Annotated in this window: 194 protein-coding genes and 1 tRNA gene (2 of these 195 only partly in view); 114 read left to right on the top strand and 81 right to left on the bottom strand. The window is 44.6% G+C overall.

Features of this window, described 5'->3' with window-relative positions:
• Both AAHN97_RS16355 and AAHN97_RS16350 read left to right on the top strand, forming a co-directional pair.
• Positions 1-1251 carry the 3' portion of a TonB-dependent receptor gene (locus AAHN97_RS16355; RefSeq protein WP_343303127.1) on the top strand. Its footprint begins 1422 nt before the window's first position, so 1251 of the gene's 2673 nt are visible here — the last part of the coding sequence; its start codon lies beyond the left edge, outside the window; the stop codon is at positions 1249-1251.
• A gap of 2 nt (positions 1252-1253) precedes the next feature.
• Positions 1254-2138, top strand: a complete 885-nt coding sequence (locus tag AAHN97_RS16350) for a DUF4249 domain-containing protein (protein ID WP_343303126.1) — start codon at positions 1254-1256, stop codon at positions 2136-2138.
• 2 nt (positions 2139-2140) lie between these two features.
• On the opposite strand, the gene AAHN97_RS16345 is transcribed toward AAHN97_RS16350, so the two are convergent.
• The 7 genes from AAHN97_RS16345 to AAHN97_RS16315 are packed head-to-tail and all read right to left on the bottom strand — an operon-like array spanning position 2141 to position 6825.
• Positions 2141-2959, bottom strand: a complete 819-nt coding sequence (locus AAHN97_RS16345) for a mechanosensitive ion channel family protein (protein WP_343303125.1) — start codon at positions 2957-2959, stop codon at positions 2141-2143.
• Complete coding sequence (locus AAHN97_RS16340) at positions 2943-3341, bottom strand: hypothetical protein (RefSeq protein ID WP_343303124.1); 399 nt, start codon at positions 3339-3341, stop codon at positions 2943-2945. Before AAHN97_RS16340 ends, AAHN97_RS16345 begins: the two co-directional genes overlap by 17 nt.
• Positions 3335-4048 carry a class I SAM-dependent methyltransferase gene (locus AAHN97_RS16335; RefSeq protein WP_343303123.1) on the bottom strand — a complete coding sequence of 238 codons (714 nt, stop codon included), beginning with the start codon at positions 4046-4048 and terminating at the stop codon, positions 3335-3337. The genes AAHN97_RS16340 and AAHN97_RS16335 overlap by 7 nt, the downstream gene beginning before the upstream one ends.
• A complete protein-coding gene (locus tag AAHN97_RS16330; RefSeq protein ID WP_343303122.1) occupies positions 4036-4755 on the bottom strand; it encodes a DUF2071 domain-containing protein in 720 nt (239 codons plus the stop codon). The genes AAHN97_RS16335 and AAHN97_RS16330 overlap by 13 nt, the downstream gene beginning before the upstream one ends.
• Positions 4709-5089: a DoxX-like family protein gene (locus tag AAHN97_RS16325; RefSeq protein ID WP_343303121.1), complete on the bottom strand. Its 381-nt coding sequence runs from the start codon at positions 5087-5089 to the stop codon at positions 4709-4711. The genes AAHN97_RS16330 and AAHN97_RS16325 overlap by 47 nt, the downstream gene beginning before the upstream one ends.
• Positions 5086-6369 carry a hypothetical protein gene (locus tag AAHN97_RS16320; protein ID WP_343303120.1) on the bottom strand — a complete coding sequence of 428 codons (1284 nt, stop codon included), beginning with the start codon at positions 6367-6369 and terminating at the stop codon, positions 5086-5088. The genes AAHN97_RS16325 and AAHN97_RS16320 overlap by 4 nt, the downstream gene beginning before the upstream one ends.
• Positions 6370-6408: 39 nt before the next feature.
• Positions 6409-6825 carry a winged helix-turn-helix transcriptional regulator gene (locus tag AAHN97_RS16315; protein WP_343303119.1) on the bottom strand — a complete coding sequence of 139 codons (417 nt, stop codon included), beginning with the start codon at positions 6823-6825 and terminating at the stop codon, positions 6409-6411.
• 66 nt (positions 6826-6891) lie between these two features.
• Between AAHN97_RS16315 and AAHN97_RS16310 the strand changes: the two genes are divergently transcribed.
• Entirely contained in the window at positions 6892-8076 is a 1185-nt protein-coding gene (locus AAHN97_RS16310) for an MFS transporter (protein WP_343303118.1), read from the top strand.
• On the opposite strand, the gene trhA is transcribed toward AAHN97_RS16310, so the two are convergent.
• The 3 genes from trhA to AAHN97_RS16295 form a co-directional block, all read right to left on the bottom strand.
• On the bottom strand, positions 8065-8709 hold the full coding sequence (trhA, locus tag AAHN97_RS16305) for a PAQR family membrane homeostasis protein TrhA (RefSeq protein ID WP_343303117.1): 645 nt from the start codon (positions 8707-8709) through the stop codon (positions 8065-8067). The two genes, AAHN97_RS16310 and trhA, sit on opposite strands and share 12 nt — an antisense overlap.
• Positions 8710-8824: 115 nt before the next feature.
• Positions 8825-9061, bottom strand: a complete 237-nt coding sequence (locus AAHN97_RS16300) for a hypothetical protein (RefSeq protein ID WP_074237313.1) — start codon at positions 9059-9061, stop codon at positions 8825-8827.
• A gap of 75 nt (positions 9062-9136) precedes the next feature.
• A complete protein-coding gene (locus tag AAHN97_RS16295) occupies positions 9137-10033 on the bottom strand; it encodes a LysR substrate-binding domain-containing protein (protein ID WP_343303116.1) in 897 nt (298 codons plus the stop codon).
• Positions 10034-10108: 75 nt separating this feature from the next.
• Here AAHN97_RS16295 and AAHN97_RS16290 point away from each other — a divergent pair, with 75 nt between their 5' ends.
• Positions 10109-11200, top strand: a complete 1092-nt coding sequence (locus tag AAHN97_RS16290) for a Gfo/Idh/MocA family protein (RefSeq protein ID WP_343303115.1) — start codon at positions 10109-10111, stop codon at positions 11198-11200.
• On the opposite strand, the gene AAHN97_RS16285 is transcribed toward AAHN97_RS16290, so the two are convergent.
• From AAHN97_RS16285 to AAHN97_RS16260, 6 genes are all read right to left on the bottom strand, one after another.
• Positions 11180-12064, bottom strand: a complete 885-nt coding sequence (locus AAHN97_RS16285) for an alpha/beta fold hydrolase (RefSeq protein ID WP_343303114.1) — start codon at positions 12062-12064, stop codon at positions 11180-11182. The two genes, AAHN97_RS16290 and AAHN97_RS16285, sit on opposite strands and share 21 nt — an antisense overlap.
• Before the next feature lie 51 nt (positions 12065-12115).
• Complete coding sequence (locus AAHN97_RS16280) at positions 12116-12667, bottom strand: carboxymuconolactone decarboxylase family protein (protein ID WP_343303113.1); 552 nt, start codon at positions 12665-12667, stop codon at positions 12116-12118.
• A gap of 63 nt (positions 12668-12730) precedes the next feature.
• On the bottom strand, positions 12731-13951 hold the full coding sequence (locus tag AAHN97_RS16275; protein ID WP_343303112.1) for an RNA polymerase sigma factor: 1221 nt from the start codon (positions 13949-13951) through the stop codon (positions 12731-12733).
• 41 nt (positions 13952-13992) lie between these two features.
• Positions 13993-14328, bottom strand: coding sequence for a YciI family protein (locus tag AAHN97_RS16270; protein ID WP_343303111.1), 336 nt, complete (start codon positions 14326-14328; stop codon positions 13993-13995).
• A gap of 41 nt (positions 14329-14369) precedes the next feature.
• Positions 14370-14831 (bottom strand): carboxymuconolactone decarboxylase family protein, encoded by a 462-nt coding sequence (locus tag AAHN97_RS16265; protein ID WP_343303110.1) that lies wholly within the window; start codon positions 14829-14831, stop codon positions 14370-14372.
• 91 nt (positions 14832-14922) lie between these two features.
• Positions 14923-15801 carry a sugar phosphate isomerase/epimerase family protein gene (locus AAHN97_RS16260; protein ID WP_343303109.1) on the bottom strand — a complete coding sequence of 293 codons (879 nt, stop codon included), beginning with the start codon at positions 15799-15801 and terminating at the stop codon, positions 14923-14925.
• A 175-nt stretch (positions 15802-15976) separates the two neighbouring features.
• Here AAHN97_RS16260 and AAHN97_RS16255 point away from each other — a divergent pair, with 175 nt between their 5' ends.
• Complete coding sequence (locus AAHN97_RS16255; protein ID WP_343303108.1) at positions 15977-16264, top strand: hypothetical protein; 288 nt, start codon at positions 15977-15979, stop codon at positions 16262-16264.
• A 53-nt stretch (positions 16265-16317) separates the two neighbouring features.
• Here AAHN97_RS16255 and AAHN97_RS16250 read toward each other — a convergent pair whose 3' ends face one another.
• From AAHN97_RS16250 to AAHN97_RS16240, 3 genes are all read right to left on the bottom strand, one after another.
• Positions 16318-17544, bottom strand: coding sequence for a TlpA family protein disulfide reductase (locus tag AAHN97_RS16250; protein ID WP_343303107.1), 1227 nt, complete (start codon positions 17542-17544; stop codon positions 16318-16320).
• A 71-nt stretch (positions 17545-17615) separates the two neighbouring features.
• Positions 17616-17873, bottom strand: coding sequence for a hypothetical protein (locus tag AAHN97_RS16245; protein ID WP_343303106.1), 258 nt, complete (start codon positions 17871-17873; stop codon positions 17616-17618).
• Between the two features lie 25 nt (positions 17874-17898).
• Entirely contained in the window at positions 17899-20091 is a 2193-nt protein-coding gene (locus AAHN97_RS16240) for a hypothetical protein (RefSeq protein ID WP_343303105.1), read from the bottom strand.
• Positions 20092-20291: 200 nt separating this feature from the next.
• Between AAHN97_RS16240 and AAHN97_RS16235 the strand changes: the two genes are divergently transcribed.
• The 7 genes from AAHN97_RS16235 (at position 20292) to AAHN97_RS16205 (ending at position 29661) form a co-directional block, all read left to right on the top strand.
• On the top strand, positions 20292-20843 hold the full coding sequence (locus AAHN97_RS16235; RefSeq protein ID WP_343303104.1) for a ferritin-like domain-containing protein: 552 nt from the start codon (positions 20292-20294) through the stop codon (positions 20841-20843).
• An 80-nt stretch (positions 20844-20923) separates the two neighbouring features.
• Positions 20924-21670, top strand: a complete 747-nt coding sequence (locus AAHN97_RS16230; protein ID WP_343303103.1) for an SDR family oxidoreductase — start codon at positions 20924-20926, stop codon at positions 21668-21670.
• A gap of 130 nt (positions 21671-21800) precedes the next feature.
• A complete protein-coding gene (locus tag AAHN97_RS16225; protein ID WP_343303102.1) occupies positions 21801-24227 on the top strand; it encodes an ABC transporter permease in 2427 nt (808 codons plus the stop codon).
• A gap of 78 nt (positions 24228-24305) precedes the next feature.
• Complete coding sequence (locus tag AAHN97_RS16220; RefSeq protein ID WP_343303101.1) at positions 24306-26138, top strand: tetratricopeptide repeat-containing sensor histidine kinase; 1833 nt, start codon at positions 24306-24308, stop codon at positions 26136-26138.
• Complete coding sequence (locus tag AAHN97_RS16215) at positions 26131-26880, top strand: LytR/AlgR family response regulator transcription factor (protein ID WP_343303100.1); 750 nt, start codon at positions 26131-26133, stop codon at positions 26878-26880. The genes AAHN97_RS16220 and AAHN97_RS16215 overlap by 8 nt, the downstream gene beginning before the upstream one ends.
• Positions 26881-26946: 66 nt before the next feature.
• On the top strand, positions 26947-29079 hold the full coding sequence (locus tag AAHN97_RS16210) for an outer membrane beta-barrel family protein (protein WP_343303099.1): 2133 nt from the start codon (positions 26947-26949) through the stop codon (positions 29077-29079).
• Positions 29080-29106: 27 nt separating this feature from the next.
• A complete protein-coding gene (locus tag AAHN97_RS16205) occupies positions 29107-29661 on the top strand; it encodes a dihydrofolate reductase family protein (protein WP_343303098.1) in 555 nt (184 codons plus the stop codon).
• Between the two features lie 109 nt (positions 29662-29770).
• Here AAHN97_RS16205 and AAHN97_RS16200 read toward each other — a convergent pair whose 3' ends face one another.
• Positions 29771-30160, bottom strand: a complete 390-nt coding sequence (locus AAHN97_RS16200; RefSeq protein ID WP_343303097.1) for an MmcQ/YjbR family DNA-binding protein — start codon at positions 30158-30160, stop codon at positions 29771-29773.
• A gap of 82 nt (positions 30161-30242) precedes the next feature.
• Here AAHN97_RS16200 and AAHN97_RS16195 point away from each other — a divergent pair, with 82 nt between their 5' ends.
• A complete protein-coding gene (locus AAHN97_RS16195; protein ID WP_343303096.1) occupies positions 30243-32834 on the top strand; it encodes a DUF7133 domain-containing protein in 2592 nt (863 codons plus the stop codon).
• Between the two features lie 41 nt (positions 32835-32875).
• On the opposite strand, the gene AAHN97_RS16190 is transcribed toward AAHN97_RS16195, so the two are convergent.
• The 4 genes from AAHN97_RS16190 to AAHN97_RS16175 all read right to left on the bottom strand — a co-directional run bounded on the left by AAHN97_RS16190 (position 32876) and on the right by AAHN97_RS16175 (position 37241).
• The gene (locus tag AAHN97_RS16190; RefSeq protein WP_343303095.1) at positions 32876-33985 is read right to left on the bottom strand and encodes a glycoside hydrolase family 43 protein; all 1110 of its coding nucleotides are present in this window, start codon (positions 33983-33985) and stop codon (positions 32876-32878) included.
• A gap of 73 nt (positions 33986-34058) precedes the next feature.
• The gene (locus AAHN97_RS16185) at positions 34059-35288 is read right to left on the bottom strand and encodes an MFS transporter (RefSeq protein ID WP_343303094.1); all 1230 of its coding nucleotides are present in this window, start codon (positions 35286-35288) and stop codon (positions 34059-34061) included.
• Between the two features lie 54 nt (positions 35289-35342).
• Positions 35343-36482 carry an FAD-dependent oxidoreductase gene (locus AAHN97_RS16180; protein WP_343303093.1) on the bottom strand — a complete coding sequence of 380 codons (1140 nt, stop codon included), beginning with the start codon at positions 36480-36482 and terminating at the stop codon, positions 35343-35345.
• Positions 36483-36491: 9 nt separating this feature from the next.
• Positions 36492-37241 (bottom strand): AraC family transcriptional regulator, encoded by a 750-nt coding sequence (locus tag AAHN97_RS16175; RefSeq protein WP_343303092.1) that lies wholly within the window; start codon positions 37239-37241, stop codon positions 36492-36494.
• Positions 37242-37271: 30 nt separating this feature from the next.
• On the opposite strand from AAHN97_RS16175, the gene AAHN97_RS16170 reads away from it, so the two are divergent.
• From AAHN97_RS16170 to AAHN97_RS16140, 7 genes are all read left to right on the top strand, one after another.
• Positions 37272-37727, top strand: a complete 456-nt coding sequence (locus tag AAHN97_RS16170) for a GNAT family N-acetyltransferase (protein ID WP_343303091.1) — start codon at positions 37272-37274, stop codon at positions 37725-37727.
• A 193-nt stretch (positions 37728-37920) separates the two neighbouring features.
• Positions 37921-38550, top strand: coding sequence for a hypothetical protein (locus AAHN97_RS16165; protein ID WP_343303090.1), 630 nt, complete (start codon positions 37921-37923; stop codon positions 38548-38550).
• A 7-nt stretch (positions 38551-38557) separates the two neighbouring features.
• Positions 38558-39136 (top strand): Crp/Fnr family transcriptional regulator, encoded by a 579-nt coding sequence (locus AAHN97_RS16160; RefSeq protein WP_343303089.1) that lies wholly within the window; start codon positions 38558-38560, stop codon positions 39134-39136.
• Positions 39137-39210: 74 nt separating this feature from the next.
• Positions 39211-40575, top strand: a complete 1365-nt coding sequence (locus AAHN97_RS16155) for a hypothetical protein (protein WP_343303088.1) — start codon at positions 39211-39213, stop codon at positions 40573-40575.
• Positions 40576-40597: 22 nt separating this feature from the next.
• Positions 40598-41065 (top strand): hypothetical protein, encoded by a 468-nt coding sequence (locus tag AAHN97_RS16150; protein ID WP_343303087.1) that lies wholly within the window; start codon positions 40598-40600, stop codon positions 41063-41065.
• Positions 41066-41174: 109 nt separating this feature from the next.
• Positions 41175-41921 (top strand): hypothetical protein, encoded by a 747-nt coding sequence (locus AAHN97_RS16145; protein WP_343303086.1) that lies wholly within the window; start codon positions 41175-41177, stop codon positions 41919-41921.
• Positions 41839-42534, top strand: a complete 696-nt coding sequence (locus AAHN97_RS16140; RefSeq protein ID WP_343303085.1) for a hypothetical protein — start codon at positions 41839-41841, stop codon at positions 42532-42534. The genes AAHN97_RS16145 and AAHN97_RS16140 overlap by 83 nt, the downstream gene beginning before the upstream one ends.
• 34 nt (positions 42535-42568) lie before the next feature.
• Here AAHN97_RS16140 and AAHN97_RS16135 read toward each other — a convergent pair whose 3' ends face one another.
• Positions 42569-43321 carry a hypothetical protein gene (locus AAHN97_RS16135; RefSeq protein ID WP_343303084.1) on the bottom strand — a complete coding sequence of 251 codons (753 nt, stop codon included), beginning with the start codon at positions 43319-43321 and terminating at the stop codon, positions 42569-42571.
• A gap of 158 nt (positions 43322-43479) precedes the next feature.
• Between AAHN97_RS16135 and AAHN97_RS16130 the strand changes: the two genes are divergently transcribed.
• Positions 43480-43680 (top strand): hypothetical protein, encoded by a 201-nt coding sequence (locus tag AAHN97_RS16130; protein WP_343303083.1) that lies wholly within the window; start codon positions 43480-43482, stop codon positions 43678-43680.
• Between the two features lie 47 nt (positions 43681-43727).
• On the opposite strand, the gene AAHN97_RS16125 is transcribed toward AAHN97_RS16130, so the two are convergent.
• The gene (locus AAHN97_RS16125) at positions 43728-44291 is read right to left on the bottom strand and encodes a hypothetical protein (RefSeq protein ID WP_343303082.1); all 564 of its coding nucleotides are present in this window, start codon (positions 44289-44291) and stop codon (positions 43728-43730) included.
• A 291-nt stretch (positions 44292-44582) separates the two neighbouring features.
• Positions 44583-45092, bottom strand: coding sequence for a hypothetical protein (locus AAHN97_RS16120; protein ID WP_343303081.1), 510 nt, complete (start codon positions 45090-45092; stop codon positions 44583-44585).
• Positions 45093-45218: 126 nt separating this feature from the next.
• Between AAHN97_RS16120 and AAHN97_RS16115 the strand changes: the two genes are divergently transcribed.
• The 6 genes from AAHN97_RS16115 (at position 45219) to AAHN97_RS16090 (ending at position 54583) form a co-directional block, all read left to right on the top strand.
• Positions 45219-45545, top strand: a complete 327-nt coding sequence (locus tag AAHN97_RS16115; RefSeq protein WP_343303080.1) for a hypothetical protein — start codon at positions 45219-45221, stop codon at positions 45543-45545.
• 787 nt (positions 45546-46332) lie between these two features.
• Positions 46333-49629, top strand: coding sequence for a SusC/RagA family TonB-linked outer membrane protein (locus tag AAHN97_RS16110; RefSeq protein WP_343303079.1), 3297 nt, complete (start codon positions 46333-46335; stop codon positions 49627-49629).
• 105 nt (positions 49630-49734) lie between these two features.
• Positions 49735-51390 (top strand): RagB/SusD family nutrient uptake outer membrane protein, encoded by a 1656-nt coding sequence (locus AAHN97_RS16105; protein WP_343303078.1) that lies wholly within the window; start codon positions 49735-49737, stop codon positions 51388-51390.
• A gap of 967 nt (positions 51391-52357) precedes the next feature.
• Positions 52358-52807, top strand: coding sequence for a MauE/DoxX family redox-associated membrane protein (locus tag AAHN97_RS16100; RefSeq protein WP_343303077.1), 450 nt, complete (start codon positions 52358-52360; stop codon positions 52805-52807).
• 6 nt (positions 52808-52813) lie between these two features.
• Positions 52814-53866, top strand: a complete 1053-nt coding sequence (locus tag AAHN97_RS16095) for a hypothetical protein (protein ID WP_343303076.1) — start codon at positions 52814-52816, stop codon at positions 53864-53866.
• Positions 53867-54328: 462 nt separating this feature from the next.
• Entirely contained in the window at positions 54329-54583 is a 255-nt protein-coding gene (locus tag AAHN97_RS16090; RefSeq protein ID WP_343303075.1) for a hypothetical protein, read from the top strand.
• Positions 54584-54635: 52 nt separating this feature from the next.
• Here the strand turns inward: AAHN97_RS16090 and AAHN97_RS16085 are convergent, their stop codons facing one another.
• The 4 genes from AAHN97_RS16085 to AAHN97_RS16070 all read right to left on the bottom strand — a co-directional run bounded on the left by AAHN97_RS16085 (position 54636) and on the right by AAHN97_RS16070 (position 58466).
• On the bottom strand, positions 54636-56033 hold the full coding sequence (locus AAHN97_RS16085; RefSeq protein WP_343303074.1) for a TlpA family protein disulfide reductase: 1398 nt from the start codon (positions 56031-56033) through the stop codon (positions 54636-54638).
• Between the two features lie 581 nt (positions 56034-56614).
• The gene (locus tag AAHN97_RS16080; RefSeq protein ID WP_343303073.1) at positions 56615-57391 is read right to left on the bottom strand and encodes a hypothetical protein; all 777 of its coding nucleotides are present in this window, start codon (positions 57389-57391) and stop codon (positions 56615-56617) included.
• Positions 57388-57639, bottom strand: a complete 252-nt coding sequence (locus tag AAHN97_RS16075; protein ID WP_343303072.1) for a hypothetical protein — start codon at positions 57637-57639, stop codon at positions 57388-57390. Before AAHN97_RS16075 ends, AAHN97_RS16080 begins: the two co-directional genes overlap by 4 nt.
• Positions 57640-58211: 572 nt before the next feature.
• Positions 58212-58466 carry a hypothetical protein gene (locus AAHN97_RS16070; RefSeq protein WP_343303071.1) on the bottom strand — a complete coding sequence of 85 codons (255 nt, stop codon included), beginning with the start codon at positions 58464-58466 and terminating at the stop codon, positions 58212-58214.
• Between the two features lie 779 nt (positions 58467-59245).
• Here AAHN97_RS16070 and AAHN97_RS16065 point away from each other — a divergent pair.
• From AAHN97_RS16065 to AAHN97_RS16045, 5 genes are read left to right on the top strand one after another with little or no spacing between them, the layout of a single operon-like run.
• A complete protein-coding gene (locus AAHN97_RS16065) occupies positions 59246-60778 on the top strand; it encodes a DNA cytosine methyltransferase (RefSeq protein WP_343303070.1) in 1533 nt (510 codons plus the stop codon).
• On the top strand, positions 60748-62241 hold the full coding sequence (locus tag AAHN97_RS16060; protein ID WP_343303069.1) for an ATP-binding protein: 1494 nt from the start codon (positions 60748-60750) through the stop codon (positions 62239-62241). The genes AAHN97_RS16065 and AAHN97_RS16060 overlap by 31 nt, the downstream gene beginning before the upstream one ends.
• Before the next feature lie 9 nt (positions 62242-62250).
• Positions 62251-62778 (top strand): hypothetical protein, encoded by a 528-nt coding sequence (locus AAHN97_RS16055; RefSeq protein WP_343303068.1) that lies wholly within the window; start codon positions 62251-62253, stop codon positions 62776-62778.
• Positions 62775-65927, top strand: coding sequence for a Z1 domain-containing protein (locus AAHN97_RS16050; protein WP_343303067.1), 3153 nt, complete (start codon positions 62775-62777; stop codon positions 65925-65927). The genes AAHN97_RS16055 and AAHN97_RS16050 overlap by 4 nt, the downstream gene beginning before the upstream one ends.
• Complete coding sequence (locus tag AAHN97_RS16045; RefSeq protein WP_343303066.1) at positions 65890-67980, top strand: AIPR family protein; 2091 nt, start codon at positions 65890-65892, stop codon at positions 67978-67980. Before AAHN97_RS16050 ends, AAHN97_RS16045 begins: the two co-directional genes overlap by 38 nt.
• On the opposite strand, the gene AAHN97_RS16040 is transcribed toward AAHN97_RS16045, so the two are convergent.
• From AAHN97_RS16040 to AAHN97_RS15995, 10 genes are all read right to left on the bottom strand, one after another.
• Positions 67953-68969 (bottom strand): HNH endonuclease, encoded by a 1017-nt coding sequence (locus tag AAHN97_RS16040; RefSeq protein WP_343303065.1) that lies wholly within the window; start codon positions 68967-68969, stop codon positions 67953-67955. The genes AAHN97_RS16045 and AAHN97_RS16040 overlap by 28 nt on opposite strands.
• Positions 68953-69393 carry a very short patch repair endonuclease gene (locus AAHN97_RS16035; protein WP_343303064.1) on the bottom strand — a complete coding sequence of 147 codons (441 nt, stop codon included), beginning with the start codon at positions 69391-69393 and terminating at the stop codon, positions 68953-68955. The genes AAHN97_RS16040 and AAHN97_RS16035 overlap by 17 nt, the downstream gene beginning before the upstream one ends.
• A gap of 728 nt (positions 69394-70121) precedes the next feature.
• On the bottom strand, positions 70122-71456 hold the full coding sequence (locus AAHN97_RS16030) for a hypothetical protein (protein ID WP_343303063.1): 1335 nt from the start codon (positions 71454-71456) through the stop codon (positions 70122-70124).
• 565 nt (positions 71457-72021) lie between these two features.
• A complete protein-coding gene (locus AAHN97_RS16025) occupies positions 72022-72474 on the bottom strand; it encodes a DUF4231 domain-containing protein (RefSeq protein WP_343303062.1) in 453 nt (150 codons plus the stop codon).
• A gap of 3 nt (positions 72475-72477) precedes the next feature.
• Positions 72478-74928, bottom strand: a complete 2451-nt coding sequence (locus AAHN97_RS16020) for a hypothetical protein (protein WP_343303061.1) — start codon at positions 74926-74928, stop codon at positions 72478-72480.
• Positions 74929-74936: 8 nt separating this feature from the next.
• Complete coding sequence (locus tag AAHN97_RS16015) at positions 74937-75938, bottom strand: hypothetical protein (protein WP_343303060.1); 1002 nt, start codon at positions 75936-75938, stop codon at positions 74937-74939.
• Between the two features lie 11 nt (positions 75939-75949).
• Entirely contained in the window at positions 75950-76756 is an 807-nt protein-coding gene (locus AAHN97_RS16010; protein ID WP_343303059.1) for a hypothetical protein, read from the bottom strand.
• Between the two features lie 226 nt (positions 76757-76982).
• The gene (locus AAHN97_RS16005; protein WP_343303058.1) at positions 76983-78302 is read right to left on the bottom strand and encodes a hypothetical protein; all 1320 of its coding nucleotides are present in this window, start codon (positions 78300-78302) and stop codon (positions 76983-76985) included.
• 85 nt (positions 78303-78387) lie between these two features.
• Positions 78388-80649, bottom strand: a complete 2262-nt coding sequence (locus tag AAHN97_RS16000) for a tetratricopeptide repeat protein (protein WP_343303057.1) — start codon at positions 80647-80649, stop codon at positions 78388-78390.
• 102 nt (positions 80650-80751) lie between these two features.
• The gene (locus tag AAHN97_RS15995) at positions 80752-81192 is read right to left on the bottom strand and encodes a hypothetical protein (RefSeq protein ID WP_343303056.1); all 441 of its coding nucleotides are present in this window, start codon (positions 81190-81192) and stop codon (positions 80752-80754) included.
• A gap of 129 nt (positions 81193-81321) precedes the next feature.
• Between AAHN97_RS15995 and AAHN97_RS15990 the strand changes: the two genes are divergently transcribed.
• Both AAHN97_RS15990 and AAHN97_RS15985 read left to right on the top strand, forming a co-directional pair.
• A complete protein-coding gene (locus AAHN97_RS15990) occupies positions 81322-82143 on the top strand; it encodes an AraC family transcriptional regulator (RefSeq protein ID WP_343303055.1) in 822 nt (273 codons plus the stop codon).
• 70 nt (positions 82144-82213) lie between these two features.
• Positions 82214-82582, top strand: coding sequence for a VOC family protein (locus AAHN97_RS15985; protein ID WP_343303054.1), 369 nt, complete (start codon positions 82214-82216; stop codon positions 82580-82582).
• On the opposite strand, the gene AAHN97_RS15980 is transcribed toward AAHN97_RS15985, so the two are convergent.
• The 3 genes from AAHN97_RS15980 to AAHN97_RS15970 form a co-directional block, all read right to left on the bottom strand.
• Complete coding sequence (locus AAHN97_RS15980; protein ID WP_343303053.1) at positions 82579-83409, bottom strand: SGNH/GDSL hydrolase family protein; 831 nt, start codon at positions 83407-83409, stop codon at positions 82579-82581. The genes AAHN97_RS15985 and AAHN97_RS15980 overlap by 4 nt on opposite strands.
• A gap of 54 nt (positions 83410-83463) precedes the next feature.
• A tRNA-Leu gene (locus tag AAHN97_RS15975) sits at positions 83464-83547 on the bottom strand.
• Between the two features lie 118 nt (positions 83548-83665).
• A complete protein-coding gene (locus AAHN97_RS15970) occupies positions 83666-85345 on the bottom strand; it encodes a C25 family cysteine peptidase (RefSeq protein WP_343303052.1) in 1680 nt (559 codons plus the stop codon).
• Between the two features lie 155 nt (positions 85346-85500).
• Here AAHN97_RS15970 and AAHN97_RS15965 point away from each other — a divergent pair, with 155 nt between their 5' ends.
• A complete protein-coding gene (locus AAHN97_RS15965; RefSeq protein ID WP_343303051.1) occupies positions 85501-86952 on the top strand; it encodes a sulfatase in 1452 nt (483 codons plus the stop codon).
• Between the two features lie 16 nt (positions 86953-86968).
• Here the strand turns inward: AAHN97_RS15965 and AAHN97_RS15960 are convergent, their stop codons facing one another.
• Positions 86969-87943: an MBL fold metallo-hydrolase gene (locus tag AAHN97_RS15960; RefSeq protein ID WP_343303050.1), complete on the bottom strand. Its 975-nt coding sequence runs from the start codon at positions 87941-87943 to the stop codon at positions 86969-86971.
• An 86-nt stretch (positions 87944-88029) separates the two neighbouring features.
• Here AAHN97_RS15960 and AAHN97_RS15955 point away from each other — a divergent pair, with 86 nt between their 5' ends.
• Positions 88030-88380, top strand: a complete 351-nt coding sequence (locus AAHN97_RS15955) for an MmcQ/YjbR family DNA-binding protein (RefSeq protein WP_343303049.1) — start codon at positions 88030-88032, stop codon at positions 88378-88380.
• A gap of 48 nt (positions 88381-88428) precedes the next feature.
• Here the strand turns inward: AAHN97_RS15955 and AAHN97_RS15950 are convergent, their stop codons facing one another.
• Positions 88429-89217, bottom strand: coding sequence for a DeoR/GlpR family DNA-binding transcription regulator (locus AAHN97_RS15950; protein ID WP_343303048.1), 789 nt, complete (start codon positions 89215-89217; stop codon positions 88429-88431).
• A gap of 318 nt (positions 89218-89535) precedes the next feature.
• On the opposite strand from AAHN97_RS15950, the gene AAHN97_RS15945 reads away from it, so the two are divergent.
• The 7 genes from AAHN97_RS15945 (at position 89536) to AAHN97_RS15915 (ending at position 99721) form a co-directional block, all read left to right on the top strand.
• Positions 89536-92697: a SusC/RagA family TonB-linked outer membrane protein gene (locus AAHN97_RS15945; RefSeq protein ID WP_343303047.1), complete on the top strand. Its 3162-nt coding sequence runs from the start codon at positions 89536-89538 to the stop codon at positions 92695-92697.
• A gap of 11 nt (positions 92698-92708) precedes the next feature.
• A complete protein-coding gene (locus AAHN97_RS15940) occupies positions 92709-94256 on the top strand; it encodes a SusD/RagB family nutrient-binding outer membrane lipoprotein (RefSeq protein ID WP_343303046.1) in 1548 nt (515 codons plus the stop codon).
• A 2-nt stretch (positions 94257-94258) separates the two neighbouring features.
• Positions 94259-96403 (top strand): glycoside hydrolase family 20 protein, encoded by a 2145-nt coding sequence (locus tag AAHN97_RS15935; protein WP_343303045.1) that lies wholly within the window; start codon positions 94259-94261, stop codon positions 96401-96403.
• A 110-nt stretch (positions 96404-96513) separates the two neighbouring features.
• On the top strand, positions 96514-97797 hold the full coding sequence (locus AAHN97_RS15930; RefSeq protein ID WP_343303044.1) for a gluconate:H+ symporter: 1284 nt from the start codon (positions 96514-96516) through the stop codon (positions 97795-97797).
• Positions 97798-97810: 13 nt separating this feature from the next.
• Positions 97811-98278, top strand: a complete 468-nt coding sequence (locus tag AAHN97_RS15925) for a RidA family protein (RefSeq protein WP_343303043.1) — start codon at positions 97811-97813, stop codon at positions 98276-98278.
• A 47-nt stretch (positions 98279-98325) separates the two neighbouring features.
• Positions 98326-99333 carry a sugar kinase gene (locus AAHN97_RS15920; RefSeq protein ID WP_343303042.1) on the top strand — a complete coding sequence of 336 codons (1008 nt, stop codon included), beginning with the start codon at positions 98326-98328 and terminating at the stop codon, positions 99331-99333.
• A gap of 10 nt (positions 99334-99343) precedes the next feature.
• A complete protein-coding gene (locus tag AAHN97_RS15915; RefSeq protein ID WP_343303041.1) occupies positions 99344-99721 on the top strand; it encodes a hypothetical protein in 378 nt (125 codons plus the stop codon).
• A gap of 68 nt (positions 99722-99789) precedes the next feature.
• Here the strand turns inward: AAHN97_RS15915 and AAHN97_RS15910 are convergent, their stop codons facing one another.
• Positions 99790-102984 (bottom strand): ATP-binding protein, encoded by a 3195-nt coding sequence (locus AAHN97_RS15910; RefSeq protein WP_343303040.1) that lies wholly within the window; start codon positions 102982-102984, stop codon positions 99790-99792.
• On the bottom strand, positions 102984-104831 hold the full coding sequence (locus AAHN97_RS15905) for a CHAT domain-containing protein (RefSeq protein ID WP_343303039.1): 1848 nt from the start codon (positions 104829-104831) through the stop codon (positions 102984-102986). The genes AAHN97_RS15910 and AAHN97_RS15905 overlap by 1 nt, the downstream gene beginning before the upstream one ends.
• A 231-nt stretch (positions 104832-105062) precedes the next feature.
• Between AAHN97_RS15905 and AAHN97_RS15900 the strand changes: the two genes are divergently transcribed.
• The 7 genes from AAHN97_RS15900 (at position 105063) to AAHN97_RS15870 (ending at position 119315) form a co-directional block, all read left to right on the top strand.
• A complete protein-coding gene (locus AAHN97_RS15900) occupies positions 105063-108440 on the top strand; it encodes a caspase family protein (RefSeq protein WP_343303038.1) in 3378 nt (1125 codons plus the stop codon).
• A 20-nt stretch (positions 108441-108460) separates the two neighbouring features.
• Entirely contained in the window at positions 108461-111064 is a 2604-nt protein-coding gene (locus AAHN97_RS15895) for a S8 family serine peptidase (protein WP_343303037.1), read from the top strand.
• A gap of 76 nt (positions 111065-111140) precedes the next feature.
• Complete coding sequence (locus AAHN97_RS15890; RefSeq protein ID WP_343303036.1) at positions 111141-112784, top strand: TlpA family protein disulfide reductase; 1644 nt, start codon at positions 111141-111143, stop codon at positions 112782-112784.
• A gap of 49 nt (positions 112785-112833) precedes the next feature.
• Complete coding sequence (locus tag AAHN97_RS15885; RefSeq protein ID WP_343303035.1) at positions 112834-113286, top strand: GyrI-like domain-containing protein; 453 nt, start codon at positions 112834-112836, stop codon at positions 113284-113286.
• Complete coding sequence (locus AAHN97_RS15880; RefSeq protein WP_343303034.1) at positions 113283-113627, top strand: DUF1801 domain-containing protein; 345 nt, start codon at positions 113283-113285, stop codon at positions 113625-113627. Before AAHN97_RS15885 ends, AAHN97_RS15880 begins: the two co-directional genes overlap by 4 nt.
• Positions 113628-113766: 139 nt before the next feature.
• Positions 113767-117345 (top strand): PAS domain S-box protein, encoded by a 3579-nt coding sequence (locus AAHN97_RS15875; protein ID WP_343303033.1) that lies wholly within the window; start codon positions 113767-113769, stop codon positions 117343-117345.
• On the top strand, positions 117342-119315 hold the full coding sequence (locus AAHN97_RS15870; protein ID WP_343303032.1) for an LTA synthase family protein: 1974 nt from the start codon (positions 117342-117344) through the stop codon (positions 119313-119315). Before AAHN97_RS15875 ends, AAHN97_RS15870 begins: the two co-directional genes overlap by 4 nt.
• Here the strand turns inward: AAHN97_RS15870 and AAHN97_RS15865 are convergent, their stop codons facing one another.
• Positions 119316-120548 carry a YaiO family outer membrane beta-barrel protein gene (locus AAHN97_RS15865; protein ID WP_343303031.1) on the bottom strand — a complete coding sequence of 411 codons (1233 nt, stop codon included), beginning with the start codon at positions 120546-120548 and terminating at the stop codon, positions 119316-119318. It lies immediately after the preceding gene.
• Positions 120549-120664: 116 nt separating this feature from the next.
• Here AAHN97_RS15865 and AAHN97_RS15860 point away from each other — a divergent pair, with 116 nt between their 5' ends.
• Genes AAHN97_RS15860 through AAHN97_RS15850 form a run of 3 tightly spaced genes read left to right on the top strand, consistent with a single transcriptional unit; the run spans position 120665 to position 123530 of the window.
• Complete coding sequence (locus AAHN97_RS15860; RefSeq protein WP_343303030.1) at positions 120665-121027, top strand: response regulator transcription factor; 363 nt, start codon at positions 120665-120667, stop codon at positions 121025-121027.
• Between the two features lie 17 nt (positions 121028-121044).
• Complete coding sequence (locus tag AAHN97_RS15855; RefSeq protein ID WP_343303029.1) at positions 121045-122109, top strand: HEAT repeat domain-containing protein; 1065 nt, start codon at positions 121045-121047, stop codon at positions 122107-122109.
• On the top strand, positions 122106-123530 hold the full coding sequence (locus tag AAHN97_RS15850) for a glycosyltransferase family 2 protein (RefSeq protein WP_430516946.1): 1425 nt from the start codon (positions 122106-122108) through the stop codon (positions 123528-123530). The genes AAHN97_RS15855 and AAHN97_RS15850 overlap by 4 nt, the downstream gene beginning before the upstream one ends.
• Before the next feature lie 78 nt (positions 123531-123608).
• On the opposite strand, the gene AAHN97_RS15845 is transcribed toward AAHN97_RS15850, so the two are convergent.
• Positions 123609-124157 carry an RNA polymerase sigma factor gene (locus tag AAHN97_RS15845; RefSeq protein ID WP_343303027.1) on the bottom strand — a complete coding sequence of 183 codons (549 nt, stop codon included), beginning with the start codon at positions 124155-124157 and terminating at the stop codon, positions 123609-123611.
• Between the two features lie 277 nt (positions 124158-124434).
• On the opposite strand from AAHN97_RS15845, the gene AAHN97_RS15840 reads away from it, so the two are divergent.
• The gene (locus AAHN97_RS15840; RefSeq protein WP_343303026.1) at positions 124435-124680 is read left to right on the top strand and encodes a hypothetical protein; all 246 of its coding nucleotides are present in this window, start codon (positions 124435-124437) and stop codon (positions 124678-124680) included.
• Between the two features lie 2 nt (positions 124681-124682).
• On the opposite strand, the gene AAHN97_RS15835 is transcribed toward AAHN97_RS15840, so the two are convergent.
• Positions 124683-125648 carry a glycoside hydrolase family 43 protein gene (locus AAHN97_RS15835; RefSeq protein ID WP_343303025.1) on the bottom strand — a complete coding sequence of 322 codons (966 nt, stop codon included), beginning with the start codon at positions 125646-125648 and terminating at the stop codon, positions 124683-124685.
• Positions 125649-125727: 79 nt separating this feature from the next.
• Positions 125728-126144 (bottom strand): carbohydrate-binding protein, encoded by a 417-nt coding sequence (locus tag AAHN97_RS15830; protein WP_343303024.1) that lies wholly within the window; start codon positions 126142-126144, stop codon positions 125728-125730.
• 159 nt (positions 126145-126303) lie between these two features.
• Between AAHN97_RS15830 and AAHN97_RS15825 the strand changes: the two genes are divergently transcribed.
• The 4 genes from AAHN97_RS15825 to AAHN97_RS15810 all read left to right on the top strand — a co-directional run bounded on the left by AAHN97_RS15825 (position 126304) and on the right by AAHN97_RS15810 (position 134981).
• Entirely contained in the window at positions 126304-128784 is a 2481-nt protein-coding gene (locus tag AAHN97_RS15825) for a hypothetical protein (protein WP_343303023.1), read from the top strand.
• 117 nt (positions 128785-128901) lie between these two features.
• The gene (locus tag AAHN97_RS15820; RefSeq protein WP_343303022.1) at positions 128902-132147 is read left to right on the top strand and encodes a SusC/RagA family TonB-linked outer membrane protein; all 3246 of its coding nucleotides are present in this window, start codon (positions 128902-128904) and stop codon (positions 132145-132147) included.
• A gap of 10 nt (positions 132148-132157) precedes the next feature.
• Positions 132158-133885, top strand: a complete 1728-nt coding sequence (locus AAHN97_RS15815) for a SusD/RagB family nutrient-binding outer membrane lipoprotein (protein ID WP_343303021.1) — start codon at positions 132158-132160, stop codon at positions 133883-133885.
• Positions 133886-133892: 7 nt separating this feature from the next.
• The gene (locus tag AAHN97_RS15810; protein WP_343303020.1) at positions 133893-134981 is read left to right on the top strand and encodes a glycoside hydrolase family 99-like domain-containing protein; all 1089 of its coding nucleotides are present in this window, start codon (positions 133893-133895) and stop codon (positions 134979-134981) included.
• Positions 134982-135287: 306 nt separating this feature from the next.
• Here AAHN97_RS15810 and AAHN97_RS15805 read toward each other — a convergent pair whose 3' ends face one another.
• The 3 genes from AAHN97_RS15805 to AAHN97_RS15795 are packed head-to-tail and all read right to left on the bottom strand — an operon-like array spanning position 135288 to position 137134.
• Complete coding sequence (locus AAHN97_RS15805; RefSeq protein WP_343303018.1) at positions 135288-136175, bottom strand: helix-turn-helix domain-containing protein; 888 nt, start codon at positions 136173-136175, stop codon at positions 135288-135290.
• Positions 136176-136187: 12 nt separating this feature from the next.
• Positions 136188-136589 (bottom strand): nuclear transport factor 2 family protein, encoded by a 402-nt coding sequence (locus AAHN97_RS15800; protein ID WP_343303017.1) that lies wholly within the window; start codon positions 136587-136589, stop codon positions 136188-136190.
• Between the two features lie 11 nt (positions 136590-136600).
• Positions 136601-137134: a carboxymuconolactone decarboxylase family protein gene (locus AAHN97_RS15795; protein WP_343303016.1), complete on the bottom strand. Its 534-nt coding sequence runs from the start codon at positions 137132-137134 to the stop codon at positions 136601-136603.
• A 216-nt stretch (positions 137135-137350) separates the two neighbouring features.
• Between AAHN97_RS15795 and AAHN97_RS15790 the strand changes: the two genes are divergently transcribed.
• Positions 137351-138544, top strand: a complete 1194-nt coding sequence (locus AAHN97_RS15790; protein WP_343303015.1) for a copper amine oxidase — start codon at positions 137351-137353, stop codon at positions 138542-138544.
• Positions 138545-138853: 309 nt separating this feature from the next.
• Here the strand turns inward: AAHN97_RS15790 and AAHN97_RS15785 are convergent, their stop codons facing one another.
• The 3 genes from AAHN97_RS15785 to AAHN97_RS15775 all read right to left on the bottom strand — a co-directional run bounded on the left by AAHN97_RS15785 (position 138854) and on the right by AAHN97_RS15775 (position 141686).
• Positions 138854-139540 (bottom strand): hemerythrin domain-containing protein, encoded by a 687-nt coding sequence (locus AAHN97_RS15785; RefSeq protein WP_343303014.1) that lies wholly within the window; start codon positions 139538-139540, stop codon positions 138854-138856.
• 14 nt (positions 139541-139554) lie between these two features.
• On the bottom strand, positions 139555-140334 hold the full coding sequence (locus tag AAHN97_RS15780) for a DUF5602 domain-containing protein (RefSeq protein WP_343303013.1): 780 nt from the start codon (positions 140332-140334) through the stop codon (positions 139555-139557).
• A gap of 116 nt (positions 140335-140450) precedes the next feature.
• Positions 140451-141686, bottom strand: a complete 1236-nt coding sequence (locus AAHN97_RS15775; protein ID WP_343303012.1) for a sensor histidine kinase — start codon at positions 141684-141686, stop codon at positions 140451-140453.
• A gap of 183 nt (positions 141687-141869) precedes the next feature.
• On the opposite strand from AAHN97_RS15775, the gene AAHN97_RS15770 reads away from it, so the two are divergent.
• The 3 genes from AAHN97_RS15770 to AAHN97_RS15760 all read left to right on the top strand — a co-directional run bounded on the left by AAHN97_RS15770 (position 141870) and on the right by AAHN97_RS15760 (position 147457).
• Positions 141870-143411: a tetratricopeptide repeat protein gene (locus AAHN97_RS15770; protein ID WP_343303011.1), complete on the top strand. Its 1542-nt coding sequence runs from the start codon at positions 141870-141872 to the stop codon at positions 143409-143411.
• A gap of 184 nt (positions 143412-143595) precedes the next feature.
• Positions 143596-146388 (top strand): TonB-dependent receptor, encoded by a 2793-nt coding sequence (locus AAHN97_RS15765; RefSeq protein WP_343303010.1) that lies wholly within the window; start codon positions 143596-143598, stop codon positions 146386-146388.
• A 10-nt stretch (positions 146389-146398) separates the two neighbouring features.
• Complete coding sequence (locus tag AAHN97_RS15760) at positions 146399-147457, top strand: phytase (RefSeq protein ID WP_343303009.1); 1059 nt, start codon at positions 146399-146401, stop codon at positions 147455-147457.
• On the opposite strand, the gene AAHN97_RS15755 is transcribed toward AAHN97_RS15760, so the two are convergent.
• Together AAHN97_RS15755 and AAHN97_RS15750 are read right to left on the bottom strand one after the other, a co-directional pair.
• The gene (locus AAHN97_RS15755; protein WP_343303008.1) at positions 147413-148048 is read right to left on the bottom strand and encodes a LysE family translocator; all 636 of its coding nucleotides are present in this window, start codon (positions 148046-148048) and stop codon (positions 147413-147415) included. The genes AAHN97_RS15760 and AAHN97_RS15755 overlap by 45 nt on opposite strands.
• Positions 148035-148919, bottom strand: coding sequence for an ATP-grasp domain-containing protein (locus AAHN97_RS15750; protein WP_343303007.1), 885 nt, complete (start codon positions 148917-148919; stop codon positions 148035-148037). The genes AAHN97_RS15755 and AAHN97_RS15750 overlap by 14 nt, the downstream gene beginning before the upstream one ends.
• Before the next feature lie 68 nt (positions 148920-148987).
• Here AAHN97_RS15750 and AAHN97_RS15745 point away from each other — a divergent pair, with 68 nt between their 5' ends.
• The 3 genes from AAHN97_RS15745 to AAHN97_RS15735 are packed head-to-tail and all read left to right on the top strand — an operon-like array spanning position 148988 to position 152711.
• Positions 148988-150448 (top strand): PLP-dependent aminotransferase family protein, encoded by a 1461-nt coding sequence (locus AAHN97_RS15745; protein WP_343303006.1) that lies wholly within the window; start codon positions 148988-148990, stop codon positions 150446-150448.
• A gap of 27 nt (positions 150449-150475) precedes the next feature.
• Positions 150476-151315, top strand: coding sequence for a tetratricopeptide repeat protein (locus tag AAHN97_RS15740; RefSeq protein WP_343303005.1), 840 nt, complete (start codon positions 150476-150478; stop codon positions 151313-151315).
• A gap of 58 nt (positions 151316-151373) precedes the next feature.
• Positions 151374-152711 carry a DEAD/DEAH box helicase gene (locus AAHN97_RS15735; RefSeq protein WP_343303004.1) on the top strand — a complete coding sequence of 446 codons (1338 nt, stop codon included), beginning with the start codon at positions 151374-151376 and terminating at the stop codon, positions 152709-152711.
• Positions 152712-152766: 55 nt separating this feature from the next.
• Here the strand turns inward: AAHN97_RS15735 and AAHN97_RS15730 are convergent, their stop codons facing one another.
• Entirely contained in the window at positions 152767-153186 is a 420-nt protein-coding gene (locus AAHN97_RS15730) for a hypothetical protein (RefSeq protein WP_343303003.1), read from the bottom strand.
• Between the two features lie 87 nt (positions 153187-153273).
• Between AAHN97_RS15730 and AAHN97_RS15725 the strand changes: the two genes are divergently transcribed.
• Both AAHN97_RS15725 and AAHN97_RS15720 read left to right on the top strand, forming a co-directional pair.
• Positions 153274-153633 (top strand): nuclear transport factor 2 family protein, encoded by a 360-nt coding sequence (locus AAHN97_RS15725; RefSeq protein ID WP_343303002.1) that lies wholly within the window; start codon positions 153274-153276, stop codon positions 153631-153633.
• Between the two features lie 14 nt (positions 153634-153647).
• Positions 153648-154181, top strand: coding sequence for a DUF1415 domain-containing protein (locus tag AAHN97_RS15720; RefSeq protein ID WP_343303001.1), 534 nt, complete (start codon positions 153648-153650; stop codon positions 154179-154181).
• 36 nt (positions 154182-154217) lie between these two features.
• Here AAHN97_RS15720 and AAHN97_RS15715 read toward each other — a convergent pair whose 3' ends face one another.
• A complete protein-coding gene (locus AAHN97_RS15715) occupies positions 154218-154442 on the bottom strand; it encodes a CDGSH iron-sulfur domain-containing protein (RefSeq protein WP_074237413.1) in 225 nt (74 codons plus the stop codon).
• A 53-nt stretch (positions 154443-154495) separates the two neighbouring features.
• Between AAHN97_RS15715 and AAHN97_RS15710 the strand changes: the two genes are divergently transcribed.
• From AAHN97_RS15710 to AAHN97_RS15695, 4 genes are all read left to right on the top strand, one after another.
• Positions 154496-156289: a serine hydrolase gene (locus tag AAHN97_RS15710; RefSeq protein WP_343303000.1), complete on the top strand. Its 1794-nt coding sequence runs from the start codon at positions 154496-154498 to the stop codon at positions 156287-156289.
• Between the two features lie 125 nt (positions 156290-156414).
• Entirely contained in the window at positions 156415-157107 is a 693-nt protein-coding gene (locus AAHN97_RS15705; RefSeq protein ID WP_343302999.1) for a molybdopterin-dependent oxidoreductase, read from the top strand.
• Between the two features lie 2 nt (positions 157108-157109).
• Complete coding sequence (rpiA, locus tag AAHN97_RS15700) at positions 157110-157766, top strand: ribose-5-phosphate isomerase RpiA (protein ID WP_343302998.1); 657 nt, start codon at positions 157110-157112, stop codon at positions 157764-157766.
• Positions 157767-157778: 12 nt separating this feature from the next.
• Positions 157779-158066 carry a SelT/SelW/SelH family protein gene (locus tag AAHN97_RS15695; RefSeq protein ID WP_343302997.1) on the top strand — a complete coding sequence of 96 codons (288 nt, stop codon included), beginning with the start codon at positions 157779-157781 and terminating at the stop codon, positions 158064-158066.
• Positions 158067-158100: 34 nt separating this feature from the next.
• Here the strand turns inward: AAHN97_RS15695 and AAHN97_RS15690 are convergent, their stop codons facing one another.
• The gene (locus AAHN97_RS15690; RefSeq protein WP_343302996.1) at positions 158101-158916 is read right to left on the bottom strand and encodes a ThuA domain-containing protein; all 816 of its coding nucleotides are present in this window, start codon (positions 158914-158916) and stop codon (positions 158101-158103) included.
• Between the two features lie 55 nt (positions 158917-158971).
• Here AAHN97_RS15690 and AAHN97_RS15685 point away from each other — a divergent pair, with 55 nt between their 5' ends.
• Positions 158972-159412, top strand: coding sequence for a DUF2147 domain-containing protein (locus AAHN97_RS15685; RefSeq protein ID WP_343302994.1), 441 nt, complete (start codon positions 158972-158974; stop codon positions 159410-159412).
• 33 nt (positions 159413-159445) lie between these two features.
• Here AAHN97_RS15685 and AAHN97_RS15680 read toward each other — a convergent pair whose 3' ends face one another.
• The 5 genes from AAHN97_RS15680 to AAHN97_RS15660 form a co-directional block, all read right to left on the bottom strand.
• Entirely contained in the window at positions 159446-163891 is a 4446-nt protein-coding gene (locus AAHN97_RS15680) for a TonB-dependent receptor plug domain-containing protein (RefSeq protein ID WP_343302993.1), read from the bottom strand.
• 4 nt (positions 163892-163895) lie between these two features.
• Positions 163896-166313 carry a TonB-dependent receptor gene (locus AAHN97_RS15675; RefSeq protein WP_343302992.1) on the bottom strand — a complete coding sequence of 806 codons (2418 nt, stop codon included), beginning with the start codon at positions 166311-166313 and terminating at the stop codon, positions 163896-163898.
• 71 nt (positions 166314-166384) lie between these two features.
• Complete coding sequence (locus AAHN97_RS15670; protein ID WP_343302991.1) at positions 166385-167101, bottom strand: porin family protein; 717 nt, start codon at positions 167099-167101, stop codon at positions 166385-166387.
• A gap of 11 nt (positions 167102-167112) precedes the next feature.
• Entirely contained in the window at positions 167113-167841 is a 729-nt protein-coding gene (locus tag AAHN97_RS15665) for a porin family protein (RefSeq protein ID WP_343302990.1), read from the bottom strand.
• Positions 167842-167887: 46 nt separating this feature from the next.
• A complete protein-coding gene (locus AAHN97_RS15660; RefSeq protein WP_343302989.1) occupies positions 167888-169783 on the bottom strand; it encodes an AAA domain-containing protein in 1896 nt (631 codons plus the stop codon).
• 105 nt (positions 169784-169888) lie between these two features.
• On the opposite strand from AAHN97_RS15660, the gene AAHN97_RS15655 reads away from it, so the two are divergent.
• From AAHN97_RS15655 to AAHN97_RS15630, 6 genes are all read left to right on the top strand, one after another.
• Complete coding sequence (locus AAHN97_RS15655; RefSeq protein WP_343302988.1) at positions 169889-170707, top strand: helix-turn-helix transcriptional regulator; 819 nt, start codon at positions 169889-169891, stop codon at positions 170705-170707.
• Positions 170708-170774: 67 nt separating this feature from the next.
• Positions 170775-171599 carry an SDR family oxidoreductase gene (locus AAHN97_RS15650; RefSeq protein ID WP_343302987.1) on the top strand — a complete coding sequence of 275 codons (825 nt, stop codon included), beginning with the start codon at positions 170775-170777 and terminating at the stop codon, positions 171597-171599.
• A 10-nt stretch (positions 171600-171609) separates the two neighbouring features.
• On the top strand, positions 171610-172104 hold the full coding sequence (locus AAHN97_RS15645; protein WP_343302986.1) for a DUF1772 domain-containing protein: 495 nt from the start codon (positions 171610-171612) through the stop codon (positions 172102-172104).
• A gap of 69 nt (positions 172105-172173) precedes the next feature.
• The gene (locus AAHN97_RS15640) at positions 172174-173109 is read left to right on the top strand and encodes a helix-turn-helix transcriptional regulator (RefSeq protein ID WP_343302985.1); all 936 of its coding nucleotides are present in this window, start codon (positions 172174-172176) and stop codon (positions 173107-173109) included.
• A gap of 116 nt (positions 173110-173225) precedes the next feature.
• A complete protein-coding gene (locus tag AAHN97_RS15635) occupies positions 173226-174191 on the top strand; it encodes a winged helix DNA-binding domain-containing protein (RefSeq protein WP_343302984.1) in 966 nt (321 codons plus the stop codon).
• Positions 174192-174268: 77 nt separating this feature from the next.
• The gene (locus AAHN97_RS15630) at positions 174269-175081 is read left to right on the top strand and encodes a hypothetical protein (RefSeq protein ID WP_343302983.1); all 813 of its coding nucleotides are present in this window, start codon (positions 174269-174271) and stop codon (positions 175079-175081) included.
• Positions 175082-175347: 266 nt separating this feature from the next.
• Here the strand turns inward: AAHN97_RS15630 and AAHN97_RS15625 are convergent, their stop codons facing one another.
• The 3 genes from AAHN97_RS15625 to AAHN97_RS15615 form a co-directional block, all read right to left on the bottom strand.
• On the bottom strand, positions 175348-175725 hold the full coding sequence (locus AAHN97_RS15625) for a hypothetical protein (RefSeq protein WP_343302982.1): 378 nt from the start codon (positions 175723-175725) through the stop codon (positions 175348-175350).
• 61 nt (positions 175726-175786) lie between these two features.
• Positions 175787-177400 (bottom strand): Na+/H+ antiporter, encoded by a 1614-nt coding sequence (locus AAHN97_RS15620; RefSeq protein WP_343302981.1) that lies wholly within the window; start codon positions 177398-177400, stop codon positions 175787-175789.
• Positions 177390-177794 carry a DoxX family protein gene (locus AAHN97_RS15615; protein WP_343302980.1) on the bottom strand — a complete coding sequence of 135 codons (405 nt, stop codon included), beginning with the start codon at positions 177792-177794 and terminating at the stop codon, positions 177390-177392. The genes AAHN97_RS15620 and AAHN97_RS15615 overlap by 11 nt, the downstream gene beginning before the upstream one ends.
• 3 nt (positions 177795-177797) lie before the next feature.
• Between AAHN97_RS15615 and AAHN97_RS15610 the strand changes: the two genes are divergently transcribed.
• The 3 genes from AAHN97_RS15610 (at position 177798) to AAHN97_RS15600 (ending at position 179954) form a co-directional block, all read left to right on the top strand.
• Entirely contained in the window at positions 177798-178364 is a 567-nt protein-coding gene (locus AAHN97_RS15610) for a Crp/Fnr family transcriptional regulator (protein ID WP_343302979.1), read from the top strand.
• 52 nt (positions 178365-178416) lie between these two features.
• Positions 178417-179472, top strand: coding sequence for an NADH:flavin oxidoreductase (locus tag AAHN97_RS15605; protein WP_343302978.1), 1056 nt, complete (start codon positions 178417-178419; stop codon positions 179470-179472).
• Positions 179473-179570: 98 nt separating this feature from the next.
• Positions 179571-179954, top strand: coding sequence for a DoxX family protein (locus AAHN97_RS15600; protein ID WP_343302977.1), 384 nt, complete (start codon positions 179571-179573; stop codon positions 179952-179954).
• 57 nt (positions 179955-180011) lie between these two features.
• Here AAHN97_RS15600 and AAHN97_RS15595 read toward each other — a convergent pair whose 3' ends face one another.
• Complete coding sequence (locus tag AAHN97_RS15595; protein ID WP_343302976.1) at positions 180012-181334, bottom strand: DUF3472 domain-containing protein; 1323 nt, start codon at positions 181332-181334, stop codon at positions 180012-180014.
• Between the two features lie 216 nt (positions 181335-181550).
• Here AAHN97_RS15595 and AAHN97_RS15590 point away from each other — a divergent pair, with 216 nt between their 5' ends.
• The 5 genes from AAHN97_RS15590 to AAHN97_RS15570 all read left to right on the top strand — a co-directional run bounded on the left by AAHN97_RS15590 (position 181551) and on the right by AAHN97_RS15570 (position 189562).
• Positions 181551-182105, top strand: coding sequence for an RNA polymerase sigma-70 factor (locus tag AAHN97_RS15590; RefSeq protein ID WP_343302975.1), 555 nt, complete (start codon positions 181551-181553; stop codon positions 182103-182105).
• Between the two features lie 57 nt (positions 182106-182162).
• A complete protein-coding gene (locus AAHN97_RS15585) occupies positions 182163-183239 on the top strand; it encodes a FecR family protein (protein WP_343302973.1) in 1077 nt (358 codons plus the stop codon).
• Positions 183240-183425: 186 nt separating this feature from the next.
• A complete protein-coding gene (locus AAHN97_RS15580; RefSeq protein ID WP_343302972.1) occupies positions 183426-186860 on the top strand; it encodes a TonB-dependent receptor in 3435 nt (1144 codons plus the stop codon).
• Between the two features lie 25 nt (positions 186861-186885).
• Positions 186886-188574: a RagB/SusD family nutrient uptake outer membrane protein gene (locus AAHN97_RS15575; RefSeq protein WP_343302971.1), complete on the top strand. Its 1689-nt coding sequence runs from the start codon at positions 186886-186888 to the stop codon at positions 188572-188574.
• A gap of 16 nt (positions 188575-188590) precedes the next feature.
• On the top strand, positions 188591-189562 hold the full coding sequence (locus AAHN97_RS15570) for a discoidin domain-containing protein (RefSeq protein WP_343302970.1): 972 nt from the start codon (positions 188591-188593) through the stop codon (positions 189560-189562).
• Between the two features lie 47 nt (positions 189563-189609).
• On the opposite strand, the gene AAHN97_RS15565 is transcribed toward AAHN97_RS15570, so the two are convergent.
• Together AAHN97_RS15565 and AAHN97_RS15560 are read right to left on the bottom strand one after the other, a co-directional pair.
• Positions 189610-190845, bottom strand: a complete 1236-nt coding sequence (locus AAHN97_RS15565; RefSeq protein ID WP_343302969.1) for a sensor histidine kinase — start codon at positions 190843-190845, stop codon at positions 189610-189612.
• Positions 190842-191519, bottom strand: a complete 678-nt coding sequence (locus tag AAHN97_RS15560) for a response regulator transcription factor (protein WP_343302968.1) — start codon at positions 191517-191519, stop codon at positions 190842-190844. The genes AAHN97_RS15565 and AAHN97_RS15560 overlap by 4 nt, the downstream gene beginning before the upstream one ends.
• 403 nt (positions 191520-191922) lie before the next feature.
• Here AAHN97_RS15560 and AAHN97_RS15555 point away from each other — a divergent pair, with 403 nt between their 5' ends.
• The 4 genes from AAHN97_RS15555 (at position 191923) to AAHN97_RS15540 (ending at position 197991) form a co-directional block, all read left to right on the top strand.
• Positions 191923-193005, top strand: coding sequence for a DUF4856 domain-containing protein (locus AAHN97_RS15555; RefSeq protein ID WP_343302967.1), 1083 nt, complete (start codon positions 191923-191925; stop codon positions 193003-193005).
• A 106-nt stretch (positions 193006-193111) separates the two neighbouring features.
• A complete protein-coding gene (locus AAHN97_RS15550; protein WP_343302966.1) occupies positions 193112-194221 on the top strand; it encodes an imelysin family protein in 1110 nt (369 codons plus the stop codon).
• Entirely contained in the window at positions 194211-195608 is a 1398-nt protein-coding gene (locus tag AAHN97_RS15545) for an HTTM domain-containing protein (RefSeq protein ID WP_343302965.1), read from the top strand. The genes AAHN97_RS15550 and AAHN97_RS15545 overlap by 11 nt, the downstream gene beginning before the upstream one ends.
• Positions 195609-195612: 4 nt before the next feature.
• Positions 195613-197991 carry a TonB-dependent receptor gene (locus AAHN97_RS15540; RefSeq protein ID WP_343302963.1) on the top strand — a complete coding sequence of 793 codons (2379 nt, stop codon included), beginning with the start codon at positions 195613-195615 and terminating at the stop codon, positions 197989-197991.
• A gap of 29 nt (positions 197992-198020) precedes the next feature.
• On the opposite strand, the gene AAHN97_RS15535 is transcribed toward AAHN97_RS15540, so the two are convergent.
• A complete protein-coding gene (locus AAHN97_RS15535) occupies positions 198021-199481 on the bottom strand; it encodes an ArnT family glycosyltransferase (protein ID WP_343302962.1) in 1461 nt (486 codons plus the stop codon).
• Between the two features lie 109 nt (positions 199482-199590).
• Between AAHN97_RS15535 and ligD the strand changes: the two genes are divergently transcribed.
• The 3 genes from ligD to AAHN97_RS15520 are packed head-to-tail and all read left to right on the top strand — an operon-like array spanning position 199591 to position 202713.
• The gene (ligD, locus tag AAHN97_RS15530; RefSeq protein WP_343302961.1) at positions 199591-201561 is read left to right on the top strand and encodes a DNA ligase D; all 1971 of its coding nucleotides are present in this window, start codon (positions 199591-199593) and stop codon (positions 201559-201561) included.
• A gap of 4 nt (positions 201562-201565) precedes the next feature.
• Positions 201566-201763 (top strand): hypothetical protein, encoded by a 198-nt coding sequence (locus AAHN97_RS15525; protein WP_343302960.1) that lies wholly within the window; start codon positions 201566-201568, stop codon positions 201761-201763.
• A gap of 41 nt (positions 201764-201804) precedes the next feature.
• Positions 201805-202713, top strand: coding sequence for a DUF4886 domain-containing protein (locus AAHN97_RS15520; protein WP_343302959.1), 909 nt, complete (start codon positions 201805-201807; stop codon positions 202711-202713).
• Positions 202714-202889: 176 nt separating this feature from the next.
• Here the strand turns inward: AAHN97_RS15520 and AAHN97_RS15515 are convergent, their stop codons facing one another.
• The gene (locus AAHN97_RS15515) at positions 202890-203615 is read right to left on the bottom strand and encodes a DUF4197 domain-containing protein (RefSeq protein WP_343302958.1); all 726 of its coding nucleotides are present in this window, start codon (positions 203613-203615) and stop codon (positions 202890-202892) included.
• Between the two features lie 69 nt (positions 203616-203684).
• Between AAHN97_RS15515 and AAHN97_RS15510 the strand changes: the two genes are divergently transcribed.
• A complete protein-coding gene (locus AAHN97_RS15510; RefSeq protein ID WP_343302957.1) occupies positions 203685-204092 on the top strand; it encodes a response regulator in 408 nt (135 codons plus the stop codon).
• A 15-nt stretch (positions 204093-204107) separates the two neighbouring features.
• On the opposite strand, the gene AAHN97_RS15505 is transcribed toward AAHN97_RS15510, so the two are convergent.
• Complete coding sequence (locus tag AAHN97_RS15505) at positions 204108-205025, bottom strand: type VI secretion system baseplate subunit TssG (RefSeq protein ID WP_343302956.1); 918 nt, start codon at positions 205023-205025, stop codon at positions 204108-204110.
• 129 nt (positions 205026-205154) lie between these two features.
• Here AAHN97_RS15505 and AAHN97_RS15500 point away from each other — a divergent pair, with 129 nt between their 5' ends.
• Positions 205155-206045, top strand: coding sequence for a TssN family type VI secretion system protein (locus AAHN97_RS15500; protein ID WP_343302955.1), 891 nt, complete (start codon positions 205155-205157; stop codon positions 206043-206045).
• 37 nt (positions 206046-206082) lie between these two features.
• Complete coding sequence (locus tag AAHN97_RS15495) at positions 206083-207234, top strand: hypothetical protein (RefSeq protein ID WP_343302954.1); 1152 nt, start codon at positions 206083-206085, stop codon at positions 207232-207234.
• On the opposite strand, the gene AAHN97_RS15490 is transcribed toward AAHN97_RS15495, so the two are convergent.
• Together AAHN97_RS15490 and AAHN97_RS15485 are read right to left on the bottom strand one after the other, a co-directional pair.
• Positions 207231-209084 carry a hypothetical protein gene (locus AAHN97_RS15490; protein WP_343302953.1) on the bottom strand — a complete coding sequence of 618 codons (1854 nt, stop codon included), beginning with the start codon at positions 209082-209084 and terminating at the stop codon, positions 207231-207233. The two genes, AAHN97_RS15495 and AAHN97_RS15490, sit on opposite strands and share 4 nt — an antisense overlap.
• A 4-nt stretch (positions 209085-209088) precedes the next feature.
• Positions 209089-209526, bottom strand: a complete 438-nt coding sequence (locus AAHN97_RS15485; protein WP_343302952.1) for a GPW/gp25 family protein — start codon at positions 209524-209526, stop codon at positions 209089-209091.
• Positions 209527-209774: 248 nt separating this feature from the next.
• Between AAHN97_RS15485 and AAHN97_RS15480 the strand changes: the two genes are divergently transcribed.
• The 16 genes from AAHN97_RS15480 (at position 209775) to AAHN97_RS15405 (ending at position 226493) form a co-directional block, all read left to right on the top strand.
• Entirely contained in the window at positions 209775-210290 is a 516-nt protein-coding gene (locus tag AAHN97_RS15480) for a hypothetical protein (protein WP_343302951.1), read from the top strand.
• A gap of 18 nt (positions 210291-210308) precedes the next feature.
• Positions 210309-210812: a type VI secretion system TssO gene (gene tssO, locus AAHN97_RS15475; protein ID WP_343302950.1), complete on the top strand. Its 504-nt coding sequence runs from the start codon at positions 210309-210311 to the stop codon at positions 210810-210812.
• Between the two features lie 22 nt (positions 210813-210834).
• Complete coding sequence (locus AAHN97_RS15470; RefSeq protein WP_343302949.1) at positions 210835-211755, top strand: PKD domain-containing protein; 921 nt, start codon at positions 210835-210837, stop codon at positions 211753-211755.
• A gap of 30 nt (positions 211756-211785) precedes the next feature.
• Positions 211786-214200 (top strand): type VI secretion system protein TssR domain-containing protein, encoded by a 2415-nt coding sequence (tssR, locus tag AAHN97_RS15465; RefSeq protein ID WP_343302948.1) that lies wholly within the window; start codon positions 211786-211788, stop codon positions 214198-214200.
• Between the two features lie 2 nt (positions 214201-214202).
• On the top strand, positions 214203-216635 hold the full coding sequence (locus tag AAHN97_RS15460) for an ATP-dependent Clp protease ATP-binding subunit (RefSeq protein ID WP_343302947.1): 2433 nt from the start codon (positions 214203-214205) through the stop codon (positions 216633-216635).
• 86 nt (positions 216636-216721) lie between these two features.
• Complete coding sequence (locus AAHN97_RS15455; protein ID WP_343302946.1) at positions 216722-217168, top strand: hypothetical protein; 447 nt, start codon at positions 216722-216724, stop codon at positions 217166-217168.
• 84 nt (positions 217169-217252) lie between these two features.
• On the top strand, positions 217253-218647 hold the full coding sequence (locus AAHN97_RS15450) for a DUF5458 family protein (RefSeq protein WP_343302945.1): 1395 nt from the start codon (positions 217253-217255) through the stop codon (positions 218645-218647).
• A 50-nt stretch (positions 218648-218697) separates the two neighbouring features.
• A complete protein-coding gene (locus AAHN97_RS15445; RefSeq protein ID WP_343302944.1) occupies positions 218698-219270 on the top strand; it encodes an NAD(P)H-dependent oxidoreductase in 573 nt (190 codons plus the stop codon).
• A gap of 176 nt (positions 219271-219446) precedes the next feature.
• Positions 219447-219848: a type VI secretion system tube protein TssD gene (tssD, locus tag AAHN97_RS15440; protein WP_343302943.1), complete on the top strand. Its 402-nt coding sequence runs from the start codon at positions 219447-219449 to the stop codon at positions 219846-219848.
• Positions 219849-219965: 117 nt separating this feature from the next.
• On the top strand, positions 219966-220358 hold the full coding sequence (gene tssD / locus AAHN97_RS15435) for a type VI secretion system tube protein TssD (RefSeq protein ID WP_343302942.1): 393 nt from the start codon (positions 219966-219968) through the stop codon (positions 220356-220358).
• Between the two features lie 76 nt (positions 220359-220434).
• Positions 220435-221331, top strand: coding sequence for a hypothetical protein (locus AAHN97_RS15430; protein ID WP_343302941.1), 897 nt, complete (start codon positions 220435-220437; stop codon positions 221329-221331).
• Between the two features lies 1 nt (position 221332).
• The gene (locus AAHN97_RS15425; RefSeq protein ID WP_343302940.1) at positions 221333-221932 is read left to right on the top strand and encodes a hypothetical protein; all 600 of its coding nucleotides are present in this window, start codon (positions 221333-221335) and stop codon (positions 221930-221932) included.
• 29 nt (positions 221933-221961) lie between these two features.
• Positions 221962-223800, top strand: coding sequence for a type VI secretion system Vgr family protein (locus AAHN97_RS15420; protein ID WP_343302939.1), 1839 nt, complete (start codon positions 221962-221964; stop codon positions 223798-223800).
• A 13-nt stretch (positions 223801-223813) separates the two neighbouring features.
• Entirely contained in the window at positions 223814-225436 is a 1623-nt protein-coding gene (locus AAHN97_RS15415; RefSeq protein ID WP_343302938.1) for a polymorphic toxin-type HINT domain-containing protein, read from the top strand.
• A 16-nt stretch (positions 225437-225452) separates the two neighbouring features.
• Positions 225453-226070 (top strand): hypothetical protein, encoded by a 618-nt coding sequence (locus AAHN97_RS15410; RefSeq protein WP_343302937.1) that lies wholly within the window; start codon positions 225453-225455, stop codon positions 226068-226070.
• Positions 226071-226154: 84 nt separating this feature from the next.
• Positions 226155-226493, top strand: a complete 339-nt coding sequence (locus AAHN97_RS15405; protein ID WP_343302936.1) for a hypothetical protein — start codon at positions 226155-226157, stop codon at positions 226491-226493.
• Positions 226494-226495: 2 nt separating this feature from the next.
• Here the strand turns inward: AAHN97_RS15405 and AAHN97_RS15400 are convergent, their stop codons facing one another.
• Positions 226496-226795 carry a c-type cytochrome gene (locus AAHN97_RS15400; protein WP_343302935.1) on the bottom strand — a complete coding sequence of 100 codons (300 nt, stop codon included), beginning with the start codon at positions 226793-226795 and terminating at the stop codon, positions 226496-226498.
• Between the two features lie 175 nt (positions 226796-226970).
• Here AAHN97_RS15400 and AAHN97_RS15395 point away from each other — a divergent pair, with 175 nt between their 5' ends.
• Positions 226971-228509 carry a hypothetical protein gene (locus AAHN97_RS15395; protein WP_343302934.1) on the top strand — a complete coding sequence of 513 codons (1539 nt, stop codon included), beginning with the start codon at positions 226971-226973 and terminating at the stop codon, positions 228507-228509.
• 64 nt (positions 228510-228573) lie between these two features.
• Here AAHN97_RS15395 and AAHN97_RS15390 read toward each other — a convergent pair whose 3' ends face one another.
• On the bottom strand, positions 228574-229917 hold the full coding sequence (locus AAHN97_RS15390; protein ID WP_343302933.1) for a PQQ-dependent sugar dehydrogenase: 1344 nt from the start codon (positions 229915-229917) through the stop codon (positions 228574-228576).
• Between the two features lie 203 nt (positions 229918-230120).
• Here AAHN97_RS15390 and AAHN97_RS15385 point away from each other — a divergent pair, with 203 nt between their 5' ends.
• A protein-coding gene (locus tag AAHN97_RS15385; RefSeq protein WP_343302932.1) for a hypothetical protein crosses the window boundary here: on the top strand, positions 230121-230686 show its start. 1465 nt of this gene lie beyond the right edge of the window; only the first 566 of its 2031 coding nucleotides appear in the window; the start codon lies at positions 230121-230123; its stop codon lies beyond the right edge, outside the window.

Below are 230686 nucleotides of genomic sequence, written 5' to 3'. Positions count from 1 at the left end.
AAAACAAGCACATACAATGAGAACCTGTACCAGGGAGAAATGATTGCAGACAAGTTGCAGCTGAATTCCGGTATCCAGGATTATGGCGCCAAAATTGACTTCGACTACAGACCGCGGCCCGCACATTCTATACGGATGGGATCGTCTTATATGTTCCGCATATTTTCACCCGGCACCATCAGGCAAAGGAAAACGGAAAACGGAACGGTAACCATGGATTCGCTCAGCGATAACCGCAATATACATGGCTCTGAAATAGACCTGTATGCAGAGGATGACTGGACCATTCATAAGAAGTTTAAAGTGAATGCCGGTTTGCATTGGAGTGGATTCCTGGTGCAGGGGCGTTTCTATAATTCACTGCAACCCAGGATAAGCATGCGTTACCTGTTACCTGGCGATTGGGGATTAAAAGCTTCCTATACAAGAATGACCCAATATATTCACCTGCTGGCTAATAATTCTATTACATTACCAACAGATCTGTGGGTGCCCGCCACGAAAAAGATCTTACCGCAACAGGCAGATCAATATGCAATAGGTATCGCACGGAATGTTTTTCGCAACAAATTTGAGTTTTCCGTTGAAGGATATTACAAACGCATGCAGAACGTGATAGAATATAAGGAAGGAGCGGATTACGTGGCCAGCAGCAGGAACGAAACCTGGCAGGAGCAGGTGACCAACGGAACAGGAGAAGCCTATGGCCTGGAAGTATTGCTGCAAAAGAAAACGGGGCGTTTCACCGGTTGGATGGCATATACCTGGGCATGGTCCTACCGCAATTTGCCCGAAGTGAACTTCGGAAAAAGATTCCCTTATAAATACGATCGCCGTCATGATCTCCATCTTGTAGGGATGTACAAACTGCGGAAGAATATTGAGCTGACGGGTGTATGGACCTTCCAGAGCGCACAACCCTTTACCATACCGCTGGCAGAATATGAAACAGTACGGGATCCCATACGCCCGGTTAATGGGAATTACCTGGACAATATTGAATATGTCAATGGCAGAAATAACATGCGTATTGCACCTTTTCACCGGCTTGACCTGGGTGTTAATTTTATCCGCCACAAACGGAATGGTAATATCCGTACCTGGAATGTAAGCGTGTTAAATGCTTATAACCAAAAGAATGCTTTCTTTTATCTGCTGGACACTTACCACAAAGAACGTAAGGAAGCAGTGCTGACAGGTACAACACTTCTTCCCATTATGCCCAGTTTTTCCTATAATTTAAAATTCTAGACATGCGCTACCTACACTATATAATTTTACTATGTGTTACCACCAGTTTCCTGGCGTGTGAAACAGGGGTGATCATCGATATTCCCTCTGAAGCCAATAAACCGGTGATCAATGTGCTGATGAATAAAGACAGCGTTATTTATGCAAGGATCACCCTGTCCGGCAAGCTGGCAAATACGAATAGTTTTCCTGAGCCAAAAGATGCGATCGTTCAGTTATTCGATAATGATCAGTTAAAAGAAACGCTAACGCTTAGAACAATAAATTATTTCGATTATTACTGCAGCACTACCAAAGTGGAGGCCGGGCATACTTATAAAGTAACGGCCGCTGTTCCTGGTATGGAGCTGGCAGAAGGTACTGATGTAATACCGGACAGTGCGGTGATCGGGGAATTGAAACGCATTGAAGTACCTATTAATGGAATAGATGTAGACAATAAAGTGATATTGCAGCTACATGATAAAGCAGGCGAAAAGAATTATTACAGGATCCGCATTTTTGGTGCTTACGGAGGGCAGACAACACCAAATGGTCCTTTTGTTGTGACAAAGTATGGCCGCGCTGCTTATATAAAATCAGATGACCCTGCATATGATCTTTTTGATGAGGGAGGGAATGAGGAGATTTTTATGGACGATAAACTGTTTGATGGCAGAAGCCCCCGTTTTGTTTTTAACCTGGAAAGCCAGTCCCAGGTACAGTATCTCATTGTAGAAGTAAGTAGTTTAACGTATGATAGTTATCGTTACCTGAAAACATCCTACCTGGCTATACGAAAAGCAGAAAACCCCCTCACTGAAAAAGTACTGGTATTCAACAACATTAAGAACGGCTTAGGAGTTGTTGGCGGTATTGCCATGAGAGAGTATGTACTGCCGAACTAACGCTACATTCCGGGTAATTTGATACCACCCCGTTTTAACGCAGCGATCACTCTTTCATGTAATTCAAAACGGGTTTCATCATAGAGATCACTGTCCACCCAGGCATATACCACCAGCTTCCAGCCGTCAGGTTCCAGGCCTGATACGCTTACGACAGCTGGTGGTTCTCTTGTAAGGTTCTGCATGTCTACAGCTTCTTTCAGGATCAGGGGCTTTACCTGTTCCAGGCTGTAAGCATAACTCAGCTTCAATTCAATATCTATGCGCCTGTTGGAAGACCTGCTGTTGTTGATGATCACTTCGTTCGATAATTTCGAATTAGGAATGATCACATATTTATTATCAGCTGTGATGATAATGGTATTGAACAGCTGTACGGAGCTTACTTCTCCCGTTTGCCCCTGCGCTACAATGACATCACCGGCTTCATAAGGTTTCAGCAGTAATATCAATACCCCACTCGTGAAATTCTGTAAAGTGCCGGAGAGTGCCAATCCTGCCGCTACACCAATAGCACCTATCAGTGCAGCAAAGATGGTCATCTGGATATTGAGGAACTGTATAACACCTAATACCAGTCCTATTTGTAAAACAGCTGCTATCAGGCCGGTGAGGAATGGTTTTAAGGTATCGTCTGTACCTTTTTTATGCATTCTCCGGAGGAAATATCTTTTGACCAGCAGTATCATCCATTGCCCGCCTATTAGTATCACCAGGGCCAGTACGATCCGCAGGCCGTTCAGTTCTATCCAGTGATAGGCATTTTGTAACATCTGTTCAATCATGCCATATGGAATGGAAATATTATGCCAGACAGACAAACAGGAATACTGTGGATTGGTATACCCATAACAGAGAAAAAATAATATGGATAGTAGTTTCGAATAATTTGCCTTTCCATAGGGAAGGAGAGTATACAAAGAATTGAAACAGGAGACGAATGCTCCAAAAGATAAATAAACCGAGGGATAATTGTTTTCCCAGGTTAGTATGAATGATATCTTCCGTAAAGCAGAGGCATAACAGGCCGATCATTCCTACTGCTATTGCCAGGAAAAAGGTATGCACATACATCATTTGCCGGTTGATGAGGCTTAAAGGCTGCAACTCTTTTTTCCACTGGAAGTATTTCGGAAAACCAATATGGATCAGCGATAAAAGGAGCAGGATGATACCGGTTATTTTGAGATGTAATGCTAACATTCGGCAAGGATATAGGTGGTGATGAATGGCGTGATGGTGCTTTCTGCACGAATACTTAACCCGGTTTTGGCAAAAGTCTGTTCCCATGTATTACGGGAGAAGAAATGGAAGAAGCCGAAATTATAAGCCAGGAAATTAAGCGGGTTCCGCAGATGTTCTGCTATAATGATACAGCCGCCGGGTTTCAGGGCTTTTTTTAATTGTGAAAAGAAAACCTCCCGCTCTGTTTGGTTCCTGATCTCATGGGCAGCGAACAGCAGAAAGATCACATCAGCAGTATCATCCGCTAAAGGCACATTATCTGTACGGATGCTTTGGGTGCCGGGATAGGGAAGGTATGCCTTACGTGCTCTTTTTACAGATACTTCTGTATGTAATGCGGGATCATAAAAATCAAAAACAGTTAGTTGGGCCTTCGGGTATCTGGCTGCCAGTAAAGTGCTGGTTTCATCGAAACCGGCATGGATGTTTATCATTTGCTCTGGCTGAATATTGTTGATCCAGTTTAAAGAATACAAATGGGAATGGTCATAGATGTACCAGGAAACAAACAGGGAACTGAGCGTACCTGCCAGTATAAGATATACAGCAATCATATTTACCCATATGAACAGCAAAGAAAGCACAACAGCTATCACATAAAAATGCCAGTTGAAGCGAATGATATTTGTTATACCCTGAAAAGGCTTTCTTGTTACGGTTGCCATATTTCGGTTTTACCTTTCTTCCAGTAATAGGGAATATCCTCTATCATGAATGCATTGGCCAATATAAGCCCGTTGAGCTTTATTTCCTTCAGGAATGCAATGTCATGCGTTAATACTTCTACGGGCCGGGGTGTCCAGTTCTCCCGTACGCCTTCAATGATCACTACTTCTTTCTTTTTCTCATTGTAAGAGAATGTAAAAGGCAGCGGGCCTGCAAAACGGCGGGCTTCCTGCCATGTTGAAAAAGGAGACCCTGTTGGAAGGGCGGTGTTGTCGTTACCGGTGTTGATGCTGATGGTTAATCCCGGAGAAGAAATATGTTGTTTGCTGAATTGAATGGCTGTAGTGATATAACGATAGTGGGTGAAGATATTGCCCAGGAAAGCCATCTTCTTTTTATTGGTTTCAGACCGGAGGATATACAATCCCCTTAATCTTTTGCCTTTGTTATTGGTATAACGTACAAAGATCCTGTAGCCAATGAGAAAGAAATCGTTCCCCATAAATGCAGGAAAACCTTTTGGGCGAAGGTCTTTTGTTTTTACCAATGCTACTGCAATAAAGGCCCATTCATCCTGGAAAGTATCGGGTTCCAGGCAGGGTGGAAGGAGGTCTTTTATTTCATTCTTTGGTACTGCAAAGGTGAGTACCAGGGAATGTTCAAAGAATGCTTCTACGGCGAAGGGATGATTCCTGAGTGAATTCATGCAGGTATATAACAATAATGAAGAGTAGTGCGATCAATGCATTGAACCTTCCGAACAACAGCAGATGAGGTACCATTAAGAACTCAATGATATTCATCACAGCCACGGTTACTATCTGTACAATAGCGCACCAGCGTGATTTGATCCGGCTGATCACCCAAACGAACATACCTATCTCTAACATTCCGATGGTTCTGGTGAACAGTGATGCGTATTCTTTGCCCAGTATTTCTGCAACAATGGCCTGGTGGCGGGGAACCTGGTTGAGTACTTTACAGTACAGGCCATTCACTAGCCATACCAGCCCTATGGCTATGTTTACAATGGTCCTCATTTACTCAGGCTATCGGGGGTAATAGGGTTACTCAATAATGCCCCAAACTTTTCCCAGCGGGCCCTGTCTCCGATATATTTTTTAACGAGGTCTAATCCATAGTTGTAGTTGATCACATAACTGCGGTTGTTCCTGATAAAGCTGATGGATTTGATGGCAGATTCTTTATTCAGTAAAGTATAATCCATGAGCCAGCGCAATGCTTCATCTTCCGTCATACTTCCGCTGAGGAGTCCGCGGGCCACTTCATTGCGGGAGTAGTTCAGTTCTCCTTTGATGGCAAGGGCTTTGAAATACAGATCAAGTCCTGTACTGTCCAGGCCGGCTAAAGGTAATAGTACATTGCGGGTGTATATATTTTTTTCTGTGCCGGGGAAAGCTAATTCAATACCATAGTTGGCGCTTCCTTCCGCAATAAGGGATTGCGGGCTGAATAAGGGATAGAGAGAAATTTCCACCCATCCTCTGTCGCGGTAGAGGTTCTTTTCCAGCATCATGTTATACACATGGTGCCCGGGATAGCCTTCGTGGCAGGCGAGGTCTATGGCTTTTTCAATGAAGATCTGAAGGTCTTCACTGATCTGGATAAGGCTGTTGTAATTGCCTTTGTACCAGTTATAGCCAGACCATGATTTGCCTGTTACATATTCCAGGGAAAAGTTTTCTTGTGCAGGAAGCTGATAGTGTTCCAGTGTACGTTTACGGGCTTCTGCAATGGCGGTTCTGAAAACAGTGTCCAGTTTATCTTTCGGGATAATGAATTTATTAGCGAGCCTTTGGAACCTGTCTGGTACAGGGCCACCTTTGCCGGGCAGTAAACTATCCAGTGAGGAAATAAGTGTTTTGAAATGTGCTTCCGGATATACCGGTGCGGTTACACCAAAGAGTTCTATGGATTCTTCATCAAAGGGTTTGAGTTCTCCTGTGAAGATCCTGATCCTTCTGCCGAATGCGGTGAGTTGTTGTATGATCCAGTTTGCACGGATGCGGGTGGTATCGTTTGATACGTTCTCTGCCAGGGTGCCCAGTTCTGCTTTCAGGATGTCCACAGAGGCGAGCAGTGAATCTTTGGGAAATGTTGCACTCTTTGTTTTTGGTCTTAATGAATCCGGCCCATAATAAGCATCCACAAAATCAGTATCGTATTGCCCGATGGTTAAACCAAGGCGTACATATTTTTCTGCGAGGGCATTGAGCTTTTGCTGCTCGGTTTGTTTATCTGAGTTGTAATTACAGGATGCAAAAAGGATGATGGTTACGAAAAGGAATTTTGCTTGCATATATGCCGCCAGGTTTTTATGGTATAAATATATCGCTTTTTACAGCTGCTTTTTCAGCCGTGTGGTATATGTTTTAATAGTGCCAGCTTTGTCTTTCTTCAGCTGGGCAAGAAGGTTTTCCGGTTTAGTGCCCGTGCCTTCGAAGTGTTTGCTGCCCCACAACACCATTTCGGCAATGAGGGGGATCAGGTCTATTGCCTTTTCTGTAAGTGTATAAATGAATTTGGACCGGTGTACGGGGGAGACCTTCTTTGTTACAAGGCCCTGAGATTCCAGCAGTTCAAACCTGTCCGCCAGGATATTGGTCGCTATTTTTTCATCAGATGCCGTGCATTCTCCGTAAGAAGACTTCCCCTCGAAGATCATATCCCGGAGGATGAGCAGGGTCCATTTATCCCCGAAGAGATCAAGAACGTTGCTGATTGGGCATGCTGACCTTGTTTTAACCTGTTTCATAAACTACTTGCATTTTGCAAGTGATTTATGTTTACCTTAGCACTTGCAAATTACAAGTGCTAAGGTATGAAAAAAATGTCGTTTCCATTGATTATGCTGTTTGCTGTGGCTGCGGGCCTGGCAGTTGCCAATGTTTATTTCGCGCATCCGCTGCTGGATGTCATGGCAGATACTTTTGGGATATCGCAGGCTGCGGTGGGTATTATTATTACTGCTACCCAGGTGGGGTATGGGGTGGGATTGTTATTACTGGTTCCCCTGGGCGACCTGGTGGACAGCCGGAAACTGATTGTGCTGCAACTGGGATTGCTGGGGTTGTTCCTGTTGATAGTAGGGCTGGCGCCTTCTGTTTTTGTTTTACTGGCAGGTATGATCATGATGGGTTTAATGGCGGTGGTTACACAAACCCTGGTAGCCTTTGCCGCCAACATGGCTGGTGATGCTGAACGGGGGCGTGTAGTGGGAACAGTTACCAGTGGTATTGTGATAGGCATTCTTTTGGCAAGAACAATTGCGGGCGCCTTAGCTGATCTTGCAGGCTGGCGCACGGTGTATTTTGTTTCTGCGGCATTTACCTTACTGATTGCGGGTGTATTGTATCGTATTGCACCGGTAGCAGAAAAACGTTCTGCCGGCGGTACTTATCCTCAGTTACTTAAGTCCGTTTTTGTACTCTTTGCCAGTGAGCCGGTATTACTTACGAGGGGGATTATCGCCATGTTATTATTTGCAGCCGGCACTGTATTATGGACACCCATGGTATTACCACTCAGTGAACCGCCTTTCTCCCTTTCGCATACAGAAATAGGGTTGCTTGGATTAGCCGGGGTGGCGGGAGCTTTGGGAGCTGCCAGGGCTGGCCGCTGGGCAGATAGCGGGTATGCGCAATGGACTTCCGGCATAGGATTAACACTGGTATTGTTATCCTGGATACCGGTTGCCTGCATGGGATATTCCCTATGGGCACTGATCATTGGTGTGATCGTTTTTGATTTTGGCTTGCAGGCGGTGCATGTTACTAACCAGAGCATTATCCTCAAAGTAAGGCCGGAGGCGCGTAGCAGGATCACGGGCGGATACATGGTATTCTATTCTGTGGGCAGCGGAACCGGGTCTGTTGCATCTACGATTACGTATGCGCATTTCGGATGGACGGGCGTTTGCGTCCTTGGTGCTGCGATCAGTGCTGTGGGATTGTTGTGCTGGGGGATTTCTACGTATAAGTTGAACTTAAGTGTTCTACATCGTTAAAAGCACTGCTACATAATGGCATATTGCCGCGGCCAATACCAGGCTATGCCATATCGCATGTGTGTAGGTACGTTTATCGCGGATGTAAAAATACACACCGATAGAATAGAGGGCGCCTCCGATACAAAACAGTGTGATCACAGAAACAGGCAGTACTGTAAAAAATCTTCTTCCGCCTACTACCAGTATCCAGCCCATGAGCAGATAGATGATGGTAGAGATGATATCAAACCTGCCGGTGAACCATGTTTTGAAGAAGATGCCTACTGCCGTCAATCCCCATAGTACGCAGAGGAGTGTAATACCAAAGGCATTGTTCATATATACCAGCAGGAAAGGCGTATATGTACCTGCTATCAGGAAGTAAATGCTGATGTGATCAAAGACCAGGAACAACTTTTTTACCATGGGTTCCTGTGACAGATGATAAACGGTGGAGCAGGTGAAAAGCAGGATGAAGCAAAAACTGTAAATGCCTGCTCCTACAATGCCCGGTGTATTACCATGTGTGGCAGCAATTCCTGTCAGTACCGGCAGGGCACTTAGCCCGAATACGATGCCAAAAGCATGTACCAGTCCGTTTACGATCTCCTGTTTGCGGTTGTATTTAGTTTGCTGAAGTATCATTGCCATGTCGCTGATTTTGGCAAATGTAGCCAACTCACGTATCATGAGCATTGGCGGGGTTCACTTTAACAATTTTGCAACATTTGCCAAAGGGATTAACAGGTGGCTATGTGAGTTTATTTTATTCCTCCTGCATATCCAGTTCCAGCAGTTTACTGATACCGGCATATTCAGCTGCGGCATCAGGGCAAAGCACATTGCCGGAGGAAAACATACTTCTCTCCGTTACTGCATCTATATCTTCCTGGGTGATCAGGCGGTTTAGTCTGTGTGTAAGATTTTCCGACAGGTTAACTAACTTATTGATCCGCTCAATGGCCGCATTGTAGATCTCCTCGTAATAAAAAAGCATATTCATAAAGCACGATTGTGATGTAAATGTAGGATTTAGTGTATAACTATAACTATATGTAAATGTTATGACCTATAACTATTAGTTATACAGAGACCTTGCCATTTTTATGAAACGCTTGTTCAACTCACTGGTTTCGCCCTTTCGCTGAATGAAATAAAAGCTCCTTTCAATGCGCAGGCCTTCAAATTGAAGGATCACCAGTTCCCCATGCTGCAGCTCTTTCATGATGGACCTGGTAGAAAGGAATCCTACACAATCAGATTCCAGCAGAAAGTTTTTCAATGCCTCTGTGCCACCCAGTTTGATATTGATCTTCAGGTCGTTCAGGCGTATTTTGCTTTTGGCTAAACCTTTCTTTATCGCTTCCAGGGTGCCACTGCCTCTTTCCCTGATGGCTACGGACATATTTAACAGTTCTTTAAGATTGTAGCTCCTTTTTCGGGCCAATGGATTATCCTGGCTGCACACTGCAACAATCTGATCTTTCACGAAAGGCTGGTAGGTGATATTGGTAAGTTTTCCCTTCTCTTCTGTTACGCCGATATTGATCTCTTTGTCCAGCAGGGCCTGCAGTACAATTTCACTGTTCCTGTTCAGGAGTGAAATGTCTACCTGCGGATATTCCCTGTGAAAGGCAGACATTACTCTTGGCAGAATATACAGCGCTGCGGTAGTACTGGCACCGAGATTTAAGATGCCGGTAGCCTGTTGTTTGTCGTGCATCACGGAAATGTCAAATTCCGTTTCCTTTTGAATGAGCTTTACCGCTAAGAGCCGGTTATAGAGTAAATGTCCTGCTTCTGTGAGTTCTATCTGCAGTCCTTTTCTTTCAAACAGTTTGGTTTTGTATTGTTCTTCCAATCCTTTTATATGATTGCTCACCGCAGGCTGGGAAATGAACAAAACCTGGCTGGCCTTTGAGAAGCTCTTCTGGTGGGCAACCTCCATGAAAACCTCGTGACGGGTAGAAAGCATAACATCACATTTTGGACAAAGTATCAAAAAATTAAGAATTTCGGCTGTATTTTGTTGTTTTAAAGCAATAGCACCATGAAATCCTTTTTTTGTTTCTTACTGTTAACAGGCCTGTATATCACCAGCATTGCCCAGCAACCCATAAAAGTAGTGGTGGCAGGTATGAATCACGATCATATCCATACCATTTTGCGACAGTACACGCAGGGCAAAGTGAATATCATTGGTATCGCAGAACCCAATAAGCAGTTACAGCTAAAATATGGCAAACAATACCGCATTCCGGATTCCCTTTTCCATGATGATCTGAAGAAGGTATTGTTAACCCGGAAACCGGATGTAGTGGTAGGGTATAACGCAGTAGGAGAACACCTGAAAGTAGTGCAGATCTGTGCACCGCTTGGCATTCCGGTAATGGTGGAAAAGCCGCTGGCTGCTACTTTACAGCAGGCAAAAGAAATAGAGAAACTGGCTGCACAGCATAAAATTAAGGTGCTCACCAATTATGAAACCACCTGGTATGCATCATACCACGATGTATATAACACCATCAGCAAAGACAGTATTGGGCAGATCAGAAAGATGGTGGTGCACGATGGCCATCAGGGGCCTAAAGAAATAGGCTGCAGCGCAGAGTTTTTGAGCTGGCTCACTGATCCTGTATTAAATGGTGCCGGTGCGCTTAATGATTTTGGTTGTTATGGTGCAGACCTGATGACGTGGCTGATGAAAGGGCAGCGCCCTATTGCAGTAACGGCTGTCACCAAACGTTATAAACCGGAAGTATATCCCAAAGTAGATGATGATGCTACCATCCTGGTAGAATACCCGGGTGCAACAGGTTTGATCGAGGCTTCCTGGAACTGGCCTTTCTCTATCAAAGACCTGGAAGTGTTTGGCGTAACTGGTTACCTGCATGCATTGGATGGTGTGAATATTACCAGCCGTATGCGGGAGAACAGGAAAGGAGTGAAAGTAGCAGAAACATTGAAAGCACCCTTCAATGATCCGATCGTTTATTTAACGGCGGTGTTACGCAATGAGCTGCCTGGCACAGATGATCTTTCTTCTTTGAAATATAACATGATCGTAATGGAAATACTGGATGCAGCCAAACGATCTGCAGCCAGCGGTAAACGGATTGTGTTACAGAAAGAACTGCGTTAAAGCAATCGCTGTTTCTTCCGGGATCTCTTCCGGGAAAAAGTGCCCCCCACTAACCGGCCAGCCCTGCACATTATAGGCCCATTTCCGCCAGATGGCGAGTGGGCCTCCTTCTTTTTTATACCAGTTGTCCAATGCACTGTCTGCACTCCAGAGTGCCAGCACCGGGCATTTTATGCGATGGCCATTGTTCAGGTCATGCATATCATGATCATAGTCCAGCATAACCGAGGCTCTGTAATCTTCACAAATAGCGTGCACATGCGCACTATTCTTCAAAGGTTCTATATAAGCGTTTCTCACTCTCGCGGGGAAAACAGTACCCGGTGTTCCCCACTCATTGAGAGCATTATCAATTACAGCTTCGGGGGCATTGGCAATAAGCATTTCCGGAAATGGTGCAGGTTGTGTAAGGAGCGACCATGGCCAGAAAGCAGTGGCAAATCTTTTGTCTGCCGCATCCCATACTTCAGCAGTTGGTATAACATCCAGTACGGCTAAACGTTCCACCCGTTCCGGGTGATCCAGTGCCAGACGATAAGCTACCCGCCCTCCACGATCATGCCCGGCCACTGAAAATTTCGGGAAGCCCAGCTGTTCCATTATTAAAACCATATCGTTTGCCATGGCACGTTTGGAATAAGGTGTATGATCCGCATCAGAAGACGGGCAACTGCTACGTCCATATCCCCGGAGGTCTGCACAGATCACGGTGAAATGTTTTGCGAGCAAAGGCGCTACATCCCGCCACATCAGGTGTGTTTGAGGAAATCCATGCAACAGTAATAGTGGAGGGCCACTTCCAAGTCTTTGCAAAAATATCGTTGCTTCCGGTGTTGTTAGTTTGAATGATTCCGTATTATTCATACCTCCTATATTTCAAACTTGGTGCCACCTCCACTGATTACTGTTGTTTTATTATTTTCTTTTGCTGATGTCACAAAGCATATCGGAATGGATGTTCAACCCGATATTCGTCAGGTTATAAAGATGTTCGCTGGCCACAAGAAAAACGATCTCGCAGATCTCCTGTTCTGAATAATAATTGGCCATACGTTTAAAGGTGATGGGGTTCACTGTTTTGTCCCTGGTCAATTCTGATGCATAATCCAGTGCTACTCTTTCTTTATCGCTGAAAAGGGAACTGGTTGCATATTGGTCCAGTGCATCGAATTTGGCTACATTCATGGATGCGTTTGCTGCAGACCATCTTCCGGCATCTATACAGAAAAGGCAAATATTTATGCGTGCCACCTGTACACGGATGAGGGAAGCCATTTCGGGAGAGAGTTGCAGTTTTTTGTCCAGCTGAGAAACCTTTCCGTAGAACATGCCGAATGCAACCGGCAGCCTGGCAGAATGTACTTTTAAGGGCATCAATACTTTGCCGAACTGGCGGCGTGTAAAGAAATAGACCATTTTCATGATCAGGCCTTTCGGCTTCTCGATAGGTGCAAGTAATGTTTCCATTTTGTGTTGTTTCCTTAATAAGGATCAAACAAATGGAAATTGGACAGGCAGCCGGAAATATTTTTAAGAAAGCTGATTGATCTTTTCCCGGATGCCCTGTTTCTCCGGCTGGGTTTTGGCCAGATCATAGGCTTTTTGCAGGTTTAGTAAGGCTTTGCTGTTATCAATGCCTTTGTACAGTTCACCCAGTAGCAGGTGATAGAAATGATTGTTTTCCAGCTTCAGTTTTTCAGCTTCTGCCAGGGCTTCTCTTTGCCCGTTTGCTTTGTACAGAGCAAAGGTTCTGTTAAGGGCTACACTGGGGGAATAATTCACCATCAGCAGCTGATTGTACAATTGCAGAATATCTTCCCATTTCTCAGGAGTATCTTCTTTAATGCAATGCCAGGCAGCAATCTTTGCTTCCAGGTGATAAGAGCTGATCTCATTTCCCTGTGCGGAGAGCGCTAAAAAATAATTGCCCTGATGGATCAGGGCTGTATCCCATAAGGTTTCGTTCTGTTGCTCGTATAATACCAGGGTATCTTCATTTGTTTGCCTTGCATCAAACCGGGAAGCGTGGAAACACATCAGTGCTATCAATGCATTGGTTTTAGGCAGGTTGGTCTTTTCATATTCAGTGAGCATCAAACCAAGCCGCATAGCTTCTAAACAGAAGTCTTTCTGCAGCACCTGGTTCTGCGTTTGGGAATAATATCCTTCGCTGAACAGCAGGTAGATAATGTGCAGCACATTATCCAGCCGTTTGGCTATTTCGCTTTCCGGGGGCAATTCCATCTTTATCTTTTCCATCCGCAGTTTCTCCTTTGCCCTGAACAATCGTTTATTAATGGCTTCTTTGTTGGAGAGGAAGGCTTCCGCTATTTCATCAATACCAAAACCGCAGAGGATGCGTAATGCAAGTCCTATCTGCGCTTCACTGGCAATAGCGGGATTGCAGACAGCAAAGAGCATCTGCAGCTGGCTGTCTTTAATATTCTCCTGAGAGAAATTCAGTTCTGCCTCCGCCGTTTCCTGGCTGGTAGTTAGTGCGGGTTTTATCTTTTGATCGAAGATCTTATTCCTTCTGAAGTGATGTGCTGTTTTTTGTTTGGCTACCAGGTATAACCAGGCGGTAGGATTGGGGGGAATACCTTTTGCTTCCCATGTTTCCGTTGCCAGCAGGAAAGTTTCGCTCACAATATCTTCTGCTGTTTCTATATGCTGTAATCCGAATAGTTTACTGATAACAGCCACCATTTTGCTGAATTCCTGCTGGAAAAGATGTTTTAATTCGTTCCTCATATTAAATGGAAGAGGACCACCAGCGTGGTCCTCCGGATATGTTACATAATAGCCCTGATCTCTACACTGCCGCCGTTGTCCAGTACAGGACAGCCATGAGCTAATGTGGTAGCTTCCTCCAAAGAGTCTGCCTTCACAACAATAAAACTGCCGAGCCGTTCCCTGATCTCCACAAAGGGGCCGTCAGTAATAACGCCGCCTGCTTTCAGTACTTTGCCATCCAGTGCCAGGCGGGTGCCATTGCCGGATAATTTACCCTGCGCTGCTATGCCGCCCGTCCAATCCATCCACTTTTTCTGCAGTATTTTCATTTCGCTTTCAGGTGTATTGCTATAATCAAAACTGGGTTGCCTGAATAATAAAGCAAACTCTTTCATGTGATTCTTATTTAAATGGTTATCGAATGTAGGAAAAAATATTATTTGTACTGGCCGGGTTTGTAATCTCCGGGAATTGGCCTGAAGGCAATGTTAATGCGGTTGTATGTATTGATGGTGGTAACTGCCAGTGTGAGGTCTACCAGTTCTTCTTCAGAAAACTGCTTACGTACATAGTAATACACTTCGTCTGATACCTGGTTGTCTTTAAGGATTGTAACGGCTTCAGCCCAGGCAAGTGCAGCACATTCCCTTTCTGAGAAATAAGGGGTTTCCCTCCAGGCACTCAGGCCGTACAAACGTTGCTCTGTTTCTCCTGCAGCGCGGAGATCTTTTGAGTGCATATCAAGACAGTAAGCGCAGCCATTGATCTGAGACACCCTGAAGTAGATCAGGTGAAAAATGGATTGCTCTACGATTGACTTGTTTAAATAGCCGCCAATACCATATAAGGATTTCATGGCTGTCTGTCCTTTTTCGAATACGTTAATTCTCTGTTCCATGTTTGTTATTATTTGTGGTTTATATCACAATAATGATCGGGCAGACAGAAATTGGACAGGTTGGGGAATATTTTTTATAAAATATTGTAAATCAGCCTAATGCTTTTCTTACTTTTTCCACAAAAGCTGGTACTTTAACCCTGGGATCTCCCGCTCCCAGTGTTTCAATGGGCAGATAACCCTGGTAACCGGAGGCTTTAACGGCACTGATAATTCTATCGAGGTCTGCGGGTTGTTCCACGCCATTGATAAAGACGTTCTCTTTCAATTGCCAGTTGATGGCATACCTGGCGGTATCTGCAATCTGCTGGTAAGGGTCTCCTGTTTTGTAACTACCCGTGTCCAGGATGATCCCGAACCATTCGGAATCCACCATTTTGCTGATCTGGTGTACATGATCTGCTGTTTTGATAAAGTCGTTGTGGTTCTGAATACCTACCATCACTCCATGTTTCCGGCCATGCTCAATACAGGCTTTTACATCTTCCATCATATAGGCAGCCACCTCATTCCAATTGCCGGTGGCCTGTGTTCCGGAAAAGATCCTGATCACCGGGGCACCCAGTTTAGCTGCGCATTCTATCCAGTCTTTCACCAGCTGCACATCCGCCTGCCGCTTTTGTTTGTCAGGGTTGGTGAAATCCGTACGTACGCCGGTACCGCTGATATCCAACCCCAGCCGGAACGCCTTCCTTTTTATGTGATAGATGTATTCATCTTTCGGAACAGCCGGGTAACCGGGGAAATAATAACCGGTAATATCTACTGCCTGAATAGGGGTGCCTGCGCAAAATTCCAGCATATCGTCCAGGCTCATGCTGCCATCGCGTAAGGGGGTGTTGAAGGAATAAGCGTTCAGGCTGATCTTCAGCTTTGATCTGACAGGAGCAGGGGTACCATGTAAGATCTTTGGGGTAGCGGCCAATGCCGGAACAGCCATGAGTGTTCTCAGAAAGGAACTGCGTTTCATAACGGGGAATTTTGTGACCTAATTTACTAAATTCTACAATTTGGGGAAGTAAAGCCGCGGGCTTTTCGTATTATAATTAGGTGCATATGGAAGAAAAGCTTTGATGATCATTGATTTACCTGTTGTTTGGTTCCACAGGCATATTTCTTGCGCATATATTTGAAAATACCATTCTATGGAGCAAATGAGAATAAACCCGGTTGATCAGGTATTCATAGATTATGAATCCGAAACGATTTCTCCGTATGTGTATACTTTCAGGCCTGTGGTGTATGAAGATGGTAACGCATACTGTTGTATTTTAGGCCCGGACAGAGAAGCGGGTGTGTTTGGAAGTGGTACTACTCCCAAGGATGCCATGGAAGACTGGGAGAAACATGTGCAGGAATTGATAGCCAGCCCTAAAAAGAACAGCAGTACTGCTCAATTTATAATTGATAATTTAAAACGCTTTTTAAGATAGAGGATCCAACAATGACAGTAATGGGTTACAGCAGGACAGGCTGTAACCCTTTTTTATTTTTTCAAAGCTGCTTCCAGTTGCGGTTGTAATAACTCCGGGTAACCGGAAGGTGCTTCATCGAAAATAAGTCCGTCTTTCCCGATGATATAGGCAGTGGGGTATCCATCTACATTATAATCTTTGAGCACAGCATGATAACGTCCTTTGTTATTCGTATACAGATGTTCGGCCTGTACCTTGTCTTTTGCTTTCATCCAAACTCCTTTTTCATCAATGGACACGCAAAGGAACACCAGGTCCTTATTCCCTGCATATTGTGCCTTTAAAGGTTTCAACCGCTCGAACATCTGCTGGCAGGGTATGCAGGCTTCAAACCAGAAATCGATGAACACCACCTTCCCTTTATAATCCTGCAGCGTTACCTTTTCTCCTTTATCATTCTCCAATGAGAAGTCAGGTGCCGCCATCCCTTTTTTGAATTTTCTTTCAGCCGCTACTTTCTTTAGAATGTATTGCCTGTAGGTATCATCCTTCAAAACGGCATTCACCAGTGAATCCGAAGGCTGTTTGATTTCATAGCGGAGTGTGAGGGTAAGCACAGGTTGCCTGAGTTTGGGAGGCAGTATCCGGGAGAGGGTATCTAATCTTGCGATCGGGTCTATGCCGGCGTAATGTTGTGAAACGATATTATACACATCGTTCACGTAATTGAAAGACGTATAGAAGTTGTCGTTATAAGGAGAGAGTGCGCCGGTAGTAAAGTATTTGTTGGATTGCAGCATGCCCGTGAAATGCGCATACAGGAGATGATAGCTGTCATCGTTCATGGTGCTGCGCAGCTCACTCAGTTGCTGATAGGTAGCCTTTGCAATACTGTCCACCCGCGCATTATTTCTTGTTTCCTTTTTCAGGGTGGCAAAACGTTGGTAGAATATACTTTTTTCCGAACCTTTGCCGCTGATCTGCAGTGTGCCGTTCTTATCTTCAAAGTCGTACCGGATGGTGATATCATCTCCCGGTTGCAGTAAACCGTGGGTATAGTTCTTATCATCGGACACGGCGAAATACACGGTTTTGGGCACGTAGATATTCGTTTTGAATTGTCCGTTCACTACAGCAATCCTGAAGGGTTGCATATTGCCTGTTACCTGATCATGCAGTAATACAAGGGTGATGGTATCTTTGGTGAGGTTTTTTATCTCTCCACGCACCATGGCATACTGAGCGGAGGCCGGCAGTATACCGTATAGGGCAAACAGTATGGTGAGTATTATTTTCATGGGTATGAAAATAAACAATTTCGCTGCTGTAAAAAGCGATATGGGATGAATACACGGAATAATGGGATGAATTATTCTTCCAGCTGATCTTTGATCCCCTTCCAGATGGTACGGGCAATCTGTTCACCTTTTACGGTTTTGATCCTTTCATCCAGATGTACGTTCCCGTTCACATCAAATTCCATTTCATCCGGAATAAATTCCTCCAGTTTGCCCGCATCTTTTTCGTGAATAACGTGGTAGGTAGTGATATGACCCTTTTTGTTGATGGTGACGCCGAGCTTGTAGGGTTTATTGTCTATATAGACAGTGATGATCCTCTTTTCCATGTGCTTACTGTTACAATTGGTATGCCTATCTTTTCCAGCTGATCCTTACCTGCTGGTTTCCTTTAAGCAGGTATTGGATATGGCCATTCTTAATTGTTTCCCCTTTCAGGAGTTCTTTGGTACCGTTAATAGTCACGGAAAATTCCGGCAGTGCAGTATCACTACTTTTTACCAGTACCATTTTACATGTTAAGCGTTCATCCCCCGACAGGGTAAAAGATATAGCTTTGCCTTTTACTGCATTATAACCAGCAGCCGGATACTCTATATACACCATAAATTCTTCTCCGGGTACCAACAGATAGTGGCGGGGCGAGATCCCAAAGGCATTTCCTGCACCATAGACTTCCTGGCCAACGGCACCGCTTTTTTCCCAGCCATCATGCAGATCTTCCAGGGCAATCCATAATTCAGGGTCCAGCTCTCCTATTTTCGGTTTTTCTTCCAGCATCTCTTTGGGTAGGATGGTTGGATAATAATATACCGCTCTTTCCACCAGGTAACGGATATATTCAGTGATCAGCAGCCTTACGGATGGCAATATATCTTCGCCTTGCGCATGCTTCATATAGTCATGGAAAGCACAGAAAACTTCCTGCTCTTCATAAACAGCGGTATATGGAGCATCATTCAATGGAAAGAGTGCAAAGAAAGAGGGAAAATGTTTTCCATAGCCATAATTGCAATCCCAAAGCTGCACGTTTTTGAAAATACCTGCAAGGCAGAGATAACTGAGGTCCAGGTAAAGTTTGTTTTTCGTGATCTTATACAAGCGGAGTAAGGCGCCTGAGGCGAAGGCTGTGTTATTAGCCTGGTAGAACATCTCGAATCCAAGGCCCTGAAGCGTTTTTGCTGCCTTTTCCGCTTCGTTCAGATATCTTTTTTCTTTTGTTAGTTCCCAGGCCTGCAGCATTACATGTGCATAGAGCCCCGCAACATCTTTTTCACCTCCTTTGCCGGGGGCTGTTTCTTCTTTGACCACTTCCAGTGTATCCATCTTGTAAAACACCGGCCAGCGGTATTTAAAATGATGTGCTACTTTGATGGAGAAATCCAATGAATCCAGGAAAAGCTTTTCTGCTGTTTTATCTCCTTTTAATGCCAGCCGGCTCAGATTGAGGAGAGGATGATGCAGGTACCAGGAGTCCATCACCTTTGGCTTCTTTTGTTCTTCCTCTTCTTCAAGTTTGTCTTCTGCAGCAGGCAACCAGCGCATGATGGAGCCGATCTTTTTATCATAAAAGGAAGGCAGGTTTGCTTTAATTGTTTTTATGACCTCCGGTTTTGTTTTACTCCATTCTGCATAATCCTGCAAGGGCAGCAGTACTGCCAGTTGTACCATGATCTCCGGTGGGGTGGCATAATCACTTACATAGGCATTGAAATAGCTATGGCCTGCCACCTGCGACCAGCAGCCCGGATTATCGATCAGGTCTTTCAATCCCTTTTGCAGGATCTCCGGCCATTCCTTATAAGTTGTTGGTGGTAATGGCAGATGCAGGTAAACAGCTGCGAGCAGGTTGAGGTACTGGCGGATAATGGCGGCTTCATCTGCCGGTACTTCTTCATCAAACACCACAAAGGCATCGGAGATGATCACTTCCTTTCCGGCTTCGAGGAAATTATCTTTGGATGGCGGTAAAGCGAAACCCATTTCCGGCCAGTTGCCGCCAACAACATTGGCACAGGATGTTTTTGTTTGTTCGCAATATTTTGCCAATGCTGTCAGGTTCTGGAAATAAAGGAAGGAACCTGACTTTGGTTTATGCATACTGCTGTAGATAAGTCCTGACCTTGTACCTACCTGGCTTACATGGATCTTTCCTGCTGTGTGTTCAGCATTGTTTTCATTTCCCGGAACCAGTATGTCCCTTGGCCAGAATGGAATGCTCAGGTCTTTATGTGGTTTGAGCGAAGTGGTGTACCGCAGAACGGGTTCATTATTCAAACTGATCTTTACATGGTAAGTACCTACATCACTATTCAACAGGAAACTGCTGTCATTTACTTTTTTTACTGTAAGGGAAGAACCAGGCGAATAAGCTGCGCGGAAAGCTATTCTTCCTCCTTTGGGCCAATGAGCAACGATCCACAATGAATCTCCTGAACAAAAAACTTTGAAAGTAATTCCTCCTGCATCATTGCTGTAAACAGCAGTTAAATTTTCGTCTGCCAGCTGAGCGCTGGCGGATGCAGCCCAGGGTGTTAATCCATTCATAACGGCGATTTTTCTTTTTGCATGCTTCTTCAAAGCAGATAAAATTATGCCAATCAAAACTGCAGCTTATTTGTGGAGAATAATTCCTGTTAGTCATATACTGCGTCTATCCGGGGAAGATTATCTACATGATCTGCAGCTGTTTAGGGTGATTTATAAGGCATGCATTTTGGGTGTTGATACTTCTAAAACTTAAACATATGGCTACAGGTGCAAAATCCACTAAGAACAAACCTCAGGGGAAAAGTGGTAAAATGGAAAATTCAGCTTTTCATGAATTTTTTGTAGATGAACTAAAAGACATTTACTGGGCTGAGCAGCATCTCATAAAGGCTTTGCCCAAAATGCAGGAAGCGGCTACGAGCCCTGAATTGGCCGCAGCATTTGAAAAACATACAGAAGAAACAGAAGGGCATGCAACAACATTAGAACAAATATTTGAGTTGCTGGGCGAAAAAGCTGCAGCAAAAAAATGTGATGCCATGGAAGGCCTGGTAAAAGAAGCAGAGAGCATTATCAGCGATACGGAAGCAGGAACCATGATCAGGGATGCCGGATTGATCCTCGCAGCACAGAAAGTGGAACATTACGAGATAGCTACTTACGGCACCTTAAGAACATTTGCGGAAAACATGGGTCATACGGAAGTAGTGGACTTACTGGAAGGCATTCTGGAAAATGAAAAAGAAACAGATGTTGCTTTAACAGAAGTAGCAGTAAGCAGCATTAATGAAGATGCAAGCGAAGAGTAACAAAGTTGAATATTATCCTCAATCCTCTATCAAAGAAGGGCCTGTCCGGAGACAAGGCCCTTCCTTATAAATTATTTTTTATGGAAGGAATAAATAAACCCCTTCAGGGAAAAACGGCACTGATCACAGGTGGTACAACGGGCATAGGAAGAGCAGCACTATTGTTGCTGGCTTCACAAGGGGTGAAAATACTTTTCTTTGGTACAGATGAAAAACACCTGGCAGATACGATGGACGATGTAAAAAAGATGCAGCTCGAAGATGAAGTGATGGGTGTACTGGCGGATGTATCCAGCAAAGAAAATGTGGCATTTGTATTTCAGCATGTGGATGGGTTCCTGGGCAAGCTGGACTTCCTGATCAACAATGCGGCCTTAGGTGCAAAGGGCCTGATGGAGACTTCCTATGAGGATATGGCCTATGTGATCAATGTAAATGTACTCGGGTATCTTGCCTGTGCACAGGAAGCTGCCAAACGGATGAAAGAAAACGGAGGCGGGCATATCATTAATGTGGGTTCCATGAGTGCGGATACCCGCGGAGGGACCAGTACTGTATATGTAGCCACAAAAGCCGGTATCCAGGGATTTTCAGAATCGCTTCGCAAAGAGTTGAATCCAATGGGCATTAAAGTAACCCTGCTGGAACCCGGTGCTGTTGGAACGGATATGCAGCCTTCAAGCCCGGAAGAGCAAAGGGAGAAAGAAGAAAGACTGGAAATGCTGAAGGCTGAAGATATTGCGGAATCTATCCTTTATATACTTTCTCAACCTAAACGGTGTGATGTGGTGGAATTAAAGGTCCGCCCGCATAAACAGATCATCTGATCCGTAAGCGGACGGCCCCTGTAACGAAAACGGACATGATCAGTTTAGTTTTATAGATTAAAATATTGAAAATCAACAGGAATGTAAGTTGGCATACTTTTCCCGGCAGGATAGCAAATCCCTCAGCCGTATGATTAAAAACTATGTCAAGATTGCCTGGCGCAGTCTTATCAACAACAAAGTTTCTTCATTGATCAATATTGGCGGGCTTGCCGTTGGTATTACCATCGTGCTTTTTAATGGCCTCTGGGTATGGGACGAACTCTCCTTCAATAAGTATCATGCAAATTATGACCGCATTGCCCAGGTGATCAGCAGCGGAATGGATGTTAAAGATGGTCCCTTCGTCAATAATTCGCTGCCTTATCCCTTGGCCACGGCATTGGCAAAAGATTATAAAGACAACTTCTCGCATATTGTAAGGGCATCCTGGGTGCAGGAGTATATCCTTTCAGCAGGAGAAGAGATCATATCCCGGAAGGGACAGTTCATGGATGAAGGTGCCCCTGAGATGCTTAGCCTGAAAATGAAAGCAGGCAGCCGGTCAGGATTGAATGATCCTTATTCCATTATGCTTTGCGAATCCGCTGCTAAAGCATTATTCAGGGATGCCGATCCTGTTGGCCGGAGTGTGACCATGAATAATAAAACGCAGCTGAAAGTAACCGGTGTTTATGAAGACCTTCCCCTGAATTCACAGTTCAAAGACGTTAAGTTCCTTTCTGCCTGGAAACTCTGGGAGATGCAGAACGACTGGATACAGAAACGTGCTATCAACGACTGGAGTAACAATTTCATCAGGTTGTATGCGGAGATCAAACCGGGAACGGATCTGGCAATCGTGAATAAAAATATCAGCAATGCCATGCAGGAAAATATCCGTGGCATGGAGAAATTTAAGGAGCAGGTAGAACAAAAGATGGCAGTGTCTTTATATCCCATGAGCCGCTGGCATTTATACCCTGACAACCTCAGGTCTTCCGGCACCAGTCCTTTGCGGATGGTATGGCTGATCGGTATTATCGGCATTTTTGTGCTGCTGCTGGCCTGCATTAATTTTATGAACCTGAGTACAGCCCGGTCAGCGAAAAGAGCCAGGGAAACAGGGATCCGCAAGGCACTGGGTTCCATGCGCAAGCAGCTGATCTTCCAGTTCTATAGTGAAGCTTTCCTGGTAGTTACGTTTTCTTTTGCCCTGGCCTGCCTGCTGGTGGCCATTTTCCTGCCTGCATTCAATCAACTGGCGGCTAAAGAGATGAGGATGTTGTGGGGGAATATATATTTCTGGCTGATCAGCTTCGGCTTTATATTTATTACCAGTGTATTGGCAGGAAGTTATCCTGCGTTATATCTCTCTTCTTTTAAACCCATCAAAGTATTAAAGGGAACTTACCAGGCAGGGCGCTTTGCCGTTATTCCACGAAAGGCATTAGTAGTAATGCAGTTCACCGTTTCAGTGGCTTTGGTGATATGCACGCTGGTGATCTACCGGCAGGTTAATTTTGCCAAGGACCGGCCGGTGGGCTACACAAGAGAAGGGCTGCTGATGATGGAAATGAAATCAGCAGATTTTAGGGGGAAGTATGATCTGCTCAGAACATCACTTTTAAATACGGGCATGGTAGCAGAAATGTCTGAATCCATGGGAGGCGTTACAGAGGTGGTATCTTCCAACGAGGGCTTTGACTGGCTGGGAAAAGATCCTGCGAAGGATGAAAGTATGGGTACATTGGCTATTACCCATGAGTATGGTAAAACAGTGGGCTGGCAGTTCATTGCAGGGCGTGATTTTTCAAGGGACCTTGCCAGTGATTCCTCCGGTGTGGTAATGAACGAAGCCGCCGCACAATACATCGGGCTGGCCAATCCTGTGGGCGAAACCATTACCTGGAAGTGGCGGGACAATCCACCATATCCTTACAAAGTATTAGGTGTGATCCGGAATGTGGTGATGGAATCTCCTTATAAACCGGTGAAGCCAACATTGTTCTTTGTGAAGGCACTGAACGGGAATGTAAACTGGATCAATATCAGGGTGAAACCAGGCGTTAGTATGAGCCAGAGCCTTTCAAAAATAGAAGAAGTGTTCAGGAAGCTGATCCCATCTGCTCCTTTCGATTATAAGTTTGTGGATGAGGTGTATACAGCAAAATTTGCTGCAGAAGAGCGTTTCGGTACATTGGTGGCTTTCTTTTCCATACTGGCCATTTTTATTTCCTGCCTGGGTTTATTTGGTTTGTCTTCCTTCACCGCAGAGCAGCGTACAAAAGAGATCGGTGTCAGGAAAGTGCTGGGTGCTTCAGTATTGAATATATGGTACATGTTGTCCAAAGACTTCGCAGTGCTGGTGATTATTTCCTTACTGATGGCTATACCGGTGGCTTATTACTTCATGCATAACTGGCTGGATAATTTCCCTTACCGTGCAACATTATCCTGGTGGATCTTTGCGGTTGCAGGATTGGGAGCTATGATCATCACGTTACTGACCATTAGTGTGCAAAGCGTTAAGGCGGCATTTATGAACCCGGCAAGGAGTTTGAAGACAGATAATTAGCAAATTACTCACCCGATCCTGCAAACGGATCATTCAGGAATACAACATTGAGGGGATTTTGGTAGTTTTATGGCTATCATGCACAGATCCATCTGCCTCATACTTATATATTTCCTTTTCAGCCAGCCCTTAAAGGCGGATCCTGACAAGAGGCAGGATGCTCATCACTATGTTCAGGAAGGAAATAATTACCTCTGGCGCTTTTTACCGCTGGACGCCTGGGAAATGTATCACCGTGCCATGGATATAGCACTGGAAATTCATGATGAAGGCCTCCTGGCAGATGCGTTGTTCGGTATTGGGCAGGCAGTATGGTATAATGGGAAATTTTATGATGCGGTTGATACCGTAAAACTAAGCCTTAAACATTTCCGCCATGTAGGTGACAAGGGTGGCCAGGGTATTGCACTGAGGATCCTGGCTAATATCTATGACGACATGGGCGATTACGATAATGCTTTCAAAATAATAACAGAGGCGCTGGATTATTTTGAAGGAGGTAAGAATAACCAGAACTATATTTTATCGCTGGTGCAGATGGGCAACCTGTACAAGAACATGGGGGACTATGAAACGGCCATGGCATATTACAGGAAGGCAGAAGCATCATGGCCCTACCAGGATGGAGGATATCCTTACCGCGAGCTCTATCACCGCATGGGAGAATTGTATGCTGTGCAGGGGCAGATCAGAGAAGCCCGGGAATGCTATCGTAAATCACTTAGTGGTAATATCAAAGGCAAGATCGTTCGCCTGAAGATGGGGCATACTTACCTCATGGAGAAAAAATACGATATCGCTTTCAAATATTACGATTCTCTGTATAAGGAAGCCAAAATGCTGACAGATATCAACATCATTATCGGCAGCATGCTGGGCTTGGGCAAGATCAACCTGATAAGAAATAATCTGCCGGAGGCTTTATCAATGGTTGAGGGTTCTCTTGCTCTTTCTTCTGTGCGGGGTGCAAGGCAGAATAAAAGAGATGCTTATGAACTACTCTCTGCTATTTATGAAGCCAGTGGTGATAGCCGGAAAGCACTGGAGTATCATAAACAGTATCTTTTGGTCAAAGACTCTGTAATCTCCGAAGCTTTTAAACGAAAACTATTCAGCTCCAAACAGGAGGCAGAAGCCAATAAGCTGAAGTCACAGCGTAACATTCTCATTGCATGTGTAGGTGCTATTATGGTGTTAGGGCTTATTACATTGCTGGCCACCATCCTGCGGCACAGGAATGAAAAGCTGCGTTTGAAACAAAGGGCTGCTGAACTGGAAATGAAGGCCCTGCGGGCACAGATGAACCCGCATTTTATCTTTAATTGCCTGAGCTCTATCAACCATTTCATTCTCAATGAAGAGGGAGACAGGGCCTCTGAATACCTCACCCGTTTTTCAAAGCTCATCCGTACCGTATTAGTGAATGCCGGTAAAACAACCATCACCCTTGAAGAAGAACTGTCCATGCTCCGGCTTTATCTGAACATGGAGCAATTGCGGTTCAGGGAAGTATTTGAATATTCCATTGAGTTCGAACCCGGTTTACATCCCTCCATGATCTTTGTTCCTTCCTTCATCCTCCAACCCTTTTGCGAAAATGCGATCTGGCATGGGCTGTTGCACAAAGAAGGAAAGGGTGAACTGCGTATTAGTTTCAGCATGAAAAAAGATGTGCTGATCTGTGTGATCCGTGATAATGGTATTGGCCGGGAAAAAGCAGCGGCATTCAGGTCCGGCGCTGTTGAAAAAGGCGCGTCTTTTGGGAACAGGTTAAGTGCAGAAAGGCTGGCATTGTTTAACGGAGAGAACGGGGATGCTTCTTTTGTAACGGAAGATATTGTGAATGAAAAAGGTGAAATTGCAGGTACTAAAGTGATACTAAAGATCCATAATAAACTGGTCCATGATTAATGCCGTGATCGTAGACGATGAGCATTATGCCGCACAGGCATTGGTGACTTTATTGAAGAAGAATTGTCCGGATGTTACCATTACCGCCGTTTGCAATAATGCGAAAGAGGCGGTGAAAATTATTCGTGAATTGCAACCTCAGCTGGTGTTCCTGGATATTGAAATGCCTTATCTGAACGGATTTGAATTACTGGAAATATTAGCGCCCGTTTCTTTTGAATGCATTTTTACCACCAGTTATGATCAATATGCTATTAGAGCTATCCGTTTCAGTGCATTGGATTACCTGCTGAAACCTGTTGACCCTGAAGATCTGAAAGCGGCCGTGAACAGGGTTACCGGTAAGAAATCACCTTCTTTGCAGCAGCAGATGGAGCTCCTGTTATCCAAATTCCAGCAACCACGGCCTGTAGAAAACCGCATTGCTTTACCAACCCTGGAAGGGCTGCAGATCATTCCGGTGGATGCCATCCTGTATTGCAGCTCCAGCAGTAACTATACTATTTTCAACCTGGCAGATGGCCAGAAGCTGATCATCTCCCGTACTTTAAAGGAAATAGAAGAGATGCTGGAAGAACATCGTTTTCTGCGTGTGCATCATTCTTATCTTGTGAACCTGAACGAGGTCAGGAAATATAACAGGGGAGAGGGTGGCAGCCTGCAAATGAGTGATGGCGCCAGTATTGACGTATCCCGTTCCCGCAAAGAAATGCTGCTGAAGAAATTGCAGCCCGGCAAGTAATCATTCATCCCCGTCAACTACTCATTCCCGCTTTGATCTGCTATGCTCCTGCAATAGCTTTAAAGTATGAAAACAGCCGCCGGGATCATACTATTCATTATATGCATGCAGGGCGCTGCGGCTCAAAAGAAAGATACTGTAAGAACATTAAAGGAAGTGCAGATAACAGGCCGGCCACCTATGGTTACCCGGAAAGCAGACCGTTATATTGTACATATTGAAAACAGTGCCCTGGCCAATGGTTATAACGGTATGGATGTACTACAGAAATCCCCCGGTCTTTGGGTAAGCCCCGATGGCAATATCCGTATTACCGGTAACCAGTCCGTTACTGTGATGATCAATGATATTGTGCAGCGCATGACGGGCCTGGAGCTATCCGAATACCTGAAAACCCTGCGCTCGGAAGATATCAGCAGAATAGAAGTGATCGCCAATCCTCCTTCAGAATATGAAGCTGCCTCTACCGGCGGCATTGTGCATATCATCCTCAAAAAAGCGAGGAGGCAGGGTATAACAGGCACATTCAATGCCCAATACAAACAGCAGGGTAAAAAACCTTATGCGGGAGCAGGTGCTTCACTGGATTATAAAATGAAGAAGTGGTACATCTTCGGCGGATATAATTACGTGAAGGATAACAGCTTTTATATCGGCAGAACAGCGACTACTTATCCTGATAAAAGTTATATCTATAATTTCAATACCAGGGATAATAATAATTCAAGGCAGCAATACCGTGCAGGCATTGTATACGATTTCTCTCCAAGGCATACCATCAACATACAGCACAATGGCAATAACAGCCAGTTGCTGCAGCGCTTCAATTCCGCTTTAACTTATCAGCGGCCCACAGATACTGTAACAGGTACTGCCAATACAGACTGGATCAGAAGGCCCCGCTTCAGCAGTACTACACTCAGTTATGCCTGGACGATAGATACCATTGGCTCTTCCCTGAAAGTAATAGGGGATTATGCCAGCAGCAGTAAAGAAGAATCCAATACGCTCATTTCCATGTATAGTGATCCTTCCATGAGCAATGGCTTCCGCACCCTTACACCCAGCACCACAGATATGTACAGCGCACAGGCAGATTATACACAGGCGCTTCGTGGTAAATCTTTGGTGAGGGCTGGGATCAAATATGTACAGGTTAACCGGCATAATACCATCACCGCGGAAAATGAAACAACAGGTAACTGGGTAAAGAACCCTGCGCGCAGTGATGATTTTTTATATGATGAACAGCTGCTGATGTTCTATGGTTCTTTTGAAAAGCTGATCCACCGCACCAGCCTGAAAGCCGGGCTAAGGGGAGAACAGACCAGTTCCAAAGGATATTCCCTTATTTCCGGGCAAACCATCCGGCAGAATTATTTTGGCTGGTATCCTTCTGTGTTCATTGATCATACGCTGGAAGAGCAGAAGGGAAATTCCATCCATCTGAACTATGCAAGACGTGTAAGAAGACCAGCTTACAATGATCTTAATCCTTACCGCCTGCAGGTGAATGATTTTGCTGTGCTGACAGGCAACCCAAACTTGAAACCCCAATCTACGAATAGCATTCAGGCAGGTTATACCTGGCACCGGGAGTACACGGCAGATCTATATTTTAAATCTTCCACTTTATATATAGCACAAACTGCCCGAACTATTGAGGAACGTGTGATTGAGCACATGTCAAAGAATTTTCCGGGGAACACGGAATTTGGTTTGTCTTTGAGTGGGCCGCTCACCATTCTGAAGAACTGGCGCACTGATAACGGCTTACTGCTATATCGTGCTACCGCTGATTTAGATGAGGTACGGATCTCCCGTACCTCTATTTCTCTCAAAACCTTCCATACCTACGACTGGAAAAAAGTAATGGAAATAGATCTGTATGTGGAATATAATTCCCCTCAGACCCTTGCCAATGCAAAGCGGTTGTATGTGTTTTTTACAGATATCGGGTTTACCAAAAAAGTGCTGAAGAACAAAGGAAGGATCAGGTTAAGCTTTACAGACCTGTTTAATACTTTCAGGGAACAGGAGATAACCCGGTACAATAACACCACCGTCAACTTTTACCAGAAAAGGCCCACCAGAACAGCCTCCCTTTCTTTTGTATGGAGCTTCAGCGCCGGGAAGGAGTTTGCGAAGAAAAGGATAGATGCCAATAACTCAGATGAGAAGAGCCGTATGGGGAATTAAGGCATATTTGTTGCGATAATCCCTGGTATGAGAAAGATAGTGCTGAACCTGGCCATTTCAATGGACGGCCTGATAGAAGGCTCCAATGGGGAGCTGGACTGGCTTGTGCGGGATGAAAGTGTTTCTTACGCTGATGTGCTGCAGGAGATCCTGGCTGATAAGGATATTATCTTTTATGGCAGGAAAAGCTACGAGAAATGGGGAAATGTACAGGCTGAAGGGGATGATGCTTCTTTGAAAGAGGCCTACAAACTCCTGCACAGCAAAAAGAAGTATGTTTTCTCCAGAACGATGAAAGGTGATGGTACTAATGCTGTTTTCATTAACACCAACATTAAAGAAACAGTGGAGGAAATAAAGCAGCAGCCCGGAAAGAATATCTGGTTGTACGGAGGAAGTGATCTCATCACTACCTTCCTTAATCTACATCTTATTGATGTTTTCAGGCTGGCGGTGCATCCCGTTATTTTAGGGCAGGGCAAGCCCTTGTTTAAGGATATAAAGGACCGGCATAAGCTAAAATTGCTGGATGTGAAAGGATACAGTTCGGGGATTATACTGGAGAGCTATACATTACAGTAGTGGTCTTGATCTTTTCATAAAAAGCATCCACCAGCTGCCGTACATCTTCTGCCGTTGTTATATCCTTCATATAAGGGATAACAATGTCAATCGCCGAAATGTTTTTCGATTATTGGAGGCCCAGTTTCTTTTTCAGTTTTGCGGGTAATTTGTCTTTTACGAGGTCGTAGGATTGCCTGAGGTAATGTTCCCACTCTTTCTTTTTCATTTTATTGGTATCGGTAATAAACACCCATTTATATTTGGCTACATAGGGTGCTGGTTTAAAACCGGGCCGGCTGCTCATTTCTTCGAACTCCTCATCCCTTACTTTGAAGGAAGCGGTGACAGGGGATTGCTCCAGGCCTACCACGCAGAACATTTTGTCTCCGATAGAGAACACGAGGTCATTACCCCATTTGATATCTTCCGTTACTGCCGGCAGCTTGTGGCAGATGGCTTGTATATCTTCAACATTCATGATACGAAGGTAGGGATGCCGCCCAAAAAATAATTCCATCCTGAAAAATAATTTTTTCTATTTTGACAGGCTCTTTTGATAAGCATTTGGTGGTACCACATTAATTTAACAGCAGATACAAATGACAAATTTTTCTATTGGCCTCGTCTACTCGCTCGCAGTACTTATTGGAGCGGATCAATACTTTCAGAAAACTCCCAACAATCCATCTGAATTAACCATTACCAGATTTTCCGGCCCGGATGTAACACCCAGCCCGGCCTGTCTTGCAGTTGCTCCAACCGGAGAGGTGTATGTAGGTGTGGATATGATAGGCTCCCTGGGTAAAGATCCCGGAAAAGGCAGGATCCTTAAGCTGACCGACAAGGACAATGATGGTAAAATGGATGAACACATCGACTTTGCAGAAGTGGATAATCCCCGCGGCATCCTTGTGCTGGGCAAACAGGTGTTTGTATTGCACACCACCTTTTCCAAAGAAACCAAAAAAGCTACCGGCATGGCCCTGGTGGTTTTTGAAGATAAAGACGGGGACGGCAAAGCAGATGGTGCTCCGAAACCACTCGTAGAAAACCTCAGTAATACCAAATATATCCAGGAGCGTGGAACAGACCATGCTACCAATGGCATACGGATGGGTATTGATGGCTGGATCTATATCTCTGTAGGAGATTTTGGATTCCATAACGCCACAGACCGTTCCGGAAAGAAACTGACCATGCTGGGCGGAGGGGTTGTAAGGGTACGCCCCGATGGTACAGAAATGGAGATCTTCACCCATGGAACCCGTAACGTTTATGATGTGGCTATTGACCCATATATGAACGTGTTCACGAGAGAGAATACCAATGATGGTGGCGGATGGAATGTGCGGTTCTCTCATCATATCCAATCCGGAGAATACGGCTACCCCGTATTGTTCCAGCATTTTACGGATGAAATATTGCCTGCTTTGGTGGACGTTGGCGGAGGTTCCGGTACTGGTGCCCTGTTTATGTCCGAACCCAACTGGCCTGAGAAATACAATAACGTTCCCATGATGGCAGATTGGGGTCGCAGCATGCTGTACATTCACAGGGTAACACCTGATGGCCCTACTTTCACCCAGAAAGAAGAAGAATTTATTCAACTTGCTCAGATCACAGACCTGGATGTGGATGGTTCCGGCAGGCTTTTCCTCTCTGCATGGGACGGGGCTGGTTATTCCGGTAGCGCCAGTAAAGGTTATGTGATCCGCGCGGTGCCTAACGACTGGACTTATAAGGCATTCCCGGATTTAACCAAAGCTTCTGTTGAAGAATTGGCAGGCTTGCTTAAATCAGCGAGTGCTGTAGCGCGTTTAAATGCTTCGCAGGAACTGATTGCCCGTGGTGATAAACAGGCTGCATTAGCCATCGCTTCTGATGCAACATTGCCATTATATAGCCGCATCGCTGGTATTTATACCTATGCACAGGCGGCAGGAGCAGAAGGGATCCCTGCTTTAACGGCATTTACAAAAGATGCTGCAGTAAGGGAATATGCTTTACGCGCTTTGGCTGATCGTAAGGGGATCCTCAGCAATGTTGCTGAAGAACCTTTCCTGGAAGGCCTTAAAGATGCTTCCCCACGCGTACGCGCTGCAGCTATAATAGGGCTGGGACGTTTAGGCCGTGTTGATGCAGCTGCTGCATTGCTGGAAACCCCGGTTCCGGCATCCTTTGTGGCGCCTGCCAAAGATGTGGAAGGCCCTCACGCGACACCAAATTCTGCTATTGTATTACCTCACCTGGCTGTACAGGCACTTGTAAGTATGCATGCAGTAGATGCAGCTGTAGCGGGGATCAATGGTAAAAATTCAGCGCTTGCATTATGGACACTGCGTTACATGCACGATCAGAAAGCGGTGAGCGGTTTGATAGCTGCGTATGCGTTATCCAAGGATGCAAAGCTGAAGAAGCAGATCATTACTACGTTAGCTCGTCTTTACAAAAAAGAAGCTGATTATGATGCATCCTGGTGGTGGGGTACAAGGCCGGATTCACATGGCCCGTATTACAAAGCCGTGCTTTGGGAAGGATCACCTGCTATAGAAAAATTCCTGCAGAAAGAAGCGCTGAAAGTACCTGCACAGAAACAGTATTTCAGGGACCTGGATGCACGTCACAGGATGGATATTGCTGCATTTGCTCCTTTGAAAAAGGCGGATGCGCCTGTGGCTAAAGAAGCTAAAATAGACCTGGAGAAGATCAAAAATAAAAAAGGCCAGGTAGGTAAAGCGTCTATCGAAGATGTTTTGATTGCCGTTAATAATTTAAAAGGTGATCCGGCTAAAGGAAAATTGCTGTTCACCAGCCAGGGTTGCGTTGCCTGCCACAGCGTTAGTAAAGGAGAGAAGATGAAAGGGCCTTTCATGGGGCAGATCGGATCTATCATGAACCGTGAACAGATCACAGAATCCATTCTTAAACCTAATGCCTCTATCTCACAAGGGTTTTCTACAGTAACGATCACTGCGAAAGGCGGTAAATCCTATATGGGTTTTGTTACCGAAGAAACGGCTGCGAGAGTGGTGCTGAGGGATATTGGCGGTAATGTGTACACTGTAAAAGCATCTGATATTCTGAGCCGTAAGGAGATGAAAACGTCTATGATGCCTCCGGGCCTTGCGAATGCATTATCATATGATGAGCTGGCTTCGCTGGTGACTTTCCTGGCGCAGCAGAAGAAATAGAAATTAAAAAAGGCTTGTAAGTGAGATTACAAGCCTTTTTTTTATTTAGCAGGTATTGCCTGTGGCGTAGTGGTTGGGCCTTCTACAATGAGTTTCCCGTCTTTTAAGATCTTCATTTTATCAATAAAAACTACGCGTTTATCACCCGTTGCCGATGTGCGCGCGTGATATACGCAGAACATTTCTTTGCCGTCCGGGGAGTACGTGATGCTGTTATGGCCAGTTCCTGTTACTATGCCTCCGTTTTTTTGCAAAACGGGGTTGTTGGCTGCTTTCTTAAACGGGCCCAGCGGACTTTTAGAAGTAGCATATCCCACAGCGTAGTTCTTGCCGCCGAAATAGTTAGCAGAGTACATCATATAGTAAATATCTCCTTTTTTGAAGATAACAGAACCTTCCGTCCAACGGCGGTTTACTTCTTTTGATGTAACGGAGCGGCTTTCCCATTCTGCTTGTTTGTCACTCATCTTCACGGGAGGGCGTAGCAGCATTACCGGCTCGCCTATTACGCCGCTGAAATCAGGTTTTAGTTCAACGCCGTAGACCCAGCTTTCCTCTATCTCGTTAAACCATCCCTTTTCTCTGGCCCATGTGGCTACTTCACTTTTTACCGCATGTTTGTAACAGCAGCGCGAGTAGTACAGGTAGATCTTACCACTTTTATCGAAAAGTACATTGGCATCAATAACAGGGTAACCGGGATCAAATATGGGTTTGGTATTCAGATCGGTGAATGGCCCTGTGGGATGATCTGCCACAGCTACGCCAATACGAAAGTTTTCCAGTTCCTTCGTGGGGTTTTCTTTCCATTGTGCGCTATAGAATATGTAATACTTTCCTTTGTATTCATAGACTTCAGGGGCCCAATACGCGCCGCCCCATGCAGCGGTAGAATCACTCCAGCCGTTTTTGTTACCGGCATGCCATACCTGGCCTTCGTTTTTCCAGTTCACCAGGTCTGCAGAGGAATACGCCGCAAATCCGTTTTTGGCATTGCCGGTGCCGTACATGTAGTATTTATCACCTTTTACCTGCAGTACATATGGGTCTCCGAATTCTACCGGGAGTGGATTCTTATAGGTACTTTGTGCGTTGATGTGCTGGCATATCAACAGACTGAGTCCTGCCAGGATCTTTGCTGTTCGTTTCATGGTTTCAGTTTTGTGATAAAAATAAACCCACTCAGGGAGCGGGTTTATTTTTTTTGATGCGTGGCTTTTGGTATTAATGACCGGCTACTGCACCTTCTGTTTTATTTTTTCGCTGCCAGATAAATAGTACAATGAACAGTACAATCAGTATAGCAGGGAATATAGTGATCTTTGCCAGTGTTTCCTGTCCTGCAGCGAGTGTTAATGCATCTCCGGTCAATCCTTTTGCTGCACTTTCGGCAGTGGCCTTATCGATCCATCTGCCGATGATCGGCTGGAAGATGGAGGTAGAGAACATGCCTACTCCTCCAATGATGGACATACCTAAAGCTCCGCTAAGGGGAACTCTCTGTGCTACCGCTCCAACCATGGTTGGCCAGAAATAACAAACGCCTATTGCAAAACATATTGCCGCCAGGTATACCAGCGGGCCAGTTACAGTACTGAACAGGTAAATGCCGATAGTGGCAAAAATAGCGGAACCCAGCAGTACGCCTGTTTGTCCCAGTTTTGCTACAGCGGGGCCTGCAAAATATCTGCCCACAGCCATTAAACCGGTAACCAATGCCAGAATGAGCATTGGGCTGGCACCGCTGCTGGCCATAATAAGACCTACCCATTGCTGGGGACCGAATTCTGTTATCGCCGTAAGTGCCATGCAGCAAAACAGGAATATATACAGGGGAGATACCATGGCTTTGAGGTTCTCGGACAATGAAGCAGCGCCTTCTACCTGTGCTTTAGGGAAAGTTTTGCCATAAAACAGGAAAGCATATATGACAGTGGGGATCATGAGTACCCACATCTGCAGCTGCCAGCTTAAATTGGCGTCCGTCATGAATTTGGAGATCAGGCTGCCGATTACGATACCTCCGGGGAACCACATATGGAACCTGTTCAGCATTTTGTTCATTTTCACACCGGACCAGAGATCTGCGATCATAGGGTTACAGGCTGCCTCGGTACATCCATTCCCGAAGCCGATAAACAGCGTGGAAATAAGAAGACCGGTATAACCAGTGGCATAAATAGTGAGTATAATTCCTAAGGTATGGGCCACAAATGCCACCCGCATGATATTCCTGGGGCCAAAGCTGTGGTATACCAATCCACCAATGATCATGGAAATGGGGAAGCCCAGGAACCACATGGAATTGATGAAACCCAGTTCTTCGGCTGTCAGATTGAACTGCTGGCCGAGCTGAGGCAGGATACCTGCCCTGATGGCAAAGGTGAAGGCAGTTGTGATGAGGGCAAAACAACTACCATTGAAAAGTGCGCTTTTGTTAACATCGTTAGTCATAAACGTAGATTGTAGATTCTGACTAAAATAGTAAAAATTATTTATGCAAGTATATTAATGTGCCTCAAAAAAGCGCAACATGGTATTTAAGGCGTCTTCAGCATGCATACGTTCCCCGTTTTCCAGGGACTCTTTTGCCATAACGGCCGCCCTTTTTCGCATATTGGTTTCATATTTAGCTATAGGTTCCGGTTCTCCGGAGGTTAAACATTCACTCAGTTCCAGGGCATCCAGCATGGCCATGTTCACCCCTTCTCCTGCAAAGGGCGGCATTACATGCGCGGCATCGCCCAGCATGGTTAGGTTGGGCAGGGATTGCCAGGTTTGATCTAAGGGCATGCAGTATATGGGTCTTGGGATAAAAGGTGCTGCTGCGTTTTCAAACAATTCGTACCAGATGCTGCTCCATTCGGCATACTCTCTTTTGAACCAGGTGAGCATTTGAGCATTATCCGTGTAATCCAGGCCGTTATTTTTTGCCCAGTTTTCGGCTGCTTTGAAGCTTGCGTAAAAACCTATCTCCCCGTTGCCTTTTTGTCCCATTAAAATATCCTTTTTGTTTCCAAAAGCCATGACCTTGCCTCCTCTGAGCAATGATTTGATCTGCGGGATGTTGTTCACTACGATGCCCTCCAGCATGGTAATTCCCGAGTAGAAAAGCTTGATATCTGTGATGTACGGGCGGATCTTAGAATTGGCGCCATCCGCGGCGATCACAAGATCTGCGCAGGCGGTTGTGCCGTTTTTGAAATGGAGTAGCCAACCTTCTTTTTGCGGTTCCATGGAAAGAAAGTGGTGATTCCAAACTACGGTTCCTGGCTGCAGGGATGCTAATAAGATCTTTCTTAAGGCACCCCGATCTATTTCAGGGCGGAAATGCTGATGGCCGAAATTTTCTGCTGGTTTGGTTTCGTGATCGCTGTGGAAGATCTCTCCCAGTTCATTGGTGATCGTTAGCCTGTCTGCACCAGGCATGTAATTCTTCTTAAACTCATCCAGTAGCCCTGCTTTAGTGATGGCCGCCAGTCCGGACTCATCATGCAGGTCCAGCGGAGAACCCTGTACACGGGCATCTTTGTTCAGGTCACGTTCATAAACTTTTATGTTTGCACCTTTAAGCTGTAAAAGCCTGGCTAATGTGAGCCCACCCGGGCCACCGCCAACGATGGCGATCTCTTTATTCTGTAATAACATGGTGCAAAGCTACTTTTGCTTCAGAACGGATAATAGTACAAATCGGTCGTTTTGGTTTTTGAAGAGTTCTTTGGGTACTACGCCGGAAAATTTCTTTATTTCTTTGATGAAATGGTTTTGGTCTGCGAAGTTAAGTTCAGGGAAGAGTTTTCCCTGTGCAATATGTTCCAGTGATGCCCTGAAACGCAGGATCTTACAGAATGCTTTTAAAGAAAGGCCGAATTGCTGGTTGAAATAGCGGTTTATCTGCCTGCTGCTCCAGAAAACCTTTTCAGAGAGTTCCTTTATGCTCATTTCACCGTTGCTTGAATAGATGAGATCGAAAAGTTTACGTTTTCGTTCATCGATCTCTTTGGGTGCTGCGATCTTTTGGTGAGCTTTCTTATAGAATGCGTCAAAGTCCTTCAGATCATCCGCAGTGAAACCCCAAAAATCATTGGGTAGATCTTTGGCGCTATTCAGGAAACCGGCGATAGGGGTGGGTAGGATGTATTCAACGGCGAGGGGTTTAAAGCTGATGGAGAAAGTGAGTGTTTTCGGTGGAACACTTCTTTGTTCGGGTTCGGTTTCCAGGCCCATGAGTAAAACATGGAAAGGTTCCGTGAGAGATTGTGTGAAAAACAGATCGATTCTGCCATCAGGGATTACAACAACTTCTTTTGCTTCATCTGTGGGGTTATGAAACATGCCGATGCTTTCTACAAAGTCAGCCAGGGATTTATCCGGTTCTATGAATTTGTAATGGAAGTTATTGTTCATGGTTTACAAGTTACGTTGTAATTTTGTTTTATGAATACAAGACGCGCTTCTCTCAATGACCTTCCTGTACTCGCTGAATTCCTGCAGCTGCTGGTGAATGCCGAAAGACCATTTGATGTTACCCTGCAGGAAGGTGATCTTATCTACTATGACCTGAAAGAATTGATTGAACGGGATGACTCTGAACTGCTGGTGCTGGAGGTGGATGGTAAGCTGATTGGCTGTGGTTATGCGCAGATCAGGCCTGCAAAATCTTATCTGCGATATGCGGCGTATGCTCATCTTGGATTTATGTTTGTGCTGCCTGAGTATAGGGGGCAGGGACTGAATCAACAGTTGATTGAGGGGCTTAAGGCCTGGATAAAATCGAAGGGCGTGAAAGAAGTGAGACTGGAAGTTTATACAGAGAATAATGCTGCAGTAAGGGCGTATGAGAAGGCGGGGTTCAAACAGATCCTGACGGAGATGCGGTATGAACTTGAATAAAGTAAAGAAGGTTAGCACCAGAAATATTTGCTGAATATTGAAATTTTCCTAAATTCGGGCCCTATTTAAGAACCCTAAGCCCCATTTTTGCACAAATAAATTTGACCTCTTTTTTAACACCAAAATCGTCTTAACCAAAAATTAAACCCATAGCAGGGGAGAGCGTACAACAATAATTTTAAACCTGGTTTTTATGGAGAACATTCCTTCAGAAGAAGAAGCATATGCTGCATTGTACAGAAGATTATGCACGTGCAAAAGACTGTCTTATATCGATTGGAAAAAATTCATGGACAGAACCAATATGGTTCAGTTTAAAATGAATGATGTTTTTATCAAGGCAGGTAGCTTATCCACGCATTCTTATTTTATTATCAAAGGACTGGTGATGTGTTATGAAGGCCAGGAACTGAAACCGGAAAAGATCAAATGGGTCAGGGCCGAACATGACTATGCCTTTACAGTAGATAAATTCAGTTTTGGCGAGGAAAAAAGAATGCCGAATGAGTATAGCCTGGTTGCGCTGGAGGATACACTGGCGTTTAGTCTTAGTCATGAGGACTATCTATGGCTTAAGACACACTGCAAAGGCTTCGACCTGCTTTATATGGTATTAATACATGCGTATTCTATAAAGATAAAGAAGATCAGTAATTGTGTATTAACTAATGACAGAGACAGATATGAATGGATCCAGGAGGTCCATGGTTTTAAGCTGGAGCGGATCCCGGGTGTTTATCTTAAACATTGCATTGGGGTTACGGAAAAACGGCTGAAGGAGTTGCAGAAAAACAATCGTATTGATTTTTTGACCCGGTATTGATATAATTATGGACAGAGATTTAGTTTATGATACCATGTTTAAGGCACTCTCATACTTTGGGACGTTAAGTGAGGAGTTGAAACTGGCTATCCTTGGCGTAACCAGCATCAGGCGTTTCTGGAAAAATGATGTGATCGAAGAATCCGGGGTTGTTTGCAGATATTGTTATTTTTCCTATTCAGGTTATGTAAAAGGGTATAAGAAAATTGATGATAAGTATTTGGTTCAATGGTTCATGGGGCCAGGGAAAATAATTATCAGACCGGAAAGCTTTCATGAGCAAAAACTCAGCAATGGTTGGATCAAAGCACTTGATGATATGATCACCGTTGAATTATCATATGATAATTACGCCTGGCTGATTGAGAACTTCCCGGATTTCAGAGAAATTGACAGTAAAGCTGTGTTGTATTACTATAAGCTGGCGGAGGAACGTGAAGAGATGAAAGGTAAAACCCCTGAGGTGAACCTGGAGAAATTAATGAAGGACAATCCGGGTATTCTTGATATAGCAAGAGAAGAGGATATCGCTTCTTATCTGGGCATTGACCGGAAAACACTTTTCAGGATCAGGCAAAAACTCTGATTTTGGGGCAAATGCCCCATTTTTGAATATAGAAGCTGGTTTAATTTTGATCCTGAAAATAATCATTTCCCTGCATGAAAAACGTCTACTTTACCCCGGTAGTTCTATTTGTTACTATCATTTTGTTTTCCTGTAACAAAGTTCCGAAAGCGGAACATCAGCCTGAAGAACATCTTTCCTTTTTACAACTACCACCGTCTGCGGATGTACGGCTTTTCCCTTTAATTGATAGTATCCGGTACAATAAGCATTATAGATCGGTTATAAATTCGGCTCTTTCAAAGTTGGGGTTTTTGTTTTGGATGAATGGCGTGATCGGCCATCGGGGGAGTACCCTGGTGGCCATCATTCCGCTGGCCCTTCCAAATGCCTCTGAGGTCTCAGGGTTTATAGCTTTTGAAATGGATTCCCTGTTGCGGTTGAAAGTCTACGATGCATCGCGGCCTGGACATTATGACGTAAGTCCCCGGTCTGTGACGAATGTTATCAATGCCCTGAACTTTAAGATGTTTGGTACAGAACTCGCACGGATCGATGATCCCTGTGCTATGAGCCGGAGGGAGGCGGCTTTCCTGCGTTCCGCCCGAAGTGCAGATCCTTCCCGGAAAATTCAGCTGAATGTGCGAACTATTGAGGTGACTACCTGTTATTCCTGGGTGAGCTGTATTGGGGATGGGGAAGGGAACTGTGTGAGCAATATCACTTATCATAGTGATTGCATTACGGATGTGATCTGGACGGCGGGAGAGTATGAGGAGGCCTGGTGGGGTGGAGAGGTGGGGGAGGATTTAAGTGGGGATGGCGGGAGTGGAGGTGGGTATAATAATACTCCTTGTGAGGGCGAGGAGGTGGAGGAGGGGATGGAGGCGTTTGTGGTTTTGCCCCCGGAGAAACCAATTGAAAATATAAACCGATACGTAGACTGCTTTTCAGCTTCACGGCGTGCAAAGATTACATTTTATGCTGATCAGCCTATAGGAGGAACACCACTGGAGTTTAGTATGAAAGAAAAGGCTGGACATGCTTTCATAACAATCCAGCAGACTATTAATGGTAATCTAATTACACGATCACTTGGTTTTTATGCGCGAAGTAGCGTTGATCCTTTTTTTAATAAAAGTGGAGTTAGTCAGTTAGGAGATAATTCTAATGAGCGTTATGACATTAAACTTACTGTAGACATTTCTGGATTGCAGTTCGCGAGTGTTCTTGAAATAATTAGGAATTATAATCCTGTATATGATTTAGAAAAATATAATTGCACCAACTTTGTTTTGGATATATCTGATGCTGTAGGGTTGCATATTAATAGAACAGTTGGAACATGGGGTATTGGTAACGGATTGAATCCAGGCAGCTTTGGACAAGATTTAAAGAAGATTCCAGGATCAATTACAGAAAGAGGAATTTCCCCGGCTAATGGAGGAACTTGCGATTAAATATCAAATAAACAACGTTTCTATGAAAGCTATTTATTTTATCTTGATATTATCATTGTCCATGTTTTCTAACAATTCAGCCTATTCTCAGGTCAATGAAATAAAGAATGAAAGACTTGTTAGAGATTTCTTAAAGACCATTCAAACCCCTAATTGGAATTTTGATACGCTATCTAATAAATATATTCTTTTCCGAAGCGAAGAATCTCCGCGATTTTCAAAAACCGAAAGAAAAGTAATTATTTCGTTTGCACTGACGTATTTATCGATGGAGTTGAGCACGGTTAAATTTGATGAGATAATTATTAGGCCTTATTTAGAAGCTGATTCTTCGTTACAGAAGATGTTTTTAGACGAAGAAACAAAGAAGAAATCTTTTGTGGCTTATTCAAAAGATAAACAGTTCAAAAGGTATTTTTTATTAGAAGATGGGAAAATCATTTCTTTTGTCACTTTTCAACAGGGTAAAGTATTCATGCTTTTGAACTAGTCCCTAATCCTCTTATATTTTATTCGAGAACTCAACCGGCCCCACTACTTGCATTCCTTCCCAAGGATGTAAAATTCCTATTCTCATAACTGAACCATCAAAAAACATCATGGTAACAAAACAACCAAACTATATTCAGCACTTAAATGGGTTTATCAAGGTATCTAAAAATGATAAACGCTTAACAGGTAACCATATCAGCCTTTATCTGGCCCTATTTATTACCTGGAATGATAACTTCTTTTCTAAATCATTTAAGATAAACAGATCGGGTCTGATAAGCATTTCTCACATAGGCTCCCACCATACCTACAGAAAATGTGTAGCTGATTTGGACAAATTTGGGTATATAAAATATGCGAAATCAACTACCAAAGGAAAGGCCAGCTCAATTACCCTGGTCCCGATAGAAGAAATTAAACCAGGCAAAAATGCTCCACTGACAGGGGCTGATCTGCCTGCAGACACTGGCAAAAATGCTCCATCCACAGAGGCAAATGTGCCCCCTATTAAAAACAATATAAACAGTTTAAACAAAGAGAGAGGCACACTCCCTCCCGATAATCAACAAAATGAGAATAGAAAACCTGAAAATTTGCAGGATGTGCTTGCCTTCTTCCATCTCCTCGGGCAACCGGAATCCGAAGCTGCCAGGTTTTTCCACCATTACGAAGCAAACGACTGGAAACAGGGAAGTGGAATCCCCATCGTAAAATGGCCGGATGCCGCGCGGAAATGGATACTGAATATTAACCCTATTCAAACCCTCAAAAATGGAAAACGAAAACAAGGAACAGGAACAGCACCAGGTACCCTCCATACGAACCAAAACAAAAGCTATTCAGACCCGTTATGATTATTGGGATCTGTTACAGAAAATTGAAAAACAAGGCCAGGCTTTTTATGGAGAGCAGTATACCATAGCAGATATTGATCGCCCTCCCATATTGAAAATGCTAAGCTATTTCCTGGAAGATGAAGGAGTCGCCAAACATTATGGTCTCGATCTGGGGAAAGGGCTTATGATCACCGGCCCTATTGGATGCGGGAAAACGGCGATTATGAATATCATGTGCTCCCTGGTAGAAGGTTCAGGTAAACCAACTATTCTCAAATGCAGGGAAATGAGCATTGAATTCAGCCTGGAAGGGTTTAAGGTGATCGGAAAATACAGCAATCATGCTTTTTACCGCTATAACAGTCTGCCTTACCAGCCTCAAACCATATGTTTCGATGATCTGGGTCTTGAACCGAAAGCTTCATACTGGGGCAGCTCCTGTCAGATCATGGCGGAGATCCTGTTTTCCCGGTATGAACTATTTGTATCAGATGGCATGATCACCCATATCACCACTAACCTAAATTCTGAAGAGCTGGAGGAAACCTATGGCAACAGGTTACGGAGCAGAATGCGGCAAATGTTCAACCTGATCTCTTTCCATCCGGATTCCAGGGATAAAAGGAGATAAACCGCCCCGGATATTCCGGAGCGGTTGAAACCTGTCACAGACCACAAACTTTTACCAGCGTCATGGCATTATGTATGGAGGAACTTAATGGCATTATCCCTCCATTGCATTCCCCAAGGAAAGAAATGCTTAATGCCAGGAAAAGCGGATGCTGGTTGCCAGGTGGAAGCGACAACTGCAAAGTGAACTGGCCCGGCAAGGCTCCTTTTATCGGGAAATCGGGGCTTTGGGTTGCTGTATGTATATATTGATTATCACCGAAATTCAATGCTGCTGCGGTTGCCTGCAACCTGAAATGCGTGGCGTTTGGAGGGATAGCAAACCTTTTCTTTCCTGCAAATTTTGAGATACGGATTACCATGCGCCCGGTTTTGCGATCAATGCTGGCTGTGAAGGCCGGTAAGAGATCCCTTAACGGGCTTTTCTCATTGAAGTCGAAGCCTTCCAACAGCGTTATTTCGCCATCGGCAGGGTTTCTCCTTCCTCTTTCATTGGTTTTATCTCCCTGGGTCACCTTCGCCATCACTTTATTAAGGCGGTTATGAATGCCACTGTCTTCTATCTGGGTGAGCGGAATGGCGAATGCCTGGCGGATCAGTTTTGATGCTTTGCTGTTGCGGCTCAGCTCTGCCATAGTTTTTCTCTGAATGGCGAATGCCGGGTCTGTTGCGAAGCGTTTGGCATCAAAGCGGGGTTTCCGTTTGATGAAGTACCCGCTTTTAGTTTTGTAAAATACGATGTCTCCTATTGTGCCCGAAACTTTTATAGGGCCGGTTTGTCTGGCCATAGTTTGTGTTTTTTAAAGTAATAAATGTAGCAGTTACAAGGCCCGCTCATACTGCCTTTTATGCTTTTTCTCCGCATGCGGTATCTATGACAGCGAAGCTAGTTTGCTTTGTTTTTTTCACGAAAACACTTGTCCGTTTTATGTCGAAATTTCCTAAAATGTCCCATAGACGAATGGTGATCTATGCTAAGGATATTGCTTTAATCACCAATAAAACCGAGCGCACAGGGCGGAGGATACTGAGGCAGATCAGAAAGGCTTTTGGCAAGGAGAAAAGGGATTATGTTACGATTAAGGAATTCTGCCTGTTCTCGGGGTTTGATGAAGATGAGGTACATGAAATGCTCTCCGGCAAATAAAAAGGCCGGCGTACAGGGACGCCGGCCTCTGTAAATGAAGGGCTTATCTATAAAAGGAAGTCCTTCGTTACCGCATTGCCGGGAAGGTCCGTAGCCTTCGCTCTTACGGTGGATCCAGCAACAGCCGGATTGTTGCTGATGGCGGTGTAGATCCAATATTGGCTATTGGGATCTGTTACTGCAGGGCCCTCTTCCAGGATGTCGCCAGCCTGGTTGAGAAGCTGTACATATACGGACTCTACCCTGAAGTCATCCATTGCATCGATGCGGATGGTGCTGTTCGGGAGGCCTGTATATTGGCTGCTGTCGATACTCCTGATCTCAGGTGCTTTAAAGGCATCTGCCACAGCCATGTTGTATGCAGACCGGTTTTCCGGCGCTACAGCCTGGTAGGCAGCTTTTAAAGCCTCGTTGGCAATTGCTGCCCTGGCGTACCGGATAGCGGTGTTGAACCTTTCCCTTACAGCCAATTGGTCTGGCGTTGGTTCGCCTGTTCTTGGGCCCGGGTGGTTGCACATGATGGTGTCTCCACCACGTTGCCTGAATACTACTTGTTTACCGAACGCCCCCTTGTTTTTACGGGTAACGATGTTGTTATTTGCATTTGACATTTTTGATCAATTTAAATGTGAAAAAAATAGGGGCAGTCAACAGGCCCGCCCTTTGCCTTTTCGTACATGGCCAGAGAACGTCTTCCCAGGATTTGTACTTCGGTACCGATGAGAGCAAAGCTATTTAGCCGCGATTTTTTCACAAATGCAGATGTCCGTTTTGGGCAGAAATGTCCCTTTTAGTTTTTGGGTGGTGGGATTTTAACTGTGTGGGCTCAAAGCAATGAAAGAGCTTTGATAGCACTTTGAAAGAGCAAGTAAAGGGTTTTGATTGTTTGGGGTAAAAAAACATCAGGCGCTGGTGCTGCTGAATCTTTCCAGGACGGGGACACTTATGTTAAGATAAGAGGCGATTTCGTTTCCGGGGATCTTTTCCAGTACCCAGGGTTTTTGGGTGATAAGGCTGATATAGCGCTCTATGGGGGTAAATGTTTTTATTTCCCTTATCCTTTCTGCAATCTGAGCGCAATGGGCTTCCCTGACTTTTCTATATAGCAGCCTTGCATCTTCTCTGCTCTTTAACAGATGTACCGCACTGCTGTAATTCATTTTTGTAAGAGTGGCCTCATCTGATAGCATAATGTTGCTATATCCTGATGTTGGGATAATGTATTCCCCCTCTCCCCAGAACCAGGAATAAATGCGGTCTTTACCGTTCATTGAGTAGAATTCTTTTGCGTAGCCCTGAACGATAAAAATATTGGCTATGGCATTGGGTTTGGCTATTAGCCGGGGAACGTGTTTCATGGACATATTACGGGGTGTTCCGGTAAGGCAAAAGAATAGGTCTTTGTTGATCATAAATGGATGATTTGGGTTTAAAAACAAGAGTGGATTTTGGGGATTTAGGGGGAAGGGGTGCAGAGATGTTTGCGCATATGATTGGTTTTTTGTTGTTGCAGGAAGATAAAAGGTGAATTTGGTTTTGTGTTGGCTATAGATATGGGGCCTGAATGGCCTGATGAAAATATTGTTGCGCTGGAGGACGTTGTGGCTATCCGCATCAGTGAATATAATCTTGCCTGGCTGGAATTTAATCACCTTGGTTTTGGGATGATAACTGCCGCATATCATCAGGTGCATAGGCAGATTTCAAAAACCAGAGAGGCCATTGAAATAGCGGGATATGGGGCTGAGGATAGATATGAGGGGTTGCAGCGGCAACATCGCTTTAGTTTTGACCGGGTGCCGGATACTTATTTGGTGTCTTTTCTGAATATTACGTTGAAGGAGCTGGCGGATGTGAGGAGGTAACCTGAGTTTATTGTATCATTTTGGGGTGAATACACTATTCACAATTCATTAAATTTATCTCATTTTTTCTTTTTTCTTCTATTGCCAGCCACAATGCTATTATCACTGTTTTGTTTGTACAAATATGTTTGAAAAAATGACTTGCCTTTAACATTAAATTAACTCTGAAACACTATAAAAATTAACAAATTCACATTCAATTTGAAGCAGCAAAAACAACGATCAACTATGTATCTTTTTTTATGTTCTCTCTCTTTAGCTTCTAACAAAAGGCGACATAATTCTGATAAAAGTGAGTTGATGTGTGATTTGCAATCTTAGAATAAAAATTAATTATAAGAATGCAAAACGAAACCATTATCGAAGTTTTTTTAATGTCGGACCAAATACTAAGAAAGCTGCATACTTTTAAACAACGTGAGTAAAATTCCAAAATCAATCGCATATTTTTCTGCTTATCCCTTAACGGAGTCTATTTTGATAAGAAGCCTTACTAGCGATCTGCTGAAAGCATTCTGCACAGGAAGTGGGAAATTGCTATCTTCTTTACAGGAATATCGTTACTGATTCTTTGGTATTATGAATTCCTGCATTCTCCACCTGCTTGCTATCCCTGTATCATACACCAACGATTTTTAGGCTATTCAACTCTTATGAATAGGTGTTTTTGTTGCATTCATATTTTTTATTACAACCATTTATCCCTTTTTAATGGTAACGTGTCTTGAGGTTTTGACCTAAAAAATGTACAAGGAAAGAGGGCCTTTACTAACCAAACTGAAACAAAATGCATCAGATTTACTGCCCAAAATTTTGGAGCAGATGGCTATTGTATGCCATCTTGCTGCTTTCACTTCACGCTAATGCTCATTCTACTCAGGATAGTGGTAGGATTACTTTGCATTTTACTAACCAACCGATAGAAAAAGTATTTCGGCAGATTGAGAATCAAACTGGTTATGCTTTTTTCTATGGACACAGCTTGTTGGATCCTAATTCCTTGGTGAGTATTAAAGCCGATAGATTTAGATTGTCACAGGTAATGGATGTTATATTGAAGGGAAAGAACATTACCTGGAAAATTAAAGAGAATGGCATTGTGCTATCTAAAAAACAAGATACTGAAGTAAGGGACAGTCCCACACAAATTTCTGCTGATAGTATTCCTAAAATTACTATTAGAGGCACAGTAAATTCAGATGAAGGATTTCCGTTACCTGGAGCTAGTATTCAAATAAGTGGAACTCGTATTGGGACTGTAACAAATGCGCAAGGTCAATTTATTCTGAATGGAGTTCTTCCCCAATCGATATTAATAATTAGTTATACAGGTTTTCAATTGGAGCAGTATATAATTAAAGATAACGAAACACTTATAGTACGCTTAAAAAAGCTAATTGGGCTGCTTGATGAGTCGGTAATTATTGCCTACGGGACCAGCAGTCGCAGGAAATTGACTGGTTCTGTAAGTAGAGTTACTTCTGCGGATATTATTAAGCAACCAGTAAGTAATCCTTTAGCTGCATTGCAAGGAAGAATGGCTGGGGTGCAAATTACCCAACAAACGGGAGTTCCTGGTGGAGGATTTAGAATTCAGATACGTGGGCAGAACAGTCTTCGTTCGGAAGGTAATGACCCTTTATACATAATAGATGGAGTTCCATTCACTTCTACTTCGTTATCTAATAACTTAACATCAAGTTCAATTCTTGGTTCGTTTGGCTTAAGCCCTCTTAATAGCATAAATCCCAATGATATAGAGAGCGTTGAAGTTCTAAAGGATGCCGATGCAACTGCAATATATGGTTCAAGAGGAGCGAATGGAGTAGTATTAATAACTACTAAAAAGGGACAAGCTGGCAAGACAAGGATTGATCTAAATGTATATGCAGGAGCTGGAAAAGTGACTAAGTTTATGGATCTATTAAATACAGATCAGTATTTAGAGGTGCGAAAGGAGGCATATAAAAATGATAACATTACGGTGTACCCTGCTAACGCTTATGATATTAATGGCAAATGGGACCAAAAAAGATATACAAACTGGCAAAGGGAATTGATTGGCGGCACCGCTCACTTCACTGATGTGCAAGCTTCAATATCAGGTGGAAACAACAACACACAGTTTTTAGTAAGTGGTGGTTATCATAAGGAAACTACTGTATTCCCAGGGAAAGATGCGGACCAAAGGGCTTCTATGCATTTTAGCCTAAACAATAAATCTGCGAATCAAAGGTTTAAAACAGCACTTTCGGCAAGTTATAGTAGTCAATTTACAACGTTACCAGGCACAGACCTGTCTTCTTTGGCAGTAAATTTAGCACCTAATGCACCTTCGTTATACGATTCAACCGGTAATTTAAACTGGGAGAATTCTACATGGACTAACCCCTTAACTACAACAAAGCAACCGTACAATGCAACGGCCAATAATTTGGCTAGTAATTTGCAGTTAAACTATGAACTCCTCCCTGGTTTAGAAATCAAATCAACATTTGGATACGTAAACTATACCTTAACATCAATAAGGAAGTTTCCCATAAGTGCCGGAAATCCAGCCACGGTTTCACCTGTTAATAGCGCATATTATGCTAACTCGGCATTAAAATCATGGAGCATTGAACCTCAGATAAGTTGGAGACGTACTTTGGGAAAAGGGCGCATTGAGATACTTGGTGGTGTTTCATTTCAGGAACAACTTACGACTGGTATTGCTCAAATTGGAACAGGTTATTCCAGCGAATCGTTATTGGATGATATAAAATCAGCCGACAGGGTAACTATCTCAAATTCTAACTATGCAGAGTATAGATACCATGCTCTTTTTGGTCGTATTAATTATGAATTCCTTGGTAAATATATTTTTAATATTACGGGTAGAAGAGATGGATCCAGTCGATTTGGACCAGATAGAAGATTCGCAAATTTTGGGTCAATAGGCATGGCTTGGATATTTTCAGGAGAAGGTTTCATTCAAAGGAATATTCCACTTATCAGCTTTGGTAAATTGCGTGGAAGCTACGGTGTGACGGGGAGTGATGCAATTGGCGATTATGGTTACATTTCAACGTATCAAGTGTCGGGTACTTATCAGGGGGGCGCAGGCTTGAATCCTTCAAATTTACTAAATCCCGACTATTCTTGGGAAACTAATAGAAAGCTCGAGGCCGCTTTGGAAGTGGGCTTAGTAAAAGATCGTTTATATTTTACAATTGCATGGTATAGGAATCGCTCTTCAAATCAATTGGTAGGCTACCCATTGCCACCTACATCAGGTTTTGATAAGATTCAATATAACCTGCCGGCGTCTGTTCAGAATACTGGGTTTGAAATTGAATTTACAACAGTAAATTTTCAGTCGAATAAATTTTCGTGGACTAGTTCACTTAATTTAACTATTCCGCGAAACAAATTATTGTCTTATCCAAATATTGATGCTTCATCTTTTGCTAATACATACGCTGTCGGCTACCCTCTGACTATTAGAAAACTCTATTATTTTAAAGGAGTTGATGCTGCGACAGGGGCATATGTAGTTGAAGATGTTGATAAAAACGGTTTAATTAATGCGAATGATCTTAAATCAGTAAAATTTGTCGGGCAAAACTTTTTCGGGGGACTGCTAAACAAGTTAACATATAGAGGATTTCAATTGGATTTTTTGCTTCAATTTGTTAAGCAGTATGGACCGAATTTCCGGAATACAGGATTTGGAGTTCCGGGATTTGCGAATAATCAACCTACTTACATCTTAAATAGGTGGAAAAAGATCGGTGATAATGCTCTTGTACAGCGATATACGAGTGGTGGGAACGTTGCTGCTTTAAATGGGTTTATTAATAGTGCAAGTAGTGATTATATAGTAAGTGATGCATCATTTATCCGTCTTAAAAACATTTCAGTTTCTTACAAAATCCCTCCAAGATGGATACATCGCTTAAGGCTTGAAGGAAGTAGGATATATATTCAATCTCAAAATATTTTAACTTTTACTAATTATGAAGGCTCTGATCCAGAAAGGCAGTCTGCTAATATACTGCCGCCTCTGAAAGTTATTACTGCTGGTATTCAAATAACACTTTAGGATGTAGAACTTAAACTGTAGATTTTCATCCTGAGTCATTTTTTGGATGTTAAGGGAGGAAGATTCTGAAACAAATCTGCATAACGAAAAATAAAAGCATTAAACATGAAACGTCATTTAGTCTATAGACATATTAAAATGCCTAAGTCAGTTAAACAACAATTCTTAAGCTCTATTTGTCAGATTAGTATCCAATTCGAAAATTATTTCTATAAGCAGGAGGTTTTCTCCTTTAAATCTAAGGGTGACATCCTGAAAATCAGGAAAAGTATTCAGTTTTATAAAGACATCATTTTTAGCTATTTTCTAAGTCTATCCAAAACTTGCATAATAAAGCATGTTGGATTATATGTACTTTTTCTTTTTTCTTTTAGCGTCACGTCTTGTGAGAGCTTCGTAGATGTTGGATCTCCTACTAATAGAATAGACCAATCATTGGTATTTACTAATAATGCTACTGCTACTGCAGCGATTTATGGGATATATAACCAAATGACAAATCCAAATGGATTTTCTAGTGGTGGCGGTAGAAGTATGAGTGTTATAGGAGGACTATCTTCTGATGACCTTAATTTATATTCAGCTTCCTTAACTCAGCAAAAGGAGTTTTATTTAAATACGATATCTGCAACAAATACTTTGCTGTCAAGTAGCATTTGGGGTGAATTATATCAATACATATACAAATCAAACGCGATGCTAGAGGGGTTAGAGAACTCGTCTGGTGTTTCACAACTATTGAAGAATCAGTTAATGGGAGAGGCTAAATTTATTCGAGCTTTTAGCTATTTTTACTTGGTTAATCTGTTTGGTGAAGTGCCGATGGTTATAACTACAGATTACAGAGTTAATGCTTCAATACCACGGACGTCAATTACGGATATCTATAAACTAATTATAGCCGATCTGAAAGCATCCCAGGTATTATTGCAGGATAATTATTCATTATTTAAAGAAGAGCGTGTTCGAATTAATAAATTTGCATCAATAGCGCTACTGTCTAGGGTATATCTATATTTGGGAGATTGGAATAATGCTGAAGTAAGTGCTACTGAAGTAATTAATAATACGACTACTTATACTCTTTTATCTGATCTTAATTCTGTTTTTTTGAAGAATAGCAAAGAAGCTATTTGGCAATTAAGTCAAGATAATAGTAATACCGCAGACGCGATAACCCACATATTTAAGACGAATCCAGTGACATATGCACTCAGCCAGAATCTGATAACCAATTTTGAACCAGGTGATCTTAGAAGAAGTAGTTGGATAGGTAGCACAACGGTTGGAATCGCAAATTACTACTTTCCAAATAAGTACAAAGTCACCGCCACAACTCCTATCTCCGAATATTCGATGGTTCTTCGTTTAGGAGAACAATATTTAATCAGAGCTGAAGCTCGAATTAATCAACCCGGTAAAATTTCTGGCGGAATTGAAGATCTTAATCTATTAAGAAAACGAGCCAGAGCATTACCTACTTCAGCAGTTCCTAATCCATTACCTGCATTATCAAGTAGTTTATCAAAGGAGGAAGCGCTTTTAGCAATTGAAAGAGAAAGAAGGGTTGAATTGTTTACAGAATGGGGGCATCGATGGTTAGATTTGAAAAGGACGAACCGCGCGAATGCAACCATGGGAATTGTTACTCCTCAAAAGGGAGGGGCTTGGAAGCCTGAGTGGCAACTATATCCTATTCCTCAAGTACAGATACTAAATGATCCTGCTATGACTAATGCACAAAATCCAGGATATAATTAGATAAATGAAAGTTGTCGTCAAGAAGACAGGAATATGGTTATTGTATAATTTTATGTTAGCCTAAACAAGATGTCAAGCCCTGTCTTTTTTGCGTCTTAAAAAGCTATGGGATGCATGGTGTACACCGTATTATTTTTTCGTTGAAGTTCCTCCAGACTATTGTGAAGGAAAAGGAAATTCATGGTCAATAAGTGATCCCCAAAATGAACAGGAGAGAACATTATCCATGCCAACTATTATAAATGATCTATGTTTTGAGTGGATCAGGTATCAAGCTAAGCTTTTCAAGGGCATTTAGTTGTATATACGACTGACTGGAATAAAGGTAAACCAGTTTTATCAGCTTCTCGCTTTCGTTTGAATTCTTTTTTTTGTAGTGCTTCATCTTAAAAACCCCTTATTTTTGAAAAATGCTATTTCAAAAATCGTTAAGTCCAATAGTACATTGTTAATTTTTTTTTGTCAGTTATTTAAAGGCAACAATAATGTCAGTAATGCCTCCTCATAAATGACATTGTTATCTGATATTTTCAATCATCCTTATGGCTAACCGCTGTTGTAATCATGGTGATTGCTTGAAGGAGTTTATAGGGTGTCATTTAATATTTTTTCGAAATATATTAGTCTGTAAATACATGTCTATATTATCTCACTATTTATCTTGGTTACTTAATAAACCATAAATAGATACAGTTATATTGCTGTGGATAGTATCCAGTTATTTTTGAATGCGGAATCAAAAAAAAAATCTACTGCAGTGTCTTTACAGTACATGGATGTAGCTTTGAGTTATAAAAAGAGGTTCACTCTATTCATTATAGAACATAATGACATAGGTAAAAGTATCCATTTAAGGAAAACAGATTCTATTCCACTATAAGTACGAAATCAGACTTAAGACAAGAGTAAAACCCAACTGCATAAATTCTGCATTAATCCTCTATTAATTAACTCAATACATAAGTCCATGGCAAGGAAATGGATCGTTGAAATTATCTGCTATCTATTTGTATTATTGTTTGTTTACACTGGCGTGAGCAAATACCTAGATTATTATAAGTTCCTAAGTCAGATAAAGCAATCTCCGTTACTTCAAAGTTGGGGGCATGCCGTGGCGATATTACTTCCCGCCGCAGAGTTTATAGTTTCTTTAATGTTAGTCATTCCGAAAATTAGAATGGTAGGGCTTTACGCCAGTTTGTGTTTGATGACTATGTTTACAAGCTATATCATCGCCATCCTTCAATTTGGTGACCATATTCCGTGCACATGTGGCGGAATAATACAACAGATGTCATGGGAGCAACATTTAGTTTTCAATTTCGTTTTTTTATTTCTTTCAATAGTTGCAATTGTACTTCAATCTAATATTGAAATAGTTGAAAATCGTTCATTCAATTCATTGCCCGTAAAATGATATCTTATGTCTGCTGTAAAGAGGAATTTATTAATTTTTCTGTGCATGATATGTAGCGCTTTAGTTGTTTTTATGTTGTATGCTATAGTGCCGGAGCCCAATAGAGTTAAGAATGGATTTATTCGTGCTAACTTGAAACATAAAGTATCCATAATTAAATCAATGGCGATAGAACATGATGGGTATTATATTGCTGGCCTGAGTAAAACGAAAATTTATCTAGGAAATTATAATGCTCAATTGCATTTATTAATACTTGATTATAAGTTAAGAGACACTCAACAAATAACTTTGAGATTAGATACTATCCCTAAAACAAGATTATTAAAACTAGTTGTGGATTCTCCTCATGTGTTTCTATATGAAGGAGTTGGCCCTACACTTTATAAATCTAATTTACCAAATTACTCTTTGAATACCTATTTTGGAAAGACTGCATCGTTTATTGCAGGGATACCACTTAATGAACATTCAATGATAGTGAGAGCATATGATGGGATTAATAAGAAAACGGATCTTTATAAAGTTTCGAATGATAGTTCTGGCGTTGTACGTTTTACTAAAAATATCTTAGAAAAGCAAGTTGATGGTATTCTTTGTTGCACGGGGTCATTTAATTTTAATAGAGACGCAGGTAAGATTGTTTATGTCTATCGATATAGAAATCAGTTCATTTGTATGGATACTGGCTTAAATGTTTTATATAAAGCAGAAACGATTGATACAAATACTGTGGCGAAAATTTCTGTGTCAGATACAGATACAGAGTCAACTCTTGATGCAGCTTCTTTAACAATTAATAATATTAGCTGTATAAGCGATAGCCTAATATTTGTATCTTCTAATTTGATGGGCGATAATGAAAGCATTGTTGAGTATAATAAGTCAAATTCTATCGATGTTTATTCACTCAGAGATGGAAAATATTTGTATAGTTTTGGCTTGCCAAAATATCAAGAGAATAGCATAAAAGACATAGATGTATTCGAAGATAAATTAGTTGCCATTTATAAGAATAGGATAATTATATATAGGCTTCTTAATAAAAACGTTTATTAATCCTGCCGATAGTTCATGCATATTTGTAATTAGGATATAAATTAGTTTCCTTTTGTTATGAAATCATCTAAGGTATTTATTGTAACCTTTGTTTTTATAGGTGGAGCAGGAAGTGCATTTTTGCCTCGAGATTCTTCTGGAAATGGTTATATACAACTCGCGGAACCGCCAGAATCATATCTGGATTGTGAATATATTGGTGAATGAGTAGGAGGTGGTACCCTTGTCAATTTTGTTATGAACCCATTTGAACAGGTATGTGGTCTTGATGAATTTGGTATATGTGGGATTGAGCTTAGGGATGCCATAAATCAATAAAGAGTTTGAGAAAATAGAAATTCTTATTTGCTTTAAATAATTTGCGCAGATACAGGAGAACCCGAAAACCTGGATAATAGAGTAGGGAATTTTTCTAATCGTTAAGTTTTCCATGCTTTTTACATTAAAAAAGCATGATAATTTATGAATAAAAGGAAAATATTTTTAACACTCGGAGCATTTGCTCTTGCTATTGGTGGAGCTTATGCTTCATATTTCACTCTTCCTGCTGGCCAGGGATATATTCAAGTGGTTAAGCCTCCTACTGGTATTGCTGATTGTCAAATAGACAGAGTTTGCCTTGGTGGTGAAGATCCATGTAAGAGTTTGGTTTTCCCAGCTGAGACTTTATACGATTTATTCGAAAATAATTGTATAATTGAACTTGGTCAGCCTTAATCAATTCTGCAACGGGGCAATTTATTAATTGTCCCGTTGCTATCAAATTGCTCTATTTGTCATATAATACTACCGTTTTCATTTCTCTTTTTGTTAATGTTACAATAATTCCATTTTCTTTTAAAACTTTTATTGTCTCCTCTAGCCCTTGCATTCTATTTGATATTGGTAAGTAGACGTCAATATTATTTGAAATATTGGTTTCATCAATAAATGGAATATATCTAGAATCTTGATTTCCGCTGGCTACTCCATCCAGCAATGCAATTACCAAATTTATTGGAGTATTTCTAACAGTATCTTTCCGATAGTCCACTTTTTCATGTGGATATTTTGTTTTTAAAGTTTCCCTCATCTTATCACTAGCTGTAACCACATAGCATGGCATTTCATTATTTTCAATAGTAACTCTATAGCCAAAATAGTCTTCCAAATCTCGTTGCATTTTTCTTTTTAAAGAATTATTATCAGCTTTTCCATTTTTAATGATCAGGCTATAACAATAATAACCACTACCTGTAATAATATTTGGAATGAAGGGTGAGATGTCCTTAATCTTAAGTAATGGTTTGGGCCAATACTTTCCGTATAAAGAGTCTCTAGGCTGGAGTATCCGAACCCCAACATAAGCTGTGTTATATAGGTATGATAAACTTATGCCAAGTATTTGTATTCCATCTGATAGGCGAAATCCCTTCCAGTTATTGTCCTTACTAAAATCAGGGTAGTCTTGGGCCATATATGGATACCAGTTAGACAATGCGGATCGAAATATGAAATTGGTATCTTGTACTCCATTGTTTTCAATTAATAAGGGATGTCGGCGATTAAATTCAATATAGTTATTTCTGGCTTCTCGATCCCCTCTATATAGAGGCAAGGCCGGTATTTTACCTTTTAGAAAGATTGCCATATCCTCTCTGGTAATTGAATAGGTTATACCTCTTAGTATACCAGCAGGATCAATAACAAATATGCAAGGTAATCCTGCCAGCTCTAGCTTTTCATACAAGGTACTATCGTATGCTACTGCGAATGAATATCCAAATTTCTTTTTGAGCTCTGCATACATCCATTTGTCATTTATTCGCGGATTTCTTTTATCACTCTTTGCATCACCAATAAAAATTAGTTCAACCTTATCTTTGAATTCATTCTTTATAGAATCCATCTTTGGCATACTCCTAATACAGCTACCACATGATCTTCCCCAAAAGTCTAAGAGTACCCATTTGCCCTTTAAATCCTTTAGGGAAACCTCTGCTGTTTTATAGTCCTGTACGTCATCAAGTATAAATTCTGGAAATGGCCTACCAACTTCAGGAAATGTTGTATTGCTTTTTTCGTCCTTTTTGCCATCGCCAGCCTTATTGGAACTTCCCTGGCCAAGGGCATATATATTAAAAACTAGTAATCCTGATAATAATAGTAATAAGTGCGTTGATCTCATATATATTAGTTAACACTGCTCTTGTTTCGCAGTGCATTCTGATAAAATAACTCTCAAAAGTGAGAGTGTTTCTACCAATATATGAGACAAGATTTGCCAAAAAGGGTGAATGCTTTTGTTATCTCCACAAAAAAAAGTAAAAGACGAATTGTACCTTTATTAACTTTTGAATAACATTTGGATAATGATTGAATGCTATTCTAAGCGAAGTATGCCTTTCGGCATGGTTGAGATGGCCTGTAGTGATAAAGGGAAGATTAAAACCAAGAGTGCCATTTGTTTTCTTTTGATCCTGATAGGTAAAAATATACACAAATAGGGATCATTAGTCTTTAGTATTCACGATGTAAAATTTGGTTAGATAATGACCTGAGCTTTTCTGAAATAAGGATTTTGTTTGGTTTCCGGGGATTTATGATCAGAAAGTTTGCTATAGCTGGGTCAGTATTTGGTATTACTATATCCAAGGATTAGTTTTTAAACTTTTTAGTTTAATTGTATTCTTATTTTAGGTAATTTTTTTGTGGTGAAGATAGATGCAAATTGGGGCTTGGTTTTAGGTAATTTGGCAATTGATCAGGTCACATAGCAGAGTCAGCCTTAATAAGGTCGTAGGCAATATGAATAAGTAAAGTTTGCAGAGGAGTTAACGTCTTCAACCCAGCTAAAAGATCCTCAAACTTGTGGTGCAACAGCCACTTTTTTACCAAAACGATAATAATCGCAAGAGCATGAGGCTCAAACGGCAAAATAGGGCCCTCGAGATTTTGCCAGTGATAACGATCTGCCTGGTACAGTTCAGTGATTTCTCCTAACCTGCTGAGAAGTAGAGATGTGTTTTCGAGATGAATATTGATCTCCTCGTTTATGTTTTCAATCTCGTTCATCGTGGCAATAACTATACGGTATGGAATATTCAATCCTTGAATTCTGGCCCCTTTCAGATTCTGTTCAACCTGCTTACTGAAGTCTCTAAGTTGTTTTTCTTTATTGTCTGAAGTATGGAGAAGTTGCTGCAGGTAAATATAAAACCCCTCTTCTGCATCCCAATTACCCGATTCCTGCTGGTTGTTGACAAATTGGGCATTCAAATGCGCCACAGAACAGATCTCGCACACACGCCATATTGGCCAACCGAGTTCCCTGAAACTTGTAGAGGCACTGCTAAATAATTTCGCTTCATCAGGGGCGTTTATTAATGACTTAAAGAGCGCGCTTATAAGGAAAGAGCTGGCAATTACCGGTAGTTTGTCGGAGGAGTATTGCTCAGATAAGGCTGTTGCATAGCCTGCATAAGCTTCGCCGAGGCTCTCGACAGTTTCGCTGTTCAGCATTAATGTTTCCACATATTTGCTCATAATAATACTTCCCTTATGTTAGATAGCTTTTCAGGCGCCTGATAATTGGGATTTATTATTGTATGAGAGGGAGCCGGTAATTTTCCGGAAGATAGGGCCATTTTAGCTGCAGGGCCGTCATAACCATTTGCTTTTTCAATCTGCACAGTTGGAATAATGATCTTTGCCATGATCTCACCCTGCTTATGATAAGGTAAATAATCCTTATAAATATGAAGTTCCCTCACCTCTTCGGAAAATTGTTCCATCTCAATTGCAATCCTACCAATAGTAAAACATAGGCATAAAAGATATATCCACTAGTTCTAAAATTCTTTGTTGCAAAGCGAAGGGCTGTCATAAAAGGATCAAACAAGATATTCTTTTTGTTTTTATGATCCTGTTGAATAGCACCTGCTGTTGTTGAAATAAAAGGTGTTACACTCCCAAACGTTTTACCGTGTAACGGTGCGAGCGGATTGCCAGCTGGTACTGGCTCGTTATAATGGTTAAGATGGAGATCCGCGTTGATACTGTTAAGATGTAAAAGGGCTTCCGCCGGTGTAATTTGACCAACCGTACGCCACGAGTTGCTTATAATCCCCTTATTCACTACGTAATCAGCATCTGACCTACTGAGATTATCGATTCCTTTAAGTACTTTTTGAATTATCATATTAATTACCTTGATACTAATGCTGAAGGTAGAGATGGGGCTTAGAAAAATATTTGTTTATTTACATCATAATTGATGGACAATGGAACCTGCTTCCTACTTAAATCCAGAGAAAAACGTCCTGGCATCGATGAGGCCAATGGTGCTTTCTGAGGTTAATGGCTGTCAATGTTGCCCTCCTAAAGACCAGGCCGGCCTTTCCGGGCCGCCTCGTTCGATATATGTGTCGAAGTCGATCTCTTCAATTCCAAGTATTTTTATCGTCCATTCCCTTTTACCGAGCTTACCTCTGATAAACGATTTTAGTTCTTCGGGTGTTTGAGCGGATGTTGATCGAATCAGCATTCTATCTTCTCCAACAATATTTTCCTCTTCCGTTACCTCGTACAAGACATCATAGAAAAAATCATCCTTACCCATAATTGTAATTTTAAGGTTTGTTTAATGATTGCATCGAGCAAAATATTTACAATATCTGAACGTCCCTCTGCGAATTGAAAATTACAAATATTCCGGGTATTTTTTGTTCATATCCGCATGTCTTTCTGAACACTGCTACCTAAACGCAGTGTGGCTGCAGAATCTAATAAACTATACGTTGGTTTTGAAAATTTTAGAATAATAGCACTCTTCATTTCCCCTTTTCTCTAAAAAAACTATCTATATAAAGGGTTCCTGATCGGGTAAACGATGATATATATAGAATTTGTATCATAATTTGAGTCTTGAAAGAATTCATTGCATACTTTATTAATAGCAAATTCTCTGTTTGTATGTACCTTGTAACTACTCGCGGAATTCTCCCTACCTTGTCAATTCCTTCCTGTACAGCAATTTAATACTGCTATTAGCCACTTGCTGGCTGGGTCTAAGACTTTCGATAAATTGCTTGAATGTCGCTACCTGAAAACAGTGCCTCTATCAATTTCCTCATAGGCATCTGTAGTATCAGATCTTAAAAACGTATTTTTATTATGTCGCTGTGGGTTATCTGTATATGTTGTTTATCAGTTAGTTAAATGAGTATAATACGATCAATAGGCCACAATTTTTTGTCTCTTAATTGAGGTTATCAAGAAGGTGGGAATTTAATTTTTAAACTTCCATTTGTTATCCTTATTTTGATAGTTATTTTATACATGTAGTTAACCTTTCACAAGGGATAGATAGTCATTGAATTGAGAAAAATTGATATATAAATGAATGAAGTATTAGACCGGCCGTTATCAGTTCCCGGAATTGATGGATATAATGATTTTATTAACCAGAAAATAGAACGCCTTTTGGAGGGAGAGAATCTAAGGGTGTTGGATTTATTTTCCGGTTGCGGAGGATTGTCGCTGGGATTTAGTAAGGCAGGATACAAAGTCATTGCAGGGATTGAATTAGATGAAGAAGCTGCCGAATCACATGCCATAAATTTTCATAAAGATGATCCTTTTTTCTCTCAACATGCACGTTCAAGAGACATTCAGGTAACTGATCCTGAGCAGTTATTAAAAGAAATTGGTTTAGTTGGCAATCCTAAAGCCCAGGTGGATGTGATCATAGGAGGTCCTCCTTGCCAGGCCTTTACCAGAATAGGGCGGGCCAAACTGCGTGAAACTTTCAGTAATCAGCATGCATTCCTGAAAGATCCGAGAAGTCAGCTTTACAAGCAGTACCTCTCATATGTTAAATCCCTGGCACCGATGGCTATACTGATGGAAAATGTCCCGGATATGCTGAACTATGGAGGGGTTAATATTGCTGAGTTAGTATGTGATGATCTGAATGAATTAGGATTCAAATGTCAGTATACATTACTAAATTCAGCCCATTATGGCGTTCCGCAGATGAGGGAACGTATGTTTCTCATTGCTATTCATTCAAGTGTAAACGCTGATATTCTGTTTCCTGCGCCTACCCATTTTATTGAATTGCCAAAGGGGTATCATGGCTCAAGAAATGTGGCACTTAAATATATTTTGTCGGAAGAAACAACTGCCCGGCATTATACCGCTCCGCCGGAACCCACTGCTGCTCTGCCTGGTGCATATTCTGCCAGCGATGCGCTTTCCGATCTTCCATTACTGACAGAACATCTTGAAAACAAGATGAAAAGAGGTGCCAAAAAACTGGATACTCCACTACCATACAGCCGTCTTCCACAGAACGGTTATCAGACTTTAATGCGTAACTGGCCTGGCCTGCCAGTTGTCAATACCGTTTGCAGCAACGTTATCCGCTTCTTGCCGCGTGATTATCCTATTTTCGAAAGAATGGAGCCTGGAGATCAATATCCGGAAGCAATTGAAGTGGCCAACATATTGTTGACGCAAAAAATCAGGAAGGAAGAAAAAGCAAGGGGTAAACCTATTTCGAAGAGGTCAAAAAAGTATGAAAAATTGCTTAAAGAAACCATTCCGCCATATGATGTCAGCAAATTCCCAAATAAGTGGCGTAAAATGGAGGAAGATCAGCCTTCACGCACATTAATGGCGCACCTTGGTAAAGACAGCTATTCACATATTCATTATGATAGTAACCAAGCCCGCACTATTTCCGTCAGAGAGGCGGCCAGGTTACAATCATTCCCTGATGGTTTTAAGTTTGCCGGCGCAATGAATGCTGCGTTCAGGCAAATAGGTAATGCAGTACCTCCGTTGATGGCTACCAGCATTGCAGAAGCAATCAGGTTCACCATTGAAACCGGTATCCGATGTTATCGAAAAAGGAATTTGAACACCTGAAAAAATCCAGGGCGGAAAGGATTCCCCCTTCTCCGGATTCTCTTATAGAAACGTTCAGGGCAATTGGATATAACCTCCCCACCGCGCTTGCCGATATTGTAGATAACAGTATTTCAGCAGGTGCGGGAAGTGTGCGCCTGGATTTTATCTGGGCAGAGGACAAGTCGTACATTACTATTCATGACGACGGGCATGGGATGATTAGAGATCATTTGGTAGAGGCCCTGCGGCCTGGTACACATAATCCGCTGGGCGACCGTCGTCCGGAAGATCTGGGGCGGTTTGGCCTGGGCCTGAAAACGGCTTCTTTTTCCCAATGCCGGATTCTCACAGTCATTACCAAAGAAAAAGAAGCAGGGGAAATTCATTACAGATCCTGGAATTTGGATTATGTGGAGTATTGTAATGAATGGGAAATTTTGGAATATTTATCGGAACCTCAGCTTATGAAGCCCCTTGAACGACAGCCATCTGGTACCACGGTTGTATGGGAAAACCTTGATAGGGTGGTCTATGATCAGGAAAACAGACTCATCTCGGAAGCAAAGTTCTATGAATCTGTACGGGAGGTTGAGCAGCATCTGGCTATGGTATTTCATCGTTTTTTAGAAGGGAAAAAGCTGAAAATATGGATCAACAACAATGCGATTATCCCCTGGGATCCTTTTCTACGTGATGAGAAATTTACGCAGGCATTCCCTGCTGAGTCTTTTTCCGGAGATCGCATCAGGGTTGCCGGTTATGTATTGCCACATCAGGAAAAAATTAGCGTTGAAACCTGGCATAATGCGGCAGGTGCAAACGGATGGAATGCACATCAGGGCTTTTATATTTACAGGAAGGACCGCATGTTGGTATCCGGGGATTGGCTGCAATTGTTTAAAAAAGAAGAATTTACACGGCTGGCCAGAATTATGATTGATATTGATTCAGACCTAGACTTTGCCTGGCAGCTGGATATCCGGAAATCTCGTGCTATACCACCAAGGATGTTTCGCGATGAATTGAAACGATATGGTGCCGCTATCAGAAAAGCCGCAAGTGAAGTATACAAACACCGGGGAAAGCAAAAACAGCGGAAATCCGGTCGTTCGCATTTTGAATTTGTCTGGACGACCATTGAAGAGAATGGCCGGGATTATTTTCAGATCAACAGAAATCATCCGCTTATACGGGCACTGGCGGAACAACTTAAGCCGCAGCAGAAAGAACTGGAAAAGGTGTTACGCTTACTGGAAGTTACATTACCCATTCCCACAATTGTATTGAACGAAAGTTTAAATGCAGATAATCCCCATAGTCCCTGCATTTCAGTAAATGATAGCGAGGTAAATGAGCTTATGCAGGCAACTTATCAGCGACTGTTGAAAGAAGGCTATTCAAAGGCTCAGGCCAGAGAAGAACTTTATTTTATAGACCCCTTCAGTAATTATACACACTTGCTGGAAAGCCTGAAGGATTAATTACCACATATGAAAAAACTGGATCTTAAGACATTAGAAGATGGTCATAGCACGGGATTGTCTGTCCGATATGGCGGATTTCTTGCAGAAAGTGCATCTGTATGCCTGAACCACCATGCTCATCCGCTTGATGTTGTAATTCCTGTAGAAGGTTCGATTTCCGAATCCTATTTGTTATCCCGGCTGATGGTTGATGAATCGAGTAAAAATAGTCTCAATGATGAACAGGAGGCTATTGAATATGGTGCCATGGGCGTTGCTGTAGCGCTGATTTATCACTGTCATGGATTTAAGGTAAGTCGTTCATGGAAAGGAACCGGATTCGATTTCTGGTGTGGAGAAGAAAAAGAGGGGTATCCGTTTGAGAATAAACTTAGACTGGAAGTAAGCGGTAAAATGAAAGGTACAGACGGGGAGTTGAAATACCGTTTGAACGAAAAACTTGGGCAGACCACGCGGTCAGCAGATATGGGATTGCCTGCTTGTGCGATAATTGTGGAATTTAGTACCCCAAAAACCTTAACTGGAGAAATATGAGCGAAGATATCCGTAAAGTGAACAACTGGCACGAGGAAGCTATGGACTTTGCCGAAATGGCTTTTTTCGCGAATAGGAGAAACGAACAAAAAAGCTATTGGAAATTTATACAGCATGCCTTGAATTATGAAAAGGCGGCGGCAAAGTTCCTGAAAGACGAAAATGCCGTACTTTCCCGTTCTATCCTGTATCAGGGAGCCGTCCATTTTGCATTGAACCTTAATGATTTTGCAGAAGCCCAAAAACTGATTGAGGAAGCACTGCAAGGGCAGCTGGTGGAAGAAATAAAAGTGCAGCTTGAAAAGGAACAATTGCAAATGAAAGATAGGGTGGAAATCAAAGAAGCTGTTGTGGGAGGTGCAATGCCTTATCTAGTAAATGAGGACGAAATAAAACCAGAAAGAGTTGTAAGAGCACTCAATGCCGGCATTAAAGGTGCCGAGGTATTTTATGGTAAGGAGAACCTGGATGCTTTATTGAACAGGTTGGCATTGCAGGCGACCCTGGAAAGTAAACATATTGTTTCTAATCCGGAGCACCAGATATTTGAAAACCAAAAACCTGAGCATGAATGGGTGAAAGAAAGGAAGGGTCAGATTGTCTGGAATTTCTGGAATGCATATAAAAAATACCTTGATGAAAAAGGGCTGGCAGCTACTACGATTACAAAGTTGGATCATCTCACAGATGATATTCTGAATCGTATTGGCGATCCCCTCAAACCTGGAATTTGGGATAAAAGAGGTATGATTGTAGGAGATGTTCAATCCGGCAAAACAAGTAATTATATTGGTTTGATCAACAAGGCTGCGGATGCTGGATTTCGTATTATTATCATTCTTTCCGGTTTGTATGAAAACCTTCGCCAGCAAACACAGTACCGCGTGGATGAAGGTTTTTCCGGTGCCTCCTCTGTTCCAGGCGAACAGAGTGTTATTGGTGTAGGAAAACATAGAAGCAGCATTCCGGTGCATCCTATCACAGGAGTAGGTGACAATGGCGATCTCAAAACATCGTCCATGAAGAATTTGCCCTTAGACACAAAGGACTATTATGCATTAGTCATTAAAAAAAATCCAACTGTTTTAAGAACGCTGCTGGCTTGGTTATATGCACAAGGAAAAGAGGACGGGAATTATAGAATTATCAGAAACATACCCCTGCTCATCATTGATGATGAAGCTGATTATGCTTCGATTAACGTGGATAAGGAGTTTGTTTCTAAAATAAATGGTTACATCCGCTCTACGCTGGGGTTGTTTGAACAAAGTGCCTTTGTAGGCTACACCGCTACGCCGTTTGCCAATATTTTTATTTCAGACCGCAATAAGACGGAAGATAAGGATCTTATTATTGACGGAAAGCGTTTCAGGCTTGGGAAGGATCTGTTTCCCAAAGATTTCATCATCAATATTCCCCCACCGTCCAATTATATCGGTTATACCAAAGTCTTTAATACAGATAGGGAAAATGGAGCTGATGAAGATGTGCTGCCTATGATGGATATTGTAGACGATTTTGAACTGTATATTCCCAAAAAACATCTCAAGGAAGACACTAAACCGGAGGCAATTCCTCCTTCGTTGGAAAATGCGGTCAATTGTTTTATCATAGTTTGCGCCATCAGAATTGCGAGAGGGCAGGCGAGGGAACACAATTCCATGCTGGTTCACGTTTCCTGGTATATCGACTGGATCAATCATATTGCAGGACTTGTCAACGATTATCTTCAAGCAAAAAAGAATATTCTGCGCTACAATCCTGATGGAAAATTTACGGAAACATTAATGCAGGTCTGGACAGACGAATTCAAGGGGCGAACGGAGAAAATCGCTGAGAGGTTGGGGTATGAAGATCCCCGCATGATGGAACACGACTGGGAAGAAATTGCGCCTTTTCTAAGTCAGGCCATTGAGAAGATAGATGTTCGTGCTGTTCATGGCCCCAAAAAAGGAATGCCTTACGACAATGTGATGCCTTTAAACTATAATGATTACCAAAAGGAAGGATTATCCGTCATAGCTGTTGGAGGGAACAAGCTTTCCAGAGGCCTAACCCTTGAAGGATTGTCTGTCAGCTACTTCCTACGCGCTACGAGATTTTACGATACTTTGCTGCAAATGGGCCGCTGGTTTGGCTACAGGCAAGGTTATGCTGATTTATGCAGGGTATTTACCACGTGGGAATTGATTACCTGGTATCAATACATCGGCAATGCTACGGAGGAATTGAAGGAACAGTTTGATATTATGGATTTGGCGGAGCGAAATCCCGGCAACTTTGGTTTGAAGGTAAGATCGGCGCCCGGAACGCTGATGATTTCTGCTGCAGCCAAGATAAAGGGAGCTACAGAACTGCGTCTCAGCTATTCCGGACAACTGCTCGAAACGTATATACTTAGTAAATCTCCTGAAATATTGCATAAAAATTTGGATGCATTGGTTAAACTGGCTCAGGTTCTTGGGCCTGTTTCAGGAAAAGTCCGTCAGAGCCAGCCATATATCTGGGAGAATGTTAGTTATTCATCCATTGATGTATTCCTGGAAAACTATGACACCGGACAACAAAATATCCGGACGGATTTTATTCGCCGGTATATCACGCTACAGTTAAAAAATGGAAACCTGATCAACTGGACAGTAGTGCTGATTAATAATTCCAATGATGATACTCCCTTTGGCCTTCAGGTTGACAGCAAAAAGATTGCGGTAGGAAGGACTGAACGTAAAGAAAGTATTAAGAAAAAAGGGAGCCAGGTTACTGTTGATCCTTCAAACTACATAATTCGCCAATCACGCATCATCAGTCCGCCTCACGAATACATAGATATGGAAGAAACGGATGAACGCTATATAAAGGCATGGGATGATACTATCAGGAATAGTAAGTCAAAGGGTGGGCCAAAATTCCCTGCAGGAAAGTATATTCGGGAGTATCGTGGACCCCAAAATGCATTATTGCTCATTTATCTGCTGGATCCTGTCGGTTTTGGAGGCCGCAATGACCTTCCTGCAACGGGCTATGCGATCAGTCTGCCTCAAATCGAAAATGACAAAATGATCCCATATATGGCAAACGATGTTTACCTGCAGGAATTAAATAACGCGCCGGATGCAGAAGAAGATCCGGAGAATGAAAATGAGAATTAGTATTATGGCTACTAAAGCAAATGCAGAGCTGAATAATTTTGCTGGCTTTCTGGCCCAGGAAGTATCGGAATCCATGAGGCAGAGCGGAAATGGCGGTTTTCGGGAAGCAGCCTTTACTCAACTGGCGATTGAATACCTGACAGATGTAAATGAAACCGGGAATGCCAGAGTATGTACAGCTGTACATCGCACTAAAAGCGGAAGCAGGCTACGTCAGATCAATGGTTACGGGTTGTGGGACAATTATGAAACACTGGATATTTTTATCGCTGATTACAATGGCACAGGAATCCCTTATGTGCTGGAGAAAAGCAGTACCACCGCAAGTATCAATCTGGCATTGAAATACCTTAATTATATGAATAAAGGAGATTTTAATGCAACAGAAGACGCTGCGGAAGAACGTGAGTTTCAGCAGAATTTTATCAGCCTGAAGGAAAATTTACTGCGGGTTAGAATCATTCTGCTTACGGATGGAATTGTCCGAAAGGGAATGAAGACGGAAAAAATGCATGCTGGCGATTTGTCGGTATTCACGGAAATATGGGACCTGGAGCGGATTTTTCAGATTTGGTCTTCTCAACGCAAACGTGAGGCTATAGAAATTAATATTCCTGAGCGATTTGCACAGAAAATACGTTGCCTTTCGATTGAACGTAGTAAAAAGGGTTATATATCTTACCTCAGTATTGTACCTGGGCAATTGCTAGCTGATCTTTATGATGCTTATGGTTCACGGTTATTGGAACAGAATGTGAGAGTATATTTGCAGAACCTGGGAAAAGTAAATAAGGAAATTCGAAGAACGATCCTGGAATCACCAGAAATGTTTCTGGCATACAATAACGGTATATCAGCTACAGCAACCCAACTGACCGTTATAAACGATGAGTCATCGGAAACCGGTATATTGAAATATATAAAAGGCCTTCAGATTGTCAATGGTGGGCAGACAACTTCTTCTATTTACTACGCCCGGAAAAAGGATCGTGCTGATCTCAGCCAGGTGTATGTACAAATGAAGATCACATTAATAGATGATGACAGCCAAATGGAGAAGGTGGTTGCCCGGATTTCAAAATATGCCAATAGTCAGAATAAAGTAAGTGAAACAGATTTTTCATCCAATCAGGCTTTTCATATCACTTTAGAGGAATTATCCAGAACCACCTGGGCCAGCCCTGTTACTGGCTATCAGCAAACCCGCTGGTATTATGAGCGTGTAAAGGGACAGTATAAAGAAGAGATCAATAAAGCGCATACCTCAAAAGGTAAAACCGATTTTAAAGATAGAAATCCTCCTCATCAGGTAGTCCGGAAAGAAGAGTTTGCGAAATTCAGGAATGCCTGGTATCAGGCACCCTATGTTGTGGCTAGGGGGAGCCAGAAAAACTACCTGCATTTTATTGAAGCAGAAGGGAAAAGAACTCCTACGCGTGAATACTTTAAAGAAACTGCTGCAATTGCGCTTCTGTTTAACGCTGGCGAAAGGCTTTATGGCAGAAAGCCCTTGGCAATGGGAGACCTTCGTTATCTTGCTGTTCCTTATGCGTTGGCCTGGCTGAATTATTACACGGAAGGAAAAATAGATTTACAAGAGATCTGGCATCAGCAGGTAATTCCGGAGGAATTAGAGGCTGTGCTTCAGGATGTTTTGATGAATGTTAACCAATATCTGCAGGATAAAAAGCCGGCTGAGTATGCTCTTGTGAGTGAGTGGGCTAAACGTGAAATTTGCTGGCAGGAGTTGAAACGTTATGCCCCTAAGAATTGGGGGATAGCATTATTGTCCATTCGTCATTTATATCGGAAAGATGATGACAAAACTACTACAGATGAAGGGGCTCTTAATGCGATTTCCGATTTATCGATCGAAGAATGGGAGAAAATTGAACAGATTGGGAAAGAAACAGGCCGGTTAACACTGATACAAACAGGAGCGATCAGTAATATTATCAATAATTTGCGTAGGCAAAAACCGCTTACGGAGCAGATGGTGGAAATGGCAGCGGGAATCCTGCAGATTTATAACGGTGGTATGCGAAGACGCTGATCCTGACAGGCGGAACAGAAGATTTCCCAACGTATCATCATGGCCTGTTTTGAAGGACCGAAGTCATCGCGGTTGATGGTCAGCCTTTGTCCATCAAACTCTTCATAACAGGTTGTTTTTAAAGTTGGGTGTAAATGAATAGTGAGGGTCTCCGGATTCACCCCCATGAGATTGCTGTCAAATAAAGCGTGGAAATCTTTTCGGAACAAAAAACCATTTTCCAAATGGTGGTCTTTAAGTCCCCTATATGGATTAATATGACTGGCCTCAAGAGTCCTGGCCACGGTACACCCGGTTAGCATGCAGGCAACGCCATATATTTCAAATAAGCCAGCTCTGAATTTTTCCTGTCCTTGACGGGTAGGCTGAATACGACTTTTCCTTCCCCGTTCATCTTTGTTGTCTGGTTCATATGGCAAAAGGGGTAATTGAATCTTTTTTCTTATAATATCTTGTTTCTTTTCAGTACCGGCATAATGAGTTGTTAACCCTGGAAAGTAGTCCTGAAAGAAAGATAGTTGCATTTTCTGTATTGAATAATAAAGATTGTGCTTTACAAAGTATGGTTTAAGTATATTGGTTGCAAGCCCTGAAGCCGGCTTAAAAGATGATCCATAGTAGGCGCTATATCGGGTTACTACTATTTCTTGGGTTACAGGTTCATCAAATTCATGTTTTTTTCTGCATTTGTATTTTGGGGTAATATTCTTTCTGACCGAAATTTCCTGATTTCTGCAAATTGGACAACGAAAACGGACTTTGGATATATTGTTCTCAATTTTTATATCTTCTATGGTGGCAATTCCTATAATTTGTTTCTTACCTGTGATAACAATAAGATCCCCTATGCCTACTTTGTCGTGATTTTTTACCGTTGTATCATATATATAGTGCGATTGAGGGCTATCAGGATAACCTTCATTTCCCCCAAATGCGCTTTCAATGCCCTTCGATTTTAGGGTCCATGCATTTTTACTGTTTCCCGACATATGAAGAATTCATTTTCAGTTTATTGAGTAATAAGGAGAGGGTCGCTTCAAGATTGTTTTTTTTTAATTCACATTCCCATATTTCAATTACCTCCCAGTTAAGTAGCACAAGCTCTACTTTATTTTTCTCATCTAAAGAGACATTTCGGGTAATTTTATTGAGCCACCACTCTGTTCTGGTTTTAGGCACCACAAAGTATTTACATTCTTTGTGTCCATGCCAAAAACAACCATGTACAAAAATGACGATTTTATACTTTGCAAGCACCAAATCGGGCTTACCTGGTAAATTCTTGACGTGAAGTCGGTAGCGGAAGCCATTTTTAAAAAGAAATCGACGAATCAGCATTTCGGGCTTAGTGTTTTTACCCTTTATATGGCTCATGTTGAAGCTTCTGACTTCTTTTGAATGTACGTCTGTCATTATTACTGGTTAAACATGGATTTGGGAATAGGTGGTTCAAAAGTGTTATGTAATATAAATAATCTCTGGAAATTCTCGGAATAAAAGGGTCTTAATGAGTGTTAGGGTGCTTACCCCTCCCGATTTTCTATATTTACATAGTCTATGTAATAGTGTCGGTAATGCGGACCTCTCTGCATTTATTTAATATAGGCCTTGTAGGTTTATTCACTTAATAAAACCTTCTCCGGAATATTACTTTCCAGTACAAAAAATCTGCTGTATTAGTGAAGTGATCATAATTATAGAGCCGGTATAGACAATAATTATCACTATTATTGATCATGGCTTCAATCGTCAATGTTGGTTTAAAATGATTTATTAGCTTCCACATTTATCAGAGATAATGAACTTTCTTCGTACTTGATAAGGTTGCTAAAAAGGGCGCGGAAATCTTACCTGTAATCGTTGCGAAATATAGGTTTACTAAAAGTCCTCTCAAAGTGTATCAAGCTGTAAATTGTCCTATAAGGCCATTAAATGCACTTTCTGAACCTGATCAAGAAAGTGTTTATTATGATTTAGCAGAAAATATTGAGAGGATAATTATGGCCTGATTTAAGCTAAAAATGAGTTTGGGATATTAAATTAGATGATGGTGAGCTTGACAATGAAGCATAGATATGAAGTGTCAATAAACAATTCACTTATATTAAACAATCTTTAAACTTATCTCCCCATTTTTGAAACTACATTTTAGCTTGAAATTTTAGTTCCTTGCAGTTTGCAATTAAGGCCTTTCTGGCTATAAATTCAAGCAAATCTAAATCATATCTGATTAAAGTCACATCTGGAGAAAAAGGAAGGAGTAACTCAACTTCTGCTTCTTCTTTAGTGTGAACAATTCGACACCTCAGATCGTAAATACGATTAGCTATATCTCCTCTTATATCATGATCTTTTCTATTGAATGATATCCTTTGAGTTACAAGGCTTTTTTCTTTTTTACTATCGCAAAAGAAGTTTTTAACTTTTTCATTTGACTCAAAATGTTCAACCAAATCACTTAGATCCACACAACTCAGTATAGTAGACCTAAGTTGGCTTCTTTCATCCCCAATGGCTTTTGATTTACTAGAAACTCTAACAGTATCTAATATTTTTGCAATGTTTTTTTCAATATTTATATCAAATGTTGGGTCTTTAAGTAAGTTTCTAATCCGTTCTCGTGCTTCTTTTGCTGAATACAAAGGGAAATAATATTCTAGTACTTGATAGAATGCGAGGTATTGGAGTAACGGTGTATTGGTAGCGGTTCTTGCGTACCAGTATAGAGATATTGCTTCTTGATCATATTGAAATTTTGGTGTAGTTAATATTTTCCCTTTCTGGACTAGTTTTCTTTTAGTGCGAAATTCTTCTTGCCAATCCCTGCCAGAAGATAAACGAAATGGAATTTCAATTAATAAGTCTAATTGAAAAAAGGCGGAGTTCGCAATATTTGTTAGTAGCTCTTTAGCTTGATTATGGGTTTCAAAGTTTAGTCCTTCAATTCTTATTACATTAAATGGACGTAACTTCGTCCTGAAGAAGTAGCTATCGCTTTTGGAACCAAATAGAAAAGAGAATTCAGTGGAAGATTCTGATATGTAAATTTTCAATTTATCATGGTTTGAAGGAAAATCGATTCTAAAATTTGAGTCTTTTTCATCTGTCCCTTCTAATTCTCGAAATTCTCCATTCGTTTCAGTATTAAGGTAGCTTGCTATTCTTCGAAATAGAAATTTAGAAATTCTAGAACTGTCGTCAGATTCAATTTGGCACTCAATTATCCCTAATTCATTGGAGTATATAGCCTCTAAGCCCTTTAAGAACTTAAATTTTTCGAAATTTGAATCCAAAATTTCTGTGAGATTTTGGTGCTCACTATTCAGGATAATATTTTTATTATCCCTTTCATATGGCATTTGGATGATTAGGTCGGTTCGTTCACGGGGAGCATTAAGAATCGATTCAATCTTTCTTGTCATTATTTTTGATTTGATCCCATTTGCCTCAGCTTTTTCTTTTATTTTTTCGAGCATAGAAATCTAGTAGTTTATTCTGGTTTTGAATGCAACAGTTGTGAAAATAGAGCCAAGCACCTATCTGTCATTGGTTGGATCTACTTTATCTCATCCATTTAGTAGCTTCGAATATAAACAAATTGAGTAAAAAATTATGTAAGATATCCTTGTTAGAAGGTGCTAAAATGCCTTTTTTTTAACAGTAAACAAACTGGTTTGTGCCACTTTTAAATGTTTTAGAGATTAAGTATATTGATTTTGGTTATAATTTATTAAAAAGGGGCATCAACTTAATGATGCTCCTTTTGAAATTTTTAAAACGATAGTTAGACAACCTCTACAACACATACCCACCCTAAACATAACTTTTTTAGGCAACCCCGAGTAATACCGCTCTGACAAACGAACTGCCCCTGAATAATATCTTTATCGAAGATGTTATTAATATTCATATTCAGCGTAATTATACCGGATTTTATTTAAGAGATAGGGTGTTTATGCTGTGGGCATCAAGGTCTGCAACAGGGCAAAAGGCTAATAAAGACAATACGCATAAATACAAGCATCTTCCCTAAAAGCTCCCTTACCCCTTAGTTACAGCATTCGCCCTACGTGACCTTTCCCAGGCCTGATTCTGATCATCCACAATAGTTTGGTACTCTTTTGCGAATTCTTCCACCTCACCCGGTGTTAGCGGTATCTCCGACTTTTCTCTGAAATCCATTTTGAACCTGAGCTTGTAGAACCTGTTAACAGCATCATTGTTGGCGATCCATAATTCACGGTGGTTGAAAAAGGCGCTATAAACGGTTGCAATGCTAATAATGCTGCTGATCACCAGCACAGTGATCCTTATCACCTCTGCCTGAGTCGGGTCCTGTAATTTCAGCCCCAGTAGTATGGAACTTACCGCCGCAAGTATAGCGGTACTGATAAAGATAGAAAATGCATACCGCTTGTAGTGCAGGCTGCGTCCGGAGCTGCCCTTTAACCGCTCTTCAATGGATGTCCGCAGGAAGATTAATTGTTCGCTCATAGTTTATCTTTTATTGTGATGGATAACCTTGTTGGATAGTTCATATAAGTGACTGACCCCTTTCTCAAGAATGTCGGCATAATATTTATTCACTTCAGGGATCTCTTTTACCTTTTTCACCCGGAATATGGCGCTGAATATTTTCTTGTGCGCTTCTCCCATGATCCCTTTGTTGTAATAGTGAAGTGCTTCATAGTATTCAATTTCAATTTCAGTGAGTGAGTAAACGGGGTGGGTGTCATAGTCCAGCTGAATATCTTTATAAAGCATTTTGATCTCGTCAATACACCGGCGGCCGGTACTGATCAGATCCTCATTTCTCTTTGACTCCGGATCTAACAGGTACTTTTTTACATGCATATCAGCAATGGAGTTCAGGATGGCAATATAGTTCCGGGTCACCAGGTAGAATTTGTCTTTACCTGGCTGTTCCAGTATCAGCTGCCGGTATTTATCCCTGGCTGCTGCCAGGTAGTCAATGGCTTTATCTGTATATTCCATGGAGGCACCGTCTGATAGGCTTTGATAGGCTTTGGAGATATAACAAAGTGCAATGCCCTGCAGTATCCTCGGATCATTATGATGGATATGATGGTTCTTAATAGCCTTTTGAATGCCCTTGTCTTCCTGTAAGCTTCTTCTGTAAAGCCAGAGCAGCATGTAAATGATCTCGGATAACAGCTCGGGTTTGGATTGGTAGAATTCCAGCTGATTTTTGTGAATGGAGTCCGGATCACTTTTGAGGTATTGGGAATTAATTCGTTCATATAGCCCTTCCAGTTCCAGGATGAGCGATTCTTCTATCTCCGGGTAATAGTTTTCAACTTTAATCTCTTTAGGTATTTTTAATTTACTTTGTCCTACAAAAGTAAGGTAGGCCGTCATCACATATTTCAGGAAATGGGTCTCCAGGTTATCCGTTTTGATCAATGCCAGTTCGTCCACAATGTCCTTGAAGCTGTCTTTTAACTGTTGGATAGCAGCGCCTGGTATTTCAGCACTAAGATCGAGAAAAGCATAGATCTTATCCTTTAAGGGGGAATCAAATCTATCATGTATCAAGGGTATGTTGGGGAGATGTTGATAGGGGTTTCGTATGATGTCCCTTCCGAACCTGTATTCGGGATCATATTCCTCGGCCCCAATGAAAGTATCCACCATTACAAGCCTTTGTTCCAGCAGGGAAAGGGTTACTTCCAGGGAATTGATCTTTGAGAGGCTTTTGCCGTCAATGCTTTCGTCAATCTCGGTGACGATCTTTTTTATCTCATGCTCGCTGATGGCTGCATATTGATTGTAAGTTATTTCTCCAAAGGCTGATTTATACCTTTGGTACAGATTGTAATAAAAGTGATTATCCAGGTTACTCAGCTTATCATCGAAAAGTATTTTTGCCAGCTGGATAGTTTCCTTTTCCAATTCAACCGGGCGCGCGGCGTTATGCCCGGTGGCAGATTCTATCTTTGCCAGCAGATCACGTAGTTTTTCCAGTATTTCCAATGCTTTCTCCGGGTTGCTGCCGAATTCTTTTTTTAGCCTGTCTAAGAGGAAGTATTGGTAAATGTTCCTGTTAATGTTTCTTTGATCAAAATGGAGGAATGGATAGTCAAAAGATCCGTAGTTTTCAATGGCCTTAAATATATCATTGGTTTTTTTGGCAGATGACAGGTAACAAACGGCATATTTCATTTTCCGTTTCCGGATCTGTTCATTGATATTGAGTAGTTTTTCAATGACCTGTGTATCCCGGAAGGTGTTTTCAAGGAAAATATGCCGGTCCTCAGGGTCCGATAGGGAGAGGAGGGCATATTTATTCATATCGATATACTTCTCAAATATTTTTACAAAAAAATGGGTATAATGACTGTCTTCCAGGATCTGGTTCAGTGTTTCCTGGTGCTGGCTGTTTTCGGTTTTTATTTCTGAGATGAATAGTCTTTTGTGAAGGAAATCAAAAAAGTCATGGAACTCTGTTTTAGCGCTGCTGTTAAGCATTAATAAGATCAAAAGGACCTCAAAGTTATCCCGTATAAAGACAACGGTTTTTTCCGGGTCATTCAGGAAGTTATTTGTTTCCTTTTTCAGCTGCATCAGGTTCTGAAATACAATAGTGGCATCTCTCAGGTGCTTTCTGATCTTATTTTTGGCGGCAATCAGTTCAACGTTATATTCTTTTACCAGGAAAACGGGGGTATTGGTTAATTCACTGAAAAAGTATTTATAACAGATCATGCGCTGTGCCTGATAGTTACGGTCAGTGTTAGAGAAAAGATCCGGTTTGATATAGGGAAGGTATTTTTCCATGATATCATACATATCTATGGCATACAGCAGTTCATACCCTTCCATTTGCAGTTTGAAGTCTTTAATAACCGCTCCAATATCGTTAGCACTATAACAGTTCAGGATAAAGTGATAATCGCTACCAGGGATATTTGCGTTTTTAGGGGCCATGATTGCAATTATAATTTTTTAAGGAAATTGGATATGATGGTTTGGCCGGATTGGAACAGGCTGTTTTCCTGTTCCATGGTATAGGTTACTTCCCTACCTGGTTTCGCTTTGAAAGTGTGAATGGCGTTATCTGTATCGTAACAGATATCGATGACCGATTTGTCCTTTTGTGGTTCAATAGTTTCTACCAGCAGGGATTCTACTATACGTTGACTCATATCCATGTGATTGGATAATTTAAAGAAATTACAGGCTTCCGTATGTTCGCTAATAATGATCCTGATAGAGTGCCTGTCCCTTTCGAAATAGTATTTGATCAGTTGGCAGATCATTTCCTCTTTATATACTTCCAATAAGCAGTTCCTGTTGATAAATTGTATGGTGCTTATTTCATAACCGGAGAAAAAGAACCTTCCTTTGTTGAGGAAAACAATATCCTCCAATGTAATGCTGGGATCAACAGATTTGAATTCGGAATGCCTTTCATTTACGTCTCTGTGTACATCTTCAGTATGTAGCAAAGGGAACGGGGCGGAGAATACATTGTCTTTGTCAATCAGTTCCGTGATCCCCTGTGATGTGAGATCTTTGTTTGAAGCCTGAATAAAGGCGATTGTTCTCTGGTGCAGGTTAAGGAATAAGCTGATGGTTAGTTTCGAATAGGCAGGCAATGTGTCTTTATGTAATAACGGCAACAGGGATTTTTCCAGGTGGTTTTTGTCCCCACATTTAAGATCAAACTGGAATATATCGTCTATGTCATCTGCCTTTTCATTTTCCTTTTCGAATTCAAGGAAGGTATGGATAACATTATCTCCTTTAGAAACCCTTATGTTTCTTTTAGGAGGCAGTATTTTCCGGGAAGGAACAATATCGGAGAATCCCGTAATAATATCATTATCTTCTTCCTGTATATAGTACTTTCCTTCTTCATCAACAAACAAAGACGTCACAAATTTACTGGAGGCCAGGTGTATAACCATAGCACCTGCATAATCATAATAACTCATTTATCAGATAGTTAACGGGGAATATTATTCTCAATAATGGATTTAACCTTTTGGTACATCAGTTCCTGATAGATACCTGCTTTTAATGAACGGAATTTATTGGCTTCTGATTCAGCCTGCCCGTAAGTAATTACTTTGATCTCGGGGTGTGCGCTGGTGAAATTCTTTCCCCAGAATGGCAGAATATACTGATCATAGGCGATCACAAGGTATTTGGGATTAAAGCTCACATGGCGCTGTAATTGTAGTTCTATGGAGTATACCCTTTCATCAACAGGAAGTCTGCCTGCACTGACCTCCGTGTAAATTCGCAGCATTTCCTCTATCTCCAGGCATCTGTCTTTATACGCTTCCAGCTTTTTTAAATTGATCTCATTGCCCAGGTAATTGACATGATCTTCATACATCAGTTTGATGTAAGCCATTAGTTTGTAGATATTACCGGGAGAATAAGTGTAATGTTCTTTATCAAATCCGGCTCTGGCTTTCAATAAAGGAAAACCACCGGAATCAAAAGCTACAATCCTGGAAATATCCTCCCCTATGGTCCCGCAGTCGTAGATCAGTGTAAAAGGGGGATTATCTGTATACTGGTTCACCTTTTCAACTTCGTAAGATGCCTTGCCATAGAAAAAATAGAGTAATTTTTCGCCCTGGTAAACATCGCAGCTTCGGGGTTCCGCAAATTTAGTTTTTAAAATAGATGCCATGCATCCAATAGTAGTAGTATGGCAAAATGGAAGCATGTCCTTTGGGGTGATCTTACCGGGGACAAGTTCATCAATAACTTCCTGGAAGCTTAATATCTTCTCTGTCATAGATTAAGGGAATGCAGTTAACAATATGCAATAGGGGAATAAGTCCGGGCCGGAGGTATGGGTATTTATCGATTGATTCTTAAGCTATTCTGTACTGAAATTAATGTTTTTTGGGAGAAAATCAAATAAAAAGGGCATAAATCGGGCTTTGCCCTTACCCTGAGGGCTGATTTTATCTGACCCGGATGTATTTCCGGGCTTCAATAGCTTACATCTAAACGGAAACTTACAAGGTCTTCTTCAGCTTTATCTCCACTTTTTCACCTTCTTTTTTGATAGTCACCACCTTTTTAATGGCGGCTGAGGCATTGCCATTATAAGCGTTGGTGGTCATATGTGTATAGGTACTCTGGTACAGCCCGTTTATGTAGGTATCAGTATAACCAGTCGCTTCGGACCGTATGGAAGTATGCACATATCCAAACTCTGTATAGATCATGTAGTCTCCTGGCATCAGGTTTACGAATTCAAAATGTCCTTTGTCGTCATAAACGGTTGTTACCTTCATACATTCGGCCACATCAGCCGGAAGCGGGATAGCCCTTCCTTTTTTCCTGGATGCTTCATTCAGCTTCATCCATTCTTTAAAGAATTCAGTATAAGGTATCAGCACTATTTGCGTGCCGGCGCGGGCATATTGTTTCTTATTGATATTGACTATTGCTATTCCACTGAGCGCTCCTTCGTTTTGGTTATCCCTGGCAAAGGCTTCCCCGCTGATAACAGCGCTGCCGCCTTTCAATAGCTTTAAGGTGGCGGTCTTATCAAAGGTGCTTTTGAAAGGATTGAAATCTATTTCTTTATCCACCATCAGAATATGTTGTCCCTTGGCGAAAACTTCAACTTTCCATAATCTGCGGGTTTCTTTATCAATATAATATTCAGACTTTTCATCGGTGGCCTGCTCATAAACACTCACCTGCCAGGTTTTATGCTCACCTGTCAGAGGACTCACAAACAGGCTGTTCTTCACTTCCTCGATAAGTGTTTTCTTGACGTTAGAGGTGTTCGTTGGTTTATAATCGTATACCGCCATGTCTGCGTGATACCCTGAAGAAAGAGGGAGTAATCCAAGTAAATACGGATAGCTGTAATTATCGAAAAAAGCTTCTTTTACGGGCTCCTTAATGGTACTTCTTTTTTTGGTGTGTTTATCATAATGATGGCCTGTAACCTCTTTGTCGTATTTCAGCACCATTTCCCTGTTCCTGCTAAAGGAGGAACGATAGATGGGCTTGAAGGTACTTCCGTCTATTATGCTGGTATCCACCCAATGGTCGTTGGAACCGGGAACTTTCAAAGTAGTGTAAATGGACAGGGGGCCATTACCTGCATTGATTTCGAATATAAACGTACTGATCTCAGTTTTATTCCCGGCTCCATCCAAAGAGAAGCAGGCCATTTCATATTTCCCGCTTTTTAGCCATTTTTTGTCAAAGGAATTATCTCCCGGCGTTATAATTGTCTGGGCTTTGCATAACAGGGTAGCAGCCAGGAGTGGCAGCAGGAGGGAAGTAAATAATAGCTGAGAACGGTTGATTATCATATTACCAAAGTTAGCGTATAACATATTTTATCTTTCTACACAAAAACTATGAATTATTTTCTACTGGTTTTTGGGTATATTATTTCTATTTCTTCTTTAAAAATGAAAAGAATCCACCTGGTTTCCATTCTTTTTTCCGGCTCAGTGCAGCTTCATTGTCAGGCGCCATTTCAAGCACAACGTCCAGCGTTCCGATGGCTGCCTGTTTTTCACCGGTTGCCATGCAGGCGTCCGCATAGTGTATGGCGGTAGCAAAACATGCTTCATCCCATTTCCAGCCATTATCATTGTAACAGGTAATGGCGTCCCAGGCATAATTCTTACATTCTTCCCATTGCTGTAACATGGCGCAGCATTTCGCGAGGTGCATGCCGGAGTCGCAAATACTTGCCCGGCCGCTCTCGTCCGCAGGATCGCATCCGCTCAGTACCATCATCAGGTCAGCTTTAGCCTGCCCGTATTTTTCAATCTGCAGATAAGAAACGCCACGCATAAAATGCACTTTCAGCATGGACTCGGGTTTTATTGCCGCTGCTTTTACTGACAGATAATTGTTGGCACAGGCAATACACTGATGATAGTCTTTCAACTGGAAGTAGTTTTGCATCAGCATATACCAGGCTGAATTATCATCGGGGTGTTTTTTCAGTTGTTCCTGCCAGGCTTTCACGGCATCTTCTATGCTGCCGCCACTGAGCAGGTCGTGCCGCGCATTCTGTACAGTAATATACCGCTCACTCAAAATGAAGCGCTCTTCTTCTGAAAGACCGGAACCATGTTCAGCGATGAAATTATTGTATTCCTCTTCCGTATGCTGTAAAAGGGATGTCAGTTCTTCGGTGCGGCCGAGGTTGGACAGCGCTGTAAGGATCTCTCCTTTTAACTCGATATGGTCAGCAAAGCCCATGTGCTGCCCGCCATCACTGAGGGCACGGTTAAACGCTGCAATGGCTTCTTCATACAATTCCAGACGCATTAATGCGGTTCCAAGGCTTTGGGATTGTTCCCAAAAGGGGGATAGGGAATACCCCAGCTTATGTACATCGGCAGCCTGTTCGTAAGCTCCGCCATCCGTTAGCGCTATACCGTAATTGTTGCAGCACATGGCAAAAATATGGCTTTCGCTGAACCCGGCTTTTCCGCTGTTATTGTAGAAATAATCGTAAAAACCATCATAGGACATACGGTAAAATGTCGTCCTGATCTTTAGCAGCTCTGGTGCAATGGCAGTACCGGTCAGTGAGGCTTCAAATTCATTGAAATTAACACCTGCATTGTAATAGAACATGGGCAGGTCCTCAGGCCATTTTGTGATAAGGGGTAGTTCGCCGTTTACATGGTAGGCTGCTTCAATAAAGCGCTGTAAACCAATGGCGGTGCCACCCAGTTCAAGGCTTTTGGTTAGATATGGCAGTGCTGCTTCGTAGTTTTCTGCATCATATAATGCGGCGCCGGCATAGTGCCAGGCCCAGAACCAGTCCGGGTACATTTTTACATATTGCCGGGCAAAGCTCAGTAGCTCAGTTGTGTCCCCACCTACTACATCCGCAAAGATCCGCTGCCCGGTAAACATGGCTTTCACCAATGATGGATGATGAATGCCCTGGCGGTTGAATGCTTCCATCTGATGGTAAAGTGCGAGCCGTTCATTTCCGGGATCCGGACTGTCAGTAAAAAAAGCCAGTACAGCGGCTTCTCCACCTGTTTCGTAATCCCCGTGGTTCAGTGCAGCTTCCGTTATCCGGCAAAAAGCCCTGAAGTCCATGTGCCCGTGTTTCAGCACTTCCCTGAAGGCTTCCAGGGCCTTGCTATGGTCGGCAAATTTCTCAAGGCAGATTGTTCCTTTTCTGAAATAAAGATCGCCGGATTCCTGATCCAGGGCGGGCAGATTTTTTTTATAAATTTCTTTGATCAGCTCTGCCAGCGTTGTCAGATCTTTCAATACCAGATCGAATTCGCCTGTCAGGGAATATGCTTCCTGGCGATAGCGAAGCGCATTCGCCCGGGTCATTGGATCAGCTGAAGTGAGCAGTCTGTTGCAATAACTGATAGCTGCAGGAAGATCTGCCTGTGTGATGAAGATGTTGATATAGGCTGCAAAGGTCATCGCTTCTTCATGGGAAGGCGATAGTGCAAGCACTTCTTCAAAACAGCTGGCAGCAAAAGTAAGATCTGCCTCGTTGCCGGATTGGATTTCATTCACGGCGATCTGGTACAGGCACTTGCCCTTCAGTAGTAATGCGGCTGTATCCTGAGGGTTAAAAAGCAGCAGGAGATTTAGTTCTTCAAGGCATTGCTGATAGTTGCCCTGCCCGTAAAGCGATTGTAATTGTCCTGAATCCAGCATGGTGTTGGGTTAAAGTTCATCGGGCAATGGATGGTCCCAGGCCCGTAAACCCCAAATATAAAACTTCTTTCGGGATAACTCCTTAGCTTCATAAAAGCCGCCCTACCGGATATGCTGCTTTTCAACACTAAGAAGGATACCTCTCTGGTTAGCATTAAACTGCGAATAATGAAGAGAAACCTTATCACCCACTTCAACGGGGTAAGTAATATTTGCATAGGTCAGTTCAAATCTTTCCTGTCCAAAATAGATGAACGTTCCATCCCCCGGCGGTTCCTTTTTGGTGATTTCACCGGTCAGTATGGTTTTGGGATTACTTAACGATAGCTCATTTTTCTTAATACTGGAGAAGGCAAATAAATTATAACAAACCACAAGGGTTAGGAAGATGAGGAAATACCATAATCCAAAGAAAAATACAACAGCTAAAACCGGTATCAGTATAAAATTTACCTGGTAATAAGGTTTTATCGCCTTTTTAATCACCTGTTTATCGGCTTCTGTCAGCGGCAGAAGGGTGGTGGTATAAGAAGTATCCGTCATAGCCCAACGCGTTGTTTAGTTAATAGCATATGTAAGCTAAAGATCGGAACATTTATGAAAAGTTCCAGGCATAAAACTACTTATAGCCGGCCTCCCCCTTTTTGGTATCTTTGAAGACGCAGCACAACAATGAACTATCAAACATTTGAACCACATTCGGACTTAAGATCTCTTGTAAAATGCTATTGGACTTTAGAAGTTCCGGCAGAAGGGAGTTCCCGGAGACAACGCATCATCCCCGATGGCTGCATCGAAATGGCATTTATCCTCGGAGACGATATCAAACGATACACCTCCAGCGATGAATTTATCCTTCAGCCCAGGGCAATGGTGCTTGGTCAAACCATTGACCCCTTTTATATTGAACCAACAGGTTATGTAAACACCTTCGCTATTCGTTTTTACCCATACGGCTTCGCAAACTTCGTAACAACCCCTATCAAAAACTTAGCAAACAAAGAAACTCCCATAGACCAGCTATTCGGGAAAAAGCCTGCGAAGGAATTAACCCAAAAGATCATTCAGGCAACAGATACAAAAGAACGGATTGAAATAGCAGAAGGCTTCCTGCTGGACAAGCTCAATAGCAAAACAACCATAGACAATATTGTAAAATCAACTGTTGACGCTCTTTTATCTGCAAAAGGAAATATCTCAGTAAATAACATCCTCAAAGGTGATCCATCAAAAAGAAGACAGCTAGAAAGGAGATTTGTAAAGTTGATAGGTATCAGCCCTAAACAACTGGGCAAGATCATCAGGTTGCAGACGGCTTTAAAGATCCTCCTTAACAGGCAGTCCGAAAGCCTGACCCAAATAGCTTACACCAGCGAGTATTACGACCAGGCTCACTTTATCAGGGACTTTAAAGAGTTCACAGGTATAAGCCCCAAAGATTTCCTGGAAGACGGCGAAATGTTGCTCTCCGCTGCGATCTTCGAAAAAGACTAAAGTGTCGCATTTGTACAATTTTCAACTATGAAAGCCCGGTAGTTTTGCCTTATAATAAATACAGGCAAACATGAAGAACTTAGTTTCAATAATAGAGATCCCGGTGAGGGATTTCTCAAGAGCGGTCGCTTTTTACCAGGCAATTTTAGGCGTTAGCATAGAAGAAGCGGAAATGGCTGGTGTGCGAATGGGCTTATTGCCAAGCGATGGAGAAACCGTAAATGTTGTACTGGCAAAAGGAGATGATTACAAGCCAACAACGGATGGAGCAGTCATTTATTTAAATGCAGGGAAAGACCTGCAACCTGCCCTGGACAAAGTGGCATCCAATGGGGGAGAGGTCATCGTTCCAAAAACGGAGATCAGTCCTGAAATGGGTTTCTTTGCGCTCTTTTTTGATACTGAAGGGAATAAGCTGGGGCTTCATTCCGGCAACTAAGGCAGCGCCTGCCTGATTACATTTATTACTTTTTTTGCGATGATCTCATTTCCTTTATCTGATGGATGTAATCCATCATAAGTAATATTTATCGCTTTAGGTGGGTATGGATATTCATCGTTTTTCGGATCAAAGGGTATTGTGGTGAATGTGGGGTAACGGTAATTCACATATTTACCGCTGCGGGGATCTTTTAAGCGCTTGAAGTTCACCATGTGTTTCAGGTCAAGCAACGGATCGTGGTAAAGATCGATAACAGGAATATTTTCAAGCTTTCCAATAGCGATCACTGCATTGGCAAATAATTCCAGTGACTGCCCGTTTTTATCTTTGTACGAACCATGCGCGTTATTAGTGGCATCAGACAAATAAACAAAATCATTACGCTGCATGGGTGTGATGAGCACTATTTTCGCCTCTTTATTTAATTGACGGATCTTATCAACAATAATCCTGAATGAGCCGAATACCGAATTGGTGCCTGTATTGTTTTTGTAATCATCGATATTTCCTACAGGTCGGCCGCCCCACCAGTCGTTTGTACCTAAGAATACCGTGTAAACATCTGCTTTCACCAACCCAAGATCTTCGATCTTGTTGGCGATATCACTGGACTTCCAGCCATTGTGCCCCTGATTGATGTAACGTAAGTTGGGCAATTCGGCAGTCACGCGGCTTAAATACCCTTTGCTAACTCGATTCCCGGTTTCATCAGGATGATCGTTCAGGTAGGTGATAGAGTCACCAATTGCTACCCACACTGTTTCCTTTTGAGAGGTAAAGGAAAAGAGGAACAATGCTCCAATTATGAATGTTTTTATCAGCATAAGGAAACCAAGATAAAAAAAAGCCCCGTAAAAATTAATTTACGAGGCTTGAAGTGCCCAGAACTGGATTCGAACCAGCACATCCTTGCGAACGCTGCGACCTGAACACAGTGCGTCTACCAATTTCGCCATCTGGGCATCCCATAAAAGGACTGCAAAAGTAAAAGATTATTTCAAATTGCCAAATAAAAAAAAGCAGCCGCCTCGTCCGACGAGGGGCTGCTTTTTTTTGTTCCCGGCTATATCTGAACTTTGCTCAAATTGTAAAACGGAAATAGCACCAGCAGCTCCAGTTGCAATACCTGTCGCCGATCTTAGCCCTTACTCTCCATCTGCCGGGTTGCGCCCCTACGAAGTTGTGATTAAAGGAAGTGCCGGTAATGTTATGATACACGGCAAAATTCCGGAAGCTCTGTGCAGCCCACTGGCCTGAGTTCACAGCACCATATGCATCTACTTCCACGCTGTAGGTAACACCGGGAATATTCACGGGTGCCCATTTGAAGGTCATGCTGCGTGGATAGTGATTGAATACGGAACCTTCTGCCGGTTCAAGCGGACGGGGTACTGCTCCTTTCCACCAGGCGAGGGTAGGGTCACCCAGGATGCTCATGCCATAGAACCATTGTCTTTCTCCAAGATCGTGGTCAGTGCCGCGGGCTTTCCACCAGTCAACCATAGCATCGCCAATACATTTTCCTTTACCGATAGGATCGTAGAAGTCAGCAAAGAAAAGCATGGACCCGGTTTTGGTGCTGCCTACTACGGTAAGGCCCATATTGGTTTCTCCACCGGCTTTGTCAAAGATGTACCAGCCGCCGAGGTAATCGTTTTCTGTGAAACGGGCAGTGCTGCAACAGAACAGATTGTAGAAGTTCGCATTCGGGCAACGTTCATCGCGGAAGTAAGCGCGGTCTATCCATTCTGTTGAGCCATCTGCACGGAAAGAATGCACATGCGGCGAAGAGTGTGAACAAAGCTGCACAAAGGAGCGTGTTTTGTTCACTTCTGTTTTGTAAAGGTCCGCATCTGTGATGTCAGGATTCGTGTATTTGGTTATATAGGCAGCAGGTGTCATCAGGTCCATTTCGCAATCGTCGAAGCTGGTCCAGTCGTCTTCCACATAAGCGAGTGCCGAACGGGAATGGCCAAGAGAGCCGAGACGGAACAGGTGATTACGGTCGAAGTAATTATTGATAAGGGCAGCATCGTTACCATTCAGGGTGGGCGTCCATATGCGGCCCAGCCATATTTCAGGGGTTACATCTCCGCTTACGGAATTGTATTTGCCATCGGCATCAGAGTCCGTCCAGGTGCCATTGGTGTCCATATAAAAGAGATCACAGGGGAACTCTGAGCTGGCGCCATGAAAATCGTCGCTCATTTCAAACCAGGCAACAGGGATAGCACCTACCATTACTACGCCTGCAGGGGCTTTGGCCTTGATGTAGTTGCGGATGGTGGAAGGTTTGCCGCCTCTTACTACGTGAACAGTGGCCCAGTAGCCATCACGGCCAAGGTCCAGCACATAGCGCTCTACCTTTTCTTTTACCTGTGTGTAGATATCGTCATGTACCAGTACCAATACTTTACCACGGGGGAAACGCAACCAGGTATAAGTGTTCAGGTAGCTTTCATTAGCCGGGTAAACAGGGCGTGGTTTTTCTTCAATAAGCGGTACCAGGTCCAGGAACCTTTTGTTGATGGTCAGGTACTCTGCGTAGGTTTTCAGTTTAATGTTGTTAGGGTCCATCATCTGCAGATTGCGTACGCTTTTGTAAGCCTGCGCCAGTTTGTAGTTGCGGCCTACAGCCTGCATGTTAAAGAGGGTACGGTCCTGCAGCACCTGTGTGCGGATGGTTTGCACATTGCTCACCGCTTGTTTTTCACCGGCTACAATGGAAAAGCCGTTCAGTGGTTTTTTTTCAGTAGACATCTTCGCTTTTTTTGAGGTTAAGTATAATTTGATGAAGCAAAGCTACACTCCTCGTAAAGGTTTGAACAGGTAGCATTTACCTGAAAAGAAGCGTAGAAATACGCAGGACAGGCATGGGTATTTCTCTCCCGGAATTATTTTTATACCTTACTGTTATGAAATTCCACTTCCTGTTAATAGCCCTGTGCTGCTGTACAGGCCTGAAAGCCCAACAGGCTAAGCCCAATGTACTGTTCATCTTTGTAGATGATCTCCGCCCGGACCTGGGCTGCTATGGCAATACAACAGTGAAATCGCCTCACCTGGACAGCCTGGCCCGCAAGGGAGTTGTTTTCAAAAATCAATTTGTGACCGTTCCCACCTGTGGCGCATCCCGCATGAGCATCCTTACAGGGAAACTGCCACATAAGCGGTCAGACCTCACAAATGAAGCAGCTGAAAGTATGGTGAGAACGGAGATGCCGGAAACCTTCATAGAACAGCTGAAACGGAATGGTTATTACACAGTAGGGGTAGGGAAGATCAGTCATTCAGCAGATGGTTATGTATATCCATATAATAAGGAAAGAAGTAACCAGCTGGAATTACCGAACAGCTGGAATGAAATGTTATTCAATCCCGGTAAATGGAAAACAGGCTGGAATGCTTTCTTTGCTTATGCGGATGGAACAGACAGGAATACGAAGAAAGCCAATGTACCTCCTTATGAAGCCGCAGGTGTTGGAGATGGCGGTTACCCGGATGGATTAACAGCAGAACTGGCCGTACAGCAAATAGAAAAGCTGGCCGGCAAAAAGCAGCCGTTCTTTTTAGGCGTTGGTTTCTTCAAACCGCATTTGCCTTTCACGGCACCTCAGAAATACTGGGACCTGTATAATGAAATTGACATCGCACTTACGCCATCCCCGGATATGCCGGTCAACATACATAAAGCCAGCCTGCATGAAAGTGCGGAATTCAATCAATATAAATCGGGAGATGAAAAGGCTTCACTGCAAAAGCCCGTATCTGATGCTTACGCGCGTAAACTGCGGCATGGATATTATGCCAGTATTAGCTATGTGGATGCGCAGATCGGGAAAGTATTAACAGCTTTAAGGGAGAAGGGATTGGATAAGAATACGATCATTATAGTTTGGGGAGATCATGGATGGCACCTGGGGGATGACCGTGTATGGGGCAAACATACTATTTTCGATTGGTCTTTACGGAGTGCATTCATCATAAAAACACCCCGGCCGCAAAAAGGTTTCAGCCCTGAGCAGGTGGTCAGTTCCGTGGATATTTATCCCACCATTATGGAATTGTGCGGCGTGAAAATGCCTTATAAGGGAGATGGGGAGAGTCTCATTAAAGCTACGCGTAAAACGGCTTACAGTTATTTCAAACAGGGTCTCACGGTGAGAACAGACCGCTACCGCTTAACACAGTACTATCGGAATGCGAAGCCGGACATAGAACTATACGATCACACAACCGATCCCTGGGAGAATAAGAACATTGCAGCAGAGCAGCCGGAGCTGGTAAAGGAGCTGCAAATAATATTACAAAGAGGAAACACCGGCGTGTATAATACTCCAGGAGGCCGGGAGCAAGTGGAAAACTGAACACGCAATCCAGCATCTAAAACTCCCACCACGGATCAGCGGGATAACTAACATTCAGTATAACAGGTTCCCCTATACGTGGCGTAGTTACTTTCACTTTTCCCAATGCACCTGCTGTTGTGCGGATCACCGGTTCATTCCAGGGGTGTAGTGCCAATGCGAATTTCCCCCAGTGTACCGGCAGCAGTACTTTGGCTTTCAGTTCCTGTGCGGCCTGCACTGCTTCTTCAGGGCTCATATGGATCATGGGCCAGTCAACATTGTATTGCCCTGTTTCCAGTATGGCAATGTCAAAGGGCCCAAACTTATCCCCGATTGTTTTGAAATGGGTATCATAACCGGAATCCCCGCCGAGATAGAGTTTAAACCCACCTGGTAATTCCAGTACGAAAGAGGCCCAAAGGGATCCACCACGTTTTATACCTCTCCCGGAGAAATGGCGTGCAGGGGCGGCGGTAAGTCTGATCCCTTCAGCGTAATCCGCAGTATCCCACCAATCCATCTCAGTAACCAGGGATGCTGCAAAAGGCAGATCCTTCCCAACCCCCAAAGCCGTATACACCGCCTTAGGTTTCAGCTGGCAAAGCGTTTTCTTATCCAGATGATCATAGTGATTATGGGTAATGACCAGGATGTCGATAGGAGGAAGGTCTGATACCTTAAATGCATCTGTACCCGGAAAAGCCTTTACCGTAAAAGGAACAGGAGAGGCATGCCCGCTGAAAACAGGGTCTACCAGTATATTGAGTCCGTTATGATGAATGAGATAAGAAGAATGCCCGAACCATACGATCACCGGATTCTCCCCTGACACCAGGTGCAGCAGGTCTGTTTTAACCGAAGGCAAAGGTTTGGGAGGGTTCACCGACTTTGGCTTACTAAAGAAGCGCAAAAGGATTTTTAGAAAAGAAGCATCCTTCGACATTACTTCTGTGGGAGAAAGATTACGAAAAGTGCCATTCTTAAAATTCGGTGATTTCCACTGGCTCATCGGTCTGAGTTTAATATGGAAATGAATGTACGACCAATGTCGCATTCTTACAATTTCTTCTTCCCATGGTTTTGTAATTTTAGCCTATGGTAGATCTGCAAACATTTGAGGAATTATGCTTTGCTATGCCCGGTGTGGAGAAAGTACTGCATTGGGATCATCCCGCATTCAGAACAAAGCGGCGCATTTTCACCACCCTCTGGCCGGAAACAACATCCGCTAATTTCAACTTCACCCCGGAGGAGCAAGCGGCCTTCTGCCAGGAGGACCCTAAAAGCTTTTACCCCGTAGAAGGAGGCTGGGGGCGCCAGGGCTGGACTACCGTTAATTTAAAGAAGGTAAAAAAGAAAATGCTGGAAAATGCGATCAGCAGTGCATGGTATAATGCCGCGCCGCCTAAGTTACAGGAGCAGTATCGTTTGGAGAAAGGTTTGTAAAGAAATACCCGGCGGGCTCACCTGCAAAGACAAGCGAGCCGGCCCGCACTACAATATCGTCAGGTTCTTCGTCCTGTAAGGCTGTAACTCTGCACTCTCTGCCGGCAATTCCGTGATCAGGTAATCAATCTCCTGCAGGTCCGCGATCTTCATTTTCATAGAAGAGTTCAGCTTCTCTGAAATAGCCATGATAGCCACTTTATCTGCCGCTTTGATCATCGCCTTTTTCACCTGTATGGTCTCCCAGTCAGAATCCGTTAACCCGTTAGCCGGATCAATAGCATTCGTACCAATAATACAAAGGTCTGCCTTGATATTAGAAAGATATTCAAACACTTCGCCGCTTACAGACATCTGGCTGTATGCAGAGATCTGCCCCCCGATCACGATGGTCTTGATCATGGGTTTATCCAGTAACTCCACTGCAGACAGTACATTCACCGTAATAAAAGTAGCCCGCAGGGTAACCGGTATCTTTTTAATAAATTCCCGGATAGTAGTCCCTCCGCCGATCAGCACAATAATATCATCCCGCAGCAATTGCAGTGTTTTCTCCGCAATCACCGCTTTATTATTCTGCGCATAAGTTTCTGATTCATGCCCGTAGTGATAGGCGATAGACATAGCGCCGCCTTTGATCTTCACCACTTCTCCATCCTCTGCCAGTTCATTAACATCCCGGCGGATCGTATCCTCAGATACATTGATAAGGGTTACAAGGTCGCTGTAGGTAATACGCGTGTGAATGTTCACTTGTTTAATGATCAGTTTCTTCCTGGCCTTTTTGGTCAGCGAAACCGGGGGTAACTGGTCCTGCGTGTTAATATCCATATCCATAGTCATCTACGGTTGATGTTAGTAAAAATAATCAGAATCTGCAAGGTCAATCCGACAAAAATAGAATTTACCGCACAATTTCGCACTTTTTGTGCATTAAATAATTTTTCTGCGGCAAATTTAATGCTTAGTGTAAACACTACATAATATTAAATTATTAAAATTCAATGCTTTAATTCAAATCTGCGAAAAGTGGCTGAGAAAATATTTGCAGTTTATGCGATTATTTTATGCAAATAATTTGCAGAAACGATTCTAATTATTACTTTTAGTCAAGGATTTTGCATTATTTGAATATTTATCAACCAAACCACAGCGATGAAAACACGTAAACTGGCTGCTTTCCCAAAACTGCTCTTGTTGCTCTGCAGCGTGCTGTTTTGCAGTAAAAGCATCGCCCAATCTTCTCCCGTACAACTTTCTGGTACGGTATCCAGTGCTGCAGACGGACAAAAAATTATCGGCGCCACCATCTCTGTTCTTAACCAGAAAGGTGTAGGCGCCGTAACAGATGTGGATGGTAAATTCTCTCTGAAGGTACCCGCACAGCAGGGTGCCATTCAGCTCGTAGTTACTTTTATCGGTTACGAAACAAAACAGGTAACCGTACAACCCGGCCAAACCACAGTAGACATCCAGCTCGCAGAAAATACCAAAGCCCTGAATGAATTTGTGGTAACAGCCCTTGGTATTAAAAAACAAAGGAAAGTATTGACCTATGCCGTAACAGAAGTAAAAGGAAGTGAATTCACCCAGGCCCGTGAGATCAACATAGCAGATGCACTCACTGGTAAAATTCCGGGTGTGAATGCTTCCAGTCTTGCCGGCGGCCCCGGTAGTTCCAGCCGCGTAGTGATCCGCGGTAACGGTTCCTTCAGTGATAACCAGCCATTGTACGTGATCAATGGTATGCCCATCGATAACTCTACCGGTAACTCTCCGCAAAGCGGCAATGCCTCCATTGGTCTGAATGCGGACAGGGGAGATGGTATCGGAGGGATCAACCCGGATGATATTGAATCCATCACTGTGTTGAAAGGAGGCCCCGCTTCTGCATTGTACGGCTCCCGTGCTGCAAACGGTGTGATCCTCATCACCACAAAGAAAGGGGTGAAACAAAAAGGCATTGGCCTGGATTACAATTCCACCTTCACTTTTGAAACACCTGCAATCATTCCCGATTGGCAATATGAATACGGTCAGGGGCAGGGTGGTCTGAAACCTGTAACACAGGCAGATGCTATTGCTTCAGGAAGACTTTCCTATGGCCCCAGACTGGATGGCAGCAATGTAATGCAGTTTGATGGCATAAGCCGCCCCTATGTTGCACAGAAGGATAATATCAAAAACTTCTACAGGACAGGTACAACGTTCACCAATACCGTTGCGGCATCCGGAGGAAATGAATCCCTCAACTACCGCCTCTCTTTATCTGATATGAATAACCAGGGCCTGGTACCGCATTCGCAACTAAATAAGAAGATAGGAACACTGGCCCTGGTGGGTACGCTCTCCAAACGTATTTCCGTAGAAGGTTTCGCGCAATACAACGTAGAGAAAGCAATCGGCCGTGCCAACGTTTCCGATGCACCAGGTAACCCTAACTGGGGAACTTACATGCTCGCAAATTCTGTAGACGTAAGGAACCTTGCTCCCGGATATGATAAACTCACAGGTGCGGAAACATTGTGGAACCCATCTGGTTTTGCCAGTAACCCGTACTTCGTGGTAAACAATTTTATCAATAATGATAACCGCAACCGTTTCATAGGAAGCGCTTCTGTTAAGTATAACATCCTGGACAACCTTTTCGTAAAAGGCCGTTTTACACATGATTATACTTCTATCATCTGGAACGGGGTAGTACCTACCGGTACAGCTTATGCACCGAAAGGATTCTATCAGCAATCCACTACCGGTATTACAGAAACCAATGCGGAACTCACGCTGAACTACCAGGGGAAATTTGGTAAAGACTTCAGCCTGGATGTAATGGCCGGCGGTAACCAGCAAAAAGGTAAAGGGCAATCCACTACCTTGCTGGGTACCGATTTCGCAGAGCCGGGTTTCTACGATCCTTCCAACGTAGTAAGCCTCACTACCAATAACGCACTCTCCCGCAGAGCCGTGAACTCTGTATTTGGTAGCATCGACCTGGGTTATAAGGACATCATCTTCCTGACAGCCACAGGCCGTAACGACTGGTTCTCTACACTCTCACCAAAAAGTAATGATGTATTCTATCCATCTGCCGGTATCAGTTTCATTTTATCCGAAGCAGTGAAACTGCCTTCCTGGATCTCCTACGCAAAACTGCGTACAAGCTGGGCAGAAGTAGGTGGCGGCGCTCCATTGGCTTATTCATTGAATCAAACATACAGTCTTGTTCCCGGTGGTGGTCACTTTGGCCAGCCTTTACAGGCACCTACCCAAACAGTAGGTACCACTTCCGGTCTGCTGAATGCACCGAACCCCAACCTGAAACCTTTCAAAACCAGGACAATGGAAGCTGGTTTCGAAGCGCGTTTCCTGAACGGCCGCCTCTCTGCTGACTTCGCGATCTACGACAGGAAAACAACAGATGATATCGTACAGGTAAGTACTTCTACCGGCTCCGGTTATAACTTCACTTTCCTGAATGTGGGTGAAATGAGTAACAAAGGCGTAGAGCTTCGCCTGAGCGGTACACCGGTGAAAGGAAAGAACTTTACCTGGGAAGTAGATTTCAATGCTGCTTATAATAAGAATGAAGTAATAAAACTTGCACCCGGCCTGGACCGCATCCAGATGGACGCTGCGGTGAATAACTATGCTTTCATCTTTGCGGAAGTGGGTAAACCTTTCAGTACCATTAAAGGTTACAAAGTAAAGAAGAATGAAAACGGCCTGCCCATCTTCAACTCTAAAACAAACGGTTTTGAAGCCACTACAGGTCTGGAAGATCTGGGAACAGGCGTATCTCCATGGACAAGTGGTATCAACAACTCCTTCAGCTATAAACGTTTCAATTTCAGCTTCCTGATCGATAGTAAATTTGGCGGCCATGTATATTCCGGTACCAACCTTTATGCTACCCGTTTTGGATTGCACAGGATCACACTGCCTGGCCGTGATGGCGGTTTAACAGTTACCGGTGTGGATGAAGAGAACAAACCTTTCAGCAGAACATTTACCGGTGCACAGCTGCAGGCTTATTATGATAACTATAAGAACCAGTCGGAGCGTTTTGTGTATAAATCGGACTTCATCAAACTGCGCCAGGTGATACTGGGTTATAACATTCCGGCGAGTGTATTCTCCTTTGCCAAACTGCAATCCGTATCTGTTTCTTTTGTGGCAAGGAACCTGTTCATCCTGTATAAGGATGCACCAAACATCGATCCTGAATCTACTTTCAATAACTCCAATGCACAAGGTTTTGAAATGTTCGGGGTGCCACGCACAAGAAGTTATGGCCTGAACCTGATGGTTAAATTTTAAATGAATTCACTATGCAACGATTTGCTAAATATACATTCACCCTGCTGCTGGGCGCTTCATTAGGATTCACCTCCTGTGATAAGGGTTTTGAACAACTGAACACCAACCCGAATGCCTCCACCAAACCCAATGTGGATTACCTCTTTTCCCAGAGCATCCTCAAAGGGAATTACGTATACGACCGTGCGTATTTTTATACATCCTACATTACCTGCGGTAATTTCGTGCAACACTTTGCCACTGCCAAAGAACTGGCAGGAGCTGGTTCCGGGGATAAGTACGGGGTGCATGATCAGTACCAGTCGTTTTACTTCCGGTACACTTATACCAATGTACTCACCACATTGAAGGAGCTGGATAAAGCAGCCACCGCCCCTGAGTTTGTGAACAAAAGAGCTGCTGCCAGGATATGGAAGGTGATGCTGATCCAGCGTATCACAGATCTCTACGGAGATGTGCCATACAGCCAGGCCAACCTGGGTGGCACAGAAGGATTGTTCCTTCCTAAATACGATCTCCAAAGTGAGATCTATGATGGTATGTTAAGAGAACTGGATGAGGCCATCAAAGCATTTGATCCTGCACAGCCTAAATACGGTAAAGCAGACTTCCTGTTTGAAGGAGATATTCCCAAATGGAAGAAGTTTGGTTACTCTTTGATGTTACGTGTAGCAATGCGCCTGCAGAAAAGGGATGAGAACAAAGCAAAAGAGTGGGCACTGAAAGCCATCCAGGGCGGTATCATCCTTACCGCTGCAGATCAGGCCGTAGTAAAGTATACCAATGGCCCACAGATCTACAATAGTAATCCGGTAGCTTATGAACTGGTAGGGCAGGATTATGTATCCGGCTCAAACGGTTTGAATAATACAGAATTCGGCAAGTTCAGCAAAACCTTTATCGATGCGCTGCAAAGCCGCAATGATCCAAGGTTATCTGTTGTATCTGTAGTATGGAATGGTGCCACACCGGATACCACTTCCACTGCACAGAAAGGTTTACCTAATGGTACCAATGGCAAACCTGCCAACTTCAATACCTACTCTGAACCCAACCCTGCAACTATCCTGCAATACGCTGCCCCATTGATTGTACTCAGTGCGGCAGAAACTAATTTCCTCTTAACAGAAGCCATCGTACGTGGCTGGACTGCCGGAAATGCTGCGGATACTTACAGAGCAGGCGTGGAAACTGCTTTGAAGAACTGGGCATTATTTGGTGCTGCCGGTGTAATTGCGCCTGCAAGGATCACTGCTTATACAACAGCGAATGCATTGAATACAGGAGGTACATTAGATGCACAGCTCAACCAGATCCATACACAATTCTGGATCGCTTCCTTGCTGGATGAGCAGGAAGCTTATGCTAACTGGCGCCGTACGGGATATCCTGTACTTGTTCCGGTGAACTTTGTGGGCAATGCTACCGGTGGTACTATTCCAAGAAGGATACCTTACCCGGTTCCTGAGCAGGGTATTAATAAAAAGAATTATGATGATGCGGTTACCCGCCAGGGTGCAGATAACCTGATCACAAGAATATGGTGGGATAAATTATAAGGATGAGAGTTATTTGCCTTGCTATATGTCTGATAATCTATGCAACTGTACAGGCCCAAAGGATCAGCGCACCTGCGCTGATCCCGGCGCCTGTGGAGATGCAATTACAGCCCGGTGCTTTTCAGTTGCAGCCCGGAACAGTGATTGTTGCACCGGAAGAACTGAAAACCACAGCCACCCTGTTAAACGAATACATTGGTTTTGAATTACCAATACAACAAACCTCCACAGCAAAAGGGATTCATTTGCACATAGATGCAAATGCTGTTAAAGAAGCAGAAGGTTACCGCTTATCTATCAGCCAAAACGAGATCAGGATCACCGCGCATGACGAAGCCGGCATCCTGCACGCTATTCAAACTTTAAGACAACTAAAAAACAACAACAGCTTCCAAAGCTGCACCATCAAAGATTATCCCCGCTTTGCCTACAGAGGCATGCACCTGGATGTAAGCCGGCACTTTTTCCCGGTTTCGTTTGTGAAACATTTTATAGACATCCTGGCACAATACAAATACAATAATTTTCACTGGCATCTTACGGATGATCAGGGTTGGCGGATAGAGATCAGAAAATACCCGAAGCTTCAATCCGTTGCGGCATGGAGAGATGAAACATTGATAGGGCATAAGAAGGAATTGCCGCATCGGTTTGACGGGGTAAAGTATGGTGGATATTATACACAGGAAGAAGTGAAAGAGGTGATCGCATATGCAGCGGCCCGCCAGATCAATGTGATCCCTGAAATTGAAATGCCGGGTCATGCCCTGGCTGCCTTAGCTGCCTATCCCTCTCTGGGTTGCACAGGCGGCCCGTATAAAACAGCCACTTTCTGGGGCATTTTTGATGATGTGTTCTGCGCCGGGAAGGACAGTACATTTAACTTCCTGGAGGATGTACTGGATGAAGTGATCGCGTTATTCCCTTCTCCGTGGATCCACATTGGCGGAGATGAATGTCCAAAAACAAGATGGAATGCCTGTCCGCTTTGCCGGTTACGCATGCAGCAGGAAAAACTGCCGGATGCAGATGCCCTGCAAAGCTATTTTATCAAACGCATTAATAAACACGTCCGCAGCAAAGGCCGTAAGATCATTGGCTGGGATGAAATCCTGGAAGGCGGGCTGGCTGAAGATGCCATTGTAATGAGCTGGCGCGGCACTGAAAGTGGTGCCGCCAGACAGGTGATTATGACGCCGGAAGATGAATTGTACTTCGACCATTATCAGTCTTTATATACAGAAGAACCTTTAGCGGCCGGAGGATATACTCCTTTACCGGAAGTATATGCCTACGAGCCGCTAAAAGATGTGAAAGGTATACAGGGCCAGCTCTGGAGTGAATACCTGCCTACCATCACACAGGCAGAATACATGTTGCTGCCACGGGCCATCGCTTTGGCCGAGGTGGCCTGGAGCCCGCAACATGTGAAGGATTATTTCGGTTTCGTACGCCGGTTGAAGAAACAGTCTATACAATTCAATGAGGATATCAGTTACAAAGAAAACGTTGTTTACAAAGAAAAATTACTGATCACCCTCCAGGGAAAAGCTGCCATCTACTACACAACGGATGGCAGCATCCCTGATGCTAAAAGTAAAAAGTACACTGCGCCGATCACTATCACTAGATCCTGTATTCTCAAAGCTAAAAATGAAGACCGCATATTCACGCAGGCATTCAATATCCACAAAGCAGTAGGCGCCACCGTTACACTGGCACAAGCTCCCAATACCCGCTACACCGGTAATAGTAATATACTCGTAAACGGCATCTTCGGAAGCAACCGCTACAACGACCAGCAATGGTTAGGTTTCAGCGGCCGTGACCTGGATGCAGTGATTGACCTTGGCACTGTGCAAACAGTACAGCAAGTGGGTGCAAATATTCTCAATTATCACTGGCAAAGAATGTGGGAACCTGTTTCATTGAAGTTCTATGCTTCTGAAGATGGGCTGAATTATAAACCAATAGCGGAAGAAAGCCGCTTTCCAATAAACGGTATCAATAACATCCGCCTGAAGGCAGGAGCTGTTAAAGCCCGTTACATAAAAGTAAAAGGCGTCAATAAAGGCATCATTCCAACCGGAGAGTACGGTGCCGGTGGAAACGGATTATTAATGATAGATGAGATTATTGTGGAATAGATGCTTCCAGCATTTCCTGCTCCGGATACCCGGTGCCGCTTATTATAAAAATAAAAAACGCTCCCCGCCCCGGATACCGGTGCCGGCGAACATGGAATAAAAGAAAAAGAATGGCTTTTGTAATCGTTGCATGCTGTATTGCTTTACTGGTACTCCTGCTCACATGGGGCAAGCTGAATGCTTTTCTGGCCTTCCTCATTGTAGCCATTATATCAGGTATCTGGCTAAACGTACCCATACAAAAGATCCCGGCAGCGTTACAGAAAGGAATAGGAGATACAGTTGGCAGCCTGATGATGATCCTGACATTAGGCGCCATGTTAGGAAAACTGGTAGCAGAAAGCGGTGCAGCCAAACAGATTGCCAACACGCTCATGCAAACCTTCGGCCCTAAGTATGTACAATGGGCATTACTGATAGCAGGTTTTATTATAGGTATCCCGTTATACTACGGCGTAGGATTTGTATTAATGGTGCCGCTGATCTTTTCCGTGATCTACCAGTACAAATTACCTGCAGTATATATAGGCCTGCCAACCCTGACCGCATTATCAGTTACCCATGGTTTCCTGCCTCCGCATCCTTCACCGGTGGTGCTCGCAGGTCAGTTTAAAGCTAACATGGGCATTACACTGATGTACGGACTGGCAGTAGCGATTCCGGCTGTGATCATTGCCGGACCTGTGTTTGCCAGATGGCTGAAAGGAATACCCACGGGCCCGCTGCAGTTGTTCCAGGTAAAGGAAGACGAACGTAAACCCGGAAAGCTGAACAGTTTCCTCACCGCCCTGTTGCCTGTATTCCTGCTGATGATCACAACTGTTCTTCCTAAAAATAATTTTCTACATTTCGCAGGTGAAGCGCCAATAGTAATGTTGTTTTGCCTGCTGATAGCTACTTTTACACTAGGTATACTACAACAAACCCCCGTGAAAGCAGTGATGAGCACTTACACAGAAGCGGTTAAAGATGTGGCCATGATATTGCTGATCATTGCAGGCGCGGGGGCTTTGAAAGAAGTACTGGCACAAAGCGGGGTAAGTGAACAGATTGCCAGGGAAATGCAAACCTGGCCTATTCATCCGCTGATACTGGGTTGGCTGATGGCCGCCATCATAAGAGCCTGCGTAGGTTCTGCCACCATTGCAGGAATTACAGCTGCAGGTATGGTAGCACCATTGGTATTGCAGGGACATGCAGATCCTAACCTGATGGTATTATCTGTTGGAGCAGGAAGTCTTATGTTCTCCCATGTGAACGATGCCGGTTTCTGGATGTTTAAAGAGTACTTCAACCTGAGCCTGAAGAACACACTGCTCTCCTGGTCTGTAATGGAAACGATCGTAGGCATAACAGGATTGGCAGGCGTATTAATACTGGATACAATTATATAAAATACAATTAGATATGAAAAACACCCAAGCCGAAGAACAACTGGAAAAGACCGGATTAACATTACCACCCGCACCCGCACCACTGGGCGTTTACAAACCATTCCTGATAGATGGTAAGTATCTCTATCTTTCAGGCCATGGCCCTGTGAAAAGCGACAAGTCACTGATCATTGGCCGTATCGGGGAAGATATGGATATGGAAGAAGGGAAACTGGCTGCGCAGCAGGTTGGACTCGCCATGTTATCCACCATCAAAACCCATGTGGGATTGGATAAAGTGAAACGTGTGATCAAAGTGCTGGGAATGGTGAACTGCACCCCTGATTTTGAACGTCATCCTTATGTGATCAATGGTTGCAGCGAACTGTTCGCAAAAGTATGGGGAGAAGAAAACGGTATTGGTGTAAGAAGTGCTGTGGGTTTTGGTTCCCTCCCGGATAATATCCCGGTGGAAATTGAAGCCTTGTTTGAGTTATACTAAATGCCATGTCGCGGGAAATATTTACTTTTCCGTAAAATATATGGGTCATGAATGATAGCCTTGCAGCCTTTGGAGAGTTTTTGCTGAGATTGCACAGCAACCATGGTAAGCGTTTCCAGCAAACAGATGGATACACAGCTTACTATGCTGGTGCAGAAGCGAATGTATGTGTGCTGCTGGCCCGCTTAGGCATGAAGGTGGAATATGTAAGCCGGGTGCCTGATAACGATCTGGCCGCTGCCGGCCTGCAACAATTGAGAGGCCATGGCGTAGGAACTAAGCATATTGTACACGGCGGTTCCAAACTTGGGTTATATTTCACAGAAGCCGGCAACCAGATCAGGCCCACCAGGGTGATCTATGACCGCACAGGCAGTTCCTTTGCAGAACTGCAATCCGGCGATATCAACTGGAACGATGTTTTAGAAGAACAACAATACTTTCACTGGTCAGGCGTAGCAGCTGCTTTGTCCGAAAGCGCTGCCAATGTTTGTAAAGAAGCCATAGAGGCAGCGCGGAAGAAAGGGATCACTATATCAGCAGATTTCAACTACCGCGCTACTTTATGGAAATACGGGAAGGAACCGAAAGAGGTGATGCCGGCCCTGCTGGAACACAGCCAGATAGCCGTTGCAGACCTGGATGCCGTAAAGATCTGTTACGGCATTGAAACAGATCCCAAATTATCACTGGAAGAGCGTTTTCAGCAGGTACACCTTTCTTTAAAACCCCACATGCCGCAGTTAAAAACACTGGGCATGAGCTTCCGGAAACCAGGCGGCATCTACTGCGCTGCCTTAGCCCATGAGGATAAATATTACTATGCGGAAGGTTTCACACTCCATAACATCACAGACCAGATCGGCACCGGCGATGCTTTTACAGCAGGCATCCTGTACGGCTTGATGAACAAATATCCCCCGCAGGATATTATCAACTTCGCCACTGCCTGCGGCGCCTTAAAACAAAGTATCCCTGGAGACTGGGCGGTTATAACTAAAAAGGAAATAGAAGAAATGATGAGTAGCGGAGTATCAGGAAGAGTAACCAGATAATTTAGCATATATGACAAAAGAAGTAAATCTCATCGGTATTTATCGTGTAGCAGAACAACCATACGCTTACCCTATAGAACTTATCATAAAGGCAAAACCTGCCGATATTTCCGTGCATGAATTTGTCCAACGGAAAGAAGGTGTTCCCAGAGATGACTGGCAGGTACCCTGGGATGAGAAATACCTGAACAACGAAGGGGATACAGTAACAGGTGACTGGCTCAATAAGCCCAAAGATGTAACAGACACCACACGCCTTACCTTTTTCCTGCACTTCGTAAATTTCAAACAACCACTATCAACACCATTCGGTGATATTGGCCTGATGCTGCCTACTGCCATGCCTGAAAGATTATCAGCGATCATTCAATACGAAGAACCAGGCTGATTGAACCTATTCTTTGTTTTAATTGGTTAGTTGATCACGGATTATCCGTGTGTATAATGTACGCCCGATCACTTAAACCTCAATCCCAACTCTTTCCGCCGCTGTTTGGATATTTCCTTGTAAAGCGGAGGTTTCTTCAGTAATAACCACGATTTACGCGCACTGAACACATTCAGGGAATCGAGGTTGTTTTTAAACACACTCAGGTACTGGTCCCGTACATAGTAAAGCACGCTGCCATTTTCAGACATACCATACCGATCATTGGCAGTTAACATCAGGCCTGTTTTAATACGCAGGTCTTTATTCAATACCAGCAGTTTGTTTTTCTTAGTGAGGACCAGCAGTTCATCCGCTGCTTTGTTATACTGGATGGTTTCAATCCCATCCTTATGAAAGAACGGCCCTGCAACCAGTTTCCCATCAAGGTCCCTCCGCCATAAAGTATCTGTATAAGTTTGACGGTATGCGATCCACTCCGGCTGCCACCAGGGGATGTTTTCACCAAAATGATGCAGCTCCGTCCAGCCATCACGCCTGATAGTGATAAATGCATTTTTATCAAAGTTGGTAGCCAGGAGGGATTCGGTATTAAATTGCTGCCGTCCGTTATTTTCCATATTGATCAGTTCTGTTCCCTGGCTCGTTTTGGCTAACAGCCTCTTTTTAGCAGAGCTTCCGTATGCATAGCTGTAATAATTATTGCTTTCAAACCTGCGTTCCTGCTGCCCTTGCAGCACACAAAGAAAGTGTTCTGCTCCCCAGATCATATCCCCATCTTCCGTGAAATCAGCAAAAGTTGCCCCTTCCGTTCTTTTCAGTAACTGTCCTTTTTCATCATAGAGGTCCAGGTAATTGATATAAGCAGGTGAACTATACAGTGTAATGAACTTTTTAAAATCGGGGGCAGAAGTGATCGTATATTGAGAAGGCAGTACAGCCAGCTCTTTTTTTTCTGAAAGTATCAGCACTTTATCTGTAAAATTTCCGTCATCACCCATTTTAATAAATGGAATGATCAGATTGCCGCCGGCAGTAAACCTTACCCGGTAAGAATCAAAAGCGGTATAATTACCACCGGTTACAACATCTTCTGCCTCATGAAGAAAACATTTCGGCATGAGTTGGATATAGTTCCTCTGTTGCAACCTGCAATCATATAGAATAAACTCCTGGGGGAACTGTTCTTCCACAGAATAACGGGACTGTTTATTTCGACCCTTGACTAGTGGTCCCACCTTATCGGGATCATCATTGTAGTTTAAGCATAACAGGAGTATATCTTTCTTATTGGTAAAATAAGCGTAAGTAACATTCCGGAATGTATCTATCGGTATACCTTTATCATCCAGCACAACATAGCTGTGCTTTTTCTTCCCGCTTTCCTCCCCATCGTTCACCATCACCAGAAACCTACCGTCTACAGACATATCAATATGGTTCAGGTTCAGGATGGGATTTTGTAATGTATCATTGAACTCGCTGAACAAACTTTGTATGCTCTCCGTTTGCATGTATTCCAGCAATTTGTCGTTCACCTTCATAGTGTCAGCTCCGAATACTTTTTCCTTGATCGGATCAAAGAGGTTCATGGCTTCCAGCGGCTGTAGGTTCTTCATTTCATAACCCATAAATACCAGGCTCTCATTCCTGTTAAATTCCTTTTTCAGGCTTTCTGAGTAAAAATAAAGTGCCGTGGAAGAGATCAGCAGGAAACCACCTACTACCCATCCCCACCTCATTTTCTTCTGCCGTTCCCTCAGTTCGAAGAGTTTCTTTTCCCGCGCAGCTGTTTCCAATGCGTCCTTTCGTTCCCTATCCATCCGGTCCTGCTCTTCTTTTTCGCGTGTGGCAAGGCTCACGTTGTAGAAGTCCAGGATCTCCTTCGAAAGGTTCAGTTGTTCTATATAGGGCCGGTAAGATTCCAGTTCTTTCCGGGTAAGGTATTCACTGGTTGATTCTTTGAAACCATTAAAGCGGCTGCGGATCTGCTGATCTGTAAAACCCGCCTTCCGCTGGTCTTCTGTTCTTCTGTTATCTATGAGTCCAGCCAGTACGTCATGCGCCAGTTCATACGTTTGGCCATCTGTACGGAGGATCTTGTTCTTTTCTAATTCAGCCAGGCAGCGGATCATCAGTTGCCCGGAGCGGTTTTGCAGATAGGGGGCTACCTGCCCTGTGAACCAGATGCCATTATTGATGCGCAGGTAAGCCAGCGGCCGTTTGGTGCCTTCCGGTGTTACAAATCCATCCAGCGCATTGCTTGCAAAGTCTGACGGAATATCCGGAAATTCCGTTTGCAGTACATCCTGTATCACCGTGATCCGTTCTTTAATGAAACGGTTCAGCACATCATTCATCCGCCCGAAATTCTTAATGATATCGCTATTGATATTGATCTCCGGGTATTCATTCCCTACCGATACTACTTTGAACCCCGTATTCAGGTAAACCGTACGCCATAACTGATCCAGGTAGATCTGCAGATAGGGGAGAGATACCGTGTTCTTTTCCGTGAGTACACTGATGATCTGTTTCGCATTTTCATTGCCCTGTTCCAGTGTGATATTGAATTTCTTACAGGAGCGCATGATCACATCTTCCACATTTTTGGGGTTCATGGGCTCAATGCGTAAACGCCGGTCGCAGAAGTCGGGGATCTCTTTTTCGAATTCACTCAGCCCTGCAAAGAATTCTTCCCGCATAATAAACAGCAGGTTGCAGAACTGCAGCTCGGAAGAAGAGAGTATCCTGTCTACAATACTGATGAAAGTAGCTTTCTCTCTTTCAGTACCCATGATCAGCAGCTCTTCAAACTGATCGAAGATGAGATATACCGGTCTCAGGTACCGGAGATTGATCTCTTTGAGGGTAGCATAGATCTTTTCGCGAAAGCCGGAAGTGGCTGCCTGTGGCCGGATGGTGTTCACATTTGTTCTCCCTTGCAGCGCATTGGAAACATTTACTTCCGGTTCCTGCACCGTAACGGCCTGTTCAATTGTTTTCCAGAGAGAGTCGTTGATGTTTTCCCCGCGGCGGACAAAAAAAGGTGTCCAGTCCGTATCATCCATCCGGTTCATCAGGCCACATTGCACAATACTGGTTTTGCCTGTACCGCTGGTGCCGTAAACAAGTACTAACCTGTTCTTATGAATGTGCTGATATAACTGTTTGATCTCTTCCTCCCTGCCGAAGAAAATTTCAGCATCGTTCCGGCCATATGGATCGAGGAATTTAAAGGGGCTGTTGATGAACTTTTCCATTATGGATGCACGATTATTTCATGTAATGCAAATTCCTTGAAGGCATTCAGTTGTTTGCAGACGGCTTCATATCTGCCCTGTTCCTGCTGCTCCGTTCTCCCGAATTTCCGGTGGATATTTATTTCCACACGGTTCAGTTCATCATCCGGTTTGCTCACGTTCCTGAAAACATATACATCACCGCTGAAGTTACCGTAGAACACAAGGTTGGACCTGTCTGAGCGGCTTTCGAAAGAGTTGATGTCTACTACTAAGGGAGAGAGATTGAGGAAGGCCAGTTCGTCTCCTTTGTATTGCCTCCTTTCTACATTGAAAACATTCAGGCTTTGCTTGGTGAGGATCACGCCGCTATTGTCGAGATGTTTAGCCAGCAGGTAATAGTTCACTTCATGGCTTGCATTGGAGTTCATCAGCTTTACTACCTGGTGATCGAATTCCGTACTGGTATCATGCCTGAATTTATTGATGCGGATGTTCTGAATGCTGGTGAGTGTATAGCGGTGCAGGAAACCCAGCTTCTCAAAGAAAACGGATAACATCTCTTCTGCAGTAAGGCAAAGCTGTGGTATTTCCGATTCCTGGATCATAGGAGGATCGTTGGGATTGGAAATGGAAAAATAAGTAGCATTGCGGATGTAGGAAAGATATTCGCAGGCATCTCCGAATGGTTTGTTCGCAGGATCTTCTTCCCGTAATGTTTCCAGTTCTGTTACGAAGTAATTTACATTTGCCTGCGTGTCTATGTATTTTCGGATGGCTTTGATCAGGGTACTGTAATTATATACTGCCCGTTCATGAATAGTGAGTTTAAAATATTTTTCCATCAGGTCGGAGATCTCGTCCGGCAGCGCCGTTACCTGTTTGGTGATCTTCAGTTCCCAGAGTTGGGAGATCATGATGATGCCCATAAACTCCGTAGTGATATGGAATACCCTGGCTATCTGTTCCAGCCTTTTAATACCCGGTTTTTTCAGAGCATCCGCACCATATTCTGCCGCGAACAGGGTTTTGAGCTGTATAGCAATAGGATGGGGGAATACATCCATGATCGTTTTCTGAAAAACATTGTCTTCAATGATCTCCTGTTTCTTCCTTTCATCCAGCTGTTGGGCAGGAACATTGCCATCTAATACCAAAGCCGTGAAAATGGTTTGGGTAAGTTGAAGATTGGGTTCGTATGCAACTTCTGTTTGTGTAGTTTCTGCCGGAATGGGAGAGGAGTCTACGGCCTCTGCTTTTTTATAGAATAATCCCCAGAAAGGTTCGCGGGGTTTTTCGCCGGGGATATTCAGGGCCCGGTCCATGTGTTCGCCCAGCCCCAGGGAAACATTAGTGGCAGCTGTTTGCGCACTGGCCAATGCGGCTGTAAATGCATAACGCGTAGTCATTCTTTTCTGACAGAGGTTCCGGAAAAGTTCTATTCCAAATATTTTGGCGGTGATATCATTAATGGAAGCGCTGGTAGCTATTACGGCGGGTACGCCCAGTTCCAGGAGTTGGTTTACCTGTGCGGCGGTAGAACAGCCATTTAATATCACCAGTTTTAAAGCACCGCTGCCAATACTGGGTTGTAACTGAAAGGCAATGCCTTTGCCATTCGCTGCCTGGTCATTAAAGAGGAGGGATTGCTGATCTGCATGTCCGGCATAATGAAAGATGCCGATATTGCTGCCATGTACACTGAATGCACTGTTGATATTATCTATCGTAGCATAAGATTCCCGGTGAATATTAAAGTTTCCACGGTTGTTTTCATTAAGAATGGTGTGAATACCTGCATCTTCCTCCGTAATGGATTTCAGTGGCTGCTCCGAACTGTTGGCGAAGGAAATAATAATCGTTTTCATGACAAATAGCTTGGGGTAATAAAAATAATTGTCACTCCACTGGAATAGTGCCAGCCTGCTGCAAGATCATATTGGGGTTCTTTGGAGTAAACAATTAATTGCTATATGTAAGTTACGATTTTTAAAAGAAATTGTAACTTTATTTGTAGAAGCCTCAATAAAGCTGTAAGTTTAAATTGTAGTCCCAAAAACTTCAAACCCCGGAAATTTCGCAATACAAAATATAGTAATATGCAACAGTGCACATTGTATGCCACGTTCGTTGGTATAAATGCATACCCCGAAGGGCAGCTCAGCGGCTGTATTGCCGATGTGCTGGACCTCGACCTCCTATTGCGGGAACAGATAGCACAACAGAAAGAAGTGGTGTATAAACCGCAATATTTCCTTGCACCAAATGATGCGGATAAAACACGGCTGGCAGAATATCCCACGCAATTGGATTATAAGCCACCCACCTTCGCCAACATCACCAAAGAGGCTTTCCTGCATTTTAAAGACGCAAAAAAAGGCGATATCTGCCTCTTTTATTATAGCGGCCATGGCTCACAGATAGATGCTCCTGCCGTGTTTCATTTTTCTAAACCGGATCAGCAGAACGAAACCATCGTGTGTGTGGACAGTCGTGATCCCGCAGTGCCCGATGCCCGGGACATCATAGATAAAGAATTGGCCTACCTCATCTGGCAGGCTTTCGATAAAAAAGAATCACATAACCTGGTGATCATGGATTGCTGCCATTCCGGCAACAACACCCGTTCCATGATGAAAGCAGAGAACGAAGTGAAATTCCGCTTCATTCCTTCCAGCCGGAATAAAATACCTTTTGAATCCTACATCGGTTATGGCGATGGTGCTTTTTATACATTGAAGGATGGCAATGCGGAGATAAAGATTCCCCGTTACGTACACCTGGCCTCCTGCCGGGACGATGAAAAAGCGCAGGAAACAATGGGCGGCGGCCTGTTTACTGTAAAATTGCTGGAAGCATTAAGGGCCGGGGGAACAGCTAAAAGTTACCGCAATCTCATGCAAAGCCTGGCGATTACTATAGGCAACAGGGCAGATAAACAAAGCCCTGTGGCATTTTCGCAGGATGATAATGATCTGGACCAGCAATTCCTGTCTTCTTCCATCATTCCTTATAAACCCACTTTTGAAGTAAGAGGAGGGAAGAACTGGAAGATGTTCGGCGGCACTATGCACAGTTTAACTCCCGGCACCATGGTGCGGGTAACGGATGGAAAACTTACAGCAGATGTAGCGCTGAAGGAAGTATTCCCTGTTCATTCCATATTAGATCCAACAGGTATGGGCGCTTTTGATACGGATACAGAAACCGCCAAAGCGATTGTGCTGAAAGTTCCGGAGCCTTTTATGAAAGTGGCGGTGAAAGTGAAGGATCCCCAACCTCTGAAAGATGCTTATCATCATCCTTATTTCTCGTTGTTGTTTGAAGAGAATGCCCCCGGTGCCCAATACATTATTCAAACCCTGGAAGATGGGCAGTATGCCTTGTTTGCGATCAATGGTACCACACCCTTGTTTAAAAGAGAGAATGATCCTGCTGAATTTTTAGAGAACGTGAACAAAGTAGGTAACTGGCTGAATGCTGTTGAACTCAAAAATATAGATCCTGCATTCACAAAAGATGATTTCATTTTTGAGTGGCAGATCATTGAAGGCGTGGAGGATGTGGATGCCGTTAAGGAGGCACTGAAACCACAGGCAGAAGGCGTAACACTGCATTACAGGAATGGTATCTCTCCAGCATTCCGCCTGAAGATCTCGATCAGCCCCCAAGCCAAATTTACTTCCTGTTATATCAAAGCATTATACCTGGATAGCACTTATGGTATTAATGGAGATCTTATCCGGGATGATAACAATCAGCTGGAAGGTGGTAATGGCATCTTTTTATCTTATGCGATAGGAGCAGAAACATTTGTTACACTACCAGTGATCCTGGATAAAAAGTACAGCCTGTACAATATCAATGAAGCCACCGATCTGTTGAAGATCGTAGTGTCTGATACCAAAATGAACCTGGATCAATACAAACAGGAAATACTCGAACTGGATGATCCCACCGGAGGTACCCGTGCTATTGATGTAACCCGGACCAGAGCCGGAAAAACAGTAGAACAACCCAGGTGGTCCGTTTTCACTTTTGATATCAAATGTGTAGGTGAACAAAAGGAGCAAACCCTGAAGCCAGGTGCTAAAGTTGACTTTGCCGGTTTCACCGTGGAAACCCCTGATGGGCTATCTGCAAAAGCTTTTGCCCTTACCGCAGAAGATCAGCAGCAGGCATTTGAAGAAGTGAAAACCCGCAGTGCCGCTGTAGCACCGGGCTTTAAGCCATCTGCCAATATCTGGGGAGAAGCTTTAACGGATACCCCTTTTGCACATATTCAGGCACTGGAACTAATTTCAGAAGAAAAATTAGAGATCCGGGAAGGTAAACCATTGATCATCCGTCCTAATAAACCCCGTACAGCTACCCGTTCTTTGGGAGATGAAAAGCTTGAAGAAATAATCATCCCCTACGGTTACGATAGCAACCTGCAGATGTATATCCCGCTGGGTTATGCAGACGACAAAGGCAATATCTTTATAGAACAGTTGCCGCCGGAATCTCCCGGACAACTAAGACCAGATGCGGTAAACACCCGCAGCCTCGGTTCTTCTGTTAAGTTATTCTTCAAAAAGATCTTCCGTCCTAAGGAGGTGAACAAACTTGTATTGTATGCCCTGGAGAACAACCAGTGGGTGGAGCAAAAGAACATGGATAAACTAGCCAACGGTGGCAAAGCGGTATTGCTCATACATGGCATCATAGGCGATACAAAGTACATGGTGGAAGTGTTCAAGGAACATGCAGCGGGATTGGATTTCATTCTCACTTATGATTATGAAAATCTGTCTACTGCGGTATCTGACACAGCCGGCAAACTGGATAAAGCATTACGCGCTGCCGGTTTCGGAGGAGCAGGAAAAATGCCGGAACTCTGCATTGTAGCCCATTCTATGGGAGGCCTGGTTTCCCGCTGGCTGATAGAACAAGTGCCAGACGTAAACTATGTAAAACGATTGATACTCGTGGGTTCTCCCTGTGGAGGATCTGAAATGGCCAAGCTGGGTGTATCTGCATTCGGCCTGCTCACACAGGCATTGAATGTAACAGGCCCCATTAAATATGCGATTACCGGTTTGTCCTATCTCCTGAAACATTTAAAATTACACCCGGGAACAACTTTGCAGGAATTAAGCCCTGGCTCTGATCTGTTGCAGAAACTATCCCTCTCTAATATGGCAGATAAAGTGCAGTATCATATCATCGGCGGTAACACCGATCTGTTAAAGGATTACAACGGCGATGATTTCTTCCTGAAAAAAATAGCTGCTTCACTCAAAGACAAACTGCTGTATCCCGGCCTGTCTTTTGCCCTGTATGAAAAAGAGCCGAACGACATGGCCGTTACCCTGAAAAGCATGCAGGCCATTCATCAGCTGGATGCAATAGCGCAGGTACAGATAGTAGCCAGTAATCACCTTACATATTTCCGCGAAGGAGAGAGCCTCACTAAATTATTGAAACTGATCTAACATCTTAAAACCTCAAAAACATGTCAAAAGGTTATTCATTGCACATTGGCCTGAACAATATCGACCCCGCCAATTACCCCGGTGTGCCAGATCTGAACGCCGCAGTGAACGATGCCGTTTTCTGGGAATCTTACGCAAAGAAACTCGGCTACGAAACTAAATCCCTGCACAACAAATCCGCAACAGATAAAGCAGTGCTGGATACATTAAACGGTTATGCCGCCAAACTTAAACCGGGAGATATTTTCCTGCTAACCTACGCAGGCCACGGCAGCCAGATCCCCAACGAAAAAGGCAATGATTTTGCAGATGAAAAAAATGACCAGACCTGGTGTTTATATAACCGTGAATTACTCGATGATGAATTGTTCGAAGCCTTCAGTCAATTTAAGGAAGGAACCAGGATCATCATCGTCAGTGATAGCTGCCATTCCGGCACCATGGCAAAAGCTTTGCCCGATGGTTCAGACCTGAGCGACTTACTCGCAGATGGTTTGGACAGAGCCAGCGCTTCCCGCGGATTACGTTCCCGCAAATTACCTTTGAGTGTGGAACAACAGGTAACACAGCGTTTCGGGAAAACCGTCTACCAACCTTTACAGAAGAAGTATAAAAATAAAGCACAGGTAGAAGGTGTGAAAGCATCCGTAAAATTACTCGCTGCCTGCCAGGATGATCAAACTACTTTCGATGGAGACGCGAATGGCGTATTCACGGAATCCTTTATAGATCTGTTCAAAAATCCCAAATTCAAAAAAGCCACCGCTGAAACACTGATCGATGAAATAAGGGAACGATATTATTTCCCCCGCCCTAACTTCTTTCAATACGGCGGCATCATTCCTTCCTTCGATAGATCTTTCCCCTTTCTTATAGAGATACCGGATGCGGATAAGGTAACAGGCACACGGGATCCCGATCTCAGCCCTTCAAAAGTATCCCGCTCCCTAACAGCCGAAGAACAATGGGATGATGTGAAAGTGAAAAGGAATGCACAACTCCTCATTGAAACAACTACACCATTGAGTGATAAATTAGTTGGAGGGAAGGACATTGAAATACTGGAGCAGAAAGGCAACTCACTGGCCATAGAATTATTAAACACACCACATGAACATGCCTGGACTGCAGCACACGCACTGCAGCAGGCCTTAAAAGCACAGGGCGTGGATGCCACAGTAGAACCCACACTCAGTGTAAGCCCTGCACAGGATAAACGTGCCACCAGGGAAGGTGATATCAACAATCCGGACTTCATCAAAGAATGGCCACCTACCCATGGTGATACCACCGGCCGTATCGGCTGGCACCTGGATGATGAACATTCCCAGTTGGGCAAAGCACAAAAAGAAGTGCTCAGCAAACCCGGTGCGCATGTACGCATCGCCCATTTTGATACCGGCTACATTGCAGGCCACATTGGCTTGCCGGAGAAACTGGACCTGGTGAACCAGCGCAGCTTCATCAATAAAGAAGATGCCTCCCAGGCCATCGATAAAGCAGATTCCGGCCAGGATGGTCATGGATTAGGTACCATCACCCTGCTCGCAGGTAAAAAGGTAACGAAGAGTGATACCTTCGATGAATACGAAGGATACATTGGCGGTATGCCTTTTGCGGATGTGATCCCCATGCGTATATCCGAGTCCGTAGTGATCCTGAACGACAAGAATTTCAGTGAAGCCATCGACTACGCCATAGAGAAAGGTTGTGAAGTGATCACCATGTCCATGGCCGGTAAACCCAGCAACAGGATGGCCCGCGCCGTGAATAAAGCATATGAAGCAGGCATCGTATTGGTATCTGCCGCCAGTAACTGCTGGTATAAAGGAACAGGGGCTTTACTCCCGAAATGTGTGATGTACCCTGCTGCATTCGAAAGAGTGATTGCTGCTACAGGTGCCATGTACGATCATAATCCATACGATGTAAAATTCCTGAAAGCAGAACAACGTGCTATTGGCACACAATACATGCAAGGTTCCTGGGGCCCTGCTTCAAGGATGAGCCGTGCACTGGCAGCTTATACCCCTAACACACCATGGGCTTCCACACATCATGCCTTCCTGCGCAGCGGTGGTGGTACTTCTTCTGCCACACCACAGGTAGCAGCTGCAGCAGCTATCTATATTGCCTATCACAGGGAAGAGATGGAACAAAAAGGTTACTACCAGGAAGGCCGTAAATGGATGAAAGTAGAAGCAGTACGCAATGCCTTGTATGAATCCGCCAACAGAGATTTCGCTGAATGGGAAAAGTATTACGGCAACGGCATCCTTAGAGCATACGATGCTTTACAGGTGCCTGTAGCAGATGAATCCAAATTAGAGAAAGCTCCTTCCGCAGAAAGCAGCCTGTTTGGCGTGGTAGAAACCATCGGCTCCTTCTTCAAACGGCGTAAACTCTTCAGAAGTACAGCACCCAAACCACCGGAAGAAGCAGTCGCGATGGAGCTGGTACATTTGCTGCAAACGGATCCCCGGTTCTTTGAAACATTTTCCACACTGGATCTTAGCGATCCCGCAGCCGTGGAGAAAGTGATTGAAACGGAAGAATTCAAAAATAAGATCCAGCAGTCTCCCTACGCCTCCGGTTATTTAAAAGAAGCTGTATTAATGGAATAGTTTGGAGTTTACAGTTCTATACATTATTTTCAACATGTAATGTATAGAACTGTATTCACAACCTAACCTGATATTCATGCGCCCGGGATTCTACCTCCTTTTGTTAATTTGTCTTGTTACATCCACATTAAAAGCACAGCAAATTCCTCCCGCCGTAAACAAATGGCTCAGCACAGAGCTGGAGAAAGGCAGGAATAAAAAACTCCTTAAAGATTATACCTCAGATGCCTTTTTCTCAAAGGACAGTGGCAGGATCGTTGGATATATCAAAGGGTATGATACTACGTTAAAGTTCACTTCTGGTGTTATTTACATGGAAAATATTGTTACCCGTGAAGATTACCCAACGGTAGTACCGGTACATCCTGACGGCCGCTTTGAAGTAGGCCTGAAAATGATGCATCCGCAATGGCTGATGATCCTCTTCGACAGGAAATACTGGCTCCCTGTTTATATAGAACCCGGGCAGGTGGTTTCCATGGTTTTTGACTGGCAGCTGTTGGCAAAGAAAGGGGATGGTGATACGGAGTTTAAAAGGAGCGTCCTGTTTGGAGGCCCTGCCGCACAAATAAACAGGGAGTTGAGCAGCATCGACCTGGATAAGCCTGATTACGATGTTTTGAACAAACAGGTGAAAACACTTACCCCTGATGCATTTAAAGTTGCCACCCAAACGCATTGGGATAAGGCACGAAAAAAACTGGAGCTGCAGTTGTCAGGGAAAAAATACCAGGAACATACCAAAACCATCCTGAGAAATGAAATTGATCTGTACTTTGCGATTATTCTGCTGGACTATATAATGAACAGGGATTATCAGCGGGCAAAAGACACTGCTAATAAAGTCCTTGCTATCACTGAATCCATTGAATTTTATGACTTCCTGGTCAAAAACAATTTTGACCGTCAGGAACTGTTCCTGTCTAACAATTTTTCCACTTTCGTCAACCGGCTTGAATTCAGTAAACCATACAGGGAAAGCATCAGTATACGTGTAAAAAAGGACCCGGATACCGAAATGGCAAAATTCTCTCCGCAGATTGTAAGCCTGTTAAGGCCCTGGCAGATAGCGGATACTTTACTACCGAATAAATATGGCATCACTACAGGCTTTTTGTTCGAGTTATGCAAAGCCCGTTCATTGAAACAGTTATTTGGAAATGCACATTTATTCCGGGATAAGAAAGACGATGCACGTATATACCTGACAGCGTTGTCAAACGGAATGAACCATCCCTTTTTACTGAGGGAAACGGAAGAACTGTTCCAGCGCAGTTATTCAAGCACGGGTAAAACATACACACTTCCTGATAACAGGTCTGCCGCTATTTTTAAAAGCATCATCGACCGGCATAAAGGCAAGCTGTTATTTGTTGATTTCTGGGCAACCACCTGTGGTCCCTGTATCGCCAATATAAAAGCACAGAAAGAGTTAAGGAGTAAATACAGGAACAATCCCGATTTTGATTTTATATTTATTACATCCGAGAATGAATCACCTGAGAAGGCCTATGAGAAATTTATAGCTGAGCAACATTTAACGAATACCTACCGCATCAACGCGGACAATTATCTTGCTTTAAGGGAATTGTTTAAGTTCAACGGTATTCCCCGGTATGTGCTCATCGATAAAGAAGGCAAGGTTTTAGATGACGACTTTGAGATGTATAACTTTCAGTTCGAATTATCTAAACTATTTCCGGGAAAACAATGGAAATAGCAAACGCTGCTGACATAAGGTTGTCACCCGCCGGACTGACCTTCACAACATGAAAACAGAATCCATCAACGCATTTAACCTCGGCCTCTCCCTTCGTACCACCAACGAAAACGGCCAGGCTTTCCAGGACATCCCTGCCCTCTGGCAGCAATTCATGTCCCAAAACATTGCTGCATTGATCCCTAACAGGACTGAGCCGGCTATTTATTGCCTCTACACCCATTACGAGCTGGACCACACAAAGCCCTACACCGTGATCATCGGCTGTAAAGTGTCCACCCTGGATGAGATCCCCGAAGGCCTGACCGGAGGGACCTTCCAGTCCGGTACCTATGTTCGCCGCACAGCCAAGGGTGATCTGCAAAAAGGTGCCGTTGTAAAGGAATGGCAAAACATCTGGGCCGCCAACCTGCCCCGGAAGTTCACTGCAGACTTCGAAGTATACGGGGAAAAAGCCCAGGACCCCGGAAACGCAGAAGTTGATATCTTTATCGCTGTATGAAACCGATAGACGAGTTTTATCATTATAAGGAAGAACCCATAAAAAGCTGCCTGATGGCGCTCCGGGATCTGGTCCTGCAACTGGACCCCGGTATTACCGAGGATTGGAAGTACAGAATGCCCTTCTTCTGTTTTAAGGGAAAGATGTTCTGTTACCTCTGGGTACACAAGAAGACCCTCCAGCCCTACATCGGCATTGTGGAAGGCCGCCAGATAGAACACCCCCTCCTGATCCAGGAAGCCCGCGCCAGGATGAAGATCATGCTGTTCAATGCGGAGGAGGGCATTCCGATAAAAACTGTAGGTAAGATATTGAAGCAGGCCTTGGCCTTATATAAGTAAAAAGGCGCTCTGGTAAGAGCGCCTTTTAGTTCATCCCACTATAGTTGGGAATACGAACCAAAAAGCGCAATGATTTTAGAAAAAAAATTGTACTTTAAATACAGATAGTCATTTATTCTACCGAATACTACTGTTATTAATGAGTAAGCAGCCAGATCCGCATTATGAAAACGAGCGCCTGAAAGCGTTGTATAGCTACAATATCCTGGACACTCCCCTTGAAGAAGAGTTTGATAAAATAACCGAACTGGCTTCCGCCATATGCGGCATGCCTGTTTCAGTGATCTCCCTTATAGATAAGGATCGGGTGTGGGTAAAATCCATAGTTGGAATGGAATCGGGGGAAAGCAGAAGGGATGAATCCATATGCACCTATACCATCCTTGATCACAAACACCTGGAAATAGAAGACGTTTCCCTCGATCCCAGGTTTGCTGATATTCCTGTTGTTACCGGCCCCGATCATATCCGGTTTTATGCCGGTTACCCCCTGGTAGATAAAGGTGGCTTTGCCCTGGGCGCTTTATGCGTATTGGACAGGAAACCTAATCATCTCACGGATACACAGCGCCATTCCCTGGAATTACTGGCAGATACTGTTGTTTCTTATATTTCCGACAAGAAGAAGAACCAGGAACTATACCAGTTTGAACAGCTGTTTAAGTTGTCCAACGATATGATCTGTATAGCCAGTACAGATGGGTTTTTCAAAAAGATCAATCCTGCTTTCACCAGGGTACTGGGTTTTGATGAGGCTTACATCCTGGAAACACCTATCCTGGATTTCGTACATCCGGATGATGTGGAAGGAGTGGCTAAAGAAGTGGACCGCCTGAATGAAGGTATATCCATGATCAATTTCACCCGCCGGTTTAAAACAAAGTCCGGAGACTATAAGCTATTGCAATGGGTGGCTAACCCGGAAGTAACAACCGGCGATATCTTTGCCATCGGAAGGGATATTACAGAAGAAAGGAATAAAGAGCATTTACTTGAGATCAGTGAAAATAAACTGAGCGCCTTTTTTGAACATTCACAGGGATTAATGTGTACGCATGACCTGGAAGGGAATTTTTTATCCGTGAATACAGCAGGAGCAGAATTGCTGGGTTTTACATTAGAAGAGATGTCCAGAAAGGGATTGACCGATATTATCCCGGAAAGCCATATCCCGGCATTCCATGCTTATCTCCGCACAATTGAAACAGTAGGTAAGGCCAGCGGACAAATGACCACCCTGCATAAAGATGGCTCTCCCCGCATATGGATGTTCAACAACATCATGGAGAAAGGAGTGAATGGTGAAGCGCCTTATGTGATTGCCAATGCTATTGATATTACGGAAAGGTATTTCCTGGAAAAAGATCTTGCCCGCACCAAAGAAATGCTGGAGCAAACGAGCCAGGTAGCCCGTGTGGGTGGCTGGGTGGCGGAAGTTTCCAAGGAAAAGATCTTCTGGACGGATATGACCAAGGCATTGCATGGTGTGCCGATGGATTTTGAACCTGATATGGATACAGCCATCCGGTTCTTCAAAAAAGGGGAAAGCCAGAACAGGGTCGTACGTGCGCTGAATGATGCCCTTACACAGGGGAAATCATGGGACCTGGAAGTGGAACTCATTACGGCGAAAGGGGAAGCCCGATGGGTCAGAACCCTGGGGAATGCAGAGTTTGAAGGAGGCTCCTGTAAACGGTTGTACGGCGCATACCAGGATATCAATCAGAAGAAGAGATCAGAGCTGGAAGTGACCAACTCCAGGAAATTACTGCGGGATGTATTGCAATCTGCTTCAGAAGTAAGCATCGTGGCAACAGACCGGAACGGCCGCATTACTTTATTTAACAGTGGTGCAGAACGCTTATTGGGGTATACGGAAGAAGAAGTGATCGGAAAGTTCATGCCTGACCTCTTGCACGATGAAGGAGAAGTAATGAGCAGGGCGAGCGAGCTTTCCCTTGAAACAGGAGAGCAGGTGGAGGGCATGCAGGTATTTGGATACATACCGGAAAAAGAAGGTTCTGAACAACGGGAATGGATCTATGTAAAGAAAGATGGCTCCCGCTGTATCGTATCGCTGGTAATGACGGCTATCCTGGATACGCGTAAGATTATTGTAGGGTACCTGGCAATTGCAACAGATATCACCAAACGAAAAAAGATGGAAGAAGCGCTGATCACCGCCAAATTACAGGCGGAGCAAATGAGCAGTGCCAAATCCGAATTCCTGGCCAATATGAGCCACGAGATCCGGACACCCCTCAACGGCATTATCGGCTTCACAGACCTGGTGATGAGGACCTCACTGGATGAAACGCAGCTGCAGTACCTCACTATTGTAAATCAGTCCGCCAGCATTCTGCTTAGCATCATCAATGATATCCTGGACCTTTCCAAGATCGAAGCCGGTAAACTGGAATTAAATATGGAACAGCTGGACCTGTTCAAGCTGGGCAGTGAGGCAACTGATATCATCTCCTACCAGGCACAAAGCAAAGGGCTGGATGTATTGTTTAATATTTCAGACGATCTGCCCAGGTTTATCATCGCAGATGGATTGCGGTTGAAACAGGTGCTGATGAACCTGCTGGGCAATGCCGTAAAATTCACGGAGAAAGGAGAAATTGAATTACGCATTTCCGCCATTACCGATCCTTATGACGACCAGATCACTTTTAAATTTGAAGTGAGGGATACCGGCATTGGTATCAAAACAGATAAACAGGAAAAGATCTTTGAAGCCTTTGCGCAGGAAGATACTTCAACCACAAAGAAGTATGGCGGTACCGGCATCGGGCTGGCTATTTCCAATAAGATCCTGGCACTGATGGGGAGCAGGTTACAACTGGTCAGTTACCCGGGTGGCGGCAGTACGTTCTACTTTTATGTTACCCTGGAAGCTGCCAGGGAAGCAAACTTACAGCCTGAAAGGGTAACAGTAAGCATGGAAAGTACGCCGTTGGAAGATGTAGCGGCAAATGTACTGGTGGTAGAGGATAACACGGTAAATATGCTGCTGACAAAAGTGATCATTCATAAACTCATGCCCCAGGCAAATATCATTGAGGCCGGCAATGGTTTGGATGCAGTGCAGATATGCCGTTTAAAAATGCCGGATATTATCCTGATGGATATTCAGATCCCTGAAATAAACGGCTATGAAGCTACCCGGCGCATCCGTTCGCTGGAAAGGGAAGGGCATGTGCCCATCATTGCTTTAACAGCAGGAAATATCAGTGGTGAAAAGGAAAAGTCGATCTCCGCAGGAATGGATGATTTCCTCTCCAAGCCCATTGTGCAGCATTCTCTGGCAGATATCCTTTGTAAATGGCTGGGAAGAAAAACACCGGTTATTGAAGAAGTAGTGCGCACAGGAAAGGAACAACATTTCAATGAAGAGGTATTGAAGGGATATCTTGGAGAAGATAATATCAGTAATGATATCCTGCTGCTCACAGCAAGTGAAATACGTAAATCATTTGAAACACTTGCGCAGCATGCGCAGGACCAGAACCTGAAAGGCATAAATGCTATCGGGCATAAATTATATGGTACTGCCGCCACAGTTGGATTAGAGATATTAGCCGGCTACGCCAGACAATTTGAATATCTTCCCTCATTTGAGGAAGCTGTTGTAAAGGAAATGCTGGCTAAAGCCACCACTGAACTAACACTTGTACTGGATATTATTCACCAGAGAATCGCCGGCGGAAAATGAATATACCAAAACTTCACTTCTGGATCCCCGCATTTAACAGGTTCCTGTTATTGTCATGCCTGTGGCTGATCATCATCCTGCTGTTACGGGCAACAGACCTTTTTAGCATTGGCAATTTCCCTGTTGCGCCCGGCCCTCTCATTGCAAACGCTATGTGGGCGGACTTCCTGACATTCCTGAGCATGGTACGCTGGATAGCTGTTCCTTTTGTACTGCTCTATATGTTTGTGAACAGGAAAGCTGCGGATATCTTTTACCTCCTGCTGATCAGTTTATATGTATTGATCAGTTTTGGATTGAACCTGTATTTTCATCAGGCCAATGTGCCGCTGGGGGCAGACGTTTTTGGCTATTCTGTGAAAGATATCAAACAAACTGTAGGAGCTGCAGCCGGCGGATTACCTGTTTCCACCATCATCGCATTGGCCGTAGTGGTTGTTTTTTCAACTGCCGCCATTATCCTGTTTACACGGTTGCAGATACGGGGAGACAGGAGGGGGTTCTGGTTTGTGTTAGGATGTATCATCCTTTTCCGGGTGCCGTTCTCCACATCGCTCACGCATAATCAGCTCCGGTCTGAATATGCAGCGAATATCGCCCTTAATAAAACAGGCTTTTTCCTCACCAGGGCACAGCAGTATTTTTTTTCTGCTGATCAATCCGCTCTGCCGGACACCAGCTATGTAGCTGCTGTACAATATCCCTTTCTGCATAATGCAGGTACAGACAATGTGCTGGCGCCCTATTTTCAATCTGCGAACGGCCGACCGCCCAACATAGTGATCGTACTGGTGGAAGGCCTTGGCAGAGCATTTTCCGGCCAGGATGCTTATCTCGGAAGCTTTACACCTTTCCTGGATTCTTTATCGCAACACAGTCTTTATTGGGAAAATTTCCTGAGCGGAGGCGGCAGAACGTTTGCCGTATTGCCCTCCTTACTGGGCTCCCTGCCTTTTGCGAAGAATGGTTTTGCAGAGCTGGCACCGCAATTGCCCAACTCCCTTACTTTGCTGAACATCGCTAAACACAATGGTTACCGCACCCGGTTCCTGTACGCCGGAGATGCCGGGTTTGATAAAATGGACCTTTTTGCAAAAGATCAATCCATAGACACTATTATCGATAAAGGGAACTTTGGTAACGGCTATGAATTATTGCCTGTCAACAGCGGAGGTTTTACATGGGGGTACTCTGATGCCGCCCTGTTCTCAAAATACCTGGACGTTACGCCATCAGATACTTTGCAGCCAAGGCTGGATGTAATGCTTACAGTATCTACCCATTCTCCCTTTATGATCCCTGATCAGGCATATTATGATGAACTGGCAGAAAAGCGAATACAGGCGCTTGCTTTATCAAAAGAACAACAGCTGGAACATCTGCAGTATAAAACAATATATGCTTCGGTCTTATACATGGATAATGCCTTACGTAATTTCTTCAGGGCACTGGCTGCAAGGCCGGATTATCAAAATACCATCGTGCTCATCACGGGAGATCACCGTTTGCCGGAAATACCCATGCGTTCTAAATTAGACAGGTATCACACCATGCTCATGGTACATTCACCATTATTGGAACGTGCCGCAAAGTTTTCTTCCGTTTCTTCCCACCTGGATGTTGCTCCGGCTTTAACAGCCTATCTTGGCGGATTTCCGGGATTCAGAACACCCTCCCTTGTTACATGGATAGGTAATGGATTGGATACGGCGCGGGCATTCAGGAACATACATCATTATCCATTGATGCAAACAAAGAATGATTTGGTGGATTTCGTATCCGGTACCTGGATGCTGAATAGCGATAACCTTTTCAGGATCCTTCCAAATCTTGACCTGGAGCCCGTTACAGACACTGAAAAGTTACAGCAGTTGAAAGCCGGCTTTAATAACTTCCGTCAAAAGAACAACCAGTTCCTGCAAACGCAGCAACTGATCCCCGATTCTTTATATAAACAGTTTGTTCCCTGATCAGAACCTGCGCATCAGGCTGATACCGATATTGAGTTGGTTCCCGTAGGTGTCCGGCCGGTATTCTTCATAATACCAGGTGCCATTGATACCTATGATGTTCTGTTTTGCAAAGGTGCGCTGCCAGGCCAGGTTTAATTTGTAGGTCATCAGGCTGTTGTTGATCTCATAGTTGATATTATTGCGCTGATCATCCGGAGAAATACCCGTACCCACTCCCAGCGTGATAAAATCGTCTGCCCCGGCCGTATAATAGCGGGTAGTAAAGTTGAAAGACTTAGAAAGGTTATCCTCTCCCGGTGTAAGATAAGTACGGAGGTTGAACCAGAAATTGCTGAGGTACTTTCCCACAGAAGCTGTATATACCCAGGTAGAACCGGAGAAATACAGGTAACGGAAGCCCAGCTCTGCTTCAAAGCTGCGGGGCAGATTGGCATAAAGTGAAAAACCTGCGCGGTAGCGTGGAAAGATGTCATTGCCGGAATAACCAAGGCCCACGTAGGAATAGAAAGTATTGGAGATCCTGGGATAAGCTTCCAGCTCTCCCTGTACGCCGCCTTCTCCGAATTTACTGGCATAGTTGATACGCCCCAGTACAGTTCCTATAGCTGTTTGCCTGGCATAGCTGAAGCTTAACATATGCCATGGCTGATCAAATCTTTTATCGAAATATGTATAGTCGTAACTGAGATCTATTTTGTTCTTGCGCACCTGGTCCCGGATACTGCTCAATAGAGCACGCGCTGCGGCATTTCCGGGATTGATGCCTAAAAGCATATTGGCCATATTGGCTGCTTCCGGAAGTTGTTTCAGGGAAGCCAGTACTTTGGATTTCCGTAATAACAGTTCTTCTGAGCGCGGATGATATTCCAGCCCCTTATTCACCAGTTCAAGCGCTTTCCCGGGCTGATCGTTCCAGTATTCCAGGTCGGCGGCAGCCACATAAACATCTTCATAAGCCGGCTCCTTTTGCAGGATATACTGGAATTCGGTACGGGCGCTATCCGTTTTATCACTCCAGGTATATACACGACCAAGGAATACACGGATGTCAGAATAATCAGGACTCTTAACTAAAGCCAGCCTGGAAAGCCGTATAGCTTCCGGGTAATCCTTCCTGTCGAAAGCCGCTTTACGGGCTTCCTGGAAAAGTTCATCAGAAGAACGGTTGTCCTGTGCAGTAACATTCAGCGTAATAAAGCAGGTAAATACGATCAGGTATAAAGCCCTCATAACAGTAGGATACGGTTTGAAAATAAATCTACTTAAAATATAGCATATTATTCGGTTACAAGCTCTTCTTATTCAAGGGAATATTCTATATTTAGGATAGACTATATCCTACCACGATGAAAATACTTATTGCTGAAGATGATAACCTCATCCGCAAAACGATCGAGATCAAGCTGGCAAAAGATGGTTATGAAATTATTTCCTGTTCGGAAGGAAATACTGCAATGGACAGTATCAGGGAAGAAATGCCGGATATCGTACTTACAGATATTATGCTGCCTTCTGTGTCAGGACTGGAAATTGTGAGTGCAGTGAAAGATATCACAGCTAAACAGATCAAGGTGATCGTATTATCTACCATGGGGCAGGAGAATATCGTGGAGGAAGCATTTCGCCTGGGCGCAGATGATTACATGACCAAACCTTTCAGCCTTTCAGAACTTTCTATCAGGGTAAAAAAGCTGATTCATTCCAAATAGCCAAATAGCATATATCCTTGAAACAACCTGACACTATTCCCCCGGATACCTTATATGCGTATACGCTCTTTTTTGTGGCGCTGATCATTATCATCCTGATAGCTACACATTTGCGGCTTTCTGTCCGCAAAAAACATTTTCTCCTGGAAAAGAAGGTACAGGAATTCTTTGATCAATGGCTCAGTAATATGCTGCTGGATGATTTTTCAGGAGGTATAGCTGTGGAGGTCCCTGAAGGATTAAAAGATATCCGGAAAAATAAGATCGCCCGTCAATATGCCATCAACCAGCTTATTAATACAAAAAAGAGCCTCATAGGCATCGCTTCCCGCAATGTGGTTTACCTCTATGAGCAGCTGGGATTGAAAACAAGTTCACTCCGGAAGTTTAACAGCAGGATCTGGCATAAAAAGGCAAAAGGTATCTATGAGCTCTATATGATGGAGCAGAAAGATCTAAAGGACCGTATCCTGCGTTATACCAATAGCAGTAATGAATATATCAGGCAGGAAGCGCAAACAGCTGTGCTGGCTTTCTCTGGCTTTGAGGGCCTTTCTTTCCTCAACAACCTTACCCGGCCGATGAACACCTGGCAACAGGTAAAGCTGCTGGAACAGCTGGAACCGCTTGATCCGGGGCACCTGGAACCATTGGAGAACTGGTTGCTCTCTGAAAATAACAGCGTGGTGGTCTTTGCATTAAAGCTTGCGGAGATCTATCAGCAATATCATCTCAAAGAAGCTGTAACGGCATGTTTGCAGCATCCAAAAGAAAAAGTAAGAACACAGGCCATCAAAACCCTTATGCACATAGGAGATGAGCATACCGCACAGATACTGGTGGAAAAATATGCCACGGAAACCGTCGTTAACAGAACTGCCATCCTGCAGGCACTGGAAAACATCGCTACTGATCAGCAGAAAGCATTTCTTGAAAATGAGCTGGAAAGCGGTAATACTTCCATTCAGCTGCAGGTAGCGCGGGTGATGGCAAAGTGCTGCACAAACGGAATGGCTGAGCTGCAGCACAAACCCGGATTTCAACAGATATTCCTTCATATTAAAAGCGAAATGGCAAGATGAACTTCGTGGATATACTTATATATGTTATCATAACGGCCATATTCCTGTATTCAGTGGCGCTGATCGTTTTTTATGTGTTCATTGGCGTAAACTCCATCGGGGAAACAAGACAATACCTGAATAAAAACGATTTTACCGATTACCGCCTGCTGGCTTCTTCCCCGCATGCACCAACAGTAAGTATACTCGCCCCTGCCTATAATGAAGGCGCTACCATTGTGGAGAATGTAAGATCACTTCTTTCCCTGTACTATAATAAGCTGGAGCTTGTAGTGATCAATGATGGAAGTAAAGACGACAGCCTGCAAAAGCTCATTGATGCCTATAAACTGGAGAAGGTTGATTTCTTTGTGAACTACAGCATTCCCACGCAACAGGTAAAAGCAGTGTATAAAACCAGGCATCCTGCCTATAATAAACTTGTGGTAGTGGATAAAGTAAATGGGGGGAAGGCCGATGCGCTGAATGTAGGGATCAATATTGCCAGCCATGATTATATCGTTTGCATAGATGCTGATTGTATACTGGAACATGATGCCATCCTCAAAATGGTAAAACCTTTCCTGGAAGAAGGAGAAGCCAGGGTGATCGCATCAGGCGGGGTGATCCGTATTGCCAATTCCTGTGAGGTTAAGAACGGCAGGCTTACGCGTGTTTATTTACCGGAGAATTACTGGGCCAGGATGCAGGCCCTGGAATACATACGTGCCTTCCTGTTAGGCCGAATGGCCTGGACGCGGCTGGATGGATTGCTGCTGATCTCCGGTGCCTTTGGAGCTTTTGACAAGGAGATTGCTATTAAGTGCGGTGGTTACAGCACGGAAACGGTAGGGGAGGACATGGAGCTGGTAGTTCGGATGAGACGTTATATGCATGAACAGGATCTTCCCTACACAGTAACTTATATTCCCGATCCCCTCTGCTGGACCGAAGCGCCCGAAACCACTAACATATTGAGCCGTCAACGTAACCGCTGGACACGGGGAACCATTGAAACACTCCGTTCTCATAAAAAGATCTTTCTCAATCCCCGTTATGATCTGCTGGGCGTACTGAGCTATCCCTACTGGTTATTGTTTGAAATGCTGGCCCCACTGATAGAGTTTGCCGGTTTTATCGTATTCCTGATACTGGCCGGAATGGGATTGATCAACTGGCATATGTTCTTTGCTTTTTTATTGTTTATTATTTCATTCGGTTATCTCAATTCCATTTTTGCTATTTACATGGAAGTAAGCACCTACAATCAATACAGGCGGAAAAGAGAAGTGAGGAGGCTGATCCTTGCAGCCCTTACTGAACCTTTTATTTTTCATCCCTTTGTAGTATGGGCAGGTATCAGGGGGTATTTTGATTTCCTGCGTAAACGCAAGGCCTGGGGTGAAATGACGAGGAAGGGATTTACCAAAGCGGCATCATAAATGAAACGCTGGGAATTATTGTTACCGATTCCGAAGGAAAGATAATACTCGCCAATCCTTTCAATGTATGCAGTGATCTTAATTCAGAAAGAAAACAAATATGAATGGCCCGAAGTTCCTTAATACACGAAGGCCCAGTTTGATGTGAGTTTTAATACTGTTCTTGCTGATACCCAGGGAATGGGCGGCCTCTTCATAGGTCATGCCTTCCTGGTAAATGAGATGGAAAGCCCTGAGGCGTTGCGGACTTAGAAGGGATAATAGTTTCTGTAATTTTTTGTCTACCTGCCTCGCATCGTGCAGGTCAGGCGTTTCCCAGGTGTCAGAGATCATCACCCGTGAAAAATTCAAGCGCTTTTCGTTCGTTTTTTTATTCTTCTCCAGCAGGTTGAAACAGTAATTACGCAGAGAAGTGTTCAGATAAGATTTAAGGTTCTTTACATGCCCCCATCCTTTAAAATCCAGAAGTTTGCAAAACACATCCTGTACAGCTTCTTCAGCTTCGGTAGTGTCTTTCAGAATATAGTCTGCATGTGCCCAGAGTACCTTGTAGTATTTCTCATACATCCAGGTAAAAGCCTCCATGTTTTTCTTATGCAGTTCCTGTACAATAATATTGTCGTCCATGTGCTAACAGTTGCCGGAAATAAACTAAATGGTTTGAGAGTTAAGCACAGCTGGAGAAAAAGAGAAGTAGATTTTGCATTCTTACTACTGCTATATTACAAAATATACACTTTATGACGATGCTGTTTGCTGTTAAAGACTGGTTAACAACGATGGGTATACGTGTAACATTAACATGTATAACTGGCAGGGATATGTTAATCAAACATTGTTTTATAAAAATTATTCCCCCTGCGGTTGTTAAAACCGATCTTATTCTGGAATAACCCCCGGTCATATGGACAAAAATGAAATACTTGACCTGCTCATTAGAAAGCATTACGGTTTGATTTCTGAAACGGAAGAGGTTGATTTACAACAGGTACTTGCATCCGATAGCGATGCAAGGGCTATGCTGCTGGAGGTGCAGAATCACCCCAACGAAAAGATCCTGGACCTGATGAAAAAAATGAACCTGGCAGATGCCGCCTTACACATCAGCGTCAAATACCAGGTTATGTTAGCACATAAGGATATACGATAAACCTATTTCAAACGATTCCTCTCCACTCCCTCTTTAGTGATCACCACGGGTTTGATGAACCCCTGTTCATCAAAATACATCCTCTCTATACAGGTTTCCCTGGAATTAGCCCCCGTTTCCGTTAAAGGCCTCCTGTGATATACAATATACCAACTGTTGTTTTTGGTAACATGGATCACGGAATGATGCCCCGCGCCTTTTGCGATGGTAGAGTCCTGCTGCAGGATCTTATCTACCCTTTTGAAAGGGCCCAGCGGAGAATCAGCAATGGCATAGGCTACACTGTAATCAGGGCCTGTCCATCCTCCTTCTGACCACATGAAATAATATTTACCGTCTTTGATGAACATAAACGGTCCTTCCACATATTTATCAGGTGTGATCTCTTTAAATACACTGCCATCCTCAAAAGGAATAAAGCCGGTGAAATCCTTGTTCAACTTTGCGATATTACAATGCCGCCAGCCACCATAGATCAGGTAATACTGCCCGTCCTTATCATGGAACACAAACTGGTCAATGGGCTGTGCTTTGTTATGGAATTTATCGATCAGGGGTTTGCCCAGATGGTCCTTATAAGGCCCCTGTGGTTTATCCGCTACGGCAACGCCTATACCACCCAATTCGGAATCCTTCTGGATATCGTTGGCCCCAAAGAAGAGATAGTATTTTTTGTCTTTTTCTATGATAGAAGGTGCCCACATGGCCCGTTTAGCCCATTTGACGGCACTGGTGTCCAGGATGCGGCTGTGTTTCGTCCATTTGACCAGGTCCGGAGAGGAAAAAGCGTCAAAAAACACCTGTTTATTATAAGGAGCAGAGAAAGTAGGGTAGATCCAGTATTGTTTATTGAATATAATACCCTCAGGATCTGCATACCAGCCCGGGAAAACCGGATTGCCTGCTTTTTGTGCGTTGGCGGAAAAGGTCAGAACAGCTAAAATGGCCCACAGGAAAATACGCTTCATCATGATAAAATTTCCGAAATATAAGGCCAATTCAGTAAATCTCTTCTGCTAAAATTGATGTCCGCATTAGCCCCGGAGCTCAGTAATTCCGTATGAAGGCAAACCCGAAAATATTGAATTCCCCACTACCCTTGGCCACCAGGAAGAGGTCGTGCACCCCCATGGCATGCCTTAACTGACCGGTTAATTTTATATTAAAAGTGGTATCTGCCGTGTCCGGGATCTTAAGGGACCCTATCTTTTTCCCCTTGGGTTTATCTATCCTGAATTCCAGGGTAGGGGCTGCCTTTCCCTTGATGTTACTGGAGATGGTTACCTCAAAGCCTATTTCCCCCATGCTCAGGTTCACCTGCCGGAATCCCAGGTAGGTACCCTCTTTCATCAGGTATTTCGTTTCCTGGTCTTTAGGTTGAGTTGCAGGAACGAGCTGACCTCTTGCCGGGAAAGCAAATAAAATGGATATAGCTACAATCGCAGCTAACACAAGAGGCTTCATAGGATGCGGTACGATTTCTAATGTTTATTACATAAAGATAATTAATAATGTTTAGTTTCAGATGTATCTATGCCATTATTAAAAAAACATTTATCTTTCTGCCATAAAATCTATTATCAACCACTGAACAAAGTTCCCACCGCACTTTGTTCCAACGTCATGAAATCTGTAGTAAAAGGACTTCTTCCAGTTATTTTCAGCCTGCTTTTCGTCAAAGCTTCAATTGCGCAATCCCATGGGTTGATATTTTCTTCATTTGAAGTAGTGCAGGAAAAAAGGACTTCACTGGACCTTGGCGCTGGAACTCCCCAATGCCTGGGGGAAGATTTTGAACTGGCTTTTGACCTCTCTTTCCTTCCTGAACATCCCGCCTATTTTGGCTATGTTTTCCGGCTGATCAATGCCCGCCACCAGAATATCGACCTCCTTTACAGTCCAAGAGAGGGTGGTTTCAATGTGGTTTTCGGAGAATCCATGACCGGTATTGGCTTTAAAACAGACAGCGCCAGCCTGGCGGACCAGTGGCACCGTTTAAAATTACGGGTGAACAAAGGGGAGATCTCTTTTCATGTGAATGGTAAACTGGTCAGCAAAGCCAAAGTGGAATTGAAAGATGATTGTTTCCGCATTGTTTTTGGTGCCTGTAATGAACCGGAGTTCAAATCTACAGACCTGCCACCTATGCAGGTCAGGAATATCAGTATCGCTATCAACCAGAAAACTAAATATTTCTGGCCCCTGCGGGAAACCAAAGGTTACGTTTCTGTTGACAGCCTGCGGGACAAAAAAGCGAATGTCACCAATCCCATCTGGATCACTCCGCTCTACCAACAATGGCAGGCTGTATATAATAAAAACGTAAAAGGAAATGCCACCGTAGCTTTTGATGCTGCCCGGGAAGAAGTAGTAGTCACCGCAAAGGATTCCATTTATCGTTTCCTGGTAAAGAACGGCACTATGCAAACAACCGCCATCCTTTCACCGGAACATTTTCTGTTGAGAGGTAGTTTGTCTTTCATACACCCTGAAACCCATCAGCTCTATAATTTTTATCTTGATAAACAATGGGCCACGCCATTCCGGGAAGAACAGCAAACCTGGGAGCAGCCTTTTCCCGCAGCAGATGTAACGGAATACTGGCATGCCAATAAATTCTATTTCCCTGCACCGGGCAGGTTATATGTTTTAGGCGGATACGGCCAGCTCACTTACAAGAACAAGATCCATACCTACAACTTCATTTCCCATAAATGGGATAGCGTACAGGTAAAGGGCGATCCCTACACACCCAGATACCTGGCTGCATTAGGCACAAAGGGAGATGATGTATATATATTAGGTGGTTACGGAAGCACCACAGGCGAACAGATCCTCAATCCAAAATACCTGTACGACCTGCTGCGCTTTGATCCCAAAGCCCATACCATCAAAAAGATCTTCACCCTGGACACACCGAAGGACGCATTTGTGTTTGCGAATTCCATGATCATCATCGATGATCACTATTATGCACTCAATTACCCTAAGGACCGTTTTGATTCAAGATTACAATTGATCAGAGGCTCGCTGAAGAATAACCAATACCAGGCCCTGGGCGATACCATCCCCTATGCTTTTAAAGACAACCGCTCTTACGCAGACCTCTACTATTGCGCAAACAGTAAGAAACTGATTGCCGTTACCTTACTCACAGAAGATAATAAAGCCACTGATGTAAAGATCTATACCATCGCTTTCCCTCCCAATGCATTGATCCCTGCCACCCGTTCCCATGCGGTGATCAAAGTGAACTGGTGGTATTACCCCGTGGGTTTATTATTACTGGCATTTGCACTCTGGCTCTCTTTTAGAAAAAGAGAAAGGAAGAGAAGGGTAAAAGCAACACTTCCTGAGCCGGAAAAAGTAGTGAAGCACAAAGAACGTCCTTCTGTTTTCCTCTTCGGCAACTTTAGTGTAACGGATGCAGAAGGAGTGGATATCACCCGGCAGTTCACACCATTATTAAAGGAATTGTTCCTGTTAATAATGATCTACTCCGTAAAATACGGCCATGGCATTTCCGTGGAAAACCTGAACGAGATCCTCTGGAATGATAAATCAGACAAGGCCGCAAAGAATAACCGTTCTGTTAATATGCTCAAGCTCAAAACCATTTTGGAAAAGCTGGGCAACTGTTCCTTTAAAAAGGAATCGGGTAAATGGGTATTCCAATATCCGCCGGAAGAGATCTATATAGACCTCGCTATCTTTTACGAACTGGCCCGGAACAGGGAAGGGATTAACAAAGACCAGATCCGCCAGCTTTTACAGATCGTTAGCAGGGGGGCCTTCCTTCACCAGACGGAATATACCTGGCTGGATGATATTAAATCAGACATCTCCGGCAAAGTGCTGGATGTATTAATATATGCGGGTTCTACATTAACCACACCCGCCGATGCAGAATTACTGATCGAGATCGCAAATGCCATCTTCAATTTTGACCAGGTCAACGAGCAGGCCCTGCAGATGAAATGTAAAACCCTGAATGCCCTTGGCCGTCACTCCATTGCCAGGAATACCTATGAAAAGTTTGCCAAAGACTATCGGCATATGTACGATGAAGACTTCCCCCAAAGCTTTAATGAGATCCTTCATTAATGCATTAATTAGTTAGTATTCAGGAAATTAATTTGGGGTTAATCCTTTATTAAACCCCCTATTAAGCCCGTGCCTGTTACTTTGCAGCATACTATTTTTCCACGAAACGCTTCCACGATGAAAAAGAGATCCTTATCCCGGAATCTTACCATTTATTTATCGTTCCTCCTGTTTCCTGCATTCGCATTTGCCCAGAAAGCGACCGTGAAAGGAAAAGTAATGGACGAGAACAATCAACCACTCCCGGGTGCGGCAGTGTACATTAAAGGTACCGGCACCGGCGTACTTTCCTCAGACGATGGATCGTATACGATCCAGGTCCCTGACCTTGCAAAAAGTATCCTCGTAGCCAGCTACACCGGATACTTCTCCAAAGAATCTATCGCCACCGGCGGTACCCTCAATTTTTCCCTCCTTCGGAATGCCGTGAAACTGAAAGATGTGGAAGTGGTTTCGGCATTGGGTTTATCCCGCCAAAGCAAAACAATCGGTTATTCACAGCAGTCCATCGATCCGGAACGTTTAACGGAAGCCCGCGATGTGAACATTGCCAGTGCGCTCGCCGGAAAAGTTGCCGGTATGCAGGTAACCACCACAGGCCAGCCAACAGGTTCCGTAAGGATCGTGATCCGTGGCGACAATTCCATTACCGGTAACAACCAACCCCTCTGGGTAGTAGATGGTGTACCCATCGACAACTCCATGGGCGATGGCCGTAACAACCTGGACTATGGAAACGGCGCCGCAGACCTCAACCCGGACGACATTGCCAACATCGAAGTGCTGAAAGGTCCGAATGCTGCCGCGCTTTATGGTTCCAAAGCAGCGAACGGTGCCATCCTTATCACTACCAAAAAAGGAAAGAGTAAAGAAGATGGCTCCCTGGGCGTAAGCGTAAACCAGAACATGATGTGGTACACCATTTCCGAATATCCTGCATACCAGAATGTGTATGGAGAAGGAAATGCATTCCGCACGGTACAGAACACCAATAGCATTATCCCCGGAACAAATGCCATCAATATGGGAACCAATACCCGCAGCTGGGGGGCACCCATGTTAGGCCAGCCTTATAATGGATATGATGGTAAACCGCATGGATTTTATCCGCAGCCAAATAATATCAAGGACCTGTATCAAAGCAGTTTTACCAATATCACCAATGTATCTGTGGGTAAATCTGATGAACGTTCAAACTTCCGCGCTTCCTATACTTATACGGATGGGAACGATGTACTGGCAAAACAGAACATGCGGAAGAAACACAACTTCAATCTCAGCAGCAGCCGCAGGCTCGGTAAAAAAGTAAACCTGGATGCCCGTTTGCTGTACACATTGGATAAAGTAAAGAACCGCACATTCCGTAACATGGATGCCCAAAGCCCCATGAATGCCTACATCTATATGTTGCGCAGTATTGACGAAAAAGCACTCACCCCATGGAGAGATGCTGCCGGCAATGCTTTCTCTTATGGTGCACAGGGAGACGGATATGAAAATCCCTATTGGGCCATCTATGAAAATGAGAATGAAGATATCAAACACCGTGTCATAGGAGGTACGACCCTCACCGTAGATATCATGGAAGGATTGAAGTTCCGGGGGCAGATCTCTACAGACCTCACCTTTGGGAGTGGTTTTGTATACAGGGAACCCGGTTCCCGTCAGAGCAAACTAGGTTCTTATTCACAGTTCACACAGCAGAACCAGAACTGGAATATGGAAGGCATGTTCATGTACACAAAGAAGTGGGGGAAGGAATTCAGTCTGAATGCCAACCTGGGTACCAACTTCATGCAGGGGAACCAGTTATTCCGCCAGCAAGCTGTTTCTTCTCTCCTCAATCACGACATGCCCAGCATCTCTAACAGCAACGCCTACCCTGTAGCCAGTGAAAACCTGGTGCGTAATAAAACAAATTCCGTTTACGGTTCCACCACTTTAGGTTTTCGTGATTTCCTGTTCGTGGATATTACCGGTCGTAACGACTGGTCTTCCACCTTGCCGGAAAATAACCGCTCTTTCTTTTACCCTTCGGTAAGCGGCAGTTTCGTATTCACACAATTCCTGCCGGAAGACCAGAAAATTATCAATTATGGTAAACTGCGTGCTTCCTGGGCAAAGGTGGGTAATGATGCAGGTGCTTATTCCTTACAATCCATGTTTGCCTATGGCGGTTTATTCCTCGGCAACCCATGGCTGGATTTTGAGAACCTGCGTAAAAACCCTAACCTGAAACCGGAACAGACCACTTCCCGGGAAATAGGGCTGGACCTCTCTTTCTTTGCTGACCGTATCAATATCTCTACCTCTGTTTACAGATCGAATACAGTGGACCAGATCATGCGCGCGCAGGTAGCCCGCGAAACAGGTTTCACGGAAGAGATCGTGAATGCAGGAGAGATCCAGAACACCGGGGTGGAATTATCTATCAAAGCCACGCCCATCAAATCAAAAAAGTTTAGCTGGGATGTATTGCTCAACTGGTCTACGAATAAGAACCTGGTTGTATCCCTCACACCCGGTGTGAACCGCTACACCTTAGGCAGCTGGTTTGTAATGACCTCCAATGCAGAAGTAGGTAAACCTTATGGTGTATTGAGAGGGAACTCCGCTTACTATTCCGGTGATACAATGATGATCAATGCTTCTACCGGCCGCCCTTACTTTGAACCCAACGGTTATCTCGGGAATTTCCGGCCGGACTGGATAGGATCCATCGGCAATACTTTCAGATATAAAGGATTTGACCTCAGCTTCCTCGTAACAGTGAAATGGGGAGGTGATATTTATTCCGTATCCAATCACAAAGCAAATGTTACCGGTAATACCATTCAGAGTTTACTGGGCCGGGAAGATTTTTACTACAGTAGTCTCATCTTAGGTGAATCAGGAGATGAACAGAATGGTATTGGTTTGTTTGGCAACGCCTACCAGGATAAGAACCGGCCAAAAGGAATTAAATACCCGGGCTATAATCCTGTGCTGAATGCACAAGGTGCCCCCGTGATAGGTAAAGACGGAAGGTACATTGCCCTCAAACCAAACGAATCCTGGCAATCACCGCAAGCCTATTGGCAGAATATGGACAATGACATGGGCAATAACCTCTTTGATGCTTCCAATATCCGCCTGAGTGAAGTAGTGATGGGGTATAATTTAAATGCCAACTGGTTCCGCAACAAATTCATCAGAGGCGCGAGAGTAGCAGTGGTGGGAAGGAACCTCTGGACCATCATGAAAAATACGCCCAGGGGTATTGATCCTGAAGCAGCCAATACTACCGGCAATGCGCAGGGTATTGAGCAGGGAGGATCTTTCCCTTATGCTACCTATGGTGTGGACCTGAAATTTAATTTCTAAAAATCGGAACATGAAAAATCTGTGTTATCTGCTTATTATCATGTTAACAGGCTTTTCCTGTACAAAGTCTTTTAACAGAACAAATATCAATCCGAACCAGTTTGAAAATGCCACGCCGGAAGCGATCATTGAAGGTTCCATCAAAAGGACCAGTGATCTGCTGGCTAATGCCAATATGGATTATCACTGGACCACTTCGCATCTCTTATGCATTGGCGGAGGCTCTTCCCGTTATGGTGTGGGAGCGGATGGTTTTTGGGAACAATCCTATGTGGAAATACTGGGCAACCTCAGTCAGCTGGACAAAAAATACAGCACTGCAGAAGGGTTTAACAATAAAGTACAGATAGGCCGTATCTGGCAGGCTTATGTATATTCTATCCTGGTAGGTACCTATGGGCCTATCCCCATGCAGAATGCTTTGAAACCAGAGGCAGGTTCATCTATCCTGTTTGATGATGAAGATGTAGTGTATACAAATATCCTTACCATGCTGAAGGACGCCGCAGATAAGATAGATGTGACGAAAGATAAGCTCAGCTACGATGTATTGTATACCGGCGACCTGGTCAAATGGAAGAAGTTTGCCAACACCCTCCGTTTAAAGATTGCGCTGCGCTGCCAGAAGAACCTGGGAGCGGTTGCCCGCACACACATCACGGAAGTGATGCAGGCAGAAGCCAATACCATCAGTGCAGAAACTGAAACGGCGAAGATGGGCTACGAGAATATTGACGGTAACCAAAGTCCTTACTTTATCCGATATGTACGCAACTCATTTACGCAGGACATAGCCCCCAAGATGAGCGATTATATCTTTACCTGGTTCCGGTCGTACAACGATCCCCGTTTAAGTGCTTACTATGATTCTGTGCCTGCTGTAAACCGTTTTTTGCTGCAGGATACGCTTACCAGTACTTTAGATGATTCCCTCCGTATCGTCACCTACAGGATCCCTTATTTCGGTTTACCCAAAGCACCCCGGCTATTACCGGGATGGGGTTTAACCAGTGATCCGGTAGGAGGGTTGAACATCCTTACCTATTCTGATCCTAAAAAAACGTTTCTGCTTACCGCAGAAAAACCTTTCATCCATCTCTCCTATGCAGAGGCTATGTTCATGAAAGCAGAAGCTGCAAAACTAGGACTGGGGGGAGCGCAAACAGCAGAGCAATATTATAATGCCGGTATAGATGCCAACTTTGCTAACTGGGGTATTACAGGTGCAGCGGCCACCAATTATAAGAATCAGAATGGAGTGAAGTTCGGCACATCTGCTACAGGATATTATAACTACCTGGGCCTGGTGAACACCAATATCCCGGAAGACGATCTGTTTAAGATCTGGCTGCAGCAATGGATCAACTATTATCCTGATGGAGGTTTTGATACCTGGTGCCTGGAAAGAAGAACGCGTGTGCTGGAACTTCCTCCGCATACTAATCCTGCTAACCAGTTTATCAATGCTACCTTCTCTTTGTTGCCCAACAGATGGGTATATCCTACTACCGTGCTGAATTATAACACACCTGGTTATAATGATGCCGTAGCTAAACTGGGTGGGGATGAAAGAAGTCCGTATGTTAATCTGAGCTTCCTGCAACCCTTGCCCAACAAAGATTGGAATACCCAAACCGCTGTATTGAATTTTGGATTCGTACAACATTGGTATGGTACCACTATTCAATCCCTGCAGAACAATGGGATTGCTTACACCCTTATCAGAACTTATAAATAACTGAATGATGAAGAAGCTATTGATATACGCAGGAATGATCTCCCTGGCAGCCTGTACAAAGGATGATGGCCCTAAAGCGGAAGATCATTTTATGAATTACGAGATCCCGGAAGTGCCGGTTACGGAGAATTACGTGGTAGGCGCCTTCTATTATGAACTGGGTAGTTTCAATGCCAATATAAAAGAAGAGCCGGTAGTAGGGAAGTATACCATGCCCAACGGCGTAGTACAACCGGCTATTATGACCAAACACCTGGAATATGCCACCAAAGCAGGGATCGATTATTTTCTGTTCTCTGCCCGTTCCGCACTCAGGGATAATGGCGCATTCAGAAGAGATTCTACCATCATTAAATCCTACCTGGATAATTCAGCTGCCTCCAATGTAAAGTTTGCCGTTACCTATAATCTCAATAACGGAACATATGGAATAAGCGCCACCGCCCCGCTGGAAAAGGATGCCCTGAAACTGGAACAGTTCATGCAGGACTTTGAAAGGTTAACTTACCTCTTCAGTAGTCCTCAGTACATGGAAGTAGATGGCAAGAAACTGCTCTACATCACCAATGCCCAGAACTTATTTTCTGATAATAACAAATCCATCTATACCGCCCTCCGTGCACGCATAAAAGCCAAAGGTTTTGATGTATACATTGTAGGCATGCAGGACAGATGGACACCCCCGGCCCGTTACTTTTTCCGTTACAAGGAATGTGTAGATGCCATCTATCACCAAAACTTCCGTCCTGATGGGTTTGACAGGTTCTACCTGTTGCCGCAGATGATCAATGAGAACTGGAAGTATTCTAAAAAGTATTACAAGGATAACTGGAATGTGGAATATGTGGCGAATGTGTTCCCTGCTTATAACTGGCTGATCACTGCCCCTACGAGTCTCAACCCTAACGTGGAAAGGAAGGATAATGGAGCAATGTTCAAAAAGATGTGTAACGTAGCCAAAATGAATGCCAGTACTGCCAACAAGCTGATCCTGATAGATTCCTTCAATAAATGGGATGAAGATCTGCAGATTGAACCGGCTAAAAGTTATGGTGAGTTATACCTTGATATTGTGAGAACGCAGTTTAAGAAATAGCACTAAAAAGGCTGACCATTTGGTCAGCCTTTTTAGTTTACAAGTATTTTTTCTAAATAAAAACCTTCTCGAAGCCCTAAAAAACCATTCGCAATCCCCAAAACAGTCATTCCTCCAAAAAGAAAAAACCATTCGCAAATCCCAAAACAGTCATTCCCCAAAAAGAAAAAATCCCTCGCAATCCCCAAAACAGCCATTCCCCCAAAAAGAAAAAATCCCTCGCAACTCCAAAAAACAACCATCTCCTCAAAAGAAAAAAAAACTCCGCCCTCTGCTGCGCGGCAAGGTTTCCGCCTGAAAAAAGAACTAATTCAATCCTCCCTCCGCTCTTGCAAAACCCACCTGGCTCCTATAGATCTGCGGAGACACATTCACATTGTTCTTAAAAAACCTCGAGAAATAATATTCATCATCAAACCCCAGTTCAAAAGCAATCGCCTTCACTGGTTTGGAGGTGAGGTACAACTCCCGCTTCGCCTCACTAATGATCCTTTCAGAGATCATACTCGTCAATGTTTTGTTGAAATGCGTTTTAGTGATCTTAGCCAGTGCTTTGGCAGAGATATTCAATAAACCCGCATAATCACTCGCAGAATGTTTCTCCTTAAAATTCGCTTCTATTGCATCCTTTAACTTCTGTAATACAAATGGTCCTTCAGGCAGGTCCGCCTGCTCCCGTGCATCACCTGTAAACTGAAGCCTTGAACGGGAAGCCGTGATCAGGAAGATCTTCAGATAGGAGGAAAGCAATTCATGCTGCGCCAATGCTTCTTCTTTCAATTCCTCCCGCATCTGATCAATGATCAGGAGTAGTTTCGCCGTTTCAGCCGGCTCCAGGTGATGGAAAGGCGGCTGGTAGATATTGTTGAACAATATGCCATTACAGGCCACTTCATTGTGATGTTTGTAGATACAGAAAAAGTCGGGGTGAAAATGAACAAGGAATCCTTTACAATCCTTCATTTCCAACTGAAAGGGCTGATAAAGCGCCAGGCAGATCAACGCATTTTCCCTCACATCATAACTGGACAATTCTGCATGTAACTTCGCTTCCCCTTCCGTGATCAGGATCATACTGTAATAGCTCATTCTTTGCAGTTCCTGTAAATGAGGACTGTCTTCCAGCCTGACCACTTTAAAAGCCAGGTGCTTCGATAACTGATTGATCAGTGTATAAGTATGTGCGGGCATCATGGCAATATTACGTTATTTAAACTTTCGTTCCTCCGCAGAGATCGCAAGATCATTGATACTGGCAAAACGTTTGCGCATTAACCCTTCTTCATCAAATTCCCATAACTCATTGCCGTAACTGCGGAACCATTGTCCGGCTTTATCATGCCATTCATACTCAAAACGAACGGCCATCCTGTTTTCCCGGAATCCCCAGAGTTCTTTCTTCAGGCGGTAATCCAGTTCCTTTTCCCATTTCTTTTGCAGGAAAGCTTTTACCTGTTCCCGTCCGTTGATAAATTCTGTTCTGTTGCGCCATTCTGTGTCTAAAGAGTAGGCAAGGCATACCTTTTCAGGATCTTTACTGTTCCAGGCATCTTCTGCCAATTGCACCTTCTGCAGGGCAGTTTCGTAAGTGAAAGGAGGTTTGATCATATTTGCTGTTTTTAGTTTAATTCAGGGACAGGAGGGAAGTCGACAGGCACTTCTGTAAGATTATGCAGGTAGTTGAGGGCTGTTTTATCAGCGATCAAAAGGAGCAGGTCTACTAGGTTTCCTTTGTTGTAACCCGCTTCAAAGAATGCCTCCAGGTTAGCAGCTGCGGCATGGCCTTTATTTTCCGTAAGGTCCTTTGCCAGTTGTACCAGGGCATGTGTTTTCGGGATCGTGCTTTGGCCTTTGCGGAGCAGGAGTATTTCTTCTTCCGAAAAACCATTCAACTTACCCAGCATGGTATGGGCGCTGAGGCAATATTTGCAACTATTCACCTGGCTCACCACAAGGTTCACTGCTTCTTTTTCTTTGTTGGAAAGAGAGGTAGGAGCATTCTGAAAAGCGAGGAATCTGCTTAGTGCATTTTCAGAATAGGCCAGGGTGGCATACAGATTAGGCACCATACCCAATGCTTTTTTAAGTGTATCAAAGCTTTGCTGACTGCTTGCGGATACTTCTTCTCTAACAGGAACTTTAAAAGTTGTCATTGTTTGTTGTTTTTGATAGCACAAAGTTGCCCCGAAAAGAACTGCAGGAAAATGGAGAAATGACGCCAGGGGATGGACGATTTTTCCCGGTTATTTGATGTCCGGGGAATTGTCATGTTTAATATTTATTTTAAAAACATAGTGCAGTTAATAAAAACTTTTATTAAGTTTGATCATTATTATAAATATTTGAGATAAGCCAAACTTATAGAATATATGAAGCAACCAAACTGGAAGCCGTTATTGTTTACTTGTACAATAGCTGCATTAGGCCTACAGGCGCAGGCACAGCAGGAATTGAAGCCCGAATTACAACAGGCTGTTTTGAAGACCCCTCAGGGAAGTATTGTAGCATTACCGGATTTCCTGACGGAGAAGATCCAGAACATCGGCTACCGGAAAGTGGTGCTGCCGGGGCCGCAGCATGTGATCTCAGATGATCCTGAGTACATCCGGGTACCGGAGGCCATTGCATTACAGGAACCTGTACAGCCGGGGGCGGTGAGATTATATGTTTATAATGTGAATGGTGTAAAAGAGCCGGCCAAAATAGATCGCCGGATCACGGCCGTTATTAAAAATAACGGTACGGCAGACATGCACATCCGCATGCTGAAATACTCTTCCCAGAAGCCCAGCACCAATTATTACCAGATCGGCAAACAGGGCCTGGCAGATTATTTTGCTTCCGCTCCCCAGAACCTGATCCGCACTGTAAAGCCCGGCCAGTCCATCGCCATCGATGAAAAGCTGGAAAAATATATAGCGAAGTATGATGAGCTGGTACATGGTTTCTATGAATTCACCATAGATCAACCCGGAGAGATCAGCATCATCCAGACAGACCTTAATACCTCAGGTCCCAAAGCCCTGAGCCGTATTAAAACTATCCTTCCGCCAAAAGGCCATAGTGGCGCAGGCCGTGGGGTATTTGGCGTAAGCAATTACCGCATTATCACGGATAGCGTGTACGATACAAAAGAAGGTGTGAAAGAGATCATCGTAGCGGATGGAGATAATGATCCCTGGGTATCAGGAAAAGAAAAGAACACGCCGGGTGTTGCTACTTTAGCAGGCAATTATGGTGTGATCTATAATATTGAAATGAAGTGGAAGAGCACAGACGGCAAGGGTCTTGCACTGGTAACCTGGAATTCCCGCAGTGGCAATAACCAATGGTGTGGCGGAATGGCCAATACGATGGTAGTGAGTGAAGGTAAATTCAAAGAAGGCATCATTCAGCTCCCCAGCGATCGCCTGGTAACCAAAGCAGCTCCTGAAGCCATTCTTATCCAGGTATTCAAACCGGCAGCTAATGGTGAAGAACAAACGATCCGTTTAACGTATTCACCTCCCGGTGCTTCTTGTTTACCAACGCCGTTGATCTTCATTCCTGTTGACTTGAAATAGTGGTCTTATAAACTAAAGAGCCCGCCCCACGTAGTGTGGCGGGTTTCTTTTTTTGAAAGGGAAGGATCTTTTTTTGAAATAAGATCTTTCTCTTTGAAGTAAGGTTTTCTCTTTTGAAATAAGATCTACCTCTTTGAGATAAAACAACTACCTCAAATAAATAAAAAAATCCTCCACTACCGTGGGATGTACCCTCTGCCTTCAAAAGGATGCACTACAAAAAAACAATCCCTTCCACATAGCAAAAAAGCAACCCATCCCGGACGTGCAGGGATGGGCTTTTTCCTTTGGGGTTAATTAAAACAAAATCTAAGCAAGCAAAATACCTTCCGTTAACGAAGCCTGTATATCTTTCAATCGCTCCGGAGACAACTCCTCCTCCGCAAGCGTCATAAAAACACCAAACGCTTCAGCTGGCGCATTATTCTTCACACCATTCAACCATCTGATAACCTCTTCATTATTGATCCCACGTATGATCCAGCGGCTCACAGCCATCAGGGCATCCGGCGGTACTGAAGCAACCAGCGCATGATCTATCAGGAAGATCTCTTCATCCGTATAATGTTCCCACAACACCTGGTTGAACAACAACTCTTCCTTGTTCATATGATAGAGATTGAACGCAATGAAGGAATTGAAGTCGTACAGCATATGTAATCCTGCTTTTCTTTTTGCATCTGCATGTTGCGCTATCAGCCAATCCCTGATATGTTTGCCCAGGCTAAGGGAAAGGGAACGATCTGCTGCATGCTCACTTTCCAATTCTTCTACCAGTAACCGCGCATGTTTACGGATAGCCGGCAGGATATATTCATCCTCATGATCTGCATGTTTGTCAAAGAAGCTCAATACTTTCTCCAGCTGCCGGATCGTAGGAACCGCCTGCTCTTCCTGTGAAAAATCCGTTTGCTGGATACGGAGCGCAGTATCATACAGCATTGCCCTGAGGCCTTTGTGGATCTGATTGAAAATGTTATAACGGGATTGTTGCATGATACGTTCTTATTTTATGATTTCTGACGGAATACAAATCCTTCCAGGATAACATCAATGGTTTTACCGGTTTTGATGATCCTGTATTTGGTAGGGTAATAACCTTCCTTTTGGAACTTAGCCGGCATCTTGATCGCCTTCTCAAAATTGTTCTGTGTTTCCACGAACGTTTTGGTGATCATCGGCTCATAGAACAATACCTTGCCTTTGAAACTCCCAACAATAAAGGTTTCGGTAAATGGCGCCGGGTTTTGAGGATTCAGCTCAGGAGAGGTAACATCCACCCAATGTCTTCCCATTTTGGGCTCACCGCCTGGAGGGCCAAAGTAATCCGGGTGGAAATAATCAGGAGCCGGGGCATTGTCGAAATCCGCAGGGGCTTGTGCATAAGTGGGGATCGCATCTACATAAGCTTCAGATTCCATGTAATAGTGAAAATCAAAATGCGCCGCACCATATACATTCAGTGGCTCGTGACCATTAGGATTCCAGTTCACAACAACATGGTCAAAAGGCGTGAGACTTTTTTGAGAAGGCAGTTTCAGGGTAAATGCACTTTCATGTGCATGGCCTTCTCCACCCTGGGGAAGATTCACCAACGCAGAAGGCGTGAAGGAAATACCCATCGCTTGTGGTTTCTGCTGTGCGTCCAGTTTTACCCAGGCCCATGCTTTACCATTTCCCATATTTACTTCCGGTCCGTTAAAGAGGTCTTTGGATTGTTCGGGGTCCTTTTTACAGGCAACAAACATTAGCATGGCAACAGAAAGCGTGCTAATTACGATTCTTTTCATAATTGAATTTTGGGGTGAATAGTTTTTATTTTTATTACACCACAAAGCTTCAAATAATATCGCCGGGAGGAAAGCGATGTATGGGTTAACTGTTATTTTTTATGCTTGAAACTACATTATGACAAGCTAAAACCTTTAATCCTCCCTTCCGGTAATTGCACGATAAAAGTGGTACCACTGCCATTCATACTCTTCACCTGTAAATGTCCCCCATTCTGTATCGCAAATTCATGGCAGAGCATCAGCCCAAGCCCGCTGCCTCTTTCTCCGCCGGTGCCTACACCTGGCCTGGCCTGAAAGGAAAACAGCTGGTTCATTTTTTCTGAAGGAATACCAACGCCTTCATCCGTTACGTGGATGTGTATCATGCCACCGGCAGAGCTTACGCTGAAGTAGATGGTTCCGCCGGGATGGCTGAATTTAATAGCATTGCTGATAAGGTTCCGCAGGATCACGGCCACCTGGTCTTTATCTGCATACACGGCAATAGAGTCCGCCAGTTTGATATCGATCGATAATCTTTTCTCTTCAATACCCGATTCAAAGAATTGTAATACTTCCGCTGTGAGGGGGGCAAGGCTGAAGTTCTCTGGTTGTGCACGGATGCCTTTCATCTGCCCTGCACTCCATCGCAAAAGGTTATCCAGTGTGCCGCCGAGTTGTCCTACTTTTTTATGTAGTTCTATGGCTGCTTCGCGCATATCTGTTTCTCCGTATTCTCCTTTCTGGAACATATCCAGTAGTAATTCCAGCGTGGCTAACGGCCCGCGGATATCATGTGCGATGATGGAGAACAGCTTCTCTTTATCCCGGTTCATGGCTGCCAGCGCCTGCCGTTGATTTTCCTTTTCCTGCTGATAATCCGCATGCACCTGTTTATAATAGGTAAGGGCTAAGATGATGAAAGTGAGAGCACAAACCACATTACCCCATAAGCGCCTGTCCGGTACCGGCAGATCCGGTTCCCATTTATAAGGAGGGAACAAAACAATGATCATGCAGGCTATGATCAGTATGGAAAGACTGATCACAATCCATTTATTGTCATATACCAGGATGGTAATGATCAGGATGTTCATGAGAAAGTACTCTGTACCATTATGATAAAAAAATCCGGAAAGTGTATAAAGGATAATGCTGTATATAATGAGTAAAAGGCGGGCACTTAAATACAATTGCCGCTTGTGAAGAAAGAGCACAGCGAGGCTGCCTGCTGCATTCAGCACATTGATGACGCTGAGAGGATACCTGCCCTGGAGCATATTCACCAGAGCAAATATAAGCATCATGGGTATCCAGGGTACAGCCAGGAGATTGAGCAACCTGGTCCGTCTTGCCTCAATAAACGGCATGCCGGGATGTATACCGATGTTTAGGATTCGTGAAAAATTGTTGGTTATAGTCTTCTGGACACGGTTAAAGGGATGTTCAGACATAGGCAGCAAAGATAATGATCAAAATAAATGATTTCCCAACGCCCTCCTTAATAATAACATAACATTAGAACCTTTTCTTTGCTTCTTTATTGTTTGAATATGTTCTTATTACGAATTGTTTTAACGGGTCTGTTGCTGTTCCCGGTTACGCTCCGCTTGCTGGCACAGGAAGAGAAGACTTTCATCATCCACCAGTCCGGACAGGCCAGGCCATCTGCCGACTCTTCCTTCCTGGCACTGAAAGATGCATATGGCAAGGCAGTGGAAAAAGGGGACATGACGGCCGCAGCCCTGCACCTCCGCCAAATGGGACAATTCTGTTATCACCTCGGCCATTATCCCCAGGCCCTGGATTATCATTTACAGGCCGGTAAACTTTTCAAGCAGCAGGGTAAGGAAATGCAACTCGCAGAAAACCTCAATGATATCGGTACCTTATATTATTACAACCGCCAACCCTCCCTGGCCCGGGAACAGTACAACGAGGCATTTAATATCTATAATAAAGCGCAGCAGAAGAACGGGATTGCTTTTACCTATGGCAAGATCGGCCACCTGTATGAAAAACAGCAGCTGTACGACAGTGCTTTCTACTACCAGCGGCTGGCCCTGGATCAATATCACCAGATTGATAACCACACCGGTATGGCCAAGATCTATGAGAATCTGGGAAGCATTCATGAGGACCAGGAGCGATACGATTCCGCCACTCGGTATTTTCGTCAGGCCCTTGCCCTCAACCAGCAGAACGGAGATTCCATTGCCTGCCTGGAGATCTATAACAACCTGGGAGATGTGTTCCGCAAAACCGGCCACTACCTGGAAGGTTTGGACCAAACCCGGAATGCCCTGGCACTGGCCCTGCGTGCAAATGAACAATACCAGATCTGCAGCGCCTACCGCGATATCGCTAAATCTTATAATCTGATGGGCAATAACGACAGTGCCTATTATTACCTGGAACTCAGCCGCTATCACCTCCTGCAGATCTATTCCCAGGAAAACGGCCGCCAGGTGGCTCTGCTGCAAACCATGTACGATATAGAAAAGAAGAATAACGAAATAGCCGGCCTCCGCAATACCCGTAACATTATCGGGGCTATTGTAATTGTAGGGATTCTGCTGGTGATCATGGCCATGCTCATCATCAGCCGCCAGCGGCTTAAGATTCATAATGCCGCCCTGGCGGAATTTAACCTCAAGCAGGAACTGGAACTCCGCTCAAAAGAACTCAGTACCCATACCCTCCATATTATACAGAAGAACCAGCTGCTGGAAGAACTCCATCAGAAGCTGGATGATATGGTGAAAGAAGACCGCCGTGATCAGAAGAAACAATTAAAACAATTACAATCACAGATCAACCAGAACTTTAATCATGATCAGCATTGGGATGAATTCAGGGGGATTTTTGAACAAGTGCACCAATCTTTCTTCGACAAACTCCGGGAATACTGCGAAAATCTCACCGCCAACGATCTCCGCCTCGTGGCATTATTAAAAATGAACCTGGCTTCCGGAGACATTGCCACCCTGCTGGGGATCTCTATGGATAGTTTAAGGGTAGTGCGCTACCGCCTCCGTAAAAAACTGAACCTGCCGCAAGGGGAAAGCCTGTCGGTTTTTATACAGTCGCTATAGTGGTAACGTTAACTTAACAGGCATTTTGTAACGCCTGTTGCTATTGAATATCAATGATTTAATGCTATGCTGTTACCGCTTTGTTCACGCTCCTGAAATGCCTGTTTCCTTTTTGTTCACGGTGAGAATTTGAATTAGCCTGTGCCGGAGGGCATATTTGCGGAGTCGAAAAAAGACTTACCGAATGAAAAAACTTTTATCCGCAATTATCTTTTCCTGTTTGAGCATAGCATCCTATGCACAGGGTACCGGTCTTGTTACCGGGCATGTAATAGATAAGAACCAGCATCTAAACCTGCCCGGGGCTACCTTGAAACTGAAACCCGGTAATCACTACACCGTGTCCAATCAGCAGGGCCGGTTTGAATTCCTGAGTGTGCCTGCCGGTACTTACACCCTGGAGATCACTTATATCGGTTACGAAAAAGCTTCGCAGGAAGTAACAGTGGCCGCAGGTAAGAATGCGGAGGTGAACTTTAAGCTGGATGCAGGAGGTGTTGAAGGAAAAGAAGTGATCATCGTGGGAGATCGTTTAAGAGGTCAGGCTAAAGCCCTGAACCAGCAAAAGAACAATCCCAATGTTACCAACATTGTATCTGCAGATCAGATCGGCCGTTTCCCGGATGCGAATGTGGGAGATGCCATCAAACGTATTCCCGGCGTTACCATGCAGAACGACCAGGGAGAGGCCCGCGATATCATCATCCGCGGATTGGCTCCTGAACTGAACTCTGTAACCCTTAACGGAGACCGTATCCCTTCTGCGGAAGGAGATAACCGCCGGGTACAATTGGACCTGATCCCTTCCGATATGGTGCAGACCATTGAAGTGAATAAAACCCTCACCCCTGATATGGATGCAGACGCTATTGGCGGTTCCGTAAACCTGGTGACCCGTGCCGCACCAAACGGCCCGCGTATTTCAGCTACATTGTCCGGTGGTTTGAATCCTATCCGCGATAAACCATTGTACACAGGTTCGCTGGTATTGGGTAACCGTTTCTTCCGGAATAAACTGGGTGCCGTACTGAGTGCATCCTACAATAACAACGATTACGGTTCTGATAACGTGGAAGCAGTATGGGCGAAAGACGACATGGATAAAATATACACAGAAGAGATCCAGTTACGTCAGTACAATGTACAACGCATTCGCAGAAGCCTCTCTGCTGCGCTGGATTATAAGTTCAATGCCAGGAATACGATCTATGCCAATGCTATGTACAACTGGCATTACGACCGGGAGAACCGTTACGCACTGAGCATTGAGGACATTGAACCGGAATATGACGCCAACGACCAGCTCACCGGTTATCTAGGTTCTTTATCCCGCGAAACAAAAGGTGGTATCAATAGTAACCAGGGCAAAAGCAGAAGGCTGGAAGAACGTAAAGTACAGAACTACTCATTGAGAGGAGAACATTTGCTGGGCAGTAAAGTAGACCTCGACTGGGGGGCAAGCTATTCTTCCGCAGTAGAGAACACACCTAATGAACGTTACATTTCTTATGAAGCAGAAGATGTACCTGTAACGCTCAACCTTTCCGATATGCGATTCCCGCTGGCCACCAGCAATGTGGGTAATTCAGATTTTGAGTTTAATTCTGTAACAGAGAACTCTGATTATACCCGTGAAAATGAACTGGGCCTGAAACTGAACATCCGTTTCCCGTTAAGCATCCTGCCCCAACAAAAAGGCCGCATGCGCATAGGAGCAAGATTGCGCCTGAAAGACAAAAAACGTGATAACGTATTCTACGAATACGAACCTGCCACTGATTTTGGTGATCTCTCTGCTATGCCCACTATCTCCTTTGATGGTAAAGGTTTTGCGCCAGGCGCTAAGTATGTGCCAGGTTCTTTTATAGTGAACACTTACCTGGGCGGTCTGCAGTTAAACAATTCAACGCTGTTTGATAAGGAAGCAGATCCTTCAGAATACCTCGCAGAGAATTTCAGTGCTAAGGAAACCATCACAGCAGGTTATGTTCGCTGGGACCAGGACCTTACTTCCAAACTCTCCCTCATTGCCGGTGTACGTCTTGAAAATACCAGCATTGATTATAAAGGAAATATTGTAGAGGAAGAAGAAGACCTCGCCGGTCAGCGTAGTGTAAAGAACAGTTACCTGAACGTATTACCGGGCCTTACATTCAAATACAACGCAACCAATGAACTGGTGCTGCGCTTAGCTGCTACCACTTCCATTGCCCGCCCCAATTACTACGATATCGCTCCTTACATCAGCAGCATTGTGGAAGATGAAGAATTGAGCGCCGGTAATCCTAACCTGAAAGCAGCCTATGCCTGGAACTTCGACTTTATGTCCGAATACTATTTCAAATCTGTAGGTATCCTTTCTGCCGGTGTGTTCTACAAAAACATCAGCGACTTCATTTACACCTACAGCGATCAGCAATATTCAACAGAGAAGTTTGCCACAGATTTCCCCGGTGAAAAAAATCCTGTACCAACCGGCGAACGCTGGACGTACAAACAGGCAAGGAATGGTGATAACGTAAAAGTATATGGGTTTGAAGTAGCGCTGCAACGTCAATTGTTCAAAGGCCTGGGCATCTATCTGAACTATACTTTCACTAAATCAAAAGCAGACGGTGTATATAACGGAGATGGTGAGAAACGGGATGGTGCAACTTTACCCGGTACTGCTCCTCATATGTTCAATGCTTCCCTTTCTTATGAGAACAAACGTTTCTCAGCCAGGTTATCCGGCAACTATGCAGCCGCTTACCTGAATGAACTGGGTGGGAATGAATTTGATGATGTATACTACGATAAACAATTTTTCCTCGATGCCAATGCATCTTATAAAATAACCAAACAATTACGCGTATTTGCAGAAGCGAACAACCTGACCAATCAGCCCCTGCGTTATTACCAGGGAGCATCTGACAGGACGATGCAAATGGAATACTATCGTCCGCGTTACAACTTTGGTTTTAAGTTTGATCTGTAAATTTTCGTAAATGGTAAGAATCATAATAGCAGCGGCAGTATTACTCTGTGCATGTAAAAGCCGGCACGCGCCTGTAAAAGAAAACGCGCTCAAACCAGTAGTGATCACACAGGAAGTGGGGGCGGATACAGACGATCCTGCCATCTGGATCAATCATAAGGATACACTGAAAAGCCTGATCCTGGGCACAGATAAAGCTACAGACGGCGGTCTGTATGCTTTTGACCTGGAAGGTAAGATCGTAAATAAAGTAACAGGCCTTAAACGCCCTAATAATGTGGATATCGCCTATGGCCTTAAGATCAATGGCGTGCCAACAGATATCGCCGTATTAACTGAAAGAGAAACTAACAGCATCCGCATTTTCAAACTGCCGGAATTAACACCCATCGATAATGGCGGCATCGTTGTATTTGCCGGGGAAAAAGAACAGGCTCCTATGGGTGTTGCGTTATATACCCGTCCGAAAGACTCTGCCATCTTTGCTATTGTAGGCCGCAAAAGCGGTCCGGTGGACCAGTACCTCTGGCAATACCGCCTCAGTGATGATGGTAAAGGAGCCGTGCAGGCTGCTGTGGTAAGGAAGTTCGGAAAGTACAGTGGTAAAAAAGAAATAGAGGCCATCGCGGTGGATAATCAGCTGGGCTATATTTACTATTCAGATGAAACAGTAGGTGTAAGGAAGTATGTAGCGGATCCGGATGCAAAGGCAGATGGGGAGCTGGTACTTTTTGGTACGGAGGGTTTTGTGTCTGATCATGAAGGTATTTCTATTTATCCCGTATCAGATAGCACCGGGTACATCCTGGTGTCCAATCAGCAGAACAACACCTTTATGGTGTACAGAAGAGAAGGAGAGGCTGGAAATCCCCATCAGCACAAGCTGTTATCCGAGGTGCCGGTATCCACTATTGAAAGTGACGGTTCTGAGATAACTGCTGTGCCGCTGGGAGATAAATTTCCAAAAGGGTTGTTTGTAGCGATGAGCAATGGTAAAGTATTCCATTATTATTCCTGGGAAGCGTTACTTGCCTTTATCAACAGCCATCCTTACAGCCAGGCCCGCTAGTACACTGGCCATAAACCATTTCTGTACGCGGATCCATTTTGGATGGGATGCAAACCACTGCATAGCTTGTGCCGATATCATCACAATAATGAAGTTAACGGTAAAGCTTACGCTGAGCTGGGTGAAACCCAGGATCAGGCTTTGTGAAAGTACATTGCCGTTAGCAGGGTGAATGAATTGAGGAAAGAGGGATAAGTAAAATACCGCTACTTTAGGATTGAGCATACTGGTAAAGATGCCCATCGCAAAAAGTTTCGCTGGCTTATCCGCCCTCATTTCATGCTGTGTTTCAAAAACGCTCTTGCTTCCGGGCTTACAGGCTTCCCATGCCAGGTACAAGAGATAGAGCACACCGAGTGTCTTGAGTACTGCGTATGCATAAGGAATGGTCATCAGCACCGCTGTGAGTCCAAAAGACACCAATAAGATGTGAGACAATAATCCGCATGCAATGCCGAGCAGGGAGGTCAGGCCGGCCTTCCTGCCCTGCGTTGCAGAACGCGAGATCAGGTAGATCATATTAGGTCCCGGTGTGATCACCATCACAAGGGCGGCCAGTATGAACAGCAATAGTTGGTCAAATGGTATCATGTTGATATGATTTTAATGCCTTGTAGTAATTCTCATATCCCTCGGGATGAGATCCCAGGAAAAGAAACGGTTCTATCAGTTCCAGTTCCATCAGGCTCAGTTCTTCTTTGATGATCACCCCATCCACACGTGCATATAAACAGTCTTTCGCAAACTGCTGCACATAGGCCGTAGCGCTTTCAATATGTTTGGCAGCAGGTTCTTCCACATGTACGGTGCCACCATGATATTGCTGCACCCTGAAATCACCTGCCTTCGGTTTCTTCACTACACTATGACTGAACTTTCCATCCAGGAAAATAAAAGACCATTCTCCTTCCGTTGCAATCTCAGGAATGTAAGGTTGCACCAGGAAGGCTTCTTCCTGCACCAAAGGGGTTAAGAGGGCTGTATAATCATCCACTTCAGCTAAAGGGATCGTGAAAGTATTTTTGGCACCGGCACTGATACAGGGTTTAACGATCAGTTGCGAAGTGGAGAAGTGTTCAAACCAGGAGCGCAGGTTGAACTGCGCTCCCTTTTTAATAATAGCGGAAGGTATAACTGGTAAACCGGCAGCAGTGATATCCTGCAGGTAATGTTTATCCGTATTCCATTTCACGATGGTGTATGGGTTGATCAGCGGAATGCCGGCTGCTTCAATACTATCCAGCCAGGTATAGAACGCGCCAATGTTCTCATGATAATCCCAGGGCGATTTTAATAATACCCGGTCGTATTCCTGCCAGTTCACGGCAGGATCATTCCAGATCACTTTATGCAGGTTAATGCCTTTTTGTAAGAGGAAGTTGAGCAGCACGCTTTCTTCATCCTCCAGTCCCGGAGTTACATATTTTTCCTGTGTGGTATAAACAACGTATGCGATTTTCATGTGAACAAAAGTAGCAGTATATTGGCATTGTAAAAAGAGCCATTTTACACAATTTTGATAGTGCCATTATGAGTAAGACCACTCCCAGGATACCGCTGCCTTTTATCAAGATAGAGAAAGGAAATACAGCACCCATGTACCTTCAGCTGTATGAACAGATCAAACAGGCCATTTTCAATGCCCGTCTGAAAGAAGGAGAGCGTATGCCCTCCACCCGGCACCTGGCCATTGACCTGGATATCTCCCGCAACAGTGTGTTCCAGGCTTATGAACAACTGATCCTGGAAGGATACCTGGCAGGAAAAAAAGGCGATGGTACTTATGTATGCGCCAAACTGAACCCCATAACACCTTCCGTACGGAAAACGATGCCGGTGAAATACCAGGATGCTGCACTGCCCGATGAAGTATTGCGAAAAGACAGTACGGTAGAACCGGTCATTCCTTTCCAGAATTCCGTTCCCTCCATCCGGCAATTCCCTTTTAAAATATGGGCGGGCCTTGCCGCAGAAGCATATCGTGATGTGCATTCCCTGCACCTGGGATATGGAGAAACACTGGGGCATTTACCATTACGGGAAGCGTTGGTGGATTACCTGCGCATTCACCGTTCCATCATTTGTGAAGCAGATCAGATCCTGATCGTAAATGGTTCCCGCCAGGCCCTGAACCTGGCTGCACAGGCCCTGATAAAGAAAGGAGACCAGTGCTGGATGGAAGATCCGGGATATATGGGAGCAAGGGCGGCTATGGCAAGATGGGGTGGGAAAGTATGCCCCGTGCCCATTACCGCAAACGGACTGGATATTGCATATGCCATGAAACACTACCCGGAAGGGCGTTTTGCTTATCTCACGCCTTCTCACCAATATCCTCTAGGGGCTACCATGCCATTAAGCGAACGCCTGAAACTTCTGAAATGGGCAGCACGAAATAAAATGTGGATCGTGGAAGATGATTATGACAGCGAGTTCCGCTATAACGGACGTCCGGTTCCTGCATTGAAAGGATTAGATGATCACGGCAATGTGATCTATACCGGTACTTTCAGCAAAGTGCTCTTTCCCGCGCTGAGAATGGGTTACATGGTATTACCTTCTGCCGCTATCGCACACCAGTTCAAGATCGTGAAATCCACTATAGACCGGCAAAGCCCTGTAATAGACCAGGCCATTGTTACCCAGTTTATGCTGAAAGGGCATTTTGCAAGGCATCTGCGGAAGATGCGTACACTGTACAAAAAACAACAGGAAGAGCTGGTGGTGCTGCTGGAAAAACATCTCAGCAAATACCTCCTGGTAGCGCCTGCGGAAACAGGTATGCATTTTATAGCATGGATGAGGCGGCCCTGCAATGTGAAAAGGCTGGTGGCGGCAGCTTTGGCAGAAGGCATCATCCTTATTCCCGTGAATGAATTCGCCTTAAAATTCACTCAGAAAGATGGCTTCATTTTTGGATTTACCGGTTATGAACTGCCGGAAATGGAAAAGGCAGTACTGTTATTAAAGAAGCTATTGGATCGGAATTAGTAATTTTGCACCTCAAATTCAAAATATATGGAGGGAAGATTTTTTACACAGGAGCAATTCATCAAACAATTCAACGAAGAAGTACTTTGGGCAGCGGCAGTATATGACCGTTTGATCAAAAGCGGCTTCCAGGAATATGCTTTGGGCGAATTTGACTTCCTCTTCGTATCTGATCAAAGGGAGAAACTGGAGAAATTCAGCGCTTTCCTGACCGCCACTTATGGATCAAAAGTAGGAGAGATAGGAGAGAAGGATGGCCTGCTGGGCTTTACGGGCATCTCCCCACTGTTCCCCATAGACCAGGATAACCTGCTGGCCTGGGGTATTGATCTGTACTTCAAAGGCTTTGAATTTGATTGCAGGCTGGATGGCTACGGCACCTTTGCCGGCGCTGACAATAAAGAATTCCCCAACCTGGAACCAAGCCAGCTGGCCTATTATTTCGACCTGGGCATCAGTTCCTATAACAACCGCAATTACGGCGCATCCATTATCAATTTCACTTCGGCTATCAAGATCTTCCCGGAGAATGCCAATACCTGGTATTCCAGGGCCATTGCCAAAGAAGCCATTTTCCTGACGGCCAAAGCCCGCGAGGATTATGATAAGGCATTAGAACTGGCCCCCACCTTCAAAGAAGCTTATATCAACAGGGCTGTTAACAGAAGTGAAACAGAAGACTATACCGGGGCCATCGCCGATTTTAATAAAGCCATAGAACTGGATGCCAATAACGCAGCCGTATATTTTAATCGTGGTAATACGAAACTTAATCTGGGAGATAAAGAAGGCGCCAGAGCAGACTGGACCAAAGCGAAAGAACTAGGTGCAGATTATGCAGCAGACAGGCTGAAAGAATTAGAGTAGCGGCTATTCTGAAAAAACCGGAAACCGCTCCTGCCTATAAATTCGTTACTTTTGCCGCATGACTTTTGATGATCTGAACCTTAACAAGCCTTTACTGGCGGCGTTGAAGGACCTTAATTTTACGACACCTACCACCATTCAGAGCAGGGTTTTTTCCGTAACCATGAGCGGCCGCGATGTATGTGGCATCGCCCAGACCGGTACCGGTAAAACATTTGCCTACCTGTTGCCCTGCCTCCGTATGTGGAGTTTCTCCAAAGAAAGGTTCCCCCAGATCCTGATTGTTGTACCTACCAGAGAACTGGTTGTACAGGTAGTGGAATCCGTTAAAAAGCTCAGTACTTATCAAAGTGTGGAAGTGGCCGGTTTCTATGGCGGCGCCAATATGAACCCTCAGATGGCCATCGCAGAAGGTAAACTGGATGTGGTAGTGGCCACACCCGGCAGGCTGGTGGATATTGTAATGAGTGGCGCCCTGAAACTTAAGGCTATCAAAAGACTGGTGATAGATGAAATGGATGAAATGCTGAACCTGGGATTCCGGGCACAGCTGAAAAATATCCTGGACCTGCTGCCAGCCAAACGCCAGAACCTCCTTTTTTCCGCTACCATCACACCGGAAGTGGAGTCACTGATAGAAACCTTCTTCAATAATCCCGTTACTATTGAAGCTGCTCCTGTAGGAACACCGCTGGAGAATATTACGCAGAAGGCTTATATGGTCCCCAACTTTTACACGAAAGTGAACCTGTTGGGATTGTTGTTAAGCGAGGAAAAGGAAATGACCAAGGTGCTGGTTTTTGTCTCCACCAAAAAGCTGGCGGATGAACTGTATGAACCCCTGGCCCTGGAATTCCCGGAGAAAGTAGGGGTGATCCATTCCAATAAAGAGCAGAACCATCGTTTCAATACTGTTAAGCAATTCCAGTCAGGCAACTACCGCTTGCTGATCGCCACGGATATCATTGCCCGCGGGCTGGATATTTCAGAAGTAACACATGTGATCAACTTCGATATGCCGGAGTTGCCGGAAAGTTATATTCACCGCATCGGCAGAACGGGGCGTTTTGATAAGAAGGGGATCGCTATCAGCTTTATTACGGAAAAAGACAAGGAAGTGCAGGATAAGATAGAAGCCCTGATGAACTATCAGATCCCCATCGTTCCTTTGCCCGAAAACCTGGAGATCTCCACTGAACTGACACCGGAGGAGGAACCGGGCTTCATTGTGCCTAATATCGTCTTAAAACAACGGAAAAAAGAAGATGTGGGTGCAGCCTTCCATGAGAAAGCAGCCCATAACAAAAAGGTGAATGTAAAGGTCCGCCATTCTGAAAAGATGATGAAGAAATACGGTAAGCCTAAAACCCGTGGAGCTAAACCCAAGCGGAAATAGGAAAGGCGGGAAGAAATTGCCTCCCCAAAATTGAGAAAGAATTGCCTCCTCAGGATTACGAAAGCAATCCTTTCTCCTTCAATACCTTCATCTCATCCTCATGTGATATGTACAGCACAATCTTCGGTGTGCCTTCCACTACCCGCATGATGTATGTGATATCGAAAGTGATCATCTCATCACCGGTCTTCTGAAAGGTCATGCCGAATTTCACTTTTACGAGGTAGTATTGTTCATCCAGTTTGGTGGTATCCGCATCTATTACATGTGTGGCAGTACGGCCCACTTTTTTGTAATGTTCTTCTATGTCCGCATATTTGGCAACAAGTTCGTTGTTGTTCTCCATGGGCATAATACCATTAGGGTCTGCAAAGATGAAATGTTCCGCATAAGCATCAGCTACTTTTTGGGCATCATGTTCATCACCCCATTTGATATAGTCCTTGAAGAACTGTTTAAAATCGGCGTTTTTCATAAGACAAGCATTTGTTAATTTCTTACATAAATAATGCCGTCTTGCTGATGTTTCTTTAAATTGTGTTGAACATAAAACCTTACTATTATGACTATCCAGGAATTAGCAGCAAAACTCGCAAACTACTGCCGTAACGGGCAATTTGAAACAGCATTGAAAGAACTGTATGCTGATGATACCGTGAGTATTGAACCCTTTCCCACACCCGGTTTTGAGAAGGAAACAAAAGGGAAGGAAGCATGTTTTGCAAAAGCAGAACTGTTTAATTCAATGGTGGAGGAAGTACATGCTATTGCTGTTTCAGAACCGCTGATCACAGAGAATATAATTGCATTTACACTTGATATGGACCTCACCATGAAGGAAAAAGGCCGTACAAGAATGAATGAACTGTGCGTATACACAGTAAAGGATGGTAAAATTATCGCAGAACAGTTCTTCTATTGAACGCAAAACATCAAATGGTAGAAATAATTGCACAGACAAAGTGTTGGATTAAAAAAGTAGTGATAGGATGTAATTTCTGTCCATTTGCAGCAAAAGAACTGAAGCAGGATACCATTCATTATGAAGTAGTAACAACTACGGGGATCAAGGCAGCAAGACTGGCCTTCCTGGCAGAGTGTGTACGGCTGGATAATGATGAAAGTATTGCCACTACCATGGTTATTTTCCCGGAGGCATTCCCTGTTTTCCTGGATTACCTGAACCTGGTGGATGCCGTGGAAAAAGCGCTACAGCAAAACGGGTACGAGGGTGTTTACCAGGTAGCCAGCTTTCATCCCTTATATCAGTTCGCAGGCACGGAGCCGGAGGATGCCGCTAATTATACCAACAGGTCTGTTTACCCCATGCTGCATATCCTTAGGGAAGCGCAGATAGAAGCAGCTTTGTTGAATTTTCCCGAGCCACAAAGTATTCCGGAACGGAATGTGAAATTTGCCCATGAAAAGGGCAGGGTATATATGAAAATGCTAAGAGATAGTTGCTTATAAACAAAAAGGGCTGGCCATCACGGTCAGCCCTTTTTGTTATACTTTCTTCGGTGGAAGAGCAAAGGCAATTGCTTCATGTTCGAAATGACCTTTGTGTGAACCATCGCAGAAAGGTTTGTTTTGAGAGCGGCCGCACCTGCAGATGGACACCACATCCCTTCCTGCTAAGTCGTACGCATTCCCGTTTTTGTCAACAATCTCAAAATCTCCCTCAACCTTCAGGGAGCCGTTGTTGTTCACAGTGATTTTAGTAGTAGCCATTATAAATTTGATTGTTAGCCGGCAAAAGTAGGCTAATTGCTTATATTTACGGCATGAAAAAAGTACTCCTGTGCCTTTGCTCCCTGGCCCTTGGTAAAGTAACATTAGCCCAGCAGGACCCTCGCCTGAAAAGTTTGGATACCCTCGCAGAAACAGTGCTGAAGAACTGGCATGGAGCCGGTTTTGCAGTAGCAGTGGTAGAAAAGGATAAAGTTATCTATGCCAAAGGTTTTGGATACCGGGACCTGGAAAAGAAATTACCCGTTACACCCAACACCCAGTTTGCCATCGGTTCCTGCACAAAATCTTTTACCTCCGCCCTGGTGGGCTTGTTAGCTAAGGAAGGTAAACTGGATATCGATAAACCGGTAAGGGATTACCTGCCCTCCTTAAAGTTCTATGACGATAAAATGAACGACCAGATCACCCTGCGGGACATGATGTGCCACCGTACGGGCCTTTCCCGTTATGACTTTTCCTGGTTTATCTTCAATTCCGCTTCTAAGGACAGCCTGCTTGAACGTATCCAGTACCACGAGCCCTCAGCCCCGATCAGAACCAAATGGCAGTACAATAACTGGATGTTCCTGGCACAGGGCGTGGTAGCAGAAAAACTGACCGGGAAAAGCTGGGAGGATAATATTGAAGAAAGGTTCTTCCGGAAACTGGATATGAAGAATTCCAATCTCACCATAGACGGCTTAAAGCAAAATGCAGAACCCGCTATAGGATATACAGTAGAAGATGATCGTCCGAAGAAGATGGATTACTATAATATCAATGGCATGGGGCCTGCGGGCAGTATCAATAGCACTGTGCTGGATATGAGTAACTGGGTGATCACCTGGATCAATGGTGGCAGGTTTAAAGGAAAAGAGATCATGCCCGCCAGTTATGTTGGAGGAGCCATGAGAACTCAAATGAGCATGGAGGGCGGAGTACCCAATAAAGCCATTCCTGATGTTCATTCCGTTTCTTATGGTTTGGGCTGGATGCTTTCCTCTTACCGGGGGCATTACCTGGTGGAGCATGGTGGTAATATCAACGGCTTTTCAGCCAGTACTGCTTTCTTTCCTACAGACAGCATTGGTATCATCATCCTTACCAATCAGAATGGTTCCATGATCACTAACATCATCCGTTCTGAGATCGCAGATAAATTGTTTGGGTTGAAAGATATTGCCTGGAATAAGTATTACCTGGATAAAGAAAAACAAATTCCAAAACCAAAGGATACCGCTGCAAAAGAAGTGGTGAAAGGTGCTGAAATATCCCGTCCGGCACAGGATTTTACGGGTTACTATGATAACAAGGGATATGGGAAATTTGAAATAGTGGAGAAGGGTGATTCCCTGTTTGTACAATTGCCCGATGGCAACAGCTGGTACTTATTGCATTATTGCTATGATATCTATGATCCTGTATTAGTGGATAAGGAAAAGGGTGTTAATGCCGAGAACAAATATCCCTGGCGCTTCACTTTCCGTACGGATGAGCAGGGCAATATTTCAACGGTAAGTATACCCCTGGAATCCCCTGTTAAACCTACCATCTTTACCAGAGTAGAAAAAGCACTGGCACTGAATGCGGATGCTTTAAAGAAATACGAAGGTGAATATGCGTTGGGCCCTATGACAGCCAAAATATACCGTAAAGGAGGCGCAGAACTATTTCTGTTTGTACAGGGGCAACCAGAGTATACCCTGGTGCCAACCGGCAAAGATAAATTCAGCCTGAAAGGATTAACCGGTTTTAGTGTACGCTTCACCGTAAATGACCAGGGGGAATCCACAGAGGCAGTATTCCTCCAGCCGAACGGAACCTTTAAAGCCACCAGGAAGAAATAATCGTTAAATAAACCTCCGGATTCCTCAGTTTTTATACAGGGTTTGTACAACGAAAAACCCGTATTATATCTCCTCCTTCTGGTTATCTTGAACATTATCTTAACTTTAAGTATAAATGCAAGCATATGGAAGACTCAGAGAAGCTCAAAAGAATAGTAGATGCCCGCATGAAACTGAAAGCCCGTTTCGAGGATAAGATGCGGAGCACACCATCCGTGGCCGATAACAGGCCCATGGGCAAAGGAAATCCCAACCGCCATGGCATGCCCGTGATCCCTGTTGGCCAGACCCTTACGGTAAAATGGCCCGTGCTGGACTTAGGCATCCAGCCGGATATTCCCCTCGATGAATGGCGCCTGGTCATAGACGGAGATGTGGAAAGCCCCGTAGAACTCAGCTGGGAAGATTTCCTTGCGCTGCCGCAAACAGAAGACACATCGGACTTTCACTGTGTAACCACCTGGTCTAAACTGAACATGAACTGGAAAGGCGTTCGCCTGCTGGACCTCGCAGCGCTCGTTCAGCCACATGAAACGGCCACGCATATACTTTGTTACGGGTACGATGAGTACACTACCAATGTTTCCCTGGAAGAAGCATTAAAACCGGATGTACTATTGGTGCATACGGTAGAAGGAGTGCCCTTACCCAGGGAACACGGAGGCCCCGTGAGAATGATCACCCCGCAATTATATGCCTGGAAAGGCTCTAAATGGATCAACAGGATAGAATTCCTGCAAAAGAATAAATTAGGCTTCTGGGAAGAAAGGGGTTATTCCAATACCGCCTATCCCTGGAGGAACGATCGTTACAGCTGAGTATGAACAAAGAAAAAGAAAAGGAAAATGCGGCACTGGCTGCAGTGGCACTCATAGAAGATCATATGGTGATAGGTCTGGGAACAGGCTCTACGGCTTATTACGCTATCTCCGCCATCGCGGAGAAAGTAAAGCAGGGTTTGCAGATCAAAGCAGTGCCTACCTCTGAACAAACCGCTACACTGGCCCTCTCGCTGGGTATCCCGTTAACGGATATCAATGCGGTGGATGTGATAGACATTACCATAGATGGTGCAGATGAATTCACGAAGGAGAAGTACATGATCAAAGGCGGGGGCGGTGCTTTGCTGAGAGAAAAGATCGTAGCTGCTAAAACAAAAAAGGAGATCATCATCGCAGATGCTTCCAAGCTGGTGGATCACCTGGGCAAATTCAAACTACCCATTGAAGTGATCCCTTTTGCAAGGGGATATGTAATGGAAGAATTACACAAACTACAACTCAAAGCGGAGGTACGGCCTTTCATTACAGACGAAGGGAATAACATCATAGACGTGGCCTTTGGAAAGATAGAAGACCCTGTTGCCCTCTCTGCACAATTGAACGAAATAATAGGCGTGGTTACACATGGTTTGTTTATTAACCTCGCTTTTAATATCTTGATGGGAGAAGGAGATCAGGTAAGGGTCTTTTCTTAAACGAGCATCACCATGAAACCACATATCACCATCTCATATTGTCCCAAATGCGGCTGGTTGCTGCGCGCTGCTTATATGGCACAGGAACTTCTCACTACTTTTGAAGAAGAGCTGGGTGGCGTTACCCTCAAACCTTCTGAAACAGCAGGCAGCTACCAGGTACTGCTGGGAGAAGAAGTGATCTTTGACCGCAAGCGGGATGGTCATTTCCCCGAGATCAAAGAATTAAAGCAAACAGTAAGGGACAAGGTGAGCCCCGGTAAGAGCCTGGGTCATTCAGACCGTAAGGCAGAAGCCTGATTGTGCCCAGCCATAAAGAATAAAGTAAACCCGATCACTCAGACCGCATGGCCTGACCTTTCCCCAGCCATAATAATCCATCCAGTATCAGTTTATTCTGCACCGGGTTATCAAAGGTGAAGGACAATTCCTTATTGGTTTTGCCTTCATAATCGATATCGTTATGCCCCATGTTCACATACAGCATTTTGTAATGTTTGTTGGTCCATACCACCGGGTAATATCCGCTATGCCAGATCTCATAGGCCTTAGGGCCTGTTCCCAGGGGGAAGCTCGTTGAGTCTATAGCCAGTAATATTTTAATGGAAGGATTTTTACGCAGGTCGTTGGACCAGCGGTACCATTCATTGGGAGAGGCTTTAAAGGTGGCAGGTAAGTTTTTGGTAACAGGATGTTTTGCATCCTCTACCCGCAGGATCGCTGAAGTAGGCCGCCAGGTATTACTGCCATAGGAACCGGAACCCAGGAACTTATTATGATACCAGTCCCAGTTCTGTGGATAAGCAGAAGGTGTAAGGGCAAAGGCCGCAAAATGAAAACCCATCCATCCGCCACCGTTTTCCATATATTCTTTAAACGCTTCCCGCTGGGCGGGATCATCCGGCCGGGTATCGAGGAAAAGTACTACCTGGTATTGAGAGAGGAAAGTTTTGTTCATATTACTCCAGTTGTTGGTTGAATCATAACTGAAGCCATGTTTAACAGCCATGTCTGCAAACCAGCGGTTAGCCTCGTGTACATAACTTACATGCGCACGGTCGTTTTTACCGGTATAGAAGCCGATCACTTTAAACTGAGCAGAAACACCTGTAGTACAAAAGAAACAGAGCAGATATAGGACAATTTTCATACGGGAATTTTAATGCTTTAAAAATAGTAATTTTAATGACATTAAAACCATGAGTATGAAAAGTGCAACAATGCTCCTGACGGTTTTCTTATGCGCAACAATGGCAACATTTGCGCAGGCCGCAGAAGGGGATAAGATCTTAGGTATCTGGTTAAGTGAAAACAAGAATGGAAAGATCCAGATCTACAAAGCAGGGGATAAGTATTTCGGGAAACTGATCTGGGGTAAAACCATGTTCGAAGCAGATGGTGTTACTTCCCGGAAAGATACCAAGAACAGTGATGCATCCCTGCGCAACAGAAATCTTAAAGACCTGGTGATCCTCACTAATATGGAATACGATGACGGGGAATGGACAGACGGCAAAGTGTATGATCCGGAAAAAGGAAAAACATACAGCTGTACCATGAAGCTGAATGGCAACCAGCTCAACCTGCGGGGATATGTAGGCGTTTCATTATTAGGCCGTACTTCGGTGTGGACGAGGGTACAATAAAAAAGGGGATCCGTTTAAGGATCCCCTTTTTTATTAAGGCAGGATGTTCACCTCCAGTCCTTCGTTCCAGTGTTTGTGTTCCGGCACGTAATAGAGATAAGTATTACTGGCCTTTCCTTTATAGGTACCCGGCACTTCTGCCTTAAGGTCCAGGCTGATCTTTTTAATCTCATTAGGTGCAAAACCCATCCAGTATAATACGAGATAGTTATCAAAGATCTCATAATAAGCTACTTCCTTCTTTTCCATGATCTCTTTCAGTTGCCATGGCTGTGTAGCCAAACCGGCCGGTATGCCGATTTTTACAATAGCCATAGGCTGCAGCATAGATTTATCATTAGTTACCTGTATATCCAGTCTTACCGTTTCTCCCACTTTTGTGCGGGTATCTTTTAACCGGGTATCCAGTTTCAGTTCTGCTTTTTCACTATTAGGTGGTGTGAAGGTGAAATAAGATACTTCCATGTTATAGGGTACGGTTTCTTTCTCATTGGCAAAATGTGCGTTGAAAGTATTCTTCCCTTCCCTGAAAGCATGTTGCGTACCTGGTTGAACAGTTGCGCCATTCAGGCTAAAATCAAGCCTGAAATCTTTCGATCTTTGCCCGGCCATTTTGGAATAAGCAACGATGGCTTCTAAAGCTAATACCGTAGCCTGTGTGGAACCATAACCATAGTACGATTTCTGACCCAGGATCTTTGATATGATCCCGGCTACTTCCCCGATCCTGGGAGAAGGGTCCCGCAGCATTGCCAGTGCGTAAAGCGAAAGTGTTTCTATCTGCAGCGACTCTTCACGGGAGTTCACCACGCTGGTTTCTGCTTTGTCCATATCGATGGTACGTAATGTATTCATTAGTGTCCTGTAATCATTGTCGTTCTTCATATTGCTGGCAGCAATAGCCATCATCGCCAGTTGGTAGGGATCGTTATTTTGAATGGCGCTGTTCAAAGCTGTTTTGTATTCCAGCTCAATCTCTTTACCGATACCTGCCTGTGTTAAAGCATATACCACGTAGATGTTGGCAATTTTGGAAGGAACAGATGCAAAGCGGTCGTAACCACCATTGTTCATCCGGAAGGTACCTTTGCCGTCCCGGCGTTTTAACAGGAAGTTTTTGGTGCGTGCCAGCATTTGTTTATCTACGTTCAGGAACTCCTGCATGGCCGTGAATTCCAGCAGGCCATAAGCAGTGAGGGCTACATGCGGAGGTGTTTTGCCGAACCATTCAAATCCGTTCTCTGCTGTTTCATATCCCACCAGCTTTTTATAACCGTTTTCAATATATTCCATTGCTTTCTTTTCAATCTTCTCATTGGATTTTCCGGATTCCCGCAGATACTTAAGAATGAAAATATTGGGATAGGTGGAAGAAGAAGTCTGCTCAAAACAACCATAAGGTTCCCGCAGCATGGATTCAATACCATCCAGTAACTGGCCTTCCAGGCTGGTATACAGGCGAAGGTTTGTTTTCAGGCTGCCGGGGATCATTTTATTAATGTGCACCGTATGTTGAGCAGATACATCGCCGGAGAATGTTTCTATCACAGGGAAGCCTTTATTGCTGACCGTAACGGGCAGGGCGAGTATTTCTTCATTCACGGAGAAACGGATCGTTCCTTCCAGTGCAGCAAATGCTTCTATGGGTATCAATACTTCTTTCGCCTGCCCTGCAGCTAATACAAAGCGGCTGTCAAAACTGCCCACCTTTATTTTTTCAGGTAAGCTCAGTGCAACATGAATGTCCGTGGGAATATTCCTGTTGTTCTTGATCACAAGAGGGATCAGGGCTTTATCACCAATAGTTAAATAAGGCGGTATTTTGGCATCTGTGCTGATGGCGTTCTGTGCAGCATAGGTATGTTCCGCCCTGCCTACTTTTCCGTTATAGCCGATCCCTTCTGCAATAGCCCTGAAAGTAGTGGTGGCATCTGAGTTATAGAATTCTACGGTAGCTTCTCCCTTTGCGTCTGTTTGTACAACGGGGTTCCAGTAAATAGTTTCCCTGAAATCATCCCGTTCTCTGGTAGTGGTGGTTTGATACAGGGGTGCATAGAACGTCCTGGCCACTGCATAAGTTGGATTGGCGGATACTACCTGGCTCGAAGCATAATAATACTGGGAAGTAAGATCAATGCTGATCTTCTTCCGGTTGAGCTTTTTGGATTCTATAATGATCACGCCGTTAGCAGCCATGCAGCCATAGATAGCAGATGCAGCTGAATTTTTCAATACGGTAACGGATTCAATATCATTCGGGTTTAAAGTGTTCAGATCAACTCTGTCCATCACCACCCCGTTCACAATCCACAATGGTTCATTGGACCCATTGAGGGAACTGACACCACGTATCATTACTTTGCTGCCAAAGCCGGGATTAGCATTTTGAACAACCTGTACGCCCGCTATTTTACCTGCCAGCGCCTCCTGAACATTGGCATTCATGGCCATGTCCTGTTTGGCTAATGTTATAATGGCACCGGTCACGGTTTTCTTTTGCTGGGCACCAAACCCTACCACTACCACCTCTTCCAGTTTCTTTTCTTTCTCATCTTTAGGCCATAATTCAGGCTGTTCCAAAGGTTTGGCAGCAACAGGTATCACTGCCGGTGCCATCTTCTCAAATTGGGCGCCAAATCGCCTGGCCGCTATAGGATTTGACCCGATGCCGTTCTGATCTACCTTAATGCTCAGCTTTTCATTCCGGTTGAATGATTTAGCGATCAGGGTATAGTTGGTGTTGGGCTTCACATCGGCAAAGAAGAATTGCCCTTCTGCGGAGGTGACCATTTCCATCGCTTTTTTATCTGCATGGGAATGTATGAGGTATACGGTAGCCTTCACCGGTTCTTTCTTACTATTCAATACCAAACCGCTGATGGTATGCTGCTGGTCAGGTGCGTATAATAATTTGCCATCCAGTTCTATGGAAGGGAGGTAATCGAAATAACGGTATCCATGGGTCAGCATCACAAGGTCCAGCGTACCCGCAGCTTTGGGTTCTTCTTTTTTAAAGTAGAAAGCAGGCTCTTCTATTTTACCTTTCAGCTCAGAGCTCATCATCAGCCAGGAAAGAATATGATCCTGTTTATCATCCGCAAAGGACCAGAGCTTATCATCTATCACAGACAATGAAAAGTTGGAAGGTACCGGTTTGCCATTTTCGTCCAGCGTTTTCAGATGCAGGGTTACTTTTTCCCTGGGCAGGTATTTATCCTTGTCTGTAGTGATCTTAACATCCAGTAGTTTTTGCTTATTGAGAAAAACGATCCTTTCTGCAAGGGGCTGGCCCTGCTCTGTATAAACAGTGAAACTGGCAATACCTGCAGGGAATAAACCCGTATTTACAGGGATCAGCTGTTCTCCTTTTTTAAGAGAAATGGTTTCATTGTAGTAGTTCACACCTTTTACCTGTCCTATGAGCCTGATGGCCATCGGCTGTGTAGCCAGCAGGCGGATCTTATTATCCGTCATATTGATCACCACACCCTGTTGTAAGGCAGCAGGGATCCTGAAAGATTCCGTGATATTAGCCGGTGAGCTGACCTTAACGGTATAGGTACGGTTAGCTTCAGGAGTAAAGCTGAATTTCCCCATTCCAAAATGGTAACTCTCAATAGAAGTGACCTTGAGGCCTTTATCGTCTATTACATCTCCTTTTACATCCACTGGTTTTCCCTGTTCGTTGATGGCCTTAAAAGCAATGTTGGTGGTGAGGCCATTGACCAGCCTGCCACCTTCCGGCATAAACTGAAGGTCTATTTTATTCAGTACAATAGGGATGCTGCGGGAAATAGCTTCCACATAAGCATCATGCTGAAGGCTGATGTTCAGTAAACCATCGCTGGAAGAAAGATCTTTCGGGAGCTGGAAACGCAGTTGCGCTTTCCCTTCATGATTGGTAGAAAAGGTACTGGTCTGGATCACGACACCAGCAACAGATACGGTATACTTTGCTTCTTTGTTCCGCACAGGCTGGTCATCCAGGCTCCGCACGGAAAAATCCGCGATCACTTCATCGCCGCCGCCATACCCCTTTTTAGGGAATTCCAGTTTCATCAGCAGGCGGGGTGTTATCACTTTTTGCAGCGTGATCTCTTTAGTGAACCAGGCCGTTTCTTTTTCGTTCCGCATCCAGGAAGTATAGGCTTTGATCTTATATACACCGCCTGCAGCCTGTTCCGTAAAATCAAAAGCACCTTCCAGGTATCCGTTTTCAACACGGTAATTGTATTTGGCTAATTGTGTGCCGGAAGGTGTGATCACTTCCACATAAGCAATACTGCTGATGTTGGAAGGCCGCTGGTCCCTGGCATTCACAAGGTATAATTTGAAATAGACGGTTTCACCCGGTTTGTAGAACACATGATCTGTTTGAACATAGATCTTTTCCTTAGCCGTGGCATAACTCAGCTGCTGTGCGAAACAGTTGCCCACAAAAGCCATCATGAACAGGAATAGGCAGGAGAGATATTTCATGTTATTAGAATTGAAGTGAAACATTGAATCCGTACGTTTTTGTAGCAGGAAGATTAAAGAAGTCCAGGCCGCCTGCATTCGTCTGATCATACAATACCTGGTTAGGGTCCACGCCTTTATAAGCCGTCCATAACAGGAGGTTACTGATGTAGGCGGACAAGGTTATTTTCTGCGGGGATTTAATATGTTTAAAGTGCAGTTGCCAGGAAAGCTGCAGGTTATTGATGCGCAGGTGATCTCCTTTTTGAATGTTAGCTTCCGCCACACCACTTTCTCCATAACGCACCCAGCGGTTTTGTTCCACCGGCAGGGCAGGATTGTAAAAGTCAACTGGTGTTGTGTTCACATGCCCGTCTGCTGTAACGCCGGGGAATATATATCCTTTTGTATTCCTGGTTGCACCTGAAAGCTGTGATCTGCCATAATAATCCAATGCAGCCTGTGTACCATTCCATACATCTCCTCCTTTTTTCCATTCCCAGTCTATTCCAAAGGTGAGTTGCTTCCAGCGTAACTCATGGTTCATCTTGATTACAAAATCAGGAATGGGGTTGCCGATCACGGATAACTGATCATTCACCAGCGGAAAGCCATCCGGACCTATGATCAGCTGATGATAGGCATCCCGTTCATAGGTGTTCCCCACAATAGCGCCCAGTACTTCTCCTTTTACGAGGGCTTTGTGCACATTGCTGAAACCAGCTATCGGACTGAAATTGTAGCCATCGGCTACCTGCGTTATCTTGTCGTTGTAAGCATAGAAGGAAAGACGGTTGGTAGTAGAAAAACGCCGCCTGAACAGATAAGTTTCAAAGTGCTGCAGGCTCAGGTCAATTCCTGTTTTACGATGATCTGCTATGTTTTTTAATACAATGGTGTTATTCTCATACACCGGGAACATTTCATCCTGTACATTGCGGAGAAAGACCTCACCGGTTAAAAACAATCGCTTATAGGTCAATGTAACAACACCCGTCCATTCCCTGTTGGTAACCGGGTACATCTGGTCAAACCCATTCACTTCCTTTACAGGAAAGTATTGCATGGCCTGTGCAGATGAATACTGGAAGAGGTTAGCATAAGAGAGTGACTGGGAAACAGGCAGCTCGCTGTAATACTGGTTGTAGGAGGCATTGGCCCTGAGATTTAACCGGCCTTTCAGTTGTGCATATATGCTCGCAGAAGGAGAGAAGTATTGCTGATTGAGCAGTGTATTGGAAAGGTAAAACCTGTTCCCCGCATCTATCCCGGCTTCTATATCATAGGTGCTATACCGGCTGGCGAAATTGAGCGTAGCCTGTTGTGCAGTTCGTTGATAGTAATAGGTGTTGATGCCAGACTGCGAATTACGTAATGTATAGCTCCCCCTGATCTCTGAGTTGAAACGGCCGCTGTGGCGCATACGATAAATGCCATTGGCCTGCAGGAAGTAATTCGCATCGTGTTTGTTCCGCTCAAATGTAATACCGGCAGGGAAGTAAGCAGTGCCGGGTTTATATCCTTCCAGGCTGTTCTCCTGTATGTTTTCGTAAGACTGTGTTAATTTGTATTCATATTTCTGCTGCCATTTGCTGATGATAAGACTGGTGTTCTGCTGTGTTTGAAAGTAATTATTGCCACTATTCTGCAGCAGAAAATTGGGATTATCTGCCAGCGAACTATAGCTGGTATAAGGATCACCGAAACTAACCGGCGTTAGAAGCGAATTCTGATAGACCCTGTTCAGGAAGCCGTTCCTGTTAGAATTAGTAAAGCGGGTGTTCAGGTAATTATAACTGCCGGAGATCTTCATCCCTCTGATCATGGTTCCTAGTGTAAGGGCCATACTTTTAGAACTGTTCTCGTTCTCCCTGATAAAGGTCTGCTCTTTGGATTGCCCCAGTTTCAGGTCAAGGTTCCATGCCACCAGGCTATTCTTTAAAAGATCGGCTTGTAGGTTAAAGGCCTGTGATAAGAGGCGGGCTGTTCTGAAAACAGGATGATGATATGCAGGGGAACCGGGTTGGAGAGAAGGGCCGTAACTGAGCACCTCATTGGTTTCCGGGCCACGGTGTACTAATTCGCCATTTACTGACCGGCCTTGTACATATTGTTCCTGTAAGGGAGGCAGCCGGTTAATGGTTTTGTGTTCTATGGTTGCATTGAAACTACCGCCAAGAGCTAAACGGTAAGTATTGTTACGGGTGATCTTCAGTTTTCCATCCACCACCCTGATGCTTTTAACAGGCATAGTGGGATAGAAATAACCATCTGTGACTAAAGTGTTTTTACGTATACTAAAGCTGGAATCCTGTTCCCTGGCTGCGGAAGTGATCAGTTTAAGATAGTCGTTGGATACTACCGGTTCAACAGGGTGAGTGGACTGGGCGTATAATAGAAAAGGTGTAAGGATAAAAAGAAGGGTGATAGAGATCCTGTTCATATGCTATCATTTGGAGGAAGGATGCATATTTTTTCAGGATTCCATAAAGGGGCCAAAAAAAGCCCGGCCTTCTATCTTACCTTTAAAAGATAACCGGCACTCAGGCCGAAGTAACGATTTCTTCTGATCTCAGGTTCGGGCGTGAAAGCATCTGTTAATCCCATGCTGTAGCTGGCGTTGAATATCAAACCGTTCTTAAACTCATAACCTGCCATGAAGTTCAGGCCGTGGTCACTTTTTTTGTAAAAATAAGTGGGTTCGTGCTGTGCCGGTATTTTATTTTCAAACCGTATTTTACCACTTATTTCATTTTTGTAGGTAGGGTTGCCCGGAGTGGTCTGACTAACACGATCATCAAATTTGCCGGATATCCCCCTGGCACAATAGCCTCCGGCACCCGCTACCAGTTTGCCTGTTCCTAATGGCATCTTATACACCAGGTTCACAGGCAATTCCAGGTACGTCAGGTCAGTCTTTTGATCTCCGATATAAGTAATGAAAGATAGATAGGCACGTTGCTCCATTTTAGCGCCCTTTTTGCTGATCAGCACCTGGGGCTGCAAATAAAAGCCTTTTATCAGATGGATATCTGCTACCAGGCCTGCATGCCATTTAGGAGCATATTTACTTTCCGGAGTAGGAGGGGGGAATATATCAGCAGTATATATTTCCTGCCGGTCACTGGCTTTTAAGGTGGCATGGCTATATCCTCCGATCACACCAATGGAAACCTGCGCACAAACGGGCAGTGTACAAACAACAAGAAGGAAAAGTAATATAATTCGCATAAGTATTGGATTTATCTGCGCCATAACCGGAACTGATAACCTGCACTGATGCCGATATAGGCATTCTTCCTCACTTCCGGGTCTTTGGGATATACATCTGTTAATCCCAGACTATAATTGATATTGACCAACAGCCCATTCTTAAATTCATATCCGGCAATGATGTTCACACCGGCATCTGAATTCTTATAGTATTTACCCGAATAACCATTCCCGGCAAAATCATCAAACTGGATGTTCTGTTCTCTGTTGAAGCTGCCCGCCGGCTGACCATTGGGATCTTTGAGCTTACCCTCACTCTTAAAAGTGCCAGACAGGGGAAATGCAAAATAAGGCCCGGCACCTACAGCCAGTTTACCAGGTCCAAGATGGAACTTGTATACCAGGTTCAGGGGTATTTCCAGGTAGATCAATCTTGTTTTGTAAGTACCATCTACCCAATGTTCCGGCCTCCAGCTTTCTTCTTCCTTCACACCTTTGGAACTGATCAGTACCTGCGGCTGCAGGTGAAATCCCTTTATTAACCGCAGATCTGCTATTACACCGCCATGCCATTGCGGTGTAGATCTGGTTTCCGCAAAGAGGGATTCATCTTCACTGGCAAAATCCTGGTTATTATACGTGCGGCCGGATATACGTTGTGTAGCATGACTATAACCACCAATAATGCCTATGGACAGCTGGGCGCAAACAGGCAGGGCGGAAATAGTGATAAGGGCAGACAGTAATATTGTTTTCATGGCTTGCGGGATAGATACTAAAAATAACGAAAAAACCGCGCATTTATTACATGTCAGCAAATTCCCAGGCACTTTGATAAGCATCCCGCTGCTCCGCATACGTGATGAAATCAGCGTAGAAGGGTAATTGTGAAAGCGTTGCACTATCTCCGATCACCACCAGTTTTTTACGTGCTCTTGTCATGGCCACATTCATGCGCCGGATATCAGAGAGGAACCCGATGTTATTTTCTGCATTACTTCTTGTCATGCTGATATACACAATGTCTCTTTCCTGCCCCTGGAAGCTGTCTATTGTATTCACGGAGATCCTGTTCCCATAACTTTGCAGTTCCGGGGAATGCAGCAATTGTTCCTTCAATACCTGTATCTGCTGCTTATAGGGAGAGATGATAGCAATGTCAGGCAACTCATGATCCCCATACCGGCTGCGTAATTCGGTTACCAGTAAGCTGAGGTGTTTGTATAAGAATGCGGCTTCATCAGGATTGGTGGTGCTGGTACCTTCAGACTTCTCTTCAAACCCGCAACCTGCCGTATCAACAAAGGCCAGCGGTTTATCTGCCGGGAACAACAGATGTTGTGCTACAGAACCATGGGCCTTCAGTTTATCCTGGTAAAAGATGGAAGAAGAATAGCCCATGATCATTTCGTTCATACGGTACTGTTCTTCCAGTAACACAACTGCTTCAGGATGCAGGGCCACACACTTTTCCAGCAGTGTGGTGCTTAAACCCTTCCTGGCTGCCTCATTGGATTTAACAGTAGGGGATAACTGGCAATGATCACCCGCCAGTACTACTTTCTGTGCTTTGAGGATAGGTATCCAGCAGGCCGGTTCCAATGCCTGACCCGCTTCGTCTATCACTACGGTATGATAAGTGAGATGTTTGACAGTATAGTGATTGGCACCTACCAGTGTAGCAGTGATCACCTGTGCTTTAGTGAGCAGGTCGTCAATGATGTATTGTTCTGTTTTCTCTACCTGCTTCATGATATTGCGCGCTTCATCAAAGAGGGCTTTGCGTTGATCGCGTTCCGCTTTGCCGAAGTTCCGTTTGTATTTGTGCGCCATGTTCCTGAACTCGTTTGCCTGCTTCTTCAGTTTCCCTATCTCTTTCATACTGCTATGCTCTGATACACGGCTATCCAGCGTGAGGGACATTAACCTTTCAGACACACGTGCAGGATTACCTACCCGCAGTACATTCAATCCTTCATCGGATAATTTTTCACTTAGCAGGTCTACCGCAGTATTGCTGGGTGCTACTACGAGGATCTGTTTATGATCTTGTTTGATCAGTGCTTTAATAGCCTGTACCAGTGTAGTGGTTTTACCTGTACCGGGAGGGCCGTGTACAATAGCCAGATCATTGGCGGAAAGTATTTTATCTACTGCGGCCTGTTGGGAGGCATTTAATTTTGTTACAGGGAAAGAAGGGATGCCGGTATGAAAATCCGGCTTCTTCTCTCCGGTGAGTACCTGGATCAGTCTCTCTTCTGCTTTTGCATCAGCCTGTTTGAGGGCATACTGCATTTCATCATAACTCGTATCATCAAAAAGCAGATCAATACCCAGTTTGCCATTGCGTGACCATTCCGGTAATTCATCTGTACGTAAAGTGATCTTGAGGCGGTTGCCGCTCTGGAAGGAAATAGTGCCTTCCACGTAATCCTGCTTCCTGTCGTGATTGGAAAATAAAACCGCAGATACGCCAAAACGCAGCTGGTGTACCACATCCTGGTGGGTGGTGCGTTCCACTTCCACCGTCAGATAGTCCCCACGGCTCATTTCTGTGTCCCTGATGGCAATTGGATACCAGGTTAACCCATTGGCCCTTCGTTCAGAAACAGACAGGGTTTCACTCAATTTCTGATAAGATTGCTGATCTTCCTCCCGCTCCGTTTTCAACAGATCCAACAGCTTTGAAAAATAATTCATGGCGCAAAGGTACTTAGGGTGGAGGGGATTGCAAAACGCATTGAAAACCAGCCATTTCTCCATTCCCTTTCCAGGAAAGGGGAAAATCCCGTAATTTTAAAAAGTATGAAGTTCGAACAGATACAACCACCTGCCTACCTCAGGGACCATGTACGTTACATCTGGACGCTGCAAAGCACAGCCATGGATGAAACGCCCAGAACTTTTGCACCCGTGGCAGACGGATGCCCCGGCCTCATCTTCCAGCAATCAGATTTCGTAAGGTTCTATGATCAGGATGAAAAGAAGCTGCCGGATCTTTTCCTCTACGGGCAATCCACCAAACATACTACCCTGCATGCTCCGGGTAAATTCAATACCATTGGAATCTACTTCTATCCCCAGGCATTGAAATCTATTTTTGGGATCAATGCGGAAGAACTTACCAATACCTGTGTGGATGTTAACCTCCTGTCCATGAAGCAGGGTTTCAGGCTATCAGAACAATTACTGAACACGCGTGATATCAATGAGCAGATAGATATCCTCAACGCTTATCTTTTTTCGCTGGTGCAGAAGAATAAAGTGCCGGTAGACGGTAATACCCAATATGCCATCAACAGTATCATTACCTCCAAAGGCAATGTACCCCTGAAAGAACTGCTGGATAAACTGAACATGTCCGAAAGGAATTTCGAGCGCAGGTTCAAAGAAATAGTAGGTATTTCTCCCAAGATGTTTTCACGTATCTGCAAGTTCCAGGCTTCGTTGAACCAGCTGCGGAATAATGATTTCGACAAACTGAGCGATATCGCTTTTGAGAATGAGTATTCAGACCAGTCTCATTTTATCCGCACCTTTAAAGAGTTCACAGGCATCTCACCTTATCAGTTCAGCAAACAATCACAGGAAGTGATCGAGAACTTCCCTGAATGGAAAATCTAGGGCTGTCGGTTTTGTTCTATTTTCCCGAAACACACCATCATAGCTTTGTTTAAGAAATAACAATACTATGATAGCAATTACAGGTGCCAACGGGAACTTAGGAAAAGCCACCATCCGTTTCCTGCTGAAGAAAACAGAACCAGGCAGTATAATAGCCATAGTAAGAGATCCTGCCACTATGGAGGGATCCGATGTGCAGGTGCGCAGGGCTGATTATGAAAACCTGGATAGCTTAAATGCTGCATTTAAAGGGGTGGATAAACTCCTGCAGATCTCCGCTACCAGCATGGGGCAGGAAGGTATCCGGCAGGAAACCAATGTGGTGCGCGCTGCCATGCAGCAGGAGGTAAAACATATTGTATATACCGGTTCCATAAAACCTTCTGTACTGGCCAACTTTTATGCTACCCATCAGGCATTGGCCACGGAAAGGGCTATTCTTTCTTCCGGTATCACTTATACTTTCCTGAGGAACAGTTTGTATATGGAAATAATACCGCTGTTCATGGGCAACGCACTTGAAAAAGGACATTGGGAATATCCCGCAGGCAACGGTAAAGTGAGTTTTGTATCCCGTCAGGATATTGCGGAAGCACTGGCAAATGTACTCACAGAGAAAGGACATGAAAACAAAGTGTATGAGATCTCCGGTGGTAAGGCCTATACTTTTGCAGACACTGCCAGGCTCTTAAACATCACCTATTCAGATGTGCCGAATGCTTATCTTGAGAAAGGATTGGCCGCAGCACATTTGCCGGAAGAACTGATCAGTTGTATGGTGAGCATGGTGGATGGTATCAGGGCGAATGAATTTGCTTATGTGGAAAAGGACCTGGAATACCTGCTGCACCGCCGGCCTTTATCTTTTGAAAATTATCTTAGCAACCTTTAACCTATATTATATGTTCACACTCGACAGAATTATTTTAGTAGCAGCAACTACCACTACTGCCATGCTGGTGGGTCTTTTTTACGGATGGTCCGTTTCTGTGATCCCGGGTATCGCCCGCTTAAACAACACAGAGTATCTTTCTGCCATGCAGGCTATGAACCGGGCTATTCTGAACCCGCTGTTCTTTCTCTCTTTCATGGGCAGCGTGATCTTATTACCGCTCGCTGCTTACCTGAACTATTCGCAGCCCGCTTCCCTGTGCTTCTGGCTCATTGCAGCTGCAACAGTATTATACATCTTCGGTACGTTTGGTATTACCATCGCAAAGAATGTACCGCTGAATGAAATGATAGATAAGTTCAATCTCGCCACGGCATCAGAAGAAGCGAAGGCTGCACAGCGGGCCCTTTTTGAGCAGCCATGGAATCAACTGCATCATATACGTACCGTGATCGGCATTATTGCTACCGTATGTATGATCATTGCCTGCCTGGTGAAAAAATAATGGAGAGAGGCCGGTACATCACCGGCCTCTTTTTAGTTTCCATAGAAAAATGGGTAAATTGCCTGCATGATGAAACGTTTCGATCGCCTGACGGCTATCCTTATCCATCTTCAATCTAAAAAACTGGTAGTAGCCCAGGAGATAGCTGATCGTTTTGAGATCAGTCTCCGCACTGTATACCGGGATATCCGTTCACTGGAACTGGCCGGCGTGCCTATCCTTGGTGAAAAAGGACTGGGTTATTCCATTATGGAAGGATACCGCCTTCCTCCCGTGATGTTTACGGAAGAAGAAGTGGTGGCCTTTTTAATGGCAGAGAAGATATTGGAGAACCATGCAGATCTGCAGAACAGCGAACGCTTCAAATCAGCCATGTTCAAAGTAAGGGCCATATTACGCAATGCACAGAAAAAGGTATTGGAGGATATGGAAGAAAGCATTGCCGTGAAGCATAATAAGTCCGAACATAACTTCCTGGTGAACGATACATTACCCCTGCTCATAAAAGCCATCTCAGAAAAAATAACCCTGCGTGCAAATTACGCAACAGAAGATGGTGCTGTGGAACGGGATATTGAGCCTATCGGCATCTTTCATGAGAACGGTACCTGGAATGCCATTGCTTATTGCCATTTATTAAAGGATTACAGGCATTTCCGGGTGGAAAGGATCCTGGCCCTCGCCCAAACCAATAAGTCGTTCCACAAGCAGCATACATCCCTTGCAGCCTACCTGGAAAAGGCCAAAGAGAAAGAACAGGTGTTCCCTGCGGTGATAGAAGTGGATAATTTCATGGTCCGTTACCTGCAGGAGCAGAAGTTTGATTATGGCTTTAAAAGTGAAAAACCCGGCAAAACGCACACGCGGATGTTCTTTGATGCTCCCTGCATACAGGCTTTCTCCCGCTGGTATGTAACCTTTGCAGACCATGCAAAGATCATAGAACCCGCTTCATTAAAAGATCTGCTGAAAGAACGATTGACGAATCTGCTGAAAGTGATATAAGAAAGAGGCTTCCGGAATTGGAAGCCTTTTTTGTTTGCATTGTTAACCACACCTGACATACCGTTGTCACCAACCCCATTTAGCTTTGTAATATGGATATAGCATATTACCGGCTCATGAATCAACAACTCAGTCATTCCGCCTTTTCGGAGCCGGGAGAGCTGATATCATGGATGGGATGCATGCAGGCGGAGGATTATTCCAGTGCCAAATGGGCCATCGGTAACAGGATCCCGCATATTACGGATGCCGCCATAGAAAAGGATTTCAATGAAGGCAGGTTCCTCCGCGCCCAGGTTTTACGCCCCACCTGGCATTTTGTAGCCCCCGCAGATATTGGCTGGATGCTGGAACTTTCCGCACAACGGATAAAAGCAGGTTATAAGCAACTGTACAGCAGGCTGGATCTCTCCGGCAGTGATCTTAAACGGAGTAAAATGATCATGGCCCGGGCCCTGGCTGGCAATAAAAGGAAAACGCGTGCCCAGCTGCTGGCGCTCTGCCTGAAAGTCAACAAACACCTGGATGAGATCCGCATGAATTTCCTGCTCCTGGATGCAGAACTGGATGGGCTGATCGTAAATGGAGGAATACAGGGGAGTGAATTTGTATATGCACTGCTGGAAGAATTAGTGCCTTCCATGCCTGTACTGGAAAAAGAGGCCGCCATCGCAGAGTTGGCGAAGCGTTATTTCAGCAGCAGAGGCCCTGCTACTTTAGCGGATTTCATTTGGTGGAGCGGATTGGAACCCCCGGAAGCCAAAATGGGCCTGGAAATGAATAAGGGCAAATTGCAGTATGCAGTGGTCAACGGAGAGGCCTATTGGTTTTTTGAAACACCCGCACTACAGGGAGCAGCTACTGTTTCGCTTTTACCTTCTTTTGATGAATACACGGCTGGATATTCAGATCACAATAATTTCAAACCCTCCATTATCGTAAACGGGCAGGTAGCCGGTACCTGGAAGTACAGGGAAAAACGCCTCGAAACACAAATTTTCACCCCATTGGAGAAAAAAGAAGAGAACGCGGTGTTGAGCGCCGGAGAACGCTATGCGCGCTTCCTTGGGAAAGCCGTTTAAACATATGTGTTGTAACCTGAAACACGTGCTGTGTATGGTTATTCCGTAAATTGAGGATCACCAAAATGATCTTTTTTATGGCAAGGCAAATGGGTCCCTTTTATTTCACCGGGACTTACAACGGAATGGTCGGTTATAAAGTGGGCGATGAGTATTTCTTCCGCAGTATACCGGATCATGTAACACAAACAACGGCTACAAAAAAAGCCGCTGAAGACTTCGCTGCAGCAAGTTCCTGTGGCAGGCTGATCCGGCAGGCACTGCATCAGGTAATGGACCTGAAGCAGGAGCATCGTTTAACCAACCGCCTGAATAAGGTAATGGCGAAAGTGATCCGCAAAGATACAACTCATCAGGCTGGCAGCAGGTTGGTATTACCTGAGCATCTGGAGCTGTTAAAGAATTTCTCTTTTAACAGCGAAACCAAACTGGATAATGTATTGCTGGGGATTGAAGCAGAGATAGAGCAATCTGCCTTTATCACCGTTAGTATTCCCAGCGTGGCAAAGATCAAACGCACAAAGCGTACAACACATGTTGAAATAAAAGCGATAGCCATCAGTGCAAACTTTGCCAGGGGTACCTGCAAACAAACCAGCTCTGAAGCCATAATGATAGATGTGAACCAGCCCTGGAAGACGTTGGAACTCACCATGCCCCGGCCGGGTAAAGATCATACGCTGGTTATTTTGCAGGTGCGGGCGTTTGAAAAAGTGAACGGAGGAATGAGTGCGTTTTCAGATAAGAACTATTGTGCGGCAGATATCATTGCTGTGATGCCACCGCTACCGGTAGTAAAAATAAAAACCAACAGTAAACCATCACTGAAAAAGATCCCATCTTACAAACATCACTACAACGGTACCAGAACTATCCTGCAACGTGAATGATCATTGGTTTTAGTGGTGACAGGAAGTAAGAAAAGCCCGGCTTTCTCAGCGCAAGCTGCATCCGGCCGAAAGCAAAACCAGCCCCATATCCCAGGATACCTCTTCCAATTACGTAAGATCTGCTGATACACCAACCCCACATCAGCTCCACAACGGGTCCAGAGCCCCTCCACGTCCCCTCCACAGCCCCTTCAAGGATCTCCCCAGGTTCATATAGCCACCATGGCCTGTTCGCCTATAGCAGGCCCTATCTACACCCGATACATTCAATAGGCACGCTCTCCCCATTCCATGGCTAAACAGGCCGCCTCGTGTAAAAGCTGCTCCTGTTGCTTACAGGGCTTGCATAAGGATGTACCAGTCACCAGGAGATGCAGCTGCCGCCTGCACATTTCTTTTCCGGGAAAGGAAAGTACCTGTGTACCATGTTCTCCATTCCTGCGTATTTCAGCGAGTATTTGTTTTCCGATAGTACTTTCCCGAAGTGTTGCAGGGGATACATCTTTAATGCAGGGATCTACCTGCGCAGTATCACAACCGGCCAGAACAGGATAGAGACTGTCTGCCTGATAACTGCCATGGGAAAGAAAAGGGGAGCCCAGTAAAATAGCGGCCCATACAAGGAATTTTGGTTTGATCATCATAGGGAATACGGATTTAGGGTGTTTCAGATTCCTAAAACGCAGGATGATCCATTTTATTTTATCAGTGATTATTGGCCCCGCTGATCTTTAATTCATCCCAGTCCAGCTGCATCTCTGTTTTCCTGATCTCTTCATCACTAAAGAATTTTTCTTTCCTCAGTTTAAATAATTCTGTTCGCTGAACGTTATAGAGATCCAGGAGTATTTTATTGTACACTACTTTTTCGTCATGGCCTGTATCTACACATTCCAGTGATTCCAGCCGCTCTGAAGTAATGGCGATATCATTTTCGAGGTCTCTTTTAAGGAAGCCTACCAGCTCATTCTCCCTGGCGGCTGTGCTGTATTGTGTATTGAGCCTTTCGAGCGCTGCTTTCTTTAAACGTAATTGAATGCCTGCATCCTGTTGATCTTCCGGCAGAATAGGGTCGATCTCTTTGATCTTAATCAGCTTTACAAGGATAGGTAGAGTCAATCCCTGCAACACGAGCGTCACAAAAATAACTACGAAGGTGATGAACAGGATCAGGTTCCGTAAGGGGAATGGCATTACTTTATCGTCCATCATTACAGGAATGGATAAAGCAGTAGCTAAGGATACCACTCCCCGCATACCTGCCCATCCTGTGACCAGTGGCCCTTTCCATCCGGGAGAAGGATCTTTACGTGCTGCCGGGATCAGCCACCGTGGAAGATGTGCCCCCGGAAAAACCCACAAAAGCCTCAGCACTATAACGATACCACTGATGTATAAACCATATTTCGTGGCTTCCCATACAGCGTAATCCCCTAAGCCTGCTATGATGGCCGGTAATTGCAGGCCTATCAAAATAAACACCAGCGTATTCATTACAAACACCAGGGTAACCCATACGCCCAGCATATTAGAGCGTGTGGCACCTGTATTGAATAGTTCATGAGAACGGTAAGAAATGAACAGCCCGCCGCTCACTACAGCCATCACACCGGAAAAATGGAAAGCTTCCGCCGTGAGGTATAACAAATAAGGGGTCATTACCGTTAGTGCTGCATCAATAGCAGGTGTGGTAGGAAGGAAGCGGTGGATAACATACATGATATGTGCAATGGCCAACCCCACAACAATACCCATACCTGCCACCAGGAAGAAATTCCCTACGGCCGCCTGCATGGAGAAAGTGCCGGTAAGCACTGCCGCGAGGGCAAAACGGAATACAATAAGAGAAGATGCATCGTTCACCAGGCTTTCTCCTTCCAGGATGATCAATGCACGCCTGGGTACCGGAAGGCCTTTCAATACAGTAGCTGCAGCTACTGCATCCGGAGGGGAAATAATCCCTCCCAGGAGGAAACCCAGGGCCAGTGTAAAACCGGGAATGATAGCTACGGAAGCATAGGCCACTATGGTAGAAGTGAAAAATACCAACCCGAAAGCCAGCATGGCAATAGGCCGTTTCCATTTCCAGAAATCATTCCAGGAAGTATACCAGGCTGCTTCATATAGAAGCGGCGGCAGGAAGATGAGGAAGATAAGCTCCGGATCTATATTCACCAGGGGAAGGCCGGGAATGAAACTAATACCCAGACCTGCGATCACCAGGAAAATAGGGTAGGCTATCTTTATCCGCCGGGCTACCATCACCAATAGAAAAACAACAAAAAGTAATGCCAGTACAAGTAAAATATTATCGTGCATATAAAGGATGCTGTAAGTAAATGATCACCCAGGAAAGCAGGAAGAACGGCAGCTCTATCGCCACGCCTTTCAGGTCTTTTGTGCTGAGATGAAGAACAATGATGAACAGGATAGTGGCAGCCATCATGAAGTTGCCCCAAAGGAATGTTTTCGGAAATAATACCAGCACAGATCCGATCAGTGTGAAGGCACCCAGTACGGCTACACTGGTTTTACCCAGTTGCCATTTGCTGAACATCTCCAGCATTGCTGCTTTGCCGGCCAGCATAGCCCAGCCTTGTTTGATCCCCATAAAAACAGCAAAGAGGATCAGCACTGCGTTAATGATCTTTAAAGCCATGGTCAGGATTTTTACAAATATCAGGAAATAATGTTTCTTTGCTGCAAAATCCATCAGATGCCCGCTTTGTTGATCGATAGTATCCTGCAGCATGTACCGCTGAACGAAAAAGAGCAGCAGCGCATCCCTTCCTTTTTTCAATCGCTCCGCATCCGCAAAAACCAATACCTGTTGCAGGAAGGCCAGGTATGCAGGTATGAGTATTTTGTACTGAAAGGCTGCTGCCGCCAGTTTGAAAGAGATGAGGAAGGAAGGGAGAATGTTTTGCAGTTCAGTGTGGAAGGATGGTGGATCTCAGACCTGGATAGCATGCTTACACAACAACCTTCCTTATTTAATATCGATGTGCTGGAAAGCGGGGAAGTATTACAGATAGATAAAGCGAAACTGGATGAACTCTTTAACGAGGTCCCTGCCTTTGAACGTTATTACCGCATAATTTCCCAGAAAGCATTCATTGCATTGCAACGCAGGATCCTTTTCTTCCAGAAACCTGCATTGGAAAGATATGAGGAGTTTGTTACCCGTTACCCTTTCCTGGAACAACGCCTGCCGCAGCATCAGATCGCTGCTTACCTGGGGATTACCAAGGAATCTTTGAGCAGGTTGAGGAGGAAAAATTAATTTATTACCAAATGATATTGGCAGCAGGTGCTGAACGTACCAACTTTGCCATATGATACTCGAAACATTTAACATCAGCAAAACCCGGCAGGTAAAGAACAGAACAGTGGTAGCTCCCATGAGCCGTGTAAGCACAGCCCTGGACGGAATACCTACTCCCGCTATGTTTGATTATTATGAGAAGTTCGCGCGCGGCGGATTTGGCATCATCATCACAGAAGGTTTGTATACAGATACCATCGCCAGCCAGTCATATCCCAACCAGCCGGGTATGGTTACGCCCGAACAAACGGCAGCCTGGGCTGCCATGGTACCAAAGATCAAAGCATACGGTGCTTTATTCATCGCGCAGTTCATGCATGGCGGTGGCATATCACAACATTGCCAACATACATTGGCACCTTCAGCTATACAACCCTTAGGCAAAAAGATGGGCGCTTATGGCGGGGGAGATGGCCCTTTCCCATTTCCTGCAGAGATGACGACCGATGATATCAAACATGTAGTAACGGAACATGCAGCCGCAGCGAAACGTGCTGTACAAGCCGGCTTTGATGGTATAGAGATACATGCCGCCAATGGTTACCTCTTAGATCAGTTCCTGACAGATTATACGAATCTGAGGCAGGATGATTATGGAGGTCCTATCCCTAACAAATTCCGCATCATAGCAGAGATCATCGCAGCGATAAAAGCAGTAGTACCGGAAGGATTTATTATTGGTTTAAGATTATCAGAAGGCAAAGTGAACAACTTCACACACCGCTTCCCCGGAGGAGCAACTACGGCAAAGGCTATACTGGAAGAAGTGAAAAAAGCGGATATCTCTTATGTACATATTTCAGGTGAAGGCGGATCATGGGAAGCTACAGGCTTTTATGAAACAGGGGAGTCCTTCACTGGTCTTGCAAAACAGATCACCGGTAAACCTGTGATAGCGAATGGCGGTTTGCAGGAAGTAGCTGTTGCCAGCCGGGCATTAACAGAAGGCCATGCAGATCTTATTGCTTTGGCGAAAGGTGCGCTCGCTAATCCGGACTGGCCGCAGCGGGTGGAAAGAGGAGAAGGAATAAGGCCTTTTGAACGTTGGATGACTGCCAGTTTATGATTGTCGCATTAGCCCCCAATAATGTCGGATTCTCCCTGCCTGTATCCCGGTAAGAGCCTGTAAGTTTGTGTTATCATTTAATCATTAAATCAACAAACATGACAACGCAGCAAAAACCAGGAGCAGCTATTTGGACCGGCAGGATCATCAGCATCCTCGTCATACTTTTTAACCTTGTAGATGCAGGAATGAAAGTGGTGAAAGCAGATGTTTCCGTAAAAGGATCTGTAGCACTCCAATGGCCGGAAAATATGGTGATGGGCATCGGCATTGCACTGTTGATCGCTACCATTCTTTATGCTATTCCCCGCACAGCCGTTTTAGGCGCTATTCTTACCACAGCTTACCTCGGAGGTGCAGTTGCCGTGATGGCAAGAATGGAAGCACCTTACTGGTTCCCTGTGCTCTTTGGTATCCTTACCTGGGCAGGACTGTACTTACGTGATCCGCAGGTCCGCGCACTCATTCCGCTACATAAATAAAAAGAATGGCCGTTAATGCGGCCATTCTTTTTATATGTTCTAACCGGCATGGATACCCTATGGCAATGTAGTCAGATTAACGGTAGGCGCCGTGCCCGTAGCTGTTCTGGTGAACGTAGTGCCATAAGCCGTATTTGTGGCAAAGAAACCACCGTTCTGCAGATAGAAACTACCTGCATCCAGCCCGCCGGCATAATCACGCCGCTGATCGTTTGTACCGGTAGCATCTGTTGTGAACCTTCCCTGGGTAAGTTCAACCCAGCTTCCACTGGTATTATAGATCCACTGATTATTGTACCGTACTTTTCTGCCCAGGTATCCGCGCGTATCAATGAAATTTTCAAGGAAGGAATGCGCGCCGGTATAATAAGTGACTAAATTAGGCCGCTTCCAGGTTGCGATATATCGCCATGTACTGGTTTCCGGTGTATAGATCCAGGAGGAGAAAAGCGAAGCACCTGTACCATCAGGTCTGATGCGTGTGAGGAACTTATAAGTTGTTCCTGCCTGCCAGTTGAAGATCAGGTAACTCTGACCACCCGTACCTTCACCTCCGAATGCATTATCTACCACATTGGGGCCTTTGGTCACCAGTGTGGTTTGACCCTGACCTGCCGGAGGATCCCATACGGAAAACAATACCCTTCTCTCTGTGGCACTGTTCACCTGGATGCCAAAGTATCCCTGGGAAAAACCGTTACTCATAAAGTAAGAACCGATCTTGTCTTCTCCCGAAGGGATCGTCATTTCATTATAGAACCATTCTGCCGTATTACCTGCAGGGATCGTATAACCCATGTGTACAGACGGGCCGCGGCGGCTCCAGTAATAATTGGCGGCATCACTTGCATAGGTAACATTGTTGGCAGTAGCTGCGCCACTGATAATAATATCTGACACATCGCCGAAGTAGCTACCGGTTTTACTGATGCCCTTCAGATCTACCCGTATATATCCTGCTGCGCCAACCGTTACGGAACCGATGGAATGTGTAGTGTAAGAACTGCCGGTAATGGATTTGGTGAATGCTGTGCCGTTCACCGTTACACGAATGTTACTGGTGCCGGATGGTACTTTCGCACGGATGGATACATTCAGTGTGCCGGTCAGCGAGAGACGGAACCAGGCACTTGTAATGCTGGCGGCGTTGGTCCAGTTGCCCAAACCATTGCCGGTGATCACTTCCGAGCCGCCGGAGGCGAGCGTGGTTACATAACCATTTCCGGCCAGGGGCACGGAATAACTGGATGCTGGTGGCAGAACAGACAGGCCATTGTCCAAACGTTCCGCCGGGATAGTGCTTTCTTTTCCTTTGCTGCAGGAGAAGAGCAGGGTACATAGAAGAATAGTGCAGCTGCTTAACAGGGTGCTGATTTTCATGATTTTGGTAATTTTTGGGTTGCGAATAAAGAGTAGCCGGGGTACCGGTAAAACATACAATACACTAACAGGACAATGCAGCGATCAAAAAGGGGCTATCGGACAATGAAGAAAGGATAAGATTAGCTAGCAAATAGGCAAAAAAAGCTTAGTCCGTTTCGGGCTATCTTAGTAACTATGCATTGAGCTAACGTTAACAGGGACACGTCCCCTTACATGGATATTACATTACTTCAGGAACAAATAGCCATTTTCCGCAATGAAGGGGCTTATAAACAGCTATTCCTTCATTTTTACAAAGGACTGGTGCGGTTTACGGATACCTATGTCCGGCAGAATGAAGTAGCGGAAGAAATTGTTTCCGATGCCATGCTGAAAGTATGGACCATGAAGGAAGGGCTGCTGGGCGTACATAATCTCAAAGTGTACCTCTTTACGGCTGTTAAAAATGCCGCGATCAATTACCTCGTTAAGAACCGCAACTATACTACCTGGGATATCGATAATATTGCCCCTGAAACATTTGTGTCCTACCTCACGCCGGAACAGGTGACCATCAGCAGGGAATTAAAGCATGATTTCGCCACAGCCATCCGGGCTTTACCCCCCAAATGCCAGATGGTTTACAAACTGGTAAGAGAAGAAAGTTTTACCTATAAAGAAGTGGCCACCATTATGGAGATCTCCGAAAACACGGTAGACCGCCACCTCAATATTGCCATGCGCCGCCTGGCGGATGTGTTTAAATCCTACCGCAGCAGTACCCGTTAAAATTTTTTTTCGGAACTATTGGGGAGTTCTTCCCCCGATCTTGTCTTATTAGTGATCATGCAGGAGGAACGCTTTTATTATTTAGTAAGCCGGACCTTATCCGGGAGTGTTAGCGAACCTGAAAAGGCCGAGCTGCAGCAGCTTATTCATGAAGATGAAAGGTTGCACATACTGTATTTACAGATCTTTCCCGAACATAAGGAAACGGAGGAAGAAGACCGCTCGGAGGCCTTGCAGGCTTATACTGCCCATTTTACAAAAATGCAGATAGCTGGCCAGTTCGAAGAGAATATCCTGGAAGAACAGCCGCCGCGCCGCTGGAGAAGAAACCTTTTAATGGCCGCTTCCGTATTATTTACATTGATGCTGGGAGGCTGGTGGTTATGGTCTGCATTACCCGCAAAAACAAGCGAAGTAGCCAGCCGGGAAGTGAAAACACCCAAAGGGTCTCAATCCTATCTTACCTTACCTGATGGAACGGAAGTATGGCTGAATGCCAATAGTAAGATCGTTTATGATAACGATTTTAATCAATCTGCACGGAATGTTCAATTGATAGGGGAAGCCTATTTTAAAGTAGCAAAGAACCAGGACAAACCATTTACCATCCAGGCCGGAGGTTTGAAAGTAAAGGTGCTGGGCACTGTTTTCAACCTGCGATCTTACCCGGACGAAGAAAATATAGAAACCACTTTAGTCAGCGGGTCCGTAGCTATTACGCTGGACGATCAGCCCGGCAACACCATTCAGCTGAAACCCGGAGAAAAACTGAGCGTACACAACAGGGTTAGTACCAGCCCATTGATCACCAGGCGCATAGTGGACAGCCTGGATACACCTGAAGCCCCCCTTTTATTACTCAGCAAGATCCGTGTGGATCCATTGGACAGTACATTGCTGGATGCTGCATGGAAAGAAGGTAAACTGGTGTTTGACGGGGAGGAATTTGGCAAAGTGGCATCCAAACTGGAGAAGTGGTATAATATAACCGTGGTAGTAGAGAACGAAAATTTATATAATACCAGCTTTACAGGCGTATTTGGGAAGAAATCACTGGTAAAGGTATTAAATGCCTTACAGGCAACGGGCAAATTAACTTACAGGCAGGAGAACGATACGGTGTATGTGCACTAATGAAAAGATCGCTGAACCAATTTCACGTTTATATATGATGATGAGTAAAACTATCAACTAAGATCAAAAAAGGAAGGAGAATGCTCGGAACATCCTCCATTCCTTAGGCAATGCTAACGTTTAAGGCTTATCCCCTGATTTTAAGGGCAGGGAAAGCCATTTTTCACACAACCTAACACCAAAAGTATGAAAAAAATCAGACTAGGACCGGCATCCAGGCCCGGAGTACCTGTCATTCCACTTGTCAAGCTCCTGCTCATGATGAAAATGACCGTCATTATTATCTGTATGTGTTCCATGCAATCTTTTGCCCTGATCGGGCGGGCGCAGGAAAAGGTTTCACTCAACCTGAAACAGAGTTCCCTCAAAAAAGCGCTCAAGGCCATTGAGAAGCAAACATCCATTCATTTTGTGTACAACGATGAAATGCTGCAGGATGCGGCATTGATAGATGTTGCCGTGAAAGAAAAAGCATGGACGGAAACACTGCACCAGATCCTGAAAAATACCAGCCTCAGTTATAAACTGGTGGACGATAACCTGGTAGTGATCACTTATACTGCCAATAAAGCGCAGACGGTGGCAAGGGGAAAGGTAACAGATGCAACAGGCCAGCCGCTAATTGGTGTAAGCCTGTGGGAGAAAGGTTCCAGCAATGGTACCGTTACGAAAGAGGATGGTTCTTTTTCCCTTTCTGTAAAAAGTGATACTTCTACTATTGTATTTAAATATATCGGCTTCGCAGTAAAAGAAGTGCAGGCATCTACTAACATGACCGTTGTGCTGGAAGCGGATAACACTTCTTTAAATGAAGTGGTGGTAGTGGGTTATGGTACACAGAAAGCAGCAAACCTTACAGGGGCTGTGGCTACGGTATCTGCTAAAACACTGGAGAGCCGGCCGCTGGCTAACCTGGCACAAGGGTTACAGGGAACTTTACCCGGGTTGAATGTGAATTTGAATAATGGAGCGCCCGGGCAGGGTGCGAATTTCAATCTTAGAGGAACTTTAGGAACCCTTAGTTCTACAACACCGCTGGTATTGGTAGATGGTGTGGTGATGGACCCTAACCTGATCAACCCGGATGATGTGGAAAATGTGACAGTATTGAAGGATGCTGCCTCTGCTGCTATTTACGGTGGCCGGGCCGCCTATGGTGTAATCCTTATTACCACTAAAACCGGTAAACAGGGTAAATTGAATATCAGCTATTCCGGTAATTATACCATCAGCAGGCCTACAAGGATGCCTGACTATCTCGGTGGTTCCGACTATATCAACATGTTCAGGGACGCCGCACGCAGAGCAGGTGGTAACAGTTATAATTATACAGATCAGGATTCCATCCTCGCAGCAAAATTCCAGGCGGACCCTGCTAATAACTCCGATGTATATGTTGATCCGGACAGGCCCAACCGCTACCGGTATGTTGGGAATACGGATTGGATAGATGTACTGTATCCTGGCTATCAGCCACAGCAGCAACATAATATTTCCCTTACTGGTGGTGAAGGGAAAACCACTTATGCCGCCAGCCTGGGCTACTTTAATCAGGAAGGTTTGTTGCGGGAAGCAGATCAGCAATACAAACGTTATAATGCATCCCTGAGGTTAACAAATAAAACAACCAGCTGGCTGGACCTTAACTTCAAAGCAAGCCTGAACCATTCTACTTTAAATACACCAAACGGCACACAGTTCAATGATGCTTCTTCACAGAACTGGTCTTTCCTGCCAACGGACCTTACACCACTGATGCCGGTAAGGCATCCGGATGGCCATTTCTCCGGCCAGGGTAACTATACCAATATGATAGCGCTGATGAAACTGAACGGCCGCCAGAAGTATGATATCAATGATATATGGTTGACAGGTGGTTTTGTGATCAAACCCATAAAGAATGTCCGTATCGTTACAGACTATACCTGGAACGGATATTTCTATAATAAAACACAGCATTATAAAGCATTCAGTGAATACGGCGCAAACGGAGCATTACTGGGAACTTATCCCTGGACAACACCAAGCCGCCTCTTTCAAACCAATAGCAGCGATAGCTATTATGCACTCAATTCCTACGCAGAATATGAAAATACATTCGGTGGTAAACATTACCTGAAGGCAATGATAGGGTATAATGAAGAGTTGAAGCAAAACAGGAGTTTTGGCGTAACAGCAAAGAACCTTGTAGATCCAACCCTGCCAAGCCTCGTTCCCAACAATGATAAGAATCCGGCCTTAACTGCCGCACAGTCAGAGTGGGCAGTAAGTGGCTCATTTTTCCGTTTAAACTATATCTACGCAGATAAATATCTGCTCGAAGTGAATGGCCGTTATGATGGTACTTCCCGTTTCCGCAGAGGAAACAGGTATCTGTTCTCTCCCTCTGTATCTGCCGGATGGCGTGTTTCTCAGGAGAAGTTCTTTGCTCCGCTGAGCAATATCGTGAACGATCTTAAAATAAGAGGATCATACGGTATACTGGGTAACCAGCTGACCTCTTCCACTTATCCATACATTGCAACGATGCCGATAGGTCAGACGGGGTATGTATTTAATGATAATCTCACCAGTCCTTATGTGGGCGCACCTGCATTGGTGAACCCTGAGTTCACCTGGGAGAAAGTGAACACAGTGAATATAGGTGTGGATGCAACCTTCCTGAAGAACAGGCTGGGTTTAGTCTTTGATCGCTATGTGAGAACTGTGAAAGATCTGATCATTGCTGCAGGAGCACAGCCAGGTGCCCTTGGTGCCAATCCACCCTCTGTCAACGGAGCGGATGTACAAACGAAAGGATGGGAATTAAACCTTACCTGGAGAGATAACCTGTCAAAAGATTTTAATTACAATATTGGCTTTAACCTGTCTGATAATATTTCCAAAGTCACGAAGTATGGTCTCAATCCAAAAGGCTTGATCACAGACTTTTACGTAGGCCATACACTGGGTGAAACATGGGGATATACAACAGCAGGATTTTTCCAATCTGCAGATGAAGTCAGCAAATCTGCTTCTCAAAAGGAGATCTGGGGTGGAGACTGGCTGCCGGGCGATATCCGTTACGTAGATCTGGATGGAAACGGCGTAATTAACGCAGGCGATAACACAACTGCAAATCCGGGAGACAAACGCATCATAGGCAATACCAGCCCCCGTTACCAGTTCGGGCTGAACATCGGCGCAGATTACAAAGGTTTTGATGCCACTATTTTCTTCCAGGGAACCATGAAGCGCGATTTCTGGTTAGGCGGCGCTTACTTCTGGGGCCTGGTAGACGAATGGTCTGTACCATTAAAACACAACCTCGATACCTGGACACCGGAAAACAGGAATGCTTATTATCCAGTGAACAAAATAGGTGCCTGGTACGATCAGGAAACACAAACAAAATACAAACAGAATGCAGCCTATGCACGGTTAAAACAGGTAACGCTCGGATATTCTCTGCCACAGTCTTTGTTGTCAAGAGCAAAGATCGCCCGTGTAAGAGTTTACGTAACGGGGCAGAACCTGTTTGAGATCACTAAACTGCACAAAGCTTTTGATCCCGAATTATTGGGTGGCCAAACGTATCCTTTAAGCCGTGCCTGGTCTTTTGGCCTTCAGGTAGGTTTATAATTCTGTTATATCAAATTGTTTAATTATGAGGACGATACACGCTTTATATATATTCGCACTGATCCTGCTACTGGGTGCCTGCAAAAAGGAAGATTTCCTGGACAGGTTTCCACAGGATGCCATCAGTGAGCCCACTTATTTCAAGAATGAGAACGATCTGAAGTTATATCTCAATCGTTTTTACGATGCCCTGCCGGTTCAACGTGGTAACAGCGAGGCTAATTCAGACAACTTTGCACAAGGTAACCGTGATGTTTTCCTGGCAGGTGAATATGTGGTGCCGGCAACAGATGCTGCCGCTAACGGCTGGAGCTATAGCGGCTGGGCCAATATCCGCTACGTGAACTATTTTCTGCAACGATATAACCGCGCGGAAATGGATGCAACACTGAAGAACAATTACGCCGCAGAAGGCCGTTTCTTCAGGGCTTTATTCTATTGGGATAAAGTGAAAAGATTTGGTGCAGTACCCTGGATCAACAGAGATCTTACAGATACTTCCACTGCTATCTTATTCGGCCCCCGTCAGCCACACAAGCAGGTCATGGATTCCGTATTGGCTGATCTGAACTTTGCTGTAGCAAATGCTGCAGAAGCTACCAATGTACAATTCGCCGGCAGGATCACCAAAGATGTGGCATTGGCTTTGAAAGCAAGGATCTGCCTGTGGGAGGGTACCTTCCGTAAATACCAGGCACTTGGTGATGAACAAACTTACCTGCGTGCAGCCGCAGATGCAGCGGAGTTGCTCATCAACAGTGGCCGCTATGGCATCTATAAAACAGGAAACCCCTCAAAGGATTACTACAACCTGTTCATTCAGGAAGAATTGAGAGGTAATACAGAGAATATCATGGCCATGCGGTTCATCAAAGATGTAAGCATGCATAATCTAACCCGCCAGATCTCAGACGTATGGCCTGCGCTTACCAAAAACTTTGTTCGTTCTTTCCTTGATAAGAATGGTGTGCCCACTGCACTCAGCCCATTGTATCAGGGGGATGAAACCCTGGATAAAGAAATGATAGACCGCGATCCGCGTTTCTCACAGATCGTAGCTACCCGCGGTTTCTCTTTCACTAATAATCCCAACGGCACCCGTGATGAAATGACGCTGCCACGTATTCCTGGTGTAGTAACAGGATATGCCGCAGTGAAGAATTACAGCCCGGACCCTGCACAATGGAATGCCAATCAATCCACTTTAGACTTATTCATTTTCAGATATGCAGAAACACTGCTCATCTATGCAGAGGCAAAAGCAGAACTAGGAGAAGCAGACCAGGTGGTAATTGATAAAACCATCAATAAGATCAGGGAACGTGTAGGTATGGCTAACATGGTGATCACTACACTTGTAAAAGACCCGCAGTCTGTTTTTCCTGCATTGCCTGTATTGCTGGATGAGATCAGGAGAGAAAGAAGGATTGAGTTAGTGGGTGACGGTTTCCGTTTTGATGACCTGCTACGCTGGAAAGCCGGCAACCTCATCAACAACGCGGAAACTATCCTTGGCATGAAGCTTACACCTGCACTCAGGGCACAATACCCTGCCAACCAGGTGAGCAATGTACAGGTAGATGCGAACTTTTACATCAGGGTATATCCCAATATCGCCGCCAGAACATGGAACGATAAGATGTACCTGTACCCGATCCCTAACAATGAATTAACCTTGAATCCTGCTCTGCTGCCACAGAACCTGGGATGGTAACGCTAAAACTGAAACAATGAACAAGTTATTCCTATACATACTCCTGGGTGGTATCATTGCCTGTAAAAAGGATACTACTTTCAGCGAAAAAGACGGTGATGTGCGTGTCTATATGTCGCAAGCCATCAGCGGCTCATTTACAGACATTACCGTAAACCGCAGGGCACCGTTGCAGTCAGACAGTGCCTATGCATTTGATGTGAATGCCTTCTTTGCCGGTGCCGGTTATTTAACTGCGCCCCGGGATATCAATGTGCGTTTTGCACTGGATTATACAAAATGGGATTCCATCAATACCGCACGCGTGAATGCAGGGCAACCTGCATTTGAGAAGATACCGGACAATATCTTCTTATTTAAAACAGCACAGGCGCTTATCAAAAAAGGTGGAACTATCAGCGATAATATCAACTTCACCATCAATGCCAAACAGATCCAGGAAGGGCATAATTACATGATCCCCGTAAGACTGGAATCAGCAGATGGTTTTGCCCTTAACCCGGCAAAGTCCATCACTTACTTTGTAGTGAAGGTAACACCACCTGTATATCCGGAAATAAACCGCAGTACCTGGACCATTTTAAACGTGGATTCAGAAGAAGCAAGCGGGGAAGGCCCTAACAACGGCCGCGCCATCTTTGCACTGGATGGTTTGCTGAATACATTCTGGCATACACAATGGGATGGAGGGGAACCGCCATTGCCACATCATATCGCCATAGACATGAAAACAACGCAAACACTGTCTGGCCTTTATCTCACAGCACGGCAGAATGCACCCAATGGGGCGCCTAAAACTGTAGTGGTGGAAGCCAGTGCAGATGGTACAACCTGGCAGGCAGCTGGTACCTACCAACTGGCAGCTATCAATGCCCAGCAGCCTGTATTTTTTACGCAGACATTTAATGTCAGATATTTTAGGGTAACGGTAACTGCAACGCATGGCAATACCAATATTACCTTTTTTGCAGAGGTGAGTGCTTTCTGAGAGTCTGATTGTTATACACCGGCGGCAAAAGGCTGCCGGTGTTCTTTTTAAAAGAGTACCGTGAATACATGCTGCTGATCAGCATAATGATAGTTAACCTTCCAGCTGTTCAACTGGCAGATCTGCTGTACAATAGCCAATCCCAAACCTGTAGACTGTACATGCTTCGTACTTTTCCTGAACCTGTCAAACAAAAACTCCGCTGGGAAATCCAGTTCCGTACCGGTATTGGAGATCTGGAACTGCTCTGTGGAAAGTGATATATTGATCAACCCGCCTTCTTCCGTATACCGCAGCGCATTGGAGATAAGATTGGATACAAGGATCTCGCATAAATATGGGTTCGATAATACCGGCGTACGCTGTATATGCGTGGATGCGGCTATTTCTTTCACCGTAAACAATTCTTCCATTGTTTCCAGGTGCTGGTTGATCACTTCATCAAACCATACCATCTGTTTGTCCGCAAAGGTATTATTGTCCAGTTTAGCCAATAACAACAGGTTCTTGTTCATCCGCTTCAACCTGTCCACCCCTGATTTCGCCTGTGTAATATGCCTGGACATTTCTTCACTTACATTCAATTGGCTGATCCTGTCCAGCTTGGATTGAATGATGCCGAGTGGTGTTTGTATCTCATGGGAAGCATTCTCCGTAAACTCCCGCAATGCATTATACTCCCGGTGGCTGCGCTGGGTCATATCATACAGCGTATGCTGCATCTCTTTGAATTCTTTGATAGGGGAGTCGTATAACTTTAATGCTTCATCATTACTAACGGAAAAGTTCTTGATACTTTCCAGGTTGAGGAAGAAGGGCTTCCATATTTTCCGGCTGGAGAAATAGTTGATCAGTATGCTGGCAGCAGCCAATAACAGGGTAGTACCAAGCAGGGCAGTAAAGATCATTTTGAAGTATTCATCCCATCCGATATAGGTGGTCATTACTTTGATATGATAGTTTTCTCCCCGGATGTTCTTAACGATATCCAGGTAGTGATAATCTTCTGTTACTTTCTGAATGGGATCATATAGTAAGGTATCTCCGTATACCGGGTCCAGGCGTACCGGGTCTGTTGTTTTGGAGATCTCTGTGAACAGGTAGTGCGCATCCTTTCCTTCCTCCAGTTGCCTGCTTACTGTAGCGGCCTGTAATGCCAGTTGTTCATTCATTTCAGCTGTTACCTCATCCTGCAGGAACAGGTATAATCCTGCACCCGTGATCAGCAGGATAACGATTGTGGCTAACAGGAAATCCCGCGTTGTTCTGTGTAATAATTTCATGGTGCCATGAATTTATACCCCATGCCGTATACTGTTTTGATATAATCAGTGCCGCTATGCGCGGTGATCTTTTTACGGAGGTTCATGGTGTGTACATATACCGTGTCGTAATTGTCTGCCATATCATAATGGTCTCCCCATAAATGTTCCGCAATAGATTGTTTGCTTACCACACGGTTTTTGTTCACAATAAAATAGAGCAGTAACTCATATTCCTTTTTAGTGAGTGCAATGATATGATCTTTCCAGTGTACTTCCTGGGCTGCGGTATCTATCACCAGCATATCTATCTTCATACGGTTATTGCCGCTGAAAGACCTTCTTCTCATCAGGGCATTGATACGTGCATTGAGTTCTTCCAGGTAGAAGGGTTTGGTAATGTAATCATCTGCTCCCAGCCCCAGGCCTGCTACTTTATCGGAAAGAGAGTCTTTCGCGGAAACGATCAGCACACCCGCATCCCTGAACTGGTCCTTTAGTAATTTCAGTAAGGCAAGTCCATTCCCACCCGGCAGGGTGATATCCAACACCACTACATCATATTCATATAAGGTGATCTTTTCTTCCCCTTCCTTATAATTAGTGGCCTTTTCACAACGGTATCCCTGTTCTGTCAGGTAAAGGTCCATTTCATCTAATAATAGGGGCTCATCTTCTATGAGTAATAGTTTCATAATTCTTTGGAATTTCTTTAGAATTCATCTTTTCACAGGCAACCTACAGGCTGTAAAATTACGTATACCATCACGAAATACTGCTGTAAAAAGGCAGGCTTTAGAATTTCTTTAGAATCACGCTTCATCTTTGTGGTGAATGCCATGCGTACAAAACCAGTTGTATGCAATGGCGTTCTTTTTTTGTTTATAAAATGTTCGAGAATTAAGACTGCTAAATCCTTTACTGTGGCTGGTTTTGTATTTTTGAAAAAGGTAGGAGTGCATACATTCTATATCATGAAATTGTAAATTCAGCAGGAAGGGGATGTCGAAAACGGAAAATTATCAGCGCTTTCAGAATTTCCCGATTACATAAACATTCCGCATAGGGGGCACGATACCTTTGAGAAAAAAATAGGGAATGAGAAATAAACTGTACGCAGTCGTATTACTTTTAGGAGCAACAGCAACCATATCTTCCTGTACGGATGATGATGCAGGAACACCTGTAAAACCTTATACGGTTCCAACCACTTATTCATTTGCCAACGCGAATTATACTAAATCCACCCAGCGTGTAAAGATGCTGCTGGAATTGGACACGTACCTGAAAACAGCCAATGCGGGTCTTACTACTGTGCCTTTGGACCAGGCGAAAGTGACCAATATGTGGGCTAATACCAATAACCCATTCGCAGATGCGAGCCTGAATACATCTGGTATAAATCTTAAAGACCTTACATCAGATGCAACTTTATACAAACTTCATGCAGACAGCGTTTTGATCTATAATACAGGTACACCTGCTGTACAGGGTACCGGAGGATTCCTTCCCCGTAATACCGGTAAGATTATCGTTGGGCCAAGAGGGCTGGAATATGGCCAGACCTTTTTGAAAGGTACCATGGGTGGTTTCCTTTTCAAAGAAGCCGTGAAACTACTTACCGCGGTAAAATCAATATCTGCAACAGATACAACGGCAGCCCAAAAATCATGGGATGAGGCATTTGGTTACCTGGCCGTACCAGCTAATTACGATTCATCACTGACATATGCTAATACAGATCCAAACAGACCTTTACATTGGGGTGGCTACCTGCGTGAAAGAGGCAGAACTATCCAGGCTGGTGGTATCATCTTTGGTGCTTTCCTGAAAGGCCGTGCTGCTATCGGAGGTTACGATGTGAATGTACGCAATGCGCAGGTTGATATTATCCTGGCTAAATGGGAACAACTTGCTGCTGCCGCTGCGCTGGCATATGTGACCATACCAACAGAATCCGCTTCTATTGGTAACCCTGCTACGCAATTGCATGCCCTGTCTGAAGGCTTTGGATTTGTTAAAGCCCTGAAGTACAGGCCTGCTAACAGCAAATTGTCTGCTGCGAACTTCGCTATCCTGGAGGGTATCATGAATAAAGACTTTTATGCACTGACCGGTCAGGCTGGTTTTACCGATCTGAAACAAGCGCAGAATATTCTTAAAACAACATACGGCCTTTAACAGACCGTCATCTGAAATAATACCGGACTTGGCATACTGCCAGGAACTCTCAGCTTTAATGCAGGGAGTTCCTTTTCCAATTTAAAGAATGTTTAAATCAGGACATGTGAAAAGAATCATTTTTGTTTTAGCCGTTACGGTTTTCTGCGCCTGCAGCAAGTCCTCAGACAGCGGAGGAGAAACGCCCGATGCCTTTGATAAAACGGCCATGCTTACCAATTATGCGGATAATCTCATTATCCCGGGTTACACTGCCCTGCAGCAAAAGTTACAGGTATTGCAGACGGCCTCTGATGCCTTTCTTGCGGCACCAACCCTTGTAACCCAGGCAGCGCTTAAAACAGCATATGTGGATGCGCAGTTACAATACGAAAGGATCACTTCTTTTCATTTCGGCCCTGCGGAAAACGCCTTGCTGGATATCTTCGCGAATTTCTCCGGCAGCCTGGATTATAACTTTAATACGGCAGGCCAGTTGACCGGTTTTTCGATAGATAGTGTGAGCATTGAAAACAACATCAGCACCGGCACTTACAATCTCACCACTATGACCAGGGCTTCCTTCTATTCACAAGGATTCCCTGCCCTGAATTACCTCTATTTCGGCCCGAATGCCATTGCCAAATTTGGTACAAACACTGCTGCACGGGTGAAGTACGTGAAGGACCTTGTAACGCGTTTAAAAAACCTGGTAGATGGTATTGTTACCGGTTGGGGCACTTACCGCACGGAGTTTATTGCCAACACTAAAACGAATGTAGGCAGCCCCATTGGTAATATGGTGAACCAAATGGCTTACCAGATGGACCTGCTTAAAGGCCCCCGCATTGGCTGGCCCTTTGGTAAACAATCCAATGGGACGGTGTTTGCCACTAAGGTGGAAGCCTACTTTACAGGTAATTCCGTAGCACTGGCAGTGGAAAACATCAATGCCCTGAAGAAAACATACAATGGCGGCGGTAATGGGAAAGGCCTTTCGGACTACCTGGTAGCATTGAATAAAACAACACTGAACAATGATGTACTCGCGCAGTTTGACCTGGTATCTACTAAACTCAGTGCTATCCCTGATCCTTTATCCACATCCCTTACCACACAGACTGCTGCAGTTGAAGCAGCCTATAAGGAAATACAGAAACTGCTCACTTTATTGAAAACAGACGTAGCTTCTGCCACCGCAGTGCAAATCACTTTTGTAGATAACGATGGAGACTAAGGAAGATCAGATATCAAGCGGTGCGGCATTGCAACTGCCTGTCTCTCATCGGTCACTGGCAAAAAGGGTTACTGCATTGCTGGCAAGTTTCCGCCAGCCCGTTTCCATTGCTCCATTGATCACCTTCAGAATTGTATTCGGTTTATTAATGTTCTTAAGCCTGATCCGTTTCTGGTACCGGGGATGGATCACTTCCGTTTATGTTACCCCTGATTTCCATTTTACCTACATTGGCTTTGAGTGGGTGCAGCCTTTAGGAAACTTAAGTATGCACCTGCTCTTTTTAACCATCATTATAGCCGCGCTGCTGATTACACTGGGGCTTTTTTACAGGCTGGCCGCCATCCTCTTCTTTATCGGCTTTACGTATGTAGAGCTGCTGGATGTAACCACTTACCTCAACCATTACTATTTTATCAGCCTGGTGGCTTTCCTGATGATCTGGCTGCCTGCTAACAGAGACTATTCATTAGATGTATTAATAAAGCCTGAAAAAAGAAGGAAACAAGTGCCTGCATGGACGATCGGTATCCTCCGTTTTCAAATGGCTGTTGTGTATATCTTTGCCGGCCTTGCAAAACTCAACCCGGACTGGCTGCTGGATGCACAACCTATGCGTACCTGGCTGCCTGCTAAAACACATTTGCCCATCGTAGGTGCTTATATGTACGAAACATGGGTAGCCTACCTTTTCTCCTGGTTCGGCGCTGTATACGATCTCTTTATCGTTTTCTTTTTGCTTAATAGAAAAACACGGCCCTATGCATATGCTGTAGTAGTGATCTTCCATATCGCCACTGCCATCTTCTTCCCGGGTATTGGCATGTTCCCGTATGTGATGATCTCCTGCAGCCTGATATTTTTCTCCGGTGCATTTCATGAAAAGCTGCAGCGGTTCTTCCCATTCTACGATCATAGCTTTAATGATGCAGCATATCGTTTCAAATATAATTTATCCATTGTGGTAGGGATCTATGTATTCCTGCAACTGGTTATTCCCCTGAGGTTCTTATTGTATCCCGGTCACCTCTTCTGGCATGAAGAAGGTTACCGTTTCTCCTGGCGCGTGATGTTGATGGAGAAAGCAGGTTCTGCCTATTTCACCGTTAAGGATAAAGATCATTCCATAGAAGTGAATAATGCAGAATTTTTAACACCCCTGCAGGAAAAGATGATGTGCACACAACCGGACCTGATCCTGAAATATGCACATCACCTGGCAAAAGTATTCGAAACACGCGGACTCGTCAACCCGGAGGTATATGGAGAAGTCTATGTATCCCTCAACGGAGAACGTTCCCGTCTTTTTATAGATTCAACAATTAACCTGGCGGAAACGCCGGTATCATGGAAGCATTACAACTGGGTTTTACCCTATAGAAATTAACGCAATGAGAAAGTTTCAATTAATGATAATGATGTGCCTGGTGAGTGTGGCGGCATATGCACAATACAACATAAACGGTTCCCTACGCCGCGGCGATGAACCTGTTGTGCATGCAACTGTAATACTGTTGCCGGGTGCACAGCAGAAACTAAGCGATGAGAATGGTTTTTTCCGGTTCACAAAACTGAGCCCGGGCACCTATACTATCAAAATAGGTGATTATGAGGAAGTCATCGTGATCACAGACAAACATATTGTGGCAGATATCAACCTCTTAAAGAATATTACCCTTTCCGATATAGTTGTTACCGGTAAAAGGAATGAATCCGTTTCCGGTATGCTGAAGGATGTTTCAGGTACAACCATCAATGCAGGCAAGAAAACGGAAGTGATCAATATGCGCCATATCAATGCTAACCTGGCTACTAACAACACCCGCCAGATCTATGCGCGTATACCTGGTTTGAATATCTGGGAATATGACAGGGGAGGTTTGCAGCTGGGTATCGGAGGTCGTGGCCTCAGTCCTAACCGTTCCTCTAATTTTAACATCCGCCAGAATGGATATGATATCAGTGCAGATGCATTGGGTTATCCTGAAAGTTATTATACCCCTTCTTCAGAAGCGATAGAAAGGATAGAGATCGTACGTGGTGCCGCCAGCCTGCAATATGGCCCACAGTTTGGAGGGCTGATCAACTTCATTATGAAAGAAGGCCCTAAGGCAAAACCTTTCGAGCTTACCACCAGGCAAACGCTGGGATCGTATGGTTTCTTCAATTCCTTTAACAGCGTAGGCGGTACTATTGCAAAGAACAAGCTGAACTACTATGCTTTCTACCAGTTCAAAAGGGGAGACGACTGGCGCCCGAACAGCCATTATGATCAGCACAATGCCTATGTTCATCTTGCATATGATGTAACTCCTAAGTTTAAGATCACAGGAGAATATACCCTCATGAAATACCTGGCTCAGCAACCCGGCGGTTTAACAGATGCGCAGTTTAAGGAAGATCCCTCTGTATCTGTAAGGGCCAGGAACTGGTTTAAAGTTGACTGGAACCTGGTCAGCCTGAACCTGGATTATGCGTTTAATGAGCATACGCGCCTGAATTGGCGGAATTATACATTGCAGGGAGGCAGAGATGCCTTAGGGATATTATCGTACATTAACCGGCCTGATAATGGCGGAAACAGGGATTACCTGGCTGACCGGTACAGCAATTTTGGCTCGGAACTGCGTTTCATTCATCAGTATAAATTTATAAAAGATCTGCGGAGTACCGTGTTAGTAGGTACCCGTGTATATAAAGGACTTACCAAACGCAAACAGGGAAGTGGTAGTGATGGCAGCGGGGATGACTTTGTTTTCAATGGCGTTGAACCAGACCTTTCCGGGTTTAAATTCCCCGGTACCAATATCGCCGCTTTCGCAGAGAATGTATTCCAGATCAATAAACACTGGAGCGTTACGCCCGGCATCCGTTTCGAACATATCAATACTAAATCGGATGGTTATTACTATAAGCTGAATATTTTCATTCCGAGCGAAAGGATCGCGGAAAGCAGGAGTAACCCGCGTTCTTTTACTTTACTCGGGGTAGGAACTTCCTGGAAGTTCAACAATGGTACAGAGGTATATGCCAACATTTCCCAGAACTACCGTTCCATCAACTTCAACGACATCCGCGTGGTGAATGCCAATTCAAAAGTAGATCCTGATCTGAAGGATGAAGACGGGTATAATATAGACCTTGGATTCAGGGGCACTTACAGGAACTGGTTATACCTGGATGTAAGCCTCTTCTACCTTAAATACAACGGCAGGATCGGTTCTATCTTTACCCGTGATTCCAGCTTTATGACCTACCGCCTGCGCACGAATGTATCAGACAGCAGGAATTATGGATTAGAAACTTTATTGGAAGGAGATCTATTAAAAGCCATCACACAGGGAAGATCGAAATATAAACTGAATGTATATACGAGCCTTTCCCTGATAGATGCCCGTTACATCAATACAAAGAACACCGCTATTGCAGATAAGCTGGTAGAGAATGTACCGCCTGTTTTAGTGCGTACAGGATTGTCTTTCGGGAGCCCAAGGTTTAACATCACCTATCAGTATGCTTACCAGGCCAAACAATATTCTGATGCTACTAATACGGAGGAAACACCCACCGCAGTTGATGGTGCTGTGCCTGCCTTCAGCGTAATGGACCTCAGCCTGAGTTATAACTGGCGGAAGTTCACCATCTACACCGGTATCAATAACCTGGCGGATGAAAAGTATTTTACACGCCGTGCAGATGGGTATCCCGGGCCTGGGATTATACCGGCGGACAGAAGGAATCTGTATGTGACGCTGCAGTTTAAGTTATAAAAGGCCCCGCAACATGTTGAAACGCTTAATTATTTACTTCCTCCAGGATGATACGCCAAACAACGGTACACCTGGAATTCCCTTATTACCTTACCATAACCCCTGACCACAATTGGGGGAAGTGCTTGCACAGTGCTGAAATATTTCCGGAGCGTATCCGTAAACCGTTGCTCATCTGTAGCATCTCCTATTTCAGAATTAATGAACAATGCATTTCTGCCAGCCAGCTTGTTAACATCGGTGCCTATATAGTCGAATTGCAAAGCCTTTCGCCCAAGGATGTTCTGACCATAGACCATCTCATCCAAATAAAAGTTGAGTACTGCACTGGTCTTATAGTCATCTGCTGAAAAGATGAAATCCTGCGGGTATTGTTTTTTGAGGGATTTAACGGAATCTGCCATTTCACCCCAGCCCAGCCATACATCATCAGAGTTAATGGGTACGGGGTAGAAGATCAGTTCTATAGCCAGGGCAACATGTACAACCCATGCAAATACCTGTTGCCAGCGGATGTATTTCTCAGAGAGATAAACACTCACCCAGATAATGCCACTGATATAAGCAGGCATCATCCAGTTTATTTTCACCCAGTAAATAGGAGAGATCAGGAAGAAGAGGAGGAATAGGGGAAGAAAGAAGCTGAGCAGGAAGAGCTGTTCCGCGGTGACCTTTTTGAATTTCCGGCGAATAGTTTTGTACAGTAAAACCCATAAAGAAAAGAACAACACCGGCATGAGAATCGCTGCCTGGTGACCTATCACACCCAGTACATCCAATGGCCTTACTTCAATACCGCCTGTTCTTCCGGTGGACTGGAACCGGAAGGAAGCCATATCATGCTGAATATTCCAGATGATCACCGGGCTGCTGGCTACTATCATGAGTATCAGCGCAGCCCATAACCAGGGGGATAATAACCATTTCCGATGCGGTGCAGATAATACCAGGAAGAGCAGTAAACCTGCCGGCAGGAAAACCGCTGTGTATTTACTATCGAAGGCCAGGCCCATCATGATCCCAGCCAGCAGCCAGTAAACTTTCCTTTCCAGGAAAACAGCCCTGTACAGGAAAAGCAGGGAAAGCGTCCAGCATAGCATTAAGGGAACATCCGGTGTAGATACCAGGGACAGGATGGTGACCATCAGCGTGGAAAACAGCACTATAAAGGCATTCGCTGCTTTATGCCTGCTCAGGAAATGAAGGCAGAGCTGGTAAAAGGCGATCAATGTTGCAAAGGTGGTTACGGAATCTGCTAGTTTCACAGCGTAGGCCTTATTCCCCAATATGGTGGTGAAGGCCTTCAGTAACCAGGCAATTGCAGGCGGATGATCGTAATAGGAAAGTGCAGGGTGTTCTCCGTAAAAATAATAGTATGCATCCTGTGGCATAAGGCCCATAGCGCCGATGAATATAAGCCGCAGGATGAATATAAACAGTGCAGTAAAGAGTAAAACCTTATTTCCTTTAATGTGCCCGATCAGATGCATATGGTTGTTAAGATAAAAATTATTCTTTCCATTTCTGCCCGTAATGCGATGATCTGCTGTTATTTATAGATAACGCTCAACATTGGCACGAAGTTTAGCCTGTTTTTACATGAAAAAGAGCGCTCCGGGCAAATTGGCCAAGATACCTGCAACTATCAGTCCAATGCTTGCTACACTGGTTAACAAACCATTTGATAGCGAGGGCTGGTTATTTGAGGTGAAATGGGACGGGTACCGGGCAATAGCTGTCCGGGACGGCCGGAGAACGGAACTTATTTCCCGGAACAATAAATCATTCAATGATAAATTCTATCCTGTTTATGAAGCCGTAAAAGCATGGAAGATCCGTGGTGTGGTGGATGGAGAAATAGTGGTGCTCAATGATGCCGGCCGCTCTGATTTTGCTTCCCTGCAGAACTGGCGGAGTGAAGCAGATGGTACACTGATCTATTATGTATTTGATCTTTTATGGCTGGATGGGAGAGACCTTACTGCCGAGCCGCTCTCCACACGCAGGGAATTATTAAAGCAGCAGTTGCCCCCCGGCGGTATTATCCGCATAAGCGAAAGTTTTGACACGCCGGTAAAACAATTACTGGAAGCAGGCCGGAAGATAGGCCTGGAGGGGATCATCGCAAAAAAGGCAGATAGTACTTATCATATCGGGGAGCGTACAAGGGAGTGGCTGAAGATCAAACTGAGCAGGCGGCATGAAGTAGTGATCGGTGGTTTTACAAAGAACGAAGGTTCTGCAAAAGCATTCAGCTCCTTACTGGTAGGTGTTTATGAAGGCAATGAATTTGTTTATACCGGGAAAGTAGGAACAGGTTTTTCAGATACCCTGCAAAAGGAACTGATGGCAAAATTCCGCCCGCTGATAACAAAGAAAATGCCTTTCTCCTTTCTGCCGGATGTGAACAAACCTTCCCGTTTCCGGCCCAATCCCCCCAAGGCAGCGGCCACCTGGCTGAAGCCGCAACTGGTATGTGAGGTGAATTATGCAGAAATAACAGCAGATGGAGTGATGCGCCATCCTTCCTTTGAAGCGATGCGGGAAGATAAAAAAGCAAAAGAGGTGATCCGCGAAAAAGCTGTTCCTGTTGTGAAAAGTAAGATGCTGAAAGCGCCGGAAGAACAAGGCCGCAAAACTTTGCTGAACCCGGCAGAAGTAACACAGGTGAGAAAAGTAAAAGGGCATGAACTGAAGTTTACTAACCTGAACAAGATCTTCTGGCCCAAAGAGAAATATACTAAGCGGGATATGCTCAATTACTATTACCAGGTAGCGCCCTACATCCTGCCATATCTGAAAGACCGCCCGCAGTCCATGAACCGTTTCCCTAATGGCATTGACGGAAAGAGTTTTTATCAGAAAGATGTAACAGGTAAAGCACCGGAATGGGTGAAGCAATTCCCCTATCATACCAGCGATGGAAAGGACAAGAATTTCCTGGTGGTGGAAGATGAGGCCAGCCTCTTGTACATGGCTAACCTGGGAGCCATTGAAATGAATCCCTGGAACAGCCGTATACAAAAACCGGATCATCCGGACTGGTGTCTGATCGATCTGGACCCTACAGAAAAGAACAGCTTTGAGCAGGTGATAGAAACCGCGAGGGTAACAAAACAGGTGCTGGATGCGATTGGCGTAACCGGTTATCCTAAAACTTCCGGTTCTACGGGTATCCATATTTACATCCCCCTGCAGGCAAAATACACGTACGATGAATGCCAGCTTTTTGCGAAATGGATTGCCGCACAGGTGCATCATGAATTGCCGCGTTTTACCAGCATTGAACGCATGACGCGTAACAGGAGCGGCAAATTGTATGTGGATTACCTGCAGAACAGGCCCAAGGCTACACTGGCCGCACCTTATTCCTTACGTCCCAAGCCGGGTGCTACGGTATCTATGCCTTTGCATTGGGAGGAAGTGAAGAAAGGATTAAAGATGAAGGATTTTACGATCAATAATGCACTGGAACGTATCAAAAGCCAGGGAGATATTTTTAAGCCGGTCTTAGGCCGGGGTATTCAATTGAAGAAGATCCTGAAAGATTTTGAAAAACCTAAACAGTGATACAATGAAAAAGCAACTGATCCATGTAACACTCATTGCCCGTGCTGACGATGGCGTCTGGTACATTTGCGCAGAGCTTTTTGAAAAGGACCCGTGTAAGATCGATCTGATCTCCAGCACGGTGATGCCATTGCTGGATGTTAGTGACCTGGTGAGGCAGTTTTACAGTATGGAAACTGATCCGCAGGTGCATTTAAACTGAAGGGATTTTGATTATTAACGTATAAGCTCTATTTTACCAGCATGCTTTTACGATTCAAAATTTGCCTGCTGGTACTTTGCAGCATTTGCTTCACGGCGCAGGCGCAGAAGAAATACCGCCTGTTCATTATTGGTAACAGCTTTTCTCAGAATGCAGCCACATTCCTGCCACAACTCACAAAAGAAGGTGGCATAGAACTGGAAACCGGCCGCGCAGAGTTGGGCGGTTGCTCTATGGAAAGACACTGGAAACTGGTTGAAACAGCAGAAAAAGATACTTCAGACCCTGCCGGTAAAGCCTATGGCGGCAAATCACTCCGCCAGTTGCTTTCTAACGGTACCTGGGACATTGTTACCATTCAGCAGTATTCCCTGCTCTCCGGCGATCCGGAAACCTACCGTCCTTATGCCCGTAAACTCTACGATTTTATCAGGTCCATACAACCCAATGCAAAGATCTATATCCACCAGATCTGGGCTTACCGCAGTGATGCCAAATCATTTGGAAGAATAGCAGGAGAGAAGCGCGCTGTTGATGCTGCAGACATGCACCAGCACGTAAGGGCTGCCTATCATACTATCGCAGACGAATTGAACATTGCTTTGATCCCTGTAGGAGATGCATTCCGTGCAATCACTACTGATCCAACCTGGGCCTATAAAAAAGATAAGACCTTCAATTTTGAAACGGCGGTTTCTCCGGCTTTACCGGATCAAACAAACTCTCTGCATGTGGGATACCGCTGGAATAATAATAAGCTGGACTTTGACGCCAACCATGCTAACAAAGCAGGCTGCTACCTGGGATCACTTGTCTGGTACCAGACCCTGTTTGGCGGAGATGTGAAAAAGGTGCAGTTCAAACCAGCGGAGGTATCTGAGGAGATGGCCGCACAGTTTAAAAAAGTAGTGGCTGGTTTGGGTGTTCCGGTGCGTAGCGCTGCCCGGTAAATAAGTGGCATTGGCTGTTCCTGCACACAGTGTTGCCCGGTAAATAAGTGGCATTGGCTGTTCCTGCGCATAGTGCTGCCCGGTAAATAAATGGTATTGGCTGTTCCTGCACACAGTGTTGCCCGGTAAATAAGTGGCATTGGCTGTTCTCCTGCATACAGTGCCATCCGCCGATATTAATTCCTTTGCGCCAACGCACTGCCAAAAACTGTTTTTAGAAGTTCGGTCACCCGGGCCGCAGGGTCCCTGCGGATCTTTTGTTCTTCCAGACCCACTTCATGGAAAATACCATCTATGGCCCTTTCTGTCACATACGCAGTTAGGTCTGTATTAACCGGTGTTTTGGAGAATTTATTATACATGGAAAATACATCCGCCCAGTACCGGGTAGCATTCACTTTACCCAGTGCATCAGTGATCACAGGGCGGAATGCACTCGTTAAGGCTGCTGTTGTTTTCTGTTTGAAGTAATTAGTGGCAGCAAAATCACCCCCTCTCAGGATGCCGAGTGCATCTGTAATGCTCATCTGGCGGATAGCATTCACAAAGATGGGTGTAGCCGATTTGGCAGCTTCCTCCGCACCACGGTTCATGGCCAGTACGGCTTTATCCACCACACTGCCCAAACCTACATTCCGCAGGGTAGTTTCCACTTTCTGCGCTTCCGGCGGCATCAGTATTTTCAGCACCGCATTCGCAAAAAAGCCGTTGGGAGCAGAAAGCCGGTTGGCGCTGTTCTGGGTACCAATGGTCAGGGCTTCCTTTAAGCCTGCCGCAATTTGCATGGTGTTAACGCCGCCGGTAGTAGTGGTTGGCGGAAGGGAATTCAGGATCTGCTGGGTGGTTTCGCAACCCGATAAAAGGAAAACAGACAGTGTGCAGGCCAGGTACCAGTTCTTCATAGTTATCACCGATTTATGACTTTAAGGTATGCAAAAATAGAACTAAATTTGCAGTCCTACTTGTATTCTATGGGCAAGACTTATACCAGTATTCTTATTGTGGATGATGATATTGATGATGCAGAAATGTTCCGGGACGCCCTGCATCATGTAGATGCGTCCGTGCAATGTACCTTTAGTAAAGATGGGGTGGCCGCACTGAAACTGCTGGAAACCTGCCCGCAGGAGGATCTTCCTGACCTGATCATCCTGGACATGAACATGCCGCGGATGAACGGGAAACAATGCCTGCTGAAATTAAAAGCCAATCGTACTCTCACTGATATTCCGGTGATCATGTATTCCACCTCTCAGCTGAAAGAAGATGTAGATCAGACCCGCCAGATGGGGGCCATGAATTTTATTACTAAACCCAGTAAGTTCTCTGAGCTGGTCGTTATTGCTACCAGGATACTGGAAGGGAGATGTGTGTTTTAGTAAAAAGAGCCCATTCTAAATAAAAGCGGTATAACCCAATACTGCATCCTTGTCGAGCACCAGCATCCTTTCTTCCGGAATAATATCTGTTTGTAAACGCACGGCTGTTTCTGCCGGTACAAAATAAGCAACGAGCCAGCGCATGATCTTTTCAGCGCGTTCACCGGGGAACAATTGCATAGCCATTTGGGCAGGCACGGGGCCTATGTTGATCACCAGGGTTTCATCACCTTCATTAAAAACGTTACCACATATCATATCCACACCCAGCGAACATTCGCCCATCCGGCTTTGATGATCTGACTGCATTACTCCCGCCGCTTCAGTGCTGATGGTTACAGGCATTTGTAACAGCAGCGATGCAAGGTCTTCCAGTTTTTGAAGATCACCTTTTGCACTATGCAGGAAGGGGATCATATGAAGGAAAATATTGGACTGCTGCTGGTCCAGCAAAGAAAAGATCTCCCAACCGGGATGGAATATTTTGATGAGATCATCATAAATATTCTTTTTGTCGATCTTGTTTTCCCTTAGCTCAATGAGTATGCGGAACAGGTTGATCTCTGCTTCCAGGGGGAGAAAAAATTTGCGGGCTTCCTTCTCTTCCTGCTTATGAAGCCTGATCTGATCTATGATATCTTCCGTACTACGGGTGGAAGAATAGGGGATAGGCTGATGAAAAAGACCTTCGGGGAGCATATCGTAAAGGCCTTCACGACTGCTTTTTATACAAAGCAGGTGTTTGTATCCGTTTTCTGTAGTATGCCATTCCACAGAAAGCACGTCCTTCGAAAAATTACGCTGGCTGCTGCCTGATGGCCAGATGAACAGCTGGTTGATATCAAAGCCTGATTCCACCAGTTCTGCTGCCAGTACAACCGCTTTATAGTCTGTATCAAAATTATTGAGATTAAATGATGGGATGTCTTCCATAATCTAATAATTGGCTTATTTTCACAATGGAACCCGGCAAACCGGGATGTACCGGAAATTTAACCCTTTACTGGTATAATCTTTGGAATAATTACATATTTTTCCTGATAATTGTTGTGACCATAGACCATGGATGTAAAATCTACCTTTGTTAGCTATATTCTTTTCCCGCTGGTAGCCGTTATTATGGCTGCTGTTATGGTAGTCCTGAATAAGAAGAACCGGATTATGGGGAACCGCCAGCTGGTGGTGGTGCTGCTACTTTCCGCGATTTTGCTGGGCATACCGGGTTTACTTGGCGCCCTCAGGTTGCAATTTATGCCCTGGGGTTATGTACTGGGCCAGGTGGCGTACCTGTTACTGGGCATACTGGCTGTTTACCTGCTTTCCAGGCATGTTCCGGAAGCCCTGGAACGCCGTAAAGGCATGCTTATATTACTGGGCCTTATTGCCGGCTTGCTGGGTATATATTTATATCAGCTTGCTTTTAACTGGCTAAGCGACCTGGACTATGGCTGGCTGGCAGCTACTTCTATACTGGCGTTTTTCATACCACTTGTTTTTTGGTGGGCTTATATGGCCATGATCAGCATCCCTTCGGAGATCTACACCGTATGGTATTACCCGGAAAATGTTCCCCAGCTGGACATGTATGATGTAGACCTGGACAAACTGAAGGTACTGGAAGTGCAGCTCTTTAAAGGGGCAAGCGATCCATTACCGCTGAAAGTGAAAGTGAAAGCCCCGCCGGATATGGCCTTCGGAGACTGGTTCAAAAAATTTATAGACGATTATAATCTGAAATTTCCCCGTAATGGCATTCACTATGTGTCAGGAGAAGGAGAACCTTTTGGATGGATATTTTACCTGAAACCCTCTTTCTTTAAAAGAAAGCGATTTATAGACCCTTCGCTGACGGTAGAAAAGAACGAGGTCCGGGAACGGTATACTATTTTTGCAAGAAGGGTAACCCGCCTGCAGCAAGAAGCCGGAGGGGAAGACAGGGTGGTGATCCTCTGACGCCAGCCCATTTGTTCATACACAGAAAAGTATTGTTATGTTATTTCCTGTAAAACATCCTGCAGTGAACTGGATCGATGGCATGAAGATCTCCCGCCGGCAGTTCATTGATACTGAAAACCATTTTACCGATAGCCTCCGGGATACCACTTCCATGTTCCTGCGCAATTATGATTTTGGCCTGTTGCCCCCATTCCGCGGGCAGCGCCTTTCCTGTGATTTTGAGATCAATGAGCGCATTAACCAGGTAGAAGTAAGGCTGCGCCAATGCAGCGCTATTACCGCAGGCGGTGTACGTATTCATTTTGTACCCGGTGAATATAATGAGCAACTGGTTAAACAATTCTCATTTACAGGGGAAGAGGATGCAGAGGGGCAGCCTTCGCATTTTAGCATTGTACTGGGTGTAAACCCTTATGAGCGGGTGCCTGCGGGAATACCGGATCCTGGAGAAACGCCGCCGCGGCATCCTTATGCCGCGCTGCAATATGAACTGTCCATGCTCCCGGCCAGCCAGGTTGAAGCAGGAGAAATGGGATTGAATCACCTGGTAATAGGCCAGCTTTCCAGGCAAAACGGCCGCGTGTCCGTGAACGAGCAGTATATTCCCCCGGCAGTGGCTATCACCAGCCATCCCGGCCTGATCCGTTATTATGAGCGCTTTAGTATTTTACTGAATGAAATACAGATCTGCAGCCTCCGGATCACTGAGAAAGTAACCGCCCGGGATAACAGAACGCAACTGGCCCTTAATATCAAAATGCTTTGTGAACGGATCCTGGATTACATTGCGCAGATCTTTTTCTCCTATCGTAACATGGTTCATCAGCAGCCGCCCATTATGCTGATCAGTTGCTTTTCAAACCTGGCGCATATTTTTTATTCCGCATTGCATTATCCCGGCGCAAGGGAAAAAGAAGAAATGCTCAAGTACTTTTATGAATGGAAAGATGTAACGCCGGGTAATTTTGAAGACCTCCTCGTACGGACCATTGATGTAGTGTATGACCATTATAATATCCATCGTTCCATGGAACAGGTGAACGATTGTATGCAGGTGCTCTCCGCCCTGTGGAACAAGTTAAGCAGCCTTGAGTTTATAGGTCAGCGAAGGGAAAACATTGTTGTAGCAGAACAGAAAATGGTAGAGCAGACAAAAACGCGCAGCTCCTGGAGCCTGCTGGACTAGCCGGCCTGCTGTAATATTATCCTGTAATGCGTAAGGATGCTGCTGCGTGTTTTCAGCTTCTGTAACAACTGCCGGTGGGTGAGTTCCCATTCTTCAGATGTATAGCTGTGATCAGGCGCCTGCGTAATATAAATATCTGTTGTTTTCTTTAGTCCTTCATTAGGATGCGGAGATGCTATAACACCACGTTTTATGGCAATGCCGGTAGCTTTTGCCCCCAGTTCGTAAATACAGAAATTACGTATATCATCTTCCGTCACAATCCTGTCCCGCGTCATCAGCGCATATTTGTAAGCCTGTAGCAGATTGTTTTGTTCCGCCGCTTTGCGCCCTCCTGAAGGTCTTGTTAGCAACTGCAGGGATTCTGCCCGCACGCCCGACCCTTCAAACTGCATAAGTGGCAAGCCGCTGCGTAGCTGATGCGCAGCTTCACTTTGCGTGGTCCAATAATCGAGGTACATCACTTCTACCGGATGTTGTGGTCGCACGATCACATAGCGGGTGGATTCCGTCATATCTGTTAAACTATGCCGGGATTTTTGTTCCACCAGCGCAATATTTTGCTGCAGGTTTTGCAGCACATCCGTCAGGAAATCGTAGCCGTATGCAGAAAAGGCGGCACTTTCATCACGTAGCAGTTCAAAAAGATAATTGATCAGCTCACGGGCATTACGGCTGTCAAAACGTTCAGCTCCTCCAAGCCGTACGGAATAAGCATCCTGGCCCTGTGTTTCATGCTCATTGTATGAAATAGGGTGATAATGTTTGCCGTGGCTGTCCGTTAACTGCTGTACGCTTAAAAAGAACTCATGCGTTTCAGGTTTTACCGGGATAATATTACCGACCCCTTTAAAGCGATGTTTTAACTTATGCAGCCTCCGGTTCACAACAGGGAATGCATTCGTATATACTTCTATGTTATCAAGCAGCGGCTGTTGTATGGCGGCCGGAAAAGTAAGCCGGAGCCATATTACAGGCTCCTGCAGTTTACTGAGGTCCTGTGTGCTGAATACATCTTCAAACGCAGCCGGATAACGTTGCTGCTCATGTTCAGGGGGATGGAAGGAAAAGGAAAGATAGTGATCGTGATAGTATTCCAGTACATCGCGGATGATCACAGGCATGGTATCGAAGGCAAGCGTTTTGTTCAATATGCTGTTCTCCGGCTGTATGCTTTCAGGGTCATAAGGGAAACCGCTCTTCAGGGATACGGCCTGGCCATTAATACTACATTCACAAAGCGCAAGTAATTTGTACCACTCGTGATCAAAAGCAAAATGCGGCCAATTGAAATAACAGGTGAAATGTTCCATCTGCTGAATACCGGGATGTGGCCGGAGACCTATCCATAGCGTGTGCGGAGGAAGGTAACGCCCGGTGCTCATAGCCTGCAGTACTTTACCCCTTTGTGCATCGTGCTGATAAAAGCGGTTGCCGGTAGCCGTGTAAAGTATCCGGGCATCATAGATCTCTACAGGTACCGCGGGCGTAAAAAATACTTCCTGGCTGCGGTCTGTACCTGCCTGCCTGCGGGGGGAATACACAAAATGTTTATTGTCTGCCAGTAACTCTGCAGCATCTGCGGGAAAAGCCTGCGCAAGCGCATGGGCAGGCAGGGGAGTGGTGAGCATATCCGGCGTGAGTAACGCAGCCAGCTTGTTCAGTAGCCTGTTTTCCGTATTGCGGAGATCATTCACAAGATTATATAACTCCCCGCTCAATGCTTCTATCAGCAATCGTACCATAGGGTCCAGGTCTGCTGCGGAGCGGATTCCCCAGAAGTCTGCCGCACTTTGTAGAAGCCGGGCCCTGATATCTTCTTTGGATGTATAATGTAATGGGTATTGCATATGATCATTCTGATGATAAAGGACTCAGGAACAAAGCGGTTACAAATGTATAATTTTCTCCGGTGGCGTTAAGTTTACCGGTTACGGTGACCTCCACCTTTTTCTTTATCTCCGTCATACGGCGAAGGGGAAAAACCTTTTCTACATCTTCTATGCGGATGAAGGCATCTACATTATACAAACGCTTTTCCTGCGCGCGTACGGAGCGCTTAATAGACTGGCTCATTTTGTCCTCCCACATGGATTCATTCACGATGAGCTCAAAATCCAGTTCCCATACCTCACAACCAAATGCAGGATTGAAGCGGTGTTCCCCGAATCTCGAAAAAATGATCAATTCTATATGCTGGCTGATAGAGATACCTGCATCGCAGGTTTCCAGTGGCTGATTGGAAAATAAGCGCCTGAAGTCAAAAGGTTTTTTATAGAATGTGGTACTCATCCGGTTAACAATTAGGTTGTATTCAAATCTAAAGAAATTCGCGATAATTTCATTTTCCAGCATAATATTTGTTTGTATATTCGGGCCAGGGGATGTATGTTACCCGATAAGGAGTGTAAAGACCCAAAAGAGAAGATCCCCGGTAACCATATAATAGAGACGTTTTAATAATACATAATTGTTGTAAGTATAACCCGGTTGCCCTATTGTGACCGTATCTGTTTTAAGCCTGAAACCATGGATTCCGTATGAAGCCGATCAATCAGCATGAACTGAATAAAGGGTATTTTAACTTCATCACTCACTTCGTTGCATTGATCTTATTTGTAGTGGCCTGCATAGCCTGTTTTTTTGTGACTAACCGGCAGGAGCTGAAACTGCTTGCTGAACAGTCGCGCCGCTATGATGAGCTTACCTATCAGCGGGAAGAGCTGGTAAGCCGTTTTGATCAGATCCTCTTAAAGCTTCGTGCACTGAGCCAGTATGTAAATGCCGATGCGCAGGAGCTGAGTAACCAGGCACTCCTGATCAACGGTGTGCAATCGGAGAATAATAAAGTGCGTGGTCTTTTGGAAGAGGAAGAAGGGGAAGATGCAATACCTGCCAATGACCTGTACCGTAGAATGACGCGGCATGTAATAGTGCTGGCGAGTTTGAAAGACTCCCTTTCCCAAACCCGTTTTAGTTCCGAAAGCCTCCGCGAGCAGCTGGATGCATGCAGCAAGGCAACCAGGAATGCAGTAAGGAACCTCAATCGTTTTTGATCGTAAACCCAGCTTGTGATGGCCCATTTGAGTATTAAAGAAAGACAGGAGCAGTTCATATTCCTGCTGATCCTAACCATCGTTACCGTAGCACTGCTGTGCTGGTTGCTTTTTGGAGCAAGGGACCTTCGTACGGGAGCCATGAAGGAAAAACTGGCACAAAGAATGCTGGATGAACAACAGTTCACCCGGTTAGTTGATGAAGTTAAGCCTACTGTTGATTCAACCTACAAAAGGATCATGGATTTTGACCCTGCCGTAACTGCATTGTTCCTGGAGTCGGATATATTGAATGCCATTGCCAGCGTGAGGGCCGCCTACCAGAAAAAAGCACATGACGGGAAATATAAGACCTTTAACCAGGAAGCACAGCTGCTGGAGATCCTGTTCTATGATAAAAAGGAATTACGGGGTAACTACCGTAACATCCGTAAGCTGGGAGAAGACCTGGACCAATGTAAGCTTTCGCAGCGTGGAATACAGGAAGCCATCCTCAACAGGGGGCGCAATCAACCTAACTGAAATCTGATGATATATTTCTATAATGGAAGGAACTACCAGGCATAACGCCATCCGTACGGATAACAGGAACCGCATCTATCTTTATATCATACTGGCTGTACTAGTGCTGGCCATTGTTTTCCTGCTGATCAAGCTCTTCTTTAACAACACGCAGATCAATGCGCATCTGCTGAAAAATGAGATCTTCCTCAATGAAAACCTGGTCTATACTGACAATACCCCTGGCGCTTCCAAATGGAGCTGGGAGTTTGGGGATGGTAATAAATCGAAAGAGCAGAGCGGGTATTACCGCTTCCGGGAAGCAGGCACTTATCTTGTGCGGCTCACGGTGGATGGCAATATGCAACAGCAGTTCCCTGTAGTGGTGAAGGATACAGTACCCTTAATAATATTGGACAGCATACGGATCTCCGGGCCAACAGCCGGTGTTACCGGCATGCAGTTGCGGCTGGAAGCAGAAGGAGATGCCAATATCTTTGAATGGGCCTTTGGTGAAACAGGCCGGGTAGATGCAAAAGGGAGAAATGCTTATTATACCTATCACATGCCGGGGCGTTACACCGTTACCCTGCGCACTGATAAAAGCCCGGTGCCGGTATACTATGTGCTCAATATCACTGAGCCGCTCACAGATATTGGCCTGGTAGATCCAAGTGCCGGTGGCCAGGCATTGATGGACGATTTCAAAGTACGCCTGCAGGCTATTGCCAATGGGGCAAATTTTAATACACATTATTATTATCTCGTAAAAAAATACCTGTGCAATGGAGAAAAAACCACCGCGCAGGCATCAGATGAAACCGGAAAGAAGAACACAGATTTTTATTCATATTGTATCGGCCTCACGTTCAGCAAGAATGTAGTGATCGATGAAGTGACCCTGACGCTTTCACCCGCTAAATGCGTAAGCCTGGTGCAGGTAAAACAGCACCGCCGGTCCTGAAAATTAACGATTGTTTAAACAACAGTAGCGATGAGAGGAATCCTTATTTTGTTAACGATATTGTGCTGCTTCCAGGGGAAGGCACAATTTTATGCAGGCAAGCGGATCGCTAAAATGCCAGCCAACTTCAGGCACCCAACAGTTCAGACAAAAGATCCTTCCGGTAAAACGGATGCAACCGCATGGATCGTTTTTTCTGACCGTGAAGATAGTTATACCACCACCACTCCGGGAGGTTCGCTGATATTTAAAAAGCTGAATTTCATGCAGCCCTTTTTTGTAAGTGATGAAAAAGAAGGATACCTGCGCCTCGTAAAATATGATCCCTCTATTCTCAAGGGCACTAAGGTACAGGACAAACGAAAAGCCATCAGCTATGGATGGATCCCTCGGCACAAAGTACTGATGTGGCAAAAGGCACTGACAGACGAACGTACTTTGTTTCCCATCAAAGCAGTCACTATCATCAATGGGGCGGATCCCATTGCCCGCCCTAAATTCTATTTCAGCCATGATTCTGTAGTTGTTTTTAATTCTCCTGAGCTGCAGGCACCTGCAGCAGAGAAACTCAAGCTGCATGACCTTATTTACATTTATAAATTCTCAGAAGATGGCCGCAAGGCCCTGGTAGGGCATCGCAGCCAGCTGACGGCAGATAGCGCGGCCGCAGCTATGGCCGGATGGGTATCCGCCGATGCTGTGCATCTGTGGGGGAGCCGCCTGTACGTAGGTACCAGCCGCGTTTCCGGTTATGACGAAGATTCTGCAGCCGCAAGGTATTTCAGGAGTATGCTCACACCTGAAAAGCCAAGCGGCGGAAACTTTGAATATGACCCCCTGCTGCAGCCAGGCAATCCTGTATTCCGCACTATTCCGGTGATGCAGCATAAGGGGCTGGCTGTACAAACAAAGCCTTTCCGTTCGTCTGTAGCCAATAATGTATTTGACAAATCGTCTAACACCGTGATCAATATCCGGGGTTCACGCATCGATTACAATAATTATCTGCGCCTGCGCCGTTTCGGTAACCGTGTGAATATCATGTTTGTAGTAGACGGTGGCAGCAGCATGAAGAATTACCTGCCGGGTATCACCAACACCATTCAGAATTTTGCAGATGTATTTGGCAAAAAAGCGTTTTCAAACTATGAATACCGCTTTGGTGCTATTGTATATCGTGGCAGTGACGGTTGCTACCAGAACAAAGGTATGAACACCTTTGAGCCCACAGGCAATTACAGTCGGATTGTGGACTTTATTAATCAACAGGCTGCTATTACACAGCAGTGTAGTGGAATAGTAGCTGACCAACCCTATTATGAAGGCTTGCAACAAGCGATCAATGTGTTGAAAAAGTACCCCATGCAAACGAATATCATCATCGTTGCAGGCAGTACCGGCAATATCAAAGGCAGCGTTGCCAATGTAGACGGGCTCACACGGGGACTGGTGGAAACAGATGCGCGTTTGCTTGTATTCCAGGTGTATAATAAGTTTGATCCTTCCTTTAATAATTTTGTACTGGAATCCAGGGAGTTGCTGGAAAAAGCAGCGCAGCAACAGGCGGAAAGCAAAAAACTGCGCATGGTGAAAGGAGAAGGCCTGGCTGTAACACAGCAGTTCAATACGGCTTATACAGATTCCGTATCCTATTATCTCAATTACCCTGATGGGAGCCTCATCCCCGGCGCTATCGTATTCCCCGGCAGAGGTGCCGTGAAAACCAACCGTGAAATGATGGTAGCACTGAACCGCTTTCTGAATGAAGTGTATACAGACAACCGGCAGATCATTACCTCGCTGGATAGTGTGTTCATGACCTCCGGGCGCCTGCGGGAGAAGATCACGGAGCCGGTAATGAACAGTATCAATCAACCCGGTGTTTCCGTTGCGAGGGATTTTGGGGAACATTTGCCACACAACGCTTTCAAATATTATTTTGACGTGAATGTAAAGGAGGGTATAGCAGATAAAGGAGCCCCTGTACAATTTGCTATTATGCTGAGCCATGATGAAATATTGCAGCTGACGGATATGCTGTCCCGCCTGGCAGGTGATAACCTGGAACAGGATGGCAGTAACTTTCGGAAAATGCTCTTTAAGAGCTATGTGAAATATGGCAGCGCACAATGGAAAGGTGATCAGTCCAAAGCCACGATAAAGAACATGAAACTGCCTGTGTACCTGGAAAGGGCCACAGGTATGCCCGTAGATATGGGGCCACTGAACAGTTATACAGTAAAGAATATATGCAGCGGTATGCAAAAGGAAGAGTTTGAAGCATTGGTAGTTTACCTGCGGAAATGTAACCAGGTATTGAAAACACAGTTGCAAACCGGCGATTATTTTATTTCTAACGGGCGGCCGTATTTCTATATCGTTCAAAGCGACTGGAAATATGGTGGTGATACTTCAGCTGTTGCCATTGCAAAAGAAAATGAATGACCATGAATTTCCTGAACCTCAGTGAATCAGTAAAACATGCGGTACATGTTGCCCGGTCCCTGGCAAAGGAACGCAGGCATGCGAGCTACGGACCGCCACATCTGCTTGCAGGGTTGTTGCATAAGGAAACCGGTCTGCGCCCTTTCCTAAAAGCAATTGATCAGGATGCGGGCTACCTGCAGGAATGGGCAGAGGTGCGCCTGGATGAATACCCCAACGTACATGCGCTTTCTGCAGATATTACCGGTACGCCGGAAATAACTACTGTGTTTGAAGAAGCAGATGATGTGCGGCTTAAGATGGGGATAGACCTGATCACGCCAGTTTGTGTACTTACTGCATTGAGTAAACCAAACATCGGATTCCCGGCAGATCAGATGAAATCTTTCCCGGTCAAAGAACGGGAGCTGATCAATGCTTATCTCAATAATACATCGCTGCCTGTAAATGGAAACGGCAACCCGGAAGCGCATATGGAAGAACACAAAACCGCAGGCGCACTGGCAAAATATTGCATTGACAGAACGGCCGAAGCGCGTAGCGGGGGAAGAGATCCTATAATAGGCCGCGACATGGAGCTGCGGATGGTGATGGAGGTTTTGTGCCGCCGTTCTAAACCCAATGTGATCATTACCGGGGATGCAGGTGTAGGTAAAACTGCATTGGTGGATGGGCTGGCGCAGCAAATCGTTTCCGGTAATGTGCCGGAGGTACTCAAAAGCGCTGCCATCATGGAGCTGGATACAGGCAGCCTCATTGCAGGCGCTTCCTATAAAGGTGAAATTGAAGACCGTTTAAAAAGCATTATTGCAGATATCAAACGCGCAGGTAAGGTGATCCTTTTTATTGATGAGATACATAGTTTGCTGGATCCCAAAGGTTCCATCGGCAGCGGAGCAGGTAACCTGCTAAAGCCCGAACTGGCCCGTGGTGAGATTACGGTGATCGGTGCCACAACTATTGAAGAATACCGCAAACTCATAGAACCGGAAAAAGCGTTTAGCCGCAGATTTGAAATTGTGCAGGTAGCAGAGCCCGATGATGCTACAGCTGTTAGTATGCTGGCATGCCAGTTGCCTTTATATGAAGAACATCATCAGCTGAAGATACAGGAAGGAATGATAGAAGAATGTGTGCGTCTCGCACGGCGGTATATGAAAGACAGGCGCTTGCCGGATGCTGCATTTGATCTGCTGGATCGTACGATGGCCGCTATTAAAATGATGAATGATACATCAGGCAGGGAATTAGAAGAATTGGAACGGCAGGTAAAGGAGAGCAATGATATGGAGCGGGTACATGAAAATTTCCGCCGGCAACTGAGCCCGGTGCTGCTGGGGCGGCTGGATGTTACGCCTCCTGAAGGAGAAGTAGAACGCGCCTACCTGGAAGATCTGCTGGAAAAGCTCAGGGTGCTTGCTGCTGTGAAAGTAACAGAAGCAGGCCGCCAAGATGCTGCGGCAGTGATCTCTTTTAAAACCGGTATTCCCATCGGTAAGGTACAGGCAGGCGAAAAAGAAAAGCTGATGAACATGGAAGCGCATCTCAAACAACGGGTGGTAGGGCAGGATCATGCATTAAAAGCGCTTTCGGCAGCTATCCTGGAATCACGCAGCGGCCTTGGAAAAAAAGGGCAGCCCATTGGATCTTTCTTCCTGCTTGGGCCTACAGGCACTGGCAAAACAGAACTGGCCAAATCCATCGCAGAATTCCTGTTTAATGATGAAAAGGCGATGATCCGTTTTGATATGAGCGAATTCAAGGAAGAACATTCTGCCGCACTGCTGTATGGAGCACCTCCGGGTTATGTTGGATACGAAGAAGGAGGATTACTTGTGAACAAGATCCGGCAACAACCGTATGCGGTACTGTTGTTTGATGAAATAGAAAAGGCACATCCATCTGTGTTTGATATCTTCCTGCAGATCATGGACGAAGGGATCATTCACGACCGGCTGGGTAAGGAGGGTGATTTTTCAAACGCGCTTATCCTGTTCACCTCCAATATCGGCAGTGAGTGGATCACGGAGCAGTTCAGCCAGAACAGCATGCCACAGCCTGCTCAGCTGATGGAGTTGATGACGCGGCACTTCCGCCCCGAATTCCTTGCCCGTTTATCTGAGATAGTACCTTTCAGCCCGATCACGGAAGATAATGTGGTGAAGATCTTTAACATACAGCTGAAAAGCCTGCTGGAAGCACTTGCACGCCAGCATATTGAACTCGATATTTCAGAGGATGCCCGCAGGATGCTGGCACTGAGCGGTTTTACGCCCAGGTATGGTGCGCGTCAGATCACCGGCGTTATCCGGAATCAGCTGCGCCGTCCTATTTCCCGCCATATTATCGCAGGGGAACTGAATGCGGGAAAGAAGGTCACAGTAAGCCTTCGGGAAGATTCCGGAGAGTTGGACTGGAACATTAGTACGGCATGAAAAATTTAATATGGATTTGAGGTAAAAGCCTTATTTTTATAATACTCTTACAAGTTGTTAATCTATCATCTCAAAAAAGTACAGAAATGTTCAATTATGAAATCGGCGGAAACGAACGTAAGGTGGATACATCGGAAGCCTTTGTTGACATATCCCATAACAAAACTTTATTTGTACAGCAGTTAACTGATCAGGAACCCGTGAAACCTGAAATAGCAGAAGGTCTTAAAACCGTGGATGATGTATTCCGGCATTTTAAACCTAAGGTAGATGTGAGTTTTGAAAATCAGGATGGGTCTCATAAAGATGAAACGCTGGAGTTCCGGCATCTGGGAGATTTTTCAGTGAAGAGCCTGTTGCAGCAGAGTGATACGCTCAACAACCTCAAAGTGGAAAATGATATGTACCTGAACATTATCCGCCAGCTGAAAACCAATAAAACGCTGAAAGCAACCCTGGAGAACCCTGAAACCCGCCAGGCATTTGCGGCAGCGTTGGAAAACCTTGCGAAAGAATTGCAGCAGCATACCTGATCTATAGTTTGATTGATTGTTCTATTGACCATATACTAATTAATACCCGCTGTTCCGCTGCTGGATAGCTATAAATTAAACTTCATGTCAGCACAAAACGAAAAAATGCAGGATGCCCGGCAGAATGAACCCGTTCTGCAACATGGTGCTCCTTCGGAAACCAGTTCGCCTTCTCTCGATGATAACCTGCAAAAGCTTGTAAAAGTTGGTGGGTTCGATTTCCTTGAAGCGATCTTAGACGGATTGCAAAATCTAAGTCCGGAACGAAAGGCCCGGAAAAAGATCTTCCTGACGGATCAGGACAAAGCTGCCGAAAGAAAAGAACTCCTGAAAAAGATCCGGATCTGGCAGGACCTGTTGAAGAAGGATGGCGCTGTCAGTGAATTGAAAGAAGAATGCCAGCAGAAGGCTGATGAAACAGATAGCCGCCTGAAAAAGAATATAGGCCTTGCTTTGGATGCCACCAGGAACCTTGAGCAGGCCTACCGCACCGTGCATCTTTTCTTCAAAAATACAGAGAGTGATAAACTCACTAACGTATCCCTGCTCAACGCTTCCTTAGATCAGCTGGCAGATCTTGATAACCCCCGTTTCATTGAGCATGTGGCAGAAGAATTCAAACAGAACTACGACCGGCTTGATCTGCGCGACAACTATTCACTGCTGGTGATACCCGGTTACCTGGGTTCTAATAAAGTGATAGAAAGATGGGCGAAGATCGCACATAATAATAAGGCCATGCTGGTAACAGACTTCCTCAACCTGGATCAGCCTGATGATGTCATAGACCTCTTTACCGCCGCCAATCTTACCGGTGGTGATGCTTTCCGTTCCAATGTGATCATGACCTGTAACTGGCTGGTAGGCCGTGGGAAAGTAGAGGGAGCCGGAGAGGAAGATGATCTCCATGTGCCTGGTTCCGCAGCCCTGGCAGGTAAAATGTACTACACGCTTATGAGCCAGGTAACAGCTGGTAAGAAACATGGTGCTATGAATGAGGCAGATGGCGTACGCTTTGATCTTAAAAAAAGCGAGATCTCTCAATTGGAAAGAATTGGCCTGGTGCCAATGGTAAATGAGTATGGCAAAGTAATGGCATTCTCTGCCAAAACACTTTTCAACGGAGATAACATTGGCCTGCAAACATATTCTGTGGTAAGGGTGTTCGACTATGTAACCAAAGTACTATTCGACTTCCTGAACAGAAGAGCGTTCGAGAACTGGAACACTAAAACGGAAGCAGATCTGCGCCAGCAGATAGTTCGTTTCCTGGATAGTATACAGGGCCCGGACCGCCTCATTGAACGCTTCAAGATCATGCGTTTTGAAAGGGACGAAGTGCAGAAAGACCGGATACACCTGGATATACACATCACACCTTATTTCCCTGCAAAAAGCTTTGTGGTAAAGCTGGACGGGTATAAGGGAGAAGATGAGCACACTACCTGGAATACAGAGTATGCTACTACCCAGAAATAGCCGGGTTTGAATTGACCGCACGATTGTTATATTTGCAGGGCAAGTATAACATGAAGAATCTGTTAATTTTACACGGAGATACAACAAAAACAGGCATCAACCAGGCATTTGCAAAAGCATACCGCCAGGGTGCCGAAACAGTAGGAGCGATGGTGAAGGAATTGTATATTATGGACCTGAAATTCAATTCCAATAAACAGTTCTCTAACCAGATCACACCGCTGGAGCCCGATCTGCTGGCCGCTTTGGAGAAAATTCAATGGGCCAGCCACATCGTTCTTTTCTGTACGGTTAATCATGATTCCATTCCGGCTAAATTGTCCGGTTTCTTTGACCGCTTGTTCATGCCTCCTGTGCAGGGTATGGCAGATAAATCGGCCAGAGGACTGGGTGTATATTCCGGAAAATCGGCACGGATTGTGTCAGTATTAGACGAAGAAAGCTGGAAGGAATGGCAACTCACCAAGAAGCCTACCTATCATGCTATCAAACGCAATGTGCTGGAACGTTGCAGGATCAGCCCGGTGCGTACCTGTACAATTGGTTATGTACATTCGCCGGAAAATGACTATACAAAAAAGTGGATAGGAAAACTGCATGCTTTTGGAGAAAAATTCATGTAAGAGTTAACAGACAGGAAACATGCTTTGAAAGAAAATAATTTATTTTAGCTCCTGAACAATTGTTTGACAGACCAGAAAAACCCATAGACCCGTAGCTCAATCACTGCCAATAGGAAACCATCACGAAGTAACCATAATCCGCAATTTTTTTCGTTGACCTATAAATTTTAATTAACATGGCATTCAATGCAAAATTAAACATGGCAGGAAAGCAGTACGATGTACTGAGCTGCAGCTACACCCTGAACAGGGATGTTGATCACAAAGGCCGCCCTTCTTCCGGCGTATACGGCGGCACCATTGATGTAGAAGTAGAATCCACGGAGGATACTTCCATTATTGAAGCGATGGTAAATTCTCAATTCAAACCCTTCTCCGGCGCAGTGCTCATCAAGAAAACAGATGAAGACGCCAAAATGAAAGAGGTGGCATTTGAAGGCGCTTTCATTGTTAAGTACACGGAAGGCCTCAATGTGATCGGTTCTGACCCGATGAAGCTCCGGTTCACGATCTCTGCGCGCAAAATGAAACTGGGCAATGCAGAGCATGTAAACGACTGGCCGGACGCTAAAGCCTGATCCCGCATTTATTAAGTTTTTCCGGTTAGCCATAACAGGCTTTTGCATGGCGTATGCGAAAGAATGAAGGTGTAGCTGTTTGAAAAATTATCTGAAAGTATTTAAATTCTGACCACTATGGCATTCAAAGCAACGCTGCAATTGGGCAGCAAGGAGTATGATGTACTGCAATGCAGTTTCTCCCTTAACCGGGATGTGGACGCCAAAGGCCGCCCCTCTTCAGGCGTGTACGGAGGAACTATTCATGTGGAAATTGAATCAACGGAAGATACTTCCGTGATCGAATCCATGGTGAATAGCCAGTTCAAACCCTTCTCCGGTAAGATCATCATTAAGAAAACTGATGAGGATGCTAAAATGAAAGAGCTGTTTTTCAGCAATGGCTTTATCATACAATATAACGAAGGCATCAATGTGGTGGGTAATCATCCCATGACCCTCAGTTTCGTGATCTCTGCACAAACCCTTAAAATGGGTAATGCAGAACATGAGAATGACTGGCCCAAATAATTCACGGCCATAATATTTACATGGTGTGCTGCCTGTTACAGGCAGCACACCTCTTATCGTTTTCGGATACCGCATAATGAAGAAGAAAAAGTATATTGCCGTAACTGTTCAACCCAAGGCGAGGCCTGCATCGAAGCCTAAACCTAAGGTCACACCATCTACACCCACTGATATCGAATATCAGCAGTTGTTTGACACCTGCGTGATCACAAAAGAGAAAGTGGCTGAAGTGGATAAAGTGATTGACGAAAAAGTACTGATCAACCGGCCCCGTTATGAACAGATTGCAACCCAGGTACAGGGTGCAGGAACGAATTTCGGCCTGCCAATGCCTTCTGTATTGGGCGGCACTAATTTTTTTCAACCCCGTAACTTTTACCAGACTCCCGTGCCGCAACAGGCTTTACCATCGCAGCCCGGGCCATTGCAGTTTCCTGGCCTGCTTCAGCGCAGTATGAGCACCTGGGGGAGAAGTAACCCCTTTAACCTTGGGTTTACGGCACTGCAGCCGGATTTCCTGTTCTCTGCTTCAGGCAGGATACCCTGGTTTTTTATTGCCTGCGTGCATTACCTGGAGTGCAGCTTTAATTTCAGTAAACATCTGCATAATGGCGATCCGCTTACGGGTTATACTGTACAGGTTCCGGCAGGCCGCCCCAAAGTAGGGCATCCGCCTCCGTTCACTTTTGAAGAGAGCGCTGTAGATGCGTTGAAGTTCATGAAATTTGATAAAGTGCGCCAGTGGACCCTGCCCTTTATCCTTCGGAAGCTGGAGGCCTATAATGGCTTTGGTTACTTTAAATATAAAAAGATCAACTCTCCATACTTGTGGAGCTTTTCCGGTCATTATACCAAAGGGAAATATGTGAAGGATGGAAAGTTCGACAAAGATGCCGTATCGCAACAAATGGGATCGGCAGTGATACTGAAAAGAATGGAAGAAAGAGGATTAATATACATACCAAGGTTCTGATATGAAAAACCATTACAAATATATCCTGTTATGCAGCCTTTGTTTCAGCACACTGGCCTGTAATAGCAAAACTAAAAGCCAGGCGCGGGCCGCCGTACCGGCTGCTGACAGTATCGCGCAAATACCGGCGGCAGACGCGGACAAAGATGAAAAACAATTCCATACTTTCTTCGATGCCTTCCGGCAGGCTGTGAAACAAAACAGTAAAGCAGGTTTGGAAAACATGCTGCATTTTCCCCTGCAAACAAGTCCTAAATGGGCAGATGAGGACCTGAAAAATATGGATGTGGATAAAAATGCCGGTAAAGTAAGCAGGCAGGAGTTCAATCAGTACTATAAAAATATTTTCACCGCAGACGTACAACGTATGTTACCTAAAGCCGTAGAGGAGCATCTTTCGGAGATCGGTGAAAGTAATTCGGAAGATTACTACCGTACCCTGCGCCAGGATATAGACCCTCATACAAAAATGTATGAAGTCTATATGCAATTCCCTGAGCCCAACACCAATGCCGAAACATACTTTGCATTTGTATGCGGCAAGGTGAAAGGTAAATATAAAATAATCAGTTATTACGCCAAATGGCCAGTAAAAGACTGAGTTTTTAAATTATGAAAAAAGAGTCATAGATGGAAGGTAAACTGAATGTAAGCATCCATATAGAGGATACGCCTATCCTGCATTTTTCATCTTTTACGCTGGAACAGCGGTTCAATGCACATCACTATTTTGAATTGCGTTTCAATCATGATGAAATGGGTGCACCCGGCGTTATTTCGCTGGACAAGTGCAGAGGCTTCATGGGCAAGAATATTAATGTGCAGTTCGGCAAGCTGCAGGGAGGTGAACAGCTTTTTGTCGGCAAAGTCACTAAAGTAGAACTTTCCCAGAGCCATGGTTATCACGGAACACTCATTGTAAGCGGTTACAGCCCCAGTATCCTGATAGACCGCGGGCCTGATCTTGGATCTTATCTCAATAAAGACCTGAGTGCCATTATCCGGAAAGCCACAGAAGATGCGCCTGCAAATGATCTCAATTTGCAACTGAACCCTGCGCGCAAAGAACCTATCGACTACCTGATCCAGTATCGTGAAAGTGATTATGATTTTCTGAACAGGCTTTCCGCAGAATACCATGAATGGTTTTTCTATGATGGGGTGAAATTGCAGTTCGGAAAACCCGATAAGCAGGAGGAAGTAAAGCTGGTCTACGGCCGGGACCTGCATAGCCTGCAGTATGCCATGCAGGTAGCACCGCTCAAAAGCCGCAAATTTTTCTATAGTCCAAAAGAAGATGAGCTGTTCAAAGCAGAAGCCAAGGCCAAACCTTCCGGCCAGCCGGACCTTGCCCATGCTGTAAATGCTTCCAATGAACTCTATAGCAAAATATACTCACAGCCACTGAACGTGCGGATAGATACCCGGCAGGAAATAGAAACTTTTGTGGCTAATGAAGAAAAATCAAATATCGCTGACCTTCTCCAGATCACAGCCAGCGGTGATAATCCGCAGGTTGGCCTGGGAAAAGTGGTGGATGTAAGCATGAGTGTGAAAGAAGCATTGAGCTTTACAGTGCAGCAGCTGGGGCGATTCCTGGTTACTGCAGTATACCATCACATAGATGGAGTGGGTCATTATTACAATACTTTCGAAGGAGTGGTGGCAGATACAGAGCGCATTCCCGTACGGCAATATGAAAAGCCGCTGGCAGATATGCAACTGGCCATGGTAGATGATAACGAAGATCCGGACGGGCAGGGCCGCGTAAAGGTGAAATTTAAATGGGAATGCACCTGCAACGATGTGTCTGAATGGTTGCGGGTAGTTTCGCCAAATGCCGGCAGCTCAGAAAAAGTAAGCACCAACAGAGGTTTTACTTTTGTGCCTGAAAAAGGAGACCAGGTAGTGGTAGCTTTTGAGGAAGGAAATATTGCCCGGCCACTTGTGCTCGGTAGTGTATATCATGGCAAATCAGGTAAAGGCGGCGGTGCTTCAAATAATGTAAAAAGCCTCAGCACCCGCAGTGGCAGTACTGTTACACTGGATGATAGTAAAGGCAGTGTAATGGTTAAAGATCCAAGCGGCAATGTGCTTACCATGCATGGAGATGGGTCCTGTACCCTCAATGCACCCAATTCATTTACCATCAATACCAAAGACTTTACGGTGAATGCTGGTAACAGTGTTACCATCAATGCCCAGCCTGGTGAACAGGGAGGAGGTGAAGGGATAGTGACCATCAGCGCCAAAAAGAGTATTTCCGGCACTGCCGATACAGAGGATATTACCTTCGCCGCCACCGCTAAAGGTGTGTCTATCAGCGGAAACACAGATGTGAAAGTGGAGAGCCTTACGGCTGCCGCCAATGTGATAGGCAGCACCATTGCTAATATTTTCGGGGCGGATGTAACTGTGAACGGAGGTACTACTATCCGCGTAGGTTCACCTGATACAGATATTACCTGATCAATGTAAGGAGATGGAACAACTCGAGTATATCACATATAAAGCGATGATGGAGTGCGACCAGGGTAGTGCACCTGGCCTCTTTATGCCTTCCTATAACCAAACAGTAAAGATCAACGGGTGTAAGGTATCTACTGCTATGGATAAGATACCGATCACTAATGTGCCGAACTTTGTAGTATGCAAAAAAACGCAAAAACCTTGTGTGCCCGTAACCACCATATGGGAGGATACCTATCCCGTAAAGGTTAAAGGCCAGCAAACACTGGTGGGCAAAAGCTGCATTAAATGCACTGTTGGAGGTAAAGTATCCTTTCTGACCAGTGGGCAGGTACCGCTTACCGCCGAAGAAGAAGATCAGCTCAACGGCATGCGGGATGATGTGAAGAAAGCTTATGATGAAGAACAGGCGGAAAAGAATAAACCCTGGTGGAAAAAAGCAGGAGAGTTTATTGTAGACTGTGTGCCGGTGGTAGGGCCCATTGTAAGCATGGCCAAAAACATCAGCGAAGGTAACTGGGGCATGGCTGCATTGGATGCAGGTTTTCTTGCCCTGGATGTGGTTGGCCTCGTTGCCGCTCCGTTCACGGGAGGAGCTTCCGTTGCAGGTGCCACAGCAGTGAAAATAGGAGCCCGGCAGGCCATTAAAGCCGGCGTGAAGCAGGTAGCTAAAAAGGTTTCTAAAGAAGCCCTGGAAGCAGGTGTAAAGCAAACCGCGGAAATGATCAGCAAACTATCCATGAGGAGTCTTACCCGTGGTAAGTTATGTGTATTCGCCTGTTTCCCCGCAGGTACGCTGGTGGCAGTTGCAAACGGTCACAAACGTATTGAAGATATCTTACAGGGTGATGCCGTATGGACGTACGATGAAGAAACCGGCGAAACCTCCCTGCAAACAGTTACCAATACCCTGGAGCGTACCACAGATGCACTGGTTACAGTAATTACGGATCAGTCAGTGGTACAGGTTACCCCTGAACATCCTTTTTACGCAGATGGTTTGTGGAAGGAAGCCGGCTTACTGGAAAAGGGGGATACCATTCAGATGAAGAACGGCAAACAAGCACTTGTGGTAAATGTAACTTACCAATATAGTGCTGTTGAAGCGGGTGAGCAGCTGATCTTGACAAATGAAGAACATGAAATAACAGAAATAAATGAACCCCTGACCGCAGAAAACTCTGTTAAAGTCTATAACTTTGAAGTAGCCGATGGGCATACCTATTTTGTTGGCGTGCAGGAACTGCTGGTGCATAATGTTTGTATCAAAAGAGTGGTCAAAGAAACCGGCGAAGTTGTATACGACCTTGTACTGAAAATGAAAGACGAATGGACGGCTGCCCAAAGAGCTGCCGCTAAGAAAAAAGCGGCCGCCCTTACAAAGGCAGATACACGGGTAGTAAAGAAACCCCAAAGGCTGCCGGATACAAGAGGGCGTTATAAAAAAGCCGGTGGTAAGGTAAAGGATACAGAAGATGTTGACCATATACAGGACCTGCAGCTGGATGGCCTGGATGATGTGACAAATATGAACGGGCTTGATTTCAGTGTGAACAGAAGCATGGGCCGTCAGATACAGGGTGATATTAAAGACTTGCCGGCAGGCACAAAGATTGGTAAGGTAACTATCAAATAACTATAGAAACACTATTATGAAACTTCCAGGTTTTGACAAGGAATTCGAATACAATAAATGGGAAACAGGTATTGCATCTTCCGAAACCGGTACTGCATACTCCGCTGCTGACCATGCTGCCTTTTTAAAAGGGCGGGAAGAACTGGCGGATTTCCTGAAAAGCTATGGTAACAAAACTTTCGATAACGGCCTTTACAGAACCCATAGCCTTGACTCTGCTATAAAGTGGACCAGGCTGCTGGAAGAATATTACCCGGATTTTAAAGGAAAGATCAGCTGTTTTGGCTATGACTGGGAAGGGAATATGATGGTACAAAGGATGGATGGAAAAGAAAGCGTGGTAATGATCTTTGAGTGTGCTACCGGAGATTATTTTGAACTCGAACAAACCATAACGGGCTTTCATGAAGAAGACCTGGTGGATTATAAAGATGATACCATTCACGAAGAAAAGTTCCTCCTGGTAACCTCGCATCTTGGAATCAGCAGCATTTCAAGGAATGACTGTATTGCTCACAAGATCAGCCTGTTATTGGATGGGGAAGATGTGGCAGAAAATATGGAAGTGACTGATATGGAAGTGAACTGGTCTCTGCAGCAACAGATTATGGATGAGATCAATAAAATGCCCTGAGCATTTTTTCAGCATTAATTTTTTTTCAGCTTACTGGTATTTTCAGGAATTAGGTATTAGTTTAGCATGAGAAAATTAATTTATATGAAAAACAGGGTTGTCAGAAAATTCCTGGAGTACGTTTACAATAATTATGTCGGTAATTTTTTAGGCTTTGTGATAGGGATGGCATCTACCCGGCTGGTATCTCACTTCTTTACAACCCGCAGTATCAGAAACCTTTGGGGCCTTACTGCCCATAAAACGGTGGTCAGCAAACAAACCTATACCAATCTGGAATGGACCATTTCCATTGTGATCGGCTTTATTGTATTTGAGATCGTTTCCAAATGGCTGAAGAAAAAGCTGGCGGAAATGCTGCCAAAATATAAGCTTACTCAATGGATGGTAGAAAAGGAAGAAAAAAGCCCTGCTTCCACCTGAGCTCAGAGCTGCCTTAAACTTTTTACATAATCAGCCAATACGGCCAGTTCATCTTCTGAAAACTTCTTTTTAAAGGATGGCATGGGGCTTTTCCCTTCCCGGATCTGTTGTATAATAGCGCTGGTTTCCATATTGCTCAGCTTAAGATTTTTAGCGCCCATGAAACCCCTGGCGCCATCATTTCCATGGCATACTTTACAGTTCTTCTTATAAAGCGCATCTCCTGCTGCCGGCGGTAACATTGTTTTATTACTCAGGATCAGTATCGCTAAAAGCGGCAGGATAAAAAGTGAGTATCGCATAGTGTTTGTTTTTATTTGATACAGCAAAAAAACGATAGTTCTGTTTCCGGAAATAGAACAAAACCGACAGGGGAGGATCGGTAGTAATTTCTCCCTTTATTGGTTAAAATTGCCAGTTCCTTGAAGTGCTGGCAGGAATGGTTTAATTTAAGATCCTCTTAATTACATTCCCGTTATGAAAATGCAATTCTTACCATTATTGGCAATGGCGGCCCTTCTTCCATTCAGCATGGAAGCGCAGGTAAAAAGTGAATGGGTATACCTCGATGCTCAGCAAAAACTCACTTACAAAACACTGGAAAAAGGGGACCGTATCATGGACTTTTCCTATGCAGGTTACATGGGTGGTGGTGTACGTATTCCTACTCCGCCTGTAAAGATCACCTTAAGTGCTGTTGAAGGAGATAACGCTGCAGCCATTCAGCGCGCCGTGAACGAAATTGCTGCCATGGAGCCAGTAAATGGTTTCAGGGGTACTTTGTTGTTGCAGCCCGGTGTATACAATTGTGATAATACCATCGTTATCAATACCAGCGGAATTGTTATACGTGGAAGCGGATCAGGGGAAACGGGTACAGTGCTGAAAATGACAGGCGAGCCACATGTTTGTTTCTCTGTGCAGGGCAGGGTTAACCTGCAGAAAGCAGGTAAACCCGCCATGATTACAGACGCTTATGTTCCCTCCGGTTCCAATAGTTTTCAGCTCTCGGATGTTTCAGGTCTTGCCGCCGGAGATCTGATACAGATCAGCCGTCCCGTAACACCTGCATGGGTAAAGTTTATGGGAATGGATAGCCTGGTGCGGGATGGTAAAAAACAAACCTGGATAACAGGAGAGATCAATGTGGAAAGGGCGATAAAAAAGATAGAAGGCAATAAAGTGATCCTCGAACTTCCGCTCACGGACAACTATGATGCTGCTTACCTGGGAACACCTGGTGTATCAGTGGTAAAGGTGGTAACATCCGGAGAGATCTCACAGGTAGGCCTCGAACTCATGCGGATTGTTTCTCCTGCACAATCAGGTACCATTAATGAGAAAGCACATAAAGCATTTAATATCCGCGGTGCAGCAGATGCATGGGCCCGTAATATAGATGTATACAATACTATTAACAGCATCAGTGTATCTGATGCAAAACGTGTTACACTGTCCGGCATCAATATTTATCATGAAACACCCACCAAAGGAGCAGCTAAGCCAGCTGACCTGAATGGCAGCGGATCGCAGATCCTTTTCAATCAGTGCAACATTCAGGGAGATAATGTATTCTATTTTGCTACCGGTGCAAAGGTATCAGGCCCTATTGTATTGCTGAACTGCACTTTCCTGGGTAATGGCTGGATCCAGCCACATCAGCGATGGGCAACAGGTGTACTGGTAGATGAATGCAATGTGCCGGATGGAGGAATTGATTTTATGAACCGGGGAATCATGGGCTCGGGTCATGGATGGTCTATCGGATGGGCGGTGGCCTGGAACTGTAAGGCTAAAACGTATCTTAACCAGCAACCGCCGGGAGCTGCTAACTGGGTGATCGGCAGCCTGGGAGAAAAAACGAAGCGGCCCATTCCCTTTGAAACGATGGATAAGCCTGCTTTGCCGGAAGGTTACTACGATGCACACAATACACCGGTGGCGCCTGCAAGTCTTTACCTGGAACAGCTTTCTCAGCGGCTGGGGCCTGAGGCGCTGGTGAATATAGGATATTAGTTTCGAGGTAAAGGAAGCGGGTGTATGTTTAATACACCCGCTCTCATTCACTAAAGCAGGCAGTTTATTTCTTTCCGCCCTCCACTTTTTCAGCTACCAGTTTAAACACCTTTCCGGTAACATCGGTTGGCCCGGCCACACTGGAAACCGTTAGATAAACTTCTCCTTCTTTATCCTGTCCGAATCCTTTCAGGTAGTAACCCAGATCATTCGGATAATCTTTCAGCGTAACTTCTGCAAAATCCCATAAGCCGTTTCCACTGCGCGGCCTGGCAATGAAGAGTTCTCCATTCGGTACTCCCCCCGGTTGGGAAAAACTGCCGAAAAGGTACATGCCTTTGAATTCAGGAATATCCTTACCGCGGTAAACATTCCCGCCTATAACAGTGGTGGCTTTGCCTCCGGTAGGGTTTGCACTGTTCTTCATTTCTATAACAGGGTCAATAAAACTCATCCCAAATACATCAACAGCAGGGCATCCCGGCAATTCCACACTATTGTTGGCGGCATTAAAACAATGCGTACCTTCCTTTACATTCCATCCATAATTTCCTCCTTTTCTCACTACATCAATTTCTTCATAAAGCACCTGGCCTGCATCACCTGCATATAACCAATGGTCGCCACCCATGTCAAAAGAAAAACGGTAAGGGTTACGGAAGCCATATGCATAGATCTCATCCTTTCCGGGTTTGCCAACAAAGGGATTGCTGGCAGGGATGCTATAAGGGCTGCCGCTGTTTACATCAATACGTAAAATGTTGCCGAAGAGGTTGGAATCCAGGTCTTGTCCATTACCCCCTGCATTGGGAAGATACCAGTCCGTTACATGGCCCGGTGCTACATCATTAGCGCCTCCGCCATCGCCAATGGCAATGTAGAGATAACCATCAGGCCCAAAAGCCAGCGTGCCGCCGTTGTGATTGGACTGCGGGTCATCTAGGTCCAGCAGTACCTTTTCAGAACTCATGTCTGCTAGATTGGGATTGGAAGAAACCCTGAATTCTGAAATGCGGCTCAGGTTATTCGAGGAGGTACCTGTGCGGGGAGGCATAGTGTAATAAACATAAAAACGTCCGTTGCTCCTGTAATCCGGGTGGAAAGCAAATCCCAGTAATCCGCGTTCATCATAACGTGCATTCAGTTGCACCATTATACTACTCACATCAATGAACGGAGTAGATAACCTGCTGCCATTATCATCTACGATCCAGATCTTCCCGATCTGATCAATGATGAAGAGCCGTTTAGTGTTGTCCGGAACAGCTACAACACCAAGTGGTGAAACAAGATTGTCCGCAATGAGTTGAAGTGTTACTGCTTTGGGCGGTTTGTCGTCATGTTTTCTGCAGCTTTGAAATAGCAAAAAACTGATCAATACTAGTGTGAGGGTGTAACTGGTTTTCATAATAAAGATGTTTTTAGATGGTTAGAAACAGCATTAGAGGAAAGGGGTAGGACAACAAATAATACGAGGTTAAAAGAATAAAGGTTGTGTGGGAGGACGAATAAATTAAACAAGCATACAGAAATTAAATTCAACAAGCGTATAGAAATTAAGCAGCTGTTTTATTATATTGGATCGTTGTCCTTCACTCTAAACAATTCCACATGCATCGTATCCGACTGCTGTTAATTTTTATTGTTAGCCTGCAAGCGAAGGCACAACAAGTTCCGGTTGATCTTTCTTCCTTCAATAAAAAAGGAGAAGCCAAAGCAGCCATTAGCCATGACCAGTTAACTATTACATGGCCTGCAGGCAATGCCGGCGAAGCGCAATTAATATTCAATCTCAGCCGGGAAGGCGCTTTATTGCGAAGCATGCTGCTGAACAAAAAAGAAGTGGCCCGGCAGCTGGATCCTGTTTTTCTGCTCACTATAAGCAGGCGGGACCTTGTATCCCAGAATGGCTGGAATATCTTTTTCGATAAAACCCATCTAAAGCCGCGGCAAACTTTCCCCGTACTGCTGAACCGGAAAAATGCCAGTGTACGTAATGAGGGCTCCCGCACCATAGTAAGGATAGGAGAAGTAGCGGCAGGGCCTTTCAGCGGGAATATAGAAGTGACCCTCTATCATGGAAGCCCTTTATTTAATATAGCAGCCGTGATGTCTACAGCTATTGACTCTACAGCTATCTTATATGATGCGGGGCTGGTGGCGAAAGAAAAAGTATG

The sequence above is a fragment of the Chitinophaga niabensis genome (genome assembly GCF_039545795.1).
Lineage (GTDB): Bacteria > Bacteroidota > Bacteroidia > Chitinophagales > Chitinophagaceae > Chitinophaga > Chitinophaga niabensis_B.
The sequence above is the reverse complement of the archived record's forward strand: the minus strand, read 5'-3'. Positions and strand labels throughout refer to the sequence as shown.

Bases quoted from the DNA above. Each gene is read 5' to 3' on its own strand.
- AAHN97_RS16350 (WP_343303126.1), top strand. From the start codon at position 1,254: ATGCGCTACCTACACTATATAATTTTACTATGTGTTACCACCAGTTTC.
- AAHN97_RS16340 (WP_343303124.1), bottom strand. From the start codon at position 3,341: ATGTTAGCATTACATCTCAAAATAACCGGTATCATCCTGCTCCTTTTA.
- AAHN97_RS16335 (WP_343303123.1), bottom strand. From the start codon at position 4,048: ATGGCAACCGTAACAAGAAAGCCTTTTCAGGGTATAACAAATATCATT.
- AAHN97_RS16330 (WP_343303122.1), bottom strand. From the start codon at position 4,755: ATGAATTCACTCAGGAATCATCCCTTCGCCGTAGAAGCATTCTTTGAA.
- AAHN97_RS16325 (WP_343303121.1), bottom strand. From the start codon at position 5,089: ATGAGGACCATTGTAAACATAGCCATAGGGCTGGTATGGCTAGTGAAT.
- AAHN97_RS16320 (WP_343303120.1), bottom strand. From the start codon at position 6,369: ATGCAAGCAAAATTCCTTTTCGTAACCATCATCCTTTTTGCATCCTGT.
- AAHN97_RS16315 (WP_343303119.1), bottom strand. From the start codon at position 6,825: ATGAAACAGGTTAAAACAAGGTCAGCATGCCCAATCAGCAACGTTCTT.
- AAHN97_RS16310 (WP_343303118.1), top strand. From the start codon at position 6,892: ATGAAAAAAATGTCGTTTCCATTGATTATGCTGTTTGCTGTGGCTGCG.
- trhA (WP_343303117.1), bottom strand. From the start codon at position 8,709: ATGGCAATGATACTTCAGCAAACTAAATACAACCGCAAACAGGAGATC.
- AAHN97_RS16300 (WP_074237313.1), bottom strand. From the start codon at position 9,061: ATGAATATGCTTTTTTATTACGAGGAGATCTACAATGCGGCCATTGAG.
- AAHN97_RS16295 (WP_343303116.1), bottom strand. From the start codon at position 10,033: ATGCTTTCTACCCGTCACGAGGTTTTCATGGAGGTTGCCCACCAGAAG.
- AAHN97_RS16290 (WP_343303115.1), top strand. From the start codon at position 10,109: ATGAAATCCTTTTTTTGTTTCTTACTGTTAACAGGCCTGTATATCACC.
- AAHN97_RS16285 (WP_343303114.1), bottom strand. From the start codon at position 12,064: ATGAATAATACGGAATCATTCAAACTAACAACACCGGAAGCAACGATA.
- AAHN97_RS16280 (WP_343303113.1), bottom strand. From the start codon at position 12,667: ATGGAAACATTACTTGCACCTATCGAGAAGCCGAAAGGCCTGATCATG.
- AAHN97_RS16275 (WP_343303112.1), bottom strand. From the start codon at position 13,951: ATGAGGAACGAATTAAAACATCTTTTCCAGCAGGAATTCAGCAAAATG.
- AAHN97_RS16270 (WP_343303111.1), bottom strand. From the start codon at position 14,328: ATGAAAGAGTTTGCTTTATTATTCAGGCAACCCAGTTTTGATTATAGC.
- AAHN97_RS16265 (WP_343303110.1), bottom strand. From the start codon at position 14,831: ATGGAACAGAGAATTAACGTATTCGAAAAAGGACAGACAGCCATGAAA.
- AAHN97_RS16260 (WP_343303109.1), bottom strand. From the start codon at position 15,801: ATGAAACGCAGTTCCTTTCTGAGAACACTCATGGCTGTTCCGGCATTG.
- AAHN97_RS16255 (WP_343303108.1), top strand. From the start codon at position 15,977: ATGGAGCAAATGAGAATAAACCCGGTTGATCAGGTATTCATAGATTAT.
- AAHN97_RS16250 (WP_343303107.1), bottom strand. From the start codon at position 17,544: ATGAAAATAATACTCACCATACTGTTTGCCCTATACGGTATACTGCCG.
- AAHN97_RS16245 (WP_343303106.1), bottom strand. From the start codon at position 17,873: ATGGAAAAGAGGATCATCACTGTCTATATAGACAATAAACCCTACAAG.
- AAHN97_RS16240 (WP_343303105.1), bottom strand. From the start codon at position 20,091: ATGAATGGATTAACACCCTGGGCTGCATCCGCCAGCGCTCAGCTGGCA.
- AAHN97_RS16235 (WP_343303104.1), top strand. From the start codon at position 20,292: ATGGCTACAGGTGCAAAATCCACTAAGAACAAACCTCAGGGGAAAAGT.
- AAHN97_RS16230 (WP_343303103.1), top strand. From the start codon at position 20,924: ATGGAAGGAATAAATAAACCCCTTCAGGGAAAAACGGCACTGATCACA.
- AAHN97_RS16225 (WP_343303102.1), top strand. From the start codon at position 21,801: ATGATTAAAAACTATGTCAAGATTGCCTGGCGCAGTCTTATCAACAAC.
- AAHN97_RS16220 (WP_343303101.1), top strand. From the start codon at position 24,306: ATGCACAGATCCATCTGCCTCATACTTATATATTTCCTTTTCAGCCAG.
- AAHN97_RS16215 (WP_343303100.1), top strand. From the start codon at position 26,131: ATGATTAATGCCGTGATCGTAGACGATGAGCATTATGCCGCACAGGCA.
- AAHN97_RS16210 (WP_343303099.1), top strand. From the start codon at position 26,947: ATGAAAACAGCCGCCGGGATCATACTATTCATTATATGCATGCAGGGC.
- AAHN97_RS16205 (WP_343303098.1), top strand. From the start codon at position 29,107: ATGAGAAAGATAGTGCTGAACCTGGCCATTTCAATGGACGGCCTGATA.
- AAHN97_RS16200 (WP_343303097.1), bottom strand. From the start codon at position 30,160: ATGGAATTATTTTTTGGGCGGCATCCCTACCTTCGTATCATGAATGTT.
- AAHN97_RS16195 (WP_343303096.1), top strand. From the start codon at position 30,243: ATGACAAATTTTTCTATTGGCCTCGTCTACTCGCTCGCAGTACTTATT.
- AAHN97_RS16190 (WP_343303095.1), bottom strand. From the start codon at position 33,985: ATGAAACGAACAGCAAAGATCCTGGCAGGACTCAGTCTGTTGATATGC.
- AAHN97_RS16185 (WP_343303094.1), bottom strand. From the start codon at position 35,288: ATGACTAACGATGTTAACAAAAGCGCACTTTTCAATGGTAGTTGTTTT.
- AAHN97_RS16180 (WP_343303093.1), bottom strand. From the start codon at position 36,482: ATGTTATTACAGAATAAAGAGATCGCCATCGTTGGCGGTGGCCCGGGT.
- AAHN97_RS16175 (WP_343303092.1), bottom strand. From the start codon at position 37,241: ATGAACAATAACTTCCATTACAAATTCATAGAACCGGATAAATCCCTG.
- AAHN97_RS16170 (WP_343303091.1), top strand. From the start codon at position 37,272: ATGAATACAAGACGCGCTTCTCTCAATGACCTTCCTGTACTCGCTGAA.
- AAHN97_RS16165 (WP_343303090.1), top strand. From the start codon at position 37,921: ATGGAGAACATTCCTTCAGAAGAAGAAGCATATGCTGCATTGTACAGA.
- AAHN97_RS16160 (WP_343303089.1), top strand. From the start codon at position 38,558: ATGGACAGAGATTTAGTTTATGATACCATGTTTAAGGCACTCTCATAC.
- AAHN97_RS16155 (WP_343303088.1), top strand. From the start codon at position 39,211: ATGAAAAACGTCTACTTTACCCCGGTAGTTCTATTTGTTACTATCATT.
- AAHN97_RS16150 (WP_343303087.1), top strand. From the start codon at position 40,598: ATGAAAGCTATTTATTTTATCTTGATATTATCATTGTCCATGTTTTCT.
- AAHN97_RS16145 (WP_343303086.1), top strand. From the start codon at position 41,175: ATGGTAACAAAACAACCAAACTATATTCAGCACTTAAATGGGTTTATC.
- AAHN97_RS16140 (WP_343303085.1), top strand. From the start codon at position 41,839: ATGGAAAACGAAAACAAGGAACAGGAACAGCACCAGGTACCCTCCATA.
- AAHN97_RS16135 (WP_343303084.1), bottom strand. From the start codon at position 43,321: ATGGCCAGACAAACCGGCCCTATAAAAGTTTCGGGCACAATAGGAGAC.
- AAHN97_RS16130 (WP_343303083.1), top strand. From the start codon at position 43,480: ATGTCCCATAGACGAATGGTGATCTATGCTAAGGATATTGCTTTAATC.
- AAHN97_RS16125 (WP_343303082.1), bottom strand. From the start codon at position 44,291: ATGTCAAATGCAAATAACAACATCGTTACCCGTAAAAACAAGGGGGCG.
- AAHN97_RS16120 (WP_343303081.1), bottom strand. From the start codon at position 45,092: ATGATCAACAAAGACCTATTCTTTTGCCTTACCGGAACACCCCGTAAT.
- AAHN97_RS16110 (WP_343303079.1), top strand. From the start codon at position 46,333: ATGCATCAGATTTACTGCCCAAAATTTTGGAGCAGATGGCTATTGTAT.
- AAHN97_RS16105 (WP_343303078.1), top strand. From the start codon at position 49,735: ATGAAACGTCATTTAGTCTATAGACATATTAAAATGCCTAAGTCAGTT.
- AAHN97_RS16100 (WP_343303077.1), top strand. From the start codon at position 52,358: ATGGCAAGGAAATGGATCGTTGAAATTATCTGCTATCTATTTGTATTA.
- AAHN97_RS16095 (WP_343303076.1), top strand. From the start codon at position 52,814: ATGTCTGCTGTAAAGAGGAATTTATTAATTTTTCTGTGCATGATATGT.
- AAHN97_RS16090 (WP_343303075.1), top strand. From the start codon at position 54,329: ATGAATAAAAGGAAAATATTTTTAACACTCGGAGCATTTGCTCTTGCT.
- AAHN97_RS16085 (WP_343303074.1), bottom strand. From the start codon at position 56,033: ATGAGATCAACGCACTTATTACTATTATTATCAGGATTACTAGTTTTT.
- AAHN97_RS16080 (WP_343303073.1), bottom strand. From the start codon at position 57,391: ATGAGCAAATATGTGGAAACATTAATGCTGAACAGCGAAACTGTCGAG.
- AAHN97_RS16075 (WP_343303072.1), bottom strand. From the start codon at position 57,639: ATGGAACAATTTTCCGAAGAGGTGAGGGAACTTCATATTTATAAGGAT.
- AAHN97_RS16070 (WP_343303071.1), bottom strand. From the start codon at position 58,466: ATGGGTAAGGATGATTTTTTCTATGATGTCTTGTACGAGGTAACGGAA.
- AAHN97_RS16065 (WP_343303070.1), top strand. From the start codon at position 59,246: ATGAATGAAGTATTAGACCGGCCGTTATCAGTTCCCGGAATTGATGGA.
- AAHN97_RS16060 (WP_343303069.1), top strand. From the start codon at position 60,748: ATGTTATCGAAAAAGGAATTTGAACACCTGAAAAAATCCAGGGCGGAA.
- AAHN97_RS16055 (WP_343303068.1), top strand. From the start codon at position 62,251: ATGAAAAAACTGGATCTTAAGACATTAGAAGATGGTCATAGCACGGGA.
- AAHN97_RS16050 (WP_343303067.1), top strand. From the start codon at position 62,775: ATGAGCGAAGATATCCGTAAAGTGAACAACTGGCACGAGGAAGCTATG.
- AAHN97_RS16045 (WP_343303066.1), top strand. From the start codon at position 65,890: ATGCAGAAGAAGATCCGGAGAATGAAAATGAGAATTAGTATTATGGCT.
- AAHN97_RS16040 (WP_343303065.1), bottom strand. From the start codon at position 68,969: ATGTCGGGAAACAGTAAAAATGCATGGACCCTAAAATCGAAGGGCATT.
- AAHN97_RS16035 (WP_343303064.1), bottom strand. From the start codon at position 69,393: ATGACAGACGTACATTCAAAAGAAGTCAGAAGCTTCAACATGAGCCAT.
- AAHN97_RS16030 (WP_343303063.1), bottom strand. From the start codon at position 71,456: ATGCTCGAAAAAATAAAAGAAAAAGCTGAGGCAAATGGGATCAAATCA.
- AAHN97_RS16025 (WP_343303062.1), bottom strand. From the start codon at position 72,474: ATGAGCGAACAATTAATCTTCCTGCGGACATCCATTGAAGAGCGGTTA.
- AAHN97_RS16020 (WP_343303061.1), bottom strand. From the start codon at position 74,928: ATGGCCCCTAAAAACGCAAATATCCCTGGTAGCGATTATCACTTTATC.
- AAHN97_RS16015 (WP_343303060.1), bottom strand. From the start codon at position 75,938: ATGAGTTATTATGATTATGCAGGTGCTATGGTTATACACCTGGCCTCC.
- AAHN97_RS16010 (WP_343303059.1), bottom strand. From the start codon at position 76,756: ATGACAGAGAAGATATTAAGCTTCCAGGAAGTTATTGATGAACTTGTC.
- AAHN97_RS16005 (WP_343303058.1), bottom strand. From the start codon at position 78,302: ATGATAATCAACCGTTCTCAGCTATTATTTACTTCCCTCCTGCTGCCA.
- AAHN97_RS16000 (WP_343303057.1), bottom strand. From the start codon at position 80,649: ATGCTGGATTCAGGACAATTACAATCGCTTTACGGGCAGGGCAACTAT.
- AAHN97_RS15995 (WP_343303056.1), bottom strand. From the start codon at position 81,192: ATGACGGATACTTCTTATACCACCACCCTTCTGCCGCTGACAGAAGCC.
- AAHN97_RS15990 (WP_343303055.1), top strand. From the start codon at position 81,322: ATGAACTATCAAACATTTGAACCACATTCGGACTTAAGATCTCTTGTA.
- AAHN97_RS15985 (WP_343303054.1), top strand. From the start codon at position 82,214: ATGAAGAACTTAGTTTCAATAATAGAGATCCCGGTGAGGGATTTCTCA.
- AAHN97_RS15980 (WP_343303053.1), bottom strand. From the start codon at position 83,409: ATGCTGATAAAAACATTCATAATTGGAGCATTGTTCCTCTTTTCCTTT.
- AAHN97_RS15970 (WP_343303052.1), bottom strand. From the start codon at position 85,345: ATGTCTACTGAAAAAAAACCACTGAACGGCTTTTCCATTGTAGCCGGT.
- AAHN97_RS15965 (WP_343303051.1), top strand. From the start codon at position 85,501: ATGAAATTCCACTTCCTGTTAATAGCCCTGTGCTGCTGTACAGGCCTG.
- AAHN97_RS15960 (WP_343303050.1), bottom strand. From the start codon at position 87,943: ATGAGCCAGTGGAAATCACCGAATTTTAAGAATGGCACTTTTCGTAAT.
- AAHN97_RS15955 (WP_343303049.1), top strand. From the start codon at position 88,030: ATGGTAGATCTGCAAACATTTGAGGAATTATGCTTTGCTATGCCCGGT.
- AAHN97_RS15950 (WP_343303048.1), bottom strand. From the start codon at position 89,217: ATGGATATGGATATTAACACGCAGGACCAGTTACCCCCGGTTTCGCTG.
- AAHN97_RS15945 (WP_343303047.1), top strand. From the start codon at position 89,536: ATGAAAACACGTAAACTGGCTGCTTTCCCAAAACTGCTCTTGTTGCTC.
- AAHN97_RS15940 (WP_343303046.1), top strand. From the start codon at position 92,709: ATGCAACGATTTGCTAAATATACATTCACCCTGCTGCTGGGCGCTTCA.
- AAHN97_RS15935 (WP_343303045.1), top strand. From the start codon at position 94,259: ATGAGAGTTATTTGCCTTGCTATATGTCTGATAATCTATGCAACTGTA.
- AAHN97_RS15930 (WP_343303044.1), top strand. From the start codon at position 96,514: ATGGCTTTTGTAATCGTTGCATGCTGTATTGCTTTACTGGTACTCCTG.
- AAHN97_RS15925 (WP_343303043.1), top strand. From the start codon at position 97,811: ATGAAAAACACCCAAGCCGAAGAACAACTGGAAAAGACCGGATTAACA.
- AAHN97_RS15920 (WP_343303042.1), top strand. From the start codon at position 98,326: ATGAATGATAGCCTTGCAGCCTTTGGAGAGTTTTTGCTGAGATTGCAC.
- AAHN97_RS15915 (WP_343303041.1), top strand. From the start codon at position 99,344: ATGACAAAAGAAGTAAATCTCATCGGTATTTATCGTGTAGCAGAACAA.
- AAHN97_RS15910 (WP_343303040.1), bottom strand. From the start codon at position 102,984: ATGGAAAAGTTCATCAACAGCCCCTTTAAATTCCTCGATCCATATGGC.
- AAHN97_RS15905 (WP_343303039.1), bottom strand. From the start codon at position 104,831: ATGAAAACGATTATTATTTCCTTCGCCAACAGTTCGGAGCAGCCACTG.
- AAHN97_RS15900 (WP_343303038.1), top strand. From the start codon at position 105,063: ATGCAACAGTGCACATTGTATGCCACGTTCGTTGGTATAAATGCATAC.
- AAHN97_RS15895 (WP_343303037.1), top strand. From the start codon at position 108,461: ATGTCAAAAGGTTATTCATTGCACATTGGCCTGAACAATATCGACCCC.
- AAHN97_RS15890 (WP_343303036.1), top strand. From the start codon at position 111,141: ATGCGCCCGGGATTCTACCTCCTTTTGTTAATTTGTCTTGTTACATCC.
- AAHN97_RS15885 (WP_343303035.1), top strand. From the start codon at position 112,834: ATGAAAACAGAATCCATCAACGCATTTAACCTCGGCCTCTCCCTTCGT.
- AAHN97_RS15880 (WP_343303034.1), top strand. From the start codon at position 113,283: ATGAAACCGATAGACGAGTTTTATCATTATAAGGAAGAACCCATAAAA.
- AAHN97_RS15875 (WP_343303033.1), top strand. From the start codon at position 113,767: ATGAGTAAGCAGCCAGATCCGCATTATGAAAACGAGCGCCTGAAAGCG.
- AAHN97_RS15870 (WP_343303032.1), top strand. From the start codon at position 117,342: ATGAATATACCAAAACTTCACTTCTGGATCCCCGCATTTAACAGGTTC.
- AAHN97_RS15865 (WP_343303031.1), bottom strand. From the start codon at position 120,548: ATGAGGGCTTTATACCTGATCGTATTTACCTGCTTTATTACGCTGAAT.
- AAHN97_RS15860 (WP_343303030.1), top strand. From the start codon at position 120,665: ATGAAAATACTTATTGCTGAAGATGATAACCTCATCCGCAAAACGATC.
- AAHN97_RS15850 (WP_430516946.1), top strand. From the start codon at position 122,106: ATGAACTTCGTGGATATACTTATATATGTTATCATAACGGCCATATTC.
- AAHN97_RS15845 (WP_343303027.1), bottom strand. From the start codon at position 124,157: ATGGACGACAATATTATTGTACAGGAACTGCATAAGAAAAACATGGAG.
- AAHN97_RS15840 (WP_343303026.1), top strand. From the start codon at position 124,435: ATGGACAAAAATGAAATACTTGACCTGCTCATTAGAAAGCATTACGGT.
- AAHN97_RS15835 (WP_343303025.1), bottom strand. From the start codon at position 125,648: ATGAAGCGTATTTTCCTGTGGGCCATTTTAGCTGTTCTGACCTTTTCC.
- AAHN97_RS15830 (WP_343303024.1), bottom strand. From the start codon at position 126,144: ATGAAGCCTCTTGTGTTAGCTGCGATTGTAGCTATATCCATTTTATTT.
- AAHN97_RS15825 (WP_343303023.1), top strand. From the start codon at position 126,304: ATGAAATCTGTAGTAAAAGGACTTCTTCCAGTTATTTTCAGCCTGCTT.
- AAHN97_RS15820 (WP_343303022.1), top strand. From the start codon at position 128,902: ATGAAAAAGAGATCCTTATCCCGGAATCTTACCATTTATTTATCGTTC.
- AAHN97_RS15815 (WP_343303021.1), top strand. From the start codon at position 132,158: ATGAAAAATCTGTGTTATCTGCTTATTATCATGTTAACAGGCTTTTCC.
- AAHN97_RS15810 (WP_343303020.1), top strand. From the start codon at position 133,893: ATGAAGAAGCTATTGATATACGCAGGAATGATCTCCCTGGCAGCCTGT.
- AAHN97_RS15805 (WP_343303018.1), bottom strand. From the start codon at position 136,175: ATGATGCCCGCACATACTTATACACTGATCAATCAGTTATCGAAGCAC.
- AAHN97_RS15800 (WP_343303017.1), bottom strand. From the start codon at position 136,589: ATGATCAAACCTCCTTTCACTTACGAAACTGCCCTGCAGAAGGTGCAA.
- AAHN97_RS15795 (WP_343303016.1), bottom strand. From the start codon at position 137,134: ATGACAACTTTTAAAGTTCCTGTTAGAGAAGAAGTATCCGCAAGCAGT.
- AAHN97_RS15790 (WP_343303015.1), top strand. From the start codon at position 137,351: ATGAAGCAACCAAACTGGAAGCCGTTATTGTTTACTTGTACAATAGCT.
- AAHN97_RS15785 (WP_343303014.1), bottom strand. From the start codon at position 139,540: ATGCAACAATCCCGTTATAACATTTTCAATCAGATCCACAAAGGCCTC.
- AAHN97_RS15780 (WP_343303013.1), bottom strand. From the start codon at position 140,334: ATGAAAAGAATCGTAATTAGCACGCTTTCTGTTGCCATGCTAATGTTT.
- AAHN97_RS15775 (WP_343303012.1), bottom strand. From the start codon at position 141,686: ATGCCGTTTATTGAGGCAAGACGGACCAGGTTGCTCAATCTCCTGGCT.
- AAHN97_RS15770 (WP_343303011.1), top strand. From the start codon at position 141,870: ATGTTCTTATTACGAATTGTTTTAACGGGTCTGTTGCTGTTCCCGGTT.
- AAHN97_RS15765 (WP_343303010.1), top strand. From the start codon at position 143,596: ATGAAAAAACTTTTATCCGCAATTATCTTTTCCTGTTTGAGCATAGCA.
- AAHN97_RS15760 (WP_343303009.1), top strand. From the start codon at position 146,399: ATGGTAAGAATCATAATAGCAGCGGCAGTATTACTCTGTGCATGTAAA.
- AAHN97_RS15755 (WP_343303008.1), bottom strand. From the start codon at position 148,048: ATGATACCATTTGACCAACTATTGCTGTTCATACTGGCCGCCCTTGTG.
- AAHN97_RS15750 (WP_343303007.1), bottom strand. From the start codon at position 148,919: ATGAAAATCGCATACGTTGTTTATACCACACAGGAAAAATATGTAACT.
- AAHN97_RS15745 (WP_343303006.1), top strand. From the start codon at position 148,988: ATGAGTAAGACCACTCCCAGGATACCGCTGCCTTTTATCAAGATAGAG.
- AAHN97_RS15740 (WP_343303005.1), top strand. From the start codon at position 150,476: ATGGAGGGAAGATTTTTTACACAGGAGCAATTCATCAAACAATTCAAC.
- AAHN97_RS15735 (WP_343303004.1), top strand. From the start codon at position 151,374: ATGACTTTTGATGATCTGAACCTTAACAAGCCTTTACTGGCGGCGTTG.
- AAHN97_RS15730 (WP_343303003.1), bottom strand. From the start codon at position 153,186: ATGAAAAACGCCGATTTTAAACAGTTCTTCAAGGACTATATCAAATGG.
- AAHN97_RS15725 (WP_343303002.1), top strand. From the start codon at position 153,274: ATGACTATCCAGGAATTAGCAGCAAAACTCGCAAACTACTGCCGTAAC.
- AAHN97_RS15720 (WP_343303001.1), top strand. From the start codon at position 153,648: ATGGTAGAAATAATTGCACAGACAAAGTGTTGGATTAAAAAAGTAGTG.
- AAHN97_RS15715 (WP_074237413.1), bottom strand. From the start codon at position 154,442: ATGGCTACTACTAAAATCACTGTGAACAACAACGGCTCCCTGAAGGTT.
- AAHN97_RS15710 (WP_343303000.1), top strand. From the start codon at position 154,496: ATGAAAAAAGTACTCCTGTGCCTTTGCTCCCTGGCCCTTGGTAAAGTA.
- AAHN97_RS15705 (WP_343302999.1), top strand. From the start codon at position 156,415: ATGGAAGACTCAGAGAAGCTCAAAAGAATAGTAGATGCCCGCATGAAA.
- rpiA (WP_343302998.1), top strand. From the start codon at position 157,110: ATGAACAAAGAAAAAGAAAAGGAAAATGCGGCACTGGCTGCAGTGGCA.
- AAHN97_RS15695 (WP_343302997.1), top strand. From the start codon at position 157,779: ATGAAACCACATATCACCATCTCATATTGTCCCAAATGCGGCTGGTTG.
- AAHN97_RS15690 (WP_343302996.1), bottom strand. From the start codon at position 158,916: ATGAAAATTGTCCTATATCTGCTCTGTTTCTTTTGTACTACAGGTGTT.
- AAHN97_RS15685 (WP_343302994.1), top strand. From the start codon at position 158,972: ATGAAAAGTGCAACAATGCTCCTGACGGTTTTCTTATGCGCAACAATG.
- AAHN97_RS15680 (WP_343302993.1), bottom strand. From the start codon at position 163,891: ATGAAATATCTCTCCTGCCTATTCCTGTTCATGATGGCTTTTGTGGGC.
- AAHN97_RS15675 (WP_343302992.1), bottom strand. From the start codon at position 166,313: ATGAACAGGATCTCTATCACCCTTCTTTTTATCCTTACACCTTTTCTA.
- AAHN97_RS15670 (WP_343302991.1), bottom strand. From the start codon at position 167,101: ATGCGAATTATATTACTTTTCCTTCTTGTTGTTTGTACACTGCCCGTT.
- AAHN97_RS15665 (WP_343302990.1), bottom strand. From the start codon at position 167,841: ATGAAAACAATATTACTGTCTGCCCTTATCACTATTTCCGCCCTGCCT.
- AAHN97_RS15660 (WP_343302989.1), bottom strand. From the start codon at position 169,783: ATGAATTATTTTTCAAAGCTGTTGGATCTGTTGAAAACGGAGCGGGAG.
- AAHN97_RS15655 (WP_343302988.1), top strand. From the start codon at position 169,889: ATGAAGTTCGAACAGATACAACCACCTGCCTACCTCAGGGACCATGTA.
- AAHN97_RS15650 (WP_343302987.1), top strand. From the start codon at position 170,775: ATGATAGCAATTACAGGTGCCAACGGGAACTTAGGAAAAGCCACCATC.
- AAHN97_RS15645 (WP_343302986.1), top strand. From the start codon at position 171,610: ATGTTCACACTCGACAGAATTATTTTAGTAGCAGCAACTACCACTACT.
- AAHN97_RS15640 (WP_343302985.1), top strand. From the start codon at position 172,174: ATGAAACGTTTCGATCGCCTGACGGCTATCCTTATCCATCTTCAATCT.
- AAHN97_RS15635 (WP_343302984.1), top strand. From the start codon at position 173,226: ATGAATCAACAACTCAGTCATTCCGCCTTTTCGGAGCCGGGAGAGCTG.
- AAHN97_RS15630 (WP_343302983.1), top strand. From the start codon at position 174,269: ATGGCAAGGCAAATGGGTCCCTTTTATTTCACCGGGACTTACAACGGA.
- AAHN97_RS15625 (WP_343302982.1), bottom strand. From the start codon at position 175,725: ATGATGATCAAACCAAAATTCCTTGTATGGGCCGCTATTTTACTGGGC.
- AAHN97_RS15620 (WP_343302981.1), bottom strand. From the start codon at position 177,400: ATGCACGATAATATTTTACTTGTACTGGCATTACTTTTTGTTGTTTTT.
- AAHN97_RS15615 (WP_343302980.1), bottom strand. From the start codon at position 177,794: ATGGATTTTGCAGCAAAGAAACATTATTTCCTGATATTTGTAAAAATC.
- AAHN97_RS15610 (WP_343302979.1), top strand. From the start codon at position 177,798: ATGCCCGCTTTGTTGATCGATAGTATCCTGCAGCATGTACCGCTGAAC.
- AAHN97_RS15605 (WP_343302978.1), top strand. From the start codon at position 178,417: ATGATACTCGAAACATTTAACATCAGCAAAACCCGGCAGGTAAAGAAC.
- AAHN97_RS15600 (WP_343302977.1), top strand. From the start codon at position 179,571: ATGACAACGCAGCAAAAACCAGGAGCAGCTATTTGGACCGGCAGGATC.
- AAHN97_RS15595 (WP_343302976.1), bottom strand. From the start codon at position 181,334: ATGAAAATCAGCACCCTGTTAAGCAGCTGCACTATTCTTCTATGTACC.
- AAHN97_RS15590 (WP_343302975.1), top strand. From the start codon at position 181,551: ATGGATATTACATTACTTCAGGAACAAATAGCCATTTTCCGCAATGAA.
- AAHN97_RS15585 (WP_343302973.1), top strand. From the start codon at position 182,163: ATGCAGGAGGAACGCTTTTATTATTTAGTAAGCCGGACCTTATCCGGG.
- AAHN97_RS15580 (WP_343302972.1), top strand. From the start codon at position 183,426: ATGAAAAAAATCAGACTAGGACCGGCATCCAGGCCCGGAGTACCTGTC.
- AAHN97_RS15575 (WP_343302971.1), top strand. From the start codon at position 186,886: ATGAGGACGATACACGCTTTATATATATTCGCACTGATCCTGCTACTG.
- AAHN97_RS15570 (WP_343302970.1), top strand. From the start codon at position 188,591: ATGAACAAGTTATTCCTATACATACTCCTGGGTGGTATCATTGCCTGT.
- AAHN97_RS15565 (WP_343302969.1), bottom strand. From the start codon at position 190,845: ATGAAATTATTACACAGAACAACGCGGGATTTCCTGTTAGCCACAATC.
- AAHN97_RS15560 (WP_343302968.1), bottom strand. From the start codon at position 191,519: ATGAAACTATTACTCATAGAAGATGAGCCCCTATTATTAGATGAAATG.
- AAHN97_RS15555 (WP_343302967.1), top strand. From the start codon at position 191,923: ATGAGAAATAAACTGTACGCAGTCGTATTACTTTTAGGAGCAACAGCA.
- AAHN97_RS15545 (WP_343302965.1), top strand. From the start codon at position 194,211: ATGGAGACTAAGGAAGATCAGATATCAAGCGGTGCGGCATTGCAACTG.
- AAHN97_RS15540 (WP_343302963.1), top strand. From the start codon at position 195,613: ATGAGAAAGTTTCAATTAATGATAATGATGTGCCTGGTGAGTGTGGCG.
- AAHN97_RS15535 (WP_343302962.1), bottom strand. From the start codon at position 199,481: ATGCATCTGATCGGGCACATTAAAGGAAATAAGGTTTTACTCTTTACT.
- ligD (WP_343302961.1), top strand. From the start codon at position 199,591: ATGAAAAAGAGCGCTCCGGGCAAATTGGCCAAGATACCTGCAACTATC.
- AAHN97_RS15525 (WP_343302960.1), top strand. From the start codon at position 201,566: ATGAAAAAGCAACTGATCCATGTAACACTCATTGCCCGTGCTGACGAT.
- AAHN97_RS15520 (WP_343302959.1), top strand. From the start codon at position 201,805: ATGCTTTTACGATTCAAAATTTGCCTGCTGGTACTTTGCAGCATTTGC.
- AAHN97_RS15515 (WP_343302958.1), bottom strand. From the start codon at position 203,615: ATGAAGAACTGGTACCTGGCCTGCACACTGTCTGTTTTCCTTTTATCG.
- AAHN97_RS15510 (WP_343302957.1), top strand. From the start codon at position 203,685: ATGGGCAAGACTTATACCAGTATTCTTATTGTGGATGATGATATTGAT.
- AAHN97_RS15505 (WP_343302956.1), bottom strand. From the start codon at position 205,025: ATGGAAGACATCCCATCATTTAATCTCAATAATTTTGATACAGACTAT.
- AAHN97_RS15500 (WP_343302955.1), top strand. From the start codon at position 205,155: ATGGATGTAAAATCTACCTTTGTTAGCTATATTCTTTTCCCGCTGGTA.
- AAHN97_RS15495 (WP_343302954.1), top strand. From the start codon at position 206,083: ATGTTATTTCCTGTAAAACATCCTGCAGTGAACTGGATCGATGGCATG.
- AAHN97_RS15490 (WP_343302953.1), bottom strand. From the start codon at position 209,084: ATGCAATACCCATTACATTATACATCCAAAGAAGATATCAGGGCCCGG.
- AAHN97_RS15485 (WP_343302952.1), bottom strand. From the start codon at position 209,526: ATGAGTACCACATTCTATAAAAAACCTTTTGACTTCAGGCGCTTATTT.
- AAHN97_RS15480 (WP_343302951.1), top strand. From the start codon at position 209,775: ATGAAGCCGATCAATCAGCATGAACTGAATAAAGGGTATTTTAACTTC.
- tssO (WP_343302950.1), top strand. From the start codon at position 210,309: ATGGCCCATTTGAGTATTAAAGAAAGACAGGAGCAGTTCATATTCCTG.
- AAHN97_RS15470 (WP_343302949.1), top strand. From the start codon at position 210,835: ATGGAAGGAACTACCAGGCATAACGCCATCCGTACGGATAACAGGAAC.
- tssR (WP_343302948.1), top strand. From the start codon at position 211,786: ATGAGAGGAATCCTTATTTTGTTAACGATATTGTGCTGCTTCCAGGGG.
- AAHN97_RS15460 (WP_343302947.1), top strand. From the start codon at position 214,203: ATGAATTTCCTGAACCTCAGTGAATCAGTAAAACATGCGGTACATGTT.
- AAHN97_RS15455 (WP_343302946.1), top strand. From the start codon at position 216,722: ATGTTCAATTATGAAATCGGCGGAAACGAACGTAAGGTGGATACATCG.
- AAHN97_RS15450 (WP_343302945.1), top strand. From the start codon at position 217,253: ATGTCAGCACAAAACGAAAAAATGCAGGATGCCCGGCAGAATGAACCC.
- AAHN97_RS15445 (WP_343302944.1), top strand. From the start codon at position 218,698: ATGAAGAATCTGTTAATTTTACACGGAGATACAACAAAAACAGGCATC.
- tssD (WP_343302943.1), top strand. From the start codon at position 219,447: ATGGCATTCAATGCAAAATTAAACATGGCAGGAAAGCAGTACGATGTA.
- tssD (WP_343302942.1), top strand. From the start codon at position 219,966: ATGGCATTCAAAGCAACGCTGCAATTGGGCAGCAAGGAGTATGATGTA.
- AAHN97_RS15430 (WP_343302941.1), top strand. From the start codon at position 220,435: ATGAAGAAGAAAAAGTATATTGCCGTAACTGTTCAACCCAAGGCGAGG.
- AAHN97_RS15425 (WP_343302940.1), top strand. From the start codon at position 221,333: ATGAAAAACCATTACAAATATATCCTGTTATGCAGCCTTTGTTTCAGC.
- AAHN97_RS15420 (WP_343302939.1), top strand. From the start codon at position 221,962: ATGGAAGGTAAACTGAATGTAAGCATCCATATAGAGGATACGCCTATC.
- AAHN97_RS15415 (WP_343302938.1), top strand. From the start codon at position 223,814: ATGGAACAACTCGAGTATATCACATATAAAGCGATGATGGAGTGCGAC.
- AAHN97_RS15410 (WP_343302937.1), top strand. From the start codon at position 225,453: ATGAAACTTCCAGGTTTTGACAAGGAATTCGAATACAATAAATGGGAA.
- AAHN97_RS15405 (WP_343302936.1), top strand. From the start codon at position 226,155: ATGAAAAACAGGGTTGTCAGAAAATTCCTGGAGTACGTTTACAATAAT.
- AAHN97_RS15400 (WP_343302935.1), bottom strand. From the start codon at position 226,795: ATGCGATACTCACTTTTTATCCTGCCGCTTTTAGCGATACTGATCCTG.
- AAHN97_RS15395 (WP_343302934.1), top strand. From the start codon at position 226,971: ATGAAAATGCAATTCTTACCATTATTGGCAATGGCGGCCCTTCTTCCA.
- AAHN97_RS15390 (WP_343302933.1), bottom strand. From the start codon at position 229,917: ATGAAAACCAGTTACACCCTCACACTAGTATTGATCAGTTTTTTGCTA.